Below are 230,686 nucleotides of genomic sequence, written 5' to 3' on the forward strand. Positions count from 1 at the left end.
CATGAACAGGAATGAAAAATTTTGGCTGCATTAAGTTAATCATAAATTTTAATTCTTCTTGACTTCCATGACTCGATACATGGATAGTCCTTTTACCAGATATAACATTAGCACCCGCTCTAAATAACATATCAACTGTTTTAAATAAGAATACTTCGCTACCCTTTAAAGGGGAGGCTGCAATTAGAACAGTATCGCCTGACTGAATATTCAGTTGTTTGTGTGTTTGCTTTGCCATCTTTTGAAGCGCTTCAATTGGTTCTCCTTGAGTGCCCGTAGCAAGTACGACAATTTCTCGGTCTTGGTAATTCTTAAGCTCATGAATGGGAATAATTAGGTCTTCATCCACTTCTAAATAGCCCATATCAAGTGCAATATGATAAATACGTTCTAAACTTTTTCCTACTACTGCAACTTTACGACCGTTATCCTTAGCCACATCAAAAATATGCTGGATTCGGTTAATATCTGATGCAAAGCACGCGGCTATGATTCGGCCTGGTGCATTATAGAAAGCATTGGATAATTCTCTTTCAACAATCGCTTCCGAAGTTGTATAACCAGGTTTTTCTGCTTCTGTACTATCTGAAATTAAACATAAGACACCTTGGTCTCCTATGGCTGCCATTTTACCAATTTCGGGTTTATAAAGTTTCGTTGCTGCCTGATCAAATTTAAAGTCACCTGTATACACGATAATTCCTTCAGACGTATGTATGCAAACTCCGACAGAATCAGGGATACTATGATTGGTCCTAAAAAAGCTTACATTTACTGAATCTAATTCTACAACTGTATCCGAGTTTACTTCAATAAAGTTAGCATTGCTGTAATATTCCTGTTCTTTAAGCTTAGCAGCTGCAAGTGCCAGGGTTAACTTTGTTCCATAAACAGGTACATTTACTTGCCTTAATACATAGGAAAGTGCACCAATATGATCTTCATGTCCATGTGTTAAAAAAACAGCTTTTACTCGATCTTTATTATCTCTTAAGTAGGTTAAATCAGGAATGACCATATCGATGCCAAGCATTTCTTCCTCGGGGAACATTAAGCCGGCATCCACGATCAATATGTCTCCATCCACTTCTACTAGGTACATATTTTTTCCGATTTCTCCTACGCCACCAAGTGCGATAAACTTAATGGTTTTATTTTTTCTCTTTATCAAGTTTGAATCCTCCTATGTTGAGTAACAATTTAATTTCTTGAACTTTTTTTATTCCGTTCGAAATCAGTTATCATTATTATACTTGAAAAAAGAAAGTGTTTACAACTTAAAAAAGCTTTTTTACCTTTGGGTATGACTTCAAAAAAAATGGCTCTGTTAAATTTGCCTGTTGATTTCCGCTCCAGGCACGAGCGGTTCGTGGGTGTTTCGGTGAGCCTCCTCGGCGCTTGCGCCTGCGGGGTCTCCCCTGAACCATACTCCCACAGGAGTCTTCGTGCCTTCCGCTCCAATCAACAGGGTATATAAATCAACACTGTTCTTTATCACAGCCCAAAAAAAGAAAGAGACTGACCTATACAGGTCAGCCCTCTAAAAATTATTTTTTATTTAAAATTAATTGTAATGTTGCACGTTCCTGTTCTGTGAGGCCCACTAGTGGTAACCTGACTGAACCAACATCTAATCCAGCTATCTGTAAAGCTGTTTTAACAGGTGCAGGACTTGGAGCTGCAAATAATCCCTGCATCGTTGGAAGAAGCTGTTGATGAAACAGTGCAGCCTTTTTGTAATCTCCATCAAAAAAGGCTTTAACCATTTCCTGCATTTCATTGCCAACCACATGCGATGCCACTGAAACCACTCCGGCACCACCAATTGATAGGACCGGTAATGTCAAGCTATCATCCCCGCTATATAAAACAAACTCATCATCCGTATTTGCAATGATCTGTGTCATTGCATTTAAATCTCCACTTGCTTCCTTAACCGCAACGATATTCGAAATCTTTGAAAGACGAACAATCGTTTCAGGAAGTATATTTACAACCGATCTACCTGGTATGTTATACACCATAACTGGCAGAGAAGTTGCTTCTGCTACAGCTTTAAAATGCTGATACAAGCCCTCTTGATTTGGTTTATTGTAATAAGGTGCAACAACCATAATGGCATCAACACCAAGCTGCTCTGCCTTTTTTGTCAACTCAATAGAGGCATACGTGTTGTTACTTCCCGTACCAGCTATAACTGGTACTCTTTTGTTGACAACCTTTACCACATGATCAAATAACGCAAGTTTTTCTTCTTTTGTTAACGTTGGTGATTCCCCTGTCGTACCAGCAATAACCAGTGAATCTGTTCCATTCTCTATGAGGTAATTTACCAATTGAGTTGTCTTAGCAAAATCTATATGCCCTTTTTTATCAAAAGGGGTTACCATTGCTGTAGACACCCGTCCGAAATGAATCATTGTTCTACTCCTTTCGTTACGTGCCACTTTTGAAAAACGAAGATGCTTCTACTTCCTAATTTCACTCCAATGATCACAATTACAAATCTGAAAGATAGAATTCTACTGACTCATCTTCCAATTGAAACGCGTCATGAAGTGCGTTGACGGATTTAACTAAGTCATCTTGTTTTACAAGTACCCATATAGTTGTATGACTATCAGCCGATTGTAAAATACGAATTCCCTGATCTGAAAGTGCGGTTACAATCTTTGAAGTAACACCAGGGACACCCGCAATTCCGGCACCAACTACTGAAACTTTTGCACAATGTCGCTCAATAACAGGGTCATGCCCTAGTTCATTTAATACCTTTATTGCCCGGTCTGTCATCTCATCTGTTACTGTATAAACTACACCATTGGGCGATATATTGATAAAATCAACACTGATCTTTTCATTTGCCATTGCCTTAAAAACTTCAGCCTGCAAATAATATTGATCCTTTTTAGCAAAAACCTTTATTTGAGTAACATTAGAGACATGAGCAATTCCAGTTACCACACGCTCTTTAATATCGCTTCCCCGATTATTTTTATTTAGGGTTGTAACTAATGTTCCTAAATTATCGGAATAAGTGGAACGAATACGGATTGGTACCTTTGCCTGCATCGCAATTTCTACTGCTCTTGGATGGATGACCTTAGCCCCCTGATAAGCCATGTTGCACACCTCGGTGTAAGTAACAACAGATAGCGGACGTGCATTTTCAGCAATACGTGGGTCTGCAGTCATAATTCCTTCGACATCAGTAAAAATATCGATCCATTCAGCATTGAGTGCAGCACCTAATGCGGCAGCGGATGTATCACTTCCACCACGTCCAATGGTGGTAATATCCCCATTCTTTGCCGCTCCTTGGAAGCCAGCCACAACAACAACATCCGTATTTTCTAGTTCTCTGAGCAATCGCTCACACTTCATATCAGTAATCTTTGCATTTGTATGGTCATTATTTGTACGGAATCCTGCTTGAGCACCTGTTAAAGCAACAGCATTAATACCGCTGTCTAGTAACATATTAGCAAACACGACACTAGATATAATCTCCCCACAGGACAATAGTAAATCATGTTCTCTTTTTGAGATTTTACTTAGATTCCCACCAATTAACGATAACAGTGTATCGGTTGCATATGGGTCGCCTTTTCTACCCATTGCCGAAACAACAACCACCACTTTATATCCATCCGCTAATGCTTTTTCAATATGGCCTTGGGCATGCTTTCTACTTTTTTCATCCTTTACAGAAGTCCCGCCAAATTTTTGAACAATAATTTTCATGGTGACACCAAAACCTGCCTTTTGGTTGTAACTTTTATTTTACTAAACCTAATTTAACTAAGCTTTCCGCAATTTGTACTGAATTCCACGCAGCACCTTTTAGCAAGTTGTCAGAAACGACCCACATATGGAAACCACGGTCTTCATCAATATCTTTTCTAATACGTCCTACAAATACATCATTTTTGCCTACACAATCAGCCGGCATTGGGTATACTTGATTTTCCGGATCATCCTGAAGGACTACGCCAGGTGCATCTTTTAATAATGCTTTAATCTCACTAGCGCTAACATTTCCTTCCTCAATTTCAAAGTATACTGATTCAGAATGCCCTACAGCAACTGGTAACCGAACACATGTTGCAGAGACCTGTAGCTCAGGTAAATGCATGATTTTCTTTGTTTCATTAATCATTTTCATTTCTTCGTAGGTATAACCGTTATCTTGAAATTTATCAATTTGCGGAATGGCATTAAAAGCTATTTGATAATGATTTTTGTCAGATTTTACTGGAAGAATATTTGGTTCAAAAACTTCGCCATTAAGAATTGACTTCGTTTGTTCCATTAATTCTTCCACCGCTGCTGCACCTGCACCAGAGACTGCTTGATAAGTAGAAACGATTATTTTTTTCAAACCATATTTTTGACGAATAGGCTCTAAAGCCACAACCATTTGAATGGTCGAACAATTCGGATTGGCTATAATTCCATTATGATTATGCAAATCCCCTTCATTAACTTCCGGTACTACCAACGGTATATTCTCATCCATTCTAAACGCACTAGTGTTGTCCACGACAATCGCTCCACGCTTAGCTGCTTCTGGAGCAAGTTCTTTTGATACGCTTCCACCTGCACTGAACAGTGCTATTTCAACACCCTCAAAGCTCTCAGGCTTAGCTTCTTGGACGGTATATTCGTGACCATTAACCACTATTTTTTTCCCTGCCGACCGTGCTGAGGATAGTAGGGTTAGTTCTCTGATTGGAAAATTCTCTTTCACTAATGTTTGGATCATTTGTTGTCCAACCGCTCCTGTTGCTCCAACTACTGCAACGTGAAATCCATTATGCTCTCTCATTACATGTTCCCCTTTCAATCTTTCATCCTGAACATGGCTGGTATTTTTGAAGGTCTTAAAGGAAATGGCATTCTTATTGCCAGCATGTCATGTATAGTTTATAACCCTAACAGTGGAGCCGTATTTGAGAAGCTCCACTGTTAAAAGATTAATTTATTTTAACATATTCCTCAAAAGAAATAACCTTTTTTGATGATGAAAGAGAGAGAGAGTTATTCAGCGTCTTTATATCTTTCAATTAGCACGGGTTGAATCTGTCTTCCTTCAATCGCTGCTTCTACTGTCTCCGAAAGCATCGTCATTCTAGCAACCATTGAGTTTGGTTTTTTTATTGGATCATCCTGCCCATAAGGAATAAAAAATATATGTTTAGTAGCCATCAGTCGCATTAAGTTTACCCCATTTAAACCGAGTGCATCATTTGTTGAAATACCAAGAACAACTGGCTTTAAGTTTCTTAGTGTTGCTTTGGCTGCCATTAACACCGGGCTATCATTCATAGCATTGGCAAATTTACTCATGGACACACCTGTTAAAGGGGCAATGACCATACAATCAAGTGGGAATTTGGGACCAAGTGGTTCTGCTTTTACAATTGAATCAATTACCTTGTTTCCTGTTAAGTCCTCAATGCGTTGAATCCAATCCATCCCCTTGCCAAATCGTGTATCTGTATTTTGAACAGTAGCGGTCACTACTGGAACAACCTCCGCTCCTGCTTGAACAAGCTTTTCTATCTCTGGAAACACCGCATCATAGGTACAATGGGATCCAGTTAGTCCAAAGCCTATTCTTTTACCTATTAAACTCATTTCACTTTCCCCTTTCGCTTTCGTAAATCATCTTGAAGCAGTTGGGCAAGAACATTTGCCAAAATTTGACCTGCAGTTTTCGGTGCAACGATGCCTGGTAGTCCAGGAGCGAGTAACGCCTTTATTCCTCTTTTTTCTGCATATCGGAAATCAGTTCCACCAGGCTTTGAGGCAAGATCAATGATGAGAGTGTGTGAAGGTAATTTAGAGATAACCATTGCCGTAACAATTAAATGTGGTGCTGTATTTATTAAAATATCAGTATCCTTTACTTCATTCACAAGATTATTTAAATGGAATGGCGTTAAACCCATTTCTGTGATCCTTGCTAAATGTTCACTTCTCCTTGCTCCAACCTTAACCTTAGCTCCAAGTGCAGCAAACGTTCGTGCTACACTCATCCCTACCCGGCCCAGGCCCAAAACAGTAATATTTGATCCGTGTATCGTGAAATCAGTATGCTGGATCGCCATCATAATTGTTCCTTCCACCGTTGGAATCGAATTATAGATAGCTACATCATCTCTTTCGAATAATTGGATGAGTGTTCTTTTGTTTTCTTTTGTTATTCCATTTAAATAAGAGTTACTTATTCCTGAGTAAATGGAACAATGTTCAGGCGTCTTACTAAGTAATTCACCAGTTATAACAACCTTTTCATTGGAAAAGATTGTTTCTACCTGGCCTTCCAAATTTGTACCTGGCACTGGTAAAATCAGTGCGTCCATATTAGAAAAATCGACCTCATCCAGCTTTTCCTTGACCGCTCCTGTAAAGGCATGATCAAGCTGTTCAAAACCAATAAGCGATAATTTCGCGTCCAATTCGGTTAACTTGCGGATGATTTCCAGCTGTCTGGCATCACCGCCAATCACGGCTATCTGCATCCCTGTCAGCATGAAAACATTCACCTTCTTTTTTATAAAAATCCTTCTAGGTATTCCTTTTCTTCTTATCACTTCACCATCTTATGTAAGTTCCCTTCATTCGGTGAGTTTTCCACTCATGTTAAAGAAAAAAAGCCCAAGCAGATATTGTTCTGCTTGGGCTTTTTTTCGAATTTGTGATTCTATTCTTCTTCCGGAACATCAATAATAATCATATCCGATCCGATTTTTTTTATATGTCTCCAAGGAACTCTGATTTCTTCACCTTGTTTCCTAAAGCCAAACCACTTTAATGAAGGAATAAGCAACGCCTGTATTTGTCCTGTGCTTTCATTGATTTCTAAGTCAGTTTGTCCGAGGACACCAAGCCGTTCAGCCTTTTTTACATCAACAATCTCTTTCCCACTTAATTCACTTAACCTCATATCTCCAAAAACCTCCCTCTTCCCCTTTTCTATTATTTTATAGAAGGAAGTTACTATTTAGACTAAAGAAAAAACAGTTCGAGATAATCGAACTGTTTTAGAGCTTGTTGAGAAAGTGTATTTTTCTCAGATATATTTATTAAATGTTACTCCCTGCTAACTGGCCTTTTGATTTCCGCTCCGTGTACTCGCTTTCCGCGGGGAGGTCCTGTAGGCTCCCCGGCACGCCCGCGGAAAGCGAAGCGCCTGGAGCTCCAATCAACAGACCTGTTAAAAAGCATATTCTATTTACGCGACTAATTAGCTCGTTTGATAACTAAAGCGAATAAATAAAATAAAAGGCTATCGATAGTTTTTCGACAACCAAAAAAACAGTTCGAAAACTCGAACTGTTTTAGTGATTATAATTTAGAGGGAAATTCACCATTAGGACTTATTAATGTAACGGAATATTTATCCGAAAAAATAGTTCTTGCCATTTCATCCACACTATTTTTAGTCACTTGATCGATTTGTTCAATAATTTCATCAAGTGAACGGTGGCGTTTTAACAGTAATTCATTTTTACCATTACGACTCATTCGACTGTTCGTACTTTCCAAACTTAACATCAAACTGCCTTTCAGTTGCTCTTTACTATTGGTCAATTCCTTTTCAGTTATCCCAGTTTGTTTTAATTTATCAAGGGTTTCCTGTATGGTTTCAAATAAAACATCGAGTTGCTTCGCGCCTGTTCCTCCATAAACAGTTACTACACCACTATCCTGATAAGCAGAATGATAGGAGAATACTGAGTACGCCAAGCCTCTTTGCTCACGAACTTCTTGAAATAGTCTGGAACTCATACTACCGCCCAAAATATTGTTTAAAGTAATTAAGCTATAGATATCCTCATGACCAACCTTCAATCCTTCAAATCCAATACATAAATGAGCCTGTTCCGTTTCCTTCTTGCGTGACAAGCGGTTTGCATGGAAAGTAGGAAGATTTTCAGGTGTTTCCTTTGACCCACCCTGGTAAGCACCAAAATAATTTTCAACCTCTTTAATAAAGGACTCTGATACATTTCCAGCTATTGAAATGACCACATTTTCAGGTGTATATCTTTCATGGATGTACTCCTTTAGGGAATCTCCTGTAAATGTATTCAATGTTTCCTCTGTCCCTAGAATCGGATAACCAAGTGGGTGGTTTTCATAAACAGCTCTGCTTAGTAAATCATGTACAATATCATCCGGTGTATCTTCATACATTTTAATTTCTTCAAGTACTACATTTTTCTCTTTTTTCAATTCTTCTTCCACAAAAGTAGAATTAAAGAACATGTCAGCTAAAACATCTAATGCAAACTTTGAATGTGTATCCAGTACCTTTGCATAATAGCAGGTATACTCCTTAGATGTAAAAGCGTTAACTTGACCGCCAATGCTGTCAAAGGATTCGGCAATTTCCTTTGCTGAACGTGTTGATGTTCCTTTAAAAAACATGTGCTCTAGGAAATGGGAAATCCCATTTGTTTGTGGATCTTCATTTCTTGAACCGGTTCCAATCCACACACCAATTGCGACAGACCTTACAGTTGGTATGTTTTCTAATACAATTCTTACTCCGTTTTGGCAAGTGTACTTATTAATCATCGACTTCCTCCTGTCTTTAAACAGCAGATGCTACTACTCCAATTATTTATTATACGTTTTTATAGATATTTTCTCCAATTTTCTGATAGATTCTCACAAATTATTTTATTATTCTCGCCTCGCTCATTAACTCTGAGACCGTACCAATCTCTAAATCCTTTTGCTCGATAAGAGAAATGAGCCTGTCAAGTGACTTTGCAGTTGATTCTGTTGGATGCATGAGAACCATGGAGCCTTTATCAATTTTAGACATCACTCGATTTATTAAGACATCAGGTGATGGTTTTTGCCAATCAACCGTATCAACTGTCCACATTACGGTTAACATATTCAGTTCATCTGCTACTTTTATCGTCTCTTCCCGATAGCTGCCACTTGGAGGCGCAAACCAAACTGGTTTTTCCCCTGTAGCCGCTTCAATAATGTTGTTTGTCTTTATTATTTGATCCCTCGTCTGAGCTGCAGTAAGTTTTTTCATGTCTGGATGAGAATAGGAATGATTACCTACTTCATGCCCAGCACTTACAATCATTTTGGCAACATCGGGATTCTTTTTAACCCAATTTCCTTCAAGGAAAAAACTAGCGGATACATTGTGTCTTTTTAATGTGGCGAGCATTTCAGGTAAATATTCATTTCCCCAAGCCACATTAATAATAAAAGATACCATAGGTTTGTCTGGATGCCCTTTATAAATTGGGGTTGGTGGTAAATCCTTTAGATGAATCTTCGGTTTAACTTGGACAAATTCTAATTTCTTTTCATCAAAGACGCCTTTACTTTTCATGTTTTTATATGAAGCGCCAATATCTACCTTTAGGCCATTATATCCTGGAATAGCCTTCCAAACCCTGTCAACCTTAGCATCGGAAGGTGGTATTTCATATGTAGAAGCATTTTTAATAATACTCTGATATAGAGAATCTGACTGCTTCACTGTCGGAAGAGCCGAATCCCTTAAAGAGGATACATATTTGTTCACAAATGGATTATTAACGGAGATCCATGCACTCAAACAAATAACTAAAAATATGCTGACCTTTTTCATTTACCTTTCCCCCTTCCATAAAGATTATGTATAGGAGGGACAAGGTAGAACTTAAAAGGCGGAAGCGCCTTGTTCAGCCCCGACAGGCAAATGTTCTTCGGCGAGAAAAGTCCGCCTTTTGACTTTTATTGCCGAAGGTTATTTGACCCGAGGGGCTAGGCGCTGGAGCTAGATTCAAACAACAATTCCTGTAAAAAAAAGAGTCAGGGTAGCCCCTGACTCATATAAATTGATCACAGCCTTGATTTAGCCTGAGTTTCATTATTTATTATTCTTTATTCTCAGCCTTTTCCCGCTGCTCTTTTAACACGGCTTTTCGAGACAAGTTGACTCTGCCTTGTTTGTCAATTTCGGTTACTTTAACTAAAAGCTCATCACCGATTTTAACAACATCCTCCACTTTTCCTACACGCTCTTCAGCAAGTTCGGAAATATGGACAAGACCATCTTTTCCTGCAAAGATTTCAACGAAGGCTCCGAATTTTTCAATTCGCTTAACCTTACCAAGGTACATTTCACCAACTTGAACCTCTCTAACGATATCTTCGATGATTTTTTTCGCTTTTTGATTCATTACTTGATCGGTCGAAGCAATAAATACCGTTCCATCCTGCTCGATATCGATCTTAACACCAGTTTCTTCAATAATCTTATTGATTTGTTTACCACTTGGCCCAATCACATCACGAATCTTATCCGGATTGATAGTCATCGTTAAAATCTTAGGTGCAAACTGGGAAAGCTCTGCTCTTGGCTCTGTAATGGTAGCTAACATCGAATCCAAGATGTGCATTCTTCCTACTTTTGCTTGTTGCAATGCTTCCTCTAAAATATCGCGAGAAAGACCTTCAATCTTAATATCCATTTGAAGTGCGGTTACTCCTTTAGCGGTACCGGCTACTTTAAAATCCATATCTCCAAGGTGATCTTCCATCCCTTGAATGTCAGAAAGTACGGTATAATACTCACCTGATTTGACAAGACCCATTGCGATTCCTGCTACAGGCGCTTTAATAGGTACACCAGCATCCATCATCGCTAAAGTACTAGCACAAATACTTGCCTGAGAGGTAGAACCATTAGATTCAAGCACTTCAGATACAAGGCGGATTGTATAAGGGAAATCTTTTTCAGACGGAATAATAGGCTCGAGAGCACGTTCACCTAGTGCACCATGTCCAATTTCACGTCGACCCGGTCCACGAATTGGACCTGTTTCCCCAACACTAAAGGAAGGGAAGTTATAATGGTGCATAAAGCGTTTTTCTTCCTCAATTCCTAAACCATCGAGAATCTGTACGTCACCCATTGCTCCAAGTGTACAAATACTTAAAGCTTGAGTTTGTCCACGTGTAAACAATCCTGAACCGTGAGTACGAGGTAAAATACTTACCTGTGATGACAATGGACGGATTTCATCGATTTTACGACCGTCTGGACGTACTTTTTCTACTGTAATTAGGCGGCGTACTTCGCCTTTAACGATCTTGTCCAAGATTTGCTTCACTTGTTTTAAATCTTCATCTGTTGCTTCTTGTTCCTCGTATTTAGCAATCACGTGATTTTTTACTTCTTTAATTGCATCTTCACGGGCATGCTTTTCTTGAACTTGAATAGCTTTAACCATGTCAGCTTCACAAATTTCTCTAACTTCTGCTTCAAGCTCTTTATCAATTTCATAAAGATTAATTTCTCTTTTTGGCTTACCAATTTCTGCAACAATCTTTTCTTGGAATTCAATTAATTGTTTAATATGGTCATGACCAAACATAATTGCTTCAAGCATTGTTTCCTCAGGCACTTCAAGTGCACCTGCCTCAACCATGTTGATAGCATCCTTCGTGCCAGCAACTGTTAAGTGAATATCACTTTTTTCAGCTTGTTCAACCGTTGGATTGATGACAAACTCATTATTTACTCGGCCTACAATCACACCAGCAATTGGACCTTCAAACGGAATATCTGAAGTACTTAATGCTAAAGATGACCCAAACATTGCCGCCATTTCGGAAGAACAGTCTTGATCTACGCTCATGACAATACTGATTACCTGCACATCGTTCCGGAAGCCATCAGCAAAAAGTGGACGGATTGGTCTATCGATGAGACGGCTCGCAAGTATTGCTTTTTCACTTGGACGTCCTTCACGTTTAATAAATCCACCTGGGATCTTACCAACTGCATATAAACGTTCTTCATAGTTTACTGTTAATGGAAAGAAATCGAGATTTTTTGGTTCTTTCGAAGCAGTTGCTGTACTTAATACAGCTGTATCTCCATAGCGGACCATTACCGCACCATTAGCCTGTTTAGCTAACTGTCCAATTTCCACGGTTAATTTACGGCCTGCCCAATCCATAGAATATTCATGTTTCGTTTGTTCCATATTTGTACCCCTCTCTATCTAAATCACTTTCTTAATCTTGCTAATATAAAAAAAGCCATAAATGCTTATGTTATCAATTTCAAATTAGTATTAGTATGCACATAAAAGTCTTGACTTAAAATTATGTATAAAAATTTCTTTACTTCTCTAATTATGCCTTTTTAGCCTAATAAAAAAGCGGGATAAATCCCGCTTCTGTAAACTAACGACGTAGACCAAGCTTATTGATTAACACACGGTAACGTTGAACGTCTTTGTTACGTAGGAATGTTAAAAGATTACGACGTTTACCAACCATTTTCAAAAGACCGCGACGTGAGTGGTGATCTTTCTTGTGAGTACGTAAGTGCTCGTTCAAGTTATTGATTGATTCAGTAAGGACAGCGATTTGAACTTCTGCAGATCCAGTGTCGCTCTCATGAGTTTTGTACTCATTGATAAGTTCATTTTTACGTTCTTGAGTGATTGCCATCCAGGTTCACCTCCTAGTTTTTCTATCCCCTGTTACCGAGCAAGCGTCGGTGACTCGACTTGCCAAGCAAAGGTTGTTTTTAATACGTATTTAAGAATACATCTTTTTACGTCAAAAAGCAAGTCGAAACCTTATTTTAATGTAAGAAAAACTTTGATAAAAGCGGCTTTAGCAGGAAGATTGTCGATTCTTTTCAAAATATTCTATTGCCTTTTGCTTATCTTTTTCTATTTGACTAACTAATTCTTCAATTCCAGAGAACTTCTGTTCTTTACGCAAGTACAGATGCCATTCGACGACTACTTCTTCTCCATAAATTTCCTGTTCAAATTCAAATAAGTGAACTTCAACAGTTAGTTTTAACGCTTCTTTATTAAATGTTGGCTTATAGCCAACATTACAAACGCCATTATACCAATGACCCTTCACCTTCATTTTTACTGCGTATACACCCAACGGAGGGATTATATACTCTTCATTCAGGTCAATATTTGCTGTTGGGAAACCTATCGTTCTCCCTCGCTTGTCGCCATGAATAACAATGCCTGTTGTCATGTAATATCTGCCAAGCAGTCCAGGAAGTTCATTTACTTTCGCTTCATTTAGCAAGTGACGAATTCTTGTAGAACTGACCTTTTCCTCACCATGATCTAACTTTGGAACAACGGAGTAGGATAATTGATCTCTAGAATGGAATGGCAGGGTTTCCATCGTTCCTTTTCCCATCCGCCCATAAGAATAATCAAAGCCAGCCACTACATGCTTCACATTCAGCCCTATCACATATTGGTCAATGAACTCCTGAGGAAGTAAATTAGCAAACTCTGATGTAAAATGTACAATAAATAAATAGTCTATGCCTAACTCTTCAATAATCTTTATTTTATCTGATAAGGGCGTAATATATTGTACGTGCTTTTTGCTCTTACCCAATACAACAGAGGGATGAGGGTCAAAAGTCATTACTGCACTTTGAAGCCCCTGCTCTTCTGCTTGTCTTTTTGCTTCTAGGATTACTTGTTGATGCCCCCTATGAACACCATCAAAATAGCCCAAGGCCATCGCTAAAGGCGGAAAATCGTTTCTATCTATTTTATGTGGAAAATTAAGCCTTTTGACTTCCAATTGAAACTCACCTTTTCTATACCGAAACCTTATTATTCATTTCGCAATACTTTTACTGGTTTAAGCAGGTCTGGCTTGCTTGGATGTTTTGCGTAAATGGCGAGAGCCAGTCCATCTGCTGTTTCAGCGATAATCGGTCCGTTAGTTGTTTTTAAGTGTTCAGGTATTGGTAATACCGCACCATTTTTCACTTTCTCTGCTACTTTATCATTAATCTGTAATTTCGGCAAATAAGAAAGTGCAGTCTCTAATGGTCGCAAAACAGTAGAAATTTCTCCAGTTTCCATCAGCTTTTCTACATCCTCAAAGGCCAGACAATCCTCCAATGTGAAGGCTGCCGACTGGATTCTTATTAGTTTGGACATGTGTGCAGGGTACCCTAATCTTTCACCAATCATGACTGCTAACGTGCGAATATATGTCCCTTTACTGCAACTAACTCTAAAACGGAAACGTATTGTTTCACCTGAAAATTCTGTCCGATCATCCAGTAGTTCAATTGAATAGATCGTTACCATCCTAGAAGGGCGTTCAACTTCAATGCCTTTCCGAGCATATTCGTACAGACGAACCCCTCCAACCTTTACGGCTGAAAACATCGGTGGGGTTTGTTCAATTTCTCCCGTCAATGAATCAAGGACCTTTTGAATTTCTTCTCGTAGAATGGTTCGATCAACATCTTTCTTTTCAACCACTTCACCAGATGCATCTTCCGTCGTGGTAGAGAAACCAATAGTAACTTCACCTTCGTATGCTTTTCCAGCGTCCGTAATATACTCGGCAACCTTTGTTGCTTTTCCAATACAAATAGGGAGAACCCCCGTTACATCCGGGTCAAGTGTTCCAGTATGTCCCACTTTTTTTGTTTTTAATATTTTTCTTAACTTAAAAACACAATCATGGGAAGTTAGCCCTGCTGGTTTGAATAATGGTAATATTCCTTCCACCTTATTCACTCCGATCTCAGTAATATTCGAAAAAAATGGATAGACGATTGTCTATCCATTTTACTGTTAATTTCTGCTTATTTTTGAATTTATTCTTCGTCATTCTTTTCCATCGGTTTGTCATCATCCGTATGCAATTGATGGAGAAGGGTATTAATTCGATTACCATAGTCGAATGATTCATCCCACTCAAAAATAATTTCAGGTGTCTTACGAAGGCGAATACGGTGGCCAATTTCAGTTCTGATAAAACCTTTTGCTTTCGCTAAGCCTTTTAATGTATTCTCCTTTTGCTCGTCATCACCTAACACAGAAATAAATACTTTTGCTTGTTGCAAATCTCCTGTAACTTGAACATCAGTAACTGTAACAAAGCCGATCCGAGGATCTTTTATTTTACGGCCGATGATGTCACTAAGTTCTTTTTTCATTTGCTCTCCAACACGATTTGCTCTGTGGCTCATCATATTCACCTCTTAATTTAAAGCCAATCAATCTCGGTGATTGTTCGTTCTATCTCAGGAAACGAGTCAATTAATTTTAATGCGTTTTGCAACTCCATCTCTGTAGATACCCGATTAGAGGTAACAACCGCAATGGCAATTTTCGTTCTTTGCCATACATCCTGAAAGTCAACCTCTGCAACGGATACATTAAATTTCTGTTTTAACCGAGTTAGAATTCTCTGCAAAACGGCTCGTTTCTCTTTTAATGAATGAGCATCATAGATGATACATTCACATTCGGCAACACCGGTGATCATTTACGTTCAATCTCTTCCATTACATAAGCTTCAATGATGTCTCCTTCTTTAACATCATTGTAGTTTTTAATCGTAACACCACATTCGTAACCTTTTGATACCTCTTTTGCATCATCTTTGAAACGTTTTAACGCATCAATTTGTCCTTCAAAGATGACAACTCCGTTACGAACTAAACGAATGCCACTATCACGGGTAATTTTCCCTTCAGTAACAAACGACCCAGCAATGGTACCAACCTTTGAAACCTTGAAAGTCTGACGAACTTCAGCTTGACCAATAATTTTCTCTTGGAATTCAGGGTCAAGCATTCCCTTCATGGCTGCTTCGATTTCTTCAATAACTTTATAAATAATACGGTGCAGACGAACATCCACCTTTTCAGCTTCCGCAGCACGCTTAGCATTTACATCTGGACGAACGTTAAATCCGATGACAATTGCATTTGAAGCAGCTGCAAGGGTAATATCCGACTCATTAATAGCACCAGCACCACTATGAATAATTTTAATGTTTACGCCTTCTACATCTATTTTTTGCAATGATGCAGCTACGGCTTCAGCAGAACCTTGAACATCTGCTTTTAGAATGATGTTTAAGTCCTTCATTTCACCTTGCTTCAATTGGTCAAATAGTGTTTCAAGACTAACAACGGATTTTTCTCCACGTTGAGCTACTAGTGCAGTTTGCGCACGCGCTTCCCCAACTTGACGAGCTGTTTTTTCGTCTTCAAATACAACAAAACGATCACCGGCCTGCGGAACATCATTAAGTCCTGTAATTTCTACTGGAGTAGAAGGACCCGCTTCTTTCACCCGTCGTCCTTTATCATTCACCATCGCACGAACCCGTCCGAATGTATTTCCAACAACAATCGGATCACCAATTTTTAAAGTACCGTTTTGAACTAATAATGTCGCAACAGATCCACGGCCTTTATCTAATTGTGCTTCGATAACCGTACCGACTGCTTTTCGGTTAGGATTGGCTTTATATTCTTCCACTTCACTTACAAGTAAAATCATTTCGAGAAGAGTGTCAATTCCTTCTCCGGTTTTTGCAGAAAGTGGTACAAAGATAGTATCCCCACCCCATGCTTCAGATACTAATCCATGTTCAGTTAATTCCTGCATAACTCGGTCTGCATTAGCAGCTTCTTTATCCATTTTGTTTACAGCTACAATGATTGGAACTTCAGCAGCCTTTGCATGGTTAATTGCTTCAACCGTTTGCGGCATAACACCATCGTCCGCTGCTACCACAAGAATGGTAATATCAGTGATTTTCGCCCCACGAGCACGCATGGTCGTAAATGCAGCATGTCCCGGTGTATCAAGGAAAGTAATCTTCTTTCCATTTTCAACTACTTGATAGGCACCGATATGCTGGGTAATTCCGCCAGCTTCTCCTTCAGTTACCTTTGTATTACGAATGGAATCTAAAAGGGTTGTTTTACCATGGTCTACGTGACCCATAATTGTTACAACAGAGGGTCTTTCTACTAAGTCTTCTGTTGTATCTTCGGTAAAGTAAACTTCAAGATCAGTTGTATCAATCTTAATTTCTTCTTCTACCTCTACCCCGTATTCCCCAGCAATCAATTCAATAGCATCTTTATCTAGCACTTGGTTAATAGTAGCCATTACACCAAGTAAAAAGAGCTTTTTAATGATTTCTGATGGTTCACGATAGATTTTTTTCGCTAGTTCACCAACAGTTAAAGACTCGCTAAAAGTAATTTTAGCTGGAAGCTCTTTTTCTTTTTTCTTCTGAGGCTGTGCTTGCTGAACTGGTGTATGAGTCTTCTTCTTGTTATTGTTGTTATTACGATTATTACGATTTTGATTATTATTATAAGGCTTAGCCTTTGCTTTATCCGCACTACTGAAGACTTTATTTTCTTTTGATTGATATTCTTGGTTCTGTTTTTTGCCTTCAGCCGCTTTTGGAGGAGATACCACTTTTACCTTTTTAGGTGTAGGAGAATTATCTGCAGCTTCCTCAAATGCTTTAGGTGCATTTTTAGACTGTACTTGCGGCTTTTGACCAGACTGTGCCGGTCTTTGATTTGGACGTTGTTGTTGCTGAGCAGGACGTCCATTTGAGCGTTGTTGCTGACCGCCACTCATTTGTTTAGTTTGTTGTGTATTGCTTTCCTTTTTGTTGAATGTTGCGTCAAGCTTTTTAACATCTGCATCTTCTATTGTTGCCATATGGTTAGAAACCTCTATATTCATTTCTTTTAATTTTGTGATAATATCTTTACTTGAAATATTGTGTTTTTTTGCGTATTCATAAACACGGATTTTACTCATATTTTCACCCCCGCTAGATTTAATCGAGCAACGTTACCAGTTTCTTTGCAAATCCATCATCCAAAACAGCTACAACAACGCGGGCTTCCTTGCCAATTGCTTGACCTAGAAGATGGCGATCATCCACCATTTTCAATGGAACATGATAGGAATTACACTTATCTGTAATTTTTTTAGTCGTATTTGCAGATGCATCCGCGGCTAATAAAACGAGCTTTGCTTTACCGTTTCTAATTTCCTTTAAGGCAAGCTCCTCACCCGATATGATTTTACGCGCTCGATTGGCCAAGCCAAGCAATGACATCCATTGATTTTGTTTCATTTGGATTGTCAGTTCTCCTTCTCAATTAGCTCAAGTAGTTCTTCGTATATCGAATCATTTATAGAAACCTCTAAATGGTTAGCTAAAGTATTTTTCTTCTTGGCTAATAGGATAGCTTCTTTGTCTCTTGAAAGGTATGCACCTCTACCGGATTTTTTTCCAGTTAAATCGATGGTTACATCCCCTTCCTTTGAGCGAACGATGCGAACGAGTTCTTTTTTCGGCTTCATTTCACCGGTTGCCACACATTTGCGCATAGGAACTTTTTTTCTTGTGTTCACGATCATTCACCTCCTAATTAGTCCAAATCATCATCTTCATAATCAAAATCTGTTTCCACTTGATCATCAAAAAGTCTGATTGTTTCTTCACGTGGGTAAATTCCTAGCTCACGTGCTTCCGTTTCAGCTTTGATATCAATTTTCCAACCAGTTAATTTTGCTGCCAGTCGAGCATTTTGACCGCGTTTACCGATTGCTAATGAAAGTTGATAATCCGGTACCACAACTGTCGTTGCTTTTTCATTTTCGTTCACCATAACATCTAGCACTTTTGAAGGGCTTAAAGAATTAGCGACAAAAACAACTGGATCATCAGACCATTTAACAATATCAATTTTTTCACCTTTTAATTCATTAACTACCGCTTGCACCCTTGTTCCTTTTGGTCCTACACAAGAACCAACAGGATCAACCTCAGGATTGTCGGAATGAACGGAGATTTTTGATCGGTCTCCTGCTTCACGAGCAACAGATTTAATTTCAACTGTACCGTCGTAAATTTCAGGAACTTCAATTTCAAATAGACGTTTCAGTAACCCAGGATGAGTTCTTGAAACAAAAATTTGTGGACCTTTAGTGGTTTTTTCCACTTTAGTAATAAAAACTTTGATTCGATCATGAGGTTTGTAACGTTCATTTGGCATTTGTTCATTTAAAGGTAACAGTGCTTCAATTTTACCAAGGCTGACATAAATAAATTTAGAATCAAGTCTTTGAACGATACCAGTCATGATGTCTTCTTCACGGTCAATAAATTCAGAATAAATAATACCTCTCTCAGCTTCTCTAACACGCTGAGTTACCACTTGTTTCGCTGTTTGTGCAGCGATTCTTCCGAAGTCTTTTGGAGTTACTTCCATTTCAACTACATCTTCTACCTGGTAATTAGGATTAATGTGTTGGGCATCTGCAATAGAAATTTCAAGGCGTGGATCAAAAACTTCATCCACCACTTCTTTTCTTGCAAAAACCCGCATGGATCCATTTTGTAAATTCAAATCAATGCGGACATTTTGTGCCTGATTGAAATTACGACGGTATGCTGATACCAATGCTGCCTCAATTGCATCAATTAGTATATCTCTGGAAATACCTTTCTCTCTTTCCAGTATTGTAAGAGCATCTAATAATTCGCTGCTCATTTGCTTGTATCCCCCTACTCTTATTCAATTTTTTATTTATGAAAATACAACAGCCAGTCTTGCACTTGCCACTTTTTCATAAGGAATTTCAATCGATTTTTTACGAGTTTTGATTTTCACTTCAATTTTTAAGTGTTGACCATCAAAATCAAGTAATTTACCTTCAAAACCTTTTTCTCCATCAATTGGTTCATAAGTTTTTATAAAAACATTCTTGCCAATAGCCTTTTCAAAATCTTTTTCTTTTTTCAATGGACGCTCTGCACCCGGAGAGGATACTTCAAGAAAGTAGTTATGGGGAATCGGATCCAATTCATCGAGTTTTTCACTTAGTCGCTCACTAACCAGACCACAATCCTCAATATCAACTCCTGTGTCCTTATCGATATATACGCGAAGATACCAGTTTTTACCTTCCTTTACATATTCAATATCCACTAATTCTAAGCTAAGTTCTTGAAAAATTGGTGCAGCCAGCTCTTCTACAACTTCCGTTACTTTGCTCATGCTTTACCTCCTTTTCTAAAATATTTCACCCATATTCTATGTAGTTCACGGAAAGTTTTATCAAATAACACTAAAAAACATTTGTAAACAAAACCAAGATACGTACAACTTTCAAGTGCAAGTACCTCGATTACATAACGAAAGAGTGGGTTTCCCCACTCTTGAACACGAGAGTATTTCTTAGTATTTCCAATAAAACTATACCATAACCATTGTTTTTATGCAAACACAACGGTGGTTTATCCGGGTTATCCCTATTTAAAACAAAGATAACTGGTTTTGCTCCGGTAGAGCATTCAAACACCCTTGTTTGTCTAAATATTCAAGAATGGTCTTCGAAACCTTTCCTCGTTGTTGAAGGTCTTCTTTTGATAAGAACTCTCCATCTTGCCTTGCTTTTACAATATTAAAAGCAGCATTGGTTCCTAAACCAGGAATTGAATTGAACGGTGGAATGAGTGTGTTCCCTTCAATAATAAAATCTGATGCATCAGATTTATATAAATCATAATTCTGGAATGAAAATCCCCTTTCTGTCATTTCAAGTGCTAGCTCTAGAACAGTTAGGAGGTTTTTCTCTTTATTAGATGCTTCCAGACCTTTTGCGTTGATTTCTTCTATCTTTGCTCGGATTGCTTCAGGTCCACGAGACATTGCTTCAATGTCAAAGTCCTCGGCACGAACCGTAAAATAAGCAGCATAGTAAAGAAGTGGTAGATGCACCTTAAAGTACGCAATCCGTACCGCCATTAATACATAGGCAGCCGCGTGTGCTTTAGGGAACATGTATTTGATTTTTTTGCAGGAGTCAATATACCATTCTGGTACTTCGTTTCTCCGCATTTCAGCTTCCATTTCTTCACTTAAACCCTTACCTTTACGGACAGATTCCATAATTTTAAAAGCAAAGGAAGGTTCGAGCCCCTGATAGATCAAGTAGACCATGATATCATCACGACAGCCAATTACTTCACTTAAATTACATGTTTGGTTGTGAATTAATTCCTGTGCATTTCCTAGCCAAACGTCTGTGCCATGCGATAGTCCTGAAATCTGGACGAGTTCTGAGAATGTGGTTGGCTTTGTATCTTCTAGCATCTGTCTAACGAATCGAGTCCCAAACTCAGGAATCCCAAGCGTACCCGTTTTACACATAATTTGTTGTTCCGTTACACCCAACGATTCTGTTCCACTAAAGATTTTCATTACTTCAGGGTCATCCGTTGGAATGGTTTTAGGGTCCATTCCACTTAAGTCTTGCAGCATTCTGATGACAGTCGGATCATCGTGTCCGAGTATATCGAGCTTCAAGACATTATCATGGATGGAATGGAAATCAAAGTGAGTTGTTTTCCATTCGGAATTTCTATCGTCCGCTGGAAATTGAATCGGTGTGAAATCATATACATCCATATAATCAGGAATTACGATAATCCCACCAGGATGCTGTCCGGTTGTTCTTTTTACACCGGTACACCCCGAAGCAAGCCTCTCCACTTCTGCACCACGCAATTGAAGGTTGTTATCCTGCTGATAGGCCTTCACATATCCAAATGCTGTTTTATCGGCAACCGTGCCAATAGTTCCTGCACGATAGACATACTCCTCACCAAATAGTACCTTTGTATAGTTATGAGCACGAGGCTGATATTCCCCTGAGAAGTTCAAGTCGATATCGGGAACCTTGTCCCCTTTAAAGCCAAGGAAAGTTTCAAACGGAATATCATGTCCATCCTTTTTATACTTATCACCGCACTGTGGACAATCTTTATCTGGCAAGTCAAATCCTGAACCGACAGAACCATCATTAAAGAACTCTGAATGCTTACAGGTTGGACAAACATAGTGAGGCGGCAATGGGTTCACTTCCGTTATCTCAGTCATTGTGGCGACTAAGGAGGAACCAACGGAACCACGGGAACCAACTAGATAACCATCATCCAATGATTTTTTTACCAGCTTATGTGAAATTAAGTAAATTACGGCGAATCCATGGCCGATAATACTTTTCAATTCTTTCTCTAATCTGGCTTCAACAATCTCTGGAAGATTGTCACCATATATTTTACGAGCCATAGAATAGCTCATTTCACGCATCTCTTCATCGGCACCTTCAATTTTTGGTGTATAGAGATCATCTTTAATCGGCTTTATGTTGTCAATCATGTCGGCAATTTTATTCGTGTTAGTAACAACGATTTCCTTTGCCTTCTCTTTACCCAAAAAGGCAAAAGCATCGAGCATCTCATTGGTTGTTCTAAAGTGAACATCAGGTAACTCATGACGGTTTAGCGGATTCGCTCCACCTTGTGAATTAACTAAAATTTTACGGTAGATTTTATCATTTTCATTGAGATAATGAACATTTCCCGTAGCCACAACAGGGATCCCTAACTTATCACCTAGTGTAACGATCTTGCCAATAATATCTTCCATTGATTTTTCATCACGAACCAATTCCATTTCAATCAACGGAGCATTTACTTCTTTTGGCATTACTTCTAGATAATCATAGAATCCCGCGAAAGCTTCGACTTCTTCGGGAGATTTTTGCATCATCCCTTCAAACACTTCACCTTTATTACAACCAGAGCCAACAAGAATTCCTTCTCTGTATTTTTGCAGAACCGATCGAGGAAGCCTCGGTACTCGATAAAAGTATTCAATATGTGCAATGGAAACGAGCTTAAATAGGTTCTTTAACCCCGCCTCGGTTTGTGCTAAAAGTGTACAATGATATGGACGAGCACGTTGATAGGCATTCCCCTTACCCATGTTATTGTTAAATTCATCATGGTAGTGGATTCCTTTTTCTAGTGCATCCTTTAACATTTTTAATAATAAGTAGCCTGTTGCTTCTGCATCATAAATCGCCCGGTGATGCTGAGTTAATTCAATATCAAACTTTTTTGCTAAGGTATTTAACCGGTGGTTTTTAAGCTCAGGATAAAGAAAACGTCCAAGCTCAAGTGTATCGATGACAGGATTTTTAGCCTTTTCTAACCCAATTTGTTTATACCCTACATTCAGGAATCCCATATCGAAGGATGCATTGTGGGCGACTAGAACTCCATCCTCTACCCAATCATGGAACTTTCTCAACACTTCTTCGACCTCAGGTGCATTTTGCACCATATCGTCCGTTATTCCTGTTAAATTAATCGTTGTTGCCGATAGTCGATGGTGCGGATTTGCAAATGACTCAAAACGGTCAATAATTTCTCCATTCTTCACTTTTACAGCTGCTAATTCAATAATCGTATCATAGACAGCTGAAAGTCCTGTTGTTTCTACGTCGAATACAACATACGTATCCTCTGTAAGGAGACGATGTGCATCATTATAAGCAATCGGTACTCCATCATCGACTAAATTGACTTCCACACCATATAGGATCTTGATATCGTTTTTCTTACCAGCACCGTATGCTTCTGGGAACGATTGAGCCACCGCATGATCGGTGACTGCAATAGCTTTATGTCCCCATTTTTTTGCTTGAGCAACTAAAGCACTTACAGGTGTGACAGCATCCATCTGACTCATAGGTGTATGCAAATGCAATTCTACCCGTTTCTCATCGTCTGGTGCAGTATCTTTCCGCCCAGCGGGTTTTATTTCATTTATATCATTTCCAATCATGACAAGGTCACGCACAAAGGTATCGTTCTGAATGCTTCCACGAACCTTAACCCACATTCCCTTTTTCACACGCTGGAACAAGGCAGCATCCTCTTTATCTCGAGAAAACATTTTTACCATTAGCGAACTTGTATAATCGGTAATCTTAAAGGTTAGTAATGAACGTCCACTGCGTAATTCTCTTATTTCCGCATCAAAAATATAACCTTGAACAGCAACTCTTCGTTCTTCATCAACGATATCAATCATACTGCGAAGATCATTATCATCTTTTATGGTTAAACCAATGGAAAGCGGACCATCAGGAACATCTCCTGAAGCTTGGTCTTTTTCTGCATCACTCTTTTGCATTTCAACCATTGCCAGGAGAGCACGTTCCTGATCTTCTTTTTGTTTGGCCAGTAGAAATTTTTCGTATTCTTCATTTTTTTCTTCCGCTTTTAAGTCTGTTTCAATTGAAAACTGCGGGAAACCAAACGATTGAAAAATATCTCCAATTACTGAACCATATTTTCGTTTTAAGGCAAGACCCTCTGCCTCATTTCTTACCGTAATCGTTAACTTATTTCCGCTAACGATTGGCATTTGTTCATTTAAAAGTTTCAGTAGTGGGGGAGAAATTCCATCGATTTGTTGGATACAATGACTCCAATACTCTAATAAAAGTTCTGGCGTACTGTTTGGATTTGGCACTTTAATTTCATAAGTAATAGTAGCAATATCGGAAAAGGTTCGTTCCAATTGTGTGGTGAACCTTACATAAACATTAAAAGGGAGAATTTTTTCTAATAAGAATTGAAAATGCCACTTCCTTGCTTTCTTTTCAACCAATAGTCTTTCAATTTGCGCATTTGTAAAATGCACTACAACAGCATCCTCAATTAATTGCAGCTGCTGGAGCAAGAGTTGGAATCGCTCTTTATTGCCTAGGGCATGTTCGCTCATCGTTCTCTCTCCCATCTATATTAAAATCTCTCTGTCTCTTTATTATTGAATAGTAATTATATCATATGATACGGAATGATTCGTCTGATTTCGACAGAAAACTTCATCCATTTTGGGAAAAATGTATCCTAAAAAAATAAGGACCGCAATTCGCGATCCTTATTTTTTATTTCAAGAAAAATCTCTGTATGTCGTTCCACGTGACTACGAGCATCAACAGCATAAGGAGGGCGAAACCGATAAAATGTACCATTCCTTCTTTTTGTCGGTCGATCGGCTTCCCTCTCACTGCTTCGACTGCAAAGAACATCAATCTTCCACCATCGAGGGCAGGGATTGGTAATAAATTCATAATTCCTAAGTTAATACTTAAAATTCCAGCCCATTTCATTAAGTAATAAATCCCCGATTTAGCTACTTCATCTGTTGATTTGTAGATTCCAACAGGGCCTGAAAGGGCATCGATTGAAAATTGACCAGTAACCAATTTTCCAAGCATAACAAAAATTTGCTTTGTCCAAAAATATGTTTCAGTGAAACCAGACTTTACGGCCTGAACAGGTGATTTTTCCACAGGACTATAAACACCTATAATTCCCATTTTCTTTCCTTCAACGGTTTTTTCAAGAGGAGTTACTTGAATCTCTTTTTCATTACCGTCACGAACAATAGAGAAATCAAGTTCTTCATTTGGATTTTTTCGAATGATTTCAACCACATCGGTCCAGCTTGAAATTTCCGAACCATTGATACTCTGAACTAAATCACCTTTTTTAAGGCCAGCCATCTTAGCTGCCCCATCAGGAGTAATTTCACCCAATTTCGCTTCATTTGAAGGTACACCCTGGAGTAATGCAATAACAATAAATACAATAAACGCTAGAACAAAGTTCATCATGGGACCAGCAAATATTGCCATAAATCTTTGACCTAATGTTTTAGAACCAAATTGACGGTCAACCGGAGCGATTTGTGATTCGACTCCATTTTCTACTATTACTGCGTTAGGATGTACTTTAAAAGCGTGCAAACTTTCATCTTCATCTTCCGGAAATCCCTTTATGACTAGATCCCGTTCAATATCAGCATATTCGACCTCTACAATTCTGCAGTTAGGGAATTTCTCTTTATTATTTAAGATAATTTTTGTAACATTTTCCTGCGTATCAAACAATAGACCAATACGATATCCAGGCTTTATTTCAACTACTTCAGGGTCTTCACCAGCCATTCGGACAAAACCGCCAATTGGTAGAAGACGAATCGTATAAGTAGTCTCTCCTTTTTTATGGGAGAATACTTTTGGACCCATGCCAATGGCAAATTCACGACAAAGGATACCTGCCCTTTTTGCAAAAATAAAATGGCCTAATTCATGAAAGAAAACAAGTGCACCAAAAATGACAATAAAGGCAATAACTGTACTCAAATTTTAAAACCACCTTTTTTAAGGATAGGGGGTGAATCACTTAACTTTGATTACTGTCACTTCCGCTTTCCTTACAGAAGAGATTGTACATACTGTCTAATTTCTTGATCTACCTCTTGGATTACGCTTAAGCTAGGATGTTGGATGGTTTGATGAGTGCTTAATGCCTTCTCTATTAAGTCTTCAATTTGAAGGAAACGAATCTTCCCTTCTAAAAAGGCCGCTACTGCAGCTTCGTTTGCAGCATTTAAGACTGTTGGCATTGTTCCGCCTTCTTTACCAGCAATATAAGCAAAGTTCAAACAGCGAAATCTCTCAACATCCATTTCCTGAAAATGTAATCTCCCAATTTGTGCTAGATTCAAGCGATTTGCCGATGCAAGCGGCAAGCGATCAGGATAGGTGAGTGCATATTGAATAGGCACTCTCATATCTGGAGTTCCAAGCTGTGCAATAATACTTGAATCATGAAATTCCACCATTGAATGGATGATACTTTCCTTATGAAGGAGAACATCTATTTTATCATAAGGCATATCAAACAGCCAGTGTGCCTCAATGACTTCCAACCCTTTATTCATCATGGTAGCTGAATCTATTGTTATTTTTGCGCCCATTGACCAATTCGGGTGGTTTAATGCTTCTTGAACCGTTACATTTTCTAACTCATTTCTTGAACGGTCACGGAAACTACCACCTGATGCAGTAAGAATCAGTCTTTCAATATTTTTCGCCTTTTCCCCCTGTAGGGCTTGGAAAATCGCGGAATGTTCACTGTCAACCGGAAGAAGTGTTACATGATTTCGTTTGGCCGCATCAATTACTAAATGCCCCGCTGTAACAAGAGTTTCTTTATTTGCAATGGCAATGGTTTTTCCACATTCAATCGCTTGTAGAGTTGGATTTAAGCCAACACTCCCCAGCACTGCATTCACTAGAATATCCGCTTTTTCATATACTGCTGTTTCAATTAATCCCTCAGAACCAAACGTAAATTTGATATGTGGGAAATCTGTTTTTAATGTTATATAATCACTTTTGTTTTGTACAGAAACAAGCTCTGGCTGAAACTCACTTATCATTTTTCTTGCTAGTTCAATATTTTTTCCTATGGATAAGGCAGCAAGTTTAAATTCTGTTGGGTGCTCACGAATCACATCGAGGGTTTGAGTGCCAATCGACCCTGTAGCTCCCAATAAGCTAATTGTTTTCAATAATGTCAACTCCTAAAGATAAAACGCATGACCTAAGACCAAAGATGGAAAAAATGCAATAATGGCCAAACAAATAGTAGGCTATCAAACCGGTCAAGAATACCGCCATGTCCAGGTAATATATTTCCTGAGTCTTTCACATTAAAATGACGCTTAAATGCGGATTCAACCAAATCGCCAATTTGTCCAAAAACGGACAGGGCGACAGTTATTCCAATTAAAGATGCATGTATATCAGTAAATAAAACAAACAAAACAGCTACGATGACTGCACATAGGACACCGCCTATAGAGCCCTCCACCGTTTTATTAGGACTAATTTCTGGCCATAGCTTCCTCTTACCCAAAGATTTCCCAATAAAGTAGGCACCAGAATCAGTTGCCCAAATCATAAATAAGGAATACAAGATAAAAACAAGGCCACCCTCTTGTCTTGTCTCAAAGAAGAAGTAAAAACCAATTCCTACATATAGAGCAGAGAGTATGGAGAAGGATACATCTTCAAATGTAAACCGATTTTTCGTAATTACAGTATAGGTTAACAATAAAAGAATTAACGCAATTCCTATTTCTGTTTTTGAGTAATAAAAGGTTTGTATCACTTCGGAATATTCCTCTGGAAAGAGAAGAACCCAAAGAAACAAGACGGAAAGAAATCCGTGAACAGAAAAGATTGATAAATTCTTCATTTTTAACAACTCATACAAACCAATCGTCGCTAAAAAATAGGTTAATAATACAAGTGGAAACCCACCATAATAAACAATTGGTAAAAATAATGCCGCGGCAATGACTCCTGTAATAATTCTTTGCTTCATCTAATAGTTCAACACCTTTTAATCAAGTGACGGTTAAGAAATGCTATTTCTGCCAAGATCATCTCTCAACCCGCTTTTGCTGAAATTTCACCTCATAATACTCCGCCAAACCTTCGTTGTCTCTTCTGAAAGATCTCGATTGCTTCAAGTAAATGGTCTTCACTAAAATCAGGCCATAAAACATCTGTGAACCAAAACTCCGAGTAGGCCAATTGCCAAAGCATAAAATTACTTAATCGAATTTCTCCACTCGTTCTAATTAATAAGTCCGGATCATTAAATTCAGAGGTCATAAGATAGGAAGAAAACACATCTTCATTCAGATCGTTCTCATTCAGTATTCCATTTTTACTATCATTTAAGACCTGCTTGACTGCATCAATAATCTCAGCCCTGCTGCCATAGTTCAGCGCAAAGTTTAATACTAGTCCATTATTATCTTTCGTTTCTTCTATAGCTTTTTCAATTGCATGTAGTGTATGTACAGGAAGCTGATTTTTATATCCAATCATTTTGACTTGAACATTATTTTCAACCAGTTCAGGGAGAAATGTACCTAGAAATTCTTCTGGCAGACGCATGATATATTCCACTTCATTTTTAGGGCGTTTCCAGTTTTCAGTCGAAAAAGCATATAATGTAAGTGCCTTTATTCCAAGTTTATTTGCCAGCATAGTTGTTTTACGAACCACTTTCATCCCTTCATGATGACCAGCAATACGTGGCAAGGCCCTCTTCTTGGCCCAGCGCCCATTACCATCCATGATAATTGCTACATGCTCAGGTATTGGTTGTTTTTTTAATTCTTCAATTTTATCTCGGAGTGTGGAAGAGTGTTCTTGCTTCTTCCCAAGCCTAAATTTATTAAACATAGCATTGCTCCTCAATTAATTAATCATTGCCTCCGATTATATATGTAAAGGGTAAACAAGGTTACATGCTTTTATCATACCAAAAAAGCAAGAAGATATCTCTAATAAATAACTTATGTAAAATAAAAGGAATTAAGAATAATGTTCAGAAAACATTTTCGGGTTAGCCTATAAGATAAAAATACCCCTAAAATAGTGAAAAAAACCCCCTAAAAAAGAGGGTTCACTCTCACAAATTAAACTTCTAAGATTTCTTTTTCTTTGTCTTTCGTAATTTGGTCGATTTTTTGAATAAACTCATCTGTAAGTTTTTGGATGTCATCGGAATAGCCGCGAAGCGCATCTTCTGTAATTTCACCGTTCTTTTCAAGCTTCTTCAAGTCATCGTTTCCATCACGACGGATGTTACGAATAGCAACTTTTGCTTCTTCTGATTCTTTTTTCACAACTTTTACAAGCTCTTTACGGCGTTCTTCTGTAAGTTGTGGGATAGCAATACGAATAATTGAGCCATCATTTGATGGATTTAAACCTAAGTCAGATTTAAGGATTGCTTTTTCAATATCACCTAGAATTGATTTATCATAGGGTTGAATAACAAGTAGTCTAGCTTCTGGAGTAGAGATCCCAGCCATTTGGTTGACTGGTGTTGGTGCACCATAATAATCAACTGTAATTCGGTCAAGCAAGGAAGCACTTGCTCTTCCAGCACGTATGCTAGCTAGTTCACGACTATAAGATTGAATCGCTTTTGTCATTCGCTCCTTTGTAGCAGCAATAACTTGTTTTGGCATTTAATTTTTCCCCCTAACAACAGTTCCTATTTTTTCACCCAAAACGGCTTTTTTAATGTTGCCTTGTTCCATAATTGAGAAAACGATAAGTGGAATATCATTATCCATACATAAAGAAGAGGCCGTTGAATCCATAACTGCTAATCCTTCTTTTAATACATCCAGGAATGAAAGATCTTCATATTTAGTAGCATTTGCATCAATACGTGGGTCTGCTGAATACACACCATCAACATTATTTTTTGCCATTAAAATTACTTCAGCATCGATTTCTGCTGCTCTTAAGGCTGCAGTAGTATCTGTTGAAAAGTATGGGTTCCCTGTACCTGCTGCAAAAATAACTACACGTTTCTTTTCTAAATGTCTGATTGCACGACGTCTAATGTATGGTTCAGCAACCTGACGCATTTCAATGGAGGTCTGTACCCTTGACTCAACCCCTAAATTCTCCAAGCTGTCTTGCAGCGCTAAAGAGTTCATTACAGTCGCGAGCATACCCATATAATCAGCATTCGCTCGATCCATACCCATTTCACTGCCGATTTTTCCACGCCAAATGTTTCCGCCGCCTACGACAACAGCTACTTCTACTCCAAGTTCTGCTATTTCTTTTACTTGGATGGCAATTGATTTGATTACAGAAGGTTTAATACCAAAGCCAGAATCACCAGCAAGTGCTTCTCCGCTTAACTTTAAAACTACGCGTTTGTACTTAGGACCGTTCATATAAACCTCCGTATGTAATTTTGAAAGCACTAGCGCTACAGTCAGCGCTTTGCAAACAATATTTTTTTCTTGAAAAATAGGGAACACATTGTGTCCCCTATTCAAAAACTTATTTCAGTAACATTCCCTTAAAACTCATGTTTTTAAACAAGAGAATATTTGACTATTGTTTATTAACTTGGTTCATAACTTCTTCAGCGAAGTTATCTTCACGCTTCTCGATACCTTCTCCAACTTCGTAACGAACGAATTCACGAACAGTTGCGCCCTTTGATTCAACAAATTGACGAACCTTTTGGTCAGGGTTTTTAACGAAAGTTTGGTCAAGTACACAAACATCTTCAAAGTACTTTCCAAGACGGCCTTCAACCATTTTTGCAACGATTGCTTCAGGCTTTCCTTCGTTAAGAGCTTGTTGAGTTAATACTTGACGCTCACGCTCAACTTCTTCTTGTGAAACTTGGTCACGTGATACGTATTTTGGTCTTAATGCAGCTATGTGCATAGAAATATCTTTTGCAGCATCTGCATCAGTAGTACCTTCAAGAACTGTTAATACGCTGATACGGCCACCCATGTGTAGGTAAGCACCGAACGCATCATTATCAGTTTTAGAAACTACTGCAAAGCGACGAAGAGAAAGCTTTTCACCAATTTTAGCGATTGAAGAATTGATGTGGTCTGCAACAGTTGCACCGTTTTCCATTGTTTGAGCAGAAGCTTCTTCAACAGTTGCTGGTTTGTTTTTAAGAAGGTGTTCAGCAAGTTCCTTAACAAGTGCTTGGAACGCTTCATTTTTTGCAACGAAGTCTGTTTCAGAGTTAACTTCAAGAATAACAGCTTCATTACCATCAACAAGGATAGAAGTTAAACCTTCTGCAGCAATACGGTCTGCTTTGTTAGCAGCTTTTGCAATTCCTTTTTCACGTAAGAAATCAATTGCTTTTTCCATATCACCATTTGTTTCTGTTAACGCTTTTTTACAATCCATCATACCTGCGCCAGTTTTTTCACGTAGTTCTTTTACCATTTGAGCAGTAACTGCCATAATTAACTTCCTCCTTTAAATACTATGTACTATATTCATATCTTAGCCATTGTTAGCTAAGATAAACATTCTTTCACCACTGTACTTTTGTTCAATACAAAAATAGCGGGGGTTCTTTAAAAAAAGGTGATAAAGGGTGCTCCCTCTTATCACCTTTTTATTTTTTAGCACTTCAATTAATTAAGCAGTAACTTCTTCACCTTGTTTAGCTTCAAGGATAGCATCAGCCATTTTACCAGTTAAAAGCTTAACCGCACGAATCGCATCATCGTTTGCAGGAATAACAACGTCGATTTCGTCTGGATCACAGTTTGTATCAACAATACCTACGATAGGAATGTTTAATTTTTTAGCTTCAGCAACTGCGATACGCTCTTTACGAGGGTCGATGATGAATAGCGCATCAGGAAGCTGCTTCATATCTTTAATTCCGCCTAAGAACTTCTCAAGACGCTCTTGTTCTTTCTTTAATTGAACAACTTCTTTTTTAGGTAATACTTCGAAAGTACCGTCTTCAGACATTCTTTCAATATCTTTTAAGCGGCCAATACGCTTTTGGATTGTTTCAAAGTTTGTTAATGTACCACCTAACCAACGTTGGTTAACATAGTACATACCAGAACGAGCTGCTTCTTCTTTAACAGAATCTTGAGCTTGTTTCTTTGTACCAACAAATAGGATAGTACCGCCGTTACCAGCAAGGTCCTTTACCCAATTGTAAGCTTCTTCTACCTTCTTAACTGTTTTTTGAAGGTCGATGATGTAGATACCGTTACGCTCTGTGAAGATATATTTCTTCATCTTAGGGTTCCAACGGCGAGTTTGGTGTCCGAAGTGTACACCAGCTTCAAGCAATTGTTTCATTGAAATAACTGACATGTTTGTTTCCTCCTAATGGTTTGATTTCCTCCGCTCCTATCATCTTTAAACAGAAACTGTAATCAACAGCACCATCTGTTTAAATCAACGAGCGTGTGTATTAACACCATGAAATAATATAGCACATGTACAAATAACAATCAAGTTATACTTTTAAAAAAGTTTTTATGTTAGATTTCCGTTCCAGGCGCTTCGCTTTCCGCGGGCGGTCGGGGAGCCTCCTCGTCGCTTCGCTCCTGCGGGGTCTCCCCAGACACGCTTTTCCCGCAGGAGTCTTCGCGCCTGAAACGAAAATCAACATGGTGTCCATAAATACTAAGCTGTTACTATCACCAAAAAAAATCTCCAGGCGAACCTGGAGATTTTTTTTAGTTAGATCTTAATTTATCAAGTTCAACAAGGAACTTATCGTTTAAGACTTTGATATAAGTACCTTTCATACCAAGGGAACGAGATTCAATTACCCCTGCACTTTCAAGCTTTCTTAGAGCATTAACGATAACGGAACGTGTAATACCAACACGGTCAGCAATTTTCGATGCAACTAACAAGCCTTCGTGGCCATTAAGCTCTTCAAAGATATGTTCAATTGCTTCTAATTCACTATAAGATAAAGAACTGATTGCCATTTGAACAACTGCCTTGCTTCTTGCTTCTTCCTCGATCTCTTCTGATTTCTCACGTAAGATCTCCATACCTACTACAGTCGCTCCATATTCACCAAGGATTAGATCATCATCATGGAACTTCTCTTGCAATCTTGCAAGGATTAAAGTACCAAGACGTTCTCCTCCACCGATAATAGGAACGATTGTTGTTAAACCTTCACGGAATAAATCTCTATTTTCTACAGGGAAGGCTGTATATTGACTTTCAATATCCAGGTTTGAAGAAGTTTCTTGAATATTGAATAAGCCCTTTGTATACTCTTCAGGAAATTGACGATCCTCGAACATTTTCTTCATTCTCTCGTTTTCAATTTGTTGATAAATTGAAAATCCAAGAAGTTTTCCACGACGGCTTACAATGTAAACATTCGCTTCAATCGTTTCACTTAATGTCTCAGACATTTCCTTAAAGTTTACCGGTTTTCCTGCAGCTTTTTGTAATAACACGTTAATCCGTCTAGTTTTTGTAAGTAAATCCATCTGTTTCTTCCTCCTAATTGACTACAACCATTATAAAATTTTTAAATGTAACTATTTTGACGTAATAGGTATATAAAGAATGAGAATTTTGCCAAGCGACAAACTAGACATTCCTATAGAATAAATTGACTTAAGTCTTTGTTTTTGGAGATTGCTCCAAGTTTCTCATCAACATATTGTGGTGTGATGGTGATTTTCTCCATCGTGATATCAGGAGCTTCAAATGATAAATCTTCTAGAAGCTTTTCTAAGATGGTATGAAGTCGTCTCGCACCTATATTGTCGGTATTTTGATTCACATCATATGCTACTTCAGCAATTCTACGAATAGCATCGTCAGAAAATTCAATTTCTATACCTTCAGTTTCCAATAAAGCTTGATATTGCTTAATTAAAGCATTATCCGGCTCGATTAAAATCCTAAAGAAGTCATCTACAGTAAGCTTTGTTAGTTCCACACGAATTGGAAAACGTCCTTGTAGTTCAGGAATTAAATCGGACGGTTTAGCCATGTGAAAAGCCCCTGCAGCAATAAATAAGATATGATCCGTTTTAATAGATCCATATTTAGTTACCACTGTTGAACCTTCTACAACTGGAAGGATATCTCGTTGGACACCCTCGCGTGATACATCAGCTGATGAACCGCCTGAATTCTTGCTGGCTATTTTATCAATTTCATCGATAAAAATAATTCCCGTTTGTTCAGCACGATATATAGCCTCTGAAGTTACTTCATCCATATCGATAAGCTTGGAGGCTTCTTCACTGGTTAAAACCTTCCTTGCTTCTCTAACAGTAAGTTTTCTTTTCTTGCGTTTTTTTGGCATAAAGCTGCTAAGTGCATCCTGCATATTCATCCCCATTTGTTCAATGCCCGAACCTTGAAGCATATCAAACATAGAAGGTGCTTGTTCCTCTACTTCAACAGTAACCATTTCATCCTCTAATTGACCTAGAGCCAATTTCTCTTTGACGATTTTTCTTTTTTCATAAACAGAATAATCTTCTTGAGGTGCCTCTTGTTCAGAAGAGGAATTTCCTCCACCAAATAACATTTCTAGTGGATTTTTATAGCTCGTTGATTTTTTTGCTGATGGAACGAGTAAATCAACAAGCCTACTGTTAGCATTTTCTTCAGCACGCTCTTTCACACTTTGCATACGGTCTTCCTTAACTAAACGAACGGACGTTTCAGCTAAATCTCTTACCATTGATTCTACGTCACGGCCAACATAACCTACTTCAGTGAATTTTGTCGCTTCAACCTTAATAAACGGTGCACCAACAAGTTTTGCAATTCTCCGAGCAATTTCTGTTTTCCCAACTCCCGTTGGTCCGATCATTAAAATATTTTTAGGAATGACCTCATCCCGAAGCTTGTCGTTCAACAAACCTCTTCTATAGCGGTTTCTTAGTGCTACAGCAACTGCTTTCTTTGCATCTTTCTGTCCAATAATATATTGATCAAGTCTTTCGACGATTTGGCGTGGGGTTAAATTATTGGTATTAGCTTTTCCCATTCTTTAGTCTCCTTCCCGTTATAGCTCTTCAACAATAATATTGTGGTTCGTGTACACACATATTTCCGCAGCTATTTCTAAAGAAGCTTTCGCAATTTCCTTCGCAGTCAGATGATCACCCGCATATTTTTTGAGGGAACGCCCCGCTGCAAGTGCATAATTCCCACCTGAACCAATCGCAAGTATGCCATCATCTGGTTCTATGACTTCACCGGTACCGGATACTAATAATAAATTTTCACGGTCCATAACAATAAGCATGGCTTCAAGTTTTCTAAGAATTTTGTCACTTCGCCACTCTTTAGCTAGTTCAACTGACGCTCTTTGTAGGTTCCCGTTAAATTCTTCTAATTTGCCTTCAAATAACTCAAACAAGGTGAACGCATCAGCAACAGACCCAGCAAAACCTGCTAACACTCTACCATTAAATATCTTTCTAACTTTTTTTGCTGTGTGCTTCATCACTACTGCATTACCAAATGTTACTTGACCATCACCTGACATAGAGCACTCACCATTATGATGAATCGCAAAAATCGTTGTTGCATGAAATTGGTTCATTTAATTGACCTCCTATAGGAGTATTTTCCGTTTACAGACAATGAGTAAATTGTATGTATCCATTAAAAATCCATATGAAAAATATTATACATTTATGCCCTTGGATGATGGGCCATATACGTTTTCCTTAAGTGATCATTGGTTACATGTGTATACACCTGTGTTGAAGATAAGTAAGCATGCCCTAACAATTCTTGAACTGAACGTAAATCTGCACCATTATTGAGTAAGTGCGTGGCAAAGGAGTGCCGTAACTTATGTGGATGAATACTTGAATCTAAAGCAGATTTTTCAATCATTCGATTCAATATTTTTCTTGTACCTCTAGTTGTTAATGGACCACCACGGTTATTAACAAATAAAGTCTCAATAGATTGCTTATCGGCTATTAGCTTTTTTCTGCCATCGTTTATGTATAATTCTAATGCAGCTTTTGCTTGGCTTCCGAAAGGTACATACCGTTCTTTGTTCCCTTTTCCATGAATCAGAATTGTTGATAGGTAAAAATCAAGATCTTTTAAACTAATTTGACAGCACTCACTTACACGTATTCCTGTCCCATATAATAGTTCAAGTATAGCTTTGTTCCGTTGACCCAGGGGTGTAATAGTTTCACACGAATCAAATAACAGTGTAAGTTCATTTTCATAAAAGAACTGTGGTAACCGTTTTTCAAGCTTTGGTATTGTTAGTAGCAAAATTGGATTGCTTTCTACATACTTTTCCCGAAGCAAAAATTTATAGAAACTTCTTAATGCAGATATTTTTTTGGCAACCGTTTTTCTTGAAAGCTTTTTTTCATATAATCTGGTAAGGTAAAGTCTGGCATCATGATATTGAACCATTTCGACTTGATTTATGGCTTGCTCAGTCATGAACGTAAAGAAATCACTGATATCATGTTGATAATGTTCAATTGTATATTTTGAGTAATTACGTTCCATTTGTAAATACTCCAGAAATAACTTTAAGAAAACATTCACATTTGTCACAAAATTCACCTCACAAGGGCTACTAAATCGTAACATACTTCCATAGCCCTTGCAATAAATTTTACAAAACTTTCACAAAGTTCTGAATTGTGTCAAGCGCTCGATTGGCATGTTCTAAATTTCTTTCCTGTTTACCCTTAATTTTAACTGGGAGTTCAGGAAATAGGCCAAAATTAGCATTCATAGGCTGAAAGTTTTTTGCATTTGCAGTAGTAATATAACGAGCCATACTTCCAATTGCTGTTTCAGCAGGAAATTCAACGGTTTCCATTCCCTGCACTAGCCTTGCAGCATTAATTCCAGCAATCAGGCCACTCGCCGCTGATTCCACATAACCCTCCACACCAGTCATTTGTCCAGCAAAAAATAAATCTTCTCTATTCCGGAATTGATAAGTTGCCTTTAGTACTTTTGGGGAGTTAATAAAGGTGTTTCTGTGCATAACACCATAACGAATAATCTCAGCATTTTCAAGACCCGGTATTAACTGAATAACTTCCTTTTGTGCTCCCCACTTTAAATGTGTCTGAAAACCGACAATATTAAACAATGTTCCAGCTGCATCGTCTTGACGAAGTTGCACCACTGCATATGGTCTTTTTCCTGTTTTTGGATCTTCTAGTCCAACTGGTTTTAATGGACCGAAAAGCATTGTCTTTTTTCCTCTTGCTCCCATAACTTCTATAGGCATACAGCCTTCAAAAAATATCTCTTTTTCGAATTCTTTTAAAGGTACAGTTTCCGCAGAAATAAGTGCTTCATAAAAACGATTAAATTCTTCTTCCGTCATGGGACAATTAAGATAGGCTGCTTCACCCTTATCATACCGTGACTTCAAATAAACTTTGTCCATGTTAATGCTTTCTTTTTCAAGGATTGGAGCTGCTGCATCATAAAAATAAAGATATTCCTCACCCGTAAGGTTCTTTAATTCTGCCGAAAGGTCTGCACTCGTTAGAGGGCCCGTGGCAATAACCGTTGGACCTTCAGGGATTTCAGTTACCTCTTCATTTACTACCGTTACATTTTCATGATTCTTGACTAACTCCGTTACCTTAGCAGCAAATTCATGGCGATCAACCGCTAAAGCTCCACCCGCTGGAACGGAACAAGCATCTGCTGCTGCAATGATGACAGAATCAAGCTTTCGCATTTCTTCTTTAAGCACACCTACTGCATTGGTTAATGTATTAGCTCGTAGTGAATTACTACAAACCAATTCAGCAAATTTATCTGTATGGTGGGCAGGAGTCTGTTTTACAGGACGCATTTCGTAAAGACGGACCTTTACACCACGTTTAGCTATTTGCCAAGCTGCTTCACTTCCTGCTAAGCCAGCACCAACAACATTTATTGTTAAATCCTTCATCTATAAACCTCCTGATAAACTACCTATTACATTTATACCCAATTTTTAAAGAGAAAAAGCATATACAATTACCTTTCCCTCATTCAAGTCCATCTTGCATTGTACTATACGAATTAAAAACAAAAAAGTTTTTTATTTCACAAATAAAAAAAAGAGTGGAGATTTCCCACCCATTTAACTCTGTTGCTCTTCCTTATAGTCACATTCCGTACATTGTACCTGTACACCTTTTTTCAATTTCTTTTCTACAAGCAAGCCCTCACATTTTGGACAAGGTCTTGGTAGCGGCTTATCCCAAGAGATGAATTCACATTCTGGGTATCTGGTACAACCGTAAAAAATTCTCTTTTTCTTACTCTTTCGTTCAACAACCTGACCTTCCTTACAGCTAGGACAATTCATCCCAATTTCTTTTACTATTGGTTTGGTGTTTCGACAATCAGGAAAATTACTGCATGCCATAAATTTTCCATAGCGTCCCATTTTAAACACCATTGGGCTTCCACAGTTTTCACAATCTTCGCCTGCAGGCTCATCTTTGATTTCTACAGACTGCATCTCTTTTTCGGCTATTTTTAAATGGATTTCAAAGTCTTTGTAAAACTCATCAATTATTTGAACCCAACGAACCTTACCATCTTCTATATTATCCAGGCCTTGTTCCATTTTAGCAGTAAATTCCACATTTAATATATCTGGGAAAAACTCGACCATTAACTCATGAACAATTTCACCAAGTTCCGTTGGAACAAATCGCTTATTGTCCAAGGCAACATAGCCGCGTTTTTGAATTGTATCAAGTGTAGGTGCATATGTAGACGGGCGGCCAATACCCAGTTCTTCTAGCGTTTTCACCAATCTCGCCTCGGTGTATCTTGGTGGTGGCTGTGTGAAATGCTGCTTAGGTTCGATGTCTTTTTTAATGACTTCATCCCCTTCTTTTAAATCTGGCAGCATTTTATCTGGGCCATCTACCTGATCGTCCGATCCTTCTACATACACCTTCATGAAACCAGGAAACTTGATCTTCGAACCAGTTGCACGGAATATCACATTTCCATTTTGCAAATCTACACTCATCGTATCCATTACCGCCTGTGCCATTTGGCTTGCTAAGAAGCGCTCCCAAATTAATTTATAGAGGCGGAATTGATCTCGAGAAAGAAATTCTTTGACACTGTTCGGATCCCTTAATGTGCTTGTCGGACGAATAGCTTCGTGGGCATCTTGAGCATTCGACTGCTTCTTCTCTTTCCTCTGATCGTCTTTTAAAAAGCTTTCACCAAACTCAGCTTTAATATAATTAGCTGCTTCTGTTTGAGCCACTTCGGAAATTCTTGTTGAATCTGTTCTCATATAGGTAATGAGTCCAACTGTCCCTTCCTTCCCAAGCTCAATACCTTCGTATAGCTGCTGTGCAAGCATCATGGTTTTCTTTGCACGGAAATTAAGTTTCCTTGCTGCTTCTTGTTGTAAAGAAGACGTAATGAAAGGTGGTGCCGGATTTCTTCTTCTTTCCTTTTTAGTGACTGAGACAACTTTAAACTTGTTATCAGCTAATTGCTTCAATACAGCTTGAACATCTTGCTCTGAGGCTAGCGCCGTTTTTTCTCTTCCAACAAGGGAATGAAATGACGCACTAAAGTGGTCTTTTCCTTTTAAAAATTCACCTTCAATTGTCCAATATTCTTCAGGAGTAAACGCTTTAATTTCATTTTCCCTATCAATAATCAGACGGACTGCCACTGATTGAACTCGTCCTGCACTCAATCCTTTTTTTACTTTCTTCCATAAAAGCGGGCTGATATTGTAGCCTACAAGCCGGTCTAAAACCCTTCGTGCTTGCTGTGCATCAACGAGGTCCATATTAATCGGACGTGGATGTTTAAAAGATTCCTTGATTGCTTCTTTTGTAATTTCATTAAAAACCACACGACAATCTGAGTGAATATCTACATCCAGACTGTGAGCCAAATGCCAAGCAATTGCTTCCCCTTCGCGATCGGGGTCGGCTGCAAGAAAGACTTTTTTCGCTTTTTTGGCTGCCGTTTTTAATTCCTTCAATACAGGACCCTTGCCTCGGATGGTGATATACTTAGGTTCAAATCCATTTTCTGGGCCGACCCCCATTTGGCTTCTTGGTAAGTCTCGTACATGTCCCATGGATGCTTTTACTTTATATTTATTTCCTAAATAACGTTCAATCGTTTTTGCTTTTGCAGGTGATTCTACAATTACTAGAAAGTCTGCCATCCGATATCCTCCTTAAGAGGGAAAGTGTGAAAGCGCCTTGAAAATGGCATAAGCCTGTTTCTATGGTGCTTACTATTTGAGAAGTTTTCCTAAATTCTAGTTAAGAACAAGAACCGGAGAAAATACTTTACAAAACTGCCCTATCCCAATAATGATCAATTTATAAGTTAATTTTAATAGTATTTTATGTTTAGTCATTTTTTCGAACTTCTGTTGGAAAATGTATAACATATTAGAAATTATTGCAACCTTTTTTAGCTAATTTCTCCATTTTATCGAAAAAAACCTGCAAAAACGCTACTTTTATTCCCAATATTCCCTATTAACCTAGAGTTTTATCTAATTTCCTCTAAAATATCCCCAGCACAAGTCACAAGTTTTGCTCCTTGTTGGATAAGTTCGTTAGCTCCAGCTGAATACGGATTATAAATACTCCCTGGCAATGAAAATACATCTCGACCTTCATTTACTGCATAATTCGCTGTGATGAGTGATCCGCTTTTTCTTTTTGCTTCTATAATAAATGTACCTCTGGATAGACCGCTAATAATTCGATTCCGAAATGGGAAATGCCATCGTAGTGGTTTTGTATCTGGGGGGTATTCAGAGACAATCAACTGTGTATTCATCATCTCTAAAGCAAGGTTCAAATTTTCTTTTGGGTATATATGATAGATGCCTCCTGCAATAACAGCTATTGTTTTTCCTCCATTGTTCATAGCAATTTCATGTGCTAATGCATCAATTCCTTTTGCTAAGCCGCTTACAATAAGTACGCCGTTATCAATAAGCTCCGGGAAGATGGATTTTATTGCATTTCTACCATATTGAGTAGCCTGACGTGAACCCACTACAGCAAGTTTAGGTTCGTGATTTAATAAGGATATATCCCCTTTAGCAAATAGTGCCCATGGAGGCTGATAAATTTCTTTTAAATAATGGGGGTATTCTTTATCGAAAATAGTGATAACTGCAATATCATTGGTTTTGTATTGGCGGATTTGATCATGGATGACTTCGAATGGAAGTGGAAGATTAGTTGATTTAGGAGCAAGATTTTCACGGGTAAGAGATGGAAAATTGAAGCTTTGTTGTGTTGAGAATGTTTGTATTTGAGAGAGGTTGTTTAGGGTGGGATCTTTTTTTAGGATTTGTAGAATTGTGGTCCACGAGAGATTTGGATAATGAAGCAAATGAATCAATTTCTCTTTAAAGTCGTCCATATAACACATTCCTCCAATAATAATTTTATTAAAAGAAGAAATAGCCCCTCATAAGCGAGAGACTATTTCTGTTTAATCTGATGATGTGTAAATTAGTGATTAGTGGGTCTTACACTTTTCGTATAAGCCTTCTTCTTTTAATACCTCAATTAGTGTTTCACCCATTACAGATGGAGTATCAGCTACTTTAATTCCACATTCGTTCATAACACGGATTTTTTCGTCAGCTGTACCTTTTCCGCCTGAAATAATCGCACCAGCATGGCCCATACGCTTTCCAGGAGGTGCAGTACGTCCACCAATGAAGCCAACAACAGGTTTAGTCATGTTAGCCTTAACCCATTCAGCGGCTTCTTCTTCTGCCGTACCACCGATTTCACCAATCATGATAACTGCATATGTTTCAGGATCTTCATTGAATGCTTTTAAAACATCGATGAAGTTAGTTCCGTTAACAGGGTCGCCACCAATACCTACAGCAGTTGTTTGACCAATACCTGCTTGAGTTAATTGGTGTACAGCTTCATAAGTTAGCGTTCCAGAGCGGGATACAACACCCACATGGCCTTTAGTATGAATGTAACCAGGCATGATACCGATTTTACATTCGTCAGCAGTGATAACGCCTGGACAGTTTGGACCAACTAAACGAGTCTTCTTACCTTCCATATAACGCTTCACTTTAACCATATCCAATACTGGAATATGTTCAGTAATACAAATAACAAGATCTAATTCTGCATCAACTGCTTCGATAATGGAATCTGCAGCAAATGGTGCTGGTACATAGATAACAGAAGCATTTGCCCCAGTAGTTTCAACTGCTTCTCGAACAGTGTTAAATACTGGTACTCCTTCTACCTCTTGACCACCTTTACCAGGAGAGGTACCACCAACAATTTGTGTACCATATTCAAGCATTTGTTTTGTATGAAAACGGGCTGTTCCACCAGTAATTCCTTGAACAATAACCTTCGTATCTTTATTAATAAAAACGCTCACGTTAATTCCCCTTTCTAAAGATCCTATTTCACCAATTCAACGATTTTTTGTGCACCGTCAGCCATGGATTCAGCAGCAGTAATGTTAAGTCCGGATTCAGCTAAAATTTGCTTTCCTAAGTCAACATTTGTTCCCTCTAAGCGAACAACAAGTGGAATACTTAATCCTACTTGCTTTGCTGCTTCTACAACACCCTCAGCTATGACATCACACTTCATGATTCCGCCGAAGATATTTACAAAAATACCTTTTACGTTTGGATCTGAAAGGATAATTTTAAATGCTTCTGTAACTTTCTCTGCTGTAGCACCGCCCCCAACATCAAGGAAGTTAGCAGGGTCGCCGCCATAATGTTTAACAATATCCATTGTTGCCATTGCTAAGCCAGCACCGTTAACCATACAGCCGATATTGCCATCAAGTGCAATATAGCTTAGGTCGTATTTAGAAGCTTCGATTTCTTTTGGATCTTCTTCTTCAAGATCACGATATGCAAGAACGTCTTTTTGACGATATAATGCATTGGAATCAAAGTTTAATTTAGCATCCAATGCCATTACTTTTCCGTCGCCCGTAACAACTAGCGGGTTAATTTCAGCAATTGAACAGTCCTTTTCGATATAAGCATTATATAAGCCCATCATGAACTTAACTGCTTGATTCACTAATTCATTCGGAATATTGATATTGAAAGCGATTCGGCGTGCCTGGAATGGCTGTAAGCCAATCACTGGATCAATTTCTTCTTTGAAGATTTTCTCTGGAGTCTTTTCTGCTACTTCTTCGATTTCTGTTCCGCCTTCTTCAGAAGCCATTAATACTACGTGTGAAGTAGCACGGTCTAGAACTAATCCAACATAGTATTCCTTCTTGATATCGCAGCCCTCTTCGATTAACAGACGCTTTACTTCTTTACCCTCTGGACCAGTTTGGTGTGTTACCAATGTTTTTCCGAGGATCTCCTGCGCATATGTACGAACCTCATCAAGGTTTTTCGCAACTTTAACACCGCCAGCTTTCCCCCGTCCGCCAGCATGAATTTGTGCTTTAACTACACAAACCTGTGTGCCTAGTTCTTTTGCCGCTTCAACTGCTTCTTCAACAGTGAATGCAACTTTACCGTTTGGAACCGCTACCCCGTACTTTCTGAGGATCTCTTTCCCTTGATACTCATGGATATTCATTTCCTCATCCTCCTATATCATACTCTTCTAAAAATTGACTCCGTTTTCATTTTATATAATGACACATACCTTGTCCACCATTAAGCAAAAAATTATATTCATTTTAAAAAATTCAGAAAAACATCAGAATATATCTAGTAAATATTAAGAAATTTCAATAGTAAATGTTACCATATTTATTTTTTAAAATAATAAAAAAACAGGCAGGTGCCTGTTTACTTTTGTTGTGCAACGTAATCCTTTACTGGCGCAAAGCTTTTTCTATGATACGGAGTAATCCCATGCAGTTGAATGGCTTGAATATGCTCTTTTGTACCGTACCCCATATTTTGCTGAAAGCCATATGCTGGATAGCTTAACGAAATTTCTTTCATTAACTCATCTCTTGCTACCTTTGCCACGATGGATGCAGCTGCTATCGATATACTTCTGGCATCCCCTTTAACAATTGACTCTGAAGGATATGGAGTGTCTAGTTTCATGGCATCAATTAATAAAAAATCCGGCTTCGGATTTAGACCAGCTACCGCTGCATACATTGCTTTTTTGGTCGCTTCATAGATATTAATTTCATCAATATCAGCTGCATTAATCATTGAAATACTGAATGCAAGCGCTTCACTTCTAATCATTTTATCGTATTCTTGTCGTTTTTTTTCAGAAAGCTTTTTAGAGTCATCAATTCCGGCTAAGAAGAAATTTTCAGGTAAGATGACAGCAGCAGCAACAACGGGTCCAGCAAGCGGTCCTCTTCCAACTTCATCAATTCCTGCAATTAATTGAAAACCTTCCTCTCGATATTTCCGCTCGAATTGATTCATTTCAATAAATTTTTCTTTGAGCAATCTTTCTTGCTCTCTTTGTCTACGCCACTTTTGAATGCACTGATGAACACCTTTTCGCTCATCTTTCTGAATTTCAATTATGAATGGATCGTCTTCACTTACAATAGTTGAAAGATAAGCCTCGATTTCGGCAATCGATTGTTTCTTCATCCTTTTCACCCGAACTTATTTTTTTTCGAAAAATTAAGGCCCCCTAACGGAGAGCCTCTTTGTTATTCTATATTTTCTTCTACTTTTAGAAAATCCTCTGGTCGTTCCAAGGTAAGTCGTCCGAATTTTTCAGATCTAATTTCCCTTATTACTAACTCTGCCACTTTATCGTAGTCGACCATTCCACCGCCCATTAGACAGCCTCTTAGCTTACCAATATGGTCAAATAGTGCAACAAGGTCTTCTGGTATTTCTGAAAGCTTATACCGCTCTTGTAAGCGTTCTGGATACGCACGTTCTAAGAACCTTAAAGTATAAACAGTCAAATCTTGCAGGTTTAATAAAGTATCTTTAATTGCACCGGTAATGGCCAACTTCATGCCAACTTCTTGGTCTTCAAATTTCGGCCATAAAATACCTGGTGTATCCAGTAATTCCAATTCTTTACCTACTTTAATCCACTGCTGAGATTTTGTCACTCCAGGAGTATTTCCTGTCTTAGCTATATTTTTTTTAGCTAATCGGTTGATAAGCGTGGATTTTCCGGCATTTGGAATACCAACGATCATCGCACGTATCGCTCTCGGTCTAACTCCTTTTGCTCTCATTCGGTCAAATTTCTCTTTAAGGATTTCATTTGCCGCTTGGACGATTTGTTTCATCCCTTCTCCAGCTTGAGAATTAATTGCTAGAGCCCTAATTCCCTTCTCTGCAAAAGAGGAAATCCATTCCTTCGTTGCTGCCGGATCAGCCATGTCTGCCTTATTAAGTAAGACCAGCCTTGGCTTATGTTGGATGATTTCATCAATCATTGGATTTCTTGAAGAATACGGGATCCTTGCATCGACCAATTCAAAAATAATATCAACTAATTTTAACTTTTCTGTGACCTCTCTGCGAGCCTTGGCCATATGACCAGGAAACCACTGGATCGTCAAAGCAGCCACCCCCTAAACTATAACTATTTCACTGTAACAATATGTGCATCATTTAAAGGCCAGTAAACAATACTTGTCTTACCAATCACCTTACTCAATGGAACCGATCCAATATGCCTTGAGTCTTTACTGAAGCGTCGATTATCTCCCATAACAAACAATTCCCCTTTAGGAACTGTTTTTTGGCCGACTGGAGTTTCTTCAAGTGTGAACGAGTCCGTTAATGGACCATCCTGTACTTGTTTCTTATATTCGTCCAAATATGGTTCTTTATACGCTTTTCCATTTACATATAAAGTATCATTCTTATACTCAACTGTATCTCCCGGCAGGCCAATTACACGCTTTATGTAATCTTTCTTCTCTGGGGCATGAAAAACGATGATATCGAATCGCTTGGGTTCCCCAATGTCATAACTAAATTTATTAACAATCATTCGATCCTGATCCTTCAATGTAGGCATCATCGATAGGCCATCCACTACAATTGGAGCAAAAAGGAAATACCTAATTACTGCAGCTAAGGCCACAGCAATTAACAAGGCCTTTGTCCATTCCCATAGCTCATTTTTCTTTTTTGTCATACAATCCCCACCAATCAGTAATAAAAAAATGTTTTATAAAGCCTATTTTACATAACTTAAACATATTTAACACGATGGGATCACAATTTTTATCAAACTTTAATAATTCGTTTATAAATCAGTAACAATCAAGAAAAAAATGCTCAGATTGAACTGATTTGTATAAAAAAAGAGCCTGCTCACAAGCAAGCTCTTTTCTTTTCTTATTATCGAATCTCTTTAATTCTTGCTTTCTTACCGCGAAGGTTACGCAAGTAGTAAAGCTTAGCACGGCGAACTTTACCGCGGCGAATAACTTCAAGCTTCGCAATTTTTGGTGTGTGTACTGGGAAAGTACGCTCAACGCCTACTCCGTAAGAAACTTTACGAACTGTGAAAGTTTCGCTAATTCCACCACCACGACGCTTAATCACTACACCTTCGAATAACTGAATACGCTCGCGAGTACCCTCGATAACTTTAACGTGTACACGTACAGTGTCACCAGGACGGAACGCAGGTAGATCAGAACGAAGTTGTTCTTTTGTGATTTCTTCGATTAATTTATGCATCGTTTTCAACTCCTTCCAACAGATGCTCATGCACATCATTTTCCTTATAGCTTGCAGCGGAACATCGTTATAAGACCGCAATCTGATAGGTATCAGTTTAAGTCACAAGAAATATCATATCATATTTGCTGTAACCTCGCAATACTACTCGTATTCTTTTTTTACTTCGTTTAACCATTTTTCCTGCTCTGGTGTGAGCTCAATTTGCTCAAGCAAATCAGGCCTTCTTAAAAGAGTTCGTCTTAAGGCTTCTTTGTTTCTCCATTCCTCGATTAACTTATGATTTCCTGAAAGTAACACTTCAGGTACCTTTAAACCACGGAAATCGGCCGGTCTGGTATAGTGAGGGTGTTCAAGTAACCCGGTGCTGAATGAATCCTTCATATGAGATTCTTGATTCCCTAGCACTTCCGGCAATAGACGGACCACACTATCAACAATGACCATCGCGCCAAGCTCACCGCCCGTTAAGACGTAATCACCTATTGAGATTTCATCTGTTACAATATTTTCGCGAATTCTTTCGTCATAACCCTCATAATGACCACAAATAAAAATTAGATGTTCTTCATTGGATAATTCCTCCGCTTTTCGCTGGGAATAGCGTTCACCTTGCGGGCAAAGGAGTATTACTCGAGGATTTTTACTATTCGCTTTTTCTTTGAGACCTGATACCGCATCAAAGATTGGCTGGGGCTTTAAAACCATACCAGCTCCACCGCCATATGGATAATCATCGACAGTTGAGTGCTTATTATCCGCGAAATCCCGAAAATTCACTACATTGTAGTTAACAGCGGATTTCTCGGCAGCTTTTTGCAGAATGGATTGTCCTAGTACCCCGGTGAACATCTCCGGAAATAAAGTGAGAATATCAATTTGCATCATGAAAGTAGGCCTTCCATCGGATCAATTAATATGACTTTTTCTTTTACATCCACTTTCTTCACAACTTCATGGATATAAGGAATTAGAACATCTTTCCCGCCCTTTCCTTTCACAACCCACACGTCATTTGCACCTGGAGATAATATTTCCGTTACTTTACCAATTTCTTCTCCCTTAGTGGTTGCAACGAGACAACCAATAATTTCGTGATAATAAAATTCATCTTCCTCAAGCGCCTCTAGCTGTGATTCTGGTACTTTTAAGATCCCATCTCTAAATTTTTCCACTTCATTGATATTATAGTAGCCTTCAAATGTTAGTAGGTTAAAATTTTTATGTGTCCGGTGGCTTTTCACAGTTAGTTCAATCGGAGTGTTTGAATTAGGCATAAACAAATATAATACATTGCCCACCTTGTACCGTTTTTCAGGAAAATCAGTTTTTGAGATTACTCTCACTTCGCCTTTTATGCCCTGAGTATTAACAATCTTCCCAACATTAAACCATTTTTCCATATGTTCACCTTCTATCTAATTTCCTTTATGATACCGTCTTTAATGATAATGCAAGGTTGTCCAAGTGCAGCTTCCCAAGCGTCTCCAACGTTTACTTCTTTAAGTGCCTGAACTTCCTTCTCTTTTATTTCACTACCTAGTGGTAGGATATGTAATTGTTCCATTTGAAACTCAAGAAGCTTGATTTTTTCCTTGCGCATTTGAATTTCTTTTTGAAAGTGCTTTTTTAAAGCTTCAGGAGAAAAAGTTTTTGTTTTTTCTAATCGCTTTAGCTCAAAATGAAGCTGATCGCATTCCTTTTGTAATTGCAGCCTATTTCCCTGATACTTTTCTGAGAGCTTTTTCTTGCTACTTTCAGTGAGAACCTGCTTAACCACAACAGTTTGAATGATTTGCATAGAATTGCCTCCTTCAAGCTTCCGATGTCGTCTGCCTTTATACAAGGCGCTTCCGCTTTTCATTTGTCTAGCTCCAGCGTCTAGCCCCTCGGGTCAAATAACCTTCGGCAAGAAAAGTCAAAGTGCGGACTTTTCTCACCGAAGAACATTTACCTGTCGGGGCTGAACGAGGCGCTTCCGCCTTTCGGATAGCAAAAAAGGGAGGAATGAATCCCTCCCTTTATCTAGATGCAAAAAGCTATTCACCAATTTCTAGAAAAATTTTCTTCTGTTGTGATGATCCTGCTGCATAAACAACAGTCCTAATGGCCTTTGCAACACGCCCTTGTTTTCCAATCACTTTTCCCATATCAGTTTTGTTAACTGTAAGCTGATATGTTATGCGACTGTCATCTTCCATCACGTCAACTTGGACATCTTCAGGAAAATCAACAAGAGGCTTAACAATCGATTCGATTAATTGTTTCATATTAACCTTCGATTACTTGTTTAATTTTGCATTATGGAATTTTTCCATGATGCCTTGGTTTGAGAAAAGGTTACGAACTGTATCAGATGGTTTCGCACCGTCTTTCAACCACTTAAGAGCTAATTCTTCATTGATTTGAACTGAAGCAGGTTGAGCAACCGGATTGTAAGTTCCTACTACTTCAATGTAACGTCCGTCACGAGGAGAACGAGAATCTGCTACAACAATACGATAGAAAGGAGTTTTCTTTGCTCCCATACGCTTTAAACGAATTTTAACTGCCATTTTAAATAAGCACCTCCGAATAGTTTCACACAAGATAGTATAATATCAATTCTTTTATAGTTTGTAAAGTGTTTTTTCTTTACATACATTATTACCATATTTTACATAAATCAAACCTTGAAGTTAGAACAGTGTCTAGCTCCAGTGCCTAGGGGCTCGGGTCAAATAACCTTCGGCATTAAAAGTCAAAAACCGGACTTTTTATGCCGAAGAACATTTGCCTGTCGCCCCTGAACAAGGCACTTCCGCTTTTTGATTTAAAACGGTTTAAACGGAAACTTAAATCCGCCTTTTTTCTTGCCTTTTTGCTGCATGCCTGACATTTGCTTCATCATTTTTTTCATATCTTCAAATTGCTTTAATAAACGATTTATTTCTGTGACAGGGCGTCCACTACCTTTAGCAATCCTCCGTTTGCGGTTTGCATTCAGTATTTCCGGATTGTTCTTTTCTGCCTTAGTCATTGATTGAATAATCGCTTCCACATGAGCAATTTGTTTTTCATCGATCTGAATATTATTCAAACCTTTGATTTTATTAGCACCAGGCATCATTTTAAGCAATTCATCCAAGGGTCCTAGATTTCGAACCTGACCTAGCTGTTCCAAGAAATCTTCAAGGGTAAACGAAGCTGTACGCATTTTTTGTTCTAACTCTTTAGCTTTTTGTTCATCCACATTTGCTTGAGCTTTTTCAATCAGCGTCAGTACATCACCCATGCCTAAAATTCTAGAAGCCATTCGTTCTGGATGAAACGGCTCTAAAGCATCCATTTTCTCGCCAAGACCGACAAATTTAATAGGTGTTTGTGTGACAGCACGAATAGAAAGTGCGGCACCACCCCTCGTGTCACCATCAAGCTTTGTTAATACAACCCCGGTAAGACCAAGCTGTTCGTTAAAGCTTTGAGCCACATTGACGGCATCTTGACCTGTCATGGCATCAACTACTAAGAAGATTTCATCAGGCTTCGTTAGCTCTTTAATATCTTTCAGCTCGTCCATTAATGCTTCATCCACATGGAGTCGACCTGCAGTATCAATAAGAACGTAATCATGATGTTCTTCTTTCGCTTTTGCAATCGCCTGCCTTGCAATTTCAACTGGACTTACTTGATCGCCAAGTGAAAAAACAGGCATATCTAATTGTTTGCCCAGCGTTTGGAGCTGCTTAATCGCCGCAGGTCTGTAAATATCGGCTGCTACGAGCAATGGTTTTCGATTGTACTTCTTTCGAAGTAGAAGAGCTAGCTTCCCAGAAGTAGTTGTCTTACCCGCACCCTGCAACCCAACCATCATTATAACTGTAGGTGGACGGTTGGATGCAGCAATCTTACTCTGCTCTCCACCCATTAAGGCTGTTAATTCTTCGTTAACGATTTTGATAATCTGCTGTCCTGGAGTTAAACTTTTCAGAACTTCCTGGCCAACAGACCGTTCACTTACTTTTTTAACAAAGTCTTTAACGACCTTAAAGTTTACGTCTGCTTCTAATAATGCGAGACGAACTTCACGCATCATTTCTTTTACATCCGCTTCAGAGACCTTCCCTTTTCCACGGATCTTTTGGATCGTATTCTGCAGTCGGTCGGCTAATCCTTCAAATGCCATTCATGCCGCCTCCTAATCTAATTTCTCAAGCTCAGCAACGGTTTCTAACATTGCCTGCTTTGAAGGGTTCTCCTCATTAAGCAATTTTTTCAGGTGTCTGATTAAACTTGCCCGCTCTTGAAATTTCTGAAATAGTAGAAGCTTTTCCTCATACTCCTCGAGCATGGCTTCCGTCCGTTTAATATTATCATAAACAGCCTGACGGCTTACGTCATACTCTTCGGCAATTTCACCAAGAGAATAATCATCTAAATAATAGAGAGACATATAGCTTTGCTGCTTTGGCGTTAACAACGAATAATAAAAATCATAAAGATAATTCATTCGTGTTGTTTTTTCAAGCATGCCTATCCCTCCAATATCATGTTAAGTGAAAAGCCTTTACAAAAGTAGTTTACACAGTCAGGCACTTTCTGTCAAGATAATACCTTTACATCCATTATTCGGTTTGTTCTACCTGATCCGCAAAGAGTCCATACACGTATTTCTCCGCATCAAACTCTTGAAGGTCATCCATTTTCTCACCCAAACCGACAAATTTAACAGGTATTTTTAATTCATTACGAATTGCTAGAACAATACCACCCTTTGCTGTACCGTCTAACTTAGAAAGGACAATTCCACTTACATTCGTCACTTCTTTAAATGTTTTTGCTTGAATAAGAGCATTTTGTCCAGTCGTTGCATCTAGAACTAAAATGACTTCATGTGGTGCACCTGGTACTTCCCGCTCAATGACACGCTTTACCTTTTCTAACTCTTTCATTAGGTTTACTTTATTTTGCAGGCGGCCTGCAGTATCGCAAAGTAAAATATCTGCCTGACGGGATTTTGCAGCCTGGATGGCATCGTACATAACAGCTGCCGGATCAGAACCTTCCGCCTGCTTGATGACTTCCACTCCGACTCTATCACCCCATACCTCTAACTGTTCAATCGCACCGGCTCGGAAAGTGTCCCCTGCTGCCATTAAAACCTTTTTGCCTTCACTCTTAAATTTATGTCCAAGTTTGCCAATCGTCGTTGTTTTTCCCACACCATTGACCCCTACAAACAAAATAACAGTTAAGCCGTCCTCCTGGATATTTAATTGAGAAGATTGCTCTTCTCCAGCATTATAAATTTCAACGAGTTTTTCAGAAATGACGCTTTGAACTTCTTGAGGTTCTTGGATATTTCTGCGTTTCACTTCCATCTTAAGTTCTTCAATCAATTGCATTACTGTATCAAAGCCAACATCTGCTTGAATTAATATCTCCTCTAATTCTTCAAAGAAGTCTTCATCGACTTTTCGATATCTAGCTACAAGTTCGTTTACTTTCCCTGAAAAATTGTCTCTTGTTTTCGTTAAGCCTTCTTTAAACTTTTCTGTTACTGTATCGGTTGATTTCGTAATTTTTTCCTTTAGTTTTTTAAAAAAACTCATTTTACCACTTCCTTAAATTAAGATTCTACGAGTTCCTTTGTTTCCTCTAGTCGGACTGATACTAGTTTGGATACTCCTGATTCCTGCATTGTTACTCCGTAAAGGACATCTGCTTCTTCCATAGTTCCTTTCCGATGGGTAATCACTATAAACTGTGTTTCCCTGCTATATCGTTTTAAGTATTGGCTGAAACGATAGACATTTGCTTCATCTAAGGCCGCTTCAACCTCATCAAGGATACAAAACGGAACAGGTCGTACCTTTAAGATAGAAAATAATAAGGCTATAGCTGTTAAAGCGCGTTCTCCACCTGAAAGGAGTCCCAAATTCTGCAGCTTCTTCCCAGGAGGTTGAGCAACGATTTCTACGCCGGTATTTAATAAATCTTCTGGAACTGTTAGAACTAAATCCGCTCTTCCTCCCCCGAAAAGAGCTCGGAAGGTTGGTTCGAAGTGTTCACGAATTCCATTGAAGGTTTGTTCAAAACGTTTCTTCATTTCAATATCCATTTCCTCGATCACCTGGTAAAGGGTATCTTTTGCTTCCTGGAGATCGGACTTTTGCTCATTTAGAAACTCATACCGCTCAGATACACGCTCATATTCTTCAATTGCCCCAATATTCACATTTCCTAGTTCTTCAATGGCAAGTTTGATAAGTTTGACCTTTTTCCTTGCTTCCTCAATAGGAATTGTTAAAGGATATTGTTCCTTCGCCCCTTCAAAAGACAACAAATATTCTTCTCGAAGATGTGTCAATCGATTCTCAAGCTCGACATCTAGTCGATTGATTTTGACTTCCTCGTCCTTTAATACCACAATCATTCCTTTATGGAGTCTTTTTAGCTCTTTAGCTTCTAGTTCCATATCTTCAAGAACATCCACTAAAGACAATCGTTCCTGTCTTCTAGTAGTAATTAGTTGTAGAGTGTTTTCTTTATCTTGCTGCTTCAACTTAGCTGCAGCCTCAAGCTGTTCCTCACCTGAAGAGCTGTTAGTCATCTCTGAAGACAATAGGCTAAGGTCTTCAGTATAAAGCGCTAGCTTTTTTTCGCTTTCTCTTAAGTCCTCAGTCGTAAGCGTAAATCTCTCTTTTGAATTCGTATATTGCTCGTTTTTAGAAGCAAATTCTACCTTTAAATCATTTATTTCATTCGTCAAAGTTTCCTTTGAAGTCAAATCACTGGTCTTTTGTTCTGTTAGTTTAACAATTTGAGCATCCAATTCTGTAACATTTACTTGATAGGTTTCTAAAGCTGTAAATAATTCTTCTTTTCGTTTTAGCAAGCCGTTCTTTTCATCAGAAAACTGTCCTTTTTCAAGATCATATATCGCTAACCGCTCATTAATATTTTTTACTCCAAGCTCTGCTTCACGCAGTTCTCCCTTTACAGCCTGCTCATTAAGTCTCAATTCTTCGCCATTCTTTCGAATTTCGTCTAGCTGCTCTTCAGTCAGTTGAACCTCTTCTTTTAAGGCTTTAACCGTTTTTTCTAGACTAGCTGTTTTTTCCTCCATAATAACCAATTTCGCTTTTAAATCTTCTAGCTCACCTTTTCTGGTTAATAGAGAGGAATTCTTTTGTTTTACCGCACCACCCGTCATGGAACCACCAGGATTAACAATATCTCCCTCAAGAGTGACCAAGCGGCAGCGGTACTGAAGGATTTTTGCCAATTCATTGGCACCCTTTAGGTCTTTTGTAATCACTACATTACCTAATAGGTTATTCATTACCTCTGCATACCTTGATTCAAATTTAACAAGGCTGACTGCTGTTCCGATCAAAGAAGGGTGATTTTGAATGGACGATAATTGCGCAGCGGATAATGGCCTGCCTTTAATAACACTAAGCGGTAAGAAGGTTGCTCGTCCAAAAGAATGTTGTTTTAAATATTGAATCGCCGTCCGTGCATTTTGCTCGGTATCAACGACTATATGCTGAAGGGCACCCCCAAAAGCTGTTTCGAGTGCTGTTTCATATTCTTTTGGAACAGTTACAAGTTCTGCTACTGCGCCTTCAATTCCCTTTAATTTATGATCCCTTGCCTTTAGAACCTCTTTAACCCCTTGGAAGAACCCGGAATAATCTTCTTCCATCTCTTCGAGCATTTCTTTTCTTGATTTTGCCTGTTGAAGAAGCTGATAGGCTTGATACAACATCTTTTCTTGTTTTTCATAATTATTTTTTACAGTTTCGAGCTTTCGTTGTTGATCTCGAAAAGCAACCACTTGGTCTGCTAATTGTCCTTGAAGATCTGCTAGTGAAGATTGGGTTTGCTCCATTTTTGATTGAGCAATTTGTCGTTCTTCAATATATTTCGTATTCTCTGAATCAAGACGTGAACTCTTTCTCTCTTGTTGCTCCAACTGCTGGTCAATATATTTCAACTCATTTTTAGCACCAGCCTGCTGATTGAGTAGCTCAATATATTCACTTTTTAAACTATCAATCTTTTCTTCAATATTTTCGGTAAAAAGTTGTAGCTTTTCTTGTTTTTCCTTTAGTTTGGCCTGTAACGATTGAACCTGTTCACCTAGTTCATTAACTGACTCGGCCTGCATGTCCCTATTTTTTTGAAGCAGGCTGATTCTTTCTGTCAACTCAGTGATATTTGTTTTTAACTGTTCTTTGTTTTGAGCAGCATTCTTTTTTCGTTCCTTCAATACCTCTTTACGGCCTTCCAGCTTTTCAAGTTCTTCACTTGCATGAAGCAAAACATTTTGTAGATCTGTTATCGATTCATCTAACGCAGCAATTCGGTCTCTAGTTTCAACTATTTTAGCCTCTTTGACTTGCAGATCTGATGAAAGCTTTAATTCTTCCTGCTGATGTTCTTTTAATTGTTTAGAAAGGTTTTCCCATTTCTGGTGTAGGTCTTCAATTTCAAAAACAGTTAATGCTACTTCTATTTTTTCTAGTTCTTCTTTTTTCTCTAAAAAATCCTTGGCCATCGAAGCTTGAATTTTAAGCGGCTCTACCTGACTTTCCAGTTCGTGTAAAATATCATTCACACGGTTTAAATTATCCTGTGTTTCAAATAATTTTACCTCTGCTTTTTTCTTGCGGTTCTTGTATTTTAAAACACCAGCTGCTTCTTCGAAAATGGTCCTGCGATCCTCAGCTTTACTGTTTAATATTTCTTCTACTTTCCCTTGACTAATGATGGAAAAGGCTTCCCTGCCAAGACCTGAATCCATAAACAGATCAATAATATCCTTCAGTCTGCAGGGCTGTTTGTTAATGAAAAACTCACTATCGCCTGAGCGTGAGACCCGTCTTGTCACACTTACTTCATTGTAATCTAGACCAATTCCTTGGTCCTGATTATCCAATGTGAGTGAAACTTCAGCAAAATTCAGTGGTTTTCTAGTATCACTGCCGGCAAAAATAATATCTTCCATTTTGCTTCCTCGTAAAGATTTAGCGGACTGCTCACCTAAAACCCAGCGGATCGCATCAGTTATATTACTTTTGCCACTCCCATTGGGACCCACTACAGCCGTAACCCCAGGAACAAAATCAACTCCAATGCGGTCTGCGAACGATTTAAATCCAATGATGTCCAACCGTTTTAAAAACATTTCATTATCCTCCCCATGCAACCCGGGATTTCTCCTGCATACATTTTGACATTTCTAGGTTGTTTTCGCTTTTAATACGACCAGTGCCATTTGGGCGGCATGCTGCTCTGCTTCTTTTTTCGATTTTCCAGTTCCTACTCCTAGCTCTTCTCCATTTAAGGACACTTTGGAAACAAATTCCTTGTTATGGGCTGGACCTTTTTCTAATAGGACCTTGTATTCTAATGTGCCTGTTCCATCTCGTTGGATGAGTTCCTGTAATTGACTTTTAAAATCCATCACATGAGAAAAAGCACCAGCATTTATTTTAGGAAAAACAACCTTTTCAAGGAATTCAATGACTTTATCAATTCCTTGATCTAAATAGAGAGCTCCTATGAACGCCTCAAACACATCCGCTAATAAAGCAGGGCGTTCTCTTCCGCCTGTCATTTCTTCCCCTTTTCCCAACAAAATGAGATTACCAAACTTGAGCTCATTAGCAAAAGAAACGAGTGATGGCTCACACACAATGGCTGCTCTTAATTTCGTCAGTTCTCCCTCTGTCATAGTAGGATATTTCTTAAAAAGAAATTGGGAAACAGTTAGCTCCAGTACAGCATCTCCTAAAAATTCAAGTCTTTCATTATCCTCGAAAGGCTTTCTGCGATGCTCATTCACATAGGATGAATGAGTAAAAGCTTGCTTTAGTAATTTTTCATTTTCAATAGTAATTCCAATTGTCGTTTGAAAATCCTTAAATTGATTTTCCTTTGCGCGATTGTTCAACTCTTTTTCTTTACCGTTTTTGCGCATAAAGTCTCCACCTTGCATTTAGTTTACAGACATTGCCTATTATGAGTTTAAAAAACTTTCTTTGAAAACGCAAAGAAACCTGGCAGATAGTTTACTCTGCCAAGTTCTATCATACAGAATAAAGCTCCGTTTGAAAACGGAGCTTTGTGAATAAAATCTAACGAGATTACTTACTGCTATTTATGTAATTAACAGCATCACCAACAGTGCTGATTTTTTCAGCATCATCGTCAGAAATTTCCATATCGAACTCATCTTCCAATTCCATTACTAGTTCAACTACGTCAAGGGAATCAGCGCCAAGATCATCTTTAAATGAAGCTTCAAGCTTTACTTGAGACTCATCAACACCTAAGCGGTCAACGATGATTTTTGTTACACGTTCTAATACCTCTGCCATGCTCGTTCACCTCCCCTCAAGCTATTATAGAGTATTTCAATAAAATAATAAATGTTGTTTTTTATTAAAATTAGATTACTGTTTCGGAACAGCAACTAATTTATTTACATAACCATACCGCCATTTACGTGGAAGGTTTGGCCAGTAATATAAGATGAGTCATCAGAAGCTATGAATGCAGTAATTTTAGCGATATCCTTAGCTTCTCCTAATCTTGCTAACGGGATCTGTTTTAACATTTCCGCTTTTACTTCCTCAGATAATTTATCTGTCATATCAGTAGTAATAAACCCTGGAGCAACTGCATTCACTGTAATATTACGTGAAGCTAATTCCTTCGCAGTTGTTTTTGTTAAGCCAATAACTCCAGCTTTTGCAGCTACATAGTTAGCTTGCCCTGGATTTCCACTAACACCAACAACCGAAGCAATATTAATGATGCGGCCAACTCGTTGTTTCATCATTTGTCTTGTTACTGCTTTTGTACAAAGGAATACACCTTTAAGGTTAGTGTTAATAACATCATCCCACTCTTCTTCTTTCATTCGCATTAAAAGGTTGTCCCTTGTAATTCCTGCGTTATTAATGAGGATGTCTAGTTTCCCAAAGCGATCAATCGTCGCTTTAACCATTTCGGTCACTTCTTCTGTATTTGAAACATCACATTTTATCGCCACAGCATCTCTGCCTAGTGCTTTAATTTCATCGACTACTTCATTTGCTTTTGCTTCGCTGCCAGAAAAATTTACTGCCACATTTGCTCCTTGTCTTGCCAGTTCAAGAGCAATTTCTCTGCCGATTCCTCTGGATGCTCCGGTAACAAGCGCTGCCTTCCCTGCTAAACTCATAGATTTTCCTCCTTTAAGGCTTCCATTACAGCCATTGCACTTTCCTCATCAGATACTGCGTATGTCTTAACTGTTTTATCAATCTTTTTGATTAATCCTGTGAGAACTTTTCCAGGACCAATCTCGATGAAAGTATCGACTCCAAGTTCAATCATTTTAGCAACAGAATCCTCCCAAAGCACTGGGGAATATAACTGCTCAATTAACTTATCCTTTATTTCAGAAGCACTACTAACAGGTTGAGCTGTAACATTTATGACTACCGGTATTTCAGCATCCTTCATCTCCATACCATCTAGCACTTCACACAGCTGCTCTGCTGCTGGTTTCATTAATGATGAATGAAAAGGGCCACTCACCTCTAAAGGAAGGACTCTCTTTGCGCCAGCTTCTTTCGCTTTCACTCCTGCTCGCTCTACTCCTTCTCGTGAACCAGAGATCACAATTTGTCCAGGACAGTTTAAATTAGCTAAAGAAACGGGGAATCCCTCATCACTAACTGCTTTTGTTACGACTGAAAGGGGGTCACGATCAAGACCAAGCACTGCAGCCATAGAACCTTCGCCATTAGGTACAGCATGTTCCATAAATTCCCCACGTTTCCTAACGGCAAATACACCTTCTTCAAAGCTTAATACACCTGCAGCAACTAATGCTGTGTACTCTCCTAAGCTATGTCCAGCAACAAAGTCCGCTTTAATCCCAGATTTTTGAAAAAAGTCTAAAATCGCAATACTTGTTGTTAACAATGCCGGTTGCGTATTATAGGTTATCGTCAATTCTTCTTTCGGACCTTCAAAAATAAGCTGGCTGAGTTTGGTATTTAGTGTTTTATCTGCTTTTTCAAAGTACCCCATTACCTCGGAGTGTTTGTCAGCTAGTTCTTTCCCCATTCCTACTGTCTGTGACCCTTGTCCAGGAAACACAAATGCTACCTTACTCATTTCGACACTCCTTTTAAAAATCTATTCTTGTAGTATTGTCCTCTTCAACTGTTTGCTTAATTAAGCCAACGACATCTTTACTAACCATTTCTCTCGTTTGGCGGATTGCACTAAAGATCGATTGTGCATTAGAAGAACCATGAGCCTTAATAACAGGTGCTTTTAAACCAAACAACCCAGCACCACCATATTCGGAATAATCCATTGTATTTTTTAAAGTCATAAGGTTGGGCTTTAGTACCGCAGCCGCTAGTTTACTTGTAAAACTACTCATAAGAGCCGTTTTTAACATTTTAAACATGGAAAGAGCAGTACCTTCCAGTGTTTTTAATACCATATTGCCCGTAAATCCATCGGTTACAACTACATCGGCTACCCCTTCAAGCAAATCTCTTGCTTCAACATTGCCAACAAAATTTAAATCTGCGTTTTTTAAAAGGTCAAAAGCCTGCCTTGTCAGCTCATTCCCCTTCTTTTCTTCCGTACCAATATTTAACAGCCCAACTCTAGGTCTTTCAATTCCCCTTACTTTTTGGCTGTAAATTGAGCCCATGATAGCATTTTGAAGCAAATGCTCTGGCTTAGCATCTGCATTTGCACCAACATCCAAAAGCAGGAAGCCCTCTCCACCAATCGTTGGCAGTGTTGGAGCTAATGCTGGACGGTCAATACCTTCAATTCTTCCAACAACAAAAAGGCCCGCTGCCATTAATGCACCTGTATTGCCTGCTGAAATGCAAGCATCGGCTGTCCCGTCGGCTACCTGTTGGGCAGCTAACACCATAGAAGCAGTCTTTTTCCGACGAACCGCTCTAACTGGTTCATCGGTTCCAAGAATCACTTCTGTCGTATGTAAAATAGAAATCCTGTCATGACTAGTTAGAGTTTCTTTTATCTTATTTTCATCCCCTACTAGGGTGATATGTATATCAGAAAATGTTTCAACTGCTTTCAGTGCACCTAAGACAATCTCTTTTGGGGCATTGTCGCCACCCATAGCATCAATTGCTAATTTCATTTTTCTCATCCTTTAACCATTTTTCGAACGGTACATTTCAAATTCTCCGGTAAATACGAGCTCATTATTCACAAAACTAGTTACTTCAACAAAAGTTCTGTCAACCTTCTCATCTATTTTTGTCACTTTTGCTTTCGCTATTACTCGTTCATTTAATTTTACCGAACGTTTAAATTGAATATTTGCTTTTGCTGTTAGCGCTAATTCATCATTTATTACTGCAACTGCAAGAGAGTTGGCCTGAGCAAAAACATGATGTCCCCGAGCAATTTTATTGCGCTTGAAGACATGTTCTTCTTTTACATCAAAAATAGAGATCGCACTTTGATCTAAGTCTATATCAATGATTTCACCAATCACTTCTTCAAGTGGTAATGAGCGCACTTCATCTTCAAATCGTTTTTCAGCGACTGTTTTAATCCGCTCACGCAGTTCTGGGATGGATAATTCAAGTCGGTCTAGACGAATCGTTTGTACACTTACTTGAAATTTTTCAGCTAATTCATCATCAGTAATAAAGGGATTGTCTTTTATAGTAGTCGTCAACAAGTGTTGGCGTTCTTTTTTAGTTCTTCTCATTATCTTTCACACCGTCCGAGATCTTATGACTAGGTACTAATAGTAGTATAAAATTTGAAAAAGCAGATTGCAAGATTAATTTTCATCCTACTCATCTGCTTTCAAATTAGTTCAATGCTCTAATCCAGCTTTTCTCCTTCTAACACTCCGGATTCTTCCAACTTTTCTCTTAAATACTTATAATCCGGGGCTGTCCAAAATGCATCCGACTGGATTAGCATAGCAGCATCGCTTCTAGCTGTTTCTAGCGCTCTATAATCATGAACCATATCCGCAACTTTAAATTCAGGTACTCCGCTTTGTTTTCGGCCAAAAAAGTCACCGGGTCCTCTTAATTCAAGGTCCTTCTCACTAAGGACAAATCCGTCGTTCGTCTCAGTCATAATCCTCATTCGCTCTTGACCGACTTCTGACTTTGGACTTGCGAGTAAAATACAATACGACTGATCACTACCACGCCCTACACGGCCACGAAGTTGGTGGAGCTGGGATAATCCAAATCTTTCAGCATCATAAATAACCATCATCGTTGCATTCGGTACATTTACTCCTACTTCTACCACAGTAGTTGAAACGAGCACCTGCACTTCATTCATACTAAAGGCTTTCATTACTGAATCCTTTTCTTCTGAGCTTAAGCGTCCATGCATGAGTCCCACTTTATAACGGTCCTGAAAATAGTGGTTTAATGTAGTATGCACATCAATTGCATTTTGTACATCAAGCTTGTCCGATTCCTCAATTAACGGGCATATTACATAGGCTTGATGGCCCTTCCTTAATTCTTTTTCGACGAAGGAAAGTACACGCTCTAGCATTTCTGGTTTGGCCCAGTAAGTTTCAATTGCCTTTCTTCCCGCTGGCATCTCATCAATAATGGAAACATCCATCTCACCAAAGACCGTGATCGCCAATGTCCGAGGAATCGGAGTGGCTGTCATAAAGAGTACGTCCGGATTTTCTCCTTTTTCCCTCAAGACTCTTCGCTGCTCCACACCAAAACGATGTTGTTCATCGGTAATAACAAAACCAAGCTTCTTAAAAATAACCTCATCTTGAATTAATGCATGTGTACCAATTAATATATCTACTTTACCTTCGGCTAATGCTTGCAGGATTTCCCTCCTGTGTTTTCCTTTAACCGAGCTCGTTAATAGCTCGCATTTCACCTTAAAGGGTTCTAATAACTTCTTTAAAGATTCTGCATGCTGTTCTGCTAATATTTCAGTTGGGACCATAAGCGCCCCTTGATAACCAGCTGTTACACTTGCATATAAACCAATTGCAGCAACGACTGTTTTACCTGACCCTACATCTCCCTGTAAAAGTCGGTTCATACGGAATTGAGATTTTAACTCCGCTAACACTTCATTAACCACTCGTATTTGAGCATTGGTTAATGGAAAGGGAAGATTGTCAATAAACTTCTTCACTTTAGTTAAATCATAGTTTTGTTCAACACCTGGAGAGTGCTCCCTCTCAAATTTCCTCAATGCCTGCATTTTCAATTGAAATAAGAGGAACTCTTCATAAACAAAACGACGTCTTGCTTGCTTCACTTCCTCCGGGCTATTTGGGAAATGCATAACTTTCAAGGCTTCCTGCCTGCCCAATAGACGATACTGTTTTAGAAAAGAAGCAGGAAGATTCTCCTCAAGATCTCCCCCGTATTGTTGGAAGGCGAGGTGAATAAATTTCCGCATTCCCTTGGTTGTTAACTTCCCTCTCAATGAGTATACGGGTTCAAAGTCTTTTGTTTTTGCATTTGGTCCTGCCTGCATCTCATTGGCTGTGATGGTTTGCCGATGTGCATCCCATTTTCCCGTTACTGTTATTGTTTCGTTCATTAATATTTTATTTTTTAAATAGGGCTGGTTAAAAAAAACTACTTTAATTAAGTACGATCCAACAAAAAGACGGAACGTTAATTTAGATTTCTTCCTGCCATAATAGACAAGAGAAGGCTCGCTATGAACCTTCCCTTCGACCGTTACTTTCTCATCATGCTGTACTTCCGTCAGTTCTTTTAATGAATAATCTTCATAACGATATGGAAAATACTCAAGTAAATCTTGAATCGTAAAAATCTTCATTTCTGAGAAGATTTCAGCAGTTTCTTCACCAATGCCCTTTAAGACTGTTATTGATTGGTTAAGATTTGGATTCACTTTCTTTGAGCGGTATACCGAAAATCTTCGCCTCGAGTCTTCGACCTGTCGGTGTAGCCGCCAACCCTCCCTGCGCTGTTTCTTTTAGTCCAGTTGGCATCGATTGACCAATTTTGTACATAGCATCAATGACCTCATCACATGGAATGCGGCTTGTAATACCTGCTAATGCCATATCGGCTGCAACCATCGCATTTGCAGCACCCATCGCATTACGTTTCACACACGGAACCTCTACAAGCCCTGCAACTGGGTCACAAACTAAACCAAGCATGTTCTTTAGTGTAATGGCCATCGCTTCTGCACATTGCTCCGGGGTACCGCCTGCCAGTTCAACAATCGCAGCAGCAGCCATTCCAGCAGCTGATCCAACTTCCGCCTGACAGCCTCCAGCAGCACCTGAGATAGAAGCATTATTTGCAACGACAAACCCAAATGCTCCTGCAGTAAATAGAAAGGAAATCATTTGCTCCCGAGTTGGCTTAAGCTTCCTTTGAACAGCAAATAAGGTTCCTGGAACTACCCCTGCAGAACCTGCCGTTGGTGTAGCACAGATGGTTCCCATTGCTGCATTCACTTCATTCGTAGCGACAGCTTTACTTACTGCATCCAGAATCGTTTCTCCTGATAAGAAATTTCCCTTTTCAATATACTTTTGTAAAAGAACCGCATCGCCTCCGGTTAATCCAGAGTGAGAGGAAACACCTTTTATCCCTCTTTCAACAGCTTCTTCCATCACTTTTAGATTTCGGTCCATAAATGCAAAGACTTCTTCTCTTGTACGGCCAGTAACGGAAACTTCCTGTTCAATCATAATTTCTGAGATTTTTTTATTTTGACTATTGGCAAGTTCAACTAATTCAGCAACATTACGAAACACTTATCTTCCCCCCTCTAGTTGTTAATCTACAATTTTGGTTACTTTTAATATATTTGGAAGCTGTTCAAGTTCTAGTAAAATGCTATTATCCATATTTTGATCTACTTCAATCGTCATCAGTGCAAGTTTCCCTTTTTCTTTTCGGGATACCTCCATGTGACCAATATTTATTTCATATTTAGCAAGAGTGTTGGAAACAGCAGCAATGGCTCCAAAACGGTCGTTATGAACAACAAGAATTGCAGGATGGTTTCCTGATAACTTTAGTTCAAAGCCATTAAGCTCAGTAATCTCAATTTTTCCACCGCCTATTGAGATTCCTACTAACTCTAGTTCCCCATCATGATCGCCAATGAAGATTCTAGCTGTATTTGGATGATCTGTCACAGCATCTTCTTCTATAAAACGTAATTTCATGCCTCTATCTTCTGCGATATCAATCGCATTTATAATTCTTTTATCATCTGTATCAAAGTCTAATAATCCACCAACAATGGCTACATCTGTTCCATGACCTTTATACGTTTTTGCAAAGGATCCATACAATGAGATATTTGCCCATTTTGGTTCTCTGCCAAATAAACTTCTTGCCACACGACCTATTCTCGCGGCCCCTGCCGTATGTGAACTGGATGGACCTATCATAACCGGACCAATAATGTCGAACACACTTCTATACTTCACATGCATTCTCTCCCTTTGCCTTAATCTATCTCTAAAACATTACTCTGAAATTTATTAAACGACACTTATATCAAAAAAAAGAAGGGTTACCCCTTCTATTTTAGCCGTTCCTTATTCAATTGAAAAGATAAAAGAATATAATGGCTGCCCACCATTATGTACTTCTATTTCAACATCAGCAAAGTTTTCTTCCACAAATTGTGTAAGACTGGTTACTTCTTCCTCTGTAACATCCTCACCATAGATAATGGTCAGGATTTCTGAATCTTCGTCTAGCATTTGAGAAAGCAGGTCTTTAGCTGCGTTTTCTTTGTCTTTGTTTTTTATAACAATTTTCCCCTCAGAGATACCCATGAAATCATCTTTTTCAATTTCTAAGCCATCAATTTGCGTGTCACGAACAGCGAACGTAATTTGTCCCGTTTTAACATGCTGTAGGGCATCCATCATGGCAGACTCATTAGCCCTCACATCTGTTGAAGGATTAAAAGCTAACAATGCTGAAAGTCCTTGAGGAACCGTTTTAGATGGGATCACATAAATTTCTTCGTCTGAAACATCAGCTGCCTGCTGAGCAGCCATAATAATATTTTTGTTATTAGGTAAGATAAATACCTTTTTTGCATTGACTTCCTTAACGGCCTTCACGATATCTTCCGTGCTCGGATTCATCGTCTGTCCGCCTTCAATGACAGCATGTGCACCTATACTTTTAAATAATTCCGCAATTCCTGACCCCATAGATACTGTAACAATACCGTATTCTTGAAGTTCCTTTGGAGCTTCCGAAAGATTTGTACCCGATGCAGTATGGGTATCACCAACAATATTTGAATGCTGCTGACGCATATTTTCAATCTTCATATTAATTAAATTCCCGTACTTTTGTCCGTAGGTTAATACTTCACCAGGCTGTTCAGAATGGATATGCACCTTTACCACGTCTTCATCAGCAATAACTAATAAAGAATCACCTAACTTACTTAGGTCATTACGGAAATTACCTTCATCGAATGGATGCTTGGTCACCTTATCAGCTTCAAATCTTACCATGAATTCTGTACAATATCCAAATTCAATATCCGCAGTATTCATATGACTCTGGACACTTTTATGATGCTCCGCATTAACCATTTCGTCCATTGAAGGAGTAATTGGAGATTCAGGAAGCTTTTCACCCTTTAAAACTGCAAGGAAGCCTTCGTAAACGAAAACAAGTCCTTGTCCGCCACTATCTACAACACCTACTTCTTTTAATACAGGCAGTAAATCAGGCGTACGCTTTAAAGAAGCTTTTGCTTCTTTCACCACTTCTTCCATGACCGCAATAATATCATTGGATTTTTGGGAAGCTTGAACACCTTTCTTAGCTGAATCCTTCGCGACTGTTAGGATCGTTCCTTCAACGGGCTTCATTACAGCTTTATAAGCTGTTTCAACACCTGCATCTAATGCCTGCGCAAAATCTTTCGCGGAAATCTCCGCTTTCGATTCAACTGCTTTAGAAAAGCCACGGAATAACTGAGAAAGAATAACTCCAGAATTTCCGCGTGCTCCCATTAGTAACCCTTTTGAAAGGGACACTCCAACTTTACCAATATGTTCCTGAACATTATTTTTTACTTCCTTCGCCCCGGAGGTCATTGATAAGTTCATATTTGTTCCAGTATCACCGTCGGGCACAGGAAAAACGTTCAAGGCATCAACCATTTTTGCATTTGCTGCTAAATGATTTGCACCTTGAATTACCATTTCGGCAAAACGTTTTCCATCTAATGCTGTTATTGACACAAAATTTTCCTCCTCTACTTGCGGTTCGCAGTACGAACTTACGGATTCGTTACTCGAACTCCCTGAACGTAAATATTTACCGAGTCAACGGCAAGTCCAACTGTCTTATCGAGGGTATATTTAACCTTTGATTGCACGTTGTGGGCAATTTCGGAAATCTTCGTTCCATAGCTAACAATAATGTACATATCAATATGTAATGCCTCATTTTCCTGGCGCACAATTACGCCTCGAGTAAAGTTTTCTTTTCGTAGTATTTCCGTAATCCCATCTTTAATTTGATTTTTAGAGGCCATACCGACGATACCATAGCATTCGATAGCTGCTCCTCCGGCAATGGTAGCGATTACTTCGTTTGAAATATCAATTTGTCCGTACTTAGTTTTTAATTCGATGGACATGAATCGTTCCCCCTTTGGAAAATTGCTCCTTGACTACAGTCATTTTACTATAGTCAACCCAATATTGAAAGTCATACTTGCCTGTTTAATATAAGAGCATTTAATTAATACCTATGTCAAGGTTTTTTTCTTGAAAGGTTTGTACACAACTATTGCATTCAATTGGGTTGTGTGATAAATTATTAAGGTATCTCAAGACTAGAAAATTTGGTTAGTCAATTTTCTATATCCAGATGAGCATCTTAAAGATCGCTGTATAAAGCCTTTTGGTAGTTAAGGAGGGAAATCATTATGCCACGTAAATGTGTAGTAACTGGAAAGAAAACAACAACTGGTAACGCACGTTCACACGCTATGAACGCAAACAAGCGTACATGGGGTGCTAACCTACAAAAAGTACGTATTCTTGTTGATGGAAAGCCTAAGCGTGTTTGGGTTTCTGCAAGAGCGTTAAGAGCAGGTAAAGTAGAACGCGTATAATAAAGGACCTGAGCATCCTATGTTTGGATGCTCTTTCTTTTTGCCCAAATGGGATTTGACTAAGAATTTAAGAATTTGAACAAAAAAGTACAAATGTAACTCATTCCTTTAATATTCCCAATTAAGAAAATAAAAAGCACCCAAATAATGAGGGTGCCAAAAAAAGGTTATTTTTGAAAAACGATACCATTCCTGTACTTTTATATATTTCTATTCATTCTTTTTAAATGCCCCAATCATCGCTCGGACTAGTCCGCCTAAAAATTTTGGCAGTTTAATTGTATAAAATTTCATACTGTCCCTCCTCACAAATCTCCCAGCTTATTTAATCTAACTTTTTTCGTACGCCCTAACAGTTTATTCTAACGAACGAAATCAGTACCTAATAGTTCTGCCTATTAATCGTGACTTCTTATCACTATTAATATGCCTTCGGAAAATGAAAAAGTACCATAATCACTAATAAGTTCATTACTAATACATAGTGTCGATCCAAGTGAAATATGCCGGTTTTTCAATGGAAATTTAAAGCCTTCGAGTGTGAGATCAGTTACATCAAGGGTTAATGGAATAAAAGAAATATATTTTTCTCGTTGCCTTTTTTCAATGGAATAGTGTCCTGGTTCTTTTAAAAATACCATGTTATGGCGGTCAATCAAGGTTACTTGTACGGAACTTTTTGTTTTCAATGGGTTCAGTAGAAGGTGTACATTTGCTAATAAGTGGTCCAGCCTTCCGCCTGTTGCACCAAATAGGCGGATTGCCTCAGGAATCTGTTCTAATGCCCAATTGAGGGCTAGTTCCATATCGGTTTCGTCTTTTTCCGGTTTAAATTGCTTTAGTTCCGAAACCTGTTCTTGGATGAATTTCCATTCTTCCTGTGAAACAGAATCGAAGTCACCAAAAGCAATCGTTGGATGAATGTTTCTGTTAAGTAGATGATATACTCCGCGGTCAACGCCAATCCAAATGCTGTTATCTTCAATATATTCTGCTAAATCTGGGAGCAGTTCTTCCGGACCTCCTGCAAGGATGTTAATAATCATAAATAAAATCCCCTTTTTTATAAGGAAAGAGGCTGACTGTGTCAACCTCTTTTTTTAGCCTCTTATTAATGAGATTGCTTTAGCATAGTCAGGTTGATTATATACTGCTGATCCTGCGACGAGAACAGTTGCCCCTGCTTCAATGCAATCCTTTGCTGTTTCAGGGTTGACACCGCCATCAATTTCGATTTCGATATCTACCCCTTTTTGCTCAGATAACGCTTTTACTTTTTTGATTTTAGGAAGGACCTCTGGGATGAATCTTTGTCCCCCAAACCCTGGATTGACTGACATTAATAACACCATATCAATGTCGCTAATAATATGTTGGATGGTCTCAACTGGGGTCGCTGGATTTAAGACCACCCCTGCCTTGATTCCAAATGATTTAATACTCTGGATGGTACGGTGGAGATGACGACATGCTTCCACATGAACAGTTATATAGTCAGCTCCCGCTTTAGCAAACGCTTCTATATACGGATCAGGATTTTGAATCATTAAATGGACATCAAGCGGCAATTTTGTGACTGGTCGAATCGCTTCCACTATAAGTGGACCAATTGTAATATTGGGTACAAAATGACCATCCATGACATCAATATGAATGTAGTCAGCTCCTCCTTTCTCAACAGCTAAAACCTCTTCTCCTAATTTAGAAAAATCAGCTGAAAGAATTGAGGGTGCTATTTTCACCATGTTAGTACCTCGGCTTTCTATCTTTTATTTCTTGGAGGAAGTCCACATAATGTTGATACCGGTATCCCGGTATTTCACCTGATTCAACTCCTGACTTTACTGCACATTTAGGCTCAGTCACATGCAAACATCCTCTAAACTTACAATTCTCACTAGCTCTTTGTATCTCAGGAAAACAAAAAGTTAACTCTTCTACCTCAATGTTTGTAAATTCTAATGAGCTAAATCCTGGTGTATCTGCAATTAGACCTTGGCCAATTTGAATTAGTTCAACATGTCTTGTTGTATGCTTCCCTCGGCCTAGGTGGGATGAAATATCATTTGTTTTTAATTCTAAATCAGGTCTCAGCACATTTAATAAGGAAGACTTACCTACCCCCGATTGACCTGCAAAAACAGAAATTTTATGCTCCACATGTGGATTTAACAATTCAATCCCCATTTCTGTTTCTGATGATGTAAGAATTACCTCATAACCAGCTTTCCGATAGTGTTCTGCAAATTCAGCTATCACCTGTTCTTGCGCTTCATTTGTTAAATCCATTTTTGTAATACAGATTAGTGGTTCGATGTGATTATACTCAACTAAAACTAGAAACCTATCCAATAGGACTGTACTAAAGTCAGGTTCAACAGCCGAAAACACAAGAATAGCCTGATCAACATTGGCAATGGGTGGCCGCACCAATTCATTTTTACGCTCTTTAACTTCTAAAATGTATCCTTCTAAATCATTTTCCGCTTGAAAAACGACCTCATCTCCCACAAGTGGGGTAATTTTGTTTTTCCGAAAGACGCCTCTTCCCCTACACTGGATCAGTCTTTCATTATGAAGAACATAATAAAAACCACTTAATGCTTTAACAATTTTTCCTTCAGGCATAGCTACACTCCTTGCCTCTAATTCTAAACAAATCGTTTGGCTTCCCTTTAAAATCTGTACGAGCGCATTCATTTTTATACAGGCAGATTTAGCTTCTTTTATTCCACATCTGAGTAGTTTTTATTTTCATCAATAATAACTTCTGAATCACGAATGACCTTGTAGCCGGCTTTCTTCCCATACGGAATCATCAATTTAATTTGTTTTTTTGTATTTTCCGTAATATAGAAGGTCTCTGCAGGTTCTGTCATACTATGATTCATATCCTCAATTAAAATAGTAACAAGCTGCTTCTGACCGGGCTCCCCTGGAACTGCTGGCTCAAAAGGAATATCTAGGTCAATGATGACCTCTCTTGGTGGTTTATCTTCTTTCCCTTTTGATATCACGACCGTCACCTTGTCTCCCTTTTTCAACTCGGTTCCTGGTTCAGGTGATTGGGATATGACCATACCTGCTGGGATATTATCATCATATTTTTCTTGTGAAGCATCGAGGGTCAAACCTACTAGAGCCGCATAATCTTGCGCTCCTTTTAAATTGTATTGTGTTAAATCCTTTAATACAATTTTTTCCGGCCCTTTACTTACTTCAAACTCTAATTCGGTTTCCTCAGGAACAACCTTTTCTCCACCTGAAGGATTCTGACTTATGATGGTTCCTGGCTCACTATCATCGTTTTTCTCAATTTTCTTAATATCTTTGAAGTTATAATTATCCAGCAAACGAATGACATCTTCATATTGCCGCCCCACATAATCGGATAGTTCAAATTTTTCTTTGCCCGTACTGATATATAGGTTTATTTTTGAATCTTCCTTTACTGTCGTGCCACTTTCAGGATTAGTCTTTACCACTTTTCCTTTTTCCACGTTTTCATCTTCGATTTCAATCTTTTTGTCCACTTCTAACCCACTTAGCTTAAGCTTGGAAATTGCTTCGTCCAGTTCCATTCCGCTAACATCTGGGATTTTTACATCCTTTGCAGATAATAATCCAGGTAAAAAGGTAATTGCTAGTAACCCAAGAATTGCTAATACAAGAAAGGTAGATATTAATATTACCGGCCACTTTTTTCGTTTCTTTTTGCCGGAATCCTCCTTTACAGCAGCCTTAGGACCAGTCAATGGTTTCTCATTACTATGAACTAATGTTTCATCCAGATTCTTAAGCGGTTTATCATCTGTTATAACTGGAATCGCTTTCGTAGCATCATTATCTATCGGAATAACAAACTTTGCTTCATTTACTCTTTCAGGGTCAAGCGCCGTGCGTAAGTCCTCTTCCATTTCTTCTACACTGTTATACCGATGAAAGGGATCTTTGGCAGTTGCCTTAAGAACAATGTTTTCCACACTTTGCGGAATGTTTGAGTTCCACCTTCTAACGGAAGGTGTTTCCGATTGGAGATGCTTTAAAGCGATGGATACGGCTGATTCACCCGAGAATGGGAGCCGGCCAGTCAACAATTCAAACATAACAATTCCTAAGGAATATATATCCGACTTTCTATTTGCCATTCCACCACGAGCTTGCTCGGGTGATAAATAATGAACAGAGCCTAAGACTGAATTAGTCTGTGTGATGCTTGTTGCACTTAGTGCCATAGCAATTCCAAAATCAGTTACCTTTACATTCCCATCATGGTCAATCAAAATATTATGAGGCTTAATATCACGGTGAATAATATGATTTTGATGAGCATGAGAAATGGCTGAAGTTAACTGTCTCATGATCCCGATGGCATCCTCGACTTTTAATGGAGAATTCTGCTGTATGTATTGTTTTAACGTCTGTCCATCCACATATTCCATCACAATATAATATAAATCATTTTCCTCGCCAACATCGTAAATACTAACAATATTAGGGTGTGCAAGGCTTGTTGCTGATTGAGCTTCCCTACGGAATCTCCGGATAAATTCCTCGTCATTGGCAAAATCAAGGCGAAGCATTTTAACAGCCACATCACGATCAAGAATCATATCGTGCGCTAAATAAACATTAGCCATTCCGCCTCCGCCAACCATATCCAAGATTTTATAGCGGCCGCTTAATCTTTTTCCAATAATCATTTATGCATCACCCTCGCTGACATCACTAAACTCTACAATAGCCAGTGTAATGTTATCTTCTCCACCGTAGTTGTTGGCTAGTGAGATAAGTGAATCTGCTTTTTGTTCTAAATGATCTTCATTTAAAAGAATGGTCACCATTTCTTTTTCACTTACTTTATTTGAAAGACCATCTGAACATAAAAGGATAATATCCCCTTCTTCGAACATTATGGTTTTAGTATCCATCTCAACCATTTTTTCTGTTCCTAAAGCTCGGAGTAACACATTTTTTCTTGGATGGTGTTCGGCATCTTCTTTCGAAATTTGTCCAGACCTCACAAGTTCATTTACAAGTGAATGGTCTTCTGTAACCTGTTTAAATCCAGATTCATTATAAATATAGCCACGGCTGTCTCCAATGTTTGCTAAAGTTGCAAAGCGATCAGTGGCTATAGCCGCAACGATTGTTGTACCCATTCCATCACATTCAGGATGATTCGTCGCATGGTCGAACAGTATTTGATTAACTATTGTTATTTTTGCCTTCAACCATTGCTCGGCTTCCTCAGCAGTAGAAATCCCTTTTGAAGCTTCCCATTCACTTTTTAATTGTGTGATTGTCATTTCACTGGCAACATCACCAGCACGGTGACCCCCCATCCCATCTGCAACAATGGCAAGGCGGTCACCATCCAGGTTAACAAAAACTCCACCAGCATCTTCATTATGAAGTCGTACTTTTCCTCTATCTGTCACGAAAACTGCTTTCATATATTTACCTCGTCTCCTCTTTTCGCTCCTTTGCACGAAGTTGTCCACATGCTGCAGCAATATCTGACCCCTGCTCTCGGCGAATAGTCACATTAATACCACGTTTTTTAAGTGTTTTTTCAAAAGCAAAAATTTTGTCCCTTGGAGTACGAACATAATCCCTTTCAGGGACATAATTGACTGGAATAAGATTCACATGGCATTTAACCCCATTTAAAAGAGTTGCCAATTCCTCTGCATGCTCTGTGGAATCATTTACTCCGCCAAAAAGACCGTATTCAAAGCTAATTCGACGACCTGTCTTATCGATATAATATCGTACTGCTTTCATTAAGTCATCAAGTTTATAGGCTTTGTTGATTGGCATTAACCTTGAACGTAATTCCGTATTCGGAGCATGTAGTGAAATAGCAAAATTAATCTGCAAATCTTCATCAGCAAACTGATAAATTTTAGGTACAATTCCACTAGTCGAAACGGTAATATGCCGTGCTCCGATATTTAGTGCTTTATCATGATTGATTATTTTTAGAAATGACATCATATTCTCATAGTTATCAAATGGTTCACCAATACCCATAATGACCACAGAGCTTACACGTTCCTCTGTTTCATCAAGTGCCTGTTGTACTTTAACTACTTGGGCAACAATCTCGCCTGCTTCTAAATGCCTTTTCAATCCACCTAAGGTCGATGCACAAAAAGTACAGCCAATTCGACAGCCAACCTGAGTTGTAACACAAACGGAGTTCCCGTAATCATGTCGCATCAGAACGGTTTCAATCGAATATCCATCATGAAGTTCAAATAAGAACTTAATCGTTCCATCAGCTGAAGTCTGTTGGATGACCGTATTTAAGGTAGTGATTTGAAAATGATTTGCTAGTTTATCTCTTAAGCCTTTTCCTAAGTTGCTCATGTCTTCAAAAGAAGTAATTCTTTTTTTGTAAAGCCAATCGAAGATTTGCTCTGCACGGAATGGCTTTTCTCCATTCTCTGATAACCATTCCTTTAATTTATGAAGCTCCAAGGAATAGATGGAGGGCAGGTTATTATCTAATGTTGTTTTCTTCTCAGTTGTATTTAATTGTTCCAACTGTTTACACCTTCTTTCAATTGTCTAACTTCACACCTATGGCGCTTATACTTTTTTTAGTACTGCAATATAAAAACCGTCTGAGCCAAAATCCTGTGGAAAAACTTGCAAATCATATCCTGTTATGAATGGTTGAACAGCTTCCGGCATCCTATTTTTAAAAGTTAAATCAGGTTCAAAGTCTGGATTATTCTCCAAGAACTTCATTACAGTATTTTCATTCTCCTCTTTATCCACTGTACATGTACTGTAGACAAGAATACCACCCTTTTTTAGTAAAGGTGATACTGACTTTAATAGATCCTGCTGTATGATACTCAACCGCTCTAGATCTTTTTCAGTTTTTGTATATTTCATATCGGGCTTTCGTCTCATCACTCCAAGGCCAGAGCAGGGAGCATCGAGAAGAATGCGGTCAAATAATACATTCTTAAACTTATCTTGTAAATGTCTAGAATCAGATACACTTGTTTTAATATTTTCTAACCCTAATCGGCGTGCATTATCGTTAATTAATCGAACCTTATGCTGATGGAGATCAACCGAGATCACTTCACCCGTATTATTCATCTTTTCAGCAATATGTGTACTTTTCCCACCTGGTGCTGCACAAGCATCGAGGACAAACTCATTTTTCTCTGCCCCTAATGCGTAAGTAGCAAGCATGGAGCTTTCATCCTGAATGGTAAACATTCCGTATTTAAAGGAAATCGTAGAAGCTAAGTTTCCCTTTAAACATCTGATTGCTTCAGGTATAATAGGACTTTTTTCAATTTGAAAGCCATCCTCTTCTAAAAGAGCAACACATTCATCTCGCGAAATTTTTGTCAGATTCACTCTTGCTGTTTGCATTGGTGCTATTAAGTTAATTTCACACATTTCTTTTGTTTTATCAAACCCGAATTGATTCACCCATCTAGTTACGAGCCATTCTGGATGACTTGTTTCCATCGCTAATCTTTTGTTTGGATCAGAAATTTCATTTAATGAAGGGAGTCCTTTTCTTTGTATACTTCGTAAAACTCCATTTACCAAACTGGCAATTCCTTTATGTCCTCGCTTTTTCGCAATATCTACAGCTTCGTAAATTGCTGCTCGATCTGGAATCCGATCGAGATACACCATCTGATAAAGCGTAAGTCTAAGTAAATGATGAATCCAATCAGCTAATTTTTTATTATCTTTGATAAACGGATTCAGATAGAAGTCCAAAGCCATTTTTCGTTGCAATGTTCCATAGGTTAACTCTGTTAGTAATCCTACATCTTTTGCAGACAGCTCATTTTTTTCAATGGTCGTGTTAAGTAGTAAATTACTGTATGATTGGTTTTTCTCAATCGTTGTTAATAGGTCCAAGGCAATTTCACGTACATTATTTTTCTTTGATGTCATTTTATTCTCCCAGCTTACTGCCTAATGAAATTTTTGAACCTGCACCGCGTAAAAATTGCTCACTCATCATTTTGGTTTTTCCTGAAGACTGGAGCTCAAGGATTTTTATCGCCGTTTCATTTCCTGTACTTACAATTAATCCATCTGGTTCAATTTTCACAATTGTTCCTGGCTCATTACTCTTTGTGCCAGCAACTTTTTCGGTTCGCCAAATTTTCACTACTTGCCCCTCTATTGTGGTAAAGGCTACTGGCCAAGGGTTTAAACCACGAATATGGTTATAAATTTGTTCCCCTGTCTGGCTCCAATCAATCTTTTCCTGCTCACGTTTAATATTGGATGCAAATGTAGCCTGTTCCTCGTTTTGAGGCTGAGGGGTAAGCTTTCCATCTAATAGAAGTGGCAAAGTTTCAGATAACAACTTTGATCCCGCTGCACTTAACTTGTCATGTAGGGTTCCTACATTATCCTTTTCAGTAATTGGAACCTCCACAGTTGTTAAAATATCCCCAGCATCTAATTTTTCTACCATATACATAATTGTCACACCGGTTTTCTTTTTCCCTTGAATGATTGCGTAGTGGATTGGGGCGCCGCCGCGAAGCTCTGGCAGTAGTGATGCATGTACATTTATACAGCCGTATTTAGGAGCATCCAACAGCTTTTTAGGCAGAATTTGACCAAAAGCAGCTGTAACAATAAGATCCGGCTCTAAGGAAAGAATTTTACTAAGCTCTTCTTCTTGACGGATTTTTTCTGGTTGGAAAACGGGGATGCCATGTTTCATGGCTTCCACTTTAACAGGAGGTGGGGTTAACACCTTTTTTCTTCCTACCGGTCTGTCAGGCTGAGTGACTACGCCTATTACCTCATAGCCGTCCTCAATAATTTTTTGAAGAACAGGGACGGAAAAATCCGGGGTACCCATAAAAACAATTTTCGTCATTCACTTTCTACTCCTTTTAACTCATCTTCCTCAAGGTATCTTGTAACCTTTGATGTAAATAATACTCCGTTAAGATGGTCGATTTCATGTTGAATCGCTCTAGCCAGGAATTCTTCTGCTTCTAAAGTATATTTCCTGCCTTTTCGATCAAATGCTTCTATCTTAACAAAATTAGGCCTTGTTACCTCACCAAATAATCCTGGGAAACTTAAACAGCCTTCTGGACCTGTCTGTTCCCCCGATGTTTCTAGAACACGGGGATTAATCATCTCAATGGTCCCTAATTCATCATCAATATCAACAATTGCAATACGTGCATTCAATCCTATTTGTGGTGCGGCAAGACCCACTCCGTCATATTCAATCATCGTGTCATACATATCATCAAGTATTTTCGCTAGCTTCTTATCAAAATTCACCACTGCCTCACAATTCTGCTCGAGAATCTCTGCAGGATGAATAACTACTTTTCTTACTGCCAAGTTAGTTCCTCCGTTATGCCCATTAGAGGGCATTCTTTTATTATTATTTTCACCCAGTTTACATTAAGATAAACGGGTTGACATCAATAGAAACCTGTAAACCACTCTTTGTATCAATTTGATATTGATCTAGAATCGTTTTTAACGTTTTTGTCATGTTCGGTTCCCGTTTGTATTTTATCAGACATTGATAGCGATATCTATTATTAATCCTAGGGATCGGTGAAGCCGCAGGTCCCAAAACTACTGCTTCCTTTGAAAGCTGTGAGCGGACATAGTTTACAATTTTCTCTGTCGCTGATACTACTGTGATTAACTGCTCATGACTGATAGTAATGAGTGAGAGGTAATAAAACGGCGGGTAATGGTGAGTTTTACGAATCATCATTTCACGCTGATAAAATAGATCATAATCCTGCGTACCTGCCAACTCCACACTGTAGTGTTCCGGTGTATAAGTTTGAATAATAACCTCCCCTGGCAATTGGTGGCGCCCAGCCCTCCCACTTACTTGGGTTAACAGTTGAAAGGTTTTTTCAGAGGCCCGAAAATCTGGTAAATGGAGCATGGTATCTGCAGAAAGTACACCAACTAGTGTGATATTTGGAAAATCAAGCCCTTTTGCAATCATTTGAGTGCCTAATAAAATATCTGCTTTTCCATCCTGAAAGTCCTTTAGTAACCTTTCGTGTGCTCCCTTTCTTCCAGTTGTGTCCACATCCATCCTAATGATTCTTGCTTCGGGCATAATTTTCCCTAGCTCTTCCTCAACCTTTTGTGTGCCCGTTCCAAAATAGCGGATATACTCACTTGAACATTCAGGGCAATTCCTTGGAACATACGTTTCATAACCACAATAATGGCATTTCATTTGCTCATTTACCCGATGGTAGGTAAGTGAAATATCGCAGTATGGACAATTCATGACATACCCACAATCCCGACACATAACAAAGGATGAATGCCCCCGCTTATTTAAAAATAAGACAGATTGCTGCTTCTTCTCAATTCGGTCTTGAAGCTTTTCAAACAGCTTTCTGGAAAACATTGACCGGTTCCCCTCTCGAAGCTCCTCGCGCATATCAATAATATCGACAGATGGAAGTGATTGGTTATTCATACGACTCGGTAGCGACAATAGGTGGTACACCTTTTTTTGTGCTCTTGCGAATGTTTCGAGGGATGGGGTGGCACTGCCAAGGACAACAGGACAGTTGTATGTCTTCGCTCTTTGAACGGCCACGTCTCTTGCATGATATCTTGGCATTTCTTCCTGCTTATAACTCGTTTCATGCTCTTCATCAATTATAATAATTCCAAGGTTTTCAAAGGGAGCAAAGATAGCCGAACGAGCTCCAACAACCACTTTTACCTCCTTACGTTGAATCTTTCGCCATTCATCGTATTTTTCACCAGCTGATAACCCACTGTGCAATACCGCAACTAAATCCCCGAACCTCCCCTTAAACCTATTAACCATTTGAGGGGTGAGTGCAATTTCTGGAACAAGAACAATGGCTTCTTGTCCTTTTTCAATTACTTCCTGTATGGATTGTAAGTATATTTCCGTTTTCCCACTTCCTGTAACACCATAGAGGAGAAATACTTCATGCTTTTTATTCTCAATAGAATCTAAAATCGGTTCAATGGCTGTTTGCTGTGAAGGAGTTAGAGGTAATGGTTTAGTTCGTTCGAAGGATCGATTTTCATAAGGATCCCGATAAACCTCCATATCAAACTCTGTAAGTAGCTGCTTATCAACCAGGGCTTTAATGGTAGTGGAAGTGGTATTTATTTCTGCTGTTAACTTCCGTAACTCGACCGCATCAAAATTCTCAACAAAATAGTGTAATACTTGCTTTTGCTTTTCAGCTCGAGCAGATAAACGATTTGCTTCTTCCTTCAATTCCTCAAGAGACACAAGAGGGCGAACAAACTTTATTTGTTTTTTTCGTACTCGTTCTTTGACTTCGTAAATTACTTCAAGATTGTGTTTGGCTGCTTCACGCTGCAAGACAGGTAAAACTCCAGTAGATATAGCATCTTCCCACTTGACCATCCCATCGTTTTTAAACAGATTCTGAAGATGTATCGGAAGGTCAGAAACCCTTGCACTCGAAGCAAGCTTCACTTTTTTTTCATACTTTGCTTTTAATGCTGCAGGCAGCATGACCTGAAAGGCAGAAATTTTAAAGCAAAGTGTATTTTCTGTGAGCCAGTCACCGAGCTCTACTAATTCATGATTTAACACGGGTTCGAGGTCCATTGGTTCAATAATTTCTCTTAACTTTTTAAATCCTGATTCAGCTTTAATGCCCATAACAAATCCTTGGATATTTCTCGGACCGAAAGGGACAATTACCCTCATCCCTGGTTGAATGGTCCCTATCCATTCTTTCGGAATTAAATAATCGAAGGTCTTATCCGTTTGTTTCGTTGGGACATCAACAATAACACTAGCAATATTCATTATTTTCCAGATCCTTCTATAAGAGAAGTAATTTCGTCAATAATCTTTTCAGCTACAGCCTGTTTTGACATGAGAGGTAATTCAGTAACCGTTCCGGAACGGTTAAAGAGCGTCACAATATTCGTATCTGTTCCGAACCCTGCACCCTCTGTCTTCACATTGTTAGCGACAATGATATCTGCATTTTTTTTGTTTAATTTTTTGGTGGCATATTCTTCAATATGATTGGTCTCTGCGGCAAACCCAACTAATATTTGATGCTTTTTCCTTTTACCTAACTCAGAAAGTATATCTTTTGTTCTTTCCAACTCAATACTCGCGTCACCTTCCTGCTTCTTCACTTTGTGGTCATAAGTTGTTTTAGGGCGATAATCGGCTACAGCTGCCGTCTTTATTACAACATCGACACTGTCATAGTGGTTCATCACGGCATGATACATTTCCTCTGCACTTTCGATGTTGACCACTTCCATTCCAGCAGGTGCAGGTAACTGGACTGGACCTGAAACTAAGATGACCCGTGCCCCTTGTCTCTTTGCCGCTTCTGCAAGTGCATAGCCCATTTTTCCAGTTGAATGATTAGAAATAAAACGTACAGGGTCAATTTTTTCACGGGTTGGTCCTGCAGTAATTAAGACGGTTTTGCCTTGTAGCTTTAATCCTTCTTTTCTAAAAAAAGCTTGGACTAGTTCAACCATTTTTTCTGGTTCTTCAAGTCTTCCTTTTCCAACATATCCACAAGCCAGATAGCCTTCACTCGGTTCTATAAATTGATATCCATAATCAGCTAATGTGGCTATATTTTTTTTCACAGCTGGATGGTCGTACATATGTACATTCATTGCTGGAGCAATCCAAACGGGTGAAGTTGCGGCTAGCAGCGTCGTGGTGATCATATTGTCAGCAACACCGTGAGCTAATTTTGCGATGGTATTAGCCGTTGCCGGTGCAACTAAAATTAAATCAGCCCAGTCTGCTAAATCAATATGGGCAATAACCTGCGGATTTTTTTCATCGAAGGTGTTTGTATATACCTCATTGCGGGAAAGTGCTTGAAAGGTTAATGAGGTAACAAACTTTTCAGCAGATTCACTTAAAATGACTTTTACATGTGCTCCAGCTTGAACAAGTTTACTTGTTAAGGCTGCTGCTTTATAGACTGCAATTCCTCCTGTTACACATAATAAAATTTTCTTATCCTTTACCATGACCCAAATCCCCCATTTCTTGTCCGTCCAATAATCTTTACCTTTTATTATGCTGTAATCGTAACATTTTTTCATCTTTTTCCTACTGTATGTCGACAAAATTCAACTTTTACATTAATAGCTCTGTTACATAAGTCTGTTGATTTCCGTTCCAGGCACTTCGCTTTCCGCGGGCGTGCCGGGGAGCCTCCTCGTCGCTTTGCTCCTGCGGGGTCTCCCCTGCCCCGTACTCCCGCAGGAGTCTTCGCGCCTTCCACTCCAATCACCAGCGTGCAAAAATAACAATATTATCGTGAAAGCCAAATAAAAAAGGCTGACACGTAAGGAATTTCCTTTGTCGTCAGGCCTTCATTCATGTTTATGTCTGTTCGCTTATCTTTTTTATTCAGCAGTTGTATCTTTTTTGCTTATACGGTAAGTAAGCTCTCCGCTATAAATTTCTTCTAGCGCCTTACCTACATGTTTATAAGAAACGTATTTCGCTAATCTTTCGTCCCTGACTTGCGACATTACGCGTGCACGCTTCGCCGCAACGGAAACTAGTGAGTATTTGGAATCAATTTTTTCAAGTAATGAATCGATAGAAGGATATAACATTCTATTCAACCTCCAATAATTTTTTATAGCGATGCTCTACACGTTCTCTACGACAATGCTCTGCAGTAACGATTGCTTTTACACGTTCACATGCACGTTCCACTTGGTCGTTTTCAACCACATAATCATACAGTTCCATCATTTCAATTTCCTCTCGAGCAGAGAGCATACGATTATGAATGATATCTTCTGTTTCAGTTCCTCTAGTGACAATCCGATTTTTTAATTCAGAAAGGCTTGGCGGCATAAGGAAAATAAAAAGCCCTTCTGGGAACTTTTCTCGTACCTGTCTAGCACCTTTTACTTCAATTTCTAAAAATACATCTTTGCCAGCATCCAAGGTTTGACGAACATAATCCACAGGAGTGCCATAATAGTTCCCAACAAATTCTGCATATTCTAGAAGTTTCCCTTGCTCAATTAACGCTTCAAACTCTTCTCTTGATTTAAAAAAATAATCTATGCCGTCCACTTCACCCTCACGTGGTAAGCGAGTTGTCATCGATATAGAATATTCAAAAGCTGTATCTGGATGAGAGAATATTTCTTTTCGTACCGTTCCTTTTCCAACACCAGATGGCCCTGAAAGTACAATCAGTAATCCTTTTTCCTGCATTATTAGGAATCCTACCCTTCATCAATAGTTTCATCACGGTCAGATAATCGATGAGCAACCGTTTCTGGCTGTACAGCTGACAGAATGACATGGTCACTATCCATGACAATTACAGCACGTGTACGTCTACCGTATGTAGCATCAATCAAGGACCCCTGGTCACGGGCGTCTTGAATAATTCTTTTTATTGGTGCAGATTCGGGGCTAACAATTGAAATAATCCGATTGGCCGAAACGATATTTCCAAATCCAATATTAATTAATTTAATCGACATGGTCATCATCCAATCATCAATAATATATTTTGACCGTGGTAAACAGTTTCTAAACAAATCATTCGATATTTTGAACCTGTTCCTTCAATTTTTCAAGTAAACTCTTGATTTCAACCACTTGTTTCGCAATGTTTGAGTCATTCGCTTTTGAACCAATGGTATTAGCCTCTCTATTCATTTCCTGAACAAGAAAGTCTAGCTTTCGCCCAATCGGTTCCTGACTTTTTAACGTCTGCAAGAATTGTTGAATATGACTTTTTAAACGAGTGATTTCCTCATTAATATCCGCTTTATCAGCAAACACGGCTACTTCAGTTAATATTCTTGTTTCGTCCAATTGGCCATTTAAGAACTCCTGCATTCTTTTCGTCAGACGTTCCTTAAAGGATTGTACAACGAGAGGAGCATATTTCTGAAGCTCAAAAACATCATTTTCTAGTTGTGCTAAAATGGCAATCAGATCTTTTTTTATTTCTTCCCCTTCAGCCATTCTCATTTGTAGTAATAATTGAACAGCTTCTTCCGTAGCAGTTAGAACTAAATTTTCGAGTTCTTCGTTGCCGACTTCGCTTTCTTCAATATGTAAAAGGTCACTTCGACCAAGCAAATCGTGAATCGTTACGGTTCCTTCAACCCCATATTTGCTTTGTGCTTCATTTATAAATTGATAATATTCATCAATCAAATTCCAATCCACGTGAACCTTCCGGGTGACGACTCCCTCACCCTCTACACTGACATAAACCTCTACTCGTCCACGTCGAATCTGCTGACTTAATTTCTTTTTTAATTTATCTTCTATTTTTAATAACTGCCTTGGCATTCTAATATTCATTTCGCAAAATCGGTGATTTACCGTTTTGACTTCTACATTTACAGAAAAGAACTGCGATTCCGTCTTAGCTCTGCCAAAGCCTGTCATACTAATAACCATCACTTGCACATCCAATCCTTGAGAAATGATCGGCTTTTTATTAAAAAAGACAAAAGGTAATAGAGTGGCATCTATTACCTTTTGGATTATAACATACTTTATTTTGTTTTTCTTAATAAAAATGTTCCTGCTAGTAAAAAAGTTGGAATAGAGGATAATCCTACAATTAGCAACCAATCTTTCGCAAGAATCGGCAGTGTATGGAAAATAGGCTGCAATGGTGGATAGTAAATAACAACAAACATTAACAATAATGATGAAATAACCGCCCAAACTAGATATGGATTCCCAAATGGATTTCTTGAAAGGACAGATTTTTCACTGCGACAATCAAACACATGAATTAACTGAGCCATTACGAGTGTCGCAAATGCAACTGTTTGTGCATACTGCAACTGACTAGGATTATTACCATAAACAAGCATAAATGATAATAAGGTGACAATCCCAATCAGGAATCCCCTTGATACAACCTTCCAACCTAATCCCCGTGAAAACACACCTTCATTAGGGCTTCTTGGGTTTCGTTTCATTACATTTTCCTCTGGTCGATCGAGACCCAGTGCCATAGCCGGAAGTCCATCCGTTACCAAATTAACCCAAAGGATTTGGATTGGCACGAGAGGAAGCGGCAATGCCAAAATCATTGCAAATAACATAACTAATATTTCACCAACATTGGATGCTAGTAAATAACGGACAAATTTACGAATGTTTTCATAAATGTTTCTGCCTTCTTTGATCGCAGCTTTAATCGTAGCAAAATTATCATCGAGCAAGACGAGCGCCGAAGCTTCTTTGGCAACATCTGTCCCTGTAATTCCCATGGATACGCCGATATCCGCTGCTTTTATTGCAGGAGCATCATTTACTCCATCCCCTGTCATGGCAACAATATGTCCCCTATTTTGTAAGGCTTTAACAATTTTCAATTTATGCTCTGGAGAAACCCTTGCAAAAACAGAAACATCATCGACGATTTCCTCAAGTTCTTCCACTGACATATCAGATAAAGCTTTTCCATCCAACACCTTGCTTTTCTTAGTTAAAATGCCTAGCTGGGAAGCAATTGCTTTTGCTGTAATCACGTGGTCTCCCGTAATCATTACCGTTTTGATACCAGCTTCTTTACATTCTTTCACGGCATCTTTTACTTCAGGTCTTGGTGGGTCAATCATTCCTTGAACCCCAATGAATGTTAACTGTTTTTCTGCTTCCTGTTCACTTAAAATAACGGTGTTTGTAGATATCGGTTTGAAAGCAATAGCTATTGTCCGAAGTGCCTGTGAAGCAAGACCATTGATTGCATCCTGGACCTTAGTTTGCGACTCCCTATTTAAGTATTGAGTCCGTCCATCCCATAGTATTGATTCACTAATCCCTAAAATGACATCTGGGGCACCTTTTGTAATAATAAAATGCCTGCCTTGTTTATCTTTTACATGAACACTCATCATTTTTCTTGCAGAATCAAACGGAAATTCGTTCACAATCGTAAATTCGTCTAATAGCTTTGTCCTTTCAAAGCCTGCTTTCATTGCACTTACTAATAAGGCGCCTTCTGTTGGGTCTCCGTCCAGCGTAAATTCATCATCCTTTCTCACTAGATCTGAATGATTGCATAACATACCAAAAATCAGCATTTGCTGTAAGGCTTTCTCATCTTTAGGCTGTACGGTTCGGTCGTCTCGGTAAAACTGGCCCTGCGGCTCGTAGCCAACCCCGTCTACAGTCCAAGTTTGTCCACCGCTCCACAAATGCGTTACCGTCATTTTATTTTGGGTCATTGTTCCTGTTTTGTCAGAGCAAATAACAGAGGCGCAACCAAGTGTTTCAACTGCAGGCAGCTTTCTAACAATCGCATTTTGCCTAATCATCTTCTGTACACCAAGTGATAATGCCACCGTCACGATTGCAGGCAGTCCCTCTGGAATGGCTGCTACAGCTAAAGAAACCCCTGCTAAGAACATCTCATATAAATCATGTCCACGTAATACCCCGACAACCACCACAAGGACCGTCAGCAATAAGGCAACAGTTATTAATATTTTCCCTAGCTGCTCCAAGCGACGTTGTAATGGAGTGTCTTGCGATTCTGCACTTTGGAGTAAATCAGCAATTTGCCCCATAGCGGTTTTCATACCAGTCGCAATGACAACTCCAATGCCGCTTCCCCTAGTTACCATCGTACCCATAAAAGCTATATTTTCCATATCCCCAATTCCAGGGTTTGGATTGGTTAAACTGTCAATATGTTTAGCAACCGGCACAGATTCACCCGTAAGAGCAGATTCCTCAATTTCTAAACTTTTTGACTCAATTACACGGACATCAGCGCCAATCCGATCTCCACTGCTAAACTTTAATATATCACCAGCGACAATTTCTTTTGAAGGAATCTTAATCCACTGACCATCTCTGAGAGCAGACACCTGTGGAGCAGATAATTCCTTTAGCGCCTGGAGTGATTTTTCCGCCCGACGTTCTTGGAAAAAACCAAGAAAACCATTGATAATGACGATGGCGATAATCGCAATTGCATCAATATATTCGCCTAATAATCCGGATATCAAGGTAGCTGCAAGAAGGACTAAGACCATAAAATCTTTAAATTGACTAAAAAATAAGAGTAAAGCGGATTGCTTTTCTCCTTCTTCTAATTCATTTAACCCATACTGGTCAATCCGTTTTTTTACTTCTTCCTGTGATAATCCAGAAGAAAAGTCGGTTTCTAAGGCCTTTTCTACTTGTTCTATCTTCATTTCATGGAATTTCATCCGACCATCTCACTTCCCCCTTTATTGACATACTCTAAGGAAAGCTTATTCAGGGTCGTCCCAAAAAATGCTATGATATGATGAAAGAATTAGTTAAAACCCAACCTATTAACAAACGCTAAATGCGACAGATTTGAAAATAATAGGATATAATTAATTTATTGGCTATGTAAAAGAGCTTATTGCTAATTTGGCACTATGTTGATTGGAGCGGAAGGCACGAGACTCCTGCGGGAGTAGCTGGTCACGGGAGACCCCGCAGGAGCGAGCGACGAGGAGGCTCCCGGACCACCCCGCGAACCGCTCGTGCCTGGAGCGGAAATCAACAGGCAAGTTTAACAGTACCAATTTATATGAAAGTGTAAAGGATGTTTTCCATGTCATTTGATGGTTTATTTACAAAAGCAATGGTTGCTGAGCTTGTTCGCGCCTTAAAAGGTGGTCGAATCAACAAAGTTCATCAGCCATATAAAAATGAAGTAATTCTTACAATCCGGGCAAATGGAGTCAATCAAAAACTTCTCCTCTCAGCCCATCCAAGCTACGCAAGAGTACAACTGACAAACGAGGCCTATGAAAATCCAAGCGAACCTCCAATGTTTTGTATGTTGCTTAGAAAGCATATCGAAGGCTATATATTAGAAGACTTATATCAAGTTGAAACCGACCGCATGATTATCTTTGAAATAAAAGGTCGAAATGAAATCGGTGATATTAGCTATAAACAATTAATTATTGAAATTATGGGAAGGCATAGCAATATTGTTTTAGTGGATAAAACAAGGAATGTCATCCTTGATAGTATTAAACATGTTTCCTTTGCTGTTAACAGTCATCGAGCGATTTTACCAGGACAACCATACGTATTCCCTCCAGAACAAAATAAGGTGAACCCCTTTACAACGAATGAAGAGGATGTTTTACGGGTGGTCGATTTTAATAGTGGAAGGATTGACCGACAGCTTGTTGAGCATTTTGCCGGTACTTCCCCCCTTTTTGCTAAAGAGGTACTTTTCCAAAGTGGACTGGCAAATCGCACGACCGTTCCTTCGACCTTCACTCGGTTAATAAAAAGAATAGATTCTGATACTATTTCTCCTTCCATTATTGCCAGTGGTGGAAAAGAAGCCTTTTATTTATTTCCACTTGAGCATTTGAATGGGGAAACAAAGAGCTATCCTACCCTTAGCGAAATGCTTGACCGTTTTTATTTCGGTAAGGCGGAACGAGACCGGGTCAAACAGCAAGGGAATGATATCGAACGGTTTATTACTAATGAGAAAGAAAAGAATGAAAAGAAAATTGAAAAGCTAAAGGATACGTTAAAGGACGCTGAGCGAGCAGATCAATTTCAGCGTTATGGTGAACTATTAACTGCTAACCTTTATGCAGCGAAAAAGGGCATGAAGGAAATAGAAGTGGTCAATTACTATGATGAACACGGTGGTACGATTGCTATCGCGTTAGACCCAAGGAAAACACCTTCTGAAAATGCCCAAAAATATTTTTCTAAGTACCAAAAGGCAAAAAATGCGGTAGCCATTGTAACGGAGCAAATTGAAAAAGCACAGGAAGAAGTAGCCTACTTTGATAATTTATTGCAACAAGTAATTGCAGCCTCTCCAAAGGATTTGCAAGAAATTCGTGAGGAGCTTGTAGAGGGTGGCTATATCCGTGACCGGAAGAAAAGGAACGGCAAGAAAATCCAGAATGCTAAGCCGGTTTTGGATCACTTTGTCTCTTCTGATGGAACAGACATCATTGTCGGAAAAAACAATAAGCAAAATGATTATTTAACCAATAAGCTAGCTGCTAGAGATGAAATTTGGCTTCATACAAAGGACATTCCTGGTTCTCATGTGGTGATTCGCAGCAAGGAACCCTCTGATGAAACCATTAGGCAGGCAGCCGGTTTGGCTGCTTATTACAGCAAAGCACGAAATTCAAGCTCCGTACCGGTTGATTTTACAAAGGTTCGCCATGTAAAAAAACCAAGTGGCGCAAAACCAGGTTTTGTCATTTATGACAACCAACAGACGGTTTATGTTACTCCTGATGAGGAAATGGTATTGAAACTAAAGAAAAATTAGTAAAACCCCGGTTTTCCGGGGTTTTTTCTCTTCATCTTATTCAAACCTCTTGCTCCATACTGAAGGGGCCTTTCTCCATTCAAGGAGGCTGACTTGGTCGCTTTTGTTAACATAGCCTTTTTCCACCGCAACCTCTATTAATGTAGGAAAATCAGTTAATGATTTACTTATAATGCCCTCTTGAGAAAAGGCTTCTTTCCCTTTTTCAAGCCCATATGTAAAGATAGATACGACTCCAAGCACCTCACAGCCCGCTTCCCGTAATGCTTGAACTGCCGTAATGACGCTACCTCCAGTCGAAATCAAGTCCTCTACTACGACTACTTTTTGACATTCTTCTACCTTTCCCTCAATTTGATTCCCTTTCCCATGTCCCTTTGGTTTTGAACGAACGTAGCACATTGGTAAATCCATAAGGTCACTCACCCATGCAGCATGAGGGATCCCTGCAGTAGCTGTTCCCGCAATTACTTCTGCATCAGGAAAGTTTTCAAGAATGAGTTTTTTCAACCCTAAGGCAATGTCTTTCCTTACGGATGGAAAGGAGAGTGTTAACCGATTATCACAATAAATGGGGGACCGAAGTCCAGAGGTCCAAGTGAATGGCGTTTGTGGTTTTAATGCAACTGCATTGATTTCTAATAGTTTTTCAGCGATGTAATGTTTCATAATCTTACTCCCTTCCATTCTTGCATCCAAAGCTCATAACTTGCTAGCGGGTCAACAGCCCTTGTAATGGAACGTCCCACAACAATGGAACTTACTCCTGCAATCTTAGCAAAAGTTGGTGTGGCAACCCGTTTTTGATCGCCTACCTCTTCTGTTACCATTCGAATTCCTGGCGTCACGGTGTAGAAGTCTGAGCCTAGCTTTTCACGAATAGCAGCAGCTTCCCATGCTGAACAAACTACTCCATCAAGTCCTGCTTCTTTCGTTACTGCTGCGTAATGAAGCACTGATTCCTCTAACGTGACAGGAATCAGTTGTTCTCTGTTCATTTGTTCCTGAGAGGTACTTGTCAACTGCGTCACGGCAATACAAGCAGGTCGAGTGTGTCCTGCAGCTGTCCCTGCCTCCAACCCCTCTAATGCCGCCTCCATCATTTCTTTCCCACCGGCTGCATGAACATTAACCAAGTCGCATTCCAGTCGGGCAAGGCCTTTCATCGCGCTTTTCACGGTATTTGGGATATCATGAAGCTTTAAATCTAGAAAAATACGATGTCCTTTTTCTTTCAAAAACGCAATCATTGAAGGACCTTCCTGGTAAAACAATTCCATTCCAATTTTTACAAATAACTCTTTCCCAGTGAAAGGCTGTAAAAATTGCTCTACCTCTTGCTTGTTTGAAAAATCAAGCGCGATGATAAGCGAGTTGTTCATGCCTCATCCAGCTCCTTCCTCTACATTCACTAATATGATCAAACCCTAGTTTGTCTAAAAGGTCTGGCAGTTCCTTAATAATCGTTGGACAAATAAATGGATCCACAAAATTCGCTGTTCCAACTGCAACCGCACTTGCTCCAGCATAAAAGAATTCAATTACATCTTCGGCAGATTGAATCCCTCCCATCCCAATAATGGGTATGGATACCGCTTGACTTACCTCGTGGATCATTCGAATCGCTACTGGTTTAATGGCTGGCCCAGATAAACCGCCAGTCCCATTAGCTAAAATCGGTTTGCCTGTTTTTAAATCCAATCTCATGCCAATTAAGGTATTAATCATGGTTAGGCCATCAGCTCCACCGTCCTCAACTGCCCTAGCCATTTCAACAATGTTTGTCACATTTGGCGATAACTTTACATAGACAGGAACCTCTGAAACTTCCTTTACCTTCTTCGTTAATTGTTTAGCCACTTCAGGAATCGTCCCAAATGCAATGCCTCCTGTTTTCACATTTGGACACGAAATATTTAGCTCTAAGGCATGTACATTGGGGGCTTGCGAAATTTCCTTCGCAACGTTTACATAATCTTCTTCTAGCGAGCCTGCCACATTCGCAATAATCGGCACATCATACTGAGAAAGCCAGGGCAGTTCCTCGGACAAGACTTTTTCTAAACCCGGATTTTGAAGCCCGATTGCATTTAGCATCCCAGCAGAAGTTTCAGCCACTCTAGGAGTAGGATTTCCAAATCTAGGTTCAGTTGTAGTCGCTTTAATCATGATAGCCCCTAGTTCACTCAAATCGTAAAATTGGCTATACTCCCTGCCAAATCCAAAGCAGCCAGATGCAGGCATAATAGGATTTTTCAATGTTAAGCCTGGTAATTCTATGTTTAATCGACTCATATGACAACCTCCCCGGCACGGAATACAGGCCCCTCACTGCACACCTTTTTATATGAAACTCCCTGTGGATCATCCGCTTTTTTGCAAACACAGGCAAAGCATGCGCCAACTCCACAACCCATCCGCTCTTCTAATGATAGAAATAGTTTCTTATCTTGATAATTTTGTTGAATGGCTCTAAGCATCGGGGTAGGTCCGCAAGTATAAATAGTGTCAAAGTTTACTTCTTTCATCACATCAGTGACAAACCCTTTTCTTCCATACGTACCGTCAACAGTCGCCACAAAAGTTTCTCCATTTCTCACAAATTCATTTTCATAAAATACAGCAGACTCTGACTGGAAGCCTAGAATATGAATTACGGTTACTCCTTTAGCCTTCAATTGCTTTGACAGCTCATATAAAGGCGGGACACCAATCCCGCCGCCAACTAATAGTGCTGTTTCTCCTGCATTCACTTCATCAACCGGGAAACCATTTCCTAACGGACCCAGAATATCAAGGTTCATCCCAGGTTTCATTTTCGCGAGTAGTGATGTTCCTTTCCCTTCTTTCCGATAAATCATTGTCAACTGTTTCCTTTTTTTATCGTAGGAAGAAATACTGATTGGTCTCCGTAAAGATGGGTCCCAGCTATTTGAAACCCGTATATGAACAAATTGACCTGGTTCGGTAATTTCATTAACCAATTCCGCTTCGACAACAAGCTCATAAATATCTTTGGCAATTTCATCTTGGCTGATGATTTTGCATAATTCTTTTCTAATCATGCAAAAACTGCCTCCTTTTTCTCCCCTACAGCCATTGCTTCTGCTGAAAAATTCATTGATTCAACCACCTTTAAGATCGCATCTGCCGTATCTAAAGATGTTAAGCAAGGAACCCCGTTTTCAACCGCTTCACGGCGAATTCTGAATCCATCTCTTTCCGGCTGCTTCCCTTTGGTTAAAGTGTTGATAATGAATTGGGCTTCCCCATGATGAATGACATCTAATAGTGTTTTTCCTTCTGAACCTATTTTCCCAACCACTTTCACCTGTAGACCTGCTGACTCTAAAACAGTTGCCGTACCGCTCGTTGCCATTAAGCGATATCCGTTTGACGCAAAACGTTTAGCTAGCTTGAGTGCTTCTTGTTTATCTTTATCAGCGACAGTAAACAATACAGTACCGAACTTTTGAATGTTCATACCAGAAGCAACCAATCCCTTGTAAAGAGCTTTTTCAAGGGTCATGTCTTTACCCATTACCTCACCTGTAGACTTCATTTCCGGTCCTAAGGTAATATCCACACTTTTCAGCTTCGCAAATGAGAAAACCGGAACCTTTACATACACACCTGATTTCTCTGGAACCAGTCCAGTTGAATAACCTTGATCGGTTATTGAAACTCCCAAAATAGCTTTTGTTGCAATCTTGGCCATTGGTACTTGGGTTATTTTACTTAAGAATGGTACCGTACGACTAGAACGCGGGTTAACTTCGAGAACATACACTTGGCCCTGAGACAATACATATTGAATATTTAACAATCCAACGATGTTCAAGCCTTTTGCCAGTCTTACTGTGTATTCAACAAGTGTTTTCTTCACATCTTCAGATAGTGTTTGAGGAGGATACACTGCAATCGAATCACCTGAATGGACTCCTGCTCGCTCGATATGTTCCATGATTCCAGGTATCAATACATTTTCCCCATCACAGATGGCATCCACTTCAATTTCTTTTCCAGTTAGATAGCGGTCAATCAAAACTGGATGTTCTGGATTAACCTTTACTGCGTTTTTCATGTAATAAAGCAATTCATTTTCATGATAGACTATTTCCATCGCTCTCCCGCCAAGGACATAGGACGGACGGACAAGAACTGGGTAACCGATTTGGTTCGCAATCACCAAAGCTTCTTCAACTGATAAGGCTGTTTTTCCTAGTGGCTGTGGAATATTTAGCTGTTCAAGTGCTTGTTCAAATTTATCTCTGTTTTCCGCACGGTCTAAGTCTTCAAGACTCGTTCCAAGAATTTTCACACCGTTCTCCTCAAGCTTAGCTGCAAGGTTGATTGCTGTTTGCCCACCAAACTGAACCACTACACCAATTGGTCTTTCTAACTCAATAATGCTCATGACGTCTTCAATCGTAAGCGGTTCAAAGTAAAGCTTATCCGATATACTGAAATCCGTTGATACCGTTTCCGGGTTATTGTTAATAATAATTGCTTCATAACCTGCTTCTTTAATCGCCTTTACGGAATGAACGGTAGCATAGTCAAACTCGATTCCTTGCCCAATGCGGATTGGTCCGGAGCCGAGAACGATGACACTTTTTCTTTTTGTTACCACGGACTCGTTTTCCTCTTCATACGTTCCATAGTAATACGGGGTTGCTGATTCAAATTCTGCCGCACAGGTATCGACCATTTTGTAAACTGGGACAATACCACTGTGCTTCCGCAGGTTATAAATATCTTTATCAGTCAAATTCCATAGCTCAGCAATTTTATTATCGGTAAAGCCTTTTTGCTTTGCTTCAATTAAAACTTCTTGATCTAGTGGATTCATTGCTAGTTGTCTTTCAAGCTCAATGATTCCTTCCATTTTCTTCAAGAAGAATAAATCTATTTTACTCCATTGATGAATAGTATCAATGGTAATTCCACGTTTTAGCCCTTCTGCGATGTAAAAAAGCCGTTCATCGCCTGCTTTACGTATCCGTTTCTCGAGTAATTCATTATCAATTTCCTCTGCACCGTTTAATTCGAAATGGTACACGCCTGCCTCAAGAGAGCGAATGGCTTTCAACAGGGATTCTTCAAACGTACGGCCTATTGCCATAATCTCTCCTGTTGCTTTCATTTGGGTTCCCAATGAGCGATTACCTGATTCAAATTTATCAAACGGCCATCTTGGTATTTTCGTTACGATATAATCAAGAGCCGGTTCAAAGCTGGCGTAAGTTTTACCCGTAACAGGGTTCAACATTTCATCAAGTGTTAAGCCCACAGCAATTTTTGCAGCAAGCTTTGCAATTGGATAGCCCGTAGCTTTTGAGGCTAGTGCCGAAGAACGGCTAACACGTGGATTAACTTCGATAATATAATAGTTAAAGCTATCTGGATCTAAAGCAAGCTGAACATTACAGCCTCCTTCAATCCCTAACTCGCGGATAATTTTTAGTGAAACATTCCGAAGAAGCTGGTATTCTCGATCACTTAAAGTCTGACTAGGGGCAACTACAATCGAATCACCGGTATGTACGCCCACCGGATCAATATTTTCCATATTACATACGACAATTGCATTATCGTTACCGTCTCGCATGACTTCGTATTCAATTTCCTTAAAGCCAGCAATACTTTTTTCAAGTAAACATTGATTCACTGGGCTGTGTTTTAAACCGCTTGTAACGATTTCCTCCAATTCTTCAGGGTTATGACAAATGCCTCCTCCTGTCCCACCTAGAGTATATGCAGGACGAACAATGACTGGGAAGCCAATCTTTTCAACAAACACTTTCGCCTCAGCTAATTCATGGATGATTTCACTATCTGGAACCGGCTCACTTAATTCATTCATTAAGCTGCGGAAAAGTTCTCTGTCTTCTGCCTGTTTAATGGCTGAAAGTTTGGTGCCTAGGATTTCTACTTCACATTCCGCTAAAACCCCAGATTCTGATAATTCAACTGCAAGATTAAGACCTGTTTGTCCGCCAAGAGTTGCTAATAGAGCATCTGGACGTTCCTTACGAATGATTCGGCTAACAAACTCTACTGTCAATGGTTCAATATAAACCGCATCTGCAATTTCTGTATCCGTCATGATCGTGGCAGGATTAGAATTTACTAGAATGACACGATAGCCTTCTTCCTTTAAAGCGATACAAGCCTGAGTACCTGCATAATCAAATTCTGCAGCCTGACCAATGACGATAGGTCCTGAACCAATTACTAGAATGGAGTGAATATCTTTACGTTTAGGCATTTGCTGTAACCTCCTGTTTGTTCTCTTCCATCATTGCAAGAAACTGATTAAATAGTCCGTTGGCATCTTCTGGTCCTGGTGAGGCTTCCGGATGATACTGGACAGTAAAAGCGGGATAATCTAAATGTTTAAGTCCTTCGACAGTTCCATCATTTACGGCAATATGAGTGATTGCTAGTCTTGTATCGTTTATCGAATCTTCTTCAACCGTATAGCCATGATTTTGTGATGTTATTGCAATTTTTCCGGTAGATAAATCTTTGACCGGGTGATTAGAACCACGATGGCCAAACTTCATTTTTTCGGTATTAGCCCCACATGCAAGTGCGAATAGTTGATGACCAAGGCAAATTCCAAAAAGAGGAACCTTCCCTAAAACCCCTTGTAACATATCAATAGCTTCAGGAACATCCTTTGGATCTCCAGGTCCATTTGAAAGCATAATCCCATCTGGACGCAACTGAAGTATTTCATCAGCCGTTGTATGATAAGGAACTACAACCACATCACAGTCACGCTGGTTTAGTTCTCGTAATATCCCATGCTTCATTCCAAAATCTACAAGGACTACTCTTTTTCCACGTGCTGGGCTCGGATAAGCATTTTTAGTTGATACCTGCTTTACTTGATTGGTTGGTAAAGATGTCTCTCTTAGGTGCTTCAAAACTTCCTCTGGATTTTTTTCTATGCCACAAATTGCACCCTTTAAGGTACCGTATTGACGAATTATTCTTGTTAACTTCCTTGTATCAATCCCTGCAATCCCCGGGATTTTTTTCATTTCAAAGTATTCTGCTAAAGTATATTCACTTCTCCAATTGGAAGGAAAATCCGCTGCTTCCTTCACAATAAAGCCCTTTACTGCTGGGTTTATCGATTCGAAATCATCACGATTAATCCCGTAATTCCCAATAAGCGGATAGGTAAGGGTCACAATTTGTCCGCAGTAGGATGGATCCGAAAGAATTTCTTGATAGCCAGTCATTCCTGTATTAAATACGACTTCCCCAATGGTTTCTGTATCACTGCCAAACCCTTTTCCAATAAATATCGTACCGTCTTCTAATATCAGCTGCTTTTTCATGCTAGTACACATCCTTTTTCCCAAACTATTTGCCCTCCAGCGATTGTCATCTCTGGCCATCCCTTACATTTCCAGCCACCAAATGGCGTATTTTTACCCTTTGATAAAAATTCATTAGAGTTAATCACTTGTTCCTCATCTAAGTTGATTAGGACTAGATCTCCAGGTGATCCAACTTCTATTTTTCCATATGGAAGGCCAAATGCTTCTGCAGGCTTTATTGTTAAGAATTGAATCAGTTGCTCTAGTGAAATGATTTTCTTTAACACGAGGTCTGTATAAAGAAGCGGGAACGCCGTTTCTAATCCAACAATACCGAATGGCGCTAACATCATTCCATCCCTTTTCTCCTCCGCTGTATGTGGGGCATGATCGGTTGCTATAAAATCAATTGTTCCATCGAGCAGTCCTTCAATCAAAGCCTTCCTGTCTGCGTTGTCCCGAAGCGGCGGGTTCATTTTATAATTAGAATCAAGCCCTGGAATATCATCTTGTGATAATAATAGGTGATGCGGTGTTACTTCCGCAGTGACTTTAATACCTGCTCGTTTTGCATCTCTAACCACACGTACAGATTCTTTTGTACTGATATGACAAACATGATAATGGCAGCCACTTGCTTCAGCCAATAAGACATCCCTGGCAATCTGTACCGACTCGCACACAGAAGGAATACCGTTCAGTCCGTGTTTTTCTGAAAATGAGCCTTCATGGACAGCACCTTTGTTAATTAGTGTATTCTCTTCACAATGCGCGACAATTGCCATATTTACCGCACGAGCTTTTTTCATGGCGGCAAACATCATTTCTGCTGACTGAACACCTACTCCATCATCCGTAAAGGCGAAAGCTCCTGCTTTTTTTAGTGCTTCAAAATCCGTAAGTTCCTTGCCAAGTTGTCTAGTTGTAATTGATGCGTATGGCAATACTCTTACATTTGCTGTCTCTTGAATTCGACCTTGGAGCCACTCCAACTGTTCCTTGGTGTCAGGGACCGGTCTCGTATTTGGCATGGCAGCAATGGTTGTAAAACCACCTTTTGCTGCAGCAAGCGTACCGGTTGCGATTGTTTCCTTTTTTTCGCCGCCAGGCTCCCGAAGATGTACATGTAAGTCTACAAACCCTGGGGACACTAGCTTCCCAGCTGCATCTACTTTTCTGTCCACCAATGCATCAATATTTGTATCTATTTTTGTAATTGTTCCATTTTCTATTAATATATCAGCTTGTTTTTTCTCTCCATTAAATGCTTTGTAACATGCGTTTTGAATAAGTAGTTTCATTTCTTTTTCTCCCTTCAAGACTCTCAATTGCCCTTTTGATAACCGCCATTCGGATGTATACTCCATTTTCCATTTGTTTGAAAATTCTTGAACGCTTGCATTCTACAAGACTATCAGCTATTTCTACATTCCTATTAACCGGTGCAGGATGCATAATGATACTGTGGGAGTTCATCATCTTTTCCCTTTCTAAGGTAAGCCCATATTGTTTATGGTACTCATTTGCAGTATAGCTGCTTTTTTGTTGATGCCGCTCATGTTGAACGCGGAGAAGCATGACAACATCTGCTTCTTTTATTGCCTGATTAACAGGTCTATACCTGGATATATCTACACTACGGTGATCAAACCATTCCTCCGGTCCCGAAAATATCACCTCTGCTCCAAGCCTTGTCAGCACTTCAGCATTGGACCTGGCCACTCTGCTATGACGAATGTCTCCTATAATGGCAATTCTTACTCCCTTAAATTGGCCAAACTCTTGCTGGATAGTCATCAAATCGAGAAGTGATTGTGTGGGATGATGCCCGCATCCGTCACCACCATTGATGATGGGAATGTTAACTTTTCCTACCAGTTCATCAAAGTAACGATCTTGATCATGACGGATAACAATCGTGTTTACGCCGATTGCCTCTAATGTCTTCACTGTATCGTAAAGTGTCTCCCCTTTTTGTACACTGGAGGTCAGTACCTCAAATGGGATGACCTCTAGACCCAACCTTCTTTCAGCCACCTCAAAACTGCTTTTTGTGCGTGTGCTTGCTTCAAAAAATAAGTTGGCAGTAAACATTTGCTCTTTTGGTTGCCACTTCATGCCGGCTTTAAAATTATGAGCATCTGTTAAGATTTGATTAATCTCCTCCACCTTTAATTCATTAGTGGTCAACAAGTGATTTAACATTCAAGATCCCGCCTCTCATTTTTACTATAAAAACACCCTAATCTCATGATTAGGGTGTAGTAACGTCCATACTTAGTAACCAAGACAATGAGCTTGGTTTTTAAGTAATTACACCCTTATAAGCCTCTCAGGACTTCCTTTAAAAGGTTCCAATGTAGTTATTATGCAGATTTTTTATTAATGTTAATTTCTTCTTCAAACATATTTTCTTCAGCAGGTTGTCTGCCAGGAAGGATCAGGTTTAACAGTACTCCTATGATTGCAGCTAATGCCATCCCTTGAATTTGAATATTAAAAGGAAGTTTGACTATTGCTCCTCCAATTCCTAGTACCAGAATGACGGAAGAGATCACTAGGTTACGTTTATCACCGAAATCAATTTTACTGTCTACTAACATCCTTAATCCTGAAGATGCGATAATTCCAAACAGAAGGATGGATACGCCCCCCATAACAGGGGTTGGAATTGTACTTATTAATGCAGTTACCTTCCCAATAAATCCGAAGATGATAGCCAGCACTGCTGCTCCTGCGATGACATACACGCTGTATACCCGTGTTATTGCGAGGACACCAATATTCTCACCATAAGTTGTTTTTGGCGGTCCACCAATTAGAGCTGAAATAATTGTTGCTGTTCCATCTCCAAGAATGGAACGGTGAAGTCCTGGCTCCTTAATGTAGTCACGTCCAACCACCTTACTTAATACAAGCTGATGTCCGATGTGTTCTGACAAAGTTACAACTGCTACTGGAACCATTAATGCTACTAAATCCCATGTGAATTTTACTTTATAGCTTACAAAAGGAATGATAAATTGCGGCATTTCGAACCAATGTGCTTTCAATACTGGTGTAAAATCCACAATCCCTATGATTAAAGCGTATATATATCCCACAATAATTCCTGCTAATATTGGAATAATACTAAACATTTTTTTAGCGTATATCGAAAAGATAATCGTTGCAGCTAAGGTAACAAGAGCTGCAGAGAAATGAAGCATGCTGTACTTTCCAGTAGGGTTATTCATTGCCATCCCAACAGCTGTTCCTGAAAGCGCTAATCCAATTACGATAATTACTGGACCCACCACGATCGGCGGAAGTAAATTCATAATCCAGCGGTGTCCCGCCTTACTAATAACCAAGGCAACGATTCCATAAACAATGCCTGCCATAAATGTGCCAACCATCGCTGCTCCTGGTCCCCCTGCAGCTTTGGCTGCAATCACCGGTGCAATAAAGGCGAATGATGAACCTAGGTAAGCTGGGACTTGCATTTTTGTGATTAATAAAAAGGCTAACGTTCCAAGTCCACTTGAGATTAGCGCAATGGCTGGGCTTAAGCCTACAAGATAGGGTACTAAAATTGTTGCCCCAAACATTGCGAATAAGTGCTGTAAGCTTAATGTAAGCCATTGGGTAGGTTTTGGAATATCTTTTACGTCTAGGATTGGTTTATTGTTCATTTATTTTCTCCCCTATTTTTATTTCGTTTATGTTTATTGTCTACCTTTCGGCATAAAAAAAACCCTCTTTGCCACTGCGGGTACAAAGAGGGTTTGGATATGCCTAAATAAAACTGTTAACGGCATTTTCCCCTTTGTCAGCCTCACAGGACTGCCTTTAAAAAGGGTGCTATTTATTTGTCAAAAATGCTTACTTGATCAATCTTATCTACTTCTGCTAATTCAACTACAATCTTTTCCTCGCTTGATGTTGGAACATTCTTCCCAACATAATCTGCTCGAATGGGAAGTTCACGATGTCCCCTGTCTACTAAGACTGCCAGCTGGATGGCTCCTGGACGTCCAATATCCATCAAAGCATCCAGACCCGCTCTTACGGTTCTGCCTGTATATAACACATCATCAACAAGGATGACTTTTTTATCGCTTATGCTAACTGGTATATCAGATCCTTTAACAAGTGGTTCTTGATTCTCGGTTTTCTTCGATAAATCATCTCGATAAAGGGTAATATCGATCTCACCAACTGGAATGGGATTACCTTCGATTTCTTCTATTCTTGAAGCAAGTCGTTTCGCTAAGTAAATGCCTCTTGTACGGATTCCCACAAGGATACATTCTTCAATACCTTTGTTTTTTTCAATAATTTGGTGTGCAATCCTTGTTAGTGCTCTCCCTATTGCTTGCTCATCAAGAACGATTGCTTTTTGATTCATGTTACACCTTCTTTTATTAAAATAAAGGCTGTGTTAAACTTGTTTGTTGATTTCCGCTCCAGGCACTTGCTTTCCGCGGGCGTGCGGGGAGCCTCCTCGTCGCTTCGCTTCTGCGGGGTCTCCCCTGCCCCGTACTCCCGCAGGAGTCTTCGTGCCTTCCGCTCCAATCAACATTGTCTATAAAAACCAACAGTAATCTTTAACACAGTCAAAATAAAAAACCTCTCACCGGTTTTGGCGAGAGGTTGACGAGTTACTTTTTTAGATATAGGCATAGTAAGCCTACATCATTAACCGTTCCTTCTCAGCCTCACGGGACCGAATTAAAGGGCTTATTTAACTATAGTCATCTTACTTGATTTTCATCTTCCCGTCAACGATTATTTCGCAATTTTTCAAGAACCTGCTCGAAATCTGTAGGAAGTGGGGCTTCAAACTCTAAATATTCATTTGTTCTTGGATGAATAAATCCAAGGATACCTGCATGTAGAGCCTGTCCGTCAATATCCAATGTTTTTTTCGGTCCATATTTTGGGTCTCCTGCTAGCGGATAGCCAATATACTTCATGTGAACACGAATTTGATGGGTCCTGCCTGTCTCTAATTGGCATTCTACAAAAGTAAAGTCCTTAAATCGTTCAATAACATGAAAATGTGTAACTGCATGCTTTCCTTTATCAACAACCGTCATACTTTGACGCTCTTTTGGATCTCTTCCTAGCGGAGCATCGATGGTACCAAAGTCGTGCGGAATCACACCATGTACAATCGCTTTATATTTACGAGTTACCGTCTTTTCAACTAATTGATTTACAAGACTTTCGTGGGCCATATCATTTTTTGCCACCATTAAGAGACCTGAGGTATCTTTATCGATTCGATGAACAATTCCAGGTCTTAAGACACCATTAATCCCTGACAAGTCCTTACAGTGAAACATTAAGCCATTTACTAATGTTCCTGTCATGTGTCCAGGAGCAGGGTGAACCACCATACCTCTTGGCTTATTAACAACTAATACATCACTATCTTCATAATAAATATCCAATCCTAAATCCTCAGGCAGGACATCCAACTCTTCTGGGTCAGGAATCGTAATTTCAATCCTATCGTTAAGACTACATTTATAATTAGTTTTAATGGTTTGCCCATTAACGAGGACATTCCCATCTTTAATCCATAGCTGAACTTGCGATCTTGACCATTCCTCGTTGAGGCTAGAAATAACCTTATCAATGCGGTCACCTTTTTGCTCCTCAAGAATGGTGTGTTCCATTTTCTCCATGTAATTTCTCCTTTGATTCTCTCTCTTCACGCAGCATTTGAATCATTAATACAACGACACCAACGACTAAAGCCGAGTCAGCAATATTAAACACGGGAAAATTGTAGGTAAAGATATAGGTGTGAATAAAGTCCACCACTTCTTTGCGAACAACCCGGTCAATGAAATTTCCGATTGCTCCGCCTAACATTAAGGCTAAGGATACCCCTAATAACCATTTTCCTTTTGCTGCTTTCTGAATGTAGTACATAATTGCGACAATGACAATAATTGTAATAACATAAAACAACCACATTTGCCCCTGTAATATCCCCCAGGCGGCACCACGATTTCGGTGAGAAGTGATATACAAAATATTATCAATGATAGGAATACTGTCACCTAAGTTCATTTTGCTTACTATTAACCATTTTGTAATTTGATCTAATAAAATAACAAAAAGTGCGATTAAGTAATAAAACACTAAGAAATACCCCCAAGCCTAAACTGACTTACTTCTTAAGCATTTTAGCATACTTTTTCGCGAAACGACAATGTAACGTTATAAAAAAGAGGTTGAAATCGTTTTTTTATAATACGTTTGCAAATATTCTGAATCCTCCAGCGACTTGAGTGTAGGTATCATAGCTAACAAATCATCAGGAATTAGTTCGCCTGAAATTTCACAATGACCAAAATTTCCTGCTTCAAACTTATGAATAGCTGTGTTAATGTCAGCTAGTTCTTCTTCTAGGATGGATGTTAGCCACTCCTGTCTTTTCTTTTTCCTTAGTGACTGCTCGATTTCTTTTCTTGTTTGACGGAGTTCTAAAAACAGCTTTTCCTGCGTGGCATTCATAGTTGTTACCTCCGTGACTCATTTGTTTTATTATTTCCGTCAACCTACAAATGACCCCGGAAAACATTTGACAACCGCAACAACAATTAACGAAAAAGGGAAAATTTAAATATTACAAGACCCTATGCGTTTTGCATAGGGCCTTCACTTTTTATTAAGCTAAGTGTGTATAGTTTTCTTTTACTACTTCTGCGCATCGTGGGCAAAGGGTCTTATGCTCTGGATTCTGACCTACTTCAGGTGTTACAATCCAGCAGCGTTCACATGTTTCTCCCTCGGCTTTTGTTACAACAATAGCTGCTCCCTCGAGCTTAAGTGCATTTTCAGGGGCTTCCTCGTAAGATCCAGCCACTTCAAAACCAGAAACAATAAACAATTGCTTCATGTTTTCTTCAATTGAATCTAACAAAGCCTTTGATTTGTCATTAACATATAATGTGATTTTTGCTGTTAATGACTTACCAATTACTTTTTGATTTCTAGCCTCTTCAAGTGCTTTTAAGACATCATCACGAAGCTTCATAAATGCAGTCCATTTTTCTTCTAAAGCTTTCGCACCCGCATGTTCCTTATACTCTGGAAGATCGGTCAATTGAACACTTTCTTCTTGGACTGAAGGGATGAATTTCCACACTTCATCTGCCGTATGAGAAAGAATAGGTGATACTAATTTTGTTAGCGCAAGCAGTGACTCGTATAATACCGTTTGAATGGCTCTGCGTTCAAGGTTATCTGCTGCTTCAATATAAAGTACATCCTTTGCAAAGTCTAAGTAGAATGCACTTAAGTCTAAAGTACAGAAATTATTTACCGCGTGATAAATACCGGCAAACTCATAGTTTTCATAAGCGTGGCGAACATATTTAATTAGCTTATTTAATTTTACAAGCATAAATTGGTCAACTTCACGCAGGTTTTCGTAGACAACAGCATCTGTTGATGGATTAAAATCAGCTAAGTTTCCAAGTAAGAAACGGAAGGTATTACGGATTTTACGATATACCTCAGCAACCTGTTTAAGAATTGCATCGGACACACGAACATCTGCCTGATAATCAACAGAGGCAACCCAAAGTCGTAAAATATCTGCTCCTAACTGATTCATAACCTTCGCTGGGACAACCACATTACCTAAGGATTTACTCATTTTTCTACCTTCACCATCAAGTGCGAAACCATGGCTCAAGACTCCTTTATATGGAGCTTTGCCAGTTACAGCAACTGCAGTGGATAGGGATGAGTTAAACCAGCCGCGATATTGGTCAGATCCTTCTAAGTAAAGGTCTGCTGGGCGGACTAAATCTTCTCTTTCTAGAAGAACCGCTTGATGGGAAGAACCAGAATCAAACCAAACATCCATAATATCAGTTTCTTTAGTAAAGATTCCATTTGGGCTTCCAGGATGGGTAAAGCCTTCAGGAAGCAACTCGTTAGCTTCTTTTTCAAACCAAATATTAGACCCATTTGCACGGAATAATTCAGATACATGGTTAATCGTTTCATCAGTAATAATCTCTTCACCATTTTCAGCATAGAAAACAGGAATTGGTACGCCCCACACACGCTGACGAGAAATACACCAGTCGCCACGGTCACGAACCATATTAAACAATCGTGTCTCTCCCCAAGCAGGAACCCATTTCGTTTCCTTAACTGCTTCTAACAAGTCCTCACGGAAGTCTTTAATAGAAGCGAACCATTGAGCAGTAGCACGGAAAATTACTGGCTTCTTTGTTCTCCAATCATGTGGATACGAGTGAGTAATAAATGATAATTTCAACAGTGCACCTGCTTCTTCTAAAGCCTGTGCAATTGGCTTATTAGCAGTATCATAAAATAAGCCTTCAAACCCTGGTGCCTCACTTGTCAACACACCTTTGTCATCTACAGGACAAAGAACATCTAATCCATACTTCTGACCGACATAAAAGTCATCTTCCCCATGTCCAGGAGCGGTATGAACACAGCCAGTACCTGCATCAGTAGTTACGTGTTCACCTAACATCACTAACGAATCACGATCATATAATGGGTGTGCTGCGACAATATATTCTAATTCAGCGCCCTTCACTTTTTGAACAACTGTAGTATCTTCCCAGCCGATTTCTTTTGTTACTGCTTCTAAAAGTGCTTCAGCAACGAGGTACTTACTTCCATTTGCAGAAACGATTACATAGGTTAGGTCAGGATGAACGGAAATCCCGAGATTCGCTGGGATCGTCCATGGTGTAGTGGTCCAAATGATGATTTGCGTATCTGTATCAATTACACCCTTGCCGTCCTTCACCTTAAAACCGACGTAGATGGATGCTGAACGTTTGTCTTGATATTCAATTTCTGCTTCAGCTAAGGCTGATTCACTAGATGGTGACCAATAAACTGGCTTTTTACCTTTGTAAATATAGCCTTTTTTCGCCATTTCACCGAATACTTTAATTTGTTGCGCTTCATATTCAGGTTTTAAAGTAATATATGGATTTTCCCAATCACCCCGAACACCAAGACGCTTAAATTGTGTACGCTGATTATCAACCTGCTCAAGCGCATATTCTGTACATAACTGACGAAATTCAGCTACCGTCATTTCCTTCCGCTTTACACCTTTATTTGTTAATGCCTGCTCGATTGGGAGACCGTGTGTATCCCAGCCAGGTACGTAAGGAGCATGAAATCCGCTCATTGATTTATAACGAACAATCATATCTTTTAAAATCTTATTAAGTGCATGGCCCATATGAATATCGCCATTAGCATATGGAGGGCCATCATGTAATACAAACATTGGACGGCCTTTTGTTCGTTCCTGAACCATTTCATAGATCTTCATTTCTTCCCATTTTGCCTGAATCTCAGGTTCTCTTTGGGGAAGATTACCCCGCATTGGAAACTCAGTTTGCGGCATTAATAACGTATCTTTATACTCCATTTTTTCTTCCTCCTGATATCCTCTTCATATAACAGAATAGCCAATAGACAAATAAAAAAAACCCTCTCATCCCAAAATAGGGACGAGAAGGTTTTTATTCCCGCGGTACCACCCTGATAGATAATACCGATACGTACTATCCTCTTAATTATTCGTAACGTGAATAACACGCCTGAGCCTACTGCCCAATTAAATGGGGTTCGGTCCGGAACTCAAGGGTGATCTTCCAATTTTTCAGCCTTACCGGGCTTACACCATCCCCGATTCGCTATTTAAGCCAATGAAAAATTGTACTGTCCCTTTCATCGTCATTGCCATTCTATACAACTATCTAAAAATTATATGCTAATAAATCCGAATCCGTCAAGCTAATGAATCTTCTTCTTGATGAATTTTTAATTCTGTTGCATCTACTTCATACTCTAATAAATGATCCCAATCATCCGTATTCAACATATCAAGCTGCGCCTCAATTAACATTTTAAAACGCGTACGGAAAACCTTTGATTGCTTCTTTAAATCCTCAATTTCAAGCGCAATTTTTCTAGCTTTAGAAAGAGACTCATTGACAATTCGATCCGCATTTTTTTCAGCCTCTTTAATGATTAGCTTTGCTTCTTTTTGAGCATTGCGCTTAACTTCTTCCCCTGCTTCTTGAGCAATAACAATGGACTTGTTTAAAGTTTCTTCTATGTTCACAAAGTGGCCTAGACGATCTTTCATTTCATTTAAGCGTTCTTCCATTTCCTTCTTCTCTCTTAGGACTAACTCATAGTCCTTAATGACCTGATCAAGAAATTCATTTACTTCATCTTCGTCATATCCGCGAAACCCTTTATTAAACTCTTTATTATGAATATCTAACGGCGTTAACGGCATTGATGCCACCTCCATACAATCTCTACATCTATATGTATTAGCAAATATTCGACATGTTTTTCGAAATTCCTGCTTTAAAATTGAATTATTTTTGCTTTCCGACAATCATTCGCCATTTATCTTTTTTGGTCTTTCCCTCAATCCTGATAATTTTCGACCTGCCATATCCACGGACGGAGATCATATCACCTTCTTCACAATCAAAGGAAGGATTTTCAGTAAGTGTCCAGTTCACCTTTACAAGCCCTTGTTGTATAAAGGTTTGCGATTTTTGCCTTGATAAATGATAAATACCAGAAATAACCGTATCCAGTCGCAAAGAAGATACAGTTAGATCATTTTCTTCCCATAACTTATCCGCTGAAATCTGATTGTCGATAGCTGTTTCAACTAATCTTACTCCAGCCTTGCCAATGGATTCAATATTATTTTGGATATACGTACTTATTTCTTTCGCAGCAAAAAATTGAACCTGGCCATCCTTCATGAGAATGTCTCCAAATTTTCCCCGCTTAAGTCCTAAAGACATAAGTGTCCCCAAAACTTGTCTGTGTTCAAGGGTGACAAACTTGGTAGGGTAATGGACCTCAAAAAGGCAGATTTGAAAATCCTCATCCGTAACCGTCAAGTAATCTGGGTAGATGAATGCTCTTTTCCGCTCACCTTCAGGACTTCCACCAAAAAGCTGTACCTTCACATCATTATTTTCACCAATTAAAAGTTTCAGAATATGTTGTTCCCTCGGGTCAAGGAAATCTGTCAGCTTTGGGGCATACTGTGATTCAACCTGGTCTTTCCAATGTAATACTTGGTCAATAAAATCCCGTTCTTCTGGACGAAAATGCTGATAAATGTTCATTTATAAAACACAACCTAGAATAAAATTTTCCTAATTAAGCCAGAAATGTATCCTATCCAAACCACTTGTAGCAAGGTTTAGAACGATAAACGCAACAATTGGTGAGATATCCATCATCCCGATAGGAGGAATAATTCTACGGAAGGGCTCTAAATATGGTTCACAAATTCTTGCTAAGAATCTTCCAATTGCAGTCTCCCGGGCGTTTGGAAACCACGACATTAAGATATAAATAATTAATGCCATAGAATAAATTGAAATGACCCGCTTGAGTAAAAGAAAGATTAAGTCCATTTTACATTACCACCTCGCAGTTTGGTTATCTGGATCCTGTATAAGGTCAGAAATATTCCCTGATACTTCTACATTATCAGGGGTACATAAAAAAATACTCATCCCAATTTTTTGGATGTCCCCACCAATGGCATACACAGCTCCACTCAAGAAATCAACAATTTGTCGGCCTTGTTCATTATCTATTCGTTGCAAATTAACTACAACTGCACGTCTATTTTTTAAGTGATCCGCAATTTCAGTGGATTCTGAGTAATCACGTGGCTCCACTAAAATGACCTTTGAACCTTTTGTAGGAGTAATTGTTTTTTGAACACTTTGCAGGCTAACCACATTTTGGGATTTTACAACCTGTTGCTGCTTTTGTTTTTTAGGCTCCATTTTAGGCTCCACTTTTTCAACGTATTCGTCATCGTTATCATCATATCCGTCATCTAAAAAGAAAAATGTTTTTAATTTTGATTTAATCGTCATTTTTTGTCTCTCCTAACCTTCTTCACCCACAAGTGCTGTTCCAATTCTAATCATTGTTGCTCCCTCTTCAATTGCTATCTCAAAGTCATTCGACATTCCCATAGATAGCTCTGTACAGGGTGCAAAAGATAAATGTAAAGCTTGTACTTGATCGCGAAGCTCTCTTAGTTTGCGAAAACAATCACGAATAACATGTTCTTCTTTCGTGAATGGGGCCATGGTCATTAGACCTTCGACACTGATATTTTCATATGGACGAAGTGACTCAATAAAAACAATGGCTTCTTCTGGAGTTAGTCCGTGTTTGGACTCCTCCCCAGAAATATTTACCTGAACTAGACATTTTATCTTTTGTTTCGCTCTTTTGTTGATTTCTTCTGCTAGAGATAATCTGTCTAAGGAATGTATATATTCCACTTTATCAATTATGTTTTTTACTTTTCTCTTTTGCAATGACCCAATAAAATGCCAGCTAGGCTTGTCCTTTAGGACTTCCCATTTAGCAAGCAGTCCTTCATCACGATTTTCACCTAAATGATTAACACCTGCTTCTATGGCCTCTTGAGCACGTTCTATACTTACATATTTAGTTACTGCAATCAATTTTACATCAGCAGGATTCCGGTCTCCTTTTATGCATGCCTCATTTATTTGCTGTTTAATTTGTATTAAATTATCTGCTACTCTCATAAACGATCTGCTGTCTCCTTCCAACCAATAAAGCTTAACATTCTGCCTGTTTTTCCTTGGTCACGGCGGTGAGAGAAAAACTCCTCCTGATTACAACTAGTGCAATACCTCGTAAGAAGAATATTTCTATCCGGAACACCTGATGCCAAAAGGATTTGCCTGTTTACTTCACGTAAATCTAAGGAAAACTGCCCTTCTGACACTAAATTATAGGGTAAACTTCTACTGCCATCTAGTGTATTTTCTACTAGCTTAATAATTCGTTCATCTACAATATAACATTTTTCACAAATAGATGGACCTATTGCTACAAAAATTTGCTCAGGCTTGATCCCTTCTTTTTCCCAAGCTGTAATCATTTCTTTAGCAATTTTTCCAACTGTTCCTTTCCAACCTGCATGAGCGGTGCCAATCATCCTCTGTTCTGGTGCAATAAAAAAAGAGGGACACAGTCAGCAAAGCAAAGAGTTAACAGAATTCCCTCTTCATTTGTATAAAAACCATCCGTACCTTTAAACGACTGTTCATAGGAATTGGAACCCTTGCCACGGTCCGCTTTATAAATCTTCCTAAGAATAATGTCATGAGTTTGTTCTGCACCCACCCAATCTTCTAGTGGGAACTCTAATTGTTCAGCTACAATATGTCTATTTTTGCATACATCGTTAACGTCGTCACCCACATGAAAGCCAAGGTTGAGCGATTCGAAATTGCTTCCGCTCGTTCCTCCGAGTTTCGATGTAATTCCCGCTTTCAGTTCAGGAAATTGTTGAGTCCAGCTATCAATTGTTAAAAAGGATTGATTTTTTAAAACAAAGGGTTCCATAACATTACCTCAAATGTTTTTCTTTAGTTTACCATGAAAAGAAAAATTGGTCACCGCAAAAACCTAAGGTCAAACCTCTGTTTCTTCCGCTATTTTCTCTTCTATTCCTTTATATCTGACCAAAATAACATCCTGACCAACCTTAATAATATTTCTCCATGGAATAACAATATCTTCATCTTTCCCAAAAAAGCCAAGTACTCTTCCACTGCCAGTAATCACAACTGCCTCAATTTTACCGGTCGTTAGATTAATCTCAATATCACCTATATTACCAAGCCTTTTACCATCTGATACATTTACGACATCTTTTATCTGGAATTCGGAAATCTTGACCACATACACCACTCCCAGTTTTATTACTATAAAGAATATATGAGCATGTGTAAGATTTTATTTTAAAAAGCAAAAATAAAGCTGCCCCAAGGGACAGCTTTAACTTTGAATATTCTTATTCATTTGCCTGATGGCAGCTTTCTCTAAACGTGAAACCTGCGCTTGAGAGATTCCAATTTCATCAGCAACTTCCATTTGCGTTTTCCCTTGAAAGAAACGCTTTCGTAAAATTAGTTTTTCACGTTCATTTAATCGACGCATACCTTCTTTTAAGGCTATTTCTTCAATCCAATGAATATCTTTATTTTTTTCATCGCTTAACTGGTCCATTACATAGATTGGATCGCCGCCATCATTATAGATTGGCTCAAACAAGGATACTGGATCTTGAATAGCATCCAAGGCGAATACAATTTCTTCATGTGGTACTTCCAAGACCTTTGCAATTTCTTCAGCAGTTGGTTCACGTGAGGTTTCGCTCATTAATCGTTCCCTAACCTGAAGTGCCTTATAGGCAATGTCTCTTAAGGAACGAGATACACGAATTGGGTTATTATCACGTAAGTACCTTCGTATTTCCCCAATGATCATTGGTACGGCATAAGTGGAAAACTTTACGTTTTGACCTAAATCAAAGTTATCAATGGATTTCATTAGTCCAATACAGCCAACCTGAAACAAGTCGTCAACAAACTCGCCACGGTTATTAAACCGTTGAATAACACTTAATACGAGACGTAAGTTTCCGTTAACAAGCTTTTCTCTGGCGCTAATATCGCCCTCTTGCATTTGCTTGAAGAGTATTCTCATTTCTTCGTTCTTTAACACAGGAAGTTTAGATGTATCTACACCGCAAATTTCAACTTTATTTCGAGTCAATCCTTTTCCCTCCTCACAGGAGCTGCTGTACAAAAAACAGTATCTCCTTGAGAAGGAAAAATATGCACATGTCCATGAGCCCGGACATGTGCATACTTGTCGAAAATTGCAATTTTAACAGGAAATTCTAGGGTTTTTTAACTTGAAAAAATTTTATTTTTGTTTAGGAAATAATAAATTAGTATTAGTGTGGATAACTGAACTAGTTGTCTGAATCCAGCTCCAGCGCCTAGCCCCTCGGGTCAAATAACCTTCGGCAAAAAAAGTCAAAAGGCGGACTTTTCTCGCCGAAGAACATTTGCCTGTCGGGGCTGAACGAGGCGCTTCCGCCTTTTATTCTTAAACCATTTTATTGAATTCTTTTCTCAATCGTTTAATAATTCTCTTTTCCAATCGCGAAATATAGGATTGCGAAATTCCTAGCATATCTGCAACATCTTTTTGGGTTTTTTCTTCACCGTTTGTTAGTCCGAAACGCAGCTCCATAATTTGCTTTTCCCTATCGGAAAGCTGGTGTAATGCTTTAGTAAGCAATTTTCTATCTACATTCGCTTCTAAATCCTTCGTAATAATGTCTTCATCTGTCCCAAGAACATCAGATAGTAATAATTCATTACCGTCCCAATCAATGTTTAATGGCTCATCAAAGGATACTTCAGACCGGATTTTATTATTTCTACGTAAATACATAAGTATTTCATTTTCAATACATCTTGAAGCATATGTAGCAAGTTTAATCTTTTTCTCTGGGTTAAAGGTATTAACCGCTTTAATTAAACCAATCGTTCCGATACTAATTAGGTCTTCGATATTTATTCCAGTATTTTCAAACTTCCTTGCGATATACACAACTAGACGGAGATTCCTCTCAATTAGCATAGATCTCGCAGCCTTATCTCCACCAGGAAGTTTACTTAATAACATCTCTTCTTCATCTTTACTTAAAGGAGGCGGCAATGCTTCGCTTCCGCCAATATAAAAAACTTCATCCGTTTTTAGGCCCAATTTCATTAAGATTTTATACCAGTAGTAGGATAAGCGAAGTCTCCATTTTTTCATGCATGTTCCTCCTTCTAAAATATGTTTTTCTGAGTATAGTAATATTAACTTACTTTCACTGATTCCTCGGACTGTTTTACACCTGCCAGCATTTTTGGGTGAACAATACACTGAAACGCATCATCAGGAGATAGCTGCTGTGTGGTAAAAGATACAAGTCCTTTCTCACAAGAATAGTGCGCACCATTTTGTTCGAATAGGATGGAATCGGGTTTAAGAGCAACAATAAGCTGATGCTCTTGTCCAACTACACTAAAAGGGATAATTCGCATTCGATTTTGCCATTCGCCAGGAAACTCCTCATTACCCATGATGAGTTGTTCAGGATCGAGAGTTATTTTTCTAATTGGTTCAGGAAGGGCTTCTAGTTGATTTTTTATTGATACAAACATAACTGGAAGCTTGGATAGTGGATCATACAATTGATTTCCACTATCCACTAATCCTTTAAAAACTAAGCTGATGTTCTCGATTTTCAACCTTACATTGACTATTTGATCATATTGAATTTTGGTCATTTCCATACTCTCAACATTCTTCTTAGAGAAGTGCCAGGCGATTGGAAAACCTATTAGAACAAAAAGCCAACTTACGGGATCACCAAAACCCTTTACACTCGACATCAGCACCTTCGTTGTTAATTCAGGATCATATTGAATAAAATAATGGGCTCCTGTTAAGGCCCCACCAATTAAAAACGTAGAAACATAAAGAGTCATTAATGCCTTAAGGAAAAATTTCATTCGCTTGTATCCAAATGCTATTAACACCATAAAAACGGAACAAATCAATTTAGAAATTGGATGCCCTGAATAGACATTTAACGGTGTAAACGACAATAAAATAATCAACGAACCAATAAATCCTCCAGCAAGTATCCTCCAAAGACGTATTCTTCGTTTCAGAAATATAGCAGTTAAGTAAAGGAGAAGACTGTCAAAGAACAAATTAAGAGCCCAAATAACATCTAAATAAACAGTCAACAAAGCTTCCTCCTTTTTTAGCTATCAAAAGGTGAGTAATCTATCTGTTTACGAAAAAGTATAACGTACTTGTATGGCTGAAGTGTGTCACTTTCTGTAATCAAAAAAACAGAAATTTCCACTATTCCCTACGGATTTTGTCACATTGTAAGCTTGATTACCTTAATAAAAAAAGCATGATCCAAAAAATGGACCATGCTTTTATAGTTTGGCTGTGTTAAACTTGGATGTTGATTTCCGCTCCAGGTACTTCGCTTTCCGCGGGCGTGCCGGGGAGCCTCCTCGTCGCTTACGCTCCAGTCAACAGTGACTTTTAAACAGCCTTTAGTTTAATAAAGTGCTCACGCTTCAGATTATCTTTTACGGTTGCGGTTTCTTAGGAAAGTTGGAATATCTAATGTTTCCTCTTGGGCTACATTCGTATTACGAACTGGTTCTTGTGGAGCTTCTTCACGTTTGTGCTCTCTCTTAACAGTTCCTACCGCAGGTTTAGCTTGTCCAAAGGATGGACGAGTTACTTTTGGTTGTGAAACTTCTTCGTTAAAACCAGTGGCAATGACGGTTACAATAATCTCATCTTTTAGGTTTTCATTAATTACTGAACCGAAAATCATATTCACTTCTTGGTCAGATGCTGTTGCAACAATATCAGCAGCCTCTTGTACCTCATAAAGACTTAGGTTAGTTCCTCCAGTGATATTCATTAGAACACCCTGAGCCCCATCAATAGAGGTTTCTAATAATGGTGAGCTGATTGCTTTCTTTGCTGCCTCTGCTGCACGATTTTCTCCTGCAGAAACACCAATACCCATTAAGGCAGAGCCTTTATTTGACATAATCGTCTTTACGTCAGCAAAGTCTAAATTGATTAGTCCTGGCACAGCGATCAAATCAGAAATACCTTGAACCCCTTGACGAAGAACATTATCTGCTTCGCGGAAAGCTTCAAGCATTGGAGTGCTTTTATCAACAATTTCAAGAAGGCGGTCATTTGGAATGACGATTAATGTATCTACCGCTTCTTTCATTGCACCAATTCCACCAGAAGCCTGGTTGGAACGCTTTTTACCTTCAAAAGTAAACGGACGTGTAACAACACCCACTGTTAACGCACCAAGATCACGAGCAATTTGTGCAATAACCGGTGCTGCACCCGTACCGGTACCGCCACCCATACCAGCGGTAACAAACACCATATCAGCACCTCTAAGTGCTTCCTCTAATTGTTCCTTACTTTCTTCTGCAGCCTTTTTACCAACCTCAGGATTGGCCCCTGCTCCAAGACCACGCGTCAATTTCGCACCAATCTGCATTTTCACTTCCGCTTTGGAAAGGTTTAACGCTTGTGCATCAGTGTTTACTGCGATAAATTCTACACCTTGAACGCCATGCTCAATCATTCGGTTTACGGCGTTATTTCCTCCGCCGCCAACTCCGATAACTTTTATTGTTGCAAGAGAATCTAAATTTGTATCAAATTCTAACATGACAAATCCTCCTAATTCGCCGATTTTCTTTTTCGAGGATGTTTATTCGAAAAAGTAACCAAGGAATTTTTTTACTTTTGATGACATCTTATCTTCCGGATGTTTTTCTACTTTTGCTTTAGGTTGATGTTGTTGTTTTGGTGCTCTTTTTTCGATTGGTTCAGCTACCACAGATGTTCCCGTACCACTGATGTTTCCACCTGGTAATCTACCATTCTTGTAAGCATATTTTATCAAACCAACCGCCGTTGTATATTGAGGTTCTCTTACACCAATATAGTCTGGTACCGCAAGACGGACTGGATTTTGGAACATATCCTGTGCGAGTTCCAATACCCCTTGCATTTTTGCTGTTCCACCTGTTAATACAAAACCACCTGGCAACTCGGTAACACCTAAACGTTTTAGTTCATTGACAATCAGTTCAAATATTTCTTCCATTCTAGCTTCAATAATTTCAGATACATAGAGTTGGTTAAATTGTTGATGCTGATCACTTCCGATAATAGGAACACTGAAAAACTCATCTTCAGATGCATTATCATAGAAGGCATGTCCATATTTAACCTTAATTTTTTCTGCATCCTCTGTTGAAGTATGAAGGACTTTGGAAAGATCGTTAGTTAATAAGTCACCGCCGACAGGTATAACACTTGTTGCCTTTAAAAAACCTTCCTCGAACACAGCGATTGTAGTAGAACCTCCGCCAATATCGATGAGGGCAACACCTAGATTCTTTTCATCTTTGGATAATGCATAATCTCCCGCAGCTAATGGCTGGAGAATAATATCTACAATCTCAAGACCTGCTCTTTCTACGCAGCGTAAAGTATTTATGATGATTGATTTAGAACCGGTAATAAGTGTGCCATCCATTTCAAGACGAACACCAATCATTCCACGCGGGTCGTTAATTTCATCTTTACCATCTAAAATAAATTGTTTTCGAATTACACCAATGTTCTCTCTTTCAGGTGGAATGGATCCCACATGTGAAGCTTCAATGACACGAATGACATCTTCATTCGTAATTTCTCGGTTTTGGCTGGATACAGCGACAATCCCATGACAGTGTTGAAGCATTACATTATGACCTGAAATTCCAACTACTACTTCTCTAATTTCCATGCCAATCATTCTTTCTGCCTGCTCAATCGCCCGCTTAATAGAATGAACGGTATCGTCCATGTCAACAATAGATCCCTTACGTAACCCTTCAGATTTCACATTGCCAACACCAATTATATTTAACGAGTCTTTGCCCGAGTCATTGACCATTTCACCAATGATAACTTTTACACTGGATGTACCGATGTCAAGACTTACATATATTTCATTGCTGTTCATTCTTTGGCACCTCCTTTTAATCTCCTTGGGTAGAACAACAATTCAATTTTGTTCATTAATAGATTCTCATAGTAATATCTTATAAAATTATTCGTCACAACTACATATTTCCCTTTAAAAAAGATCAATTTTTTTCTATTTTTTCTTTGTTTGTTGACCATTTTGTCAATAATATTCGTCTTATGACGGCGATATTTTGAAACAACCTGACACCAAACGCAAAAACTGCTGCTAAATACAAGTCTACACCAAGATGAACACCGAGAAAAGCTAAACTTGCTGCAAGCAATATATTAAAAAAGAACCCAGATACAAACACCTTTTCATCATAAATATTTTGCAAGTACGCCCGTATTCCCCCAAAAAGTGTGTCGAAGGCAGCTAATACAGCAATTGATAAATAATTTGAATACTCTTCGGGAATTCTTATTTCTGTTAACAGTCCAAGGATGATCCCAATCACAAGTCCCACTATCGGAAGCCACATTAGGAACCGCCTCCTTCCTTTATCGGTTCCATATGCTTAATCCTAATTGGATTCTCATAAGCAGGAACAGTAATATTTGGACTAGGCGAAGAAACATTGAGTCTCAAGCTTTCAGCAAAGAATTCATCTCTAGCCTTTGACACCTTCATTTGGTTTGATAATTTTTCAGCATTATTCATTGAATCTACACCCACCTTAACTTCAACAGGCAGGGTCCTAATCGTATGGCCATCAATCTTTGTTTCCCTATTAATATCCCTAATAACCGTGGTATTAATAATTCGCTGACCATCAATAGAAACATATTTTGCTTCATACATATTTAGTTCATTCAATAGTCTTTTAAGTAATTCAGGCGAAACAACTGTTGTTGTCACGGTAGTTCCTAGCTGTACATCTTCGATAACCGGCTCAATATGTAAGGTAATTCCCGGACCTGTAACCTCAGTCAAGCCTGCTTCCGTCTTTAGCTCCTGTAGCGTATCCCGTAATGCCTGCTCCTTACTCTGTTTCCGCTTCGATTCATAAGCAGATAGTTTTTCTTCATTTGAGCGGATTTCACTTAATAAGTTAGACTGTAGCTCTTTTTCTTTGAGCAATGCCTCACGAAGCTGCCAAACATCCCTTGTATCACGTTCTTCAGGCTTCTTCACCGTTTGAAATTGAATAGCAATCATAAACCCAACCACTGCAGCAATTAACGTAAAACTTAAATTCTTCGGCTTGTCCACTTTTTTCACCTAACCTTTTAAATTAATCCCTATGTGGACATACTTTGACCCTCAACTTAACTACCTAATATTGGGTTCAATACGATTTCATCTTCTTTTTCCAGGGAAAAAACCAAATTATCATTTACTAGTTGGTCTTTTACTCCCCCTGTCAGGTTTAATGATGAAGTTAAAACTTCTGGGTCCCCTATAGCTGTAATGACAAATGGTGCAGGGTGTGGGACTCCATCAACAGTAATGACCGGTCCATTGCAAACAATGTACGAATGACTTGTTAACCTCTGTCCGTTAATAGCAACCGCTGCTGCCCCGGAAATATATAATTCATTAATAACCTTAAATACATGGTGTTCATGAACAAGATAATTGTTCACATTATCTTCATTCGGATCATAGGCTCCATCCATCAAAGTTATCTTTACACCTTTTCCTTTTACCTTGACTTTACCGAGGTACATCCTGTATTTTTCTGCATCTTCTGCCAGATTTAAAAATACTTGTGCTTCTTTTGCAAGATCCTTCTCGTTTTTTAATACCTTGTCCTGTTTTTTGTTTAGTTCCTTTTGAAGCTTGCGATTTGTCTCCTCCTGGGCAATCAATTGATTTCTTAATCCAAGAGTTTTTTCATATTGCTTGTCTGATAAGCTAGGCTTTTCTTTTTGATTCTCCAGTTGGGTCAAATGATAAGAGAAGGCAATCATAAACCCCAATACGAGGCAGACAAGGGACAAGATCACGTGTTTACCCCTTACCTTAATTTTCTTCAACTTCTTTTTCCTCCACTTCTGGTTCAAAAGCCTTAAAATACGAGCCTACTTCTAAATCAATGATCCCTTTTTTATTTGGATCTAGTTGGCTAATAATTGATGGATAATGTACCATTTTTTCCGAAAAACTTCTGAGCGTTGCACTTACCTCAAAGCCATCATTCATAAACAAGGAAATGTGATACTGGTCTGTTTTTTTTGGAGAATAATGAATTTCAGAAATGGAGTTTAAAATTTCACTTGGGAGATTTTCTAACTCTTTTACCATTTCGTTTAGGGCTGCCCCTTCTTTGAATTCGAAAAGAATTGGAGAATTAACTGGGATTTTTTCCTCATTCCTATCTTTCAAAATTTTACCATTTTCCATAACTGGAAAATAGTTTGAATCCTGTTTAAGATACGCTATTCTTTTATGTTCTTTTACTTGAATTTGAACTGTATTTGGCCATTTGATCTTTATATCTGCCTTTTTTATTTCAGATAAGCCCTGTAATCTAGAAGAAACCACACTCTTCTTTACTTTCCATATATTCGTAGACTTAGAGATACCGCTTTTGCTAATTATTTCTGAGTCAGTATAAACTTCATTGCCTTCTACCCTAATTGACTTTACATGACTTAATGGGGATTGTGTATAAGCTATAATTACTATCATTGTAAAAAATAAAAATAGGAGGAGCACCAGCCTTTTGTTTGCTTTTCGCCGTCTTTGCTCCTTTAACTTGGGAATACGATCCTCTAGAGCAACAATTTTACCTTTTTCCATTCATAATTCCTCCAAAAATGAAAAGCCTAAGCGCTTGGGTTCGCTGGTTGCCCTACACCATAAAGCATGTCCTAATAGAAAAGCGGAAGCGCCTTGGTCAGCCCCGACAGGCAAGTGTTCTTCTGCAAGAAAAGTCGCTCTTTGACTTTTATTGCAGAAGGTGATTTGACCCGAGGGGCTAGGCGCTGGAGCTGGACAATTCTCGAAGTCGAATTTTCAATCTTTATAATGTCAGAAAGTGAAACAACGGCACGAAAACTCATGCCGTCATTCATTTTCTTCCTAGTTTCCATCTGTAATATTATCAGTAATTATAACACAATATTTGTCATTAGTAAGAGATTTCTTACAATAAATACAAGGATTATTTACGTCCGACTATTTCAACCTCTGTTTCAATTTTTACTCCGTAGAGGTCAAATATCGTATCCTTAATATGTTGAATTAAGGATAAGACATCTTCAGCTTTGGCGTTCCCTGCATTTACAATAAAGTTACCGTGCATTTCAGAAACTTTTGCTCCACCTATGCTAAATCCCTTTAGACCGGCTGTTTCAATAAGTTTCCCTGCATAATTAGGGAGTGGATTCCGGAAAATACTACCAGCACATGGAAAATTCCATGGTTGTGTTTCTTTTCGATAATCCTTGTTTTTCTGCATTTGTGCAACGATGGCTGCCCTATCGCCAGCTGCAAGATCAAATACAGCCTCAACCACAATACCTGGCCGTTCATTCTGTAATACAGAGGTTCTGTAGGAAAACTTCATTTCTTCATTTGAAAGCCACTCCAAAGAACCATTTTCAAATAATACATGAGCCCTAGTTAGGATCTTACTAATGTCAGAACCATGTGCACCAGCGTTCATATAAACTGCTCCACCCACTGATCCTGGTATACCACTAGCAAACTCTAGTCCTGTTAAACCTTTTTTACTGATAAGTGTTGCTAAACTTACAAGCGAATGACCTCCACCGACAGTAATTGTTGTCCCGTTGATCTCAAGGAAGTCTAGTCCAGAGCTTAATTTGATTACGACTCCTTCAATACCTTTATCAGATACAAGAAGATTGGACCCACGACCAATTGCCCGCCAACTTAATCCATGCTTATTAATAACAGACATTACCTTTTTTAAATTTTCAACTGACGAAGGTTCAATAAAAAGGTCTGCAGGACCTCCAATTTTCATAGTGGTATGGTGGGCTAGAAGTTCATTCTCCTTCACCTTCCCTATATTTAGCGTCTGTAATTCTTTTATTAATTCGTTCATTTTTACCACCTAACTTTCCAAGATGCTCATAGTTCAGTTTATGCAATAAAGTAATTTGGGCTACTTTTGATTCCTCTCCACAAGCTCTTTCATTAATGAGTACAGCTTGCTTGCTGAATCGGGTACTCCCATTTTTTTTGCTTTTGCTTTCATTTCAGTTAAATTTCCATTATCTAATAGTATACGGTCAATGTGGGTTACAAGACTTTTACTTGTTAAATCTTTTTCTAACAATAATTCTGCTGCCCCATGATCACTTAAGGATCTAGCGTTCTTTTCTTGATGATTGTTTGTGACATATGGACTTGGAATAAGAATACTTGGAATTCCAAGGGAGGTTAATTCCGCTAGTGTTGTAGCGCCAGCTCTTGAGACGACTAAATCAATACCTGCAAGAACCTCTGGCATGTTATGAATAAAAGGTTTGATCACCACATTTTTGGGATTTCCAACCAACTCTACTTCCTTTTTTACATCCTCAAAATGAACATCACCCGTTACATAAAGAACTTGATACATTTTTTCCGCAAACTCAGGCAGGGCTTTAACTACCGCTTCATTTATTGGACGGGCACCTCGGCTTCCACCAAAAACTAATACAGCAGGCTTTGTTGTGCTAAGACCAACAGAGAGTCGACCTCGTATTCCATCCTGACCTACCACCTCTGATGCTCTGGGATTTCCGGTAAATGCAATCTTATTCTGAGGAAAATAATCCTTTGCCTCTTCAAAACAGATTGCAATTTTGTTTACATATCTGCTTAAAAATTTATTTGTCAGGCCAGGCACACTATTTTGTTCGTGAATAATCGTCGGTATACGAAGTTTAGCGGCAGCATAAACGACTGGGCCACATACGTACCCTCCTGTACCGATTACAATGTCTGGCTTAAATGCTTTTAAAATTTTTTTACTATCATGCACACCTTTTAAGAATCTATAAACTGTTTTTACATTTTCGAAAGTCAACTTACGTTTAAAACCAGTTATATTAATCGATTGGAATGCTATATTTTCTCTTGGAACAATTTTACTTTCTAAGCCATTAGTTGTGCCTATGTATAGAAACTCTGCGTCTTTGTTCTCTTTTTGAATTTCTCTTATTAGTGCGAGAGCCGGATAAATATGACCGCCAGTCCCTCCACCGCTTACTGCTATTCTCATCTTTTCCACCTCATTAACTATTTAACACCTAATCGCATACCTATATTACTATAAAAATTGAAGAAAGAAAGCAAATGATAAAAGATTGTTATGTAAATGTAAAGAAGGTCCTAAATCAAGGTATTTTTAGAACTTTGATTTACGCTCCAGGCGCGAGCGGTTCGCGGGCGGTCGGGGAGCCTCCTCGTCGTTTCACTCCTGCGGGGTCTCCCCTGACACGCTTTTCCCGCATGAGTCTTCGCGCCTTCCGCTCCATTTAATATAGTTCTACTTATAGCAAAATAAAAAGAACCCTGCCACTGAACAGGGTATCGTTTTCAATATCTTGAATAACGGCTGATATTTAGGAGAACACCAATGGCCATTAACATTAATGTTAACGAGGAGCCTCCATAGCTTAAAAATGGTAATGTAATCCCTGTGACTGGCATTAGTCCCGTTACAACCCCAATATTAATCATGACTTGAATGGCGACCATCGCGATGATTCCAACAGCTAGAAAGCTTCCATACAGGTCTGGAGCACCAAGCGCAATTCGTATGCCCCGCCAAAGCAAGAGAGCAAAAAGTAATAAAATAAACGAACCACCTATAAAACCTAATTCCTCTGAAAGGATGGCAAAAATAAAATCAGTTTGCGGCTCGGGTAAGTAAAAAAACTTTTGTCGGCTTTCACCAAGTCCAAGCCCAAATAGTCCCCCTGGACCAATGGCATATAATGATTGAATAATTTGAAATCCGCTTCCTAAAGGATCAGACCAAGGATCCAAGAAAGAGGTAATCCTCTTTATTCTGTAAGGTGCTGAAGCAATTAAGCCAACAAACCCAGCAACACCTAATAACCCCAAGAAAGCAAAATGACTAATACGTGCCCCTGCAATAAAAATCATTACAATACACGTCCCCATCATGACAGTTCCTGTCCCTAAATCAGGCTGTAGCATAATCATTGCAAAGGCTACAAATGCAAGGCCTAAAGAAGGGATAAGCCCCTTCTTAAAGGATGTAATCAGCTTTTGTCGCTCAGACAAATATTTTGCTAAAAAAGCAATCATCGCTAGTTTCATAAATTCAGATGGCTGAATGGAGAAAGCTCCTACTCCAATCCAGCTTCTAGATCCATTACGTACATTTCCTATGCCAGGAATTAATACCAATACCAATAATACAAAACAAACGATTAAAATGGTTTTAGACCATGTTCTCCACGTCCAGTAATTAATGTTCATGATAAAAAACATGGCAACAATTCCAACCCCGGCAAATAGCGTTTGCCTTTTTGCAAAGAAAAAGGAATCGTCAAATTTATATTCAGCCCATATCGCACTTGCGCTGTAAACCATGATTAGCCCTATTGCCAGCAGAGTAAAAGTTACAATCATTAAAATAAAATCAGGAGTTGTTCTCTTTGTCGGCACCACTATACACCTCAACTACGAGTTTTAGGGCTTAGCAGCACCACATGTGAGACTAAAAAAGTGGTACAAGCCCTTACTTAAGCTTATGCACCGCTTCGATAAAAATGTCTCCCCTGACTTCAAAAGTTTTATATTGATCCCAGCTAGCACATGCTGGTGAAAGCAATATAACATCACCTGATTCAGAGTATCGATAAGCTTCAGGCACTGCCTTGTCAACATTATCGACACGCTTCATTGTTTTTATTCCCGCTTCGTTACCGACACGTTCCAATTTAGGTGCCGTTTGTCCAAAAGTAATCATTGCTTTCACATTTTTTAAATATGGAAGAAGCTCGTCAAATTCATTACCACGATCGAGTCCCCCGGCAAGGAGAATAACAGGTGCATCAAATGCAGCAAGTGCATTCACTGTTGCTAATATATTGGTTGCTTTTGAATCATTATAAAATTTTCTGCCACTTACTTCTCCAACGTATTGCAGACGATGTTTGACACCCGTAAACGTTCGAAGTACTTCTTGAATAGCCTTATTATCCACACCCGAAAGTTTAGCTGCTGCCATAGCAGATAAGATGTTTTCAAGATTATGTACCCCAGGTAATGCAATTTCTTCTATTTCCATTACCTTTTCACCATTAAAAACGATCCAGCCATCTTCTATATATGCTCCGTTGGTCAGCTTCTTTTTAGTGGAAAAAGGGATGATGCTGGCTTTTGAATGACGGGCAATTTCCATCGTGTCTTCTTGGTCCGCATTTATTATTAGGTATTCCAGCTCTGTTTGATTTTTTGTAATGTTCGCCTTTGCTTCAATATACTCTTTTCTAGTCCCATGATAATCTAAATGGGCGTCATAAAGGTTGGTAATGATGGCGATTTTTGGATTAAACGTTTCAATCCCCATTAATTGAAAAGATGATAATTCAATGACAATGGTATTTTCTGTGGTTGCTGCTTGAGCAACACCAGAGGCCACTGTTCCAATATTTCCAGCAATTAACGGTGCTTTATTTCCCACATTTAACATTTCATAAACCAAAGTTGTTGTGGTCGTTTTTCCATTCGTTCCAGTGATACCGACAAATGGTGCTTCTGAAATTTGGTAAGCCAGCTCTACCTCTGTAATAACTGGAATTCCCTTTTCAATTGCACCTTCAATCATAGGATTGTAATAAGGGATACCAGGGTTCTTCACAATAAGCTCGAATCCTTCATCAAGAAGTTCAATCGGATGATCCCCACAAATCACTTTAATCCCCTGTTCTAACAACCCTTGTGCCTCAGGATTTTCTGATAGTGGTTTTTTATCATTTACTGTAACAAACGCACCCAACTTATGAAGAAGAGCAGCAGCGGTTACACCGCTTTTTGCCAAACCAAGTACAAGTATTTTTTTATGACGATAAGATTCAATCTGTTTCAATTACAACCACACCTCTATATAGATTCCGAGTACTGCAAAAATTAAACCAACACTCCAAAAGGTAACAACTACTCTCCATTCTGACCAACCCACTAATTCATAATGGTGATGTAGGGGACTCATACGAAAAATCCGTTTACCGGTAGTTTTAAACGAGATGACCTGTAGAATGACCGAGAGTGTTTCGATTACAAAGACGCCCCCGATGATAATTAGCAAAATTTCAAGTTTAGTCAAGATGGCTATTGCAGCAATGGCACCACCAAGTGCAAGTGAACCCGTGTCCCCCATGAATACCTTAGCTGGATGTGCATTAAATACCAGGAAGCCCAATACAGCCCCAACTACTGCCACTGAAAACACGGCAATTTCAAAATTATTTTGATTCCAAGCTAATACAGCAAATGCACCAAAAGCAATAGCCGCGGTGCCTGACACCAAACCATCTAGTCCATCTGTTAGGTTCACTGCATTTGAGAAACCTACAAGCCAAAAAATAATGAGTAAAACATAAGTCCAACCTAAATCAAAGGAATAGTCACCGAATGGGAGTTTTATTTCAGTTGACTGTCCAGTATGTTTGAATATTAGGTAGAAAACAACAGAAATAATGATTTGACCTAATAATTTTTGTTTTGAAGTCAATCCTAAATTCCGTTTTAATACCACCTTAATAAAATCATCTAAAAATCCTAGCAGGCCAAAGCCGAAAGTAACAAATAGTAATAAAAATGTTGTAATAGAGATTTGATCAGAAAATTTCCCTATCATTACTAGTGTTGTAATAATAATAGAAAATAAAATCATGACACCACCCATTGTGGGCGTACCGGATTTTTTTTGGTGTGATTTAGGACCTTCTTCCCTAATGCTTTGTCCAAATTTCAACCTTCGTAAGAAGGGAATAAAAATCGGAGAAAGTAAAACTGAAATTAAAAATCCCATAACAATTGTGAAGAAAATAACTTGCTCTTTCATTTTATCCCCTCCTTTCTACATTGTCTTCGCAATGATCAGCTATCATTTTTAACATCACAGCTATATCATATGACTCTTTATTTTTATTAAGAAGTTTTTTATTTGTAAATTTGATGTTAGTTATTTCCATAATTCTGTCTGTTTCTCCATCTAGTTTTTCTATATAATAATTTAAAATTTTCCCTATTGCCTCATAGTAATCATCCGTAATAAATATCGGAAAATGATTGGGTGTATAGTGCGGAAGTTTCTTTTCGCGTTCCCAAACCGCTGCAATGGCACCATTAGCAATTGCTTCTGAAAGCTCCCCAGACTCCTCATTTACGGGCACAAATAAGCCTCTAGGCTGTGCTACGCTGGCTTGATCTGACATAGTGTAAAACAACATATCATCCTGAACACCTTGTTTTTCAGAAAACAAATGGACCAAGTCGTTTAAAGCTAAATACATACCTATCTCCCCTCGATTGCTTCCCGAGCAATCAGCCTATCATCAAAATCATGTACAACATTACCAATAATTTGATAGGTTTCATGTCCTTTACCTGCAATTAAAATAACATCTCCGGTTGTCGCATGGGTAACAGCAGTAAATATAGCTTCTTTTCGGTCAGGAATAACCTGGTAATTTTCACCCTGTACACCCGCTTCCATTTCTTTTAAAATTGCGATCGGGTCTTCACTTCTTGGGTTATCCGATGTAAGAATAGGGTCGGTAGCCAAGCGGCAGGCAATTTGAGCCATCAATGGACGTTTCGTGCGATCACGATCCCCCCCACAGCCGACAATGACAAAAATCCTTTTCTTTGCGAAATGCTGAATGGTTTTCAACACATTTTCTAAGCTATCTGGGGTGTGGGCGTAATCAACGATTACAGAAAAATCTTGTCCTGCATTAACCAGTTCAAACCGTCCAGCTACTCCTTTAACTCCCTCTATGGATTCAATAACCTTATTTAATTCAATCCCTGAGACAAGAGCAGAAGCAATACTTGCTAAAACGTTATAAACACTGAATTTTCCAATCAGATGCATTTGAATGGGGTAGCTGCACTCATCTATAACTAGATTAAATGTGGTACCCTTTGGAGTCATTTGTATGTTTTGTGCTTGAATGTCACATTGGTTGTCGATCCCATATGTAATAACATGTGCAGCGGTTGATCTTTTGTACATTTCCGATGCCGGGTCATCGGCATTCAAAATAGCAAATTTAGGCTTACTATGATTAAAAGTATTACCAAGTTGGGCGAACAATAAGCTTTTAGCACGCTGGTATTCTTCCATCGTTTTATGATAGTCAAGGTGATCCTGGGAAAGATTTGTGAACACTGCTATATCATAATCACAGCCATGGACTCTTCCCATGTCAAGTGCATGTGAAGATACTTCCATTATTGCTGAATCGACACCTGCCTCAACCATTTGGTTAAACGTTTTTTGTAGCGTCAAACTTTCTGGTGTGGTGTTTTTCGTTTCCAGTATCTGTTCAGCAATTTTCGTATACATTGTACCTATGATTCCTGTTTTCTTACCTGCATCAGCAAATATTTTTTCAATCAAATGACTGGTAGTGGTTTTTCCATTTGTACCTGTGATTCCAATTAAATGTAGCTTTTTCGATGGCTGTTCATAAAAGGCATCTGCAAGTACAGCCATTGACCTTGTAGTATCCTTTACAAGAATTACCGGTACATCTATTGCTAATGGGTGTTCAGCTAAAACGGCAACCGCACCATTTTTTACAGCGGATTCAGCGAAATCATGGCCATCCACAGTGTAACCTTTAATACAAATAAATAAGCTCCCTTTTTGCACCTTGCGGTTGTCATTCTCAATCGATGTAATTTCAGGGTTATCCCCCTTAAAAGGAACAATTGGGTGCAAAGACTTTAGCAGCTCTTGTAGTTTCATTTTACCTCAAATCCTCTCATGACAGTACATACATATTGCCAGTATTTACCTCAGTGAGACTACTAGCGAAAGTTCCATCTTATTTTACATTAAATTATTTTATTTTGCTATTTGTTATGTAGGTTTTAAAAAAAATAGGCGGCGGAATAGACTCCGACCGCCCAAAAAGATGACTTTTTACTTATTTTCACATGATAAGAAAGTATAATATCGACTTCGAGAACTGTCCAGCTCCAGCGCCTAGCCCCTCGGGTCAAATAACCTTCTGCAATAAAAGTCAAAAGGCGGACTTTTCTTGCAGAAGAACATTTGCCTGTCGGGGCTGATCAAGGCGCTTCCGCTTTTCTTAGTCCCCTTTACCAAAGTAAAGTCTTATTTTTGAACCTTCCTTGACTTTGGTTCCCGGGCTTGGGGATTGTCGTACAACTACATCCCCTTCTCCGCTAGGATCAATTCTTAGGTTAATCATCTGCTCCTGAAGTTCTCCTTTTGTAAGACCCACAAAGTCAGGTAATGTTAATAATGGTGTATCTGGCCACTTTATTTCTTTTTCGATTTGTTCTTTACGCGGTTCTATTCCCATTGCACTTAAACTATCTTTCATGATTGCACCTACAATCGGTGCACTGACTGTACCACCAAATGCGGTAACCCCCTTAGGATTATCCACCGCTACATAGACCACTATTTGTGGATCATCCGCTGGTGCAAAACCCATAAAGGAAACAATGAAGTTATTTTCCAAGTATCTTCCGTTTTGAGCCTTTTGGGCGGTTCCCGTCTTACCACCGACACGGTAGCCTTCCACAAACGCCTTTCCTCCAGTTCCCTGTGCAACCACACTCTCAAGGGCATGACGGATTTCTTTAGATGTTTCCTCGGTTATAACTCTTCTCTTTTCAACAGGAGTATTCCTCATTACCACTTCTTTCGTAACAGGATCAATTAATTCTTTTGCAATATAAGGTTTGTATAATATACCTCCATTAATGGCAGCAGATACCGCAGTTACCTGTTGAATTGGAGTAACAGATACACCTTGTCCAAATGCAGTAGTAGCTTGTTCAACTGGACCAACCCGATTTAGATTGAATAGAATTCCTGTTCCTTCTCCTTGTAAATCAATTCCAGTCTTCTGACCGAAGCCAAAATCCTTTATATATTTAAAAAGTTTATCTTTGCCTAAACGCTCACCTAATTCTACAAATCCAGGGTTACATGAGTTTTGTACTACTTCTAAAAAGGATTGGTCGCCATGTCCACCCCTTTTCCAGCATTTTAACCTTGCACCTGCCACTTGAACAGAACCTGAATCATGAAAATGTTCCTTTTCCAGGTTAACCTTCCCTTCATTCAAAGCTGCTGCAAGTGTAATAATTTTAAATGTGGAACCTGGTTCGTAAGTAGACCAGACAGGGAGGTTCCTGTTATATACTTCCTGAGGTACATTTCGGAAGTTAGCTGGATCGAAAGTCGGTCTGCTCGACATAGCTAGTATTTCACCATTATTAGGATTCATGGCAATAGCTACTAACCCGTCTGGATTGTATTTCGCCTCTGCAATATCTAGCTCTCTTTCCACGATGGTTTGTATTTTTGAATCAACTGTCAGCTTTAGATCAAGACCATTGACTGGTTTCTCATAATCATCGGCCATGCTATTCATGCGCTCACCTTTAGCATTCGCATAGAATTTAACCGCACCCCGTTCACCATTTAACTCTTTATCATAGTACTGCTCAAGTCCCATCAATCCTTGGTTATCCACCCCTGTAAAACCAAGAACATGTGATAGGTAACTTCCATTCGGATAATGGCGCTTTGAATCTTCACCTATATAAACTCCTTCAAGTCCCAGAGCTCTAATTTCTTTTGCCTTTTCATGTGAGATTTTTCTGCCTTCTTTAATCCGAACAGATGATGCACGTTTAGTAATTTCACGATAAGCATTTTCTTTCGACATATCTAATACGGATGCCAGTTTTTCAGCAGTTGTCGCAGGGTCCTTAATCTGCCGCGGGATTACATAAACAGTTGGTGCGCTAATATTTGTTGCTAACGGGATTCCATTCCGGTCGACAATTTGCCCCCGCTCTGGTTCAAAAGGAATATTCCGACTCCAGGATCCCTTTGCTCGATCGGTTAACATATCCCCTAGAACAAATTGTACATATCCAAGTCTAACATCAATAATTAAGAAGGTCAGAAATCCAACGAATAGTGCAATCATTAGTCTCTTACGGACAGTAACATTTGAAACACGCATAGTATGAACGATCCTCCTCTTTCATGCATTCCATTATCGTTCATTTATATGCTTGTACTTTTTTCAATAGAACGAGCCCTTTGTGAAAAAGCACAGAAAAAAGAGGTCGACTTTCCAGCCGACCTCTTCTTATCAATCTTTTACCTTTTCTTCCTGTTTTTCAGTTTGATCCTTGTTCTTATCAGTTGATGCTTCTTTTTCCTCATTCCACTGTTCTTCAGGGGTTTTTAAATCGACTATGAGAAAATCTCCCTCTTTAAGAGGTGATTTTGGTTTAATATTTTGCTGGGCCACATACCCTTTTCCTTTTGAATTGAGCTTAAGTCCAGCAAGGTTCGCCACCTTCATCACATCTCTTATGGACCAACCAGTCATATCTGGTACGGTTAGCTCTCCATTTGTTTGGAGGATTACCTTTTCCCCTTCTAATATAGTTGTCCCTGCCTTAGGAAGTTGTCCAGTTATTTCTGTTCCATTTCCCAGCACAACTGTTTCAAAACCTTTTTCCTTTAAATCCTTAACGGTTTCCATAACAGAGTGTCCTTTTAAGTTTGCCATTTTATTAATCGCTGCCTTTTCAAGAACAGAAGGCTGAATATTTAAATAGTGGAGGCTATTTTGCATAACAGGATTAAAAACGCCAGATACAGGAATTGCACCTTGTCCTGCTTCCAACCCTTCCAATACTGGCTCTTGCACAGCTACATAAACGATTAATTTAGGATCGTCCTTTGGTGCCATCCCTAAGAAGGAAAACATATAACTGTTTACCCCTCTTAGATATTTACCATTAGGTCCTGGAATATTGGCCGTCCCAGTTTTACCTGCAACACTATAACCCTCGATTTTGTAACGACCACCTGTCCCTTTAGGTGAGGTAACAACTGTTTCAAGTATATCTCTTACCTTACTAGCTGTTTCAGCAGAAATTGGGGTGGATACCACCTCCGGGGAAGACTCTTTAATGGTTTCACCTGTATCATGATTGACAATTTTTTCAACCACATGAGGTTTTAGCATCTTTCCACCATTAGCAATGGCTGTGGCTGCTTGAATTTGTTGAATCGGTGTAATCGCCGTTCCTTGTCCATATGCAGTCGTAATTTTTTCAATCGGATAGGTAAATTGGATTTTACCAGAGGTTTCATCTGGTAGTTCAATTCCCGTTGGTTTATTAAATCCAAATTTAGTTAAGTATTCTCTGAATCTTTCAAAGCCCAATTTCTCTTTTGCTATTTTTGCGAAGGCAACGTTAGAAGAACGCTGAACTCCCTCTAAGTATGAAATGCTTCCCCATCCTGAGCCATTATGGTCATGAATCGCTTTATCCTTATTTGTCACTTTATATGACCCTGATTGGTAGTATTCATTTGGATTAAACACATTTTCTTGCACTGCTGCTGCTAATGTGAAAATTTTCATAGTAGAACCTGGTTCAAATGATGTTTCTACCGCTTCATTATGCCAGCTTTTATCTATCCCTTCTTTAGTTTTAGGATAAAAGGAAGGACGCTGACCCATAGCTAAAATTTCTCCTGTTTTTGGATCTGCAACAATGGCAATGATTTTTTTAGGCTTATATTCCTTTGCCACTTTATTCATTGCATCTTCTAAAAAGGTTTGAATTTTCTTATCAATCGTTAAATACACATCATTTCCATTCTGTGCTGGTGTGATTTTTTCTTTTCCATTAGGGAGTAGATACCCCCATAGATCACTCTCATAATTAATCTTACCATCGACTCCGGTTAATTCCGTGTTTAATGATTTCTCAATTCCCATTTTTCCTATTGATTTATAGGTTTGATCCTTTTGTTCAACACGGTCAGCATAACCGACTACGTGTGAAGCGAACATTCCATTTGGATAAAACCGCTTGGAATCACGGATAAAAGTAATACCTGGGAGTTCTAAGGCTTCAATTTCTTTCTTCGTTTGATGCGTTATATCTTTTCCAGCCTTACCAAACTCTACTTGAAATCTTCCTTTGGAAATTCCCTTTGTTAGGATACTATAAATTTCGGTTTCATCCATTTGAATATATTTAGCAAGTTCTTTTGCCGTTTTCTGCGGATCTTTAACATGTTGAGGCTTTTTAGGGTTTGTCGTCATTTTTTTATCAACAATAGCGATTAATGTATACGCTGCTGTATCCTCGGCGATTACCTCACCATTCCGATCAAAGATTTCTCCCCTAGCTGCTGCCAGTGTCCCTTCCCTGTTATACTTCTGCTGTGCCTTTGCAGCAAGAGGCTGTCCCCCTACTTCTCCGGTAATTTGGATTGAGTAATATCTAAAAAGTAATACAAAAAAGAGCAGACCGAATATTACAAACAATATCGCTGCTCCAGCATTCATATAGGGCTGTTTCTTGCTCATTTCTCCTGCACAACCTTGACGTTATTTTCGTTTAGCACAAGTCCCATTTTCTTTGCCTTTTCATAAATTCGGTCATATGCACTAAGTTCACTAACCTGAACCTGCAAGTCGCTGTTAACCTTCTGTTGTTCCTTCACTTTTGCTTCCACATTCTGAAGATCTTTATTGACCTCATAAATATTAGATTGGGTAGATATTAGATGAATAGCACCGAAACAAACCAATCCAGCAAATGCGACTCCAATGATTTTTTCCCCTGGAGTGAGCCAGGATTTTTTTATTTTTATTTCACCAATACTTTTGCTGTTTTGTTCAACTTGTTCTTGTTGTTGTTGTTGATACTTCCTGGCAAGATTACTCAATCTTTTCCCCTCCAGATTTTCTTATTTCCAGCTTACGCGCTGTTTTGCCTGTCCTATTTTTAAAGTTTTTCTGCGATTCTAAGCTTTGCAGAACGGGCTCTATTATTTTGTTCTAGCTCTTCCTCCGACGGAAGAATTGGTTTACGTGACACTAGCTTTAAGATTGGTTTATACTCATCTGGAATGATTGGTAAACCTGGAGGCAAATTAGGTGTTTCACTAGCCTTCTTAAATGCTGCCTTACAAATTCTATCCTCTAGTGAGTGGAAGGTAATTACACTAATTCTTCCCTCAGGGTTTAACAAATCAATGGCTTGATTTAACGATTGTTCAAAAACTGCTAATTCATCATTAACAGCAATTCGGACTGCTTGAAAAATCCTTTTTGCAGGATGTCCCCCTTTTCTTCTTGCCGGTGCAGGGATACCTTCCTTAATTAATTCAACTAATTCAAAAGTTGTTTCAATCGGTTTTACTTGTCTCGCTGCTTCAATTTTACGAGCAATTTGTTTTGAGAATTTCTCCTCACCATAGCGGAAAAAGATTCGAACTAAATCTTCATATGCCCAATGGTTGATGACATCATATGCAGAAATATCTGCTTCATTGTCCATTCTCATATCCAAGGGGGCATCATGATGGTAACTAAAACCTCGTTCAGGCGTGTCCAATTGCGGCGACGAAACCCCTAGGTCATAAAGTACCCCATCAACTTTATGAATCCCCCGACTTTCAAGTTCCTCTTTTAAGTACAAGAAATTGCTTTTAACAATCTCTAATCGATTACCGTATTCAGATAATTTTTCTTTAGCATGTGCAATTGCTGTATCGTCCTGGTCAAATGCAAACAGTTTACCATTGTCGCCAAGTCTTGAGAGTATGAGCGAACTATGTCCAGCCCCGCCTAAAGTACAATCAACATAAATACCATCCGACTTAATATTTAGTCCGTCAACAGCTTCTTTTAATAACACAGTTGTATGTTCAAACATTTTTCGTACCACCTTTTCCAATCAAGCGAAATCTAACAGAAAATATATTAATATAACTTATCCATTATATATCAAAGCCAATCATATTTTCTGCAATTTCCGCAAAAGATTCTTCTGACTGTGTAAAATAGTCTTCCCAAATCTGTTTACTCCAAATTTCGATTCGATTGGAAACACCCAAAATTACGCATTCTTTTTCTAGCTTTGCATATTGCAAAAGTGGTGTAGGAATATTTATTCTTCCTTGCTTATCAAGTTCACTCTCTGTTGCTCCTGAAAAGAAGAAACGAGTAAAAGCACGGGCATCCTTTTTTGTCAGAGGTAAGCCTTTTAATTTCTCTTCAATAAGCCCCCACTCTGATACTGGGTAACCAAATAAACATTGATCCAATCCACGAGTAATGATAAACATGTCGCCAAGTTCATCTCGGAATTTGGAGGGCACAATCAATCGGCCTTTATTATCAATGCTGTGATGGTATTCACCCATGAACATACCCATTACCCCCACTTTCTATAAAAAATGTACCACATTCCCCCACTTTTCACCACCTATTTTTTATCTATTCGCCCCTATTTCTACGAAATCCTTTTTTATCCAGTTTATTTTTTGCAAAAAAAAGAAAAACTTCACCACGATAGTGAAGTTTTTCTATAATTTCACAACCTTATGTCTTCCATCAAATTCAAATGCCTCTGTCATGATATCTTTAATAAATGTCAATCCATATTCATTCAAATAATAAAATACATTCCATACACGTTCTTGTGGAAAACCATCTGGCCTTAATGCTAGGTCCACTCGAGCATATTTATTCAATATCACATTATGTCTAAACTTAACCGAATCTTCAAGTCTTGATTGCATAAAGTTAATTTCTTTCAGTAAGTACGCTTCATTTTTCTTTAGCATCGGAAGAAGTCCCCGGTCAAGTTCTTCTGTTTTTGCTTCAATAAGCTGATACTGCTCCATTAAATCAGCTTTTGCCTTTGAAAACATCTCTTCTAACTCTACATCCTTAATAGTTGAAAGAAAGCTTTCCTTTTCTTGTTCTGTTCCTTTAGATAAAACATTTGTTATATTTAATCTTAAATCAGAAATATCTGTTTCAACAGACCGATCGAGGAACGTAATATTTAAGCGTGGGACAATTGGCGGCATTTTAATACGGAAATGCTCAAATACAAGTTTTAGCTCTGCCCAGTAGGAAATTTCCCCTGGTCCTGCAATAAATGCTAAGGTTGGAAATAGCCATTCTTGCATAAGGGGACGAGTCACCACATTATTGCTTAATTGTTCCGGTTTTTTGTTCACAAGCTCCATTAATTCTTCTTTTGAAAAAGAAGCTGTTCCACTTTTCCCCACAAAACGGTTTAATTCCCGATTATATTCTAGAAGGATACGCTCATTTTGTTTTTGGTCATAAAAAAATAGGTTTGCCGCTTGGTCACTAATATCAATAGTAATCGGGTAGCCTTTATTTCCAATTTGCTTTTGTTGCTCTAGGACCGAAAACGTAATGTTTTCATGATTTTCGATTTGCTGAGTAAAGAAATCCCTCTGTATTGAACGAAAATCTTTATTTCCTGAATCAACAATCAACAATCCATAATCCTTGAACAATGCCATAATAATATTTGCAAAAAAATCAACGAAGTTCTCAGACCTGCTAATTTGTTCTTCAGCAAATTGTAAAAGTGTATTAGTATGTTCTGTTTCACCAAAATTTTCAATGATATTTTGTACCCATGATAAACATGCGTCTTTATTTAGTTCTATGTCTGACACCATTTTCTTTTGTAGTACTCTTTCAGGGTAGGTCCATTTATCTACTTTCTGGTTAATCGGCACAAAAACATGATTTACTTCTTGAAAATCATGGTCTTCCCCAGCAATCCAAAAAACAGGTACCACAGGAACACCTAGTTGTCTTTCTTTTTGTTCTGCTAACTTAATAATGGAGATGACCTTATGGATGGAATAAAGCGGTCCCGTTAGAATTCCAGCCTGTTGGCCGCCAATGACAACGACGCTATCATTTTGTCTTAATTTTTCAATTGATTTCTTTACAGCCTCTGAAGTTGGAAAGCGTTCCATGAAGGCTTCTATGTGTCCAGCTACCTCGCTGCGAGGAAATATTCTACCGCCTAATTCCGCCATTCTTTTCTTATCTTCTTCTACATCATTGTACCGATAGTGAAAAAAAGGCTGGATATCAGCAGATTGTTCCAAATAATTAGAAGCAAACCGATTCGTTGCTGGTAAAGAGAGATTTAAAATCTCCATTTATGTACTCCCTTTCTGATCACTGATATTCATTCTAAACGAGTATATCACTACCTGCCCTATTTGAAAAAACCATCCGCTCATTTTTATGTTGAAAAGCTAAAAGTGACAACACTTGAAATTAAGCCATAAAAAGTGAGGGCAATGTACACTAGAAAAAACAGCATAAAATTAAATCGCCAAAAGCCTTTCATAACCTTTTGAAGAATGATTTCTTCCTTAACTTTCCAATGAACAACAACAAACATCATCGCTATTACTATCATTATTAGTATTATTAACCAAAACAATGATATTTCCCAAATCGTAACAATTAAAAAGTGGACAGAAATAATATATAAAATAGTGGTGTAATCTAGTGCAATATGAAGGGATTTCTTTGAATCTTTTGTTATTACTTTTACAAATAAAAAGACCAATATTGAGCCCAAAATTGGTAAAGCAAAAAGAAATGTTAACAAGGAAGACAGAATACTACTCATAATTCTCCCCCCTTTGCTGGTTCTTTTCCCTTTATACAATAATAGACGATCTCTAATAGAGGAGCCTGTTTTTCTTGCTTGTCTGCCTCCTCAAGGATAAAACCAAGAATGGCATCTACTTCTGTCAGCCGATTCGCCTCGATATCTTTTAACATAGAGGAACGATTCTCGGCAGTTTTCTTACAGATACCCATCACTTGTCGAAGGTGCTCCTCTGGGTGGTCTAAGTTCAAAATGAAGGATATTTCACCAAAAAGGCTTGTTAAAACGCGAAAAAAGTATTTATTCTGAATGAGTTCCCCATTTTTCACCTGAAAAATAGAGGTCAATGGATTGATAACCGCATTCACAATTAATTTATTCCTTAGCATTAAATAATAATCTTCTTGCACATGGATTGGAAAATCAGCTGGTACTTTAGTAGCAAAATTTTGTAAGCAGGAGAAATCCCCTCTAAAAATTGCTACATTTGTTGCCCCTTCACCATTATGGCTGACAGTATAAGCATTTTCCTTCAACGCCCCATGTTCTACTGTACCAACAAACAGATTGATCCCCTTAATCTCTTCTAACAGCTTTAAGTGCCCCATGCCGTTTTGTAAGAATAAGAGGTTCTTAGGACGCTTTGATAAGTGTTTGATTTGCTCTAAAACAGTAGAAAGTTGATATTGTTTGACGGTTACTATGGTAAAATCCTCTATTCCCTTCCAAGATGATATAGGAAGAGCCTTGACTGATGACTGTTTTATTATTGCTTTTTTCCGCAACAAGATCCCGTTTTCATTTATTTGATACGCTTGATCTTCCGTTCTTGTATAAATTGTTACTTCAAAAATTTTACTAATATAGGAAGCAAATAATAATCCAATCGACCCAGCCCCTATTACGCCAACCTTCATGGTATCCCCTCATTTAGTCGTCTTTACCCACATTTTATCAGATATTGTCAGCATTCAGTAAGTAAGATGATAAAAAATCCCTTATCGTCATAATACGACAAGGGATTCTAGAATTAAACGGGGTATACAGGATGCTTTCGGTCACTAAAGTTTAATTCTTTTGATTGATAGTAATCAAAGCGCTGAATTAGCACGGTTCTTAATTCTGATGGAGCCACAATTTCATCGACAATAAGTTCTGAAGCCAGCTTGTAAATGTCAATATGCTCTTTATATTCCTTATGCTTTTCTTGAACGAACTTTATTTTTTCCTTTGGATCTTCAATTTCATTAATTTTATTTGAGTATACTGCATTAACTGCTGCTTCTGGACCCATTACTGCAATTTGTGCCGTAGGAAGAGCAATACAGCAATCTGGTTCAAATGCAGGTCCGGCCATTGCATAAAGCCCTGCCCCGTAAGCTTTTCGAACAATAACAGATATCTTTGGGACTGTTGCAGAGCTCATGGCCGCAATTAATTTGGCTCCATGACGAATAATCCCAGCTCGTTCCACTTTTGTACCAATCATAAATCCTGGAACATCTGCTAAAAACAATAATGGAATATGGAAAGCATCACAAAGCTGAATAAATTTAGCCGCCTTATCAGCAGAATCGACAAATAAAACGCCGCCTTTTACTTTCGGTTGGTTCGCTATAATTCCAACTGCTTTTCCATCCATTCTAGCTAACCCCGTGATTAGTTCTGGGGCAAACAATTTCTTCACTTCATAGAAACTATCTTGATCAATGAGTCTATCAATACATTCATACATATCAAAAGGAGCATTTTGATTTTCAGGGATAATCGTTTCTAATTCTCTACCTTCTTTTGGTGCGGTCCCCATTATCCTCTTCGTTTTTTCTTTAAAACTTGCTGGAAAATAACTAATGTATCTTTTAGCTGATTCAATAGCTTCTTCCTCACTATAGGCAAGAACATCGCCACAACCACTTACTGAACAGTGCATGCGCGCCCCGCCCATTTCCTCCAGCGTTACTTTTTCGCCAATAACCTTCTCCGCCATACGTGGGGAACCTAAATACATGGATGCATTTTGATCAACCATGATAACAATATCACAGAAAGCTGGAATATAGGCCCCGCCAGCAGCGGATGGCCCGAACAAAATACATACCTGCGGAATCATACCGGAAAGCTTCACCTGATTATAAAATATTTTCCCTGCCCCTCTGCGGTTTGGGAACATCTCTAACTGATCAGTAATCCTTGCTCCCGCAGAGTCAACAAGATAAAATAACGGCACTCTCAATTTTTCCGCTACTTCTTGAATACGAATAATTTTTTCAACCGTTCTTGCTCCCCAGGAACCTGCCTTAATGGTAGAATCGTTAGCCATGACGCAAACAGTTTGACCATTAATTTTACCAATAGCTGTGACTACACCGTCTGCTGGAAGATCAGCTGCTTTAAAATTAGCAAACTTCCCGTCTTCCTCATAATTGCCATCATCAAATAATAGTGCTAGTCTATCACGAACAAACATCTTATTCTGTGATTTCAGCTTTTCATGATATTTAGGATGTCCGCCAGCCTCGATTTGTTTTCTATTTGCATTTAATTGATCATTTAACATGTTAGTAGTCGTCATTCTGCTCCCCCTCTCCTGTTATTCTAATACTAGAAGAACATCGCCTTCATTTACGAAATCGCCAATATTTACCTTCACATTAAGAACAATACCCTCCGTACTACTTTCAATCGGTATCTCCATTTTCATAGATTCAAGCATTAATACTTCTTGACCAACGTTAACTTGATCACCATTCGCTACAAAAATATTTAACACCGTACCTGCCATAGTTGCTGTAATTTCTTTCATGTCTCTCTCTCCTTATTTTACTAATTTTTTTGTAAGAAAACTTGTTGTATACAATCCTTTTTGGAAATCTATATCAGCTAGGATGGATAAAAACAGGGGCACATTTGTTTTTATTCCTTCAATTTCCACATTCTTAAAGAACTCTTCCGCAGTCAATAATGCCTCTTCTCTTGTCTGACCATAAATAATACATTTAGCTATCATTGGGTCATAGAACGGGGTTACCGTTCCACCCTCCTCATAGCCCGAATCAATTCTGACTCCTTTTGTTTCATTCATTTTTAAAGAAGTAATCTTTCCGGGTGACGGTAAAAAACGAACAGGATCCTCTGCGTATAAGCGGAATTCAATAGCACTTCCATTTGAGTTAATTTCAGATTGCAGTAAAGGTAATTTCCCACCACGTGCTACAAGAATTTGCCATTTTACTAAATCAAGCCCTGTTATCATTTCTGTTACTGGATGTTCGACCTGAAGTCGGGTATTCATCTCTAAAAAGTAAAAATTCCCTCCTTCGTCAACGATAAATTCAATAGTTCCCGCATTAATATAATCAACCGCATGAGCCGCTTTCACTGCTGTCTCATACATCAATTTTCTAACTGGTTCAGTTAGAAAAGGGGATGGTGATTCTTCCACAACTTTTTGATGCCTTCTTTGAATGGAACAATCTCTTTCAAACAAGTGAACAATGTTGCCAGCAGAATCCCCAAACACTTGGATTTCTACATGTCTAGCATCAGCTATATATTTTTCAATAAAAACCTCATCTGAACCAAAGTAAGCCATGGCACGGGTTCTAGTCGAATCATAGGATTTAACGAGCGCTTGCTCATTTTCACAAAGCACCATTCCGATTCCACCGCCACCGCCGCTTGCCTTAAGCATGATCGGGTATCCAATTTCCCTTGCTAAACTACAGGCTTCTTCAATAGTCTTTAAACCATGACCACTTCCAGGTACAACTGGTACTCCAGCCTTTTCCATCGTTTGACGTGAAACAATTTTATCTCCCATTAATTCAATTGTTTCTGGTTTTGGTCCAATAAATATAATTCCTTCTTTAAAAGCTTTTTTGGCAAACGCTGCATTTTCAGATAAAAAGCCGTAACCCGGATGAATGGCATCCACTTTTTCACTTTTTGCTATTTCCAAGATTTTATCAGCTTGTAAATAGGATTTGTTTACTGGCGACTCACCAACATATACAGCCTTAGTTGCCGCTTTAACAAAAGGCATTTCCTTGTCAGCATCTGAATAAATAGCAATCGTTTCAATCCCCATCTCCTGACAGGTCCTTATGATACGAAGAGCAATTTCTCCCCTATTGGCAATTAAAATTTTTTGCACAATTCTACCCCTTTCATGCCCCTTTTGTTCCACCATTAAACTTTCTACATCATTCTCGGAATTTCCTGCAAATTTTGAAAACGCTTCCTGAACTTATTTGAAGAATTTTTTGTGTTTTTGTTATATAATAATATTAATTCATTTCGAATAATGCAAAAATTAATACATCTTCATGTTATTCATGGACAAATGAATATATACAATATTATGAGGTTATCATTTCTTAGGAGGTTTACTATGGGAGTAAAAGTGGAGAAACTAAAAGTTAACTTTAAAACATTAGAAGAATTTAAAAAGTTTAAAGAATATGGTATTCAGGAGTTATCCATGCTTGAAGACCTTGAAGCGAATATGGTTGAAGATGATAGTGAATCACCATTTTACGGTATTTATTTTGGAGACAAACTAGTAGCACGAATGAGTTTATATCAAATTGATGCGAAATTCGATCGCTATTTTTATCCACCACAAAATTATTTAGAATTATGGAAGCTGGAAGTACTAGCGGATTATCAAGGGAAGGGCTTTGGTAAAGCTCTTGTTGAATTCGCGAAAAGCTTCGGTCTACCTATAAAGACAAATCCAAGAGTACAATCAAGTGGTTTTTGGGAAAAGATGGGCTTTTCTAAAGTTGATTACGATATGGAACGGGATCGTGGAGAAAATCCACTAGTTTGGTATCCAGAAGGCGTAGAAGCGCAAAATTAATATATATCATTCCATTAAAAAAAGCGGACAAAACAATGTCCGCTTTTTGCTATTTTTCTACCCTTTCCAGGTTACCATTTTTGTCCATTTGAAACTTTACCTTTTGTTGTCTGTCTTCATCTTGAAGCACAACCATCTTACGCGCTCGCTCCATAATCTCAATTAATGAGCGGTAATCCTCTTCAATGGCCCTTAGATTCTTTGACAATCTTTCATTTTCTGCAGCTAGATAAAAAGTCTTCTTTTCTAACTCTTTAATCTTATCAAGAGAATGATTCCTATCCTCTTCATAACTTACCCAATCTTCTGCTTTTTTATGGAGTCCTTCTAAGAAATGAATGACAGCAGAAAAAGTAATGGTATTTCGCTGTTCGCCACCAAATGGTGGCTGTACTGTATCGGTTTTAGCAGGTTCTTGAGTGATTTCGCCTTCAACTGGGATTACTTGCTTTTTTAATTCTTTTCTTTGTCTTTTTGCAAGCTCAATACCTGATTTATATTGTTTTCGTACATATGAGTTCCAACGGAAACCACAAGCAGCCGAAGTACGCGAAAGCTGTTTGCCTACCTCTTCAAACGCTTGCAATTGTGTCCCACCTTCACGGATATGCCGTAACACAACTTCAGCGAGTAATAAGTCTTCGTCTTGGGACCACGCATCTTGTCGAGTCGGTGACATAAGAACATCCCTCCTAGTGTTTTTATAATACATATGCATCTACTAGAAAAGATAGACTTAATCAGAAGTTGTCTTTTAATCTTTATTCATGGTTTTTTTATTAATAAAATTATTTACATAAGTATGATGGGCATCACTTTCCCATAATAAAGCACACGTTCTTACCTCTTCTTCTATCCGTTCTCGCAGCTTCGCTTCCTCCCACTTCCTAACCCACATCCTCTTATAGGATTGCAGCACACTTAACTCTTTTTTTAGTATGTTTTCTAAGAACTCCTCACAAGCGTCAAGTGCATCATTTTCAAAGAGAGCATCAATAAACCCAGCTTCTTTTAACTCTTCTGCTGTTTTCAACTCTGCTCCCATTAGAAGCTTCATTGCGTTTGAAAGAGACAGTTTTTCTCCTAAAATCGAACCGCCTCCCCAGCCAGTGGTTATTGCCTGTTTCCCTTGAACAAATCCTGCTCTTATTCCTTTTCTAGCCAAACGGAAATCGCAGGCTGTTGCAAGCTCACATCCTCCCCCAATAGCTGTCCCATTTAAAAGTGAAATAGTGGGAATTGGTAAGGTCAATAAGGAGTAAAGAATGTTTGACATTTTAGATAGCATAGGATACGCCTCTTCTTTTGAATGAAGAAGGTGAAAAACCGACAAATCTCCACCTGAACAAAAAGCATGTTCACCCATACCAGTAATGATTAGTGCCTTAACATCTGGTTCAGTTGCTCTTGTCATTACCTCCATTAAGCCCTGCATAACTTCATAATTAATTGCATTCCTTTTTTCAGCTCTTGTAATGGTAAATAATAAATAACCCTTCTCTTTTTTTTCAATTAAGTATGACAAACCTACCACATCCCTTCTGTCAGTCAAAAGTCTCTATCAACATTCTAGTGAAAACAATTGAATTTAGTTATGTAGAAATCTCATTAAACGACAAAAGCACAAGGGATTCATAACCCTTGTGCTTTCTATCCAAATGGAAATTAGTCGTTGACAACGTCTTTTCCTTTGTATGTTCCGCAAGCCTTACATACGCGGTGAGCGAGTTTCATTTCACCACAGTTTGGGCAACTTACCATACCAGGTACGTTTAATTTAAAATGAGTACGACGTTTTCTCTTTGCAGTTTTAGAAGTTCTTCTAAAAGGTACAGCCATTCTTCCCACCTCCTTAAAGAGTATTAAGAAAGTAATGAAGGCCAGAAATGCTGGTTCTTCACTTTGCTTCTTAGATTTTGCCGATTATGATTCGGAAGAAGAATTGTTTTCGTTAAAAAACTTTGCAAGTCCTGCCAATCTAGGGTCAATCTTTTTAGATTGATCCTCTTCATGAACAACTTCCCAATCCTTACCGGATTGCGGAGCAGCTCCTTCACTATTGACATCTTCACAAAAAACTTGCATTGGAACCTCAAGTAATAGTATTTCGCGAATGATTGGCATTACATCTATCACGTCACCTTTTACTTGATTTACATCCTCTTCAGTTTCATAAACTGAACCTTGTAAGAGGAAAGTTTCAGTTGTTTCGACATTAATTGGAAGTTTTACATCCACTAAAGTACGAGAACAAGGAAGGATTAAATGACCTTCTATATTTAAATGGAAAGTCACTTTCGTCGAATCTATATCCCCACGACCAGTAATATGGATAGGAGATACCTCGCGGATAGATGGATCAATTTCTTTAATCTCATCAACCCGAATAGTTTCATCAATCGGAAAATCCTTGTTTCGATATTTTTGTAATTGACTTAATGTCCATTTCAATTGAATCACCCCAAGGCAACAAAGGTAATTATAGCCTTCATAATTTTTTTTGTCAATGTTTTTTCTTTACACCCCGTCAGGCGATTGTGAAAGAATGCAAATCATCTAAATAAGCTCTCAGTATTAGTTTATCCAGTTGTCATTTTTGCAAACATCTTTATCATCTTATCATATAATCTGATTGGTTTCCTAACAATTTTGCTATAATGATAATAATTATTAAAACGTATAGTTTATATATAAGGAGAGAGAAAATGAAAGCTGTTGGCTTAATTGTTGAATACAACCCTTTTCATAATGGACATGCGTTCCATCTAAGTGCTTCAAAGAAAGCCGCTAAGGCAGATATTGTCATTGCTGTTATGAGTGGGAATTTCTTGCAGAGAGGGGAACCTGCACTGGTATCCAAATGGTATCGAACGAAAATGGCTTTGTTAAATGGTGTTGACATCGTTTTTGAGCTGCCATACCGTTTTGCCACACAGAAGGCCGAAACCTTCGCTAACGGTGCTGTATCGATATTAGAAGCGGCGGGATGTGAGTCCCTATGCTTTGGAAGTGAAAGTGGGGACATCATTTCGTTTCTTCAAACGCTTGATTACATAAAAGAAGAAGAAAAAAATTTAGATGCGAGCATAAGATACTTTATGGATACAGGTGTTAGTTATCCTAAAGCATCAGCATTAGCTTTTAACCAGTTACAAGCTTCAAAAAATTACTTGGATTTAGGTAAACCCAACAACATTTTAGGTCTGGAATACATAAAGGCAATAAAACGAAATAAGAGTTCTATCAGGCCATTGACTGTGACACGAAAAAATGCCAATTATCATGATGAACATTTCACATCAGAAACTATTGCTAGTGCAACTAGCATTAGAAAAGCTATTTTTTCTCCAAAGGATGATAGCCATGGTATTGACCAATATGTACCTATGGCAACAAAGCAATTATTAGAGGAATATTTCAATCATTTTCAACTGTTTCACCAATGGGAAAATTATTGGAATTATTTACAATACCGACTAATCCATAGCAATAGTGAAGAGCTTAGGGAGATATATGAAATGGAAGAAGGCCTTGAAAATAGGTTACAGGCTGCAGCAATCGAATCGGAAAGCTTTCAGCAATTTATGCAGAAGATAAAAACAAAGAGATATACATGGACAAGACTTCAAAGGCTTTGCGTTCATATTTTAACTAATGCAAAAAAAATAGAAATGAACAGAAATCTAGATAAGGCATCCTATTTAAGACTTTTAGGGATGACTACTAACGGAAGAGAATACTTAAATAAAATGAAAAAGGATTTGAGCCTGCCTCTTGTATCAAAGCTTTCTAGCTTTAAGGAGAGTGAGATAGATCTTGATGTAAAAGCCGCGCGTGTTTATGCACTAGGAGTCCCAAATCATTTAAAGAATGAAATGTTCAAACAAGAATTTAATCAACCACCTATTTATATAAAATAAAGCTCTGTTAAACTTGCCTGTTGATTTCCGCTCCAGGCGCGAGCGGTTCGTGGGCGTTTCGGCGAGCCTCCTCGGCGCTTGCGCCTGCGGGGTCTCCCCTGAACCGTACTCCCACAGGAGTCTTCGCGCCTTCCGCTCCAATCAACAGGGTGTATAAATCAACACTGTTCTTTAACACAGCCTAAAATAAAAGATGATGCAGCTGCACCATCTTTTATTTTTCCTTTAATTTTTCTAAGTAATGAACTGCATCGTCGAAGGTATCGATAGGAACAATTTTCATTTTTGTCTTGATATCTCGTGCAGTTTTCACCGCTGCCCGATAGTTAGAATTTTTCGCACCGTTTTCATTAGGTGCTAAGAAAATTTCCGCACCCGCTTTATCAGCAGCTACAATTTTTTGTTCAATTCCGCCAATTGGCCCTACGGTTCCATCTTCACTGATTGTCCCTGTCCCTGCTATTTGGTAGCCTCTTGTTAAATCTTCTTTGGTCAATTGATTATAGATTTCTAATGAAAACATAAGCCCTGCAGAAGGTCCGCCAATTTCATCTGTTCTTACCTTTACTTTAGGTTCAACAAGAATTTCCTTATCGTCCACTAAAGATATACCAATACCAACCTTATTAGGATCCTCTTTGAAGCGCTCAACGTTTAAAGTTTCTGTTTTGGTTATTTTATTTCTAGCGAAAGTTAATGTGATCTTGTCTCCTGCTTGTTTAGTACCTACATACTCAATGAATTTTTCCGAGGAAGAAAATTGGTGTCCATCTACTTTAAATATTCGGTCCCCTGCATTAATCCTTCCAGCAGCCGGCATTCCAGGAATCACTTGGACAACATAGATTCCTTTATATTTATAATGTACAGGCAAATCGGCTTTCCGATAGGCAACCTCTATTGCATTAAGTTTTGAACCCGCCATTAAGTGAAGCTGTCTAGCATTATATTCTTCTTCTGTCTCTTTTTTATATAAAATCATTTCTAGTGGATATAGTTCTTCATATTTTAGAAGTTTTGCTTCTAAGTAAGAATAGATATTTGCTCTACCCATTCTTACAGTCGTTAGCATAAAATTTCCTTCATCCTTATACCCACCGTCTACTGTTATAATTGGTCCCAGTTCTTTCGCCATTCCCGGTTTTGAGACATAATAGGGTAAGGTATAATACATCCCCCCAATTAGAAGCAGTGTAATGAAAAGAACAGAACTTATATATATTTTTTTACGCATTGCTTATTGTTACCCCTTCCACTGTTCAATGACGGTTTCTATTTGCTTGATATGTTTTTTTGCTTCTTCCTCACCGATATTAATAATTTCTTCAATATTGGTAAATGCCCGGGAACTGTAGTTTTCAACAGGCGGTCGAATCATGACATCTGCAGTAATCTCCCTGTTCCTAACTATTTCAGATTGCATGATGTCGATACTCTGCATAATAACATCATAAATAGAGGAAATTTCTGCATTCCGTTTTACTCTTGAAACATCTACAGCAATGACGATATCGGCTCCCATTTCCCTAGCGACAGATACTGGAACGCGATCACTGACACCTCCGTCTACAAGTATTCTTCCATTATTTTTTTCCGGCACAAAAATCCCGGGAATAGAAATACTAGCTCTCACCGCATCTGCAACAGGACCCTTCTGAAAAACAATTTTCTCTCCTGTTAATAAGTCAGTGGCTACAATCCCAATTGGGAGGTTTAAATCTTCTATGTTTTTTCCATGGGTAAAAACTTTTATAAATTCCTTCACCTTTTTCCCGGAGATAAAGCCCATCTTTGGTACCGTAAAATCCAAAAAATATTTTCTCTTAAAGGCAGTGGATAGTTTATATAGCCTTTCCATGTCAATACCTGCCCCGTAGAAACTACCAACAAGGGCTCCCATGCTGCTCCCAGCGATTAAATGAATGGGAATTCCAGCATCCTTAAATGCCTTTATGACACCTAAATGAGCAAACCCACGCGCACCACCAGAACCAAGTGCCAATCCTATTTTAGGGTGCTCCATCTTTAGCTACCTCCCATTTATCGATGAACATTCGTTTCCTTGTAAAAGATAAATCTCGTTCAATCTTATGGTCTAAATTGACGTTCTATGAGTATATTTGTGTTATATGAGGACAAGTGTTCATATGATTATTTTATTTTAGCATTGATGACATAAATTTGCACAATGTTACCAATCCCCTCGGAAGGAGGTCCCTCCATTGTTTCGGTCAAAGGTAAAAACACTTTTTCTATCTTTATCTGTCACCATTCTGGCAGTATCTCTAATCTCATATCCACAAGAGTCATTTGATGCTTCGATTCGAGGCCTGAATATGTGGTGGGAAATTGTTTTTCCTTCCCTGCTGCCTTTTTTTATTGTTTCTGAAATGTTAATTGGCTTTGGAGTAGTTAAGTTTATTGGGGTTCTATTAGAACCACTTATGAGGCCGCTATTTAAGGTTCCAGGCGTTGGAGGATTTGTTTGGGCCATGGGAATGGCTTCTGGATTCCCAGCAGGTGCAAAATTCACTGCAAGACTACGCCAAGAAGGACACTTAACTCAGATTGAAGCAGAAAGGCTTGTTTCCTTTACCAATTCCTCGAACCCACTATTTATTTTTGGAGCTGTCTCGGTTGGATTTTTCTATAATCCTCATTTAGGTGTTCTTCTTGCTCTTTCACACTATTTAGGGAATATTTGCGTTGGCCTCATCATGCGCTTTTATGGAAAGGATTCAGCTGAGGTTGCCAGTGAGAAAAGAAAAAAATTCAAGGTGAGGTCTGCTTTATCTGCATTGCATCAGACTAGATTGAAGGATAATCGCCCAATTGGCAAACTTTTAGGTGATGCCGTTAACTCCTCCATTCAAACCTTATTAATGGTGGGCGGTTTTATTATTTTGTTCTCAGTTATTAATAAACTGCTATATCATTTACATATTACAGCAACACTGGCAAAGGCTGTTGAGGTAGTATTGTCTTCCATATCCTTTCCAGAAATGCTGAGTATCCCTTTTATTTCTGGTTTATTTGAAATTACCTTAGGAAGTCAATTAACTAGTCAGGTTCAGGATGCTACCCTTCTCCAAAAAGCTATGATGACCAGTTTCATCTTAGGTTTCAGCGGATTTAGTGTTCAAGCACAAGTAGCAAGTATTTTAGCTCAGACAGATATTAGATTTCAACCATTTTTTATTGCGAGGATCCTTCAAGGAATATTTGCCAGCTTGTTTGCACTGATTTTATGGAAACCCATATATGTGCGATTTAATAGTAATGAACAGCCTTCAAATGCATTACCTGTTAGTTTTTTCGAGCAAGGATCATGGGCTGATCACTTTTACCATAAAATGATTGAGATGGGGCCACTCATAACCATCGTTTCACTTATGGTTTATGTCGTAATTTTGTTTTCTAGGTTAAGAAATCAAAAAAGCTAGGCGCTTGCCTAGCTTTTCGTTTGTTTGTCATTAAACTTTTTTTGTAATTCTTTTTCAACAATAGGAGGGACAAGTTCTGTAATTTTCCCATTGTACTTAGCAACTTCTTTCACAATACTGGAGCTTAAAAATGAATATTGGTTGTTGGTCATTATGAAAAAGGTTTCGATATCTTCATTTAACACTCTGTTCATTGAAGTTATTTGCATCTCATACTCGAAGTCAGAGACTGCCCGTAATCCCCTTAGTATCGCATTAGCATTCACACTCTTCGCATAGTCCACAAGTAAGCCAGCAAATTCATCGACCATCACATTAGGCATATCCTTAGTTACTTCTTTGATCAGACTAATCCGCTCTTCAACCGAAAAGAGTGGATTTTTTGCTGAATTGTTTAAAACAACCACATATACACTATCAAAGACCTTGGCTCCTCTACGGATAATGTCTAAATGACCGTATGTAATCGGATCAAAACTCCCTGGACAAACGGCTATACTAGCCAATATGACTCCCCCTTATTCCTCGCTGGTCCGAGAATAAATCGTCACAGCAATCATCCCATATTTTTCATGTTTTATTTGAGTAAGTTGACCCACTGAATGTGGTAACTCTACATCAAAGCTGTGTTCACAAACAATAATTCCATTTTTCTTTACTACATTCTGCTGATCCATTTTTTCCATTAAATTCACGAGCTGCTGCTTTTTATAGGGAGGATCTAAAAATATGTAGTCAAAACTAATTTCCCTTTTAATTAGGGCTTTCAACGCTCTATCTGCATCATTACGATAAACCTCTGTCTGTTCTTCAAACTTACAGGCCCTAATATTTTCATTTATGACTTGGATTGCCTTCGGCTCTCGATCAATGAAAATAACCCTCTCCAAACCTCTACTAAGCGCTTCCAAGCCTAGTCCACCACTTCCAGCAAATAAGTCTAAACCTATTCCACCGTCAAAATAAGGGCCAATCATATTAAATAACGCTTCTTTTACTTTATCGGTTGTAGGCCTTGTTGTATTTCCTGGAACAGCTTTTAACGGTCTTCCTTTACATGTGCCCGAAACGACTCTCACTAACATATCACCACATTTTTCGGAAATAATTTTTCTTTATCCATCCTATCATAATTCATAAAAAGTAGACAATCTGTTCACACATATCTTAAAAATCGTATCAGCTTCACTAGCTAATTTTTGTTTCATATGGAAATTTTTTAAAATAGACGTATAAGGTTAAGGGTTGTGGAAATAATGTTATTAACAACATCAATTCGAGGATGTTGTTGCCAACCGCGGAGAAGACTTACGTTTCCCCATAAGTTCTTCCTCCGGTTTCTCCTCTCCCTTTGCCTTCTATCCTTTAGAGGATGTGGAAGGACCCCGCAGATTATATCTGCGGGGTTTTTTTGTTTTTATTATGCTATGTTAGAGCCGATTATTGATTTGAAACTCTATTGATTGGAGCGGAGGGTACTCGACTCCTGCGGGATATAGAGGTCACTGGAGACCCACAGGCGCAAAAGCGCCGAGGAGGCTCCAGGACCTCCCCGCGGAAAGCGAGTACCCGGAGCGGAAATCAATAGACAAGTTTATCAAAGCATATTTTAATAAGGGTAAGAAAATGTTAAAGTATTAATGAAGTTAGCATTTAAAGGAGAGTTTTCATTGATACAACGTTTTATTGAACTCGGAGAAGGATATTCAGATATTTATGAACTAATTGAGCTTGCTAAAGCCAATCAACATCGGCTTCACCATATGATGGCCCTTCATACTAAAATAGACAACAAGGAGTTGACTTCCTTAGTCGTTGTGTTAAAACCAACTGATCCGGGCAAGTTTCAACCTCTATACATCTGCCGTGAAGGAATACCAAACCCAAATTTTTCACCTAATAAGAGATACTCACTTTTTTCTGAAACTGCTGAGGAACTTGGTAAACAAGTTATCCAACTATCTGTTAAACCATCTACCATCTTTAATGAAAAAGAATTATTCTATCAACACCTCATTGGAATTCTTAGATTGAATCATTACTTGGCCCCTCTTCAATAAGAAAAGAGGTTGACACTTGAGTCAACCTCTTTTTATATACCCATTTTATAATCATATTCCTTTGCCTTGTCCGGTGCAGAATTCTCAAATTCCATCCTTAAAAATGGTTTATAAGATGGCTCTACTTTCTTTACGAATGAAAAAGAATTTAGCTTTTCCATGATGCCTTCCATGTCTTCTTGATTACAATACAAGACAACATATTTTAGTTTTTTTGAGACGTAATGAACATTTCCAAAGCGACGAAGCATCTTAGCTTGTTTTAAAGAGTATAGCCAAACTACTAATCCTTGTCTTTGAACAAACATACTTTTTTCCCCTTCAACAAAACCATCATTTTAGATAAGTCTAGCATATAGAAAAACAAAAAACCAGCTGAAATATGCTGGTTTGCCTTCATTAACTACACCCACAGCTTCCACCACCGCCACAGCCGGCACCGTGAGTAGAATCGAAAAATGGATTGCCTGTAGGAACTTTTATTTGTTTAGAGACAGCCCCACCTACTAACATGCTGATTTCATCCAAGAGACTTTGCAAGTCGTTTTCTGCTAATTTAAAATCAGCAACTAATGGGTCCAAATCCATTTCCCTCTTAACTTCACGAATTTGAGTCATAACCCGTTTATAATCAGGGTGATACTTCCCAAAACGTTGGACTTCTTCGTATAGCTCCTTCAGGCTTACAAAACGATTAATTTTCCGTTGTGTTTCCTTATTACTTCTCAATTTATATAAACAAATCTGATATTGTTCCACTACATCGGATTCAAGTACCATCCTAGCTAACGATTCCGCATTTTCTAATAATTCCATTCTTTCTAATGTAGCAAGCATGCGCCCACCTCCAAGGACATTTTACCATGAAAACTGGGAGAATGCTAAAACTTCATTTTATTTAGGGACATTTACCATAAATTCTTTCACCAATCCAAACGGCTCATTATTTAACTTAACAACCTCAAGCCTTACTCTATGAGTACCTTGAGGTAGTCCCTTAATTATAAATGCAGCAGTCGTTACCTCTCTATTTCGTTTGCCATCAATCCAGATAACCATTTTTCCAATTTTTCGACTTGACTGGTTCGATTCTCTAAAGGTGATCCCTGTTACAATACATTCAACAAATACATCTTTCCCCTTTGTTTCGTGCTGTACCATTAATGTAGGTATTTCTTGTGCGCTTGAATGAAAAATTGTTACCATTCCTTGCAATAGAAGTAGAAGAACAATAGATGGTATAAACCTTTTCAAACCAATCACTCCTTTATAGTATTGTTCGCCTCCTTTTTAATTTTTAGTCTATCTAACACTTGAAAAAACAAAAGGCGGAAGCGCCTCGTTCAGCCCCGACAGGCAAATGTTCTTCGGCGGGAAAAGTCCGCCTTTTGACTTTTCTTGCCGAAGGTTATTTGACCCGAGGGGCTAGGCGCTGGAGCTAGATTCAGACAACTAGTTCAGTTATCTACACTCGTACCTTTTTATAATTTCCTAAACATTAAAAAAAGGCCACATTTTTTCCATGTGGTCCTTGGTTAATTTTGGTTTTTCATTGCCTGAAACATTGAATACATCATCGATGCCATTTGCACGCTATTCGAAAACTTTTCAACTTGGTGCGGTATTGTTTTCTTATAATAATGTAATGAGGCAATTTCAAGTGATTGTAAGTCATAAGGATTTCTGGATAGTTTTCGATACCAATAGGGCTGTTCGCGAACAAACTTCTTTAACTCCTTTTGATTTTCTAAATAATCAAGTACATCTCTTCGCATAATCTAATTCCCTTCTATTAGTCTTTTCGAAATGAAAAAGGATGTTTTGGCCCCTCTTGAGTCTTTACAGGACCTGCTGATGCATTTGGATTCCCACCTTGAAACTGTGCAATGACACCTTGGATAGCACCTAGTGCCTGACTTAGATTATTAATATGATTTTGCATTTGGTTTGGATCCATTTTCTTGACCATTCCCATAATATTTGACATCCAATCTCCCTTAGCATTACTCTCTGCTTCAGGTTCCGAACGTGTTTCTACACCGATAGATTCCCATCTTTTATCTTCTTCACCCAATAAGTACCAATCTTCATACAGTTCTTGCCACGTAGCTTTTCCATTCCGAACTTCTCTAATAATATTTGGGTTATTTTTTACAAATTCTTTGAATTGCAGTACGGAGGGATGTAATTTTTTTTGCGACATTTCTCTCACCTCTGCCCATATATATTGCCAATAATACAATATGTAAGAAAATTAGAAATGTGAAATGCAAATGGAAATGAAATTATTTATAAATATATATCTTAGTGGTAAGATGACTTAAGAAAAAGAAATGAAAGAGGTAATTATAATGAAAGATGCATTACAACAATTATTAGATTCTTGTATTGAAAATGGGACAGAAACAGACCTTGATGCATTACACCACTTACTTGAAGGTGTGCAAAAAAAGATTATTCAAAACAAAAGTACTTTTATTGATGGAATTCTCCATATGGAAAGAACTTTTGATCAAAATACCTGTGAAATTACGATTCCAGTAAATTCTGTCCTAAATAATAATCTAAGTATATTGCATGGGGGTATTACAGCAACAGTACTTGACACTGCCATGGGAAGCTTGGCGAATTATTATCTACCTGAAGGATTCGGTGCTGTCACAAATCAACTTAATATCCACTACACAGCCCCTGGAACAGGAGACGTACTACGCTGCAAAGCGGAAATTATCCATAAAGGAAGCAAAACCATGGTTATTTCTGGGGAAGCATATCGAAGTGACGGCAAAAAAATCGCCCATGCAACAGGAACGTTTTTTATTATAAGTAAATAATGGAGGAGGCTGCTTAAAAATGGTCACCGCCATTGTAATACCAATCATTTGTCTTTACTTTTATTGGCTTACAAGAAAAGAGATGAAAGAACAAGATAATAAATGGCTCTCAGTTAGTAATATACCCAAGGAATCCATATTAGCAGGTGAAATAAAGAGCATGAACGAGGAAAAACAACGCTTTTATTATCATCGATACATATATGTACAAACACTGAAACTCCAAACAGCAACCAAATTAATTACTGCTAAAAAAATCACTCCAATAATTAAAAATATTCAATTAGATTCTTTTGTTGTTGGTGACCATATTCGTATGTTCGGTAAGTGGGAAGGATCTACCTTTCTATTTAGCCATTATGAAATTGAAAATAAACGTGACCAATAAGTCACCTCAGGCTGTCGAAAAACTCTCGGCAGCCTAATACTTTATCTACATTCTTTATTAATTCATCGTGTTAACTCATTATAATATTATTAGTATATTCGCTTTCAATTCGTCTGTTGATTGGCACTCCAGGCACTTCGCTTTCCGCGGGCGTGCCGGGGAGCCTCCTCGTCGCTGCGCTCCTGCGGGGTCTCCCCTGCCCCGTACTCCCACAGGAGTCTTCGTGCCTTCCGTGCCAATCAACAGAGTGTTTCCATAGAGTTCTATACTTTAACTAATATATTAAAAATAAGTCGTGAAATAAATGTTTAATCCTAAATAGTCTAGCCATGTGAATATGAATTTGTTCTGTTTGATGAATTAGTTCCTGATAACCATCTTCTCCGTTTGATTTATAAATATAATGATTTTTCGTTTCTTTTTGAAAAAATCCGTCCTTATTACAGCTTGTACACGTTTAAAAATAAAGTAAAAGTTGTTACACGACATGTATAAGAGGAGAACAAGGAAAAGGTAAGTTCAAATCACTTATCTAAATTGGCAAAAATGCTTAATAAATTTAGAAAGGAAAAAATTGAGCGACGCTTCGCAGACTCAAAAAATCTGCATGGGCTTCACTACTGCCGGTTACGTGGATTATTGAATGTAAGTGAACAGGCTCTTCTTACTGCAGGTCTGCCAAAACATTAAAAAGATTGAAACACACTTAACAAAGTTTGAAAAAGTGTGTTTCAATACTTTAGGTTGATTTGGCCCCCTGTTGATTGGAGCGGAGGGCACTCGACTCCTCCAGGACCTCCCCGCGGAAAGCGAGTGACCGGAGCGGAAATCAACATGCCAGTTAGGAGGGACAATCAAAAAAATAAATCGAAATTTTGATTGACAAAATAAAAAATTGCCGAGAAAAATACCCTTTCTCGACAATCTGATATGACAAATATGTCACCTTTTTCATTCATAAGCCTATTCAACTTTTTTAATAAAGTTCTGTGTATAGTATTTTTGGAATACACCTATTCCAATATGTGAAAAATCTTTATTTAATAAAGAATCCCGATGTCCCTTACTATTAAGCCATCCTTCCACTACTGCAGGTCCATCGGTGTAATTTGCAGCAATATTTTCGCCAGCTTCTTGATATGCTACTTTAGCTGTTTGTAATCTCTTTGTGAGGTCCCCGAATTTCTTGGAAGTATGGGAAAAGTCATTGTTCTCGGACATATCCTTACTATGTCCATAAGCTACTTCTGCTGTTAGTTCATCCCATCTTAAAGGTTTCAATTTGTGTCTTTGTCGCAATACATTGGTAATATCAAAGATCTCCTGCTCAGTTCCAACTTCAATACTCCTCCATGTTTCATCTGAAAGAACAGGCTCATCAACTAACTCTCCTTGATAAACTAATTCATATGGACGCTGTTTAATTAGTGTTTCAGCATCTAGAAACCGGAGACTTGAAAGGTTGCCTGTAAATTTATCTATATAAAGCTGGACATAAATATCCCCTAACTGAACCATTGGTCGAAGATTCAGATCGGTATCATTTAGTTCAAAACGGTACGTTGTACCCTCCCAATCCAAATTAATATTTGTATCAATGTATTGAGTATTAAAAATTTCTTCCACTGACTGTCCAATTTCAAAAGGGGCAACATCTAAGTTTTTACCAATTGCAAAGATTGTTACAACTTTATTATTCTCTACCCCAACCTGTAAATATCTCTTGTAGTCCTGATTATAGATATACCATTGATAGCCATACAATGATTCATCCTTACGCACTGGTGTCCCAAATTCTTTTTCTAAAATGGAGACATCTTGCCCAATCATTAGAGCTAAACCCTCTTTTGGCTTTTCAGAAACTGTTTTATTATTAGACTTAAAATCTGGACTTTGTGGTAAAGATATCTTGCTTTCTTCAGTGTGATCTTCCTTTACCAAAACATTATTTCCAGTTTTTTCATTTATACTAACATAGAATCCAATGGATAAAAAAACAACTGAGAGTATCAGAATTCTAACAAGCGTTCGCAGAGGTTGTCACCCTCTCTATTCCTTTTTCTATCATTATATGTATAGATAAGATAATTATATCATTTATACCCCGATAAGTAATAGATATTATCGAAAATGTCTGATAAAAGGAGAAAAACAGGTACAAATGGTACCTGTTTTCGTGAAAAATCCTATTCTTAATATAATAATTTTAATGTTGTATCCCGTTCTCAGAAATCTCTGTCAAAGCTTCCTTTGCTTGATCATCTGATAATTCACGAACGGCAAAATCACCAAGTGAAACAATACCAATTAACTTTTCTCCTTCTACAACAGGTAAACGACGAATTTTGTGCTGAGACATTAACTTTGCAGCCTCTTGGCTAGTAGCTTCAGGAGAGACTGTTATCAGCTCACTACTCATGATATCTTCTACCTTAGTTGACCCAGGATGTTTTTCAGCGACACCTCTAATAACGATATCACGGTCAGTAATCATTCCTACTATTTTTTCTTGATCAACAATAGGGATTGCCCCTACATTAAGTTCTTTCATTTTAAGAGCTACTTCGTACATATTATCTAGTAAGGTACAACACTCTACATTGTCTGTCATAATGTCACGAATTTTTTCCATTAATTTTACCCTCCATGATTTTCAATTATACTCATTACCATATTTTATAATTTCCAATCATGAATGTTTTATTCGATGAATGAATTCATTGCAAGTTGAAACATTTTCAACTATTATTAAAATGAATTATATTTGCTATAACCAATAAGGAAACATAGGGGTAGAGCAAGCGTCATTAGGAGGGATTCATAATGAAATTCGAGAATACGGGAATTGAGAAGTTAAAAGCAGATTTAAACCGTTTAGATGAGGTCATGACTGATTACGGTTTAGTTCGTGCAGGTCAATGGGATTACGAACGTGTTACATATGACCGCAAATTTGAACTAAAAGAAGGTGTATTTTACCTTCGTGTACAAGGTTATTCTGTGGAAGGTGATGTTGATACTTTTAAAGCAACCATCCAATTGATGACACCGTTACTAGGAAAGCATTACTATCCACATGGTGTTGAGTATGGTGAAGGAGAAAACTTCCCATCCTCTCTTGTAAATCAATGCAAGAAAATTCTTGAGAACATTAACACAGAAATAAGTAAATTCGCATTGTAATTTACTAATAAAAAAGGAAGGACCACTGTCCTTCCTTTTTTATATTGACAGCGCTATACTTGGATGTTGATTTCCGCTCCAGGCACTTCGCTTTCCGCGGGCGTGCCGGGGAGCCTCCTCGTCGCTTTGCTCCTGCGGGGTCTCCCCTGCCCCGTTCTCCCGCAGGAGTCTTCGTGCCTTCCGCTCCAATCAACATTGTCTATTAAACAACAGAGACCTTTAACAAGGATTCTTTATTAGAAAAAATCATAGAATGATGATTTGATATGCGGAACCATTCTCTCAAGCTTTTGAACTTCTTCTTCGCTACCCTTTAAATAGCCCATTTGATACAGCTCTAATGGCCGTTTATAACCAAATATGATGGCAGACAGGTCATTAATTGATAAGTGGATTCCCCTCTTTGGCGGCTGTACACACTGGCTACCATTCTTTTCTTTAAACACTTTTAATTGGTCATGACCAATTAAGTAGCTTCCATTATTCCATGGTGCAAAGGTATCTTCTAAATGGAGAAAAACAGGCTCAGTTTCTGAATTGAACTCAAACTTCCTTAAACATTCCTCTACATCAACAATCCGTGCCATAAAATACGGCTGTAATTCCATGCTTACCTTCGGCTGTTGAATAAAGTATGGAAAAGGGTCATGAATCGGCAGGGTTAGAAACACCTTCTCTACCATAGAATCATGCTGACAAATAAAGTTCCACAATCCTACTCTTGCTTCCTGGTTAAGGCACACCATTTCCTCTACATCCATTTTTCTGTCCTTCACATGATAAAGGATATAGCCCTTCGCTTCATTTGCTTGATTGTAATAAACAGCAATTTGAGAATTATCATCAATAACTTGGTCCTTCCACCAGTCAAATGAACGAACCAGCATTCCATTAAATTGGTTACAGTACATTTGATAGATATGATTGATATCCTGTGGAAAATCTTCCTTAGAATATCGAATGATTCTCCCTGGCGATATTGGCAGTAAAGCTAAATCTTTTTTTTCAAGAGATACTTTTTTATATTCACTTAATATCTCCCAACCATATTTCCGATAAAATGAAAAATCAAAAGGATGAAGTAAAGAAACAATTTGACCGTCAGCGAGCATTTGTCTCAACGCCTCTATCATTAATGATCGTACATACCCACTTCTGCGGTATTCAGGATAGGTAGCAACACCAGCTATCCCTCCCATTTTCCACTCTTCACCATTCATATTGACTGCTAGAGGAATGATATGTAGCTTAGCTGCAAGCTTCTCTTGTTCTAAGATTCCTAATATCTTATGTTTCTTTAACATATCTCTCCTTGCAGGTATTCTTTCCTCAACAATTTTATATTGGAAAGCATACTCCGAGAGTTTTAGTGATTCTAAAAAATAATTTTCCGTTAGAACCTTAATATCCAATTGATGACCCCCTATTCATAAAAAACATAACTTTATTATAAAGTGTTATAGTAAAAAAAGGGAACATTCTGATAAATAAACAAAAAAAGTGCCTCTCTCGGCACTTTTTGTTAAAAACCTAGGATAGCTTTGATCATTGAAGTGGTTTCTCCACCACGATAAAAAACATATAGTAAAAGATAAACAGCCACACCAGTTATACCAGTAAAGAACCAAATAATACTAGTTACAGGACCAAGCTTACGATGGAGGGCAAGGTTATTTTTATACCCTGTTGTTAATGAAACAATTCCAAAGACTGCCCCGATGGTAGCTAATGTAATATGAAATACTAAAAATACAGTGTAATAAATTTTAATGTCATCTGGTCCGCCAAAAGAAGTATTCCCAATAAAAATAGTTCTCGAAGCATAAATAATAAAAAAGATTAGTGCAAAAACAGCTGCGAAAAACATGGTTTTTTTATGTGCTTCTATTTTTCTTTGTTTAATTTGCCACCAGCCAATGGCAACTGTTATGGCACTTAAAACAATAAAGGAAGTACTAATCGTAGGTAAAATCGGTAAGGAATTCATTTAAAAGTCCTCTCTTTTGTTTATTCTACAATAATAGTAGTGTAACAACCCTTTTATTTCAATCAATTTCCGAATAAAATAAAAAAATCTCGAAAAAAATCCCCCAATTTGTTGGGGGACTATTTAATCGGAGATGGATTTAATGTTTGATTCATCTCTCGTTCAGACTCTTCCTGATCTTTACGATACCATTCAAAGAAAACTCGTCCTAGTATCACACCATAGATGATTTCTTGGATAATCTTCATTAATACTCCACCAAGTCGTTGATCTTCAATTACTGACATGGAACTAAAAAGTGCTGGACCACTTAAATTTAAGCTTTCAAAATTAGCTGCCCCTACACATAAGCTCATAACCTGTCCCCATACATGAGGATCCGAATACGTTGCATAGAGAGAATTATCAGCAAAAATAATAAGTGCACATGCTGGAGTTAACAAGATACCGTCTGCAAAAATATAACCCACCTTTTTCAACCCACTTAAAGTTTGGTGTTCAGGCATCTGGTTGAGTAAAGGCCACCACATAAAAATAGAAACTAGAAATAAAAGAATCGAATAGCCTGCATGAAGCCAGAAATTCTGCATGACATGATCAAATATAATTGGAACATGGTAGAATGAAAACAAGCCATTAAATACGACTAATGCAATTAGTGGTTTTGTAAGGAATGTAAACAAAGAATCCACTCTTTTAACGCTCAGGAGCTTTTGCCATACCCAGTTTGGAATACTCAAAATAAAAATAGGGGGTATAACTAAAACTAGCACGGCCATCTGCATCATATGGACATAGAACATTAGGTGTGCTAATAAATCCAATGGGGACCCTTTGATAGCGTATAAAAGAATAATGGATAATAAGAATAATGAGCTTTGTTTTTTAGTCAATGGCTCATTCCCTGGGAATAACCTTCTATACTTTGTTGTAAGAACAAAATAACCTACCGTTAATGCAAATAATATTAATAAAAAGTACGGGCTCCAAAGTGCTTTAAATCCAAATATATCTAATGTAAGCACCGAAATCACCTCAATGTTAATTGAAAGAATTGTTGACTATATTATACCCGTGGTAAATAAGTTAAGCAATCCATGAAAACTTTCCATTTTTTCAAAAAAGAAAATCGGCTTTAAGCCGATTTTCTTTTTTTTATAGCCAGTTCTTACCACCAAATAATGGTTGTAAAAGCTAGTATTGTTATTGCTCCTACCAACGCTCCAGAGTATAAGAAGAGAGATGGAGCTTCATGTCCTTTATGGCTCATATGCATGAAATAGTATAGTTGGAAAATTACTTGAACAACAGCTAAAAGGATAATAAATGGTACTGTAAACCATGCAGTCAATCCTTTAACAGCTACTGCAGCAAATGCGATTAGAGTTAAGAAAATCATTAGGGTAAAAGATACCACTTGATATCTCATCTCTTCAGTACTTTTCCGACGACGATATTCAATGTCAACTCTTGGGTTTCCTGAATTTAATTGTTGATCTGCCATCAGTTTATCCCACCATTCCCATTAAATATACTACTGTAAAGATAAATACCCAAACAACATCGATAAAATGCCAATATAAGCTAAATACATAGAATTTTGGCGCGTTGTATAGGTCTAAACCACGTTTTCCATTTCGGAACATTAATGTTAGACACCATAATAAACCAAACGCAACATGGCCTCCGTGAAAGCCAACAAGCGTATAGAAGGCAGAACCGAACGCACTACTTGTAAACTTATGTCCTTCATGAACATAATGAGAAAACTCGTAAACCTCTAGTCCTAAGAAGCCTGCTCCTAATAAAGCAGTTAAACCAAGCCATACCATCATTTTCTTGAAAGCAAAGTTTTTCATGTGATACATAGCGTATACACTTGTTAGTGAGCTTGTTAATAACAACATTGTTGCTACAAAGGTCAATGGAAGTTCAAATAAATCCTTTGCTAGCGGTTGAGCTGAATCTCCCACTTTATCCTTTAAAGCTAAGTAGGTTGCAAAGAGGGAGGCGAATAAAACCGTCTCTCCTCCTAAGAAGAACCAAAAACCTAAAAACTTATTTTTTGCTTCAAGGGTTGCTTTCTCCGGCGCAGCAGGCCATGTTTCATAAGTGAATTTTTCTTCAGCGTGCATTATGCCTTAACCCCCTTATCATCTTCATCAATAAGTTCTTCCTTGTGAATATGGAAACCATGATCATCTTTAACTGAACGAGTGAACATAGAACCCAATGTTATTAGTAGGCCTAGAATCATAACTGGTAGAGACCATGAAACCTTATCTTGATGGTACAATGCACCAAAAGCAGCAATGAACAAGCCGACAGACATAATAAATGGAATAAAGGATGAATTAGGCATATGGATATCACCAAGCGGCTCGGCAGGAGTCATAGCCTCTTTCCCTTCCATTTTTTCAACCCAAAATGCATCTAAACTACGAACAAGTGGCAACTGTTTAAAGTTATAGAATGGAGGTGGTGACGGAATAGACCATTCAAGTGTTCTTCCATCGCCCCATGGATCATTCCCAACCTTTACATTTTTCACTGATGTCATAATGATGTTAATTAACATAATAATGACACCAAGACCCATGAATGCTGCTCCAACTGAGCTTACCATGTTTGCTAATTCAAATCCTTGACCTGGAAGGTATGTGAATACACGACGTGGCATTCCCCATAAACCTAAGAAGTGTTGGATAAAGAATGTTAAGTGGAAACCAATAAAGAACAACCAGAAAGTAATTTTTCCTAGGGTTTCATTTAACATTGTTCCAAACATTTTTGGCCAATATAGATGTGTTCCTGCAAAAATTGCAAAGACAACACCACCGACAATTACATAATGGAAATGTGCAACAACGAAATAAGTATCATGATATTGATAATCCGCAGCTGCAGAAGCAAGCATTACTCCTGTTACCCCACCAGCAAGAAATGATGGTATAAAGGCAAATGCCCAATGCATAGGTGTGGTGAATTTAACACTTCCACCCCACATTGTTAAAAGCCAGTTAAAAATCTTAATCCCGGTAGGTACACCAATTGCCATTGTTGCAACCGCGAAAATAGCATTTGCAACTGGACCTAAACCTGTTGTAAACATATGGTGAGCCCATACCATGAAGCCTAAGAAACCAATTAAAACTGTTGCAAAAACCATGGATGAATATCCAAACAAGCGTTTTCTAGAGAAGATTGGAATAATTTCCGAGAAAATCCCAAACGCAGGAAGGATCAGAATATATACTTCAGGGTGTCCAAAAATCCAGAAGAGATGCTCCCAAATTACTGTGTTACCGCCGGCTGCCACTTCAAAGAAATTAGCTCCGAACATGCGGTCAAACATCATTAATACAAGACCCACTGTAAGTGGAGGGAATGCAAATAAAATAAGTGCTGAGGTTACAAATGTTGTCCAAGTAAACAATGGCATCCTCATGTACGTCATCCCTGGTGCACGCATATTAATAATCGTTACCAGGAAGTTAATACCACCCATTAATGTTCCAAAACCAGAGATCTGTAGACCTAAAATATAAAAGTCAACACCATGACCCTTTGAAGCCATTGCAAGTGATGCATAAGAAGTCCAACCAGCATCAGGTGCTCCACCTAAGAACCAAGAAAGGTTTAGGAACACACCACCGAAGAAGAATAACCAGAAGCTAACAGCGTTAACAAATGGAAATGCTACGTCACGTGCTCCAATTTGTAATGGCATTACCGCATTCATAAATGCAAATACAAGCGGCATTGCGGCTAAGAATATCATTGTTGTTCCGTGCATGGTAATAATTTCATTAAATGCACCTGCACTGACAAAATCATTGTTAGGTACTGCAAGTTGGATACGAATAAAGACAGCTTCAAGTCCGCCTATTAAGAAGAATAATCCACCTGCAATAAGATATAGGATGGCGATTTTCTTATGGTCAACAGTTGTTAAAAAGTCCCACAAAGTCGCACCAAATCCCTTTTTTTGAGCTAAGGTACTCACAATTTTACCTCCCTTTCAACCAATTCCCCATTTATTCCTGAACTTTTAAGCTCATTAAATATTCGGCTAACGCATCAAGCTGTTCATCAGACATTTCTGGATATTTTCCAGTCATTAAGTTCCCAGGCTTGTATGCTTCAGGATTTTTAATCCAGTTTTTTAACTCTTTTTTATTATGGTCTAATACACCTGCTACACGTGATCTTTCACCAAAGTTTGATAAGTTAGGCGCAATACGTGCAGTTTCAGGCATTTTATTAGCAGGAGTTACAGCATGACAGCCAATACAGCTCTTATTAAAGATTTCTTGACCTTGTGATGCTAAAGCTCCTGTTGCTTTTTGTGGTTCTTTCATATCCTGCATTGAAGTAACCCAAGCATCAAACTTGTCGCGGCTAATTGCCTTAACTTTAAAGTCCATTAGAGCGTGGCCTGGGCCGCAAAGCTCAGCACATTTTCCGTAGAATAGATTTCCAGCTTCATTAGCGCGCTTGTCATCAAATTCCAACCAGAATTTGTTGATATTTTCGGTATTGGTATCTAATTTTCCACCAACTGCTGGAATCCAGAATGAGTGTTTAACATCCATAGATTTTAAGCTGAAGTAAACTTTTTCATTTGTCGGAACAACTAATTCCTGACTCGTCACAATCTTTTGACCTGGATATTCAAAGTCCCACCAATATAAATGTGAACGGACATTAATTACTAATGCTTTAGTGTTTTTCTTGTCCATCTGATCAACATCAGCAAGTTTAAAAGTAGCTGCTACAGTTGGGACAGCTAGGATTAGAAGTAAAAGGATTGGTACAACAGTCCAAATAATTTCTAGTTTATGACTTCCTTCTACTTGCTTTGGAATCTTTTTGTCGTCCTTTCTACGGAAACGAACATATACCAAAACAAATATAATCATGACTACAACAATAACTCCAACCATGATTAAAGTACTTAACTTCATTAAATCATATTGCATGTCTGCAACTTCACCGGCTGGCTTTAACGCGGAAACGAATGGTTTGCCACATCCGGAGAGTAAAAGCGCTATCATCGCAAACAACGATACTAAACGCCAATTTGCAAGCCTTTTCATAGCTTAATCAAACCCCTCTTTCGCTAATAAAATTCTAAATATATAATGCTTGGTCAAAGAAGTATGTAGGTGGCTGACTCAAGGAGAATTTAAAACCTAAAAGTCAGCCAAAGCAAGCAAAACTAAATTAATGTAACAATCACCATCGCCACAAAAATAATAGTTAAATATTGCAAGGAGTAAACAAACATTAGTTTTGCCCACTTTATGTCATCTTTGATCCTATATCCATAAATCCCTAATACTAGCCACCCTATATTTAACAGAGTTGCAAGGATTAGAAATGGGATTCCTAATTTGGTAAGAAAAAATGGGATTGGCAGGAGTGCCGCCACCCAAAGTACAATATGAATTTTTGTTGTTTTAAAGCCCTTCACGACAGGAAGCATTGGAATTCCTGCTGCTTTATATTCTTTTACTCTCCTCATTGCTAGAGCATAAAAGTGTGGAGGCTGCCAAACAAACATTAATACAAAAAGCGACCATGCCATAATATCAAGATTTGCATCTACAGCTGCCCAACCGATTAACGGTGGTACAGCTCCTGAGATACTACCAATGATCGTATTAGAAACAAGCTGTCGCTTAGACCATAGAGTATAGAGAACTACATAACTAAAAACTCCAAGCAGTCCAATAACTGTTGCAGTCATGGTTGTTAAGAATAAGAACAGTGTTCCCAGTCCAATAAGTAAAATACCTAAAGTGAGAACTCTCCCCGGCAATACCTTTCCTGTTACAGTGGGTCTTCCTTTTGTTCTCTCCATTAGATGATCGATATCACGGTCAACGTAATTGTTTATAGCACATGAACCCGCAATGATTAGTGAAGAACCAGCCACTGTATAAAATACAATGTCTAAGTTTCCTAAAAAGCTTTGACCTGAAAAATGCAAGGCCAACCAAAGTCCAGTAAAAGTTGTAATAAGATTGGAATTTACGATTCCTATCTTTATCAAAGCCATAAAGTCTTTCCATACTGAGGTTTTTTCTATGTTAGAATGCAGGCTTGCAGAACCATTTTCAATGGATGGATCTCCATAAGCCTTTGTGTTGGACATAATTTCTCCTCCTAATCCTTCATAACAAATATTCACCAATTAACAGCTATCAATACTTACTAATTTTACCGTCTATTTTTTTTACAAAAAATTAGGGATAATCAGTTTATCTAAATTAAACAATTTCAATCATAAATAAACGTAAAAAGTAGTGATTCAAAAAACACTTTCTCTGTATATTAAATCACACTTTTTGATATTTTTGTGAATTTTTTTCGAATAATTTTTGACCAAATTGTGACACACCTTTAATATCAACAAAAAACCACTATATATAGTTCTATCACGCACTTTTCAAAGTTTCAATAGTTTTCACTATAATAATAGTGGAAAATATATATTATCCGATTGCCTTTTTCTGTTAGTAAACTTCTATAAAAATCTATGCTTAAATCCTGTTCATTTTCGACTTTATTCGTTATGATAAATAAGGACTTTTTAATCAAGTTACTTTTTCATTTATTATACTGTCAGGAATATCCAATGACAAATTATTGAACTATTTATGAGGTGATTTTTTGCGACGCTCTTTAAAGTGGTTGGCTGTTGCAACCACAATTGCAATGATATTAATCTTAATTGGCGGAGCTTTAGTAACAAAGACTGGCTCTGGAATGGGGTGCGGAAGATCTTGGCCTTTATGTAATGGTAAGTTTCTTCCATTAGAAATAACTCCAGAATTAGCAATCGAACTTGCACATCGGCTTGTTTCAGGAGTAGGTGGAGTTATGGTGCTTGTTCTATCCGTATGGTCTTGGAAGGCTATTGGCCACATTAGAGAGACAAAGTTTCTTTCCTTTCTCTCATTCTTCTTTTTACTGTTACAAGCATTAATTGGTGCGGCGGCAGTAAAATGGGGGCAATCAAGTTTTGTTTTAGCATTACATTTTGGAATTTCACTCATTTCTTTCGCATCTGTGTTTTTGTTGACACTTCTTATTTTTGAGGTCGATAAGAAATTCCAGGCCGATAAACTCTTGATTGATAAAAGGATGAGCTTCCACATTGTTGGAATTTCTATTTACAGTTATCTTGTTATTTATTCAGGAGCCCTAGTTAGACATACAAAGTCTAGCTTGGTTTGTCTAGATTGGCCATTATGCAAAAATGAAAATCCGGCATTTCCTACTGATATGTGGGAATGGGTTCAAATGGGTCACCGAGCAGCCGCAGGGCTCATTTTTCTGTGGATTGCATATGTTTTATTTATCGTTATTCGCCACTACAAGCATCAAAAAGTTTTATTTTGGGGTTGGATTATATCATTCATCCTCGTTTCTTTACAGGTGATTGCCGGGGCATTTATCATATTTAGTAGACTTAATTTGTATATTGCGCTTCTTCATGCTTTCTTTATTACTTGTTTATTTGGAATGTTAAGTTATTTTCTTCTTCTATATTCTCGCTCTAAAAAGTATCATTCGTAAGAAAAGCGTAAGCGCCTTGGTCAGCCCCGACTGGCAAATGTTCTTCTGCAAAAAAAGTCGCTCTTTGACTTTTATTGCAGAAGGTTATTTGACCCGAGGGGCTAGGCGCTGGAGCTGGACAATTCTCGAAGTAGAATATACTTTCTAATAATGTAAAAAGAGGTTGACTCCTTACGGGTCAACCTCTTTTATTGCATATAGAAGACCTTGCCGTCCTGACTGCGCTGTCGCGTTTCTTTTGTTTCTTTGTTTTTATATTTTTTTTCAAATTTAACAAACATGGAGACATTCACTAAGATTCCAGTTGCTGCAGCAAGCATCAAGAGTGAAGACCCGCCATAACTGATGTATGGTAATGGAACCCCAGTAAGTGGTATTAACCCAGATACACCAGCAAGATTAATAAAGGATTGAATACCAATCATACTCGAAATTCCAATTGCGAGCAGGCTCCCAAAAGGATCCTTACATTGTAAGCCAATATAAATTCCCCTGAGTACCACATAACCTAACATGAGAATGACAAAGCCTACGCCCCAAACTCCTAGTTCTTCTGCAATGACTGCCATGATAAAGTCTGTATGTGATTCAGGAAGGTATCCAAGCTTTTGGATACTTTTTCCCAGGCCTAATCCATTGACGCCACCGGACCCAATAGCAATATAAGAATTCGCTAGATGAAATCCCGCATCCTTAACATATTCCTTAGCAAATGGGTTATCCAATACTTCCAATCGGCTCATTTGTTCATCCGAGAAGATTTTCCCCCAAGAAACAAGTATAACCGGTAGAAGAAGAATAAGGACCATTAGTAGTAATTTCAATATTGTCTTTGGACTCATCCCAGATGCAAGAATGATGGTCGCTGCAATAGCCGCAATGATGGCAGCCGTTCCGAAGTCAGGTTGAACCCCAATCAATACACATACTATGAAAAGATAGCCAAGTGGAGGAAGAACTCCTTTATTAAACTGATTGATATATGCCTGTTTTTTCGCATAAACAGCAGCCAAATAAATAATAACAGCCAATTTGACAAATTCTGAAGGCTGGAGAAGAAAAGTCCCTATTGCATACCAGCTTTGGGCATTGTTCTTTACTTCTCCGAAGGCAAATAGACCTAGAAGCGAGATAATAGAACCTAACACCATCGGAAGTTGAAACCATTTTGTAAATTTCATAATTTTATATGGAACGATGGCTGTTACCAAAAAGATGGCAGCAAATCCTAACAAAAATATTTTTTGCCTTTGGTAGAAAAAATCACTGCTAACTTGATATCGTTGAACTGCGTAAGCCATACTTGCACTGTAGATCATCACAAGTCCAAATGCACACAAAAGAATGATGGCAATGATTAAGGTATAATCATATGATTTCAGTATTTTTTTTACCATATAAGACGTCCTCATTTTTAAAGTATTGATAATGTACAATCTATTATAATAGAAAATGAATATGATTACTTGATGAAAAGAAAAATTGTTACAACATTTTAATATAAAGCTACATTAAACTTTTCTGTTAATTTCCGCTCCAGGCGCTTCGCTTTCCGCGGGCAGTCGGGGAGCCTCCTCGTCGCGTTGCTCCTGCGGGGTCTCCCCTGACACGCTATTCCCGCAGGAGTCTTCGCGCCTTCCGCTCCAATCAACAGAACACAAAAATCAACTATGAACTTTTACACAACCAATATTAAAAAAACCCAAACAATTTGTTTTGTTTGAGTTCTCTAAGTTTATTTTCTTAAGGATGCATCATGAAGCGCTGATAGTTCTCTTTCTAATTTATCTAAAATCGCTTTTCCATCCTTGACTTCTATTAAGCCTAATCGAACAGCAAAGTCTATTTCTCGTGATAGGCCAAACATTTGTGTATCCAACACTTCTTCATAAAGTGGGCATTGAGGCATCGTGAGATTGTCCATTTGCACTTTGATAAGCTTCAATATCTTTTCAGCATCAGCCTGCAATAATGCTAAGGCTTTTTCCTGATGATTCACGATCATTTCAGACGCCAACATTAATCCCCCCATTTCAGAGCGATAATTCAACTTATCTATAAATTTTACCGTTTACAATAGAAAATTGCAAGAACAATCAAGGCTATTACAAAATGGGATTCAGTTTATGACATTCCCTAAAAAAAAAGCTATACTTAATAGGGTTAGACTTTAGGGGGTAAAGATAATGGAAAATATCATAATGATTACAGGTAAAGTAAAATATACAATTACACTTGATCCAGGTGTATGGATTTTTGATGACCGACGTATCGATTTAACCACTTACTTTTTAACAAAAAACAAGAATTCTGATTCATTAGAAGAGTATACGAAGGCAGTTTCTAAGCATTGGGATCGTGAAATTATGGAAGGAGCTATTTTCCCACCCACACTAAAATCGGAGAAAAAATTCGAAAAAGAAAAAGTGTTAACAGGAACGTTCGGTATTCCTTTAAAACCCTTCTTATTAAATGCTGAGCCTAACAGCGACGCACTAACATTAGTTATTCATAGTAAGGATAAACAATATGAATTTCCACTTGAGGATGCGTATGATTTAATAGTGGGATTCTCAAAAGAAGGCAAACCATTATCATCAGACGGACCTATTCATATTTATTTAAGCGATGGTTCCAACCAAGATAATCCTATTAAAAATGTAACTGGCTTTACAATAAAATAAGACGGGAGCCATGTGGCGCCCGTTTTCCTTTTATCTTATAATAAATCTGCTGCAAGTCGGGCCAACCCTGACCGTTCCCCTTTTAGTAATTTTACATGCCCTGAAATAACTTGGTCCTTAAATTTTTCAACCACATAGGTTAACCCATTGTTATAGGCATCTAAATATGGATGGTCAATTTGTTCCGGGTCTCCCATTAACACAATCTTACTACCCTCTCCTACACGTGTTAGGATTGTTTTCACCTCATGTTTCGTTAAGTTTTGCGCTTCATCAATTATGATAAATTGCTTAGGTAAACTTCTACCACGAATATAAGTCAGCGCCTCTACTTCAATCGACCCCATTCCTGCCAATATCGCATCGAGTTCACCTGGCTTTTTCGTGTTAAAGAGATATTCCAGATTATCATAGATTGGCTGCATCCACGGTCTCAGCTTTTCTTGTTTTTCACCCGGCAAGAATCCTAAGTCCTTACCCACTGGTACAATCGGACGTGCCACCAATAACTTTTTATATTCTCTAAAGTCTTCTGTCTGCATTAACCCTGAGGCAAGGGCTAATAAGGTTTTACCTGTACCTGCTTTTCCGGTTAATGTAACAAGCGGGATATCCTTACGCAATAATAATTCGATAGCCATGGTCTGCTGTACATTTCGTGAGTGAATCCCCCAAACATGCTCCTGATTTAACGTTAATTTTTTTACCTTTTTTCCATTTTTATCAACCATTCCAATGGCAGAGGCAGAACTTCCTAAAGAATCTTTCATAATGAGGAACTGGTTAGGATAAAAAGGGTGGTTTGCTAACTCAGAAAGGTTTAATTCTCCTTTCTCATAGAACCGCCCCAATAACTCAATTGGTAGAAACAGTTCAAAAAATCCAGTATATATATGATCAATTTCTACCACTCGGTCGCTTAAAAAGTCTTCCGCAGCTAAGCCAATTGCATCAGCTTTTACCCGCACTAAGGCATCCTTACTCACAAGAATAACAGGTTTGCCATCTTCCTTCGTTTGTTCCTCAAGAAATAAGTTCTTTGCAACCGCTAATATCCGGTTATCATTGGTCTTTTCAATAAAAATATCTTGAAGTTCATGAAATGTTCGGTGATTTAATTCAATTCTTATTGTTCCTCCGTTTTCAAGCGGAATTTTTTCATGTAGCTTACCAGAGGCTCTTAGGCCATCAATTAATCTAGATACATGTCTTGCGTTTCTACCAATTTCATCCATGTACCTTTTCTTTGAGTCCACTTCTTCAAGAACCACTGCGGGAATAACAACTTCATTATCTTCAAAGGAAAAAATGGAATACGGGTCTTGTAGCAAGACATTTGTATCTAACACGTATATTTTACTCAAAGCAACGCCTCCTGCTTTACTTGTTGTCGGGTCTGTTAGAGTATATCAACAACCCTTTTACTAGAATGGACTTTGGTAAAATATATGTTTATTGGAATAAAGATAGAAGAAGTTCCGCACAATATTTGTTAATGGAACCACTAAATTTGTCTAATTAAAATTAGTTGATGTTGCTAAATTTTACTTTTATTTTGCAACTTGGAGGTATGGGTCAATGAAGAATATTGGAATGATAATTGTAATAGGCCTGCTTTTGGCGGGATGCAACACTGATAACAATAAAGAGACAGCTAAAAATGCTAATCAGTCATTAGTAAAGGTAAAGAACAGTTATATTGAAAATGTTGATCGAAAAACTGGACAGCAAATTTCAAAGCGTTTAGTTAAATTAGCAACAAGTGTTCCGAATGTTAATGATGCAACAGCAGTTGTGATAGGAAATTATGCAATTGTTGGCATTGATGTGAATTCTAAAATTGATCGTTCTCAAGTTGGGTCAATTAAATATTCTGTAGCTGAAAGCTTGCGTAAAGACCCTTACGGCGCCAAAGCTGTTGTTGTAGCCGATGCTGACACAACTGCCCGATTAAAAGAAATACAAGGTGATATTAATAAAGGAAGACCGGTTCAGGGGATTATGGAGGAGTTGGCCGACGTTGCTGGTAGGTTAATGCCAGAAATTCCTGGAGACCTAATCACACCAAGCCCTAAGAATTCCACAGAAAAACCAAAACATAAGCTTCCAGAGAATAAGGAAAAACAATTAAGAAAAGAACAAAACGATCAATCCAATCACTATAAAGAATAAGAAAAGCGTAAGCGCCTTGGTCAGCCCCGACAGGCAAATGTTCTTCTGCAAGAAAAGTCGCTCTTTGACTTTTATTGCAGAAGGTTATTTGACCCGAGGGGCTAGGCGCTGGAGCTGGACAATTCTCGAAGTCGAATTTTATACTTTCTTATTATGAAAAAAGCTTAGGATTCCTCCTAAGCTTTTTTCATTGCATCCATAACCTGATTGTCTAATTTTTGAGCTGCATTTTTATCATATGTCTTATCATATTGTACTTCTGTTACTATTTTAGAGCCGTAAAACATGACATCCCTGACTTCTTTAATAGCCACTTCAACCAATGCCAGCTTTAATGGCACCTCTTCAAGTCGTTCTACTTTAATCTGTGCTTCCCCTTGAATGGAGTAGGTAGATTCATTTGCAATGAGGTTAATCACTACCATGTTATTTTTATTAATATTTTCCAATATTCGGGAACGATTATCTACAGAAAAATAAATTGTATTTTCATCCTTCGCTAACACCCAGGAAATTGCACTTACATTGGGTCCCCCTGTTTCATGGTCGACTGTCGCTAACGTTACAAATCTTTCTTTTTGTAACTCATCATATAACGGCTTGATAAGTTTTTGTTCTACTTGATTTGGCATTCTTACAACCCCTTTAACTTTTCCTTGCTCTGTAATAAACAGATAATTTCATATTACTACTATACCTTTTTTGGTTCAACTTTAACCAATTGATTCCCTGTCTGCTTTCTAACATGGTATACTATAAGAAAAGCGGAAGCGCCTTGGTCAGCTCCGACAGGCAAATGTTCTTCTGCAAGAAAAGTCGCTCTTTGACTTTTATTACAGAAGGCTATTTGACCCGAGGGGCTAGGCGCTGGCGCTGGACAATTCTCGAAGTCGAATTTTATACTTTCCTATTATATAATACAAACATTCTGTTTTTAGAAAGAGTCGAAGAGGTGCCTTAATGCGAGTAAAATGTGTAATTTGTGATAAAATTGAATCGATTGAAAATGAATCGTTGATAGCTAAGAGGCTTCGCAATCGCCCCATCCATACATACATGTGTAATGAATGCAGTGAAAGAATTACAGAGAAAACGAATGCCCGAATAGAAACAGGAAATTTTAAATTATTCCGCACCAAATCTGAGAAAGATGAGTGGTAAGGAGAAATCAGAGGTAACCGTAAATTTTTACACTGAGAAAAAAAGCTAAGTAAAAGACAATTGATAATTTTGACAACATGTTGATTGGAGCGGAAGGCGCGAAGACTCCTGCGGGAAAAGCGTGTCAGGGGGAGACCCCGCAGGAGCGAAGCGACAAGGAGGCTCCCCGACCGCCCGCGGAAAACGAAGCGCCTGGAGCGGAAATCAACTGACTAGTTAAAAAAGAAAAAACCGCTTGCTTTATCTAATAGATAGAGCAAGCGGTTTTTTTTATTCTTCAATCGGATAATTCTCATACTTTTCAGGTTCTTGATTGATTTGATTTAACATGATCTCAATCAATTCACGAGGATAACGAACCTTCTTTGTCTCATCACCTTGTTGATAGGTGACATAATACATGACAGCATCTGTTGTGATGCTCAGGTTTGAAACGTGATGCTGATTCGTTAGCATCTCGTCAAAAAAGGCACGAGTTTCTTGTGCTGCTGTGTCATCAGGACGGGCATCACAAACAACTTTAATCGTAAGCCAATTATACAGTGCATCTTGTAAGGATTTCATTCTTTAAACCCCCGTTATTTCGCTTCAGCCTGATGCTTGTTTGATTGGTGCAGGCGGATTTTATAAATAATTAACAACAACGCGGCTGCACCTAAACCTTCTGCTATTGGCAGAGCATATGAAAAAAACAACATAAATACGCAACCAACACAAAGGCTAATATAAATTACTATGTTTTTCAAAAGAGGCAGTTTTTTTGCAAAGCCCAACCGGTAGACAATTACGGACAGGATGACAATAAATACATATTGTAGTAACACACCTGTTTCTACATCGTTCGTTAGCTCAATAAAAAATCTTAGACTTGGGGAGAAGGATTTTAAATCTTCCACAGCGTGCACCTCATTAATTAGCTTAATTCAGCAACCTTTTTCTTTTTAGCCGCTCTTTCACGTTCATTTTTATCAAGAATTTTTTTACGAAGACGAATTGATTCTGGAGTAACCTCACAATATTCGTCATCATTTAAATATTCTAATGACTCTTCTAATGTCATGATACGCGGTTTTTTAATTACAGATGTTTGGTCTTTGTTAGCTGAACGAACATTTGTCGCCTGTTTCATTTTTGTAATATTAACGGTGATGTCATTTTCACGAGTGTTTTCGCCAACGATCATCCCCTCGTAAATTTCCGTACCTGGTTCAACGAAAATTGTTCCGCGGTCTTCTATTTGCATGATACCATATGTGGATGCTTTTCCAGATTCCATTGACACAAGTACACCTTGGTGTCTTCCACCAACTTGACCTGACAACATTGGCTGGTAGCTATCAAAGGTATGATTAATAATTCCATAACCTCGAGTCATTGTTAAAAACTCAGTTGTGTAACCAATTAACCCACGTGCTGGTACATTAAAAATTAAGCGAACTTGACCAGAACCATTGTTAATCATATCAATCATTTCACCTTTACGGGCACCGATTGATTCCATCACTGAACCTGTATGTTCTTCTGGTACATCAATTTGAACTCTTTCAACTGGTTCACAACGTACACCATCAATAACTTTAACGATAACTTCTGGTTTTGAAACTTGGAGCTCGTAGCCTTCGCGACGCATGTTTTCAATTAGGATTGATAAATGAAGTTCACCACGGCCAGAAACGATCCATGCATCTGGTGAATCGGTGTTTTCAACACGTAAACTTACGTCTGTTTGCAATTGAGCGCGTAATCTTTCTTCAATCTTTCTTGAAGTTAGATACTTACCTTCTCTACCTGCAAATGGACTGTTATTAACAACAAAAGTCATCTGTAATGTAGGCTCATCGATTCGTAGAATTGGTAGTGCTTCCTGATGTTCAATTGGACATACCGTTTCACCAACATTTATATCTTCCATCCCTGAAACAGCGATCAAGTCGCCGGCTACTGCTTCTTGTATTTCTTGTCGTTTTAATCCAAAGAAACCAAAAATTTTGGTCACACGGAATTGCTTAACTGAACCATCTAATTTCATCAGTGCTACTTGTTGACCGACTTTCATCGTACCACGGAAAACGCGACCGATTCCGATTCTGCCAACATAATCATTGTAATCGAGAAGGGCAACTTGGAATTGCAATGGATCTTCACGATTGTCAACTGGAGCAGGGATATATTCAACGATAGCATCATACAAAGATTGCATATTTTCATCTTGCTTTTCTGCATCAGTACTTGCTGTACCATTAATTGCTGAAGCGTAAATAACCGGGAATTCCAACTGGTCTTCAGTTGCTTCAAGTTCGATAAACAAATCGATCACTTCATCGATTACCTCTGCTGGTCGAGCGAAGTCACGGTCAATTTTATTAACAACAACAATTGGAGTTAATTTCTGCTCTAAAGCCTTTTTTAGAACAAAACGTGTTTGTGGCATACAACCTTCATAGGCATCAACGACAAGCAATACACCGTCAACCATTTTCATGATTCGTTCAACTTCACCGCCAAAATCTGCGTGTCCAGGTGTATCTAAGATATTTATGCGAGTATCTTTGTATTGAATGGCAGTATTTTTTGCCAGGATGGTAATACCACGTTCTCTTTCCAAATCATTGGAATCCATTGCACGTTCTTCGACATGTTCATTGCTACGGAATGTACCAGATTGTTTTAACAATTGGTCAACCAATGTTGTTTTACCATGGTCAACGTGAGCAATGATGGCTATATTACGAATATCTTCTCTAATTTTCAAAAAATTCCACTCCTACCTATATTCTAAAAATAAAACTATTTATAGTTTCCCATATACAACTAAAACATTATACCATAATTAAAGTGGAAACCTATAAGCATTTTATGTAGAATAAAAAATATAGCTAAAAAACACAAGTCAAACCGTTTTTGGTTAACTGTAGGACTTGATATAAAGGGGTAATAAAATGAATAAGATTAAGTGGCCAATGCTTGTTTATTCTATTCTTGCAGCAGTTTGTATCATGGGAATTGGAATTGCAATTGGAGAACAGAGCATGCTCGGAGCAGCTTTCTGCGTCCTTGGATGTTTTGTCATTATGGGATTAGGGTTTAAAACAAAAAAGAAAATGAGAGAAAACGGAGAACTTTAAACATTCTAAGTAAAAAAGAAGCCATCTTGGCTTCTTTTTTACCATTTACCATTTTTTAAATAATCCTTTAAAATGATTTGATGCAAACCTGGTTTTGCGGTGAACAATGAGTCCTTGGAAAGAAAGTCCAATTTTTCACCTCTTAAATTTGTCACTACTCCACCCAATTCTTCAACTATAATTGCACCTGCAGCAACATCCCATGGTGATAACCTCATAGACAAGTATGCATCAACCCTACCTGTTGCAACGAACACCATTTCAAGTGCTGCCGTTCCATATGAACGAGTCCCCCTTGCAGCTCTAACTAGAGGAATCATTAAATGGTGATCAATGCGATGATTCTCCATCACCCAGGTAGCATTAAGAGCTATTATGGAATCCTCTACCTTTGCTTCTTTTAAGGGTGGGATTGGCTTATCATTTAAAAATGCGCCATCTCCACGTTTGGCATGGTATAACTCATCATGAACTACATCATAAATAAGTCCTACTTTACCTATTCCGTTTTCGTACACGCCAAGAGAAATAGCAAAATTTCTTTGTTGATGGATAAAATTCATCGTTCCATCAATCGGATCAATTAGCCATACAACCCCCTCAAGGGTTTTAAATTCGTCACCAAATCCTTCTTCCCCCAAAATATGATGACCGGGATAAACCTCCCTAATCTTCTTTATAAAAAACTGTTCTATTTCTTTATCCATATTCGTTACTAAATCATTACGGTTTGTTTTCGTCTGGATATTCAATGTCTTATCAAAGGATAATCGGATCGTCTCTCCGGCTTCCTTCACCCATTGCTTAGCATGAGTATAAACTTCTTCCCAGTTCATTATTAACCTCCAATGCTCATATTTTCCAATGTATGTAGTATGGAACATGACCATTCCATTGATGTACTTATAGCTTAATCAAATTAAGGGACCACATCAACTTTTTGACATATTTTGTTTTAAGTTAAATTAATCACACAAAAGCACAATAATAAACGAACTCCCCTTACTAATATTTCGGAGTTCGTTTAGGTAAATCCCTTCACTATTCTTTTTCTGTCCCTTCTTATTTGTTTCCCTTTAGAAAATAAGTACTTAGGGTTCACAAAAGTGCTATTAAAGAGCCTTTAATCGTAATAATTCCTGACGAATTCTCTCTAACTTTTGTTTACATTCCTTCATTTTCTTCTCGTTCTTTTCTTCAATTGCTTCAAATAAGGTAGCTAGTTCATAATCCATTTCTAATCTTAATACAGCTGTTCTTTCCTTTTCGCCTGCTTTTTTTAAAGAAGTATTCATTAGTTGTTTCATCTTTCTTCTCCCCTTTCATATTATTGACTTATTTTTCAGATTATTTTTTTTACTGTATAATATGAGTCTGCTTGATATGTTGCAACAAATATGTGCTTTAACCTAGAAGAGCAACAAACTTCTTCAAATTTCCTTCCTATGCTACAATAAGTGACAAATGGCTTGTTGGAGGTATTATGATGGATTTCAAGGGTTTAACACAGGAGGATTTTGATGTTTTTTTAATAGATGGCTTAGAGGCAAGAATGGAAGCTTTAAAAAGTACTATTCGTCCGAAGCTTGAAGAGCTCGGTGGATATTTTGCACCTACTTTATCGACACTTACTGGTGATGAAATGTTTGTGCATGTAGCTAAACATGCTAGAAGAACAATCAATCCACCAAAGGATACATGGGTGGCCTTTGCTAATAATGCAAGGGGATATAAAATGTTGCCACATTTTCAGATTGGGCTTTGGCACACCCATTTATTTATTTGGTTTGCAGTCATATATGAAGCCCCATCAAAAAATACGATTGCTGAAAGATTTCTAAAGAAAGCAAACAAATTATATAAGGAAGTTCCCGCTGAATTTGTATGGTCACTTGACCACACGAAACCAGAAACAGTTAAACACGATGATTTATCAAAGAATGACCTTAAGGAGATTTTTGAAAGACTGAAGAGTGTAAAAAAAGCTGAGTTACTCTGTGGTTTAACCATCGATAAAGAAAAGGCTATTGGGTTAGGTGCTGACGGATTGATCCAGCAGATTGAACATGTTTTTCAAACAGTCGCACCTCTATATAAACTAGCTCAAAATATTAAATAAAAAATCATGGTATAAGATTTTATAACGCAAATCAACTCTATGTAATCAGAATCAGTTACACTTGGCTTGTTCGGTCACGTAGAAACGGTCTATGTTACCCCAATCGTTCACCGATAGCTTGCTCGGTCTCGTAGCACCCTTCTATGTTACCCATTGGGTTCACGGACGGCTTGCTTGGTCACGTAGAACCTGTCTATGTTCCCAAACCGTTCACCGATGGCTTGCTCGGTCTCGTAGAACCTGTCTATGTTACCCAAACCGTTCACCGATGGCTTGTCCGGTCACGTAGAACCTGTCTATGTTACCCCAATCGTTCACCGATAGCTTGCTCGGTCTCGTAGAACCTGTCTATGTTACCCAAACCGTTCACCGATGGCTTGTCCGGTCTCTTAGAACCTGTCTATGTTACCCCAATCGTTCACCGATGGCTTGTCCGGTCTCTTAGAACCTGTCTATGTTACCCAAACCGTTCATCGATGGCTTGTCCGGTCACTTAGAACCTGTCTATGTTACCCCAATCGTTCACCGATAGCTTGCTCGGTCTCGTAGAACCTGTTTATGTTACCCAAACCGTTCACCGATGGCTTGTCCGGTCTCGTAGAAACCTTCTATATTACCAAATCATATCTATGTTGGTGTTTCAATGCAAAATAATATAGATACTATGCAAAAGAAAGCTCCCTAGATATAAATGATCTCGGGAGCTTTCCTATTTTACATTTTAATTTTGTCACCTGATGAGGCTTCTTTGGCTTTTTTAATTGTTCGATACGAAGAATAACCACTTATCTCCTCAAACTCGCCACAAAGAGTCTTTTCTTCAGCAATGCTAGGAACTATTTCCTTAAAACGACGATAGACCTTCATTAGCTCATCGCGTTCAATTCCCTTTTCATATGCTTTTTCGATGGCCTCAAAGAATTTAATCACATCAACAATTTCATCGGTGGACCAGCTGTAATGAATTGGGTATTGGTACTCCATTGTTTCACCTTCTAACTTTTTTCAATAAAGAGTATGATACCTTTATTTTCCCCACTTTGCACGAATTTCTTCTGCTTCTTTTATCATCCGTTCAAATAACTCTCCAACAGAGGGTACATCTTTTATTAATCCCATTACTTGGCCAGCCCAAGCAAACCCTTCATCTTCAACTCCTTCATAGATATAGCGTTTATTCGCCATTCCACTAATAAAGTCCTTTAGCTCATTATAGTCACCTTTACTTTTCTCGATTTCTAGAATTTTATTAGTCCAACTATTCGCGATCGCTCTTGCTGGTGTTCCTAAGGTCCTCTTGATCACAACAGTATCTGATTCTGTTCCATCTACTAACCTTTTCTTATACAGTTCATTTGCATGAACACATTCCTTTGTGGCAATAAATCTTGTTCCCATTTCAATACCCTCAGCACCTAAACTAAGTGCTGCCATCAATCCTCTTCCATCTCCAATTCCACCCGATGCGATAACAGGAATGGAAACAGCATCTACCACTTGAGGGATTAATACCATGGTTCCAATATCATCCCTGCCAAGGTGGCCACCACCTTCCTGACCAACAACCATTACAGCATCCGCACCAAGTTCTTCTGCTTTGACAGCCTGCCTTCTTGCAGCAACAAGGACTAGAGTTTTTATTTCAGTTCCTTTCAACTGTTCGAAAATTGGAGCCGGGTTCCCTCCTGTCATAGAAATAACTGGAACTTTTTCATCAATAGCAACCTGTAAAAAATCTGAAAACGGTCTACCATGTTGACCTATTGCAAAATTAACCCCAAATGGATTGTTTGTTAGTTGTTTCACTTTTCGGATTTCCTCACGTAATTCATCGGGGTGACTCAAGGACATCGCAGTAATCTGACCAAGGCCCCCGGCGTTGGAGACAGCAGCAGCTAATTCAGAATAAGCTAAATAGGCTAAACCGCCCTGAATGATTGGATATTTAATGTTTAAAATTTCTGTAACCCTCGTACGCCAATTCAATTAATTTTCCCTCCTAAATGTTTGTTACTTGTTATTTCGTCTTAAAAGGTTAATTTTCCTCTCTTAATGAGAAACTAACTTGAAACAAACAAAAGCATTAGGCTGAAATAAATCCTATGCAATATAAAAAAATAGTGCTATAATTCATTTGTTTTATGTTTTTTATAGACTTGATCTTAAGAGTATTTCTTTATAAAGAGGTGTAGTTAGATTGTCACAAAATCAAACACCGTTATTTAGCGGTTTACTGGAACATGCAAAAAAAAATCCCACTCAGTTTCATATACCTGGCCATAAAAAAGGGGCTGGAATGGATCCAGAGTTTCGCCAATTTATTGGTGATAACGCCCTATCTATAGACCTTATTAACATTGGTCCCCTTGATGACTTACATTCACCAAAGGGTATGATTAAAAAAGCACAGGAACTAGCAGCAGAGGCTTTTGGTGCGGACCATACCTTCTTCTCTGTTCAAGGTACAAGCGGTGCTATTATCGCTATGGTAATGGCTGTCTGTGGACCTGGTGAGAAAATTATTGTTCCTAGAAATGTTCATAAATCTATTATGTCTGCTATTGTTTTCTCTGGTTCTATTCCAGTGTTTATTCATCCGGAAATCGACAGGGAATTAGGGATTTCTCATGGAATCACTCCAGAGTCCGTAGAACGGGCATTACAACAGCACCCAGATGCGAAGGGTGTATTAGTAATCAATCCAACCTATTTCGGTATTTCTGGAGACCTAAAGAAAATTGTTGAAATTGCTCATTCCTACGATGTTCCTGTTCTAGTGGATGAGGCACATGGTGTTCATATTCATTTTCATGATGAACTTCCTCTTTCAGCTATGCAGGCTGGTGCGGATATTGCAGCAACAAGCGTCCACAAACTGGGAGGTTCAATGACTCAGAGTTCTATTTTAAATGTACGTGAAGGCTTAGTCTCTGCCAAGCATGTACAATCGATTTTAAGTATGCTTACAACGACTTCAACATCCTATTTATTATTAGCTTCTCTTGATACTGCACGAAAGCAATTAGCAACAAAAGGCAAGGAATTAATTGATCGAACGATTAAATTAGCCCAATCCACACGTAAAAAGATTAATGAAATTGATCATATTCGTTGCATTGGTGAAGAAATTTTAGGCTCTAATGCCACATTTGATTACGATCCGACCAAGTTAATCATCTCAGTGAAAGATTTAGGGTTAACAGGTTATGATGTTGAAAAATGGTTGAGAGAAAAGCATAATATTGAAGTAGAACTATCTGACTTGTATAACATCCTTTGTATTATCACACTTGGTGACACAGAAGTAGAAACAAATCTCTTAGTAAAAGCCCTGAAAGAGCTTGCTGAGGAATGTGAACACCGTTCAACAAAGGTTGAACCCGTTGAGGTTCTGTTACCTGAAATTCCCGTACTGGCTTTAACCCCTAGAGATGCTTTTTATGCTGAGACCGAAGTGATTCCTTTCGATGAATCTGAAGGAAGAATTATTGCAGAATTTGTTATGGTGTACCCACCAGGTATTCCTATCTTCATCCCAGGTGAGATTATTACTAAGGAAAATCTTCATTACATTAAAGAAAATCTAGAAGCGGGCCTACCTGTACAAGGACCGGAAGATGATGAAATGAAAACTATCCATGTAATAAAAGAGTATAAAGCAATAAAATAACCATAAAAAATAAAGGCTGACTCGAAGTAATGAGTCAGCCTGTTTATATTTGGTAGCAATATTTATACTTCTTCTTCGATATGGTGGTTATCACAGCAATTGCATTTAGAGTATAGTACCGTTACTTTTTCATCTTCAAAATGATCAATAGTAGAGTTACAAGTTTGACATACAAGTGTACCCATTTGTCCTATCCCCTTTTCATAATTAAATGTCATGCTATGAAAGCGTTTAAATATCCTTAATTAGATAATAATATATCACATTAATAATTTCAAGCCTAATTTGTATGACACATTTAAAAAATATCATAAAAAAAAGACCACTTAAGGCCTATTTTTAACATTTAGGAAAGTATAAAATCCGACTTCGAGAATTGTCCAGCTCCAGCGCCTAGCCCCTCGGGTCAAATAACCTTCTGCAATAAAAGTCAAAGAGCGACTTTTCTTGCAGAAGAACATTTGCCTGTCGGGGCTGATCAAGGCGCTTGCGCTTTTCTTATTTTATTATTCATATTGGGTGACAAAAGGAATGGACGGTAGTGTTTCTCTAAAAAATTCAGCTAGATCAGCGGCCTGCTCTTTATCAGGGATACGGAATACGGTTTGAAGGTAATCAATATCTTCAATATCTTTGGGGTCTAGGAGTGTGGAACGTCCGGTTTGCATGCAAATCACAAGAGGCTTTCCAAAAAACATATTGGTGTAAATAATTCCAAAGTCATAACGAGTATCTTCAGTAGTGAAGCCAATGAACCTCACTTTTGCACTTTCATGCTCATCATAGAGCTTATCAAATAATTCCATAAGACTCCTCCTTTTAATTAAATATTTTGAATATTATTATAATTTATATTTAAAAAAATAACAAGAAATGAACACAATTTAATTCTTCTAATTGTTGTCATCACTTTTTATTCAATGCTAGAATAGAAGGGCATATACTACGGACTAATAGGGGGGAATGATGATGGCTGTAAACGCATTTATTAAGCTCGTGCCTTCATCTGCAAAACAAACGATAACCATTGATGAGGTTAAGGAATTATTTTATTATTATAAAGATATTACATCCAAAACAGGCGATCAGGTAAGCTGGGAATTTGGAGAATCTGCCTTTCCTTATGACATCAAAGAAACTGAAGACGGTAAAGGGAAATGGTTTTACCTACAAGCCAATATAGAACGTTACTATGCCATACTAATTGGTGTTGATACCGAATCGATTCAAAATGATGAGGGTGTTATTAGTGAACAAACATACATACAAGTCACTCTTCCTGAACAATCTACTTATGGAGATAAAGGAAAAGCGAATGAATTTTGTAAATTTCTTGCTAAGAAGCTTAAAGGCGAGCTTCATCTTTTTAATGAAAGAGTCATGTATTATTACCCAAGAAAATAAAGGCTCCTATAGGGGCTTTTTTTAATGCATAATTTGTGCCATTGTATAATGAAATGAAGTATATATAACTAAGCTTAATGCGGTTATAAAGAGGGTTTTGCGGACTGATTTTGTGACGTAATTTCCTATTAAAAAGGCTAAGTAAAAAAACACAAAAAACATAATGACTTTATAGATGAGTTGATCATGCTTTGAAAGCCATTCAATAAACGTAAATCCGCTCCAAATAATAAATTGTAAAAGCATAACAAGATATACTCTCATTTTTATCACCACTCAAATTCCATCTCTTTAACCATTTGGTATTTTAAGTATATGAATAAAATCGAATCATAAGTTATTTTTTTAACACCTCCTTTATATTAAAATTCGCTGAAAAAAAATAAAGTCCTCTCCGTTTTTCGGAAAGGACTTTTATTTTTCATTATTTAATGATATGGATTGGGCTGCCTAGGGCAACTTCTGCCGCTTCCATTGTAATTTCTCCAAGTGTTGGGTGAGCATGTATTGTCATCGCTAAGTCCTCAGCTGTCATTCCAGCTTCAATTGCAAGACCAAGTTCAGCAATCATATCAGACGCACTTGCACCGGCAATTTGCGCACCAATTACAAGACCATCTTCTTTTCGTGTGATTAGTTTTAAGAAACCATCAGCACTGTCAAGAGAAAGAGCACGACCGTTTGCTGCAAATGGGAACTTAGCAGCAACCACTTCAATGCCTTCTTTTTTAGCTTGGTCTTCAGTATATCCTACCTGTGCTAACTCAGGATCAGAGAAAACAACTGCTGGAATTCCTAAATAATCAATTTCAGACGGATGACCAGAAATAGCCTCAGCTGCAATCTTAGCTTCATATGATGCCTTATGTGCTAATTGTGGACCAGCAACAACATCACCAATCGCATAAATATTGCTTACGCTTGTACGACATTGCTTGTCAATTTCAATTAGGCCACGGTCGCTTAACTTCACTCCAGCTCCCTCTAAGCCCATTTCATCAGTGTTTGGACGACGGCCAACCATGACAAAAACATAATCAGCTTCGATTTTCTTTTCTTCGCCTTTTGTTTCAAATGTCACCACTACGCCGTTTTCAGTTTCTTCGACACCTTTAGCAAATGCTTTTGTATAGAATTCCGCGCCTTTTTTCTTCATGGAACGCTTAACAAGAGCAGCCATTTGCTTATCAAATACTCCCATGCCTAAAATTTCATCTGCACCCTCTAAAATCGTTACTTGCGTGCCAAAGTTTGCATAGGCGCCACCAAGCTCAACCCCAATAACACCGCCGCCAATAACAACGATCTTCTCAGGAATTTCATTTAGATTAAGTGCTCCAGTAGAATTTAGAACACGTTTCGAATATTTAAAAGCAGGTAACTCAATTGGGCGTGATCCAGTTGCAACGATAGCATTTTTAAACGTATATGTTTGTGCAGATTTTTCATCCATAACACGTAGTGTATTAGCATCGACAAAGTACGCTTCACCACGGACAACGTTCACTTTGTTACCTTTTAGTAATCCTTCAACGCCACCAGTTAATTTCTTAACAACACCAGCCTTGAATTCTTGAACCTTTGAAAAATCAACCTTAACATTTTCAGCTGTAATACCGAAAGAAGCAGAATGTACAGCTGTTTCATAACGGTGACCCGCAGAAATTAAGGCTTTTGAAGGAATACACCCAACATTTAGACATACTCCACCAATATATTCCTTTTCAACAATGGTTACTTTTTGTCCAAGCTGAGCAGCACGGATTGCTGCAACATATCCTCCAGGACCGGAACCGATGACTATAGTATCTGTTTCAATTGGGAAATCTCCAACTACCATTTTTCTTACGCCTCCATTAACAATAGTTCTGGATCGTTCAATAGACGTTTAATATGATTCATTGCGTTTTGCGCTGTTGCACCATCAATCATTCGGTGGTCGAAGCTTAAAGATAATGCTAATACAGGAGCCGCAACAATTTCACCATTTCGAACGATTGGTTTTTCTGCAATACGACCTACACCAAGAATAGCCACTTCTGGGTGGTTGATAACTGGTGTAAACCATTGACCGCCAGCAGAACCGATGTTAGAAATTGTGCAAGATGCACCCTTCATTTCATTTGGAGCAAGTTTTCCATCACGAGCTTTTCCAGCCAATTCATTAATTTCATTTGAAATAGTGAAAACTGACTTACGGTCAGCATCTTTTACTACTGGAACTAATAGACCTTTTTCAGTATCTGCTGCAATTCCGATGTTGTAGTAATGCTTGTGGATAATTTCATTTGTTGCATCATCAAGAGAGGTATTTAATGCAGGGAACTCTCTCAATGCACTTGTTAATGCTTTTACGATATATGGTAAGAAAGTAAGCTTGATGCCTTTTGCCGCAGCTACTTCTTTAAATTTCTTACGATGAGCAACAAGTTTTGTTACATCGATTTCATCCATAAGGGTAACGTGTGGAGCAGTGTGCTTAGAGTTAACCATTGCTTTCGCAATTGCCTTCCGAATACCACTCATCTTCTCACGTGTTTCTGGATATTCCCCTTGTGGAATTGGAGTTGGTGCCGCTGCTGCTGCCTTAGGAGCTTCCGCCACTGCTTCAGCTGCTTGTGGTGCCGCCTGTGGTGCTGCTGCTCCTCCACTTAAGAAGGCATCAATATCGTTCTTCAAAATACGTCCATTGTTGCCTGTTCCTGCAACCAAGCCAATCTGAACACCTTTTTCTCGTGCATATTTACGAACAGATGGCATAGCGATAATACGGCGATTTGGGTCTACTTCCACTGCAGGTTGAGCTGCTGCTGCTGCTGGTGCAGGTGCTGCTTCTGCCGCTGGTGCAGGTGCTGCTGTTTCTTGCTTAGCTTCTGGTGCAGGCGCTGCTGGTGCCTCTTGCTTAGGCTCCTCATCACCATGGTCACCTTTGAATTGTAGATTTTCATATCCTGGAGCATCAAATGTTACGAGAACCTGTCCAACAGTCGCTACAGTTCCTTCGCTAACTAATACTTCCAAAACTGTTCCTTCTACTGGAGAAGGGATTTCAACTACTGCTTTATCATTTTGAATCTCGCAAAGTACGTCGTCCTCTTGGACTTTATCGCCTGGTTTGATGAACCATTTTACGATTTCCCCTTCATGAATACCTTCACCGATGTCAGGCATTTTAAATTGGAATGTGGTTGCGGTTGCGCTCACTGGGATTCATCTCCTATAGTATATAGATTTCAGTAGATCCTCTTTTAGAAAGTTAAAACTTTTTTAGCTGTTTCAATTACGTCTTTATAGTTTGGAAGCCATACGGATTCAGCTTGTGAGAATGGATAAATTGTATCTGCAGCTGTAACACGTAATACTGGTGCTTCTAAGCTAAGAATGGCACGATCGTTGATTTCAGCTACCACGTTAGCTGCGACCCCTGCTTGTTTTTGTGCTTCTTGAACAACAATGGCACGGCCTGTTTTTTCAACAGAAGCAATAATTGTATCGATATCAAGCGGGCTAATTGTACGTAAATCAACAACTTCTACAGAGTGTCCTTCTTTAGCTAATTCTTCTGCAGCTTTTAATGACTCATGTACCATTGCACCGTAAGTAATGATAGATAAATCCGTACCTTCACGTTTTACATCCGCTTTTCCAAGTGGAATTGTGTACTCTTCTTCAGGTACTTCCTGACGGAATGCACGATATAATTTTAAATGTTCTAAGAATACAACTGGGTCATTGTCACGAATGGAAGACAATAATAATCCCTTTGCATCATAAGGAGTTGAAGGAACAACAACCTTCAAACCTGGTGTTTGTGCCATTAAGCCCTCTAAGCTGTCTGAGTGAAGTTCAGGTGTATGTACCCCTCCACCAAACGGAGAACGAACAGTTATCGGCATATTATAACGGCCACCAGAACGGTAACGCATACGTGACATCTGTCCTGCAATAGAATCCATTACTTCGAATACAAATCCGAAGAATTGAATTTCAGGGATTGGACGGAACCCTGTTAATGCTAGACCAATTGATAGTCCACCAATACCAGATTCAGCAAGCGGTGTATCAAACACACGATCTTCGCCAAACTCTTTATGAAGCCCTTCAGTTGCACGGAATACTCCGCCATTCACACCAACGTCTTCACCAAAAACGAGTGTTTTAGGATCGTTGCGCAACTCAATTCTTAAAGCATCAGTGATTGCTTGAATCATTGTCATTTGAGCCATGACTTACTTCGACTCCTTTGCTTGATAAATTTCATATTGTTCTTTAAGGTTTTGAGGCATTTCTTCATACATAATGGACATAAGGTCAGTTACTTTTTGCTTAGGAGCCGCGTCCGCTTGTTTAATCGCCTCTTTTATATCTTCTTTTGCTTTTTCAATTACTTCGTTCTCTTTATCTTCGTTCCAAATTCCTTTGTTTTCTAGGAACTTACGGAAACGTACTAATGGATCCTTCTTTTCCCACTCATTATCCAAGTCAGATGTACGGTAGCGAGTTGGATCATCTCCTGCCATTGTGTGTGGTCCATAACGGTATGTTAACGTCTCAATTAATGTAGGGCCTTCACCATTAATCGCACGTTCACGAGCATCACGAGTAGCAGCATAAACAGCTAGTGGGTCCATACCATCAACTTGAATTCCAGGAATACCTGCAGCAACAGCTTTCTGAGCAACAGTTTTAGCTGCTGATTGTTTTTCAACCGGAGTAGAAATAGCAAAGCGGTTATTTTGAACAACGAAAATAGCCGGAGCTTTAAACGCACCCGCAAAGTTCAAACCTTCATAGAAATCACCTTGAGAAGCTCCGCCATCACCTGTATACGTAATTGCTACAGATTTTGCACCATTCTTTTTCATTCCAAGAGCAACACCTGCAGCTTGGATGATTTGAGCTCCAATAATGATTTGTGGAGAAATAACGTTCACACCTTCTGGAATTTGATTTCCTTGGAAGTGTCCACGAGAGAATAAGAATGCTTGGTATAATGGAAGACCATGCCAAATCATTTGAGGAACATCACGATAACCTGGTAAGATGAAGTCTTCTTTCTCTAATGCAAACTGTGATGCTAATTGAGATGCTTCCTGGCCAGCAGTTGGCGCATAGAAACCTAGTCTTCCTTGACGATTTAAAGAAATGGATCTTTGGTCAAGAATTCGTGTATATACCATACGACGCATTAATTCCTGAAGTTGTTCATCTGATAGATCAGGCATTGCTGCTTCGTTTACAACTTCACCTTCTTCATTAAGAATTTGAAGTGTTTGAAATTGATCCTCTACAGCTTCGAGTGCTTTTTTCGCATTAAGCTGGGCATTCTGAGTTTTAGAAGCCATTTGGGTCACCTCTTCCTTTCTATTCAAAGAAAAAATTTTTAAATAAATCCACTAAGTTAGATTACCCCAAAAACGCACGGGTCATGTTGGCCTAGTTCTTGAAATTACTAATTGATAGTTTTTCACAGAAAAGATAAGATAAAACGAAAAATCTTCCTTCTGCCAACATTTTATTCTGTATCATTATTTTATGTAACTCAATTGATACAATTATTTAACTCATATATGAGTTTACCTCATTCATTTTCCTTCGTCAAATACTATGTTTTATAATTTTTCACCATCTATGTATTATTAATTTTTCGAGTTATTTAATTATCTGTATCAATAAACAATAACTTCTGTTATATAAAATTAACACAGAATGACATTTGTTATAATATAGAAAAAACCGGCTATTACAAGCCGATTTTTTTGATGTATACCTATTTCCCTGGATTTAGACCCGCTTTTTTATAAAAAGCCAACTTCTTATCATTGTATTGTTCTGTGAACTTATTAAAGTTTTCATTTGCTTCAAAGACTTTTTTGTAATTCTCATTAAGCTGAACAACCTTCTCTTCTAAATCTTCTAAAGGAAGGTCTTTATTCTTAAACATCTCATATAGTTCTTTATCATTTTTTAAAGCCTCTGAGTATTCTTTATACAATACCTCATGTGCTTTATATCTTTTAGTCATGGTATCATAAAGGTCATTGGCAAGTTTTGTTAACTCTTGATTATCTAAATCATCTTTAATTACAGACACTTTCTTAAATTCCTTTTCAGAATCCTTTATGCTCTTTGTTTCTTTTTCCATTAGTGTTTTTCTTTTCTCAGTCAAAGTCAGTGCTTTGTCGGAGAGCTTAACAATTTGGTCATATTCTTTCATTCCTAGCTTGATTATCTGATCATATAGAACTTTCTCTTCTTCCTCTAACTTAACTAGGGGGTCCTGCTGTTCCTCAAAAACCTTTTCTTTGTCTACAACCTTCTCCAAAACATCATACATCTTTTCTTCAGGTGTTTCTTTAGCCTGGCATCCAGATATAATAAAAATGACAGCTATTACAGAAATAAAAAAACGCCATTTGCTTTTAAATAACACAATACACCCTCCAATCTTACTCAACTCCTACTATATCGATACTTGGAATATTTGACAATATTGAGCACCATTTAGAGTTGGATATGTATATCATGAATCAATGATTAACATTTTATCTATTGTTTGATAGACTATGGTTACCAATTACTTTTTTGAACACAGGAGTGAAAGTTATGTTAACGATGGAGGATATTATTCGAGATGGCCATCCAACTCTTAGGAAAGTGGCTGCGGAAGTTGTTATGCCGCCATCTGAAGAAGATAAACAAATTTTATCCAGCTTGCTGGAATACGTTATAAACAGCCAGAATAGCGAAATTGCAACAAAATTTGGTTTACGTCCTGGAATAGGTTTAGCTGCTCCACAAATTAATGTTTCCAAACGAATGATTGCGGTGCATGTAACAGATGAAAAAGGTGTGCTCTATAGCTACGCTCTTTTTAATCCAAAGATCGTAAGTCATTCCGTTGAAAAAGCATATTTACAAACAGGTGAAGGGTGTCTCTCAGTAGACGAAGCGATTCCAGGGTTTGTTCCTCGGTATGCAAGAATTACAGTAAAAGGCATTAATCTTGATGGCCAAGAGGTTAAAATTCGTTTAAAGGGTTTACCTGCTATTTGTTTTCAACATGAAATCGACCACTTAAATGGAGTTATGTTTTACGACTATATTGATAAACAAGAACCATTAAGACCAATTGATGGGGCAACAGCAATTGAACGTTAAAAGATGGCTGACTCAGGTAGAGTCAGCCATCTTTTATTTTATATTAACTGAAGTTCCTTTAATCCGTTCCATATACCATTCTCAGATACATCAGTCGTAATTAGGTCTGCATGGGCCTTAGCTTCTGCTACCCCATTCCCCATTGCCACACCTGTTCCAACGGCTTTTAACATTTCTAAATCATTCATCCCGTCGCCAAATGCGTATACATCCTTTAATTCAAAACCTAACCGTTCAATCATTTTTTTAATACCTTCTGCCTTTGATCCTCCCTTTGGTAAAATATCAACGGAATAAGGGTGCCATCGAATAAAATTAAAATTCGGATAATCAACCGCGTATTTCTGTTCCTCCAGTTCCTTACAAAAAAGGAGGGACTGATACATTTTACGATTCACATAAAATCTTGCATCTTCATCTGGATGTATAAAATTCAAACTTCCTAAACTTTCTTCAATATAAGGATGATGCTGTACACTTGATTTCATTGTCTTATCATTCATAAAGACTAACGGATGTTCGTTTGTTTTAGCCTGCTGAAAAAGTCTTTCTAATTCTTTTTCATTTAAGGTGTTCTCATATATTATCTCATTCTCAAAGACTACAAATTGCCCGTTAAAACTTACGAAAGAGTCAATCTCTAATTCCTCCCGTAAACCTGTGAACATAAATGGGGCTCTGCCTGTAGCTATGGCCACAAAAACTCCATTATCCTTTAACAGTTGGAGAGCCTTCTTTGTACTTGCAGGAAGATTTTTTTCATGATCAAGCAGTGTCCCATCTATATCAAAAAATACAATTTTTCTCATACTAAAATAACTCCTTTTGCTCGAACTATGCTGTGAAGGTTGCGTTTGATTTTTCCTTTGATTTGATGGTTGAAATATATACACCAGCAAATATGATAAGTAATCCTACCAACATGGAAAGATGTAATTCTTCTTGTAATAAAGTAGTACCCCAGATTATTGCTGAAACGGGCACAAGATAGGTAACAAGAGAGGCAAATTCTGCACTACCTTCTTTCACTAAATAGTAATAAAGCAGATAGGCGATGCCCGATCCTAAAACTCCCAGCCCAACAAAGGGTCCTACGGTGTTCATATTGACAAAAGTTGTAAGTGAATGTGGCGTCTTAACAAGCACCATGATTAAGCTTAATCCAGTAGAAAATAGTAAAGTAAAGAACGAGGTTTCAAGCACAGATAAATGAGCTAAATATTTTTTAGACAGATGAGAACCAATTCCATAGCACAGAGTTGCACCTGTCATTAAAAGAATGCCGATTACATTTCCTGAATAAATATCCCCTAATTTAAAATCGGATAAAATAAAAATGCCGAGGAAACCAATCATTATGCCAATCCATTGATTCTTTCTTAGAGATGAAGAAAAAAAGAAAGCTCCAATGATTAAGGTCCAAATTGGTGTTGTTGCATTAATAATAGAAGCCATACCAGAAGTGAGTTTTGTTTCACTTGAACTAATCAGCAGCCATGGGAGGGCATTATTAGCTAACCCTACAAGCAACAATTGGAACCACGGAAGTGTATTTAGTTTCAATTTCTTCTTTTTCAATACCACAATTAATAGCAGTATCATTGACCCAAATAGACATCTGCCAAAAACTACCACCACAGGATCCATAGAGGTTAAAAGTAATTTTATAAATAAAAATGAAGTTCCCCAAATAAGGCTCAATACAGCCAATGCACTTAATAATTTTCCCATCTCACCATTCTTCCTTCTATTTAATTTATTCCTTTAAAACACTAAACCTTCTATTTATAAATGTCAATTTGTAATTAGTCATGAATCTTCCATGTTTATCCATGAAAAAATATGCGTTTTTATCATATCATAATAGTAAAAAAACCCTTTCTTTTTAAAAACCTGCAATATTCTACCATTGATTGCTTTACATTGGACAAGGATCGTATAAAATAAGAGGTAAGGAGATGATCCACTATGTTAAAGAAGCTCCGGAAAAAGCTCTTAAAACAGTGGAATGATTTACTAAGAAAGAAATCCATTGCCTAAATATTTCGAGCCCTTCAAACTTGCGAAGGGCTCCTTCGTTATTGTACATTGTAAAAACAGCGATTCTTTTACATACTTTTCATATTTAGTCCAAGGACTGCCAAAAAAAATAAATGAAAAAGATGAAAATGTTTTATATAATAGAAAAAGTTATGACCTAAGTTAGGAGCGATATTGTAATGATATTTAAAGTATATTTCCAACAAAGCATTAATGAAGTACCAGTTAGAGAAAACACAAAAACGATCTATGTTGAAGGCGAATCGGTTAGAGATGTCCGTACAAAAATTGCTGATCGTGGATTTAATGTTGAATTTGTACAGGAAGTAAAAGGAGCATTCTTAGAATATGAAAAACAAAATGAAGACTTTAAAGTATTGGAGATTGGATAATTTATGAAATTTGTAAAAAATGATCAAACTGCTGTTTTTGCCTTAGGTGGTTTAGGTGAAATTGGCAAAAATACGTATGCAGTGCAGTTCCAGGATGAAATCATCTTAATTGATGCTGGAATTAAGTTTCCCGAGGATGAGTTATTAGGTATCGATTATGTAATACCTGATTACACCTACCTCGTTAAAAATGAAGATAAAATTAAAGGTTTATTTGTCACACATGGACATGAGGATCACATTGGGGGAATTCCTTACTTACTTCGTGAGATTAATATTCCTATTTACGGTGGCAAATTGGCATTGGGTTTAATTAAAAATAAATTAGAAGAGCATGGCTTATTAAGAAATGCTAAACTAATTGAAATTAAAGAAGACGATATCATTAAATTCCGCAAAACATCGGTTACTTTTTTCCGTACTACTCACAGTATCCCTGACTCCTATGGTATTGTTGTGAAAACACCTCCTGGTCAAGTCGTTCATACAGGTGATTTTAAATTTGATTTTACCCCTGTTGGAGAGCCAGCGAATTTGACCAAAATGGCTGAAATCGGTAAAGAGGGAGTATTATGTTTACTTTCTGATAGTACGAACAGTGAAATACCAGATTTCACGATGTCAGAGCGTCGTGTAGGTGAAAGTATTCATGATATTTTCAGGAAAGTTGATGGCCGAATCATCTTCGCTACGTTTGCATCTAATATTCACAGACTGCAGCAAGTAGTGGAAGCAGCTGTTGTAAATGGTAGAAAGGTAGCTGTTTTTGGACGTAGTATGGAAGCAGCTATTAACATTGGACTTGAATTAGGTTATATTACTGCACCTAAGGAAACATTTATTGAAGCCAATCAAATTAATCGTCTTCCTGCAGATAAAGTCACGATCCTTTGTACAGGCAGTCAGGGTGAACCGATGGCAGCACTTTCAAGAATTGCTAATGGGACACACCGTCAAATTCAAATCATCCCTGGGGATACTGTTGTATTTTCTTCTTCACCAATTCCAGGGAATACAATCAGTGTTAGTAGAACAATTAATATGCTATATAGAGCTGGCGCAGAGGTTGTCCACGGTAAACTAAGTAATATCCATACTTCAGGTCACGGTGGACAAGAGGAACAAAAACTCATGCTGCGTTTAATCAGACCTAAATTCTTCATGCCAATCCATGGTGAATACCGGATGCAAAAAATGCATGCTAAGCTAGCAGTTGATTGTGGGGTAGAAGAGGAAAATTGCTTTATAATGGACAATGGTGAAGTATTAGCCCTCTCTGAAAATACAGCACAGGTTGCAGGGAAAATCCCTTCCGGCTCTGTCTATATTGATGGGAGCGGCGTAGGTGATATCGGAAATATCGTTCTCCGCGATAGAAGAATTCTTTCAGAAGAAGGTTTAGTCGTTGTCGTAGTAAGCATTAATATGAAAGAATTTAAAATAGCCTCAGGACCAGATCTTATTTCTCGTGGCTTTGTTTATATGAGAGAATCTGGTGATCTAATCAATGATGCACAGAACTTAATTACTAAACACTTAAATAAGGTTATGGAACGAAAAACAAGCCAATGGTCTGAAATTAAAAATGAAATTACAGATACGTTAGCACCATTCCTTTATGAAAAAACAAAACGTAGACCGATGATTCTTCCAATCATTATGGAAGTGTAAAGCAGAAAAAAAGCTCCAGCCAAGAGGCTGGAGCTTTTACTTTATTCAAGGACCTTCTTTTCAAATCGGTCAATATCGGTATCATTTCCAATAACGATTAATACATCATTAAGGTAAATTGTTTCCTTTGCTTGCGGAGAAACAATAATTTCTTCCCCTCTTTTAATTGCAACAATATTAAGCCCATACTTCTTACGGATATCCAAATCAATAATGGTGTGACCACTAAGCTTTCCGTTAGCAACGATCTCGACTATGCTATGCTCATCTGAGAGTTGTAGATAATCAACTACATTACTTGAGGCCATATTAGTTGCAATTCGCTTTCCCATATCCCTTTCCGGGTGTACAACATGGTCCGCTCCAATTTTCCTAAGGACTTTTTCATGATAATCATTTTGTGCTTTAACTGTAATACGCGCAACTCCTAGTTCCTTTAAGATCAGGGTAGTTAAAATGCTCGATTGAATGTCATCGCCAATGGCTACAATTACATGATCAAAATTTCGAATCCCGAGGCTCTTTAAAACATTTTCATCTGTTGTATCGCCAACCACAGCATGGGAAGCAATCATCGCATATTCATTCACTCGCTCTTCATTTACATCAATAGCCAATACTTCCATTCCTTCATCGGTTAGAGTCCGGCATATACTTCCTCCAAAACGTCCTAAACCTATTACCGCATAACTCTTCTTCATAATATGACTCCCCCGCTAACTCAAAAATCATTATGGTACTATCATAGCATTCTGATGCTTTGGAGCGCCACTATTCTTGTCTATTTCGTTTTCTTCTCCTGTTAATTAATAGGAATCCCAGGAAGCCGATGACTACCAATACTATAAGGATAGGCAGGTTACCAATAATAAAAACAACAAGACCTGACAAGAAAACTAAGAGCAAGTTCGTACTCTTCATAAATTGTTTTTTTGTTTTTTCCCATGTATTTAACTGGTCGTTATTAAGGTCTGGAACGCTCACCTTATTCTCGTAAAGGGTAATAGTGACAGTAGAAAGGGATGTTTGATTTTCTAGATATTTCATTCTCCCTTCAACGGTTTCAATTTCCTCCTGAACAACAGCTAAATCAGAGGATATTTTTAATAGATCTTCTGTTTTGGATGCATTTTTCATAAAAGCCAGGAGCCGCTCTTCAACCACTCTTTTTGATTTTAATCTTGATTCAAGGTCAACATATTCTTCCGTTACATCTTGCCCAGAAATGTTTCTTTGGAGTACTTCTACTGCTTCCCCTTCCGCATCATGTAGAAAGGTTTGAAAATATTTTTGCGGTATTCGTATAACAATCCTTCCGCTTAATTGTTCGTTACCCTCTTTTGCCACATTAGATTCTGAAATATAACCTCCATATTTTACTGCTTTTTCTTCTAAACTTTGCACTGTCTTCTCAAATTTCTTTACCCGGAGCTGCAAATCTGCCTGATAAATAACCATCTGACGGGTTACTTCTAGTTTACCAGGCTCGTTTGTTTGTTCCCCCTTTGCTTTTTCACCTGAAGCATTCATTGTTTCCTTTTGGCTGCCAGATTGAGCAGAATCCATAACGGCTTTGTCTTCATTCATCTTAGCCGATTCATTTTTGCTGCTAGCACTACATCCTGCTAAACCTATGCACATAACAAGTAAAAAAATTGGTACCCATTTAATTAATCTTTTCATTACCTTGACACCCCTTTATATCGTCTTTGCAAGGCAGAATACATACTGGAGGATCCAGTATTATTAATACGGACGATAAAATGGACACAAGGTTACAACACTACAAAAATAAATGGCTATATTAAAAGTGCCTGTTGATTTCCGCTCCAGGCACTTCGCTTTCCGCGGGCGTGCCGGGAAGCCTCCTCGTCGCTTTGCTCCTGCGGGGTCTCCCCTGCCCCGTACTCCCGCAGGAGTCTTCGTGCCTTCCACTCCAATCAACAGGGTATCAACAATACGCTTTAACATTACCGAATAAATAAAAACTGTCCGTTTGATGAAACGAACAGTTTTCCTTATCTTTTATTCTGTTTTTTCCAACTCATCTAGTACTCGATTTACGCGCTTTTCAAGCATTTTCATTCCACTTCCACCTGCTTGGAAATGTCGAAGTTTTCCTTCACGATCGAATACATAATAGGCAGGAACATATTGATTATCAAGTGCTTCAGTAAGCTTATGCTCACTATCAACAAAAATTGGTTGAGTGATACCGTGTTCAGCCGCTACTTGCTTGATATCTTCCAAGTTCAAGTCATTTTCAGAACGTGGCATATGAACGGCCACAACATTTAGCTTGTCCTTAAAATCATCACGGAATTGATTTACCTGTGGCATCGCTTCCTTACATAAATGACAGCTAACAGACCAGAAATGGATTAATGTTGGTTTCTCCCCAATCAAATCCTCTCTAGTCACTTGTCCGTTTAACCATTCTGTTGCACCCGTTAACTCCGGCATTGGTTCACGTAATTTCATCTAAAAATCCTCCTATTAAAAAGACCTAACACTTTAAAAAGGTTAGGTCTATCTTTTGTTTGTTAAAAATTAAACATTAAGTGTAGCTTGTCCAGGCTTCCAGTTAGCTGGGCAAAGACCACCAGTTTGTAATGCTTGAAGAACACGTAGTGTCTCATCTACGTCACGGCCAATGTTGTTGTGGTTAACAACAGAGTACATTAATTCGCCTTCTGGGCTGATGATGAATAATCCACGTAATGCAATACCTTCTTCTTCAATTAACACTCCATAGTCACGTGCTACAACATGGTTAGTGTCAGCAGCTAGTGGATAGTTTAAGTCGCCAAGTCCATTTTCTTTGCGATCTGTTTTAATCCAAGCAAGGTGAGTATGGATCGTATCAGTTGAAACGCCGATAACTTCTGCATCAAGATCTTCGAACTCATCATAACGATCAGACAATGCAGTGATTTCAGTTGGACATACAAATGTGAAGTCCATTGGATAGAAGAACAATACTGTCCATTTATCATTTTTCATGTTTTCTTCAAGACTTACTTTTTTAAATTCTTTGTTTGGCATAACAGCATCCATTTCAAATCGTGGAGCTTGTTTACCTACCATACGTTCTGGCATTTCGAATCCCTCCAATAATTAAATAATGAGTTTATAGCAAGTCTTATTTGCTATCCCTTTGACATTTTCATTATAGGATAAAGACTATTTTGAGTCAATATTAAATTATAATTAATTTAAATAAATATTAATTATTAACTATAACCTAAATCTCCCTTATTAAGTTTTGCCCTATTCGCAATAGAATAAACGACGATATGTAACAATATTCTTTTTATTCTATTTGATTTTATCATGTCTAAACGATAAGTTGAAATGATAAGGCTTGTATTACAGGTAACTTTCGTTTCCTTTAAACTCGATATATGTCGTCATAGCTTTTACTGCAACATCGATTGCACTTTCATTTGGATTTAATTTGGCATGATGTAAACCGAATGGTGAGTCTACACCAAGCCAAAACATCAGCCCCGGAATTTCTTTGAGCATATAACCAAAGTCTTCGCCAGTCATCGCTTCCTTACATTCAACCACACGGATATCAGTCTCTCTTTTGATGGTTTCAATGAATTCTTTTGTAATTGACTCATTATTATTTACCTGAAAATACATGGCACCATAATCAATTACCGCTTTACAGTCAAAGCCTGTTTCGATCCCTTTTACCAAGGCTTCTATCCGTTGTTTCACTTTTCGCATTGACTCTGGAGACAATGTCCGAATAGTCCCTTCAAGCCTTGCTTTCTCAGCAATAATATTTTGAACCGTTCCCCCTGTAATTTTTCCTACAGTCACTACAGCACTATCTAATGGGTCCACATTTCTTGAGATAATTGTTTGCAGCTGATTAACCAGCATGCATGCTGCAACAACCATATCATTTGTTTGGTGGGGATAGGCAGCATGACCTCCCTTTCCAATTAGGTCAATAAACAATTCTGAGGTATTGGCAAATAACAACCCAGGCTTTAATGCAATTGTTCCTACAGGATGCTCTGGTGCTATATGGAGAGCAAAAATCATATCCGGTTTCCATTCCTGCATAATGTCCGAATTCAACATTGGTTCTGCCCCTCCAGGACCTTCTTCAGCAGGTTGAAAAACAAATAAAAGATTATCATTAATTGGCTTCCGTATAAAATGAGTTAACACCCCAAGAGCAATGCTCATGTGGAAATCATGACCGCAAGCATGCATATTTGAATCGTGTTTAGAGGAAAAAGATAATCCCGTTTCCTCACTTATTGGAAGACCATCAATGTCTGTTCGGTATCCAATCGTTTTTTGAGGATTTAACCCCTGGAGCATGACAAATAACCCCGTCTTCCACTCCTTAATAGTAAGCCGTTCCTGTGGTAGAGATTTTAGATATGACAACAAATAAGCCTGTGTCTTGAACTCCTGAAAACCAAGTTCAGGAATTTGATGTAAATCACGTCTGATTTTAATTAATTCATTCACTACCTTCACCCTCTTCTCTCCTATAAAACAAGCGTGGAGAAGCTCCACGCTTTGTATTGTTCTTCTTATAATTGACGAAGCTCTTGCATTATTTCAGTTTTTGATTTTGTTTTTTCGTCTATATCCTTGATTTTCTTTGCAGGCGTTCCTGCTACGACTGTGTACGGTGGAACGTCTTTTGTCACAACTGCTCCTGCAGCAACTACAGAGCCTGTACCAACTGTAACACCTTCAAGTACTACTGCATTCGCACCGATCAATACATCATCCTCAATGACAACAGGCTTAGCTGATGGTGGCTCAATTACTCCTGCCAATACAGTGCCAGCACCGATGTGGCAGTTTTTACCAACAGTTGCTCGACCTCCAAGAACAACACCCATATCGATCATTGTCTTCTCACCAATAACGGCACCAATATTAATTACTGCACCCATCATAATAACTGCGTTATCACCAATTTCCACCTGATCACGGATGATTACACCTGGTTCGATACGAGCATTGATGTTTTTAGTATCTAAAAGTGGAATAGCAGAATTTCTGCGGTCGTTTTCTAGTACATAATCTTCTATTTTTTCTTTATTCGCTTCTAATACTGCATTAATTTCTGACCATTCACCAAAAACTACACCCGTATTTCCGTTAATAAATACTTTAGAATCGCTGCCAAAATCTAATCCTTCTAAATCACCCTTCAAATACACTTTAACCGGAGTCGATTTTTTACTATTTTGGATAAAAGAGATAATTTCATTTGCATCGATCATTTTCATTTTGTTGCCCCCTATGTAGTTGTTCTAAAAAAGCAGAAGCGACGAGTCGCTTCAGTTATTATAGAAAATACTTTAACAAACAAAAGAGTTGAAAACAAGAAAAACAACATCAATCTTCTGAAGATTCGGCGATATGTTCCTTAATAAGTTCGACAAATGCTTGAACCTGCTTTAACTGGAAAGAAGATTCATAACCAAGTAGCCAGGTATCACGTTTTAATGCTTCATTATTCTCATTTACAAGAGGAATCTTGAAAATATCCCTCTCAGCCTTAGTTAAGGTAATTCCCGGTAAAATGGCATAGCCAATACCATTAAAAGCCATCTGTTTACAGGTTTCAATTTGGTCAACCACAACCGTTCTCTTTGGGGACATTTTAAAATTTCGCATCCACCAATCTTGAATCTCCTGATAGTAATTGGAATCACTTTTAAACTGAATAAAAGGGCGATCGGTCACCAAGACTTGCTCTGGTCTAGTAATTTCTCTGTCAACTAAATACAAAGGATCATTAAATAGGTGTACCTTTACCCCTTTCCAGTCCGGTGTTCCACGTATAATCCCAATATGAACCTGATCATCGTATAGGCATTTTAAAATCTCACTGCTCCATCCAGTTACTAAAGAAATTTTCGCTTGTGGATATTTATCAATAAACTTTTTTAAAACTTGTGGCAGCCAATTTTGTCCTACAATTGATGCAACAGCAATTTTTAATGTCCCTGATACACCTGATTGAAGGGAGTGAATTGTCTCACGAACCTTCTCCTGTTTTTTTAGTACATCATTAGCAAAATCTATTACATGTTCTCCAGATGGAGTTAAGGCTAACCCCTTTTGTGATCGAATAAATAATTTCGTACCCCATTCTTTTTCAATTGTTTGTAAGCGCTGTGAAAGAGCAGGTTGCGAAACAAACAGCCGCTCAGAAGCTTTTCGCATATTCATTTCTTGTGCCAGTACAGATAATAAGTAAAACTCTGATAATGAGGACAACGTTATCCCTCCTAAAAAAGCCCTGTGAACTTTACACAGAGCCTTCATCCTTCTTTTTCGGAATAAAAATTATTAAAATCAGACTAATTATAGCAAATGTAAGGACCACATAATAAACCGTATGTAAAGATAAGGTTAGCCCATCCTGTAAGATCCGTCGCACCCCTCCCGCGAGGTTTTCGCGCTCATTTGCCTTTAAGAGAATATTTGTATCGTCTACTACTAAAGATGGATCTTTTTGACTAAAGTAAGCATTCAATCTGTTATTAAGTATTCCTCCCAATAATGCTGCTCCAATTGTATTGCCCAGATTTCGCATGAACATGTTTGCTGCTGTGGCTATTCCTCTTTGCTGCCAGCTAACAGTACTTTGAATGGAAACAATAAATGCGGTTGATGTTAAGCCCATACCTACACCAACAAAAAAGGACCCCACAGCTGCCCATATTGGACCAGAAGAAGAAGACATCGTAACAAAAGCAAAACTCCCCAGGATCAAGAACACTCCACCAATCAGAGACGTTTTACGATAGCCCATCGAGATAAGCATCCTCCCTGCAAGTGTAGAGGCAATTGGCCAGCCAATAGACATCGTAGTTAATGTAAAACCGGCTATAATAGGTGTTTGTTCCATAACGCCTTGAACAAACGTTGGTAGAAAGCTTGATATTCCAATTAACATAATCCCAGTAGTCAATGAAGTTATATTAGCAATAAAAATGGAACGCTCTTTCCATATTGAAAATGGCATAACCGGCTCAATCGCACGACTTTCCTGAAAAACGAATGCAATCAATGTTAGTACTGATAAAACTAAAAGACTAATAATTTGCCATGATCCCCATTCCCAATGGCTTCCTGCTTCTACAAGGACAAACATGAGTGAGGATATAGTAATAGTTAATAAAGCCGCCCCAATATAATCAATGTCATGTTTTTTCTTTTCAACATTTTCATGGAGATACATCCATAGCCCTACTAAGGAGAGTATACCAAGAGGAATGTTTATCCAAAAAACATAATGCCAACTGACATATTGAACCAGTAATCCACCGACAGCAGGACCTGTAATGGCGGATATCCCCCATACACTTGATAGATACCCCTGAATCTTTGCTCTTTCTTCAGCTGTGTATATATCTCCGACAATAGTTGTCGCGATCGGCATAACAGCACCTGCACCGAATCCTTGAATCAATCGAAAGATGATGAGTGTTTTCATAGATGTCGCAAACCCACAAAGAATAGACCCTAGTAAGAAAATAATAATCCCAAACGTGAGAATCGGCTTCCGCCCGAACAAATCTGATAGTTTACCATAGATAAGTACCGTTATTGAATTCATTAAAAGGTAGGCAGAAAAAACCCAACTATAAAGTGTGAATCCACCCAAATCAGCTACTATTGCCGGCATCGCGGTTGAAACAATCGTTGCCTCAATCGCCCCCATAAACATAGCTAGCATAACAGACGCTAATACAAGTGGCTTTTTCGTTTGTTTTTTTCGGGCATTCCCTACTGCATTCTTAGTCGTGGCATCACTCATCCTAACACCTCATATCTAAATAAATACAGCTCCCTATTTGGGAGCTCTTACCATCCTATTTTTTAAACCTTTTTACTACTTTGTTTAGTTGGTTTAATACTGTGCTTCTTGGAAGTATGCCCTCAAAAAAACCTTCCTCTGTTTCCACACAAAGGAATGGATGGTTAACCAATAAATCCAAGCACCTATAGATTGAATCAGTCACTTTTACTCGAGGTATGGAACTCTTCATGACCTCTTCCACCCGTTTATTTTCAAGCGTTTCAAATTCAATCCGTTCAAGGCCCAAAATAGAATCCATTATGATGGGGGTACTGATTAACCCATGTAGCTTATAGTGCGGGTCTAATACAGGTATAGCAGTATAACCACTTTTTGTTAAGACCAACAATGCATGTTCGAGATTGTTTCCGATTTGCACATGTGCAACGCGCTCTGATGGTATCATTAATTCTTCTATCGTATACTCTAAAAATTCCCCGCTTGGAAGACTGATCATCGCCGAAAACTCCTCAATATTTGTTTTTCTACAGACTCATTTTATCATAGTTTTCGGGGGTCTGTTAAAAATTTAAATCAAATCCGAAAAAGAAAGGAACCCAAGGGTTCCTATTGAATCAAATCAAAAATTTCAATTGTAATCATATCAATATTATCAAATTGATATCTTTTTGGCTTTTCTTTCTCGTTATATATTTCTAATTCAAATGTTTCTGTTTTCGGATGAAATGTTACCTGACACTTTCTTTCACCATTTACCTCAAAATAGCGTTGTGCCGGTTCACCACTATTTGATTGTTCCTGAAGGTTTTTTAATCTTGTTAATATACCTTGAAGCTGTGACATTTGCTTCTTCTCCTTTCAAACACAAACAAACTGTATACAGTTATGTTTCTCATTTGGCCTAATTCTATCCAGATTGAAAATTTTTCAAATTTTAACAAACGATATAATTTATATGCCAATATTAAAAGAATAAAATAACAAACTCCATTTGTCCAAGTAAAAATAAAGAATTGGGTATTTTTTTTCGAAATTGCATAAAAAAATGGATCTCCTATTGAGACCCATCAGTAAAAAGTAATGGCAACGAAAAAAATGATGAAAAGAAGTAAAGCAAAAAAGATTCCGTAGGCTAAGAAAATTGGATTTTTTATATATGCATGCTTTTGTACATGTTTTTCTATTTGAGTATCCATATTCCCTTCAACCACTTTCTGCTGTCTACCTAAAACCAACGTATAAATAGCCGAAACGGCAAGAATTGCAATGATTAGAACTCCAAGAATATTGATAAACCCCATAAACAAAACCCCTTTTTAATGAAGTGTTCCGTACTGACCGGCTGTAGTTCCTTCTTCATTAAAATGCCACTCCAGGATTCTTTCTATTCAACCGTATGATTAAAGAAGTTGATCGTGCTCAAATAAATATTGGTACGAGATATCGATAAATAAATAATCATTTCCATTTATCGGAAACGAGAAAGTTCGAATGGTTTCACCTGTTTCAATGTCACAATATAAATCCGACAGGATACCTTTTTGATCATGACGCATTTTTATTATGTTTTCTAAAAAATAGGGACGCCAACTCCAATTTTTATTCATGTACTCAGATTGGCTGATCCAGCTATTTTTATCTTTAAAAATATTTGCAGACTTTTGAAAACCATCTTCGTCACATATATACATCCTAAATGCCACTTGATCCAGTTCTTTTATCAAAGCCTGAAAAAGTTCTTCATAAGTTACTTTTCTGTTTTTTAGTACTAACTCCTGAACCTTTGCTTGAAAGTTTTCAGCAGTGGTAAAAACAGCCTCTAACTTTTTCTTTTCATACGAAATAAAATCATGAAACTTTTCTTTTAACCGATTTTTTAATAAGTCACGTTCAATAAAAGCTGCAGATGGTGGGTGTAAGTAATATCCCTGATAATAATGACCTCCATTTTTCCAGGCAAATTGTAGCTGATAACTCATTTCAATATTTTCAAACAAAAGAGTAGCACCTATTTTCCTTGCAAAAAGCGATAAGGAAAATAAGACATCATTAAAGTTCATTCCAGTTGACGTTGATTTGAGCGGATGCAAATTGATCTTTAGTATATCTGGATTAAGCTGACCTAGACGTTCAAAATAATGGCTCTCACTGTCAACACTTGCTATGGCAATTTTAATACCATAGGTCCGGTAATACTGCAGTAGATGGTCAAATTGATCCACATCGCCATTGAAATTACGATCAGAGATTTCCAAAACTATTCGCTGAAGATTTAACCCTCTTTTCTCAAAACTTAATAGTTCCTGTAAAAAAGGTTCCCCGTGTTTATACATTAATAAATCGGCATTCCGATTTAAAAACAAGCGAATATCAGGATCCAATTCCAATGTTTTTTCAAGAGCCTTTTTAACAATAATTAAATCCACTTCGTATTTATATTCATCAGGGATCTCTTCGTCTTGAAAAAAAGGACCCAAACTTATAATATTGCCTTCAGATTGGTATCTACCTAGGACCTCATAGGCTATAACCCGCTGTTCATCGGCACTAAAAATCGGCTGAAAATAAGGAAAGCAATTTTCAACATCCGACAGGATATCCAAAGCATCCATCTAAGTACCTCCAAAAAAATATTTTCATTATACCATACGCGTACGTGCCGTTTCTCGTTCTTTTCCAAAAGGATACCATTATAGCAACATAGATACAATCACATCCTACATACAAGCCCTTAATTTTGACTTAAGCGTCTATAAAGCAGACGCTAATACTAAAAGATCAATGCTTTATATGAGGGTTAAAGGAGGATTATTTTTGAAGAAGCTTTGCTTGGTAGCCTTACTCCTTCCTATGTTTGGTTGCAGCCACTTTAATGCGAATACAAATTCTAGCTCTAACATTGAAAAAACAGAGTCTAGAGTACCGGAAAGTAAGATTTCTGAGGACAAATCACTGACCGTCCCTTTAACTAATAAATCAAATACCATAACCGACGTTAAAGACCAAATAATAAATGTAAAAAACAAGCCAATAAAGAGTAACTCTGTTAGTGCTCCACCGAAAAAAAATTCTGCCATGCTTAATGTAGTTTTAATCAAACAAAACCCGGAGTTGCGTTATGGGTGTGAAGTTACAAGTTTAGCGATGGTTTTGAATTATGCTGGCGTGAAAACCAACAAAATGGACCTTTACCGCTCTATCAAAAAAGACCCAGATCCGATTGTTCGTTCAACTAGAGGAGACATACTACGCTGGGGAAATCCTCATGATGGATTCGTCGGGGACATGACTGGTCGAAGAGCTGGGTATGCTGTGTTTGACAAACCGATGATTGCATTAATTAATCAAAAACTTCCGGGAAGAGCGGTTAATTTGACTAACCAACCATTTGACAAAGTATTAGAGCACGTAGCTGCGGGTTATCCAGTTGTAGTTTGGACGACTGGAGATTACCGACTCCCTGACCGGTGGGAAGGCTGGTACCATGGAAAACAATACATCAAGACACCTCTTGATTTACATGCGGTAGTGTTAGTCGGGTTTGATGCCAATTACGTGTATTTAAATGATCCACTATCAGGTAGAAAACAGGTGAGAGTTGGTAAAACACAGTTTATCTCCTCCTGGAAAGCCCTGCAAAGTAGGGCAGTAAGTTATAAATAATAAGGCAGTCAAATGACTGTCTCAGGCTGTCGAAAAGCTCTCGGCAGCCTTTTATATTATCTATACTCTTTAACGATTCACCGTATTAATTTACTATAACATTATTTTATTGCCTTCAATTTGTCTGTTGATTGGCGCTCCAGGCACTTCGCTTTCCGCGGGCGTGCAGGGGAGCCTCCTCGTCGCTACGCTCCTGCGGGGTCTCCCTTAGCTAATGTGGTTATGAATTTGTATTGATGAATAGATCCCTGTTAACCATCTTCTACGTTTGACTGATAAATATATTTATTTTTCGTTTCTTTTTGAAAAGATACATCCATTTTACAGCTTGTACACATTCAAAAAATAAAGTAAAAGTTGTTACACGACATGTAGAGGATGAGCATAAGGAAAAGGTAAGGTCAAATCAATTATCTAAATCGGCAAAAAATGCTTAATGAATTTAGAAAGGAAAAAATTGAGCGAAGCTTCGCATACTCAAAAGAGCTGCATGGGCTTCGCTAGTGGCTTTTACGGGGATTAATTGAATGTGAGTGAACATGCTCTTCTTACTTCAGCCTGCCAAAACATTGAAAAGATTGCAACACACTTAGCAAAGTTAGAAAAAGTGTGTTGCAAACCTAGGTTGATTTGCCCCTGTTGATTGGAGCGGAGGGCACTCGACTCCTGCGGGATGTAGAGGTCACTGGAGACCCCGCAGGAGCAAAAGCGACGAGGAGGCTCCAGGACCTCCCCGCGGAAAGCGAGTGCCCGGAGCGGAAATCAACAGGCCATTAAACAGGGACAATCTTTGGGAGCCAATTTGTTTGCCTTTATTAGTTTTTATTAGTATCTTTTGAACCCTATATGCATAAAAACTACCAAGTACCTTTTTCACTTGCAATATGGGGTAATTTTAAAGACAATATTAAAGGGCCCCTTTAGGTCCAATAACAGAAGGCTGGTAGAAATAATGGCTAAGCAGTCGAGGAGAACATTTCTAAAACGCTCATTCGGTTCATTTCTTACTGTTCTCGGAGTAAGTTCGGGGGGCTATCTTTATGCAAATCGCATTGAACCTTCATTACTCGATATCCAAGAACAACAAATAAAACACCCGTTAATCCCTAAAGGGTTTAATGGTATTAAGATGGTCCAATTTAGCGATACACACCTGGGATTTCAATACACTCTTAACCAATTCAAAGGGTTAGTCGATAAAATAAATACTATACAGCCAGATATTATTATATTTACTGGAGATTTAATGGACGAGCCAAATAAATACAAGGAAATGAATAAACTTGTAGGTCTTTTAGAAAAATTACATGCCCCCCTAGGAAAGTATTGCATATTTGGTAATCATGATCATGGTGGATATGGTTCAGACATTTACAGAAATATTATGGAAACCACTAATTTCAGCGTCTTACTAAATGCAGCAAAAGAGATTAAATTAAAGGATGGAAGTGCTATCTTTTTATTAGGAATTGATGATGCCATGTTAGGGAGGCCCAATTTACCTCTTGCCTTAAAAAATGTTCCTAGAGATTGTTTTAAGATCTTACTTTCACATGCCCCAGACCTTGCCGAAACAGCTGCACAATACCCGGTTAATTGGCAAATAAGCGGCCATAGCCATGGTGGACAAGTTAAACTTCCCTTCATTGGTCCGCTTGTTATTCCGCCTTATGCCAAAAACTATCCAGAGGGACTTTATACCATAGGAAATAATCACAAGTTAACTCTATATGTCAACAGAGGCATTGGAACGACTAGATTACCTTTTCGGTTTATGTCCAAACCAGAGCTAACCATTTTCACCTTATTCTCAACAGAAGACAAATAAAAAATCCTTATCAAATGACAAATGATAAGGATTTCCTCGTGTTAGTTTCCGGCATTTCTTTTCAAAAATTTCTTCTCAAGTTCATCAACAGGAATGGGTTTTGAGTAAAAATATCCTTGAATTTTATCACACTTCGCCTTAGCTAAAAATTCAACTTGTTGTTGACCCTCCACACCCTCAGCAATCACTTCCAACCCTAAACTTTGGCCTAAGTGTATAATCGACCTGATAATAGCAGCATCTTTTTGATCCACCAGAATATCTCTAATAAATGATTGATCGATTTTTAAGCCATCAATAGGAAATTGTTTTAAATAACTTAAGGACGAATAACCTGTTCCAAAGTCGTCAACTGAAATGGATACGCCTAGCTCCTTCAATTTTTTTAGAATAGGAATCGTTTCTTTTGTATCCTGCATGGCACCTTCAGTAATTTCAATACCTAAAGAAGAAGCTTGTATTCCATAGGTCTGGATCATTGATTGAATGAAAGGAACTAGGTTTAGATGCAAGAATTGTTTAGGCGATATATTTATCGCTACACGAATATCCCTATATCCCAAAGAATCCCAGGTGTGGATTTGTTGACAAGCCTTTTCAATTACCCAATAACCAATTGGGATGATTAGACCCGTATCTTCTGCCAAGGGAATAAATACATTAGGTGAAATAAACCCAAATTCACGATCTTTCCATCGCAGCAGGGCTTCAAAACTCTTTACTTCTCCTGTAGCGATAGTAACCTGGGGCTGATAAAACAAAGAGAGCTCATCTTTTTCAATAGCCTTTCGCAAGTGAGTCTCTAACGTAACCACATTGGTAAAGGCAGAATTCATATCAGTACGATAAAATTGAAAATGTGCCTTTCCTCTTTCCTTCACACGATAAAGTGCCTCGTCAGCGTTTTTGATCAGCATCTCGGCATCATTACCGTCATCGGGATATAAGCTTATACCTATGCTGGGTGAAATATAATACTCCTGGGTATTTAAATAAAAGGATTGTGAGAAGATAGAAAATACTTTTCTTACAAAAGAACTGGCCATTTCACGATTAGCCGCAAGCAAGAGCACAGTAAATTCGTCACCGCCTTGACGGTAAATATAGCATGTATCACTTTGAAATTGAGATAATCGATCAGCTACTTTTTTTAGAATCTCATCTCCTGCTAAATGACCGAGAGTATCGTTAAGGAACTTAAACCTGTCAAGATCGATTGAAATTAATGCAAACCCTTTTACTTTATTTTCAGGTGAATGAATTTGATCATTTAATTGTTCCAGTAGGGCTCTTCGATTTAATAATCCCGTTAATTGATCATGAAAGGCCATAAATTTTATCATTTCCATATTTTTAACTTTTTCTGATAGGTCCTTTAATATCACATATAGTCCTTTGATTTCGTTATGAATGACAATCGGAACTGTTTTAATATGGACAATAAGTAAATAGCCCTTCGAATGAATAACCTTACAATCATGTGCCTCAAGAGCTATGCCAGTACAGGATTTCTGTAAGAGTACTTTAAATTTCTCTATATCCCTGTCAGTTATAAAGTCGTAAATGGATCGATTGATCATCTGTTTTTCTGAGTAGCCGGTTAATAGTGAAGCAGCAGGATTGGCTTCTAGAATTTTCCCATTCAGGTTAATTGTAAAAATAGAATCAAGGTTATGTTCAATTATGGATCGATATCTCTGCTCGCTTTCAATAATTTTATTTTTCTCATTTAACCATTCAGTCACATCTCTTGTAACTGCCACAATATAACTAATGGAATTGTCTTGATCCAAAACGGGAGTTAAGAGAGTTTCACCGTAAATTGTTCTTCCATCCATTAATTCAAACTGGTCGTCGAAGGTTATGACTGTTTTCTTTTTTAATAATTTCTCATATTTTCGCTGAAGGGAATTTGCGAATGAAAGGGGCAGCACTTCGTGAAAGGTCTTTCCAATGGATTCCACAGAAAGATTAGCTTTTTTCATGCCAGATTCGTTGACAAATATATATCGAAACTGTGGTCCTTCCTCTACCTTCATAACAAAGACCATATCTTGAATGTGCTGAAAAATAATATCAAAGATAATCTTCTGTATTTTTCCGCTGGCTTTGCCAGAAGCTAATTCATTCGTTAATAAATTATTTAAATGCTCCATTAAATCATCCTTCAGCTGAAAAGTTCTGATTTCTTACTATAATATTTTTACATTCTAGTATTTCTATTTTACAATGAATTTAATTGAATGAAAGTATTTTATTGAAAATAATGATTATTTCGCCAAAATTTATCAGACCGAATTATTGCTATGTTTCTATTTTTTTAAAAAAGAGGTATAATATAGTTGCTTTAACAAAATGAAAGGAGAACATAACTTGAATCACGACCAGAAATATCCCCTATCCAAACTAAATCTAACCATCGAAAACCTCGCTCAAGCAGTCTTTATTGTGAATCGCCATGCAAAAACAGCAACTAATCCCAAATTCTTGTACAAATTAAAACAGGAATCATTAAAAAAATTAATTCAAGAAGGCAAGGCAAAAAAAGTAGGACTCCACTTTTCAGAAAACCCTAGAAACAGCCAACAGCAATCCGATGTGCTCGTTGAATGTGGCAGATACACCTTCCATATTCCTCCCATTAAATCTGATTTCCATGAACTTCCCCATCTTGGTAAACTTGATGGACGAGTAAGAAATCCAAAGGCGACCCTTTCACTAAGTTTTGCTAAAGCTTTATTGCAAGCCTACACAGGAATAACTGAAATAGAGAATACAACATCCGTATCCAAGAAAAATCAGCGACCATACCAAAAACCAATATTCAAGAAATTAGGAGAAAGATACTCTTAATAGGCTGTGTTAAGGGCTATGTTGTTCTATAAACAATGTTGATTGGAGCGAAGTGCCTGGAGCGGAAATCAACAGAGAATTTTAACAAAGTCAATTAGTTAAGAAGAAGGTGACCAAATACCAATGGTCACTTTTTTATTTATATGGCTCTGTTATCATTCATTGTTAATTTTTGTGTAGGCATGAGAATCATAAGGGGAGAAATTCCCGCTATAGTATAAAAAGTAAGCTTAATAAGCAGAAATAAGCGGAAAAATTCCCCTTAACTGCTCTAAAATAAGACAAAATCCAACGATTTGAATCAAATAAACGGAAAAAATACCCTTATTTTTAAGGAAATAAGGGTATTTCCCAATTTAAGCGGAATTTTTCCCTTTATATTTCAAACACTGTGAAACCAACAGTCAGTTATAACACAGCCATTGATATAAGAATTTCTTAAATTCGCTACAACTTCTTGATAATTTTGTGAACATAATCACAAGCCGATAGACTCTGGTTAAAAACAGCATTACAATACAGTCATAAGAAGTCATTCCAAAACATTAGTATAACTTTAAAGGAGGTGCTTTAATTATGAAAGGAACTGCCATTCTATTTCAGGAGCAGAACATTACATTTATTGAAGATGTTGAACATTCCTTTTACGAAGAAATAAAAGAGCAATGCAGTTGTGAGCAATGCAGTTGCAAGCTTGATGAGAAAGTCATTGAATTTGGTTCCGTGTCACCTGTATTTTGGCATGAAGATGACATCGACTGGGATTACGGTTATTAATCATACCCAAACATTTTGATATAAAATTCCCCTCCCCCTAAAAAACGGTCTGAGATTTCTCAGACCGTTTTTAATTTAATTGTTGATAGCTTGCTTACAAATTTTCTAAAATCATGATATCCTAAACGAAGATTAATCCTTAATTGGAAGGATGGACAAAAGTTGGAACATTTAGTGAATAACAGAGTTAAAAATATCGAAATCTCAGGAATCAGAAAATTCTTTAATATGGTTTCTCACATGGATGACCTTATCTCGTTTACCATAGGACAGCCTGATTTTCCTACACCAGAACATGTGAAAAATGCTGGGATTTCTGCGATTGAAAAAGATTTTACTTCCTATACTCACAATGCAGGAACAATTGAATTACGTAAGGCTGCTTGTGATTTTGTTGAAAAAAAATATGATTTGAAATATCACGCAGAGTCCGAAATAATTGTAACTGTTGGGGCAAGTGAGGCGATAGATATTGCTTTCCGAACCATACTGGCGGAAGGGACGGAAGTTATTTTACCTGGTCCTATTTATCCAGGATATGAACCCATTATCCGCATGATGGGTGCTGTACCAATACATGTAGATCTTAGAGAAAATCAATTTCGTTTCACTTTAGAAACGATAAAACCATATATCACTGAGAAGACACGATGTGTTGTGCTTCCCTATCCATCCAATCCCACTGGTGTCAGTCTTTCAGAGGCCGAGGTCAAAGATATCGCAAATTTTTTAAAAGATAAAGACATCTTTGTTCTTGCAGATGAAATCTACAGTGAGCTTACCTATGACCAGAAACACTCATCTATTGCGCGTTTCTTAAAAGAACAAACCATTGTGATTAATGGCCTTTCGAAATCCCACTCCATGACCGGCTGGAGAATAGGCTTTCTATTTGCACCAGAAAACCTTACAAAGCACATTTTAAAGGTGCATCAATATAATGTCTCATGCGCTAATTCGATTGCTCAAAAAGCCGCATTAGAGGCTTTAACAGTAGGGATAAATGATGCTTCTGCTATGAAAGAAGAATATGTGATAAGAAGGGATTATGTGTTTCAGCGGTTAACATCCATGGGCCTTGAAACAGTTAAGCCTGATGGAGCATTTTATTTCTTTGTTAAAATTCCTGAGGCAATTCCATTAAATAGCTTTGATTTTGCCATCAAACTGGTGAATGAAACAAAGGTTGCCGTAATTCCCGGCAGTGCATTTTCAGAATTTGGAGAAGGTTATTTCCGTCTATCCTTTGCCTGCTCCATGGAAACGCTAGAAAATGGGCTCGATCGAATGGAACAATTTATGAATACTTGGAAATAATCAAAACCCCTCATCTAAAAATGAGGGGTTTTGACTTAAAGGGAAGCTGTTATCCCATATATTTTCCGTTATTCTTAGGTGCTTTTTCTTTTTTAGCTTTATCTTTATGAATTTTATTGGTTGCAGCTGAGCCCATTTCATGTGCAAATTCTTCATTTAATACAGCCGAATCAAAACCCTTTTTGTTTTTTTGCTGTGGGTCATTCTTTTTTGTACGTTTAGCCATGATGATTCCTCCTGTCTTCTTAAGGTTTCAATACTAGTTTCTTAAAGACAAGAAGAATTTATGCTTGGGAGATTGTGGCCACCATGTATTAGATCTTCCAATATTTATATAGAGCTTGAGTGCCGCTGTCTTCTTCCCCCTTTTCAGCTAATTGTTCATAAAGCGACTTTGCCAATGCGAGTCCAGGCACGGGCATATCCATCCGCTCGGCCTCATCTAAAGCAATCCCCATATCCTTTATAAAATGTTTTATATAAAAACCAGGTTCAAAATTCCCTTTCAGCATCCTCGGTGCAAGATTGCTTAATGACCAGCTTCCCGCTGCTCCAGTGGTAATACTTTTTAATACGGTTTCAGGGTCAAGCCCTGCGTTTTCTGCATAGATTACTGCCTCACAGACACCAATCATGTTTGATGCAATGGCAATTTGATTGCACATTTTTGTATGCTGTCCTGCCCCTGGTTTTCCTTGATAAACAATATTTGTACCCAGAAGTTGCAGAAGAGGATATACCGCTTCAAATGCTTCCTTTTCACCACCCACCATAATGGATAGCTTTGCTTCCTTTGCACCTACATCTCCGCCAGAAACAGGGGCATCGATGCATTGAATCCCTCTTCTTTTGGCTTCTTCATATATTCTCATTGCTAAGGAAGGAGCAGAAGTCGTCATATCAATGAGGTAACTCCCTTCACTTCCATGTGGAATTAATCCATTTTCACCAAAATACACTTCCTCAACATCTACTGGATATCCGACAATGGTGAAAATCACATTTGCCTTCATTGCCACTTCTTTTGGGGTTTCAACCCACTCTGCGCCTCTCTCTACTAACTCATTTGCCTTTTCCTTTGTTCTAGAATAAATCACTAAAGGATAACCTGCGTCTAATAAATGACCAGCCATACTCTTTCCCATTACGCCAGTTCCAATAAAGCCAATTACGGTGTTTTCTGGATTATGCAAATTAATCTTCCTCTCCATGAGAATTTTTCTTTATTTTAGCACTTTCAGATTATTTTTAATAAAAATATGCATAAATAAAGACCGAACGTCCAGTCGTCCGGTCTCCGTGCTCCATCTCCAAATTTATGCACATATTAATGATGTCCTTACTTAATATAAAATAAACGATTATAATTCAGAAGAAAAATTTGTTAAGTAGGTTCGTCCAAATACTTCTTTATCATTAAATACTTCTATAGAGACTGCTTGATCTCTTTCAATCATATTTTTCAGCTCATAAATATGTAAATCCTTTTTCAATGGGAGTGGGTCCATAAAGATATATTTTTCGCCCTTTTTACTTACCTCTAAATACTCTCCATTAAGGACTTGTTCCTCACCATAAATAATTTCTCTTTTCCCAATAGCCGCAGCCAACTGATTATCATGGATCGTAACCTTCACTTTATACATTTGATGGCCTTCTAGAATCTCATTGTTTATTCGAAAGCGAAATTGTAGTTCATTGTTTTTTGTTAATAATGCATCTGCATACCGATTCACAATTAACTCATTTGAGAATAATAGCCCACAGCCACTTAAAAAAGTAATACAAAAAACTCCAATAAGTAAGGCATACATTTGATGAATTTTTCTTCGCATTCATAACACTCCCCTTTATTTTTACCATAGCCATAATTGAACGGTAATAAACGTAAAGAAAGGTTAATAAAGGAAAAAAATCACATAACTAAATAGCCTTTACCATTCCCCCATCTACTAGAAAAGAACTTCCAGTCATATAGGAGTTTGCATCAGATAGGAGAAATGCAGCAACATTAGCAAACTCCTCTGGTGTTCCGTATCTCTTCAATGGAATTCCTGCTTTTACCTGAAGTTCAACCGCTTCCCTCTCTACACCCAGCTTATCGGCATTCACTTGATCTAAATGTTTAACACGGTCAGTTGCAATTCTGCCAGGAGCAATCGTGTTAATTAAGATATTATAAGGCGCTAATTCTGATGCTAATGTTTTTGATAAGCCTATTATTCCTGTTCGAAATGTATTAGAAAGAATGAGACCGGGAATAGGCTCTTTAATTGAAGAGGAAGCTATATTTAGTATTTTTCCCCCTTGTTGCTTTAAGAAAGGCAGGGCAGCACGGATCATTCGTACATAGGATAACAAATTCAGTTCAAATGAAGTCTGCCAATCTTCGTCCGTTAGGTCTTCGAACGCTCCTGCTCGTGGACCACCGGCATTATTTACTAGCAAGTGGAGACCTCCGAAAGTTTCATTAGTTACAGTAACTAATTGATTAATATCATTTATGTTGGTAATATCCGCTTTTTGAAACGCCACTCGCCCATTACCAATTGACTGAAGTTCAATAGCTTTTTGTTTTAATTTTTCTTCTTCACGGCCTGAAATCATGACGTTGACACCTTCTTTTACAAGCCTTTCTGCGATTGCAAATCCTAGTCCTTGACTGGATGCTACAACTAAAGCTGATTTACCAGATAAATTTAGTTCCATATTGTATCAATTCCTCCTTTTAATTCTATCTTCAGTATACAAGATTTCCAAAGAAAGGTAGTGGTAGAAAACTCACAAAAAAGGCGGATAATTTGATCCGCCTTTTTTGTCAACATATATTTAGAATGTATGGCCAAGATCCTTCGCACGTGCAATAGCATTTTCTTTTATTTCTTGTGCTTTATCTGGCATTGCATTATGTCCTTCGACGAAAAGACCTTCGAGTTCATTGATACCAAAGAAGCTCATCATTACACTTATATAACGGTGACCCATTTCCATCTGTGCCGCTGGTCCCTCAGAATAGATTCCACCACGTGCTTGGATGTGTAGAGCCTTTTTGCCTGGTAAGAGTCCTACTGGCCCTTGCTCTGTATATTTAAACGTTTTACCTGCTACAGAAACAGAATCTAAATATGCTTTCATTACAGGTGGAAAGGAGAAGTTCCACAATGGTGTGACAAAAACATATTTATCAGCAGCGATAAATTGGTCACTTAATTCATTTAAACGGCTGACTTTTGCTTTCTCTTCAGATGAAAGTTCTTCAAAAGCTTGTCCAGAACGAAGCTTTCCCCATCCGCTGAAAACATCTGCATCGATATGAGGAATATTTTCACTGTATAAATCTACGTGAACCACTTCATCATTCGGATTATTTTCTTTATAGCTTTCTATAAATGCTTTACCAACTGCCATACTATAAGATTGTGATTCATCATGAGGATGTGCAGTAATGTATAATACTTGTGCCATTCTAATCACCTTTCTTGTTGTGTATTATCTCATATAGTTTGAATCAAAGTCTTATAAAATAAACAATCACATTTATTTTAATTTAAGATATCTCTAATTCAAGGTAATTATATAGGAGAGGAGACTTCCTTTCAAACAATCTGCTCTGTTAAAATAAGGCTCTGTTAAAATTGCCTGTTGATTTCCGCTCCAGGCACTTCGCTTTCCGTGGGCGTTTCGGCGAGCCTCGTCGGCGCTCACGCCTGCGGGGTCTCCCCTGAACCGTACTCCCACAGGAGTCTTCGTGCCTTCCGCTCCAATCAACAGGGTATAAAATTCAACACTGTTCTTTAACACAGCCAAAAATAAAAAAGGATTTGTCATGTGACAAACCCTAGCAGAGAACATTATTCATTTGTATCAAGTGAGTAAGGATTACGACCGATGTTTATTCTCATTTCATCAGTCATCTGGAATGGTTCAGTTACTACTGCCTCGTTTGTAGCTTGGCCAAGTTGAGAACTTCCATCATAATGTACAGGCTTTTGCTCCATTTCCCCTTTCACCTCCACTAATTCTTACACAGTTATCATATGTATATTTGTACCCATTTACCGCTATTTCTACTATCTCATAATACCTAAATAAATTAGATAAAATTAACAGAAATACAGGTCTTAATAACCATTATTATACTCCATTTGTCACACAAAAGACATAATTTTATTAAAAATAAAAATACTATTTCAGCATGTATATATAAAAAAGAGACTGACTAAAGTCAGTGTCTTTAACAAGCTGTCGAAAAACTATAGATAGCCTTTATTTCATATGAATCCTTTAACAATCCACTACGTTAATTTCATATGATCCTATTATTATAAATGTCTTCCAATAAGTATGTTGATTTCCGGTCCAGGCGGCTTCGCTTTCCGCGGGCGTGCCGGGGAAGCCTCCTCGTCGCTTGCGCTCCTGCGGGGTCTCCCCTGCCCCGTACTCCCGCAGGATCTTCGCCGCCTTCCGCTCCAATCAACATTGTGTATTCAATTATAACCTTCCATTCAAATAATAAATAAAAAAATAAGTGGTGAAATAAATGTTTAAGCCAAAAGAGTTTAGTCAAAATGAATATAGATTTGTGTCTATTGATGAATTAATTCTTTATCTATATCAGCAAAACCGCTTTATAAATTTAGGAAGAATTAAAAATTGAGCGAAGTATTACACACTCGAAAGAGCTTCATGAGCTTCTCTTCTGTTGGTTACGTGGATTGAAAGAGGCAAGTGACAGGTTCTCCTTACGGTTGCCTGACAAAATATAAAAAGTTTGCAACACATTTAAGGTTAGATAAGGTGTGTTGCAATACTTCAGGTTGATTTACCCCTGTTGATTGGAGCGGAGGGTACTCGACTCCTGTGGGATATAGAGGTCACTCGAGACACCAAAGGCGCAAAAGCGCCGAGGAGGCTCCAGGACCTCCTCGCGGAAAGCGAGTACCCGGAGCGGAAATCAACAGGCCTATTAGCAGGTAGAAACATTTAATATATCTCTGAGAAAAAATAAACTTTTTCGACAAGCTGAAAAAGAGACTGACTAAAGTCAGCCTCTTCAATGATTCATATTTTACTTAATAGCAGCATTAACTGCAGCAATTACTTGGTCAGTTGTTTGCATATTAAGAACTTCTTGAGCTAGCTTCTCCATGTCAGACTTATTTATATTCCGAATTAAGGAACGAGCTTTTAATATGGATGTTGCACTCATAGAGAATTCATCAAGTCCTAATCCTAAAAGTACAGGAATAGCTGTTTCATCCCCAGCCATTTCTCCGCACATACCTGCCCATTTACCTTCCGCATGCGCAGCATCGATTACCATTTTCACCAATCTTAAAATAGATGGGCTATATGGCTGATAGAGATACGACACTCGTTGGTTCATACGGTCAGCGGCCATTGTGTATTGAATCAAATCATTGGTTCCAATGCTGAAAAAGTCAACTTCTTTAGCAAATTGATCAGCTAAAACAGCAGTAGAAGGGATTTCAACCATAATACCTAACTCAATATGTTCGGCAACTTTCTGATTTTCTGCAATAAGCTTTTGCTTTTCCTCTTCAAGAATTGCTTTAGCTTCTCTGAATTCATCTAAGGTTGCAATCATAGGGAACATAATTTTTAGATTACCATAGCTACTGGCACGTAATAATGCACGAAGCTGGGTACGGAAAATATCTTGCTCTTCAAGACATAAACGGATTGCACGGAAGCCTAAGAATGGATTTAATTCTTTAGGCAGCTCAAGATAAGGAAGTTCTTTATCTCCACCGATATCAAGTGTCCTTACTACAACAGGTTTTCCACTCATACCTTCTAATACTGCCTTGTAAGCTTCAAATTGCTCTTCTTCTGTTGGAAGTTGGTCTCTACCCATGTAAAGGAATTCTGTTCTGTAAAGGCCTACCCCTTCACCACCATTTTCTTTTACTCCCTTTAAATCTTTAGGAGTTCCGATGTTGGCAGCCAACTCCACATGATGGTCATCAGCAGAAATAGTAGGTTCATTTACTAACTTCGCCCATTCTGCCTTTTGTACCTCATATTCTTCATGTGCCTTACGGTATTGTTCAACAAGTTCTGGTGTTGGATTAATATGAACTTCACCCTTTAAGCCGTCTACAACCACTAAGTCACCATTGTTAATTTCCTCTGTTGCTGTCTTTGTACCGACAACTGCAGGAATTTCCATTGAACGAGCCATAATAGCTGAATGAGATGTACGTCCACCAATATTAGTTGTAAAACCTTTCACAAACTGTCTGTTTAATTGTGCTGTATCTGAAGGAGTTAAGTCCTCAGCAACAATGATTACTTCCTCAGCAATCATGCTTGGATTGACAATATGAACACCCAATAAATGTGAAAGAACACGTTTCGTTACATCACGAATATCCGCTGCACGCTCTTTCATATATTCATTATCCATTTGTTCAAACATCATAATGAACATATCTGCTGTTTCCTTTAGAGCAGTCTCAGCATTCACATTTTCAGACTTTATTTTATCTTCAATCGGTGTATTTAACTCTGGATCACTTAATACAAGAAGATGTGCTTCGAAGATGGCTGCTTTATCTGCACCAAGGTCAATCTTGGCACGATCGCGAATAGCTTCTAATTCACTCTTTGATTGCGCCATCGCTTGACGAAAACGATCTACTTCTGCAGCAGAATCTTCAACTGTTACTTTTTCAAAAGATAAATCTGGCTCAACCAAACGATATGCCTTCGCAATGGCAATCCCGTTTGATGCAGCAATTCCATTTAAGAACGTCATTATTCTGCCAAACCTTCTTTTTTCAATGTTTCTGCTAAGCTGTTTAATGCCTCGTCTGCATCGTTGCCTTCAGCAGTGATCGCAATGTCAGCTCCTTGTCCTACACCTAGAGACATAACACCCATAATAGATTTTAAGTTAACTTTTTTGCCTTTATATTCTAATGTGATTTCAGAATCGAATCTGCTAGCTGTTTGCACTAATAAAGTTGCTGGTCTTGCGTGAATTCCTGTTTCTGCGATTACTTTAAATTGCTTTTCTGCCATGTTTAATCAAACTCCTTTAATAAGTAAATGTAGTTATTCTGACTTAATAAAAATAAACATTTCTTCTTATTTAGTCAACTAAATCAATAAAAGACTAAAGAAATAAAATCAACCCTTTTCAGCTTAATTTTTCCAAAAAACTAACCATTCATGTATTGATTTTAACCTCGTCATGATGTTTTTTTGTATACAAGTGCTAGAATATCATTTTAATTCATAGTAAACAACTGAAAAACTCAAAAAACATTATTGTTCACAAAACTGTCAAAAACTCTCAAAAACCACCAAAACACTTTAATTATTACAGTGCAAAAAGTTGTCTTTAGGACAACTTTTTAAGGATAACATTATTTAAAAACCATAGCAGCGTTAACCGCCCTTTTCCAGCCTTCGTATAATGTCTTGCGATTTTCATCTGTCATTTTTGGATTAAATTGGTGTTCAATAGCCCATTGCTTGGATATCTCCTCTTGATTATCCCAATAACCAACTGCGAGCCCTGCTAAATAGGCTGCTCCAAGTGCGGTAGTTTCATTGATGATAGGCCGTTCAACAGGAACATTTAAGATATCACTTTGGAAGGACATTAAAAAGTTATTTTTAACTGCTCCTCCATCCACTCGAAGTGTCTTTAATTCAATACGAGAATCAGCTTCCATCGCTGATAAAACGTCTTTTGTCTGATAGGCTAAGGATTCTAGTGTAGCTCGGACAAAATGCTCTTTTGATGTTCCTCGTGTTAATCCAAATACTGCTCCTCGAACATCACTATCCCAGTATGGAGTACCTAGACCAACAAATGCTGGAACAACATATACGCCTGCCGTTGAATCCACCTTTTCTGCATAATCCTCGCTATCCTTGGCGTCCTTCAATATTCTTAGCCCGTCCCGCAGCCATTGTATGGCTGACCCAGCAACAAAGATACTTCCTTCTAGGGCATAGTCAACTTTCCCATTTAATCCCCATGCAATAGTTGTTAGTAATCCATGTTCTGATTGAACGGCTTTCTCTCCAGTATTCATTAACATAAAGCAACCGGTACCATAGGTGTTTTTAGCCATTCCTTTTTCAAAACATGCCTGCCCGAAGAGCGCTGCTTGTTGATCTCCAGCAACACCGGCAATGGGAACTTCTTTCCCAAAAAAATGATAATCGACTGTATTTGCATATATTTCAGACGATGGTCGGACTTCTGGCAGCATAGTTTTTGGCACACCTAAAATATCTAGCAGTTCTTCATCCCATTTTAGTTCAAAAATATTAAACATTAGCGTACGGGATGCATTAGAATAATCTGTAACATGCGCTAGTCCACCGGAAAGCTTCCATATTAACCATGTATCAATGGTCCCAAATAGTAATTTTCCATCATTCGCTTTTTCACGTGCATCCTTTACATTGTCTAAAATCCACTTGACCTTTGTACCTGAGAAATAAGCGTCAATTAACAAGCCCGTTTTTTCACGGAATAATTGATTGTAACCTTTTTCTCTCAGTTCATCACAAATCCCGCTCGTCTGCCTTGACTGCCAAACTATCGCATTGTAAATTGGCTCACCAGTTTCCTTATCCCACACCACAGTAGTTTCACGCTGGTTAGTTATCCCGATGCCGGCAATTTGATTAGCTTTAATTCCTGATTCAGATAACACACCCGCAATAACTGAGAGAATGGAACCCCAAATCTCGTTAGGACTATGTTCTACCCATCCTGGTTGAGGAAAATACTGAGTAAATTCCTTTTGCGCTGTATGAATGATTTCACCTTTTTTATTAAAAAGAATTGCTCTCGAACTAGTTGTCCCTTGGTCAAGGGATAATATAAATTGTTCCAATCAAACCCCTCCCCATACTCTCCCGTAGGTTAGTGTTTTTCCTTTTTATGAATTTCTTTTAATTGCTGCTTTAACTGATGAATTTCCGCCTTAATATATGACTGTTCTTGATAAGAGGACTGTACATCCCCATAACGTACTTTTTCATATATGCCTATTATTTCATCTACTCCCACTAATCCAATTCTATTCCACCATTCCTCAAGCGATTCAGACGAAAGACGACCTAATTTTAATTTATGGGCGTATTTCTCGAGATTATAAATTTCCCTTCTAATATACTCCTCCGGTGGTCTACCTCTTTTTCGTAATCCCACCATCGAGTTTGTACTAAAGAAAGCATCGAAAATCTCTATCCGTGGGGTAGAGTTACTTTCTATCGCCTGTTGTTTTAGTCTTTTCTTATAGATTAAGTAGCCAATAATCCCTACAACTACCACAACTAGAATTAAGAGTAAGAAATCTATTGAGAAGGCTTGATCTTTATATTTACCCGCTTCATATTCCATATCACTTTCGAAGGGTTTTGGCACATATTCCTCATGCCCAAAAAGGCTGATAATGTATTCCAGGCCACTTAAGAGTGGTTTAGCAATTAGAATACTAAAAAGCATGACAATAACATGTAAGATGCTGAAAAAAGCGAGTTGAACATATTTCAGTAAAAATGTAAGTACTATTCCAATAATAGAGAATCCAGCAAGGATTTTCATAAAATATACAGCAAATTTAGTTTTGTCTGTTTGAATAGAATACCATTTACCATAAAAACTACCCAATAGGGCTAGTATTATTTGCGATATTAATAGATAAATCACTGCGTCTTGAAATGGATAGTGACTCAGCGCAGAATAGATGATTGCAATCAAACCAACCATAAAAGATAACAGTAATATTACCGCTTCAGATTGTAGCGTCACATCATCATACAATGAAATTCCCCGCCAAAATATGAATAAACCTATAATTAATCCAAAAAATAGAGAATGCTCAGCTTGATGATAAATATATAACAGCAATGGAAAAATTGTTACAATATAAACCCATTTACCCTTCTCACGTATTCTTACAAGAAGGCTTGCTAAAAAAATCATACCACCCATACAAGTAAGCACCAAAAAGGAAATAGGCGGGAATTCTTTTTTATTTATATAAAATAAAAAAAGCAAAAGAATCCCTACATTACATTCCAAGACAAATCGATAGGTTATGGAAGCGACACGTTTCATCATAGGCGTACCCTTCTATCATTTTGAATGACTAATTCACTAAGAACACCATGCTCCTGTTCAATAGTAAGCTCAAGCAGCTTAGCTCCTCTTTGTACGACCCTTAAGAGCATCCGATTATCTTCTACTGTCCTGATACCTGTGTGGATAAAAAAGGGTTGTGACGTTAGATGTCTATTATAAAAAGAAAGCATATATTCATATGGAATACTTGTATTTTGAGTACTAATGGAAGCCAGCATTTCCAATGCCTTTTGGAGCTGTTCTTTTCCTTCTCCTTTTGGAAGAAATAGAAAAGGAGTACTCCCTGCCGTCCGTACATTAATACATAAGGAATAAGGAATCTGTTTGTTACATGCATAATAAGCAATCTCGGTAATTCCACTAATTAATTTCTCGATTTGACTAGTAATAGAATGGCCATTCGATACATTTAACGCAATATTCCAGCCCTTTTCGGAAATTTTTTCAAAGACTTTTGTTTGTAGCGTTTGTTTTTTTGCACTCGCTTTCCAATGAATTCGATTAAAGCTATCCGAAGATACATAATCCCTTGTTCCCAAAGGACCTAGGCGATCTTCATAAACTGAAAAAGGAACCGCATTTACACCTTGTAGAACAGACAACTTCTCTATTAACCCTTTTACAGGAATAGGTTGGGGATAGACCACGGCTTGTTGCCTTAAGAACGTTTTTGATTCCAAAATGATTTCTCCGAATCCTAAAAGACTTGGTACATGAAATTCAAGCTTACGAATTCTGGCAATTCCCCTTCTACTAGCTCCGAAAGGAATGACTACCTGTTTTGTTTGTTTGCTAAAAATAGAAAACGGAATTGAAATATCATACATGGACGAATTAGATTCAATTTCTTCACCCTTTGGAACCACAAAATGATCAAAGTAGACTCTTAGATCACCCTTTAAGATAGGAAGCCCCTCATTCTTAAAAATGAATGACCATTGTCCATTATCCTCGATAAAAAAATGTTTTTTTTCATAAATATTATCTAAATAAAGCTTATCACCTGCTTTTTTTAGATAATAATTATTAGCGACCACAATGACTAGGAAAAATATAGCTAAGAAAAGGACTAATTTCGACTCCATATATATGCTGACAAAGATAAGGAGTATGGCAAAAATACTAATACCCGGAATCTTTCGGTCTTCTACCGAATATTTACTCCAAGTCATTCATTTGCCCCCACTTCTACTGGTACAGGAACTGAGCGGATGATTTCTTCAATAATAGTTTCAGGAGTTTTAGTTAAGGAGCTCTCAATTGATAAAAAGATCCTATGTCCTATAACATACGGAGCTACCGTTTTTACATCATCAGGGGTAACATATGTACGGCCATTCAAAAATGCTTTTCCTTGAGATGCTTTCATTAAGGCCAACGTTCCTCTTGGGCTCACTCCTAATTCAATACTGTTATGTTCCCGCGTTTTCCTTACTACAGTCAACAGATAATCCTCCATCTCATCTGAAATGTAAATGTCGTTGATGGCTCCCTTTAATTGTTCTATTTCTTGTGTAGAAAAGACTTGAGCAATCGTGCTCATTTTTTTATCCCCTCGATGAATTTGCATGATTCTCTTTTCATCCTCGTAAATTGGATAATCTACATTAATTTTAATGAAAAATCGGTCCATTTGAGCAACGGGCAGCGAAAAAGTCCCCTGCTGTGATTCAACGGGATTTTGTGTGGCAATTACCATGAAGGGTTCCATTAATTTAACCGTTTCCCCATCAATTGTTACTTGTCTTTCTTCCATTACTTCTAATAAACTGGACTGTGTTCTTGGTGTGGCCCTGTTGATTTCATCAGCTAAAACGATGTTGGCCATAATTGGACCTGGGCGTAATTCAAATTCCTGCCGCTTCGGATTAAAAAACTGAATTCCTGTAACATCACTTGGAAGGACATCGGGAGTAAATTGAATGCGCGAAAACTCCCCTCCAGTAGCAGTTGCAAAGCTCTTGGCAAGCATGGTTTTCCCTGTCCCGGGAACACTTTCAAGTAATATATGTCCATTAAATAATAAAGAAATTGCCATTAATTCTATTTCCGTATCCTTTCCGACAATCACTTTACTAATTTCTCGTTTTAATTCCGTAATTTTTTCTGTAAGAACCACTCTCTCATCCCCTTAGACGTGTAAATTATTTTGTAGTCTTATTTATTTTATCAAATTTTTCAATTTTTCCAAATATAAACAAAAAACCGCCCTAATAAAGCGGTTTGTTTCTACTATTAACTTCTTGGTTCTTTAAGGTACTGGTATAGCACATCTCCCCCTCGCTGACCAATTCCGCGGAAATGTTTGAAATCTTTTCTTTTTACAAGAACCTGGCGAAACTCCATAAAATCCTCATTCTTCACGTAATACTCTGATAGTTCACCTGTCATAAGTCTATTTAGAATGTCGGTTACATACTCTTCGTTCATTTCATAACACCACCTTTTTTACTATATATTTTAACGTATATTCCTTTATTAAAGTCAAATATCGCTTTCTTCTATTCTACTTATGGTAGCGTTTTCTATTCTTTTTTCAGATTTACTGAAATATTCATAGATAATTAACCAAATTGTCAAATAAAAGCCTTTACGAATTCCGAAAAGTAGTGCAAACTGGTATTTAACTGGTTTTATTATAGTTTTGTAGTAAAGGAGAGAGACTAAATGAAAAAAGCAGAAGTTGGGAATATCATAGAATTCCGTGGTGGTTTGCAAGGGATTGTTGAAAAGGTAAATGAAAATTCTGTAATAGTCGACCTAACATATATGGATAATTATCGTGATTTAGAATTGGATCAACGTACGGTTGTCAACCATAAAAACTATAAGGTAGTAAAAGAAAGCGCTTATTAATGGAATAATTTATTAGAAAAGGCAGTTTATCCTGCCTTTTCTTTTTTTATGAATCCCTTATTCTTTTCCCTTCCCTGCTTCGTTGGCAAGGTTTTTGAACGATTTTACTTTCCCATGTGGGTTTTGATCCTGTTTTCTAACTGTCCATTCCCGCTCTTGCTCACTTTTTGATTTGCTCATCCCTATCACTCCTTTCTAGGTTATTTTTTTCCTTTTTTTCTCTTCTTATCAGTCATTTTTGTGAATTCATTCATGTAAACATTTCCTTTGAAAATCATTTTTGATACAATAACTTTTATTGACTCTTAAAGGAGATGCACTAATGAAAAAAAACAACCTAGACATACGGCTTATTGTCGGGTTACTTGTTGCCCATATTCTCATCAGCTTTTCATTTCATGATAAAACCATATTTTGGTATATATTTTCCGGCTCCTTGCTCGTGTTAATTGCCTATGCTACTCTCCAAGGTGAAGTAGATGATGAAGTCCCGTTAATTAAGTACTTCTTTTTAGGCGCTGTAAGTGGAGTTGTCCTCTATTTCGTTTTTTGGTTGGGTATTCAAGCAATGGAGTTACTTCACCTTCCATACAAAAGTGGTCTAAATAAATTGTACAAGTTGTATGCACCTTCGTTATTTTGGCAATACATTGCTTTAATATTAGTTGCTGCACCTGGAGAAGAGCTTTTCTGGCGTGGATTCATTCAGAAAAACATAATGAAATATTTTCCCCCATTAGTAAGTATTGTAATAGCTGCATTACTTTACGCCTCTGTTCACATTTATTCTGGTTCTTTTTTATTAGTTTTAGCTGCTTTTCTATCAGGTCTAACCTGGGGATTCCTCTATTACTGGAAAAAAAGCATGCCGCTTGTCATTGTTTCACATCTCATTTTCGATATCATGATTTTTATTATTTTACCGCTTCAATAATGTAAAAGAGGCTGACTTTGGAGTCAGCCTCTTTTACTTTTTTCAGTTGGTGTAAAAGGTTTCATCCAAAGTAAAACAAAAAATGTCATACAAATATATCCAAATAAAGGATATAAATACGATAAAAGAGTTCCATAATTCACAAGGCTGATAAGATAGGAAACGACAAAAATAGCCGTAACCGATACCATTGTTGGGATGGCCATATATTGTTTCAGCTGTCGATCAAGACCGAAAACATTCCCAATAACAGAAGTGAAGATCTCTCCATAAATGACAAGGACAAAAACGCCATAGAGAAATGGTGCTAAATTTTTCATAATAATGGCCATTGGAATTTCATATAATTCAAGATTTGGAAGCATAATTAATGTTGAATGACTGGCAATTAAGATCAGAGTCAAGGCCATTCCCCCAAGAATCCCCCCCCATTTAATTGTCCAATCATCTTTTATCTCTGATGCAATCGGTACTAGGACTGCTTGAGCTAAGCCAAGATTCAAGGCAGTATACGAAAACGGTGCCACGACACTTTTCCATCCATCTTCTGCATGAGGTATAAATAATAATTGATCCAAAAAATTAGGCATTTGAATGGAATAAGACATTAATATGAGACTAAAACAAATCATCAGTGGAACCACAAAACTATTCACTGCAAAAAGCCCCTTAGTTCCAATTAACATAACAATAATGGATAATCCGATCGTCAGAAACACACCCAGGTTTTTTGTAAGGCCTAGCTGCTCTTCAAAAACAGCACCAGCACCAGCAAGCATTACTGCACTTACCCCTAAAAGCATAAAGAGCATAAATATATTAATAACCCTACCCGGCCATTTGCCAAACAAGTACTCATTAAACTCTTGATATGATTTTGCGTTTATTTGTGCAGCAATTCTCATAAGCTTAGACCCCAATGCAATAAAGAGATAGCCGCTCATCAATATACTAATAAAGCCAAAGAATCCAAACCGTGAAAAGAACTCAACGATTTCCTTTCCTGTGGCGAATCCTGCTCCAATCACTGTTCCAACATAGACTGCCGCAATTTGAAAGGCTGCTGGCCAATTCTTCCTCACATCATCTCCCCCTTATCATCAATATATGAATGAAGGGACAAACAAAGACGAGCTTTTTTCTGTAATTGGTAACCATTTCTATAAACAAATCACTTGAAAGTCAAAAAAGGTCAGAGTATACTATGGTCATAAAGTCAAAGATAGTCAAAGTCAAACTTTGATTTTATTATTATTTCTATGTTAAAGCATTGTGATGTTTTACACACCTGTTGATAGGAGCGGAAGGCACGAAGACTCCTGTGGGAGTACGGTTCAGGGGAGACCCCACAGGCGTAAGCGCCGAGGAGGCTCTCCGAAACGCCCACGAACCGCTCGTGCCTGGAGCGGAAATCAACAGACAATTTTAATATATATAAAATTCACATACCTTTAAGGAGGTTATTTGCTTATGCTTTGTCAAAAATGTAATGTAAACCATGCAAATGTACAGTTAAATATGAATATCAATGGCCATCGTAAGGAAATAAAACTCTGTCAGGAATGCTATTTGAAGGAAAAGCAAACCTTGGGTTCTAGTTTGGGTTCACATATGAACTCTTTCCCTGGCTTTCCTTTTGAAAATTTGTTTATGAGTAACCACGTTCCACAGGATTATCAAATCAATGAACCATATACAACTCAACAAAAAGCTTCACATGGTGGATTTATCGATCAATTCGGTCGTAATCTAAGCAACATGGCGAAAGCAGGTCTTATAGACCCTGTTATCGGTCGAGATGAAGAAGTGAAACGTGTCATTGAAATTCTAAACAGAAGAAACAAAAACAACCCAGTATTGATCGGTGAACCAGGTGTAGGAAAAACAGCTATTGCAGAAGGTCTTGCCCTTAAGATTTCAGAAGGAGCGGTACCAGGAAAACTGAAGAATAAAGAGGTCTATCTATTAGATGTAGCCTCCCTCGTTTCTAATACTGGAATTCGTGGTCAGTTTGAAGAACGAATGAAAAAATTAATTTCTGAATTACAGGAACGTAAAAATATTATTCTTTTTATCGATGAAATTCATCTACTAGTTGGTGCCGGTTCTGCAGAAGGCTCAATGGATGCCGGAAATATTTTAAAACCTGCATTAGCACGTGGGGAATTACAAGTAGTTGGGGCAACAACCCTCAAAGAATATCGTCAGATTGAAAAGGATTCAGCCCTAGAACGCCGCTTCCAACCGGTGCATGTTCTTGAACCAACGCCGGAGGCAGCTATTGAAATTCTTAAAGGAATCCAAAAGAAGTATGAGGATTATCATGAAGTGGTATATTCTGATGAAGCCATCCATGCCTGTGTCCAATTGTCACAGCGCTATATTCAAGACCGCTACTTACCAGATAAGGCCATCGATTTACTTGATGAAGCTGGTTCAAAATTAAATTTAAACGCTGATTATAGAAGCACTGAACAAATTGAGTCCCGCTTAAAAGAGATTGCAGCTGCCAAGGAAGAAGCACTTAAAAAGGAACAATATGAAGCTGCAGCTAAACTCCGTGACGAAGAGGCACAGCTTGAGAAATCATTAAATACGGATACAAGCTCTGAAAGACCTGTTGTTCAGGTTTCACATATTCAAGAAATTATTGAACAAAAAACTGGGATTCCAGTAGGAAAACTGCAACAAGAAGAACAGTGTAAGATGATGGATTTGGAAGCAAATTTAAATCATAAAGTCATTGGGCAGGAAAAGGCTGTAAAAAAAGTAGCAAAAGCGATTAGACGCAGTCGTGCTGGCTTAAAGTCAAAGAATCGTCCGATTGGCTCCTTTCTCTTTGTTGGTCCTACTGGTGTCGGAAAAACAGAGCTTTCAAAAACACTTGCTGAAGAACTATTTGGTACGAAAGATGCCATGATTCGTCTGGATATGAGTGAATACATGGAAAAGCATAGTGTATCAAAATTAATTGGTTCACCTCCTGGTTATGTGGGTCACGATGAGGCAGGACAGCTTACCGAAAAAGTGCGCAGAAATCCTTACAGTATTATTTTGTTAGATGAAATTGAAAAGGCACATCCTGATGTTCAACATATGTTCCTGCAAATTCTTGAAGATGGCCGTCTTACAGATAGCCAAGGAAGAATAGTAAGCTTTAAGGATACAGTCATTATCATGACAAGTAATGCGGGGGTCGGTCATAAATCAATCCACGTTGGTTTTAGTACGAATGAAGCAGTTGAAGAGGCCAATATCCTTGACTCATTGGGCAGCTTCTTTAAACCGGAATTCCTAAATCGCTTTGATAATATCATTGAATTTAACGCATTGGACAAAGAAAATATCTTATATATCGTTGATTTAATGATAAATGAATTACAAGAAACCTTAGCCGAACAAAATATTGAGTTACACATTACGCCAGAAGCTAAAGAAAAGCTAGCTGATCTTGGTTACCACCCTGCTTTCGGTGCACGACCACTCCGCAGGGTCATCCAGGAACAACTCGAAGATACCATTGCTGACTTTATCTTAGAGCAACCAGATGCTAATAAGTTACATGCCATTTTAGAAGATGGGCAATTAAAAGTCGTTTCTGAAGTGGTTTCAGTTCAATAAAAAGGTGAAAGAGGCTGACTCAGTCAGCCTCTTTCATTTATTTCTTATAGTTTTGTATCCTCAATAGAATTGAGCCAATTCTCAATCTCACCAACTACTGATTCTACACAGCCGTTTTCAAATGGAGAAATGAGGTTTGCGGCTTTCACTAACTTAGTAAATGACATACTTCCACCAAGCTTACATAGATTCACATAATCGTTCCAAGCCTCTTCTTGATTTTCTCTTGAACGTTTCCAAAATTGGAAGGCACAAATTTGTGCAAGCGTGTAATCAATATAATAAAATGGCGAATTGTATATATGACTTTGACGCTGCCAGAAACCACCGTTTTCTAAGTATTCATTCCCATCATAATCCTTATGGGGTAAGTATTTTTTCTCAATCTCACGCCACTGGAGATTACGTTCCTTCGGTGTTGCTGTAGGATTTTCATATACCCAATGCTGGTACTCATCCACGGAGACTCCATAAGGAAGGAATAGTAGGGCCTCGCTTAAATGCGAGAACTTATACTTATCTGTGTCCTCCTTGAAGAAAAGCTCCATCCAAGGCCATGTGAAGAATTCCATACTCATGGAATGAATTTCACATGCTTCATAGGTTGGCCAATAGTATTCTGGAATTTCAAAGTGACGGCTAGAGTATACTTGGAAAGCATGCCCCGCTTCATGTGTTAATACATCGATGTCGCCAGATGTTCCATTAAAATTTGAAAAAATAAATGGCGCTTTATTGTTTTCAATAAATGTACAATAACCGCCCGCAGCTTTTCCTTTTTTTGCCACTAGATCCATAAGGTTATTATCTTGCATAAAACGGAAAAACGCTCCTGTTTCCTCTGAAAGTTCTTCGTACATTTTCTGTCCGTTTTCAATAATCCATTCCGGACTGCCTTTTGGAACAGCATTTCCTGTCTTAAAAATAAATCCCTCATCATAGTATTTCAATTGGTCTAATCCAATTCTCTCTTGCTGACGAGCTTTTAGTTTTGTAGCTATTGGAACAATAAAATCCTTCACCTGCTGACGGAAATTCGCTACCATTTCTGCATTGTAGTCTGTTCTCATCATTCGATAATAAGCTAACTCTACAAAGTTTCTGTACCCAAGCTTCTCGGCAATCTCTGTTCTTACTTTTACAAGCTCATCAAAAATCCGATCAAGCTCTGCTTGGTGTTCAGCTAAGAATCCAAACCTTGCCTCATTTGCCCGTTTTCTCATATCCCTATCAGTCGACTCAGTAAACGGTTGTAATTGTGTTAAGGTTCTCTCTTCACCTTCGAAATCAATCTTAGCTGATGCAATTAGCTTTGTATATTCTGTTGACAAACGATTTTCTTTTTGAAGTAATGGGACAATCTCCGGCTTAAATGTCTTAAGCTGACCCTCTGCCAGAGCAAAAAGCTGCTTGCCCCACTTTTCTTCTAACTCATGGCGGAATGTTGATTCTACCAATGCTTGATAATACTTTGTAGCTAGACCTTCAATTTCAGGCTGAATTTCATCCATATAATCTTGTTCTTTCTTATAAAACTCATCGTTTGTATCAATAGAATGACGAATGTAACATAAGTTGAACATGGTACCAAGGTCATTTCTAAGCGCGTTAATTTCGTGCATAACCCCACTTTGTTCTTCGACTGAAGCAGCATTTTTAAAACGCTCCAGTAATGCAACAAATTTAACCGATACTTCATCTAGATTTGGACGTACATATGTATAGTTTTCAAAGCTCATTAAACATCCCCCTATCTTCGTTTCTACCTTATAATTCTTCGACACTCTACCATCATATTCCTTTTACAAAAAAAATACGACCTTTTGGCCGTATTAAAATTTACCTGCAGGTATACCTAATTTTTTTAATAGATCAATCGCTTCCGACTTTTCCGAATCAGTTAGACTCGACATGAGCTGATCAATTTGCTTTGCATGTTCAGGAAAAATATCTTGAATAAAAGCTCTACCATCATCCGTAATTTGAGCATATGTTACTCTACGATCCTTAGGACACGCAATTCTTTTTAACATCCCTTTTTGCTCCAGCTTATCCACTACGTAAGTAATACTGCCGCTAGCTAGCAAAATTTTCCCGCCAATTTGCTGCATGGGCTGGTCTCCTTTATGATAAAGAAGCTCTAATACTGCAAATTCTGTAGGGTTTAAACCGCTTGCTTGAATCACTTTATTCACATGTTCATTAATCGCTTTATATGCTCTTGATAGGACAATAAATAACTTTAATGACTTAGCTACTGAATCATTCTCCATAAGAACTCATCCTTTAGATTTGTTTTAAAAATTATCTTGATTTCAAAATTATTATAAAAAAATTTTATTATGATGTCAATTTTCCAATTAAAAAACGAGACACTATCCGGTCCCGTTTACTTTATTTTTACTATTGTTTCGTTTTGAATAATTCTTTGCTGTATCTCGTTAATCATTTGATTTAATCGTTCGTTTCTGTCTTCTGGTGCAATCTTTTTTTGAAATACAGAATAAAGAGTAATATCCCTTAGCTTTAAGAAGAGAGGTAAATGCTCCTCCCAATTTTCAGGCATTGTATTACACTCTTTATATCCTTCAATAAAATATGTAAGGAAATTACAAGCGAATTCTGTCTTTTCTAGTTCATCCGCATTCTGCATACCATTAAGAATAGAATAATAAAGTGGAATGGCAATATCCGATACAAACCAATGGTAGCTGCAATCATCAAAATCAAACACATGGACATTCTTGCCATCATAAAAGAAATTACCGGAATGGATATCAGTATGGATTAAACCAAAGTTATCCTTCGTTTGAGGAAGTTCCCTTAGCTCTTCCAATAGTTCATTTGTATTATTAATAATTTCCGGTTCGTCTGGAAAATACGCTTTAACATCAATGAGTTCTTCCTCATGCCAAAAAGGACGTAATTTCATCCCTTTTTTCGGCTGATACTCCTTCGTTACAGCATGCATATGTCCCGTTACTCTACCCCAAGCATAAAATAATTCATTATTGTATTGCTCAGAATTGATTTTAACAGGAAATCCCTCTGCTTTGGTGTAAAGACAAGCATAAAAACAGGACCCATCCGCTGCCTCAAGGGATTCTATTAATTGTCCCTTTTTGGAAAGAAATACTTTTGGACAATGAACACCATGTTCGTTCAAGTAGTTCATCCAATCTAACTCTGATTCTATTTCATCCTGGTTTCGATGCGAGCTATGGGTAATCCTTAAAACCAATGTCTGATCATTTCTGTATACCTCAAACACATAATTCTCAAAGTCACCCAATTTCTTTACTCTTGATTCTAATTCAAACCTTGTTAAGAATTGATTTAATACTTCTTGAGTAAATAAACCTTCAA

228 protein-coding genes, 4 pseudogenes and 1 other annotated feature (2 of these 233 cut by a window edge) are annotated in these 230,686 nt (G+C 38.1%); of the genes and pseudogenes, 30 read left to right on the top strand and 202 right to left on the bottom strand.

The features are described 5' to 3' along the window. The 62 genes from AA0X95_RS21020 to AA0X95_RS21325 form a co-directional block, all read right to left on the bottom strand. Window positions 1-1,171 carry the 5' portion of a ribonuclease J gene (locus AA0X95_RS21020; RefSeq protein WP_413301258.1) on the bottom strand. Its footprint begins 497 nt before the window's first position, so the window shows 1,171 of its 1,668 coding nt (coding positions 1-1,171); the start codon lies at window positions 1,169-1,171; its stop codon lies beyond the left edge, outside the window. Between the two features lie 376 nt (window positions 1,172-1,547). Further along, window positions 1,548-2,420 carry a 4-hydroxy-tetrahydrodipicolinate synthase gene (dapA, locus tag AA0X95_RS21025; protein ID WP_413301260.1) on the bottom strand — a complete coding sequence of 291 codons (873 nt, stop codon included), beginning with the start codon at window positions 2,418-2,420 and terminating at the stop codon, window positions 1,548-1,550. A 79-nt stretch (window positions 2,421-2,499) separates the two neighbouring features. Then, window positions 2,500-3,744 carry an aspartate kinase gene (gene dapG, locus AA0X95_RS21030; RefSeq protein WP_413301262.1) on the bottom strand — a complete coding sequence of 415 codons (1,245 nt, stop codon included), beginning with the start codon at window positions 3,742-3,744 and terminating at the stop codon, window positions 2,500-2,502. Between the two features lie 34 nt (window positions 3,745-3,778). Beyond that, window positions 3,779-4,828 (bottom strand): aspartate-semialdehyde dehydrogenase, encoded by a 1,050-nt coding sequence (gene asd, locus AA0X95_RS21035; RefSeq protein WP_413301264.1) that lies wholly within the window; start codon window positions 4,826-4,828, stop codon window positions 3,779-3,781. Window positions 4,829-5,040: 212 nt separating this feature from the next. Continuing rightward, the gene (gene dpaB, locus AA0X95_RS21040) at window positions 5,041-5,640 is read right to left on the bottom strand and encodes a dipicolinate synthase subunit B (protein ID WP_413301266.1); all 600 of its coding nucleotides are present in this window, start codon (window positions 5,638-5,640) and stop codon (window positions 5,041-5,043) included. Beyond that, entirely contained in the window at window positions 5,637-6,539 is a 903-nt protein-coding gene (gene dpaA, locus AA0X95_RS21045; RefSeq protein ID WP_413301268.1) for a dipicolinic acid synthetase subunit A, read from the bottom strand. The genes dpaB and dpaA overlap by 4 nt, the downstream gene beginning before the upstream one ends. 170 nt (window positions 6,540-6,709) lie before the next feature. Then, window positions 6,710-6,952, bottom strand: a complete 243-nt coding sequence (locus AA0X95_RS21050; RefSeq protein WP_413301270.1) for a YlmC/YmxH family sporulation protein — start codon at window positions 6,950-6,952, stop codon at window positions 6,710-6,712. 401 nt (window positions 6,953-7,353) lie between these two features. Beyond that, window positions 7,354-8,589 (bottom strand): M16 family metallopeptidase, encoded by a 1,236-nt coding sequence (locus tag AA0X95_RS21055; protein WP_413301272.1) that lies wholly within the window; start codon window positions 8,587-8,589, stop codon window positions 7,354-7,356. A 100-nt stretch (window positions 8,590-8,689) separates the two neighbouring features. Beyond that, window positions 8,690-9,637, bottom strand: a complete 948-nt coding sequence (locus tag AA0X95_RS21060) for a polysaccharide deacetylase family protein (protein WP_413301274.1) — start codon at window positions 9,635-9,637, stop codon at window positions 8,690-8,692. 268 nt (window positions 9,638-9,905) lie between these two features. Further along, window positions 9,906-12,023, bottom strand: coding sequence for a polyribonucleotide nucleotidyltransferase (gene pnp, locus AA0X95_RS21065; RefSeq protein ID WP_413301276.1), 2,118 nt, complete (start codon window positions 12,021-12,023; stop codon window positions 9,906-9,908). A 202-nt stretch (window positions 12,024-12,225) separates the two neighbouring features. After that, window positions 12,226-12,495, bottom strand: coding sequence for a 30S ribosomal protein S15 (gene rpsO / locus AA0X95_RS21070; RefSeq protein ID WP_024026799.1), 270 nt, complete (start codon window positions 12,493-12,495; stop codon window positions 12,226-12,228). 168 nt (window positions 12,496-12,663) lie between these two features. After that, window positions 12,664-13,620 carry a bifunctional riboflavin kinase/FAD synthetase gene (gene ribF / locus AA0X95_RS21075; RefSeq protein ID WP_413301278.1) on the bottom strand — a complete coding sequence of 319 codons (957 nt, stop codon included), beginning with the start codon at window positions 13,618-13,620 and terminating at the stop codon, window positions 12,664-12,666. 32 nt (window positions 13,621-13,652) lie between these two features. Further along, entirely contained in the window at window positions 13,653-14,567 is a 915-nt protein-coding gene (gene truB, locus AA0X95_RS21080; protein WP_413301280.1) for a tRNA pseudouridine(55) synthase TruB, read from the bottom strand. 89 nt (window positions 14,568-14,656) lie between these two features. Continuing rightward, entirely contained in the window at window positions 14,657-15,031 is a 375-nt protein-coding gene (gene rbfA, locus AA0X95_RS21085) for a 30S ribosome-binding factor RbfA (RefSeq protein ID WP_413310146.1), read from the bottom strand. A 17-nt stretch (window positions 15,032-15,048) separates the two neighbouring features. Then, a complete protein-coding gene (locus AA0X95_RS21090) occupies window positions 15,049-15,330 on the bottom strand; it encodes a DUF503 domain-containing protein (protein WP_413301282.1) in 282 nt (93 codons plus the stop codon). Further along, entirely contained in the window at window positions 15,327-17,645 is a 2,319-nt protein-coding gene (infB, locus tag AA0X95_RS21095) for a translation initiation factor IF-2 (protein WP_413301284.1), read from the bottom strand. The genes AA0X95_RS21090 and infB overlap by 4 nt, the downstream gene beginning before the upstream one ends. 19 nt (window positions 17,646-17,664) lie before the next feature. Then, window positions 17,665-17,967 carry a YlxQ family RNA-binding protein gene (locus tag AA0X95_RS21100; RefSeq protein ID WP_413301286.1) on the bottom strand — a complete coding sequence of 101 codons (303 nt, stop codon included), beginning with the start codon at window positions 17,965-17,967 and terminating at the stop codon, window positions 17,665-17,667. Between the two features lie 8 nt (window positions 17,968-17,975). Beyond that, entirely contained in the window at window positions 17,976-18,248 is a 273-nt protein-coding gene (gene rnpM / locus AA0X95_RS21105) for an RNase P modulator RnpM (RefSeq protein ID WP_308080169.1), read from the bottom strand. Window positions 18,249-18,265: 17 nt separating this feature from the next. Then, entirely contained in the window at window positions 18,266-19,390 is a 1,125-nt protein-coding gene (gene nusA, locus AA0X95_RS21110) for a transcription termination factor NusA (protein ID WP_413301288.1), read from the bottom strand. 36 nt (window positions 19,391-19,426) lie between these two features. Next, window positions 19,427-19,897 (bottom strand): ribosome maturation factor RimP, encoded by a 471-nt coding sequence (rimP, locus tag AA0X95_RS21115; protein ID WP_413301290.1) that lies wholly within the window; start codon window positions 19,895-19,897, stop codon window positions 19,427-19,429. A 258-nt stretch (window positions 19,898-20,155) separates the two neighbouring features. Further along, window positions 20,156-24,481 carry a PolC-type DNA polymerase III gene (locus AA0X95_RS21120; protein ID WP_413301292.1) on the bottom strand — a complete coding sequence of 1,442 codons (4,326 nt, stop codon included), beginning with the start codon at window positions 24,479-24,481 and terminating at the stop codon, window positions 20,156-20,158. A gap of 166 nt (window positions 24,482-24,647) precedes the next feature. Then, window positions 24,648-25,910, bottom strand: coding sequence for an RIP metalloprotease RseP (gene rseP / locus AA0X95_RS21125; RefSeq protein WP_413301294.1), 1,263 nt, complete (start codon window positions 25,908-25,910; stop codon window positions 24,648-24,650). Window positions 25,911-25,981: 71 nt separating this feature from the next. Then, complete coding sequence (gene dxr, locus AA0X95_RS21130; RefSeq protein WP_413301296.1) at window positions 25,982-27,124, bottom strand: 1-deoxy-D-xylulose-5-phosphate reductoisomerase; 1,143 nt, start codon at window positions 27,122-27,124, stop codon at window positions 25,982-25,984. Window positions 27,125-27,156: 32 nt separating this feature from the next. After that, on the bottom strand, window positions 27,157-27,942 hold the full coding sequence (locus AA0X95_RS21135; RefSeq protein ID WP_413301298.1) for a phosphatidate cytidylyltransferase: 786 nt from the start codon (window positions 27,940-27,942) through the stop codon (window positions 27,157-27,159). A 92-nt stretch (window positions 27,943-28,034) separates the two neighbouring features. Continuing rightward, the gene (locus AA0X95_RS21140) at window positions 28,035-28,814 is read right to left on the bottom strand and encodes an isoprenyl transferase (RefSeq protein WP_413301300.1); all 780 of its coding nucleotides are present in this window, start codon (window positions 28,812-28,814) and stop codon (window positions 28,035-28,037) included. A 236-nt stretch (window positions 28,815-29,050) separates the two neighbouring features. Further along, entirely contained in the window at window positions 29,051-29,608 is a 558-nt protein-coding gene (gene frr / locus AA0X95_RS21145) for a ribosome recycling factor (RefSeq protein ID WP_413301302.1), read from the bottom strand. Beyond that, window positions 29,609-30,334: a UMP kinase gene (gene pyrH, locus AA0X95_RS21150; protein WP_413301304.1), complete on the bottom strand. Its 726-nt coding sequence runs from the start codon at window positions 30,332-30,334 to the stop codon at window positions 29,609-29,611. It abuts the gene before it with no gap. Window positions 30,335-30,497: 163 nt separating this feature from the next. Continuing rightward, window positions 30,498-31,382: a translation elongation factor Ts gene (tsf, locus tag AA0X95_RS21155; protein ID WP_413301306.1), complete on the bottom strand. Its 885-nt coding sequence runs from the start codon at window positions 31,380-31,382 to the stop codon at window positions 30,498-30,500. 180 nt (window positions 31,383-31,562) lie between these two features. Next, a complete protein-coding gene (gene rpsB / locus AA0X95_RS21160; RefSeq protein ID WP_308080180.1) occupies window positions 31,563-32,261 on the bottom strand; it encodes a 30S ribosomal protein S2 in 699 nt (232 codons plus the stop codon). A 368-nt stretch (window positions 32,262-32,629) separates the two neighbouring features. Next, entirely contained in the window at window positions 32,630-33,409 is a 780-nt protein-coding gene (codY, locus tag AA0X95_RS21165; protein WP_307288895.1) for a GTP-sensing pleiotropic transcriptional regulator CodY, read from the bottom strand. Between the two features lie 113 nt (window positions 33,410-33,522). Continuing rightward, window positions 33,523-34,932, bottom strand: coding sequence for an HslU--HslV peptidase ATPase subunit (gene hslU, locus AA0X95_RS21170; RefSeq protein ID WP_413301308.1), 1,410 nt, complete (start codon window positions 34,930-34,932; stop codon window positions 33,523-33,525). An 18-nt stretch (window positions 34,933-34,950) separates the two neighbouring features. Next, a complete protein-coding gene (gene hslV, locus AA0X95_RS21175; protein WP_413301310.1) occupies window positions 34,951-35,493 on the bottom strand; it encodes an ATP-dependent protease subunit HslV in 543 nt (180 codons plus the stop codon). Between the two features lie 92 nt (window positions 35,494-35,585). Next, window positions 35,586-36,521 (bottom strand): tyrosine recombinase XerC, encoded by a 936-nt coding sequence (xerC, locus tag AA0X95_RS21180; protein ID WP_413301312.1) that lies wholly within the window; start codon window positions 36,519-36,521, stop codon window positions 35,586-35,588. 25 nt (window positions 36,522-36,546) lie between these two features. After that, on the bottom strand, window positions 36,547-37,854 hold the full coding sequence (trmFO, locus tag AA0X95_RS21185) for an FADH(2)-oxidizing methylenetetrahydrofolate--tRNA-(uracil(54)-C(5))-methyltransferase TrmFO (RefSeq protein ID WP_413301314.1): 1,308 nt from the start codon (window positions 37,852-37,854) through the stop codon (window positions 36,547-36,549). Window positions 37,855-38,028: 174 nt separating this feature from the next. Beyond that, window positions 38,029-40,107, bottom strand: coding sequence for a type I DNA topoisomerase (topA, locus tag AA0X95_RS21190; RefSeq protein WP_413301316.1), 2,079 nt, complete (start codon window positions 40,105-40,107; stop codon window positions 38,029-38,031). A 335-nt stretch (window positions 40,108-40,442) separates the two neighbouring features. Beyond that, window positions 40,443-41,330 carry a DNA-processing protein DprA gene (gene dprA, locus AA0X95_RS21195; RefSeq protein ID WP_413301318.1) on the bottom strand — a complete coding sequence of 296 codons (888 nt, stop codon included), beginning with the start codon at window positions 41,328-41,330 and terminating at the stop codon, window positions 40,443-40,445. A gap of 99 nt (window positions 41,331-41,429) precedes the next feature. Continuing rightward, entirely contained in the window at window positions 41,430-42,332 is a 903-nt protein-coding gene (gene sucD, locus AA0X95_RS21200) for a succinate--CoA ligase subunit alpha (RefSeq protein WP_413301320.1), read from the bottom strand. A 23-nt stretch (window positions 42,333-42,355) separates the two neighbouring features. Beyond that, a complete protein-coding gene (gene sucC, locus AA0X95_RS21205; protein ID WP_413301322.1) occupies window positions 42,356-43,516 on the bottom strand; it encodes an ADP-forming succinate--CoA ligase subunit beta in 1,161 nt (386 codons plus the stop codon). A gap of 215 nt (window positions 43,517-43,731) precedes the next feature. Continuing rightward, window positions 43,732-44,511: a ribonuclease HII gene (locus tag AA0X95_RS21210; RefSeq protein ID WP_413301324.1), complete on the bottom strand. Its 780-nt coding sequence runs from the start codon at window positions 44,509-44,511 to the stop codon at window positions 43,732-43,734. 62 nt (window positions 44,512-44,573) lie between these two features. Then, window positions 44,574-45,449, bottom strand: a complete 876-nt coding sequence (ylqF, locus tag AA0X95_RS21215) for a ribosome biogenesis GTPase YlqF (protein WP_413301326.1) — start codon at window positions 45,447-45,449, stop codon at window positions 44,574-44,576. A 23-nt stretch (window positions 45,450-45,472) separates the two neighbouring features. Next, entirely contained in the window at window positions 45,473-46,033 is a 561-nt protein-coding gene (gene lepB / locus AA0X95_RS21220) for a signal peptidase I (RefSeq protein WP_413301328.1), read from the bottom strand. A 206-nt stretch (window positions 46,034-46,239) separates the two neighbouring features. Continuing rightward, a complete protein-coding gene (gene rplS / locus AA0X95_RS21225; RefSeq protein ID WP_235743156.1) occupies window positions 46,240-46,584 on the bottom strand; it encodes a 50S ribosomal protein L19 in 345 nt (114 codons plus the stop codon). A gap of 144 nt (window positions 46,585-46,728) precedes the next feature. After that, window positions 46,729-47,472 (bottom strand): tRNA (guanosine(37)-N1)-methyltransferase TrmD, encoded by a 744-nt coding sequence (gene trmD, locus AA0X95_RS21230; RefSeq protein WP_413301330.1) that lies wholly within the window; start codon window positions 47,470-47,472, stop codon window positions 46,729-46,731. Next, complete coding sequence (gene rimM, locus AA0X95_RS21235) at window positions 47,469-47,987, bottom strand: ribosome maturation factor RimM (protein ID WP_413301332.1); 519 nt, start codon at window positions 47,985-47,987, stop codon at window positions 47,469-47,471. The genes trmD and rimM overlap by 4 nt, the downstream gene beginning before the upstream one ends. An 11-nt stretch (window positions 47,988-47,998) precedes the next feature. Continuing rightward, window positions 47,999-48,385, bottom strand: a complete 387-nt coding sequence (locus AA0X95_RS21240) for a YlqD family protein (protein ID WP_413301334.1) — start codon at window positions 48,383-48,385, stop codon at window positions 47,999-48,001. 238 nt (window positions 48,386-48,623) lie between these two features. Then, entirely contained in the window at window positions 48,624-48,854 is a 231-nt protein-coding gene (locus AA0X95_RS21245) for a KH domain-containing protein (RefSeq protein ID WP_413301336.1), read from the bottom strand. Window positions 48,855-48,866: 12 nt separating this feature from the next. Then, entirely contained in the window at window positions 48,867-49,139 is a 273-nt protein-coding gene (rpsP, locus tag AA0X95_RS21250) for a 30S ribosomal protein S16 (protein ID WP_307288925.1), read from the bottom strand. Window positions 49,140-49,396: 257 nt separating this feature from the next. Further along, on the bottom strand, window positions 49,397-50,749 hold the full coding sequence (ffh, locus tag AA0X95_RS21255; protein WP_413301338.1) for a signal recognition particle protein: 1,353 nt from the start codon (window positions 50,747-50,749) through the stop codon (window positions 49,397-49,399). Between the two features lie 12 nt (window positions 50,750-50,761). Further along, a complete protein-coding gene (locus AA0X95_RS21260) occupies window positions 50,762-51,094 on the bottom strand; it encodes a putative DNA-binding protein (protein ID WP_413301340.1) in 333 nt (110 codons plus the stop codon). Between the two features lie 94 nt (window positions 51,095-51,188). Next, window positions 51,189-52,175 carry a signal recognition particle-docking protein FtsY gene (gene ftsY, locus AA0X95_RS21265; RefSeq protein ID WP_413301342.1) on the bottom strand — a complete coding sequence of 329 codons (987 nt, stop codon included), beginning with the start codon at window positions 52,173-52,175 and terminating at the stop codon, window positions 51,189-51,191. Window positions 52,176-52,192: 17 nt separating this feature from the next. Further along, window positions 52,193-55,759 (bottom strand): chromosome segregation protein SMC, encoded by a 3,567-nt coding sequence (gene smc, locus AA0X95_RS21270; RefSeq protein ID WP_413301344.1) that lies wholly within the window; start codon window positions 55,757-55,759, stop codon window positions 52,193-52,195. Window positions 55,760-55,813: 54 nt separating this feature from the next. After that, window positions 55,814-56,554 (bottom strand): ribonuclease III, encoded by a 741-nt coding sequence (rnc, locus tag AA0X95_RS21275; protein WP_413301346.1) that lies wholly within the window; start codon window positions 56,552-56,554, stop codon window positions 55,814-55,816. A gap of 166 nt (window positions 56,555-56,720) precedes the next feature. After that, window positions 56,721-56,954, bottom strand: a complete 234-nt coding sequence (acpP, locus tag AA0X95_RS21280; protein ID WP_098528750.1) for an acyl carrier protein — start codon at window positions 56,952-56,954, stop codon at window positions 56,721-56,723. Between the two features lie 104 nt (window positions 56,955-57,058). Then, the gene (gene fabG / locus AA0X95_RS21285; protein ID WP_413301348.1) at window positions 57,059-57,802 is read right to left on the bottom strand and encodes a 3-oxoacyl-[acyl-carrier-protein] reductase; all 744 of its coding nucleotides are present in this window, start codon (window positions 57,800-57,802) and stop codon (window positions 57,059-57,061) included. Further along, window positions 57,799-58,746: an ACP S-malonyltransferase gene (gene fabD, locus AA0X95_RS21290; protein WP_413301350.1), complete on the bottom strand. Its 948-nt coding sequence runs from the start codon at window positions 58,744-58,746 to the stop codon at window positions 57,799-57,801. The genes fabG and fabD overlap by 4 nt, the downstream gene beginning before the upstream one ends. A gap of 13 nt (window positions 58,747-58,759) precedes the next feature. After that, on the bottom strand, window positions 58,760-59,764 hold the full coding sequence (gene plsX / locus AA0X95_RS21295) for a phosphate acyltransferase PlsX (RefSeq protein WP_413301352.1): 1,005 nt from the start codon (window positions 59,762-59,764) through the stop codon (window positions 58,760-58,762). A gap of 12 nt (window positions 59,765-59,776) precedes the next feature. Beyond that, the gene (fapR, locus tag AA0X95_RS21300; RefSeq protein WP_413301354.1) at window positions 59,777-60,343 is read right to left on the bottom strand and encodes a transcription factor FapR; all 567 of its coding nucleotides are present in this window, start codon (window positions 60,341-60,343) and stop codon (window positions 59,777-59,779) included. A 119-nt stretch (window positions 60,344-60,462) separates the two neighbouring features. Continuing rightward, window positions 60,463-62,511 carry an ATP-dependent DNA helicase RecG gene (gene recG / locus AA0X95_RS21305; RefSeq protein ID WP_413301356.1) on the bottom strand — a complete coding sequence of 683 codons (2,049 nt, stop codon included), beginning with the start codon at window positions 62,509-62,511 and terminating at the stop codon, window positions 60,463-60,465. Beyond that, entirely contained in the window at window positions 62,495-63,391 is an 897-nt protein-coding gene (sdaAA, locus tag AA0X95_RS21310; RefSeq protein ID WP_413301358.1) for an L-serine ammonia-lyase, iron-sulfur-dependent, subunit alpha, read from the bottom strand. The genes recG and sdaAA overlap by 17 nt, the downstream gene beginning before the upstream one ends. 21 nt (window positions 63,392-63,412) lie before the next feature. Next, on the bottom strand, window positions 63,413-64,075 hold the full coding sequence (gene sdaAB, locus AA0X95_RS21315; RefSeq protein WP_413301360.1) for an L-serine ammonia-lyase, iron-sulfur-dependent subunit beta: 663 nt from the start codon (window positions 64,073-64,075) through the stop codon (window positions 63,413-63,415). Window positions 64,076-64,186: 111 nt separating this feature from the next. Next, entirely contained in the window at window positions 64,187-65,866 is a 1,680-nt protein-coding gene (locus AA0X95_RS21320) for a DAK2 domain-containing protein (protein WP_413301362.1), read from the bottom strand. Between the two features lie 38 nt (window positions 65,867-65,904). Beyond that, complete coding sequence (locus AA0X95_RS21325) at window positions 65,905-66,267, bottom strand: Asp23/Gls24 family envelope stress response protein (RefSeq protein ID WP_144548976.1); 363 nt, start codon at window positions 66,265-66,267, stop codon at window positions 65,905-65,907. A gap of 291 nt (window positions 66,268-66,558) precedes the next feature. Here AA0X95_RS21325 and rpmB point away from each other — a divergent pair, with 291 nt between their 5' ends. Beyond that, window positions 66,559-66,747, top strand: a complete 189-nt coding sequence (gene rpmB / locus AA0X95_RS21330) for a 50S ribosomal protein L28 (protein WP_149869555.1) — start codon at window positions 66,559-66,561, stop codon at window positions 66,745-66,747. Window positions 66,748-66,957: 210 nt separating this feature from the next. On the opposite strand, the gene spoVM is transcribed toward rpmB, so the two are convergent. The 17 genes from spoVM to AA0X95_RS21415 all read right to left on the bottom strand — a co-directional run bounded on the left by spoVM (window position 66,958) and on the right by AA0X95_RS21415 (window position 84,996). Then, a complete protein-coding gene (gene spoVM, locus AA0X95_RS21335) occupies window positions 66,958-67,041 on the bottom strand; it encodes a stage V sporulation protein SpoVM (protein ID WP_035445740.1) in 84 nt (27 codons plus the stop codon). 104 nt (window positions 67,042-67,145) lie between these two features. Further along, a complete protein-coding gene (locus AA0X95_RS21340; protein ID WP_413301365.1) occupies window positions 67,146-67,793 on the bottom strand; it encodes a thiamine diphosphokinase in 648 nt (215 codons plus the stop codon). 54 nt (window positions 67,794-67,847) lie between these two features. Beyond that, entirely contained in the window at window positions 67,848-68,492 is a 645-nt protein-coding gene (rpe, locus tag AA0X95_RS21345) for a ribulose-phosphate 3-epimerase (protein WP_413301367.1), read from the bottom strand. A 1-nt stretch (window position 68,493) separates the two neighbouring features. Continuing rightward, window positions 68,494-69,375, bottom strand: a complete 882-nt coding sequence (gene rsgA / locus AA0X95_RS21350; protein WP_413301369.1) for a ribosome small subunit-dependent GTPase A — start codon at window positions 69,373-69,375, stop codon at window positions 68,494-68,496. Window positions 69,376-69,473: 98 nt separating this feature from the next. After that, on the bottom strand, window positions 69,474-71,450 hold the full coding sequence (pknB, locus tag AA0X95_RS21355) for a Stk1 family PASTA domain-containing Ser/Thr kinase (protein WP_413301371.1): 1,977 nt from the start codon (window positions 71,448-71,450) through the stop codon (window positions 69,474-69,476). After that, window positions 71,451-72,203, bottom strand: a complete 753-nt coding sequence (locus AA0X95_RS21360) for a Stp1/IreP family PP2C-type Ser/Thr phosphatase (RefSeq protein ID WP_413301373.1) — start codon at window positions 72,201-72,203, stop codon at window positions 71,451-71,453. It lies immediately after the preceding gene. Between the two features lie 4 nt (window positions 72,204-72,207). Further along, complete coding sequence (gene rlmN / locus AA0X95_RS21365; protein ID WP_413301375.1) at window positions 72,208-73,299, bottom strand: 23S rRNA (adenine(2503)-C(2))-methyltransferase RlmN; 1,092 nt, start codon at window positions 73,297-73,299, stop codon at window positions 72,208-72,210. A 45-nt stretch (window positions 73,300-73,344) separates the two neighbouring features. Further along, the gene (gene rsmB, locus AA0X95_RS21370) at window positions 73,345-74,691 is read right to left on the bottom strand and encodes a 16S rRNA (cytosine(967)-C(5))-methyltransferase RsmB (protein WP_413301377.1); all 1,347 of its coding nucleotides are present in this window, start codon (window positions 74,689-74,691) and stop codon (window positions 73,345-73,347) included. Window position 74,692: 1 nt separating this feature from the next. Further along, window positions 74,693-75,637 (bottom strand): methionyl-tRNA formyltransferase, encoded by a 945-nt coding sequence (gene fmt / locus AA0X95_RS21375; protein ID WP_413301378.1) that lies wholly within the window; start codon window positions 75,635-75,637, stop codon window positions 74,693-74,695. Then, window positions 75,634-76,119, bottom strand: a complete 486-nt coding sequence (gene def, locus AA0X95_RS21380) for a peptide deformylase (protein ID WP_413301380.1) — start codon at window positions 76,117-76,119, stop codon at window positions 75,634-75,636. Before def (AA0X95_RS21380) ends, fmt begins: the two co-directional genes overlap by 4 nt. 58 nt (window positions 76,120-76,177) lie before the next feature. Next, entirely contained in the window at window positions 76,178-78,589 is a 2,412-nt protein-coding gene (gene priA, locus AA0X95_RS21385; RefSeq protein WP_413301382.1) for a primosomal protein N', read from the bottom strand. Beyond that, the gene (coaBC, locus tag AA0X95_RS21390; RefSeq protein WP_413310150.1) at window positions 78,589-79,797 is read right to left on the bottom strand and encodes a bifunctional phosphopantothenoylcysteine decarboxylase/phosphopantothenate--cysteine ligase CoaBC; all 1,209 of its coding nucleotides are present in this window, start codon (window positions 79,795-79,797) and stop codon (window positions 78,589-78,591) included. Before coaBC ends, priA begins: the two co-directional genes overlap by 1 nt. A 381-nt stretch (window positions 79,798-80,178) precedes the next feature. Next, window positions 80,179-80,394 (bottom strand): DNA-directed RNA polymerase subunit omega, encoded by a 216-nt coding sequence (gene rpoZ, locus AA0X95_RS21395; protein WP_413301384.1) that lies wholly within the window; start codon window positions 80,392-80,394, stop codon window positions 80,179-80,181. 1 nt (window position 80,395) lies between these two features. Further along, complete coding sequence (gene gmk / locus AA0X95_RS21400) at window positions 80,396-81,010, bottom strand: guanylate kinase (RefSeq protein ID WP_413301386.1); 615 nt, start codon at window positions 81,008-81,010, stop codon at window positions 80,396-80,398. Between the two features lie 11 nt (window positions 81,011-81,021). Continuing rightward, complete coding sequence (gene remA / locus AA0X95_RS21405) at window positions 81,022-81,285, bottom strand: extracellular matrix/biofilm regulator RemA (RefSeq protein ID WP_413301388.1); 264 nt, start codon at window positions 81,283-81,285, stop codon at window positions 81,022-81,024. 58 nt (window positions 81,286-81,343) lie between these two features. After that, window positions 81,344-82,219 (bottom strand): YicC/YloC family endoribonuclease, encoded by an 876-nt coding sequence (locus AA0X95_RS21410; protein ID WP_413301390.1) that lies wholly within the window; start codon window positions 82,217-82,219, stop codon window positions 81,344-81,346. Between the two features lie 98 nt (window positions 82,220-82,317). Beyond that, window positions 82,318-84,996 (bottom strand): calcium-translocating P-type ATPase, SERCA-type, encoded by a 2,679-nt coding sequence (locus AA0X95_RS21415; RefSeq protein WP_413301392.1) that lies wholly within the window; start codon window positions 84,994-84,996, stop codon window positions 82,318-82,320. A 377-nt stretch (window positions 84,997-85,373) separates the two neighbouring features. On the opposite strand from AA0X95_RS21415, the gene AA0X95_RS21420 reads away from it, so the two are divergent. Then, window positions 85,374-87,086 (top strand): NFACT family protein, encoded by a 1,713-nt coding sequence (locus AA0X95_RS21420; RefSeq protein ID WP_413301394.1) that lies wholly within the window; start codon window positions 85,374-85,376, stop codon window positions 87,084-87,086. Window positions 87,087-87,122: 36 nt separating this feature from the next. On the opposite strand, the gene pyrE is transcribed toward AA0X95_RS21420, so the two are convergent. From pyrE to AA0X95_RS21660, 48 genes and pseudogenes are all read right to left on the bottom strand, one after another. Then, window positions 87,123-87,755, bottom strand: a complete 633-nt coding sequence (pyrE, locus tag AA0X95_RS21425) for an orotate phosphoribosyltransferase (RefSeq protein WP_413301396.1) — start codon at window positions 87,753-87,755, stop codon at window positions 87,123-87,125. Next, complete coding sequence (gene pyrF / locus AA0X95_RS21430; protein ID WP_413301398.1) at window positions 87,752-88,468, bottom strand: orotidine-5'-phosphate decarboxylase; 717 nt, start codon at window positions 88,466-88,468, stop codon at window positions 87,752-87,754. The genes pyrE and pyrF overlap by 4 nt, the downstream gene beginning before the upstream one ends. Continuing rightward, window positions 88,440-89,381, bottom strand: a complete 942-nt coding sequence (locus AA0X95_RS21435; protein WP_413301400.1) for a dihydroorotate dehydrogenase — start codon at window positions 89,379-89,381, stop codon at window positions 88,440-88,442. Before AA0X95_RS21435 ends, pyrF begins: the two co-directional genes overlap by 29 nt. Continuing rightward, window positions 89,378-90,151: a dihydroorotate dehydrogenase electron transfer subunit gene (locus AA0X95_RS21440; RefSeq protein WP_413301402.1), complete on the bottom strand. Its 774-nt coding sequence runs from the start codon at window positions 90,149-90,151 to the stop codon at window positions 89,378-89,380. Before AA0X95_RS21440 ends, AA0X95_RS21435 begins: the two co-directional genes overlap by 4 nt. Then, the gene (gene carB / locus AA0X95_RS21445) at window positions 90,148-93,357 is read right to left on the bottom strand and encodes a carbamoyl-phosphate synthase large subunit (RefSeq protein ID WP_413301404.1); all 3,210 of its coding nucleotides are present in this window, start codon (window positions 93,355-93,357) and stop codon (window positions 90,148-90,150) included. Before carB ends, AA0X95_RS21440 begins: the two co-directional genes overlap by 4 nt. Continuing rightward, entirely contained in the window at window positions 93,350-94,441 is a 1,092-nt protein-coding gene (locus AA0X95_RS21450) for a carbamoyl phosphate synthase small subunit (RefSeq protein ID WP_413301406.1), read from the bottom strand. The genes carB and AA0X95_RS21450 overlap by 8 nt, the downstream gene beginning before the upstream one ends. Next, on the bottom strand, window positions 94,438-95,724 hold the full coding sequence (locus AA0X95_RS21455; protein WP_413301408.1) for a dihydroorotase: 1,287 nt from the start codon (window positions 95,722-95,724) through the stop codon (window positions 94,438-94,440). The genes AA0X95_RS21450 and AA0X95_RS21455 overlap by 4 nt, the downstream gene beginning before the upstream one ends. Further along, complete coding sequence (locus AA0X95_RS21460) at window positions 95,684-96,628, bottom strand: aspartate carbamoyltransferase catalytic subunit (protein WP_413301410.1); 945 nt, start codon at window positions 96,626-96,628, stop codon at window positions 95,684-95,686. Before AA0X95_RS21460 ends, AA0X95_RS21455 begins: the two co-directional genes overlap by 41 nt. Window positions 96,629-96,789: 161 nt before the next feature. Next, on the bottom strand, window positions 96,790-98,097 hold the full coding sequence (locus AA0X95_RS21465; protein ID WP_413301412.1) for a solute carrier family 23 protein: 1,308 nt from the start codon (window positions 98,095-98,097) through the stop codon (window positions 96,790-96,792). A 173-nt stretch (window positions 98,098-98,270) separates the two neighbouring features. Then, window positions 98,271-98,813 carry a bifunctional pyr operon transcriptional regulator/uracil phosphoribosyltransferase PyrR gene (gene pyrR, locus AA0X95_RS21470; RefSeq protein WP_413301414.1) on the bottom strand — a complete coding sequence of 181 codons (543 nt, stop codon included), beginning with the start codon at window positions 98,811-98,813 and terminating at the stop codon, window positions 98,271-98,273. Between the two features lie 373 nt (window positions 98,814-99,186). Further along, window positions 99,187-100,098 carry an RluA family pseudouridine synthase gene (locus tag AA0X95_RS21475; RefSeq protein WP_413301416.1) on the bottom strand — a complete coding sequence of 304 codons (912 nt, stop codon included), beginning with the start codon at window positions 100,096-100,098 and terminating at the stop codon, window positions 99,187-99,189. Then, window positions 100,070-100,561 (bottom strand): signal peptidase II, encoded by a 492-nt coding sequence (gene lspA, locus AA0X95_RS21480; protein ID WP_413301418.1) that lies wholly within the window; start codon window positions 100,559-100,561, stop codon window positions 100,070-100,072. The genes AA0X95_RS21475 and lspA overlap by 29 nt, the downstream gene beginning before the upstream one ends. 78 nt (window positions 100,562-100,639) lie before the next feature. After that, window positions 100,640-100,936, bottom strand: coding sequence for a hypothetical protein (locus tag AA0X95_RS21485; protein WP_413301420.1), 297 nt, complete (start codon window positions 100,934-100,936; stop codon window positions 100,640-100,642). A 154-nt stretch (window positions 100,937-101,090) separates the two neighbouring features. Continuing rightward, window positions 101,091-103,862 carry an isoleucine--tRNA ligase gene (ileS, locus tag AA0X95_RS21490; RefSeq protein WP_413301422.1) on the bottom strand — a complete coding sequence of 924 codons (2,772 nt, stop codon included), beginning with the start codon at window positions 103,860-103,862 and terminating at the stop codon, window positions 101,091-101,093. A 75-nt stretch (window positions 103,863-103,937) separates the two neighbouring features. Then, window positions 103,938-104,177 (bottom strand) — a binding site (T-box leader). 48 nt (window positions 104,178-104,225) lie between these two features. Beyond that, window positions 104,226-104,741, bottom strand: coding sequence for a DivIVA domain-containing protein (locus AA0X95_RS21495; RefSeq protein WP_413301424.1), 516 nt, complete (start codon window positions 104,739-104,741; stop codon window positions 104,226-104,228). Window positions 104,742-104,826: 85 nt separating this feature from the next. Continuing rightward, window positions 104,827-105,600: an RNA-binding protein gene (locus AA0X95_RS21500; RefSeq protein ID WP_413301426.1), complete on the bottom strand. Its 774-nt coding sequence runs from the start codon at window positions 105,598-105,600 to the stop codon at window positions 104,827-104,829. A gap of 30 nt (window positions 105,601-105,630) precedes the next feature. Next, a complete protein-coding gene (locus AA0X95_RS21505) occupies window positions 105,631-105,894 on the bottom strand; it encodes a YggT family protein (RefSeq protein WP_413301428.1) in 264 nt (87 codons plus the stop codon). Between the two features lie 6 nt (window positions 105,895-105,900). Then, on the bottom strand, window positions 105,901-106,368 hold the full coding sequence (locus tag AA0X95_RS21510; protein ID WP_413301430.1) for a cell division protein SepF: 468 nt from the start codon (window positions 106,366-106,368) through the stop codon (window positions 105,901-105,903). A gap of 12 nt (window positions 106,369-106,380) precedes the next feature. Further along, window positions 106,381-107,058 (bottom strand): YggS family pyridoxal phosphate-dependent enzyme, encoded by a 678-nt coding sequence (locus AA0X95_RS21515; protein ID WP_413301432.1) that lies wholly within the window; start codon window positions 107,056-107,058, stop codon window positions 106,381-106,383. Further along, a pseudogene (gene pgeF, locus AA0X95_RS21520) lies at window positions 107,055-107,884 on the bottom strand (peptidoglycan editing factor PgeF). Before pgeF ends, AA0X95_RS21515 begins: the two are co-directional and overlap by 4 nt. Before the next feature lie 69 nt (window positions 107,885-107,953). Then, a complete protein-coding gene (locus AA0X95_RS21525) occupies window positions 107,954-108,223 on the bottom strand; it encodes a YlmC/YmxH family sporulation protein (protein ID WP_413301434.1) in 270 nt (89 codons plus the stop codon). Window positions 108,224-108,319: 96 nt separating this feature from the next. Continuing rightward, complete coding sequence (gene sigG / locus AA0X95_RS21530) at window positions 108,320-109,099, bottom strand: RNA polymerase sporulation sigma factor SigG (protein ID WP_040204876.1); 780 nt, start codon at window positions 109,097-109,099, stop codon at window positions 108,320-108,322. A 339-nt stretch (window positions 109,100-109,438) separates the two neighbouring features. After that, the gene (gene sigE, locus AA0X95_RS21535) at window positions 109,439-110,158 is read right to left on the bottom strand and encodes an RNA polymerase sporulation sigma factor SigE (RefSeq protein WP_413301436.1); all 720 of its coding nucleotides are present in this window, start codon (window positions 110,156-110,158) and stop codon (window positions 109,439-109,441) included. Between the two features lie 44 nt (window positions 110,159-110,202). Then, a complete protein-coding gene (gene spoIIGA / locus AA0X95_RS21540) occupies window positions 110,203-111,141 on the bottom strand; it encodes a sigma-E processing peptidase SpoIIGA (protein ID WP_413301438.1) in 939 nt (312 codons plus the stop codon). 353 nt (window positions 111,142-111,494) lie between these two features. After that, window positions 111,495-112,628 (bottom strand): cell division protein FtsZ, encoded by a 1,134-nt coding sequence (ftsZ, locus tag AA0X95_RS21545; protein WP_413301440.1) that lies wholly within the window; start codon window positions 112,626-112,628, stop codon window positions 111,495-111,497. Between the two features lie 42 nt (window positions 112,629-112,670). Continuing rightward, a complete protein-coding gene (gene ftsA, locus AA0X95_RS21550) occupies window positions 112,671-113,975 on the bottom strand; it encodes a cell division protein FtsA (protein ID WP_413301442.1) in 1,305 nt (434 codons plus the stop codon). Window positions 113,976-114,097: 122 nt separating this feature from the next. Next, a pseudogene (locus AA0X95_RS21555) lies at window positions 114,098-114,462 on the bottom strand (small basic family protein); the annotation flags it as partial. Further along, on the bottom strand, window positions 114,462-115,193 hold the full coding sequence (locus AA0X95_RS21560; RefSeq protein ID WP_413301444.1) for a DUF881 domain-containing protein: 732 nt from the start codon (window positions 115,191-115,193) through the stop codon (window positions 114,462-114,464). The pseudogene AA0X95_RS21555 and the gene AA0X95_RS21560, both read right to left, overlap by 1 nt. Window positions 115,194-115,249: 56 nt before the next feature. After that, window positions 115,250-115,960: a DUF881 domain-containing protein gene (locus AA0X95_RS21565; RefSeq protein WP_413301446.1), complete on the bottom strand. Its 711-nt coding sequence runs from the start codon at window positions 115,958-115,960 to the stop codon at window positions 115,250-115,252. Further along, the gene (locus tag AA0X95_RS21570) at window positions 115,947-116,726 is read right to left on the bottom strand and encodes a cell division protein FtsQ/DivIB (protein WP_413301448.1); all 780 of its coding nucleotides are present in this window, start codon (window positions 116,724-116,726) and stop codon (window positions 115,947-115,949) included. Before AA0X95_RS21570 ends, AA0X95_RS21565 begins: the two co-directional genes overlap by 14 nt. 364 nt (window positions 116,727-117,090) lie before the next feature. Next, complete coding sequence (murB, locus tag AA0X95_RS21575; RefSeq protein WP_413301450.1) at window positions 117,091-117,999, bottom strand: UDP-N-acetylmuramate dehydrogenase; 909 nt, start codon at window positions 117,997-117,999, stop codon at window positions 117,091-117,093. Window positions 118,000-118,059: 60 nt separating this feature from the next. Beyond that, window positions 118,060-119,163, bottom strand: coding sequence for an undecaprenyldiphospho-muramoylpentapeptide beta-N-acetylglucosaminyltransferase (gene murG / locus AA0X95_RS21580; protein WP_413301452.1), 1,104 nt, complete (start codon window positions 119,161-119,163; stop codon window positions 118,060-118,062). Window positions 119,164-119,480: 317 nt separating this feature from the next. Next, window positions 119,481-120,581, bottom strand: a complete 1,101-nt coding sequence (gene spoVE, locus AA0X95_RS21585) for a stage V sporulation protein E (RefSeq protein ID WP_413301454.1) — start codon at window positions 120,579-120,581, stop codon at window positions 119,481-119,483. 73 nt (window positions 120,582-120,654) lie between these two features. Continuing rightward, window positions 120,655-122,007 carry a UDP-N-acetylmuramoyl-L-alanine--D-glutamate ligase gene (gene murD / locus AA0X95_RS21590; protein ID WP_413301456.1) on the bottom strand — a complete coding sequence of 451 codons (1,353 nt, stop codon included), beginning with the start codon at window positions 122,005-122,007 and terminating at the stop codon, window positions 120,655-120,657. Then, on the bottom strand, window positions 122,008-122,985 hold the full coding sequence (gene mraY, locus AA0X95_RS21595) for a phospho-N-acetylmuramoyl-pentapeptide-transferase (RefSeq protein ID WP_308080260.1): 978 nt from the start codon (window positions 122,983-122,985) through the stop codon (window positions 122,008-122,010). A gap of 1 nt (window position 122,986) precedes the next feature. Next, window positions 122,987-123,436 carry a hypothetical protein gene (locus tag AA0X95_RS21600; protein ID WP_413301458.1) on the bottom strand — a complete coding sequence of 150 codons (450 nt, stop codon included), beginning with the start codon at window positions 123,434-123,436 and terminating at the stop codon, window positions 122,987-122,989. Between the two features lie 2 nt (window positions 123,437-123,438). Then, a complete protein-coding gene (locus AA0X95_RS21605) occupies window positions 123,439-124,899 on the bottom strand; it encodes a UDP-N-acetylmuramoyl-L-alanyl-D-glutamate--2,6-diaminopimelate ligase (protein WP_413301460.1) in 1,461 nt (486 codons plus the stop codon). Window positions 124,900-125,245: 346 nt separating this feature from the next. Next, window positions 125,246-127,165, bottom strand: coding sequence for a stage V sporulation protein D (locus tag AA0X95_RS21610; RefSeq protein ID WP_413301462.1), 1,920 nt, complete (start codon window positions 127,163-127,165; stop codon window positions 125,246-125,248). Between the two features lie 132 nt (window positions 127,166-127,297). Beyond that, a complete protein-coding gene (locus AA0X95_RS21615; protein WP_413301464.1) occupies window positions 127,298-129,544 on the bottom strand; it encodes a penicillin-binding protein in 2,247 nt (748 codons plus the stop codon). Further along, window positions 129,541-129,906 carry a cell division protein FtsL gene (gene ftsL / locus AA0X95_RS21620; protein ID WP_413301466.1) on the bottom strand — a complete coding sequence of 122 codons (366 nt, stop codon included), beginning with the start codon at window positions 129,904-129,906 and terminating at the stop codon, window positions 129,541-129,543. The genes AA0X95_RS21615 and ftsL overlap by 4 nt, the downstream gene beginning before the upstream one ends. Before the next feature lie 59 nt (window positions 129,907-129,965). Then, on the bottom strand, window positions 129,966-130,898 hold the full coding sequence (gene rsmH, locus AA0X95_RS21625; protein WP_413301468.1) for a 16S rRNA (cytosine(1402)-N(4))-methyltransferase RsmH: 933 nt from the start codon (window positions 130,896-130,898) through the stop codon (window positions 129,966-129,968). Window positions 130,899-130,962: 64 nt separating this feature from the next. Then, window positions 130,963-131,394, bottom strand: coding sequence for a division/cell wall cluster transcriptional repressor MraZ (gene mraZ / locus AA0X95_RS21630; protein ID WP_307289041.1), 432 nt, complete (start codon window positions 131,392-131,394; stop codon window positions 130,963-130,965). 156 nt (window positions 131,395-131,550) lie between these two features. Further along, window positions 131,551-133,185, bottom strand: a complete 1,635-nt coding sequence (gene bshC / locus AA0X95_RS21635) for a bacillithiol biosynthesis cysteine-adding enzyme BshC (protein ID WP_413301471.1) — start codon at window positions 133,183-133,185, stop codon at window positions 131,551-131,553. 86 nt (window positions 133,186-133,271) lie between these two features. Continuing rightward, complete coding sequence (locus AA0X95_RS21640) at window positions 133,272-133,667, bottom strand: DUF3397 domain-containing protein (protein ID WP_413301473.1); 396 nt, start codon at window positions 133,665-133,667, stop codon at window positions 133,272-133,274. Continuing rightward, a complete protein-coding gene (locus AA0X95_RS21645) occupies window positions 133,664-134,566 on the bottom strand; it encodes a 2-dehydropantoate 2-reductase (RefSeq protein WP_413301475.1) in 903 nt (300 codons plus the stop codon). The genes AA0X95_RS21640 and AA0X95_RS21645 overlap by 4 nt, the downstream gene beginning before the upstream one ends. A gap of 113 nt (window positions 134,567-134,679) precedes the next feature. Continuing rightward, the gene (locus AA0X95_RS21650; protein WP_413301477.1) at window positions 134,680-136,221 is read right to left on the bottom strand and encodes an acyl-CoA carboxylase subunit beta; all 1,542 of its coding nucleotides are present in this window, start codon (window positions 136,219-136,221) and stop codon (window positions 134,680-134,682) included. Window positions 136,222-136,239: 18 nt separating this feature from the next. After that, the gene (locus tag AA0X95_RS21655) at window positions 136,240-136,452 is read right to left on the bottom strand and encodes an acetyl-CoA carboxylase biotin carboxyl carrier protein subunit (RefSeq protein WP_413301479.1); all 213 of its coding nucleotides are present in this window, start codon (window positions 136,450-136,452) and stop codon (window positions 136,240-136,242) included. 12 nt (window positions 136,453-136,464) lie between these two features. Next, window positions 136,465-137,802 carry an acetyl/propionyl/methylcrotonyl-CoA carboxylase subunit alpha gene (locus AA0X95_RS21660; protein ID WP_413301481.1) on the bottom strand — a complete coding sequence of 446 codons (1,338 nt, stop codon included), beginning with the start codon at window positions 137,800-137,802 and terminating at the stop codon, window positions 136,465-136,467. A gap of 237 nt (window positions 137,803-138,039) precedes the next feature. Between AA0X95_RS21660 and AA0X95_RS21665 the strand changes: the two genes are divergently transcribed. Next, the gene (locus AA0X95_RS21665) at window positions 138,040-138,510 is read left to right on the top strand and encodes an N-acetyltransferase (protein WP_413301483.1); all 471 of its coding nucleotides are present in this window, start codon (window positions 138,040-138,042) and stop codon (window positions 138,508-138,510) included. A gap of 49 nt (window positions 138,511-138,559) precedes the next feature. Here the strand turns inward: AA0X95_RS21665 and AA0X95_RS21670 are convergent, their stop codons facing one another. From AA0X95_RS21670 to AA0X95_RS21685, 4 genes are all read right to left on the bottom strand, one after another. Continuing rightward, on the bottom strand, window positions 138,560-139,189 hold the full coding sequence (locus tag AA0X95_RS21670) for an RsfA family transcriptional regulator (protein ID WP_413301485.1): 630 nt from the start codon (window positions 139,187-139,189) through the stop codon (window positions 138,560-138,562). A gap of 75 nt (window positions 139,190-139,264) precedes the next feature. Further along, window positions 139,265-140,035: an enoyl-CoA hydratase/isomerase family protein gene (locus AA0X95_RS21675; RefSeq protein ID WP_413301487.1), complete on the bottom strand. Its 771-nt coding sequence runs from the start codon at window positions 140,033-140,035 to the stop codon at window positions 139,265-139,267. Between the two features lie 140 nt (window positions 140,036-140,175). Beyond that, window positions 140,176-140,349: a 50S ribosomal protein L32 gene (rpmF, locus tag AA0X95_RS21680; protein ID WP_024029176.1), complete on the bottom strand. Its 174-nt coding sequence runs from the start codon at window positions 140,347-140,349 to the stop codon at window positions 140,176-140,178. An 84-nt stretch (window positions 140,350-140,433) separates the two neighbouring features. Continuing rightward, the gene (locus tag AA0X95_RS21685; protein ID WP_413301489.1) at window positions 140,434-140,961 is read right to left on the bottom strand and encodes a YceD family protein; all 528 of its coding nucleotides are present in this window, start codon (window positions 140,959-140,961) and stop codon (window positions 140,434-140,436) included. Window positions 140,962-141,215: 254 nt separating this feature from the next. Between AA0X95_RS21685 and AA0X95_RS21690 the strand changes: the two genes are divergently transcribed. Then, entirely contained in the window at window positions 141,216-142,430 is a 1,215-nt protein-coding gene (locus tag AA0X95_RS21690) for a nucleotidyltransferase (protein WP_413301491.1), read from the top strand. Between the two features lie 214 nt (window positions 142,431-142,644). Here AA0X95_RS21690 and AA0X95_RS21695 read toward each other — a convergent pair whose 3' ends face one another. Together AA0X95_RS21695 and AA0X95_RS21700 are read right to left on the bottom strand one after the other, a co-directional pair. Continuing rightward, window positions 142,645-143,664, bottom strand: a complete 1,020-nt coding sequence (locus AA0X95_RS21695) for a SepM family pheromone-processing serine protease (RefSeq protein WP_413301492.1) — start codon at window positions 143,662-143,664, stop codon at window positions 142,645-142,647. 9 nt (window positions 143,665-143,673) lie between these two features. Beyond that, window positions 143,674-144,453 carry a patatin-like phospholipase family protein gene (locus AA0X95_RS21700; RefSeq protein WP_413301494.1) on the bottom strand — a complete coding sequence of 260 codons (780 nt, stop codon included), beginning with the start codon at window positions 144,451-144,453 and terminating at the stop codon, window positions 143,674-143,676. Window positions 144,454-144,652: 199 nt separating this feature from the next. Here AA0X95_RS21700 and ylbJ point away from each other — a divergent pair, with 199 nt between their 5' ends. Beyond that, window positions 144,653-145,873, top strand: a complete 1,221-nt coding sequence (gene ylbJ / locus AA0X95_RS21705; RefSeq protein ID WP_413301496.1) for a sporulation integral membrane protein YlbJ — start codon at window positions 144,653-144,655, stop codon at window positions 145,871-145,873. Between the two features lie 8 nt (window positions 145,874-145,881). Here ylbJ and coaD read toward each other — a convergent pair whose 3' ends face one another. Together coaD and rsmD are read right to left on the bottom strand one after the other, a co-directional pair. Then, window positions 145,882-146,379: a pantetheine-phosphate adenylyltransferase gene (gene coaD / locus AA0X95_RS21710; RefSeq protein ID WP_413301498.1), complete on the bottom strand. Its 498-nt coding sequence runs from the start codon at window positions 146,377-146,379 to the stop codon at window positions 145,882-145,884. Window positions 146,380-146,391: 12 nt separating this feature from the next. After that, window positions 146,392-146,952, bottom strand: coding sequence for a 16S rRNA (guanine(966)-N(2))-methyltransferase RsmD (gene rsmD / locus AA0X95_RS21715; RefSeq protein WP_413301500.1), 561 nt, complete (start codon window positions 146,950-146,952; stop codon window positions 146,392-146,394). 591 nt (window positions 146,953-147,543) lie between these two features. Between rsmD and AA0X95_RS21720 the strand changes: the two genes are divergently transcribed. Further along, window positions 147,544-147,933: a methylthioribose kinase gene (locus AA0X95_RS21720; RefSeq protein WP_413301502.1), complete on the top strand. Its 390-nt coding sequence runs from the start codon at window positions 147,544-147,546 to the stop codon at window positions 147,931-147,933. A 32-nt stretch (window positions 147,934-147,965) separates the two neighbouring features. Here the strand turns inward: AA0X95_RS21720 and AA0X95_RS21725 are convergent, their stop codons facing one another. The 5 genes from AA0X95_RS21725 to AA0X95_RS21745 all read right to left on the bottom strand — a co-directional run bounded on the left by AA0X95_RS21725 (window position 147,966) and on the right by AA0X95_RS21745 (window position 150,136). Then, window positions 147,966-148,241, bottom strand: a complete 276-nt coding sequence (locus tag AA0X95_RS21725) for a YlbG family protein (protein ID WP_413301504.1) — start codon at window positions 148,239-148,241, stop codon at window positions 147,966-147,968. A gap of 91 nt (window positions 148,242-148,332) precedes the next feature. Then, the gene (locus tag AA0X95_RS21730) at window positions 148,333-148,770 is read right to left on the bottom strand and encodes a YlbF family regulator (RefSeq protein WP_413301505.1); all 438 of its coding nucleotides are present in this window, start codon (window positions 148,768-148,770) and stop codon (window positions 148,333-148,335) included. Window positions 148,771-148,827: 57 nt separating this feature from the next. Beyond that, window positions 148,828-149,187 (bottom strand): hypothetical protein, encoded by a 360-nt coding sequence (locus AA0X95_RS21735; protein WP_413301507.1) that lies wholly within the window; start codon window positions 149,185-149,187, stop codon window positions 148,828-148,830. Between the two features lie 281 nt (window positions 149,188-149,468). Next, window positions 149,469-149,708, bottom strand: a complete 240-nt coding sequence (locus AA0X95_RS21740; RefSeq protein ID WP_413301509.1) for a YlbE-like family protein — start codon at window positions 149,706-149,708, stop codon at window positions 149,469-149,471. A gap of 17 nt (window positions 149,709-149,725) precedes the next feature. After that, window positions 149,726-150,136, bottom strand: coding sequence for a YlbD family protein (locus tag AA0X95_RS21745; protein WP_413301511.1), 411 nt, complete (start codon window positions 150,134-150,136; stop codon window positions 149,726-149,728). Window positions 150,137-150,284: 148 nt separating this feature from the next. Between AA0X95_RS21745 and AA0X95_RS21750 the strand changes: the two genes are divergently transcribed. The 3 genes and pseudogenes from AA0X95_RS21750 to AA0X95_RS21760 form a co-directional block, all read left to right on the top strand. After that, the gene (locus AA0X95_RS21750) at window positions 150,285-150,767 is read left to right on the top strand and encodes a PaaI family thioesterase (protein ID WP_413301513.1); all 483 of its coding nucleotides are present in this window, start codon (window positions 150,285-150,287) and stop codon (window positions 150,765-150,767) included. A gap of 19 nt (window positions 150,768-150,786) precedes the next feature. After that, window positions 150,787-151,155: a hypothetical protein gene (locus AA0X95_RS21755; protein ID WP_413301515.1), complete on the top strand. Its 369-nt coding sequence runs from the start codon at window positions 150,787-150,789 to the stop codon at window positions 151,153-151,155. A 552-nt stretch (window positions 151,156-151,707) separates the two neighbouring features. Further along, window positions 151,708-151,903, top strand: a pseudogene (locus AA0X95_RS21760) (transposase); the annotation flags it as partial. 215 nt (window positions 151,904-152,118) lie between these two features. On the opposite strand, the gene AA0X95_RS21765 reads toward AA0X95_RS21760, so the two are convergent. Continuing rightward, window positions 152,119-153,096 carry a CAP domain-containing protein gene (locus AA0X95_RS21765; RefSeq protein ID WP_413301517.1) on the bottom strand — a complete coding sequence of 326 codons (978 nt, stop codon included), beginning with the start codon at window positions 153,094-153,096 and terminating at the stop codon, window positions 152,119-152,121. A gap of 265 nt (window positions 153,097-153,361) precedes the next feature. Beyond that, window positions 153,362-153,787, bottom strand: coding sequence for a CBS domain-containing protein (locus AA0X95_RS21770; protein WP_413301519.1), 426 nt, complete (start codon window positions 153,785-153,787; stop codon window positions 153,362-153,364). 191 nt (window positions 153,788-153,978) lie between these two features. Here AA0X95_RS21770 and AA0X95_RS21775 point away from each other — a divergent pair, with 191 nt between their 5' ends. After that, entirely contained in the window at window positions 153,979-154,338 is a 360-nt protein-coding gene (locus AA0X95_RS21775; protein WP_308080293.1) for a YugN family protein, read from the top strand. Window positions 154,339-154,574: 236 nt separating this feature from the next. On the opposite strand, the gene eis is transcribed toward AA0X95_RS21775, so the two are convergent. From eis to cyoE, 8 genes are all read right to left on the bottom strand, one after another. Further along, entirely contained in the window at window positions 154,575-155,750 is a 1,176-nt protein-coding gene (eis, locus tag AA0X95_RS21780) for an enhanced intracellular survival protein Eis (RefSeq protein WP_413301521.1), read from the bottom strand. 110 nt (window positions 155,751-155,860) lie between these two features. After that, complete coding sequence (locus AA0X95_RS21785) at window positions 155,861-156,325, bottom strand: DUF420 domain-containing protein (protein WP_413301523.1); 465 nt, start codon at window positions 156,323-156,325, stop codon at window positions 155,861-155,863. A gap of 119 nt (window positions 156,326-156,444) precedes the next feature. Continuing rightward, window positions 156,445-157,350, bottom strand: a complete 906-nt coding sequence (gene ctaG / locus AA0X95_RS21790) for a cytochrome c oxidase assembly factor CtaG (protein WP_413301525.1) — start codon at window positions 157,348-157,350, stop codon at window positions 156,445-156,447. 143 nt (window positions 157,351-157,493) lie between these two features. After that, window positions 157,494-157,829 carry a cytochrome c oxidase subunit IVB gene (ctaF, locus tag AA0X95_RS21795; RefSeq protein ID WP_413301527.1) on the bottom strand — a complete coding sequence of 112 codons (336 nt, stop codon included), beginning with the start codon at window positions 157,827-157,829 and terminating at the stop codon, window positions 157,494-157,496. Window positions 157,830-157,833: 4 nt separating this feature from the next. Continuing rightward, on the bottom strand, window positions 157,834-158,460 hold the full coding sequence (locus tag AA0X95_RS21800) for a cytochrome (ubi)quinol oxidase subunit III (RefSeq protein WP_413301529.1): 627 nt from the start codon (window positions 158,458-158,460) through the stop codon (window positions 157,834-157,836). Continuing rightward, window positions 158,460-160,331 (bottom strand): cytochrome c oxidase subunit I, encoded by a 1,872-nt coding sequence (ctaD, locus tag AA0X95_RS21805; protein ID WP_413301531.1) that lies wholly within the window; start codon window positions 160,329-160,331, stop codon window positions 158,460-158,462. The genes AA0X95_RS21800 and ctaD overlap by 1 nt, the downstream gene beginning before the upstream one ends. A 31-nt stretch (window positions 160,332-160,362) precedes the next feature. Beyond that, window positions 160,363-161,424, bottom strand: a complete 1,062-nt coding sequence (gene coxB / locus AA0X95_RS21810) for a cytochrome c oxidase subunit II (RefSeq protein WP_413301533.1) — start codon at window positions 161,422-161,424, stop codon at window positions 160,363-160,365. A 122-nt stretch (window positions 161,425-161,546) separates the two neighbouring features. After that, entirely contained in the window at window positions 161,547-162,485 is a 939-nt protein-coding gene (gene cyoE, locus AA0X95_RS21815; protein WP_413301535.1) for a heme o synthase, read from the bottom strand. A 518-nt stretch (window positions 162,486-163,003) separates the two neighbouring features. Between cyoE and AA0X95_RS21820 the strand changes: the two genes are divergently transcribed. Beyond that, window positions 163,004-163,912, top strand: a complete 909-nt coding sequence (locus tag AA0X95_RS21820) for a COX15/CtaA family protein (protein WP_413301537.1) — start codon at window positions 163,004-163,006, stop codon at window positions 163,910-163,912. 188 nt (window positions 163,913-164,100) lie between these two features. On the opposite strand, the gene AA0X95_RS21825 is transcribed toward AA0X95_RS21820, so the two are convergent. Together AA0X95_RS21825 and AA0X95_RS21830 are read right to left on the bottom strand one after the other, a co-directional pair. Continuing rightward, window positions 164,101-165,309, bottom strand: a complete 1,209-nt coding sequence (locus AA0X95_RS21825) for an FtsW/RodA/SpoVE family cell cycle protein (protein WP_413301539.1) — start codon at window positions 165,307-165,309, stop codon at window positions 164,101-164,103. Between the two features lie 338 nt (window positions 165,310-165,647). Continuing rightward, window positions 165,648-165,929: a YlaN family protein gene (locus AA0X95_RS21830; RefSeq protein WP_413310152.1), complete on the bottom strand. Its 282-nt coding sequence runs from the start codon at window positions 165,927-165,929 to the stop codon at window positions 165,648-165,650. A 169-nt stretch (window positions 165,930-166,098) separates the two neighbouring features. Here AA0X95_RS21830 and AA0X95_RS21835 point away from each other — a divergent pair, with 169 nt between their 5' ends. Continuing rightward, a complete protein-coding gene (locus AA0X95_RS21835) occupies window positions 166,099-166,596 on the top strand; it encodes a peptidyl-prolyl cis-trans isomerase (protein WP_413301541.1) in 498 nt (165 codons plus the stop codon). Between the two features lie 35 nt (window positions 166,597-166,631). On the opposite strand, the gene AA0X95_RS21840 is transcribed toward AA0X95_RS21835, so the two are convergent. Continuing rightward, window positions 166,632-167,960 (bottom strand): PhoH family protein, encoded by a 1,329-nt coding sequence (locus AA0X95_RS21840; protein WP_413301543.1) that lies wholly within the window; start codon window positions 167,958-167,960, stop codon window positions 166,632-166,634. 214 nt (window positions 167,961-168,174) lie between these two features. Between AA0X95_RS21840 and AA0X95_RS21845 the strand changes: the two genes are divergently transcribed. After that, complete coding sequence (locus AA0X95_RS21845) at window positions 168,175-168,768, top strand: YhcN/YlaJ family sporulation lipoprotein (RefSeq protein ID WP_413301545.1); 594 nt, start codon at window positions 168,175-168,177, stop codon at window positions 168,766-168,768. A 176-nt stretch (window positions 168,769-168,944) separates the two neighbouring features. Here the strand turns inward: AA0X95_RS21845 and AA0X95_RS21850 are convergent, their stop codons facing one another. Then, complete coding sequence (locus tag AA0X95_RS21850) at window positions 168,945-169,400, bottom strand: pyridoxamine 5'-phosphate oxidase family protein (RefSeq protein ID WP_308080308.1); 456 nt, start codon at window positions 169,398-169,400, stop codon at window positions 168,945-168,947. 328 nt (window positions 169,401-169,728) lie between these two features. On the opposite strand from AA0X95_RS21850, the gene AA0X95_RS21855 reads away from it, so the two are divergent. Further along, entirely contained in the window at window positions 169,729-169,929 is a 201-nt protein-coding gene (locus tag AA0X95_RS21855; RefSeq protein ID WP_308080309.1) for a YlaI family protein, read from the top strand. A gap of 270 nt (window positions 169,930-170,199) precedes the next feature. Here the strand turns inward: AA0X95_RS21855 and AA0X95_RS21860 are convergent, their stop codons facing one another. The 3 genes from AA0X95_RS21860 to typA are packed head-to-tail and all read right to left on the bottom strand — an operon-like array spanning window position 170,200 to window position 172,681. Then, window positions 170,200-170,493, bottom strand: coding sequence for a hypothetical protein (locus AA0X95_RS21860; RefSeq protein ID WP_413301547.1), 294 nt, complete (start codon window positions 170,491-170,493; stop codon window positions 170,200-170,202). Between the two features lie 14 nt (window positions 170,494-170,507). Then, window positions 170,508-170,825, bottom strand: coding sequence for a YlaH-like family protein (locus tag AA0X95_RS21865; protein WP_413301549.1), 318 nt, complete (start codon window positions 170,823-170,825; stop codon window positions 170,508-170,510). A gap of 17 nt (window positions 170,826-170,842) precedes the next feature. Continuing rightward, window positions 170,843-172,681 carry a translational GTPase TypA gene (typA, locus tag AA0X95_RS21870; RefSeq protein ID WP_413301551.1) on the bottom strand — a complete coding sequence of 613 codons (1,839 nt, stop codon included), beginning with the start codon at window positions 172,679-172,681 and terminating at the stop codon, window positions 170,843-170,845. A gap of 187 nt (window positions 172,682-172,868) precedes the next feature. Between typA and AA0X95_RS21875 the strand changes: the two genes are divergently transcribed. Further along, window positions 172,869-173,054 (top strand): YlaF family protein, encoded by a 186-nt coding sequence (locus AA0X95_RS21875; protein WP_413301553.1) that lies wholly within the window; start codon window positions 172,869-172,871, stop codon window positions 173,052-173,054. A 38-nt stretch (window positions 173,055-173,092) separates the two neighbouring features. Here the strand turns inward: AA0X95_RS21875 and AA0X95_RS21880 are convergent, their stop codons facing one another. Further along, complete coding sequence (locus tag AA0X95_RS21880; RefSeq protein WP_413301555.1) at window positions 173,093-173,890, bottom strand: inositol monophosphatase family protein; 798 nt, start codon at window positions 173,888-173,890, stop codon at window positions 173,093-173,095. A gap of 276 nt (window positions 173,891-174,166) precedes the next feature. Further along, window positions 174,167-174,361 (bottom strand): hypothetical protein, encoded by a 195-nt coding sequence (locus AA0X95_RS21885; protein ID WP_308080315.1) that lies wholly within the window; start codon window positions 174,359-174,361, stop codon window positions 174,167-174,169. A gap of 179 nt (window positions 174,362-174,540) precedes the next feature. On the opposite strand from AA0X95_RS21885, the gene AA0X95_RS21890 reads away from it, so the two are divergent. Further along, window positions 174,541-175,173, top strand: a complete 633-nt coding sequence (locus tag AA0X95_RS21890; protein ID WP_413310155.1) for a YktB family protein — start codon at window positions 174,541-174,543, stop codon at window positions 175,171-175,173. Between the two features lie 714 nt (window positions 175,174-175,887). Here the strand turns inward: AA0X95_RS21890 and AA0X95_RS21895 are convergent. Together AA0X95_RS21895 and AA0X95_RS21900 are read right to left on the bottom strand one after the other, a co-directional pair. Beyond that, the gene (locus AA0X95_RS21895; protein ID WP_413301557.1) at window positions 175,888-176,157 is read right to left on the bottom strand and encodes a UPF0223 family protein; all 270 of its coding nucleotides are present in this window, start codon (window positions 176,155-176,157) and stop codon (window positions 175,888-175,890) included. 42 nt (window positions 176,158-176,199) lie between these two features. Continuing rightward, window positions 176,200-177,159 (bottom strand): NAD(P)H-dependent flavin oxidoreductase, encoded by a 960-nt coding sequence (locus AA0X95_RS21900; protein WP_413301559.1) that lies wholly within the window; start codon window positions 177,157-177,159, stop codon window positions 176,200-176,202. A gap of 211 nt (window positions 177,160-177,370) precedes the next feature. On the opposite strand from AA0X95_RS21900, the gene AA0X95_RS21905 reads away from it, so the two are divergent. Further along, window positions 177,371-178,843, top strand: a complete 1,473-nt coding sequence (locus AA0X95_RS21905; RefSeq protein WP_413301561.1) for an aminotransferase class I/II-fold pyridoxal phosphate-dependent enzyme — start codon at window positions 177,371-177,373, stop codon at window positions 178,841-178,843. Between the two features lie 62 nt (window positions 178,844-178,905). Here AA0X95_RS21905 and AA0X95_RS21910 read toward each other — a convergent pair whose 3' ends face one another. Next, on the bottom strand, window positions 178,906-179,028 hold the full coding sequence (locus AA0X95_RS21910; protein ID WP_307289124.1) for a GapA-binding peptide SR1P: 123 nt from the start codon (window positions 179,026-179,028) through the stop codon (window positions 178,906-178,908). A gap of 321 nt (window positions 179,029-179,349) precedes the next feature. Further along, window positions 179,350-179,649, bottom strand: a complete 300-nt coding sequence (locus AA0X95_RS21915; protein ID WP_413301564.1) for a DUF3055 domain-containing protein — start codon at window positions 179,647-179,649, stop codon at window positions 179,350-179,352. 163 nt (window positions 179,650-179,812) lie between these two features. On the opposite strand from AA0X95_RS21915, the gene AA0X95_RS21920 reads away from it, so the two are divergent. Continuing rightward, window positions 179,813-180,247 (top strand): DUF1885 family protein, encoded by a 435-nt coding sequence (locus AA0X95_RS21920; protein ID WP_413310159.1) that lies wholly within the window; start codon window positions 179,813-179,815, stop codon window positions 180,245-180,247. Window positions 180,248-180,268: 21 nt separating this feature from the next. Here the strand turns inward: AA0X95_RS21920 and AA0X95_RS21925 are convergent, their stop codons facing one another. From AA0X95_RS21925 to AA0X95_RS21950, 6 genes are all read right to left on the bottom strand, one after another. Continuing rightward, on the bottom strand, window positions 180,269-180,511 hold the full coding sequence (locus tag AA0X95_RS21925) for a hypothetical protein (protein WP_413301566.1): 243 nt from the start codon (window positions 180,509-180,511) through the stop codon (window positions 180,269-180,271). A gap of 160 nt (window positions 180,512-180,671) precedes the next feature. After that, window positions 180,672-182,087, bottom strand: coding sequence for a dihydrolipoyl dehydrogenase (gene lpdA, locus AA0X95_RS21930; RefSeq protein ID WP_413301568.1), 1,416 nt, complete (start codon window positions 182,085-182,087; stop codon window positions 180,672-180,674). Between the two features lie 5 nt (window positions 182,088-182,092). Beyond that, the gene (locus tag AA0X95_RS21935; RefSeq protein ID WP_413310161.1) at window positions 182,093-183,418 is read right to left on the bottom strand and encodes a dihydrolipoamide acetyltransferase family protein; all 1,326 of its coding nucleotides are present in this window, start codon (window positions 183,416-183,418) and stop codon (window positions 182,093-182,095) included. A 77-nt stretch (window positions 183,419-183,495) separates the two neighbouring features. After that, window positions 183,496-184,473, bottom strand: coding sequence for an alpha-ketoacid dehydrogenase subunit beta (locus AA0X95_RS21940; protein ID WP_413301570.1), 978 nt, complete (start codon window positions 184,471-184,473; stop codon window positions 183,496-183,498). Window positions 184,474-184,476: 3 nt separating this feature from the next. Further along, entirely contained in the window at window positions 184,477-185,592 is a 1,116-nt protein-coding gene (pdhA, locus tag AA0X95_RS21945) for a pyruvate dehydrogenase (acetyl-transferring) E1 component subunit alpha (RefSeq protein ID WP_413301572.1), read from the bottom strand. A gap of 425 nt (window positions 185,593-186,017) precedes the next feature. Further along, window positions 186,018-186,680 carry a YkyA family protein gene (locus tag AA0X95_RS21950; protein ID WP_413301574.1) on the bottom strand — a complete coding sequence of 221 codons (663 nt, stop codon included), beginning with the start codon at window positions 186,678-186,680 and terminating at the stop codon, window positions 186,018-186,020. A 173-nt stretch (window positions 186,681-186,853) separates the two neighbouring features. Between AA0X95_RS21950 and def (AA0X95_RS21955) the strand changes: the two genes are divergently transcribed. Next, window positions 186,854-187,408, top strand: coding sequence for a peptide deformylase (gene def, locus AA0X95_RS21955; protein ID WP_413301576.1), 555 nt, complete (start codon window positions 186,854-186,856; stop codon window positions 187,406-187,408). Window positions 187,409-187,446: 38 nt separating this feature from the next. Here def (AA0X95_RS21955) and AA0X95_RS21960 read toward each other — a convergent pair whose 3' ends face one another. Together AA0X95_RS21960 and AA0X95_RS21965 are read right to left on the bottom strand one after the other, a co-directional pair. Further along, window positions 187,447-188,217: a Cof-type HAD-IIB family hydrolase gene (locus AA0X95_RS21960; protein ID WP_413301578.1), complete on the bottom strand. Its 771-nt coding sequence runs from the start codon at window positions 188,215-188,217 to the stop codon at window positions 187,447-187,449. A 25-nt stretch (window positions 188,218-188,242) separates the two neighbouring features. After that, complete coding sequence (locus AA0X95_RS21965; protein WP_413301580.1) at window positions 188,243-189,139, bottom strand: DMT family transporter; 897 nt, start codon at window positions 189,137-189,139, stop codon at window positions 188,243-188,245. Window positions 189,140-189,627: 488 nt separating this feature from the next. Here AA0X95_RS21965 and AA0X95_RS21970 point away from each other — a divergent pair, with 488 nt between their 5' ends. Both AA0X95_RS21970 and rnjA read left to right on the top strand, forming a co-directional pair. After that, the gene (locus AA0X95_RS21970; protein ID WP_413301582.1) at window positions 189,628-189,840 is read left to right on the top strand and encodes a DNA-dependent RNA polymerase subunit epsilon; all 213 of its coding nucleotides are present in this window, start codon (window positions 189,628-189,630) and stop codon (window positions 189,838-189,840) included. A 3-nt stretch (window positions 189,841-189,843) separates the two neighbouring features. After that, window positions 189,844-191,511, top strand: a complete 1,668-nt coding sequence (gene rnjA / locus AA0X95_RS21975; protein WP_413301584.1) for a ribonuclease J1 — start codon at window positions 189,844-189,846, stop codon at window positions 191,509-191,511. Between the two features lie 41 nt (window positions 191,512-191,552). Here rnjA and AA0X95_RS21980 read toward each other — a convergent pair whose 3' ends face one another. The 12 genes from AA0X95_RS21980 to AA0X95_RS22035 all read right to left on the bottom strand — a co-directional run bounded on the left by AA0X95_RS21980 (window position 191,553) and on the right by AA0X95_RS22035 (window position 201,945). Beyond that, complete coding sequence (locus tag AA0X95_RS21980) at window positions 191,553-192,212, bottom strand: potassium channel family protein (RefSeq protein WP_413301586.1); 660 nt, start codon at window positions 192,210-192,212, stop codon at window positions 191,553-191,555. 70 nt (window positions 192,213-192,282) lie between these two features. Then, a complete protein-coding gene (locus AA0X95_RS21985) occupies window positions 192,283-193,194 on the bottom strand; it encodes a DUF4349 domain-containing protein (protein ID WP_413301588.1) in 912 nt (303 codons plus the stop codon). Between the two features lie 342 nt (window positions 193,195-193,536). Further along, window positions 193,537-193,992: a TlpA disulfide reductase family protein gene (locus AA0X95_RS21990; RefSeq protein ID WP_413301589.1), complete on the bottom strand. Its 456-nt coding sequence runs from the start codon at window positions 193,990-193,992 to the stop codon at window positions 193,537-193,539. A 69-nt stretch (window positions 193,993-194,061) separates the two neighbouring features. Continuing rightward, complete coding sequence (locus AA0X95_RS21995; RefSeq protein ID WP_413301591.1) at window positions 194,062-194,610, bottom strand: peroxiredoxin; 549 nt, start codon at window positions 194,608-194,610, stop codon at window positions 194,062-194,064. 270 nt (window positions 194,611-194,880) lie between these two features. Continuing rightward, window positions 194,881-196,020, bottom strand: coding sequence for an N-acetyldiaminopimelate deacetylase (locus tag AA0X95_RS22000; RefSeq protein ID WP_413301593.1), 1,140 nt, complete (start codon window positions 196,018-196,020; stop codon window positions 194,881-194,883). Between the two features lie 56 nt (window positions 196,021-196,076). Continuing rightward, entirely contained in the window at window positions 196,077-196,787 is a 711-nt protein-coding gene (gene dapD, locus AA0X95_RS22005; protein WP_413301595.1) for a 2,3,4,5-tetrahydropyridine-2,6-dicarboxylate N-acetyltransferase, read from the bottom strand. A 109-nt stretch (window positions 196,788-196,896) separates the two neighbouring features. Then, window positions 196,897-197,784, bottom strand: a complete 888-nt coding sequence (locus AA0X95_RS22010; RefSeq protein ID WP_413301597.1) for a LysR family transcriptional regulator — start codon at window positions 197,782-197,784, stop codon at window positions 196,897-196,899. 31 nt (window positions 197,785-197,815) lie between these two features. Beyond that, a complete protein-coding gene (locus AA0X95_RS22015; RefSeq protein WP_413301599.1) occupies window positions 197,816-199,330 on the bottom strand; it encodes an MDR family MFS transporter in 1,515 nt (504 codons plus the stop codon). Between the two features lie 55 nt (window positions 199,331-199,385). Beyond that, window positions 199,386-199,829 (bottom strand): cyclic-di-AMP-binding protein CbpB, encoded by a 444-nt coding sequence (gene cbpB, locus AA0X95_RS22020; protein WP_413301601.1) that lies wholly within the window; start codon window positions 199,827-199,829, stop codon window positions 199,386-199,388. 110 nt (window positions 199,830-199,939) lie between these two features. Then, window positions 199,940-200,176 carry a YkuJ family protein gene (locus tag AA0X95_RS22025; protein WP_040204715.1) on the bottom strand — a complete coding sequence of 79 codons (237 nt, stop codon included), beginning with the start codon at window positions 200,174-200,176 and terminating at the stop codon, window positions 199,940-199,942. A gap of 224 nt (window positions 200,177-200,400) precedes the next feature. Beyond that, the gene (locus AA0X95_RS22030; protein ID WP_413301603.1) at window positions 200,401-200,634 is read right to left on the bottom strand and encodes a hypothetical protein; all 234 of its coding nucleotides are present in this window, start codon (window positions 200,632-200,634) and stop codon (window positions 200,401-200,403) included. A gap of 99 nt (window positions 200,635-200,733) precedes the next feature. Next, a complete protein-coding gene (locus AA0X95_RS22035; protein ID WP_413301605.1) occupies window positions 200,734-201,945 on the bottom strand; it encodes an EAL-associated domain-containing protein in 1,212 nt (403 codons plus the stop codon). Between the two features lie 202 nt (window positions 201,946-202,147). Between AA0X95_RS22035 and AA0X95_RS22040 the strand changes: the two genes are divergently transcribed. The 3 genes and pseudogenes from AA0X95_RS22040 (at window position 202,148) to AA0X95_RS22050 (ending at window position 204,824) form a co-directional block, all read left to right on the top strand. After that, window positions 202,148-202,996 carry a C39 family peptidase gene (locus AA0X95_RS22040; RefSeq protein WP_413301607.1) on the top strand — a complete coding sequence of 283 codons (849 nt, stop codon included), beginning with the start codon at window positions 202,148-202,150 and terminating at the stop codon, window positions 202,994-202,996. Between the two features lie 329 nt (window positions 202,997-203,325). Beyond that, window positions 203,326-203,639: pseudogene (locus tag AA0X95_RS22045) on the top strand (transposase); the annotation flags it as partial. A gap of 306 nt (window positions 203,640-203,945) precedes the next feature. Then, window positions 203,946-204,824: a metallophosphoesterase gene (locus AA0X95_RS22050; protein WP_413310164.1), complete on the top strand. Its 879-nt coding sequence runs from the start codon at window positions 203,946-203,948 to the stop codon at window positions 204,822-204,824. A 41-nt stretch (window positions 204,825-204,865) separates the two neighbouring features. Here the strand turns inward: AA0X95_RS22050 and AA0X95_RS22055 are convergent, their stop codons facing one another. After that, window positions 204,866-206,980, bottom strand: a complete 2,115-nt coding sequence (locus AA0X95_RS22055; RefSeq protein ID WP_413301609.1) for an EAL domain-containing protein — start codon at window positions 206,978-206,980, stop codon at window positions 204,866-204,868. Between the two features lie 199 nt (window positions 206,981-207,179). On the opposite strand from AA0X95_RS22055, the gene AA0X95_RS22060 reads away from it, so the two are divergent. The 3 genes from AA0X95_RS22060 (at window position 207,180) to AA0X95_RS22070 (ending at window position 209,771) form a co-directional block, all read left to right on the top strand. Beyond that, window positions 207,180-207,677, top strand: coding sequence for a YkyB family protein (locus tag AA0X95_RS22060; RefSeq protein WP_413301611.1), 498 nt, complete (start codon window positions 207,180-207,182; stop codon window positions 207,675-207,677). Window positions 207,678-208,253: 576 nt separating this feature from the next. Continuing rightward, window positions 208,254-208,454 carry a hypothetical protein gene (locus AA0X95_RS22065; RefSeq protein WP_413301613.1) on the top strand — a complete coding sequence of 67 codons (201 nt, stop codon included), beginning with the start codon at window positions 208,254-208,256 and terminating at the stop codon, window positions 208,452-208,454. A 162-nt stretch (window positions 208,455-208,616) separates the two neighbouring features. Then, a complete protein-coding gene (locus AA0X95_RS22070) occupies window positions 208,617-209,771 on the top strand; it encodes an aminotransferase A (RefSeq protein WP_413301615.1) in 1,155 nt (384 codons plus the stop codon). A gap of 49 nt (window positions 209,772-209,820) precedes the next feature. Here the strand turns inward: AA0X95_RS22070 and AA0X95_RS22075 are convergent, their stop codons facing one another. The 13 genes from AA0X95_RS22075 to AA0X95_RS22135 all read right to left on the bottom strand — a co-directional run bounded on the left by AA0X95_RS22075 (window position 209,821) and on the right by AA0X95_RS22135 (window position 222,339). After that, window positions 209,821-209,997 carry a hypothetical protein gene (locus AA0X95_RS22075; RefSeq protein ID WP_413301617.1) on the bottom strand — a complete coding sequence of 59 codons (177 nt, stop codon included), beginning with the start codon at window positions 209,995-209,997 and terminating at the stop codon, window positions 209,821-209,823. 88 nt (window positions 209,998-210,085) lie between these two features. Then, a complete protein-coding gene (locus tag AA0X95_RS22080) occupies window positions 210,086-210,982 on the bottom strand; it encodes an NAD(P)-dependent oxidoreductase (RefSeq protein ID WP_413301619.1) in 897 nt (298 codons plus the stop codon). Window positions 210,983-211,132: 150 nt separating this feature from the next. Continuing rightward, window positions 211,133-211,606, bottom strand: coding sequence for a hypothetical protein (locus AA0X95_RS22085; RefSeq protein ID WP_413301621.1), 474 nt, complete (start codon window positions 211,604-211,606; stop codon window positions 211,133-211,135). Between the two features lie 88 nt (window positions 211,607-211,694). Then, window positions 211,695-212,480, bottom strand: coding sequence for an SDR family oxidoreductase (locus AA0X95_RS22090; RefSeq protein ID WP_413301623.1), 786 nt, complete (start codon window positions 212,478-212,480; stop codon window positions 211,695-211,697). A 120-nt stretch (window positions 212,481-212,600) separates the two neighbouring features. Beyond that, on the bottom strand, window positions 212,601-213,236 hold the full coding sequence (locus AA0X95_RS22095) for an FMN-dependent NADH-azoreductase (RefSeq protein WP_413301625.1): 636 nt from the start codon (window positions 213,234-213,236) through the stop codon (window positions 212,601-212,603). Between the two features lie 386 nt (window positions 213,237-213,622). Beyond that, window positions 213,623-213,769, bottom strand: a complete 147-nt coding sequence (locus AA0X95_RS22100; RefSeq protein WP_335527345.1) for a hypothetical protein — start codon at window positions 213,767-213,769, stop codon at window positions 213,623-213,625. 1,070 nt (window positions 213,770-214,839) lie between these two features. Continuing rightward, window positions 214,840-216,552, bottom strand: a complete 1,713-nt coding sequence (gene ptsP / locus AA0X95_RS22105) for a phosphoenolpyruvate--protein phosphotransferase (protein WP_413301627.1) — start codon at window positions 216,550-216,552, stop codon at window positions 214,840-214,842. Continuing rightward, the gene (locus tag AA0X95_RS22110; protein ID WP_413301629.1) at window positions 216,552-216,818 is read right to left on the bottom strand and encodes a phosphocarrier protein HPr; all 267 of its coding nucleotides are present in this window, start codon (window positions 216,816-216,818) and stop codon (window positions 216,552-216,554) included. The genes ptsP and AA0X95_RS22110 overlap by 1 nt, the downstream gene beginning before the upstream one ends. Before the next feature lie 347 nt (window positions 216,819-217,165). Further along, on the bottom strand, window positions 217,166-218,656 hold the full coding sequence (gene glpK, locus AA0X95_RS22115; RefSeq protein ID WP_413301631.1) for a glycerol kinase GlpK: 1,491 nt from the start codon (window positions 218,654-218,656) through the stop codon (window positions 217,166-217,168). 29 nt (window positions 218,657-218,685) lie between these two features. Further along, window positions 218,686-219,888 carry a hypothetical protein gene (locus tag AA0X95_RS22120; protein WP_413301633.1) on the bottom strand — a complete coding sequence of 401 codons (1,203 nt, stop codon included), beginning with the start codon at window positions 219,886-219,888 and terminating at the stop codon, window positions 218,686-218,688. Beyond that, window positions 219,885-221,081, bottom strand: coding sequence for a DUF58 domain-containing protein (locus AA0X95_RS22125; RefSeq protein ID WP_413301635.1), 1,197 nt, complete (start codon window positions 221,079-221,081; stop codon window positions 219,885-219,887). Before AA0X95_RS22125 ends, AA0X95_RS22120 begins: the two co-directional genes overlap by 4 nt. Then, window positions 221,078-222,028 carry an AAA family ATPase gene (locus AA0X95_RS22130; RefSeq protein ID WP_413301637.1) on the bottom strand — a complete coding sequence of 317 codons (951 nt, stop codon included), beginning with the start codon at window positions 222,026-222,028 and terminating at the stop codon, window positions 221,078-221,080. The genes AA0X95_RS22125 and AA0X95_RS22130 overlap by 4 nt, the downstream gene beginning before the upstream one ends. A gap of 116 nt (window positions 222,029-222,144) precedes the next feature. Next, a complete protein-coding gene (locus tag AA0X95_RS22135; protein WP_308080359.1) occupies window positions 222,145-222,339 on the bottom strand; it encodes a hypothetical protein in 195 nt (64 codons plus the stop codon). A gap of 237 nt (window positions 222,340-222,576) precedes the next feature. On the opposite strand from AA0X95_RS22135, the gene AA0X95_RS22140 reads away from it, so the two are divergent. After that, on the top strand, window positions 222,577-222,765 hold the full coding sequence (locus AA0X95_RS22140) for a YkvS family protein (protein WP_149869412.1): 189 nt from the start codon (window positions 222,577-222,579) through the stop codon (window positions 222,763-222,765). A gap of 57 nt (window positions 222,766-222,822) precedes the next feature. Here the strand turns inward: AA0X95_RS22140 and AA0X95_RS22145 are convergent, their stop codons facing one another. After that, the gene (locus AA0X95_RS22145) at window positions 222,823-222,945 is read right to left on the bottom strand and encodes a DUF6254 family protein (protein ID WP_413301640.1); all 123 of its coding nucleotides are present in this window, start codon (window positions 222,943-222,945) and stop codon (window positions 222,823-222,825) included. A 142-nt stretch (window positions 222,946-223,087) separates the two neighbouring features. Between AA0X95_RS22145 and AA0X95_RS22150 the strand changes: the two genes are divergently transcribed. Beyond that, window positions 223,088-223,699 (top strand): CPBP family intramembrane glutamic endopeptidase, encoded by a 612-nt coding sequence (locus AA0X95_RS22150; RefSeq protein WP_413301642.1) that lies wholly within the window; start codon window positions 223,088-223,090, stop codon window positions 223,697-223,699. Window positions 223,700-223,722: 23 nt separating this feature from the next. Here the strand turns inward: AA0X95_RS22150 and AA0X95_RS22155 are convergent, their stop codons facing one another. After that, the gene (locus tag AA0X95_RS22155) at window positions 223,723-224,781 is read right to left on the bottom strand and encodes a hypothetical protein (RefSeq protein WP_413301644.1); all 1,059 of its coding nucleotides are present in this window, start codon (window positions 224,779-224,781) and stop codon (window positions 223,723-223,725) included. Window positions 224,782-225,169: 388 nt separating this feature from the next. Between AA0X95_RS22155 and AA0X95_RS22160 the strand changes: the two genes are divergently transcribed. Further along, window positions 225,170-227,320, top strand: a complete 2,151-nt coding sequence (locus AA0X95_RS22160; protein ID WP_413301646.1) for an AAA family ATPase — start codon at window positions 225,170-225,172, stop codon at window positions 227,318-227,320. 44 nt (window positions 227,321-227,364) lie between these two features. Here AA0X95_RS22160 and AA0X95_RS22165 read toward each other — a convergent pair whose 3' ends face one another. From AA0X95_RS22165 to AA0X95_RS22175, 3 genes are all read right to left on the bottom strand, one after another. Beyond that, window positions 227,365-229,059, bottom strand: coding sequence for a M3 family oligoendopeptidase (locus tag AA0X95_RS22165; RefSeq protein WP_413301648.1), 1,695 nt, complete (start codon window positions 229,057-229,059; stop codon window positions 227,365-227,367). 93 nt (window positions 229,060-229,152) lie between these two features. Continuing rightward, complete coding sequence (locus AA0X95_RS22170; protein ID WP_413301650.1) at window positions 229,153-229,593, bottom strand: MarR family winged helix-turn-helix transcriptional regulator; 441 nt, start codon at window positions 229,591-229,593, stop codon at window positions 229,153-229,155. A gap of 116 nt (window positions 229,594-229,709) precedes the next feature. Then, window positions 229,710-230,686: the 3' portion of a phosphotransferase enzyme family protein gene (locus AA0X95_RS22175; RefSeq protein ID WP_413301652.1), read on the bottom strand. Its footprint extends 13 nt past the window's final position; 977 of the gene's 990 nt are visible here — the last part of the coding sequence; the start codon falls outside the window, past its right edge; its stop codon occupies window positions 229,710-229,712.

The sequence above is a fragment of the Neobacillus phoenicis genome, from assembly GCF_047302305.1.
Classification (GTDB): domain Bacteria; phylum Bacillota; class Bacilli; order Bacillales; family Cytobacillaceae; genus Neobacillus.

Bases quoted from the DNA above. Each gene is read 5' to 3' on its own strand.
- dapA (WP_413301260.1), bottom strand. From the start codon at position 2,420: ATGATTCATTTCGGACGGGTGTCTACAGCAATGGTAACCCCTTTTGAT.
- dapG (WP_413301262.1), bottom strand. From the start codon at position 3,744: ATGAAAATTATTGTTCAAAAATTTGGCGGGACTTCTGTAAAGGATGAA.
- asd (WP_413301264.1), bottom strand. From the start codon at position 4,828: ATGAGAGAGCATAATGGATTTCACGTTGCAGTAGTTGGAGCAACAGGA.
- dpaB (WP_413301266.1), bottom strand. From the start codon at position 5,640: ATGAGTTTAATAGGTAAAAGAATAGGCTTTGGACTAACTGGATCCCAT.
- dpaA (WP_413301268.1), bottom strand. From the start codon at position 6,539: ATGCTGACAGGGATGCAGATAGCCGTGATTGGCGGTGATGCCAGACAG.
- AA0X95_RS21050 (WP_413301270.1), bottom strand. From the start codon at position 6,952: ATGAGGTTAAGTGAATTAAGTGGGAAAGAGATTGTTGATGTAAAAAAG.
- AA0X95_RS21055 (WP_413301272.1), bottom strand. From the start codon at position 8,589: ATGATTAATAAGTACACTTGCCAAAACGGAGTAAGAATTGTATTAGAA.
- AA0X95_RS21060 (WP_413301274.1), bottom strand. From the start codon at position 9,637: ATGAAAAAGGTCAGCATATTTTTAGTTATTTGTTTGAGTGCATGGATC.
- pnp (WP_413301276.1), bottom strand. From the start codon at position 12,023: ATGGAACAAACGAAACATGAATATTCTATGGATTGGGCAGGCCGTAAA.
- rpsO (WP_024026799.1), bottom strand. From the start codon at position 12,495: ATGGCAATCACTCAAGAACGTAAAAATGAACTTATCAATGAGTACAAA.
- rbfA (WP_413310146.1), bottom strand. From the start codon at position 15,031: ATGAGCCACAGAGCAAATCGTGTTGGAGAGCAAATGAAAAAAGAACTT.
- AA0X95_RS21090 (WP_413301282.1), bottom strand. From the start codon at position 15,330: ATGATCACCGGTGTTGCCGAATGTGAATGTATCATCTATGATGCTCAT.
- infB (WP_413301284.1), bottom strand. From the start codon at position 17,645: ATGAGTAAAATCCGTGTTTATGAATACGCAAAAAAACACAATATTTCA.
- AA0X95_RS21100 (WP_413301286.1), bottom strand. From the start codon at position 17,967: ATGAAACAAAATCAATGGATGTCATTGCTTGGCTTGGCCAATCGAGCG.
- nusA (WP_413301288.1), bottom strand. From the start codon at position 19,390: ATGAGCAGCGAATTATTAGATGCTCTTACAATACTGGAAAGAGAGAAA.
- rimP (WP_413301290.1), bottom strand. From the start codon at position 19,897: ATGAGCAAAGTAACGGAAGTTGTAGAAGAGCTGGCTGCACCAATTTTT.
- AA0X95_RS21120 (WP_413301292.1), bottom strand. From the start codon at position 24,481: ATGAGCGAACATGCCCTAGGCAATAAAGAGCGATTCCAACTCTTGCTC.
- AA0X95_RS21135 (WP_413301298.1), bottom strand. From the start codon at position 27,942: ATGAAGCAAAGAATTATTACAGGAGTCATTGCCGCGGCATTATTTTTA.
- AA0X95_RS21140 (WP_413301300.1), bottom strand. From the start codon at position 28,814: ATGTTTAATAAATTTAGGCTTGGGAAGAAGCAAGAACACTCTTCCACA.
- frr (WP_413301302.1), bottom strand. From the start codon at position 29,608: ATGCCAAAACAAGTTATTGCTGCTACAAAGGAGCGAATGACAAAAGCG.
- pyrH (WP_413301304.1), bottom strand. From the start codon at position 30,334: ATGAACGGTCCTAAGTACAAACGCGTAGTTTTAAAGTTAAGCGGAGAA.
- tsf (WP_413301306.1), bottom strand. From the start codon at position 31,382: ATGGCAGTTACTGCTCAAATGGTAAAAGAACTACGTGAAAAAACTGGC.
- rpsB (WP_308080180.1), bottom strand. From the start codon at position 32,261: ATGTCAGTTATTTCAATGAAACAATTGCTTGAAGCTGGTGTACACTTC.
- codY (WP_307288895.1), bottom strand. From the start codon at position 33,409: ATGGATTTACTTACAAAAACTAGACGGATTAACGTGTTATTACAAAAA.
- hslU (WP_413301308.1), bottom strand. From the start codon at position 34,932: ATGGGAAAAGCTAATACCAATAATTTAACCCCACGCCAAATCGTCGAA.
- hslV (WP_413301310.1), bottom strand. From the start codon at position 35,493: ATGAACCAATTTCATGCAACAACGATTTTTGCGATTCATCATAATGGT.
- xerC (WP_413301312.1), bottom strand. From the start codon at position 36,521: ATGTTACGATTTAGTAGCCCTTGTGAGGTGAATTTTGTGACAAATGTG.
- trmFO (WP_413301314.1), bottom strand. From the start codon at position 37,854: ATGAAGGATTTAACAATAAATGTTGTTGGTGCTGGCTTAGCAGGAAGT.
- topA (WP_413301316.1), bottom strand. From the start codon at position 40,107: ATGGCAGACTTTCTAGTAATTGTAGAATCACCTGCAAAAGCAAAAACG.
- dprA (WP_413301318.1), bottom strand. From the start codon at position 41,330: ATGGACGACTTTAAAGAGAAATTGATTCATTTGCTTCATTATCCAAAT.
- sucC (WP_413301322.1), bottom strand. From the start codon at position 43,516: ATGAATATCCATGAGTATCAAGGGAAAGAGATCCTCAGAAAGTACGGG.
- AA0X95_RS21210 (WP_413301324.1), bottom strand. From the start codon at position 44,511: ATGAAGAAACAATCGATTGCCGAAATCGAGGCTTATCTTTCAACTATT.
- lepB (WP_413301328.1), bottom strand. From the start codon at position 46,033: ATGACAAAAAAGAAAAATGAGCTATGGGAATGGACAAAGGCCTTGTTA.
- rplS (WP_235743156.1), bottom strand. From the start codon at position 46,584: ATGCATAAATTAATCGAAGAAATCACAAAAGAACAACTTCGTTCTGAT.
- trmD (WP_413301330.1), bottom strand. From the start codon at position 47,472: ATGATGCAAATTGATATTCTCACTTTATTTCCGGAGATGTTCACCGGG.
- rimM (WP_413301332.1), bottom strand. From the start codon at position 47,987: ATGGAAAAATGGTTTAATGTTGGGAAGATTGTTAATACTCAGGGCATA.
- AA0X95_RS21240 (WP_413301334.1), bottom strand. From the start codon at position 48,385: ATGCAAATCATTCAAACTGTTGTGGTTAAGCAGGTTCTCACTGAAAGT.
- AA0X95_RS21245 (WP_413301336.1), bottom strand. From the start codon at position 48,854: ATGAAACAATTAATCGAATCGATTGTTAAGCCTCTTGTTGATTTTCCT.
- rpsP (WP_307288925.1), bottom strand. From the start codon at position 49,139: ATGGCAGTTAAAATTCGTTTAAAGCGTATGGGAGCAAAGAAAACTCCT.
- ffh (WP_413301338.1), bottom strand. From the start codon at position 50,749: ATGGCATTTGAAGGATTAGCCGACCGACTGCAGAATACGATCCAAAAG.
- AA0X95_RS21260 (WP_413301340.1), bottom strand. From the start codon at position 51,094: ATGCTTGAAAAAACAACACGAATGAATTATCTTTATGATTTTTATTAT.
- ftsY (WP_413301342.1), bottom strand. From the start codon at position 52,175: ATGAGTTTTTTTAAAAAACTAAAGGAAAAAATTACGAAATCAACCGAT.
- smc (WP_413301344.1), bottom strand. From the start codon at position 55,759: ATGTTTTTAAAACGGTTGGACATCATTGGATTTAAATCGTTCGCAGAC.
- rnc (WP_413301346.1), bottom strand. From the start codon at position 56,554: ATGCGCAAAAACGGTAAAGAAAAAGAGTTGAACAATCGCGCAAAGGAA.
- acpP (WP_098528750.1), bottom strand. From the start codon at position 56,954: ATGGCAGAGGTATTAGAACGTGTAACAAAAATCATCGTTGACCGCTTA.
- fabG (WP_413301348.1), bottom strand. From the start codon at position 57,802: ATGAGTTTAGCAGGGAAGGCAGCGCTTGTTACCGGAGCATCCAGAGGA.
- fabD (WP_413301350.1), bottom strand. From the start codon at position 58,746: ATGAGTAAGGTAGCATTTGTGTTTCCTGGACAAGGGTCACAGACAGTA.
- plsX (WP_413301352.1), bottom strand. From the start codon at position 59,764: ATGAAATTAGCAATTGATGCTATGGGTGGCGACAATGCCCCAAAAGAG.
- fapR (WP_413301354.1), bottom strand. From the start codon at position 60,343: ATGAGAAGAACTAAAAAAGAACGCCAACACTTGTTGACGACTACTATA.
- AA0X95_RS21325 (WP_144548976.1), bottom strand. From the start codon at position 66,267: ATGTCCATCGAATTAAAAACTAAGTACGGACAAATTGATATTTCAAAC.
- rpmB (WP_149869555.1), top strand. From the start codon at position 66,559: ATGCCACGTAAATGTGTAGTAACTGGAAAGAAAACAACAACTGGTAAC.
- spoVM (WP_035445740.1), bottom strand. From the start codon at position 67,041: ATGAAATTTTATACAATTAAACTGCCAAAATTTTTAGGCGGACTAGTC.
- AA0X95_RS21340 (WP_413301365.1), bottom strand. From the start codon at position 67,793: ATGATTATTAACATCCTTGCAGGAGGTCCGGAAGAACTGCTCCCAGAT.
- rpe (WP_413301367.1), bottom strand. From the start codon at position 68,492: ATGGTGAAAATAGCACCCTCAATTCTTTCAGCTGATTTTTCTAAATTA.
- rsgA (WP_413301369.1), bottom strand. From the start codon at position 69,375: ATGCCTGAAGGAAAAATTGTTAAAGCATTAAGTGGTTTTTATTATGTT.
- pknB (WP_413301371.1), bottom strand. From the start codon at position 71,450: ATGATTATTGGAAAAAGATTAAGCGGCCGCTATAAAATCTTGGATATG.
- AA0X95_RS21360 (WP_413301373.1), bottom strand. From the start codon at position 72,203: ATGAAAGCAGTTTTCGTGACAGATAGAGGAAAAGTACGACTTCATAAT.
- rsmB (WP_413301377.1), bottom strand. From the start codon at position 74,691: ATGACATCAAAGAAAAATAATGTACGTGAAATTGCCTTGGACCTATTA.
- fmt (WP_413301378.1), bottom strand. From the start codon at position 75,637: ATGACGAAAATTGTTTTTATGGGTACCCCGGATTTTTCCGTCCCTGTT.
- priA (WP_413301382.1), bottom strand. From the start codon at position 78,589: ATGAATATTGCTAGTGTTATTGTTGATGTCCCAACGAAACAAACGGAT.
- coaBC (WP_413310150.1), bottom strand. From the start codon at position 79,797: ATGGTAAAGGATAAGAAAATTTTATTATGTGTAACAGGAGGAATTGCA.
- rpoZ (WP_413301384.1), bottom strand. From the start codon at position 80,394: ATGTTATATCCTTCTATCGATTCATTACTTGAAAAAATTGATTCCAAA.
- gmk (WP_413301386.1), bottom strand. From the start codon at position 81,010: ATGCAGGAAAAAGGATTACTGATTGTACTTTCAGGGCCATCTGGTGTT.
- remA (WP_413301388.1), bottom strand. From the start codon at position 81,285: ATGTCGATTAAATTAATTAATATTGGATTTGGAAATATCGTTTCGGCC.
- AA0X95_RS21410 (WP_413301390.1), bottom strand. From the start codon at position 82,219: ATGGTTATTAGTATGACAGGCTTTGGCAGAGCTAAGACGGAATCGCAG.
- AA0X95_RS21415 (WP_413301392.1), bottom strand. From the start codon at position 84,996: ATGAAATTCCATGAAATGAAGATAGAACAAGTAGAAAAGGCCTTAGAA.
- AA0X95_RS21420 (WP_413301394.1), top strand. From the start codon at position 85,374: ATGTCATTTGATGGTTTATTTACAAAAGCAATGGTTGCTGAGCTTGTT.
- pyrE (WP_413301396.1), bottom strand. From the start codon at position 87,755: ATGAAACATTACATCGCTGAAAAACTATTAGAAATCAATGCAGTTGCA.
- pyrF (WP_413301398.1), bottom strand. From the start codon at position 88,468: ATGAACAACTCGCTTATCATCGCGCTTGATTTTTCAAACAAGCAAGAG.
- AA0X95_RS21435 (WP_413301400.1), bottom strand. From the start codon at position 89,381: ATGAGTCGATTAAACATAGAATTACCAGGCTTAACATTGAAAAATCCT.
- AA0X95_RS21440 (WP_413301402.1), bottom strand. From the start codon at position 90,151: ATGATTAGAAAAGAATTATGCAAAATCATCAGCCAAGATGAAATTGCC.
- carB (WP_413301404.1), bottom strand. From the start codon at position 93,357: ATGCCTAAACGTAAAGATATTCACTCCATTCTAGTAATTGGTTCAGGA.
- AA0X95_RS21450 (WP_413301406.1), bottom strand. From the start codon at position 94,441: ATGAAAAAGCAGCTGATATTAGAAGACGGTACGATATTTATTGGAAAA.
- AA0X95_RS21455 (WP_413301408.1), bottom strand. From the start codon at position 95,724: ATGAAACTACTTATTCAAAACGCATGTTACAAAGCATTTAATGGAGAG.
- AA0X95_RS21460 (WP_413301410.1), bottom strand. From the start codon at position 96,628: ATGTTAAATCACTTGTTGACCACTAATGAATTAAAGGTGGAGGAGATT.
- AA0X95_RS21465 (WP_413301412.1), bottom strand. From the start codon at position 98,097: ATGAACAATAAACCAATCCTAGACGTAAAAGATATTCCAAAACCTACC.
- pyrR (WP_413301414.1), bottom strand. From the start codon at position 98,813: ATGAATCAAAAAGCAATCGTTCTTGATGAGCAAGCAATAGGGAGAGCA.
- AA0X95_RS21475 (WP_413301416.1), bottom strand. From the start codon at position 100,098: ATGGAGAAAATGGAACACACCATTCTTGAGGAGCAAAAAGGTGACCGC.
- AA0X95_RS21485 (WP_413301420.1), bottom strand. From the start codon at position 100,936: ATGAATGCCACGCAGGAAAAGCTGTTTTTAGAACTCCGTCAAACAAGA.
- ileS (WP_413301422.1), bottom strand. From the start codon at position 103,862: ATGGAGTATAAAGATACGTTATTAATGCCGCAAACTGAGTTTCCAATG.
- AA0X95_RS21495 (WP_413301424.1), bottom strand. From the start codon at position 104,741: ATGCCGTTAACGCCGTTAGATATTCATAATAAAGAGTTTAATAAAGGG.
- AA0X95_RS21500 (WP_413301426.1), bottom strand. From the start codon at position 105,600: ATGAACATTTATCAGCATTTTCGTCCAGAAGAACGGGATTTTATTGAC.
- AA0X95_RS21505 (WP_413301428.1), bottom strand. From the start codon at position 105,894: ATGGACTTAATCTTTCTTTTACTCAAGCGGGTCATTTCAATTTATTCT.
- AA0X95_RS21510 (WP_413301430.1), bottom strand. From the start codon at position 106,368: ATGACGATTAAATCAAAATTAAAAACATTTTTCTTTTTAGATGACGGA.
- AA0X95_RS21515 (WP_413301432.1), bottom strand. From the start codon at position 107,058: ATGAGAGTAGCAGATAATTTAATACAAATTAAACAGCAAATAAATGAG.
- sigE (WP_413301436.1), bottom strand. From the start codon at position 110,158: ATGAAAAAATGGAGACTTCGCTTATCCTACTACTGGTATAAAATCTTA.
- ftsZ (WP_413301440.1), bottom strand. From the start codon at position 112,628: ATGTTAGAATTTGATACAAATTTAGATTCTCTTGCAACAATAAAAGTT.
- ftsA (WP_413301442.1), bottom strand. From the start codon at position 113,975: ATGAACAGCAATGAAATATATGTAAGTCTTGACATCGGTACATCCAGT.
- AA0X95_RS21570 (WP_413301448.1), bottom strand. From the start codon at position 116,726: ATGGAAAAAGGTAAAATTGTTGCTCTAGAGGATCGTATTCCCAAGTTA.
- murB (WP_413301450.1), bottom strand. From the start codon at position 117,999: ATGAACGAATTAATAAAAGAATTACAGACGCTAAATATAGGGAAGGTG.
- murG (WP_413301452.1), bottom strand. From the start codon at position 119,163: ATGAGAATAGCAGTAAGCGGTGGAGGGACTGGCGGTCATATTTATCCG.
- mraY (WP_308080260.1), bottom strand. From the start codon at position 122,985: ATGAAAGAGCAAGTTATTTTCTTCACAATTGTTATGGGATTTTTAATT.
- AA0X95_RS21600 (WP_413301458.1), bottom strand. From the start codon at position 123,436: ATGTATTTAGCTTTAAACGACTTGGTCCATTTGTTTTCTGAAAAACAA.
- AA0X95_RS21605 (WP_413301460.1), bottom strand. From the start codon at position 124,899: ATGAAACTACAAGAGCTGCTAAAGTCTTTGCACCCAATTGTTCCTTTT.
- AA0X95_RS21610 (WP_413301462.1), bottom strand. From the start codon at position 127,165: ATGCGTGTTTCAAATGTTACTGTCCGTAAGAGACTAATGATTGCACTA.
- AA0X95_RS21615 (WP_413301464.1), bottom strand. From the start codon at position 129,544: ATGAGCAAGAAACAGCCCTATATGAATGCTGGAGCAGCGATATTGTTT.
- rsmH (WP_413301468.1), bottom strand. From the start codon at position 130,898: ATGTTTGAACATACAACTGTGTTATTAAAAGAAGCTGTTGACGGACTA.
- mraZ (WP_307289041.1), bottom strand. From the start codon at position 131,394: ATGTTCATGGGTGAATACCATCACAGCATTGATAATAAAGGCCGATTG.
- bshC (WP_413301471.1), bottom strand. From the start codon at position 133,185: ATGGAGATTTTAAATCTCTCTTTACCAGCAACGAATCGGTTTGCTTCT.
- AA0X95_RS21640 (WP_413301473.1), bottom strand. From the start codon at position 133,667: ATGAGTAGTATTCTGTCTTCCTTGTTAACATTTCTTTTTGCTTTACCA.
- AA0X95_RS21645 (WP_413301475.1), bottom strand. From the start codon at position 134,566: ATGAAGGTTGGCGTAATAGGGGCTGGGTCGATTGGATTATTATTTGCT.
- AA0X95_RS21650 (WP_413301477.1), bottom strand. From the start codon at position 136,221: ATGACGACTACTAACATGTTAAATGATCAATTAAATGCAAATAGAAAA.
- AA0X95_RS21655 (WP_413301479.1), bottom strand. From the start codon at position 136,452: ATGAAAGAAATTACAGCAACTATGGCAGGTACGGTGTTAAATATTTTT.
- AA0X95_RS21665 (WP_413301483.1), top strand. From the start codon at position 138,040: ATGGGAGTAAAAGTGGAGAAACTAAAAGTTAACTTTAAAACATTAGAA.
- AA0X95_RS21670 (WP_413301485.1), bottom strand. From the start codon at position 139,189: ATGTCACCGACTCGACAAGATGCGTGGTCCCAAGACGAAGACTTATTA.
- rpmF (WP_024029176.1), bottom strand. From the start codon at position 140,349: ATGGCTGTACCTTTTAGAAGAACTTCTAAAACTGCAAAGAGAAAACGT.
- AA0X95_RS21690 (WP_413301491.1), top strand. From the start codon at position 141,216: ATGAAAGCTGTTGGCTTAATTGTTGAATACAACCCTTTTCATAATGGA.
- AA0X95_RS21695 (WP_413301492.1), bottom strand. From the start codon at position 143,664: ATGCGTAAAAAAATATATATAAGTTCTGTTCTTTTCATTACACTGCTT.
- AA0X95_RS21700 (WP_413301494.1), bottom strand. From the start codon at position 144,453: ATGGAGCACCCTAAAATAGGATTGGCACTTGGTTCTGGTGGTGCGCGT.
- AA0X95_RS21725 (WP_413301504.1), bottom strand. From the start codon at position 148,241: ATGTTTGTTCAAAGACAAGGATTAGTAGTTTGGCTATACTCTTTAAAA.
- AA0X95_RS21730 (WP_413301505.1), bottom strand. From the start codon at position 148,770: ATGCTTGCTACATTAGAAAGAATGGAATTATTAGAAAATGCGGAATCG.
- AA0X95_RS21740 (WP_413301509.1), bottom strand. From the start codon at position 149,708: ATGCGAAGAGATGTACTTGATTATTTAGAAAATCAAAAGGAGTTAAAG.
- AA0X95_RS21745 (WP_413301511.1), bottom strand. From the start codon at position 150,136: ATGTCGCAAAAAAAATTACATCCCTCCGTACTGCAATTCAAAGAATTT.
- AA0X95_RS21750 (WP_413301513.1), top strand. From the start codon at position 150,285: ATGAAAGATGCATTACAACAATTATTAGATTCTTGTATTGAAAATGGG.
- AA0X95_RS21755 (WP_413301515.1), top strand. From the start codon at position 150,787: ATGGTCACCGCCATTGTAATACCAATCATTTGTCTTTACTTTTATTGG.
- AA0X95_RS21770 (WP_413301519.1), bottom strand. From the start codon at position 153,787: ATGGAAAAAATTCGTGACATTATGACAGACAATGTAGAGTGTTGTACC.
- AA0X95_RS21775 (WP_308080293.1), top strand. From the start codon at position 153,979: ATGAAATTCGAGAATACGGGAATTGAGAAGTTAAAAGCAGATTTAAAC.
- AA0X95_RS21785 (WP_413301523.1), bottom strand. From the start codon at position 156,325: ATGAATTCCTTACCGATTTTACCTACGATTAGTACTTCCTTTATTGTT.
- ctaF (WP_413301527.1), bottom strand. From the start codon at position 157,829: ATGGCAGATCAACAATTAAATTCAGGAAACCCAAGAGTTGACATTGAA.
- AA0X95_RS21800 (WP_413301529.1), bottom strand. From the start codon at position 158,460: ATGCACGCTGAAGAAAAATTCACTTATGAAACATGGCCTGCTGCGCCG.
- coxB (WP_413301533.1), bottom strand. From the start codon at position 161,424: ATGAAAAGGCTTGCAAATTGGCGTTTAGTATCGTTGTTTGCGATGATA.
- cyoE (WP_413301535.1), bottom strand. From the start codon at position 162,485: ATGTCCAACACAAAGGCTTATGGAGATCCATCCATTGAAAATGGTTCT.
- AA0X95_RS21825 (WP_413301539.1), bottom strand. From the start codon at position 165,309: ATGGTAAAAAAAATACTGAAATCATATGATTATACCTTAATCATTGCC.
- AA0X95_RS21835 (WP_413301541.1), top strand. From the start codon at position 166,099: ATGGAAAATATCATAATGATTACAGGTAAAGTAAAATATACAATTACA.
- AA0X95_RS21845 (WP_413301545.1), top strand. From the start codon at position 168,175: ATGAAGAATATTGGAATGATAATTGTAATAGGCCTGCTTTTGGCGGGA.
- AA0X95_RS21850 (WP_308080308.1), bottom strand. From the start codon at position 169,400: ATGCCAAATCAAGTAGAACAAAAACTTATCAAGCCGTTATATGATGAG.
- AA0X95_RS21855 (WP_308080309.1), top strand. From the start codon at position 169,729: ATGCGAGTAAAATGTGTAATTTGTGATAAAATTGAATCGATTGAAAAT.
- AA0X95_RS21860 (WP_413301547.1), bottom strand. From the start codon at position 170,493: ATGAAATCCTTACAAGATGCACTGTATAATTGGCTTACGATTAAAGTT.
- AA0X95_RS21875 (WP_413301553.1), top strand. From the start codon at position 172,869: ATGAATAAGATTAAGTGGCCAATGCTTGTTTATTCTATTCTTGCAGCA.
- AA0X95_RS21880 (WP_413301555.1), bottom strand. From the start codon at position 173,890: ATGAACTGGGAAGAAGTTTATACTCATGCTAAGCAATGGGTGAAGGAA.
- AA0X95_RS21885 (WP_308080315.1), bottom strand. From the start codon at position 174,361: ATGAAACAACTAATGAATACTTCTTTAAAAAAAGCAGGCGAAAAGGAA.
- AA0X95_RS21890 (WP_413310155.1), top strand. From the start codon at position 174,541: ATGGATTTCAAGGGTTTAACACAGGAGGATTTTGATGTTTTTTTAATA.
- AA0X95_RS21895 (WP_413301557.1), bottom strand. From the start codon at position 176,157: ATGGAGTACCAATACCCAATTCATTACAGCTGGTCCACCGATGAAATT.
- AA0X95_RS21910 (WP_307289124.1), bottom strand. From the start codon at position 179,028: ATGGGTACACTTGTATGTCAAACTTGTAACTCTACTATTGATCATTTT.
- AA0X95_RS21915 (WP_413301564.1), bottom strand. From the start codon at position 179,649: ATGGAATTATTTGATAAGCTCTATGATGAGCATGAAAGTGCAAAAGTG.
- AA0X95_RS21920 (WP_413310159.1), top strand. From the start codon at position 179,813: ATGGCTGTAAACGCATTTATTAAGCTCGTGCCTTCATCTGCAAAACAA.
- AA0X95_RS21925 (WP_413301566.1), bottom strand. From the start codon at position 180,511: ATGAGAGTATATCTTGTTATGCTTTTACAATTTATTATTTGGAGCGGA.
- lpdA (WP_413301568.1), bottom strand. From the start codon at position 182,087: ATGGTAGTTGGAGATTTCCCAATTGAAACAGATACTATAGTCATCGGT.
- AA0X95_RS21935 (WP_413310161.1), bottom strand. From the start codon at position 183,418: ATGCCTGACATCGGTGAAGGTATTCATGAAGGGGAAATCGTAAAATGG.
- AA0X95_RS21940 (WP_413301570.1), bottom strand. From the start codon at position 184,473: ATGGCTCAAATGACAATGATTCAAGCAATCACTGATGCTTTAAGAATT.
- pdhA (WP_413301572.1), bottom strand. From the start codon at position 185,592: ATGGCTTCTAAAACTCAGAATGCCCAGCTTAATGCGAAAAAAGCACTC.
- def (WP_413301576.1), top strand. From the start codon at position 186,854: ATGTTAACGATGGAGGATATTATTCGAGATGGCCATCCAACTCTTAGG.
- AA0X95_RS21960 (WP_413301578.1), bottom strand. From the start codon at position 188,217: ATGAGAAAAATTGTATTTTTTGATATAGATGGGACACTGCTTGATCAT.
- AA0X95_RS21965 (WP_413301580.1), bottom strand. From the start codon at position 189,139: ATGGGAAAATTATTAAGTGCATTGGCTGTATTGAGCCTTATTTGGGGA.
- AA0X95_RS21970 (WP_413301582.1), top strand. From the start codon at position 189,628: ATGATATTTAAAGTATATTTCCAACAAAGCATTAATGAAGTACCAGTT.
- rnjA (WP_413301584.1), top strand. From the start codon at position 189,844: ATGAAATTTGTAAAAAATGATCAAACTGCTGTTTTTGCCTTAGGTGGT.
- AA0X95_RS21980 (WP_413301586.1), bottom strand. From the start codon at position 192,212: ATGAAGAAGAGTTATGCGGTAATAGGTTTAGGACGTTTTGGAGGAAGT.
- AA0X95_RS21985 (WP_413301588.1), bottom strand. From the start codon at position 193,194: ATGAAAAGATTAATTAAATGGGTACCAATTTTTTTACTTGTTATGTGC.
- AA0X95_RS21990 (WP_413301589.1), bottom strand. From the start codon at position 193,992: ATGAAATTACGTGAACCAATGCCGGAGTTAACGGGTGCAACAGAATGG.
- AA0X95_RS21995 (WP_413301591.1), bottom strand. From the start codon at position 194,610: ATGCCAGAACGTATGGTAGGTAAACAAGCTCCACGATTTGAAATGGAT.
- dapD (WP_413301595.1), bottom strand. From the start codon at position 196,787: ATGAAAATGATCGATGCAAATGAAATTATCTCTTTTATCCAAAATAGT.
- AA0X95_RS22015 (WP_413301599.1), bottom strand. From the start codon at position 199,330: ATGAGTGATGCCACGACTAAGAATGCAGTAGGGAATGCCCGAAAAAAA.
- cbpB (WP_413301601.1), bottom strand. From the start codon at position 199,829: ATGATCAGTCTTCCAAGCGGGGAATTTTTAGAGTATACGATAGAAGAA.
- AA0X95_RS22025 (WP_040204715.1), bottom strand. From the start codon at position 200,176: ATGTCACAGCTTCAAGGTATATTAACAAGATTAAAAAACCTTCAGGAA.
- AA0X95_RS22030 (WP_413301603.1), bottom strand. From the start codon at position 200,634: ATGGGGTTTATCAATATTCTTGGAGTTCTAATCATTGCAATTCTTGCC.
- AA0X95_RS22035 (WP_413301605.1), bottom strand. From the start codon at position 201,945: ATGGATGCTTTGGATATCCTGTCGGATGTTGAAAATTGCTTTCCTTAT.
- AA0X95_RS22055 (WP_413301609.1), bottom strand. From the start codon at position 206,980: ATGGAGCATTTAAATAATTTATTAACGAATGAATTAGCTTCTGGCAAA.
- AA0X95_RS22060 (WP_413301611.1), top strand. From the start codon at position 207,180: ATGAAAGGAGAACATAACTTGAATCACGACCAGAAATATCCCCTATCC.
- AA0X95_RS22065 (WP_413301613.1), top strand. From the start codon at position 208,254: ATGAAAGGAACTGCCATTCTATTTCAGGAGCAGAACATTACATTTATT.
- AA0X95_RS22075 (WP_413301617.1), bottom strand. From the start codon at position 209,997: ATGGCTAAACGTACAAAAAAGAATGACCCACAGCAAAAAAACAAAAAG.
- AA0X95_RS22080 (WP_413301619.1), bottom strand. From the start codon at position 210,982: ATGGAGAGGAAGATTAATTTGCATAATCCAGAAAACACCGTAATTGGC.
- AA0X95_RS22085 (WP_413301621.1), bottom strand. From the start codon at position 211,606: ATGCGAAGAAAAATTCATCAAATGTATGCCTTACTTATTGGAGTTTTT.
- AA0X95_RS22090 (WP_413301623.1), bottom strand. From the start codon at position 212,480: ATGGAACTAAATTTATCTGGTAAATCAGCTTTAGTTGTAGCATCCAGT.
- AA0X95_RS22095 (WP_413301625.1), bottom strand. From the start codon at position 213,236: ATGGCACAAGTATTATACATTACTGCACATCCTCATGATGAATCACAA.
- AA0X95_RS22100 (WP_335527345.1), bottom strand. From the start codon at position 213,769: ATGGAGCAAAAGCCTGTACATTATGATGGAAGTTCTCAACTTGGCCAA.
- ptsP (WP_413301627.1), bottom strand. From the start codon at position 216,552: ATGACGTTCTTAAATGGAATTGCTGCATCAAACGGGATTGCCATTGCG.
- AA0X95_RS22110 (WP_413301629.1), bottom strand. From the start codon at position 216,818: ATGGCAGAAAAGCAATTTAAAGTAATCGCAGAAACAGGAATTCACGCA.
- AA0X95_RS22120 (WP_413301633.1), bottom strand. From the start codon at position 219,888: ATGATGAAACGTGTCGCTTCCATAACCTATCGATTTGTCTTGGAATGT.
- AA0X95_RS22125 (WP_413301635.1), bottom strand. From the start codon at position 221,081: ATGACTTGGAGTAAATATTCGGTAGAAGACCGAAAGATTCCGGGTATT.
- AA0X95_RS22135 (WP_308080359.1), bottom strand. From the start codon at position 222,339: ATGAACGAAGAGTATGTAACCGACATTCTAAATAGACTTATGACAGGT.
- AA0X95_RS22140 (WP_149869412.1), top strand. From the start codon at position 222,577: ATGAAAAAAGCAGAAGTTGGGAATATCATAGAATTCCGTGGTGGTTTG.
- AA0X95_RS22145 (WP_413301640.1), bottom strand. From the start codon at position 222,945: ATGAGCAAATCAAAAAGTGAGCAAGAGCGGGAATGGACAGTTAGAAAA.
- AA0X95_RS22150 (WP_413301642.1), top strand. From the start codon at position 223,088: ATGAAAAAAAACAACCTAGACATACGGCTTATTGTCGGGTTACTTGTT.
- AA0X95_RS22160 (WP_413301646.1), top strand. From the start codon at position 225,170: ATGCTTTGTCAAAAATGTAATGTAAACCATGCAAATGTACAGTTAAAT.
- AA0X95_RS22165 (WP_413301648.1), bottom strand. From the start codon at position 229,059: ATGAGCTTTGAAAACTATACATATGTACGTCCAAATCTAGATGAAGTA.
- AA0X95_RS22170 (WP_413301650.1), bottom strand. From the start codon at position 229,593: ATGGAGAATGATTCAGTAGCTAAGTCATTAAAGTTATTTATTGTCCTA.